We start from the raw sequence: 215,546 nt of genomic DNA on the forward strand, positions 1-215,546 counted from the left end.
ATCGACCGGGCACTGCTCCACACACGCACCACACGTCGTGCACGACCACAACACCTCGGGATCGATGATGCCGTTGACATCCTCGTGCCCGACCAACGGACGCTCCGCCTCCGCCCGCGCCTCGGCGGACAGCGTGCCCGCGTCACCGCCCGCGAGCAGATAGGGCGCCTTGGCGTACGCGTGATCGCGCAACGACAGGATCAAAAGCTTGGGCGACAACGGCTTTCCGGTGTTCCACGCGGGGCACTGGCTCTGGCACCGGCCGCACTCGGTGCAGGTGGTGAAGTCCAGCAGCCCCTTCCAGGTGAAGTCCTCGATCTTCCCGGCCCCGAACGCGTCGGTGTCGGGGTCGGCGGTCTCCATGTCCAGCACCTTGCCGCCGGAGATCATGGGCTTGGCCGCGCCGAGCGCGACGCCGCCGTCGGCCTCCCGCTTGAAATAGATGTTCACGAACGCCGAGAGCCGGTGCCAGGCCACGCCCCAGGTGAGCTTGCGGCCGATCAGGTACAGGAATGCCGCCCCGGCAAGCATTTTCACGAAGGCGGCCGCGGAGATGAACAGCGGACTCGCGGGCAGCACCTTCGCGATCTGCATGGTGAACAGATCACTGGCCGCGTGCCCGCCGCCGTAGGTCGCGATCTTGCCGCCCTTCACCAGCAGATCGCTGATCCCGTGCACGACCACGATCGTCTCGATGGCATAGGCCGCGACGAAATTCGACCCACCGAACCGCGAGAGCCGCTCGGGCCGGCGCGGATGATTGCGCTGCCGGATCACGATGAGCACGACGATCCCGAGGATGGTCGTCACCGCGAGTATCTCCGCGAGCAGGTGATACCAGCGACTGTCCCCGACCAGCGGCCAGTGGAACTCCGGATCGAAAGTCTGCCCGTAGGACTCGAAATAGAACACCATGCCGAGCAGGAAGCCGACCATCACCAGCCAGTGCGCCCACCCGACGGTGCGGAACCTGTTCATTCGCGTGTGCGCGACGACCTCGATCGCGAGCGTTCGCAGCCGGGGCACGATCGGCCGCAGCCGCGAGTAGTCCGGCTGCCCCGCCCGCATGATCCGGACCATGCGCCCCAGCCCGAGCGCAAGCGAACCCCAGCTGAGCGCGGTGATGAGCGCCCCGACAATGCCCAACGTGATCGTCGCCGAACTCACGATGCCAACCCCCGGTTTCGAGCACGACCGGCGGGCAACAGAATATGTTACCCGTCAGTAACTTTCGTATCTGTCGCCAAGTTATCACCGATTCCGCCGGCGCGGAAGCCCCGCCGGACCGTGGCCGGAAACACGTTGGCAACCGCCGGTTCCACTGCGAGAGTGCGTACTTGGCGGTTGCCGGGAATGTGCGGTGCGGTCAGTCGGCCGCGGCGGCCACGACGAAACTCGCCGTGGTGGTCGTGCTGCCGCCGATGTTGAGGGTGGCGATGGTGCCCGCGCCCGGGATCTGATGCGGGCCGGCCTGTCCGGTCACCTGCCTGGTGGCGTCCAGGAGCATGCGAATGCCGTTGGCGCCCACGGGATGACCGATGCCGATGAGTCCGCCGCCGGGATTGACCGGCGTCGCGCCGTTCAGGGTGATGGCCCCGGAATCGACCGCCTTCCAGCTCTCCCCGGGCGCGGTCAGCCCCAGGTGGTCGATGGCCACATACTCGGACATGGTGAAACAGTCGTGGACCTCGAAGCCGTCCACCGCCGCTATGTCGGGGAGGCCCGCGCGCGCGAGAGCGTCCAGGACCGCCCGCCGGACATGGGGGAAGACGTAGGGGTCGCCCGCGGCGGCGGCCAGCTTCTGATCGAGGGGCAGTCCGACGGTGCGATGACCCCACCCGGTGATGACCGCGCGGGGCCGGGCGCGAAACTCGGCGCGCGCGTTCAGGAATCGGTCGGAGACCAGGATCAGCGCGGCGCCGCCGTCGGTCATCTGGCTGCAGTCCTGACGGCGCAGGACGCCCGCGACCGGCGGGTTGGCGGTGTCGTCGGCGGTGAAACTCTCGGGGGTGTAGGTCCAGTCACGGGTTTGGGCCAGAGGGTTGGCCCGGGCGGCGGCGATGTTCAGTTCGGCGATCGCGCGCAGGTAACCGGCGTCCAGGCCGTAGCGCCGGTCGTACTCGTCGGCGATCGCGGCGAACATGCTGGGCCACACCAGATCCGTGTCGACGGCCTCGTGTCCGGCCCAGGCCGCCGCACCCATGTAACGGGCCGCGGTGTCCCCCGGAACGGTCTTCTCCAGCTCCGCGCCGAGCACCAGGGCGCAGTCGTAGCGGCCGGACTCCAGATCGGACATGGCGGCCAGCACCGCCATGCTGCCCGAGGCGCAGGCGGCCTCGTGCCGGGTGGCCGGCGTCCCCCAGAACTCGGGCCAGACGGTGGCGGGCATGCCGCCGAGGTGCCCCTGACCGGTGAAGAGTTGCCCGAAGGCGTTGCCCACGTGGATGACCCCGACATCGGCCGGGTCGATCCGGGTGGCCTCCAGGGTGTGTTCGATAACGGTGCTGACGAGGGCGTCGAAACCCAGGCCGGCGCGCTGCCAGTTGACCGCGAAATCGGTCTGGGCGCCGCCGAGGATGTGCACGGACACGTGGTGCTCCTGAATAATGTTGTGCGAGATCAGAGTTGGGCGCGCAGGTCACGGCGCAGCAGTTTGCCGACCGGATTGCGCGGCAGCGACTCGACGACCTCGAGCCGCTCGGGGAGTTTGAAGGAGGCGACCTCGAGCGCGCGCAGATGCGCGACCAGGCTCTCCAGCGTCGGTGTGGTTCCCGGACCGGGAACCACGAAGGCACAGCACTTCTCGCCGAGCACCTCGTCCGGATAGCCGACGATCGCGACGTCGGCGACGGCCGGATGGTCGGCGAGCAGGCCCTCGATTTCAGCGGGCGCGATGTTCATGCCGCCGCGAATGATGATCTCCTTCACCCGATCCACGAAACGCAGGTAGCGCCCGCCGTCGCCGCACAGTTCGAAGACATCCCCGCTGCACAGGTAGCCCTCGTCGTCGAACGGTTCCGCACTCGCGGTACCCGGTAGATACCCCGCGAAAACGGCCGGGCCGCGCATCCGCAGCTCCCCGCGCCCGCCGATCTCGGTGACCCGCGCGCCGGTGGTGACGTCGACCAGCTTGACCGCCGTGCTCGCGGCCAGCCGGGTGGACCAGCGCACGCCGGGCGCGGCGTAGTGCGGCAGATGCTGGGCGCGCACGGTGGGATCCGGGATGTCGGCGGGCGCGCCGAGCAGGCTCACGCCCTCGTTCGAGCCGAAGAAGTTGAGCACGTGGATGTTCAGCTGTTCCTGCCAGCCGCGCACCACCGGGGGCGGGAGCGGTGCGCCACCGGAACCGACCGTCCGCAGCGAGGACAGGTCCGCCCGGGCGCGCAGCTCGTCGTTCCGCAGGAGCATGGTCAGCAGCGCGGGCGGCATGCTGGTGTGGGTCACGCGGTGTTCGGCGATCTGCCGGAAGAACACGGGCAGGTCGAGCGGATGATGCTGCACCAGGTGGCCGCCCGCGAGCAGCCACGGCAGGAAGGCGGCGGCGAATCCCGCCATATTCACCATGGGAAAGGGGTTGAGCACCACCGCATCCGGGGTGATGCCCAGCCCGTCCTGGACACCGCGCGCCACCGCCAGCCAGTCGCCGTGACAGCGCGGGATGCCCTTGGGCGCGGCTTCGGTGCCGCTGGTCCAGCAGATGGTGACGCGGTCGTTGACGGTCGGCTGCAGCCCGGATTCGTAGTCGCGCACGCGATCCCGGGCATCGGGCGCGGCGGGGTCACCGAGCGCGATCGCCGCTTCGGGCACCCCGGGTCCGAAAACGAAGACGGTGCGGTCCGGTCCGGCGACCGCGAGGGCCTCGGCGCCCAGGTCGCGCCCGGCGAGCGCGCCGGTGGTCACGAGGGCGTCCGCGTCGGTGGCGGTGAGGATTCCGGTGATCTCGTGCCGCCGGTAGGAAGCGGGCATGGGTGTCGCGACCGCGCCCAGCCGCCACAGCGCCAGATACGTGGCGGTCAGCGCGATCGTGTTGGGCAGCAGGACCGCCACCGTATCGCCCTGGCGCACACCGCCCGCGAAGAGCACCGCGGCGATATCGACGACGTGATCATCCAACGCCCGCCAGGTCAGGGTGCGCGGGGCCGCGCCGGTGAGATCGGCCAGATTCGCCGGGTCGGTGACGGCCGGGTCCCCGGGCGTCTCGGCGACCCGGCGGCGGAACACCTCGGGGATGGTCTCGGTCTCCCACCAGCCCCGGTGGAGATAGTCGCGCACCGTGTCCTCGGGGTGACAGGCGAGCACCGGATGCCGGGTGCGGCCCGCGCGACGGGCGACGGAAGTCGGTGCGGAGGTGGGTGATTCAGCCATGAGATCCCCTGACGGGTCGTACCGGGTGGAGTTGGATCGGGTCGTGCGGTTCAGGTCGTGCGCTGCAGCACGATCGCCGAACCCAGGCCGAGCGCGGCCGGAATGGTGACCAGCGCGAATTCGCCGTCGCACCGGCGCAGGGTGTCCAGCGCCTGGGCGATCAGGATGCCGCCGGTCGCGCCGAGCGGATGCCCGACCGCGAGCGCGCCGCCGGCTACGTTGACCCGCTCGGGATCCAGGCCCAGCGCACGGATCAGCAGTAGCGGTGTGACGGCGAAGGATTCGTTGACCTCGATCACGTCGAGATCCGCGGCCGTGATCCCGGCCCGGCTCAGTGCCAGCCGGGAGGCGCTCACGGTCGCGGTCAGCAACGGGGAGCGTTCGGCGGTCTGGGCGGTACCGGCGATGCGCGCCCGCGGTGTGCGGCCCAGGATCGCGGCGGCCGCGTGACCGCCGAGCAGGATCGCCGAGGCCCCGTCCGCCAATTGCGGTGCGGTGGCCAGGGTGTGCAGTCCGGCGGCGGGACGCGGTGCGCCCGGCAGCCGTCGTGCGACCCGCTCCCAGGAGTCGTCCGCACCGAACAGCGTGGGCAGGGCGGCGAAGGTCTCGAGCGCGGCGTCCACCCGCGCGCCCTCGTCGGCGTCGAGCAGGACGGCGCCGCCCTGGCGCGCGGGGATCACCGAGTCCGAAACCACCGCGGCGGCGGCCTTTCGATGCGACTCGACGGCGAACGCGTCCAACTCCGCCCGGGTGATGCCGTGCGCGGCGGCGGTCAGATCCGCCGAGACCCCGATGGTGACGAAGCCGGTGCGCTCCCCCAGGTCGTTGTCGAACGCGATGGCGGGCCGATCCGAGAGCATCGGCGTCCGCGACATGGATTCCACGCCACCGGCCACGACGATCTCCGCGTACCCCGCCGCGACCCGTGCCGCGCCGCTCTCCACCGCGTCGAGCCCGGAACAGCACAGCCGCGAAACCACCGCGCCGGGAACGCCGTCCGGCCACCCCGCCCACAGTGCGGCCGCGCGCGCGATGTCGGCGCCCTGCTCCCCCACCGGCGTGCCGACCCCGGCGATGATGTCCCGCACCGCATCCGGCGGGCACGACCGGTTCGCCAGCGCCCGCAGCAGTTGCCCGAACAGTTCCCAGGCGGGCACTTCACCGAGCGTCCCACCGGATTTCCGCACGCGTGCACGCGGCAGCCGCACAGCGTCGTAGATGAACGCCTCACCCACGGGGGAACCCCGCGATCGTCTCCAGCGTCCGGTATCCGGCCGGATCCTCGGCGGAGGTCACCGGCACGATGACCACCTCGTCGGCCCCGGCGGCCCGGTAGGCGTCCAGCCGCGCGGCCAGTTCGCGCGCGTCGCCGAGCATTCCCACCGCGGCGGGCAGCGCGTCCGGTACGGCCGCGAGCACCTCGCGCGGATGAGTTCCGCTCCGGGCGAGCTCCACGACCTCACCGAACCCGGCCTCCGCGAACATCTCACCGTATCCCGGTGCCCGCAGATACCCGACCACGCCGCGACGCAACGTCGCGAGCATCGCGTCGGTGGGGTCCACCCCCGCTGTCACCCATACCGCGACCGCCGGCGCGGGACGTCCCGCCGCGGCGGCGAATTCCCGTATCGCGGCGACACATCGGGCTACCTGCGCGGGAGTCACCAGATTCAGGACCACCCGATCGGCCACCCGCGCCCCGACCGACAACGCACGCTCCCCGAACGCCGCAACGACCACTTCCCCTCGCAACGCCGGGGATCCGGCACCCGGATCCGCGCCCCTCGACTCCCCCGCGGCCGCGGCCGACCCGTTGCCACCGGACGAGATCGAATCGGTCCGGCCCGGGCGCCCGGCCGCCGCTCCCACCTCGCGCCGGGCCGGCATGGACACCGCCGGAAGGAGTTCCGCGTTTTCCGGGCTCGAGGGCAGCGCGCCGGCTGGCTGCTCGACCTCGCGAGTCGCGGGTCGCGGTGCGGGTAGCCGCAGATGGAAGCCGTCCACTCGTTCCCGGGTGCCTTCGTACCGGACCTTGGCTCCGGTGAGCAGGTCGCGGACGATACGGGCGGATTCCTCGAGATGTGCTGCGGTGCTCCTTCTTTCACGGCCGTGCCAGGCGGTGACCACGGTCGGACTCGAGGTACCCAGGGCAACACCGACCGGGCGGCCGGTGAGGGCGGCCACCGACGCCACCCCCATGGCGATCGACGCCGGGGTACGGACGGCGACCGCGAAGGGGCCCAGGCACAGGGGGATTCGGCCCGGGGTGCGGCCGACGGCGGTGGCCAGGGCGATCGCGTCGAAGGTCGCCATCTCACCGATCCAGAGGCGGTCGTAGCCGAGAGCGTCGGCGGCCTCGGCCACCAGCAGGGCGTCGAGGGGGTCGCGGTCCTGCCACAGGGGCAGACTCACACTGAGATCGGGGAGGGTCACGGTGCGCGTCCCGGTCACGACAGCGGCTGGGCGGCAGCGCGCATGCGGTCCCCGGCCACCCAGGTGGCGTGGAAGCCGAGGGGGACGCGGGTGGGCAGGCCGAGCCGGCAGACGGGGCCCGCGGCGAGGTCGGCGGCATCGTAGATCCAGACCTCGGACAGACCGGTGTGGTTGTTGTGGGCGAACATGGTCAGCCAGGCGTCGTCCTCGGCGGTGCCGCCGGGGCGCGGGACCACGGTCAGCTCGCTGCCGAGGAAGCCGTCGCCGAAGGGGGCGGTCTCCTTCGCGCCCGTGACGATGTCGTACTTGATGATCGCGTCGAAGATCATGGTGCGATCCACCGACAGGCGCATCTGGTACGAATACCGGCCCGCCCGGCCGGTGCGCGCCTGATCGATGGCCGGGAATTCGGTGTTCACGTCGTCGAGGGGCGTCTCGGTGGTGACGCCGGTGCGCAGATTGAAGCGGTAGCGGTAGAGCTTGGCCTCGGGGCGCAGATAGGCCAGCAGCTGCGCCAGCGGATGCGCGCGATCGGAGACCGGGCTCGGCTCGGTGACCCGGCAGACCACGAGCACGATCTCCTCGCCCTCCTCCCAGGAGTTCACCGTGTGATAGATGTACCCGGGCGCGGCCTCGAACCATTTCGCCTGCGCCCCATCGCCGTAACGCGGCAGCACCGCGAAGCGGCTGGGCAGGTTCCGATCGAAGAAGATCTTGAAACGGCCGGCCGCCGCGGCCCGCGGATCGTTGTACAGCGGCAGATCCATGAGGATCGAGTAGTTCTCGGTGATGGCCATGTCGTGCGGCAGCCGCGGCCCCGGCAGTTCCACACCGGTGAAGTGGGTGACCGTCCCGGTGGGGTCGGCCACGCCGTAGCGCAGGTACGGCGCGTTGATGCCGTAGTCGAAGAACAGCAGCTCATCGGTGCGCTCGTCGACCTTCGCGTGGGCCGAAACCTCCCCGCGCAGTGTGCCGTTGAAGGTGTCCACGCCCCGGGTCGCGAGGCTGACCGGGTCCAGCGCGTAGGGCTGGCCCGCCCGGTACCACAGGGCGAGCAGATTGCCGTGGTGGTACAGCACATCGGTATTGGCGGAGTTGCGCTCGCGGCGATCACCGGCCGGATTGTTGTCCCAGGGCTCGATCACCCCGCGCCACAGCGCCGTTCCCGCCGCGCGCTCGGCCTCGAACTCGGCGGTGCGGATGTAGCGATTGCGGTAGGTCGCCCGCCCGCCCTCGAAGTGCACCGCGTGCAGCATGCCGTCCCCGTCGAACCAGTGGTACCGGCCCATGGGCGCGAACTGCGGATTGGGCCCGTTGCGCACGTAGACCCCGTCCAGGTCCGCGGGCAGCTCCCCGGTGAGCACCGGCAGGCCGACGGCGGTGATCTCGTCCGCCTGCGGTGCGTACGGCCCCTCCAGGTACGGATTGGTCAGGGCCTCCGCGGCGGGAGCGATGAGTTCTTCGTTGAGCGGCATGAGCAACGCCTCCGGTGGCCGGACCACGCGGGCCCGGCGAAGTTCACTACAGTTAATGAAGTGATACGCGTCTCATGCCGGGCTGTCAAGGGTGCTCGAAGCGCACATCGGTGCGCGCCAGTTCCGCCTCGCACCCCCGGCAGCGCAGCGCGGGACGCAACGCCGAACCGCATTCGCGGTGGTCGATGCGCAATCCGGGCTCGGGTGCGCCCGGATGCGCGCGCCGGGCCCAGGCCAGCAGAAACGCGAACACCCCGAACAACGCCCGCCCGCGCGGCGTCAACCGGTATTCCCGCCCGGCGGCCTCGGGCCGGTGCAGGATCCCGGCTTCGACTAACCGGGTCAGCCGTTCGGTGAGGGTGGTCGGCGACATGTTCAGGGCCGCCCGGAATTCGGAGAAGCGCCGCACGCCCGCCAGCGCGAGCCCGGTCACCGAGGCGCTCCACCGATCGCCGATGGCCTCCATGATCTCGTCGAATCGCGCGTCGCCGCCGGCCGGCGCGGCCGCGCGTGCGGAGCGGCGGCGACCGGAGGTGATGTGCCACAGCGCATCCCGATCCAGCGCCACGTCGGTGTCGTGCGCGGTGACGGTGCGCCCGCAGTCCCGGCACAGGAGCACCGGCGGCCCGCGATGCCCGCAGTCCTCGTGCACGAACTCCGGCAGCAGCGCCCATTCGGCGGTCCATTCGCGCTGCCAGGACCAGACGCAGACCAGGATCTCCCAGACGCCCAGGCCCAGGTCGGTGAGCCGATACTCCGCGCCCTCGCGCGCCAGCACCCCGGCGTCCACGAGCGCGGCCAGCCGCGCGGTCAGCACCGCGGGCGGCGCGCCCGTGCGCTCGCTCCACTGCGAGAACCGCCGCGCGCGCTCGACGAAGGCCAGGCGCAGGATGGTCAGCGTCAGGCGGTCGCCGAGCAGATCGAAGGTCGCGGCCACGGAGTTCGTCACGCCGCTCACCGTAGGGCGCGGCACGGCCGAACCGGTTTCCGGACTCGCGTCCCGCGTAGGTTGCACTTCAATAACTGTACTTCAATCGAGAAGGCCGGGGTCGGGCACCGGGATGGCGCCCGGCCCCGGCCGGATCGATGCCGCGCTACTTACCCAGCGACGCCAGTTCCCGATCGACGGCCTCGTTGTGCTCGGCCGCCTCCCGCTCCGCCTTGGCCGGGCTCCAGTGCCCGGACATGAAGAAGATGAACGGAATGAACCCGACCTGCGCGAGCAGGCAGATCCACCACCAGGTCGTCCACTGATCGGCCGAATCCTTTTGCGCCTGCTGCACTTCGTCGGCATGCTCGGCCAGGAAGTCCCGGTCCGCCGCCGGAATCGCGGCCACCGCCGCCAATTCCTTACTGGCCGCGGTCAATTGCGGACCGACCTGGGACACCACCGCCAGATCCGACACCGGAACCTGCTGCGCGGCCGCCAATCTCGCCGCCGCCTGATCCGCGGGCAGGTTCAGCTTCTGCATGATCTGCCCGACGGCCGTCGCCGCGGACGCCTGATCGGCGGGATTCATCAGGAGTTTGGTGAGTACCGCCGGATCCACGGCCTGCAACGCCGCCAATTCCCGCGGGTACTTGGCGTTCACGCTCAGCGCGGTCCTGATATCGGCCTCCGCCGCGCCGGTCAGTCTGGTCAGCGCCGCGGTCTGGGCGTCGATATCGTTAGGATTCCGGCCCAGCGCCTCCATATTCTCCGCGCCCGCCTTCTGAATCGTGGCGATCTCGGTGTGGTACTTGGCGGCGATGACCTGGAGTTCGGGACCGTAGTTCACCAGCGTGCCCGCCGCGGTCACCACGATGAGCAGCCCGAAGAGCACGAACGTGACCACGGTGCGCAGAATGCCGCCCCAGACCGCGAGCCCGACCGCGGTGGCTGCCGGATTCCTTTTCTCCACGGTCTCGGTGAAACTCGCCATCCAGGTGGAATAGGCGATACCGCTGCCCACCGCGATGAGACTGAGCACGATGGCGAAGGTGTAGTAATCGGTGCCCGGCCGGTCGGTGTAGCTCAGGAATACGTAGACACCGATAATGCTCATGACCGCTCCGAAGAGCATGAACGGTTTGCGGACCTTCAGATGGTCGGACACGATGCCGGTGATGACCAGGCCGATCGCATTCGAGATCCAATACCAGTTACCCAGTGCGTTGGCCTGTTTCGTGGTGAACCCGAAGTTGGTCGCCAAATACACCGGCAGGAACGACACGATGGTGTAGAAGAACGCGAGGAAAATGGCGATGCCGAAGGCCGAGCCGACAATGTCGAAACGCATCATCTGTTTCCACTGATCGCGTTCGAGCGCACTCACATTCAATCCGCGCGCCCGGGCCTCGATGAGCGCCTTGTCCCGCATGGACACCATGATCTGATCGCGCAGCGCGGGACTGAGTTCACGCAGCCCGATGACGCCGAGCACCGAGATGGCGAGGCAGATGGCGCCGCAGAGCCGGTAGTGGAACTGCCAGTCCGGGTGCTCGTCCAGTGTGAGGGTGGACAGCTCGGTGGTCACCAGCGCGCCGAGCACCGGGCCCAGCGTCCAGAAGCCCATGGCCGAGGCCCGCCCGAGCTGCGGGGAGAAGTCGCGCACCAGCGCCGGGGTGGCGACCAGGACCGCGCCCTCGACGATGCTGATGAGGCAGTAGACCGCGAGGTACGCCTCTTTCGTGGCGCACAGTGGCACCGCGAAAAGCGTTAGGGCCGAACAGATCACGGTGCCGTAGGCGACCATGTTGGCCCGGCCCCAGCGGTCCAGGATGCCGGCCGCCACCGAGGCGGCCGCGCCCACGGCCGCACCCGCGATGAAGATGCCGACGAAGTAGCGGAAGGTCAGGTTGTAGTAGGCGATGAGCTCGTTGCCGATCGCACCCACCACGAACAACTGGTAGTACAGGGCGATCGAGACGATCACGACCAGGAACAGATACCAGGAGCGCGCGGGCGTCTCCGGGTAGTGCGGGAGTTTGCGTTGCCAGAGGCCGGTCAGCAGCGTCGGTGGCTGCAACTCCGGGGCGGTGGTCGAGGTGGAACTCATGTCGAGATGCCTTTCTCTCCACGGCATTTCGCGTGACCGTAAGCCACTTTTTCTGCAGCACGAGCAGCCGGGTTAGAACAGGTTACCGTTCCATGGTGATCCGCATCACAAAATGGCCGCCATGCCGAAAATCGGACATGGCGGCTATTGCGTTGCGTGGTAGAGCTATTGCTCCGCGTCGCGGAAGTAGAGAATGTTGGACCCGTGCGCGGTGAGCGGACCGGCCTCGGCCGCCTGACGGATTCCACTGGCCGGCAGCTGGGTCAGTTTGGCGAACATGGAGGTATTGCCGAATGCCGAACGCACCTGCGTTTCCGAGGCGTAATCCGCGCCGTACTCGGCCAGCATCTTGAAATCCAAAGGCGCGAGAGGCTTTTCCAGCGGAATCTGCCCCACCGGGAGGCCCAGCGCCGCGTACTGCACCGCCGAACCGCCCTCGTACCAGCACAGCTCGTACGACATGCGCTCGGTGGTGGTCACGCTGACCACCGGCCATTCCTTCGAAAGCCGCAGTGCCAGTGGGTGTCTGCCCACCGGTGCGACCTCCCAGTTCAGGCTCTTGACCGAGACCCAGTGCTCGGAGACCTTCTCGATCAACACCACGTCCTCGCCGAGGCGTTCGGTCGCGTTGGTCTCGGGTTGGCGTGTGGCCCAGTGCTTCTCGTCGACGCCCAGGTACGCGGTGCTCGGCACCGACTGCGCGCCCTCGGCGGCGTAGGCCGCCAGCACCGCGGCGCGCACCAGGGTGACGCCGTTGCGCGAGGAGCAGCGCACGGTGAGCGCGCCGAAGCTGGTGCTGATCTCCACCGGCTTGGACGGCTGTTCGGGCATGGCGCCGGCCGCCAGCGGCTTGAGACCGACCAGCGCGAGCTGCCAGTTGATCTCCTCGATCGTCGCGAGGTCGCCCGCGCTCTGGTACAGGATCTGCTGCTGGGTCAGGTATCCGGCGCGCTCGAGGGTCTGGCATTCGAGTTTGCGCAGCGCGGTGACCGTCTTGCTGGTGAGCCCGATTTCCTCGATCTTGATCTCGCGCAGCCGCTGGGTCATGGCCGGGGAGGTCACCGCCGCGTAGCGCTCGCGGTACATGGCCACGGCCTGCTTGCGCTGACGGCCGACCATGAGCGTGCGCAACAGCGTGTTCAGACTGGCCAGGTAGCGGCCCGCCTGTTCGGGTTCGGCGGCGAAGAGCGCGGCGCGAATACGCACGGCGTCCTCGCCCGCGGCGACGGCGGCGTGCGGATCGAGCCGGCACAGCCACACCCCGCACTTGGCCAGCGCGTCCGCGCACACGGCCGCGGCGTGCGGGTACTGGTGCGCCACCTGCCGGTAGGCGTTGCACGCGTTGCGAATGGTGGGGATGGCCAGTTCGCGGTGCCCGATGGTGCGCGCGGCCTCCTCGAACAGGCGCAGCGCCTCCTGCACCTCGTTGGCGAAGATGGCGTTCACGTGCCCGGCGGTGAGCCAGCGCAGGCGCAGCAGCACCGCCTCCTGCGCGGGCTCGAGCGCGGTGGCCGACCGATCGCGTTCGTCCGGATCACGTCGGGTGGCGATGAGGGCGCGGGCGAGCTCGCACAACGAGGTGGCAAGCGCCAACTCCGCCGCCGCCGAACGGTCCCGGGCCGCCCCTCGGTCGGCAGCCACCTGGCGCTCGATGGCGCTGAGATCCATTGCGACCTTCAAACTCCCACAACCACCTTGCTCGCCCGGCCACCTGCACGACCGGCCCTCGTTTGCGCCGAGTCTGCCACACATTCCGGTACGAGGTCACCCCTCCGGAGGTATGCCCGGAATGCGGAACCCCGGCCACGGCGCGGCGATCACGACGCGGGCCGGGTGTAGCGGAGTTGCCCCGGCTTGGCGGCGGCCTGGGCGGCGTGTCCCGAGAGGTGCCGGGGCACACCCACTTCCCACCACGCACCCGCGTCGGTCCAGGTGGACGGCAGGGTGCGCACCACGACCACCGCGGGCCGCCGCTCGGTGACCGCGGCGGCCCGGGCCCGGGCGTACGCGGTGCGGAACTCGCTCGCGTCATCGGCGGTGACGACCGCGCAGCCCAGGGCGCGCGCGTGCGCGGCGAAGTCCACGCGTGGCGGCCGGTCGTGCTCGGTACGGCAGTCGGCGTAGAAGTTGTTGAACGCCGCCGCGCCCTGCCCCTCCTGCAGTCGCGCGATCACCCCGTAACCGTCGTTGTCGCAGACCACCGCGACGAAGGGGTGCCCGGCGAAGGCGGCGGAGAACAGTTCGGAATTCAGCATCAGGTACGAGCCGTCGCCGAGCAGGGTGGTGACCAGGCCGCGGGTGGGCCCCGCGGATTCGTCGCCGACCACCATGGCCGCGCCCCAGGCCCCGGCGAGTTCGTAACCCATGCAGGAGAAGCCGTACTCCACGTCCATGGCCGGCTCGCCGCCGACGGCGCGCCACCCGCCCACGAGTTCGCCGGGCAGTCCGCCCGAGGCGGTCATGACGTAGTCGCGGGGGCCGCTGAGGTCGTTGACGATGCCGACGACGCGGGCGTAGCTCGGCGCTCCCCGCGCGGGGGCGCGCAGCGTGTCGATGTGGGTGTCCCATTCCGCGCGTACGACCGCCGCGCGGGCGGTCCAGTCCGGCGCCGCGCGCCAGTCCCCCAGCGCCGGGCCGAGTTCGGCCAGGGTTTCGGCGGCATCGCCCACGACCGCGAGCGCGCCGTGTTTGACCGCGTCGAAACGCGCGGTGTTGATGTGCACCAGGCGCATTCGCGGATCGAACAGGGTCCAGGAGGCGGTGGTGAAATCCTGCAGGCGGGTGCCGACCGCCAGCACCACGTCGGCCGCGGCGGCCAGGGAGTTCGCCGACGCCGACCCCGTGATGCCCAGCGGTCCGGCGTGGAGCGGGTGGTCGTGCGGGACCAGGGTGCGCCCGGCGGTGGTCTCGGTGACCGGAATGCCATGGCGCCGTGCGAGTTCCAGCGCTCGCGCGCCCGCACCGGAGTAGCGGACGCCGCCGCCGAGGATCAGTAGCGGGCGTTCGGCGGTGCGCAGCGCCGCCGCGGCGGCGGCGAGTTCGCGGCGGTCGGGGCGCGGGCGCGGCGCGCGATGCACGACCGGGACGAACAGCTCATCCGGAAAGTCGTACTCCCGCACCTGAACATCCTGCGGCAGCGCCAGGGTGACCGGCCCGGCCTCGGCCGGATCGGTGAGTACCCGGGCCACCTGCGGCAGGGTCGCGATGAGCTGTTCCGGGCGGACGATGCGGTCGAAATAGCGGCTCACCGGCCGGAAGGCGTCGTTCACCGTGGCGGTCGGGTCACCGAAATGCTCGACCTGCTGCAATACCGGATCGGGGGCGCGGCTGACGAAGGTGTCCCCCGGCAGCAACAGCAGCGGCAGCCGATTGGCGTGTGCCACACCGGCGGCGGTCACCATGTTGAGCGCGCCGGGTCCGATGGAGGAGGTCGCGATGCCGACCTGGCGCCGGTGCGCGGCCTTGGCCAGGCCGACCGCGGCCAGGGCCATCCCCTGTTCGGTGTGCCCGCGCCACACCGGCAGGACCTCGCGCTGTTCCTCGAGAGCGGTGCCCAGGCCCAGCACGTTGCCGTGGCCGAAGATGGCGAAAACCGCCGGGAAGAGCGGAACTTCGATGCCGTCGAGGGTTTCCGAGCGCTGGGCGATCAGCCAGGCCACCAGTGCTCGCGCGGTCGTGAGTCTCATCCGAGCCGTCCTTCGTGCGAGGTCAGCGGGCAGCGCGGATCCGGAAGTTCGCTCTCCCAGTGCGCGCGGACCCAGGCGTGGGAAGGGTCGTCGCAGAAGGCCAGGGAGCGTTCGGGACCGGGTCCGGCGAGCACGTTGAGGTAGTACATCGGGTAGCCGGGGGCGGCCACGCACGGACCGTGGTAGCCGCGCGGGACCAGGAAGACATCACCGTCGCGGACCGCGACGTTCGCGTCGATTTCGCCGTCGGCGGTGTAGGTGCGGTGCAGCCCGAACCCGCTGTCGGACGGCCGGATTCCGTCCGGCCCGGCGATGCGGAAGTAGTAGATCTCCTCGTTCACGACCTCGTGCGCGCTCGCCTCGTCGTGCTTGTGCGGCGGGTAGGAGGACCAGTTGCCGTCCGGGGTGAGCAGTTCGCAGGCGCTGAGTTTGTCGGCGTGGTCCCAGACGCCGGGGACGCCGAAGTTGACGACCTGCCGGGTGGCGCGGCCCGCGCCGCGCACCTCGACCGGGACCTGGTCGGCCGGACCGTATTTCGGGTCGAGACGGCGGGTGCACCGGGCCATGGGCAGCGCCACCTCGGCCCCGTGCGCGGCGGAGAGTTCGACCTCGGCGTCGCGGGGCACGTAGGCGAAGTCGGTGACGCGGCTGAACACCGTGTCCCGCCCGGTCAGTTCGAACTCGTAGCCGTCGACCCGCACGACGCAGCCGCCCGCGAGCGGGAGGACGAAGGCTTCGAAGTCGCCGGTGTGCACGACACGCGTCTCACCCGGCGCCAGCCGCAGCACCCGCAGGCCGGTGTAGGTCCAGCCCGCGTCCGCGGGCGTGAGCACCACCGGATCGGCGGCGTCGGCGAGAGTTCCGTGCGGGCGATGCAGGGCGGTCACGAGGCGGCGCCGTCGGACGGGCCGGTCGCGAGCCGAAGTGCCTGCGCGCCCGCCGAATCGGCGAGCACCCCCGCCGCGGCGGCCACCGCACCGGCCACGTCGCCGTCCGGCGGATACAGCAGACCGCGCCCGACCACCAGACCGCGCACCACCTCGTGGCTCAGCGCCTTGCCCCAGGCGGCGAGATCGCCGGTGGGATCGCCCGAGGGTGCGCCGCCCAGCACGAGCACCGGCAGCGTGGTGGCGTCCAGCGCCGAGATGTCCTGCGGCGCGGGGATCTTCAGCCAGGTGTAGGCGGAGGTGACGCCGAGTCCCGAGGCCACGGTGATGGCGCGCTGCAGGGCGGCCGCGTCCCGGTGCATGACCAGCGCGCCGGAGGCGTCGCGACGGTACGGCAGCGGTTCGACCATGGCCATGAGCCCGTGCTCGGCCAGTTCGGAGACCGCGCGGGCACAGGCGTGCAGGGTGGGCGCCGTGCTCGGGTCCGAATCGACCATGCGCAGCAGCATCTTTCCGCCGTCGAGGCCGAATTCGACGAGGGACGCGGCGTCGTAGCCGGTGAAGCGGTCGTCGATCTCCCAGTCCGCCCCGGCCAGTCCGCCCCGGTTCATGGAACCGATGACGATCTTGTCGTGGACCGCGTCCAGCAGCAGGAGCTCCTCGACGATGTCCGGCGAACCGAGCACCCCGTCCACCGCCGGATTGTCGAGCGCGATGAGCAGGCGTTCGAGCAGGGTCCGGCGATCGGCCATGGCGGTGCTGTCCGCGCCGACGCCGAGCGCGCCGCGGGCGGGATGGTCGGCGGCGACCAGGAACAGGGTCCCGGTGCCGGACAGCAGGTTCGAGCGCCGGCGCCGGTCGGCGTAGGCGCGCCGCACGGCCTCGGGCTCGGTGGCGCGCACCCGCAGCAGGTGCTGCCAGCGCTCATCGGTCAGGTGCACAGCAGCTCCTCGATCTCGGCGGCCGTCGGCATGGCGTCGGCGCAGGCCAGCCGGGCGGCCACCAGCGCCCCGGCGGCGTTGGCGTAGGTGGCGATCCGCCGTGGATCCCACCCGGCGAGCAGGCCGTGCGCGAGCGCACCGCCGAAGGCGTCCCCCGCGCCCAGGCCGCACACCACCTCTACCCGGCACGGCGGCACCCGCAGGCGTTCGCCGGGGGTGGCGATCAGGACGCCGTCCGCGCCGCATTTGACGACCGCCAGGCCGATCCCCCGGTCCAGCAGCCGGTCCGCGGCCGCGTCCGGATCATCGGCGCCGACCGCCACCCGCGCCTCGGTTCTGTTGCCCACCACCACGTTCACGTGCTCGAGCAGGGCTCCGATCTCCGACCGGGCGGTGCTCTCGTCCGGCCAGAACATGGGGCGGTAGTCCAGATCCAGGACGGTGTGCCCGCGCCGGGCCCGGCGCTCCAGGATCGCGTGCTGGGTCGCGCGGGCCGGTTCGGCGCTGACGCCGGTGCCGGTGACCCACAGCAGCGGAACGGAATCCACCAGATCCCACGGAACCTCGTCCGGGGTCAGGGTGAGATCGGGGGCGATGGGCTCGCGATAGAACAGCAGCGGCGGATCGGCGGGCGGGTTCAGTTCGCAGAACACCACCGGGGTCGCCAGATCCGGGGCGGTGGCGACGTGGCTCGCGTCGACCCCGAAGTCCCGCAGCGCCGTTCGCACGAAATCGCCGAAGCCGTCCGGGCCCACCTTGGTGAGCACGGCCGCGCGCCGGCCGAGCCGGGCCGCCGCCACCGCCACGTTGGTGGCCGTGCCGCCCAGGAATTTGGCGAAGGTGCGGACCTGCGCCAGCGGCACCCCGCTCTGCTCGGGATACAGATCGACCCCGACCCGGCCGACGGTCAGCACGTCCGGGCCGGTCACGGCGTATCCGCCCGGCGCAGTTCGTGTTCCAGCGCTTCGAGTTCCGCGCCACCGGCCATCTGTCGGGTCAGTTCGGCGAGATCGATCTCGGATTTCTCGTAGCTCCCGAGCACGCCGCCGCGCCGCAGCAGCAGGAAACGGTCGCCGACCGGGTACGCGTGGTGCGGGTTGTGCGTGATGAGCACGACGCCCAGGCCGCGATCGCGGGCCTGCACCACGTAGCGCAGCACCACTCCGGCCTGTTTGACGCCGAGCGCGGCGGTGGGCTCGTCGAGGATGAGAACCTTGGCGCCGTAGTGCACGGCCCGGGCGATGGCCACGCACTGGCGCTGGCCGCCGGACAGGGTGCCGACCGGCTGTTCCAGGTCGCGAATCTCGATTCCCATGTCCGTCAGGGCATGCCGCGTGATGTCGCGGGCCGTGCCGCGATCGAGCAGTTCGAGCGGGCCGAAGCGTTTCACCGGTTCGGAACCGAGCACGAAGTTACGCCACACGCTCATGAGCGGCACCACCGCCAGATCCTGGTAGACCGTGGCGATACCCAGGTCCAGCGCGGAGCGGGGCGAGGCCAACCGGGTCGGCACGCCGTCGATCCGGAGTTCGCCCCGATCGTGCCGGTGCACCCCGGACAGGATCTTGATGAGGGTGGATTTGCCCGCGCCGTTGTCACCGAGCACGCAGGTGACCTCGCCCGCGTCGACCACCATGGACACGTCGTGCAGCGCCACCACGCCGCCGTAACTCTTTCCGATGCCGACGGTTTCGATGAGATGCCCGGTCATCGGCGTACCCTTTCGGCGCGTTTGCGGAACTCGTTGTTGACCAGCACCGCCGCCAGCAGCAGGACGCCGAGGAAGAGCATGAACCAGTCGCTGTTCCACCCCGCGTACACGATGCCCTGGCGAGCCATGCCGAAGGTGAGCGCGCCCAGCGCCGCCCCGACCACCGAACCGAAGCCACCGGTGAGCAGGCAGCCGCCGATCACCGCGGCGATGATGTACTGGAACTCCAGGCCCACACCCTGATTGGCCTGCACGCTGGAATAGCGCAGCAGGTTGCACGCGCCCACCACCCAGCCCGCGAAGGCCGTGGTCATGAACAGGATGATCTTCGTGCGCGCCGCGGGTACGCCGACCGCGCGAGCGCTGGGCAGCGAACCGCCGACCGCGAAGATCCAGTTGCCGAACCTGGTGCGCAGCAGGACGAGTGCGGCCAGCGCGGTGAGCACGAGCCACCACACCACCGAGGCCTGAATGCTGGTGTCCCCGATCGTGGTGGTGGCCGCGAACACCCATCCCGCCGACTCGTAGCCGCTCGAGCTCCGAATCCCCGAGACCTGCACCGCGCCGGTAACCGCCCGGGTCACACCGAGGTTCAGGCCCTGCAGCGCCAGGAAGGTACCCAGGGTGACGATGAAGCTCGGCAGGCCGGTGCGCATCACCACCCAGCCGTTCACGGCGCCGACCGCCAGCGCGAAGAGCAGCGAAGCCAGCAGGGCCGCCCACACGTTCCACCCGGCGTGCACCGCCAGCATCGCCGTGATCAGGGCCGTGGACGCGGTCATGACGCCGGCGGAGAGATCGAATTCGCCGCCGATCATGAGCAGCGCCACCGCCACGGCCATGATGCCGAGGGTCGAGGCGTCGTCGAGCCAGGTGGGAACACCGGCGGCGCTGAGGAATTTGTCGGTGACGATCGAGAAGAACACGAAGACCGCGAGCGCGCCCAGCAGGGCGCCGAGTTCGGGGCGCGCGATCAGCCGGCGCACGAGGGAGGCGCGCACGCTCTCCGTCGCGGCGGGTCCGGAAGTCGTTGTCGCGGTGCTCATGTCATTCCTCCCGCTCACCGGGTGGCCTGGGCGACGAGCCCGGCGACGACGTCCACGGTGCTCTCGTCCACGAAGGCCGGGCCCGTCTGCACCGGCCGGCCGCCCCCGACGGTGTTGAGATTGGAGCGATAGAGCTTCAGCATCACCACCGGCAGGTAGCCCTGTTCGTACTGCTGCTGGTCCACCGCGAACAGCAGGGCGCCGGCCTGAATCGCCGCCACCACATCGTCATTGAGGTCGAAGGTGGCCACCACCGCGCCCGAGCGCGACTCCCGGACCGCGTCCACCGCGCGAGCGGCGATCTGCGAGTTCAGGGTCAGGACCGCGTCGATGGCGGAATCGGCTTCGAGCGCGCCCTTGATACGGGACTGCACGTCGGTCGGATTGCCGATGTCGACCTGCAGCGTGACCGCGGTCCCGAAACCCTGGGTCGCGCCCGCGCACCGATCGTTGGCGCCGATATTGCCCGCCTCGTGAATCACGCACAGCAGCTTGCGTTTTCCGGCGTCGGCCAGGCGCTTGCCCGCCGCCTCGCCGGCGAGCTTCTCGCTCTGCCCGACGTGGCCGATGGCGCCGTACTCCGCGCTCACCGACTCCCCGGAATTGATGGTCACCACCGGGATGCCGGCGGCGACCGCCCGGCCGACCGCGGTGCGCAGCGCGTCCGGATTGGCGAGCGAGACCACCAGCCCGTCCACTCCCCGGGCGACGGCGTTGTCGATGAGCTTGGCCTGCTGGCCCGGATCACCCGCGGAGTTGTACTCCACGCGCACGCCGAGGTCCGCGCCCGCGGCCTCGGCGCCGTTCTTGACCACGTTCCAGAACGCGTCGCCGGGACTGCCGTGGGTGATCACGGCGACCGAGTTCAACTGCCCGACGGCCTCGGGCGCGCGGGCCGGGCCCGCCTGATCGGCGCTGGGCCCGGCGCAGGCGGCCAGCAGGGCGGCCACCGCGAGCCAGGGCGACAGCCGGCCGAACCGCGAGCGGGTCGATCGAGACCTCATAGTCGTCACCTGTCCACTAAATCCGGGAGGCGGCGAGATCCGAGCCTATTTCGACCAGGTGTCGCAGACTTCGTCCGGCATCGTCGGTCGGGAGGGCCGCGGAGGCGCCGGGCGCGAGGACGGTGTCCTGTTCGATGACGTACCAGCCGCGGTAGCCGCCGGCGTGCACCGCGCGCACCAGGGCGGCGATGTCGATGTCGCCGTCGCCCAGCGGGACGTACAGGCCCGCGCGGACCGCGGCGCTGTAGTCGGTCAGGCCGGAGCGGACCTGCTCGGCCAGGCTGCGCCGGACGTCCTTGAGGTGGATGTGGCCGATCCGCCCGGGGTGGCGGCGGGCCAGGTCGACCGGGTCGGCGCCGCCGATGGTGAGGTGCCCGGTATCGAGGCACAGGTCGAGGTCGGTGTCGGCGATCAACCGCGCAACCTCGGCGGCGGTTTCGACGTGGGTGCCGATGTGCGGGTGCACGGTCGTGCGCAGGCCGTGGCCGGCGGCGATGTCGGCCACGGCCTCGGCGGTGTCGGCGAGCGTGCGCCACTGCTGATCGGTGAGCGGGGTGCGGGCGTCGTAGCCGTCGTCCCCGGTGGCGGCGGCCAGCACGAGCACCTCCGCGCCGGCGGCGGCGAAGAGCGCGGCGGTGGTGCGCGCGGTGGCCAGGGCAGCGCCGGTATCGCGATGCAGCGGCAGGGCCAGGAAGCCGCCGACGGGGGTGATGCCGTGCGCGGCGAGGGTGGTGCGCAGGGCGTGCGGATCGGCGGGAAGGTAGCCGGGCGGGCCGAATTCGGTGGCGGTGATCCCGAGTCCGACCATGGCCGTCAGCACGGTGGCGGGGTCCAGGACGTGTCCCCAGCCGGGGACCTCGCACACGCCCCAGGAGATGGGGGCGGCGGCGATGCGCAGTGGATGGAGCGTTTCGGTCATCGGCGTACCCCAGACCTGTCGTAGCCATCGGATGGGCGCGCCCGCTGTTGGAGCGCTCCAACAATGTAACTCCGATCACAGGGGTGTCAAGGGGGCGGGCCGCGCCGAAAAGTGGTCTGCCAGCTGATGAATTCAGCACCCGGAACGTCGCCGGACACGCGCGGTGCGACCGGTCCAGCCGAATTAGAGCGCTCTATTGCCGGTGCCGTAACCGGGAGGTAGCGTGTGGCAGCATGACGCGACCGACCATGGAGGACGTGGCCGCCCGGGCCGGGGTCTCCCGGGCGCTGGTGTCGCTGGTCATGCGCGATTCGCCCAAGGTCAGCGAACATCGCCGGCGCGCGGTGCGGCAGGCGGCGGCGGAGCTCGGGTACGAGCCGCACTTCCTGGCCCGCCAATTGGCCAGTCGCACATCGAATCTGGTCGGCGTGGTGGTGTCGGATCTGCGCAACGCGTTCTTCGCCGACGTCGTCGAGGGGATGGACGAGGCGGCGCGGGAAGCCGGCCTCGAGTTGATACTCAACACCGGGCGCCGCAGCGCGGATCGGGAGCGCACGGCGCTGACGGGACTGCTGCAGTTCCAGCCCGGCGGGATCATCCTGCTGTCCCCGGTCCTGCCCGCGGCCTCGATTCGGGAAGCGGCGCAACGCTGCCCGCTGGTGCTGGTCTCGCGCGGATCCACCATTCCCGAGGTGGACACCGTCAACGACGACGGTGAGGCGGGCGCGGCCCTGGCGGTGGATCACCTTGCGGCACTGGGCCATCGGCGGATCGTGCACCTGGACGGCGGCGCCGCGTTCGCCGCCGGCCCGCGGCGCCGGGGCTACAACGCCGCCATGGCGCGGCACGGGCTCGAGCCGGTGGTGATCGGCAGCGAGCACACCGACGAGGCCGGAGCGGCCGCTGTGCGCGCGCTGCTGGCCACCTTCTCTCCCGGCGGATTTCCCACCGCACTGGTGTGCGGCAACGACTTCAACGCCGTCGGTGCCATGTCCGCGCTCGCGGAGGCGGGTTTGCGGGTGCCCGAGGACGTCTCGGTCATCGGCTACGACAACACCTCCTTCGCCGCGCTGCGCAGTATCGCGCTGACCACCATCGACCAGCCGCGTATCCGCATCGGGCGGCTCGCGGTGAACGCGCTGACCGAGCGGCTGCGCGCGGGCCGCACCGAACCGGCGCGCCTGCGCCTGGAACCCACCCTGGTCGTCCGCTCGACGACGGCCGCACCCCGGGATTAACCGATCGATGCCGAAGGAGCTCCCATGCCCCCCATCCGAATTGGTCTCGCGGGCACCGGTCGCATCGGTGCGGTGCACGCCGAGACGCTGACCACCCTGCCGGGCGTGGACACGGTCATCGTCGCCGACGCGGACGCCGGGCGCGCCCGCAGCACCGCCGACAAACTCGACGTGGATTTCGCCGCCGATATCGAGGCGCTGCTGAACGCGAATCTCACCGGCCTGGTCATCACCACCGCCACCGATTCGCACCCGGAACTGATCACCGCCGCGGTGGATCGCGGGATACCCGTCTTCTGCGAAAAGCCCATCGCCGCAGACATTCTCGGCACCCTCGCGGTCATCGACCGGGTCGCCGATTCCCCCGTCCCGGTCCAGATCGGATTCCAGCGCCGTTTCGACGCGGGCTATCGCGCCGCCCGCGCGGCGGTCGCCTCCGGCGATCTGGGCTGGGTGCACACCCTGCGCGCCACCACACTGGACCCGGCCCCGCCGCCCGCGGACTACATTCCGCGCTCCGGCGGCGTGTTCCGGGACTGCGGCGTCCACGATTTCGACATCATCCGCTGGGTGACCGGCCGCGAGGTCACCGAGGTCTACGCCACCGGTGCCAATCGCGGCGACCAATTCTTCACCGCCGCAGACGATGTCGACACCGCCGCGGTCATCCTGCGCCTGGACGACGGCGCCCTGGCCACGGTCTCGCTCACCCGCTACAACGGCGCGGGCTACGACGTCCGCCTGGAAGTGCTGGGCTCTCGAGGCAATGCGATCGTCGGGCTGGACGAACGCTCACCCCTGCACTCGGTCGAACCCGACTACCCGCCCTCCACCCTGCCCGCCTATCCGGGCTTCCTCGACCGCTTCCACCCCGCCTACACCGAGGAACTGGCCACCTTCGTCGGCGTGGCCACCGGCCGGCTGGACAACCCCTGCCCGCCCACCGAGGCCCTGGAAGCCTTCTACATCGCCGAAGCCTGCGAACTCTCGCGCCACACCGGCCGGCCCGTCCCCCTCGCCCGGGTTCGCCGCTGATCGCGGCTCGGCGTCCGCGCATCCGACTGAACCGCTGATGTTTCAATCGTGATGAGTCGCGAACGGCGGCCGGGCGGGGTGCACAGCATGATGGGGTCATGGCCGAGCAGGTGAGTGCATGCGCAAGTTGTTGATCATGATCGTGCTGTTGGCGGTCGGGCTGGGGATCGCGGACCGGGTGTCGGTGTCGATGGCGCAGAACGAGATCGGGCGCAAGATCGAAACCGAGTACACCCTGGCCGCGCGGCCCGATGTCGAGATCACGGGGTTCCCGTTCCTGACGCAGGCCGCCGACGGCCGGTATCAGGAGGTCGACATCCGGGTGGGCGATTGGACCGAGCGCGACGTCACCGTGCACGACCTCTCGGTGCGGTTGAGCGACGTCTCCGCACCGCTGCTTGACCTGATCTCCAATCAGACCTCGAGCTTCGTGGCCGGGACCGCGACGGCGCGGGCGATCGTGGACTACGACAGCGTGCGACGGTACGCGCCCGAAGGGGTGGAGACGATCTCCTACTCTCCGGAGGGTTTACGGGTCACCGGCATCTTCTCGGTGGAGGGGATTCCGGTGCCCGCGACCGTGTTCGTGACGGTCACGCCGATACCCGACGGCATCGAGATCACACCGGTCTCGGTGCAGCCCGCGGCCGGCGGGCCCGCGATTCCGCTGGCCCTGATCTCCGCGCCGCTCACGTTCACGGTTCCGCTGGAGGAACTGCCCTTCGGCGCGCGGCTCACGGCGATCGAGCCGCGGCCCGACGGACTGCACCTGACCGCCGAGGCCCGCGAGATCCGTTTCGCCGCGCTGTAAGTGGGTCAGCCGAGCAGCAGCCCGACGGCCAGGGTCGTCATCACCAGGGCGATCACGCTGTCCAGGATCCGCCAGGCGCGCGGCTTCGCGAACAGCGGTGCGAGCAGCCGGGCCCCGAAGCCCAGCGACAGGAACCAGATGACGCTGGCGGTGATCGCGCCCGCCGCCAGGAACCAGCGGTCGGGGGTCGCGTAGGTGCTGGCGAAGGAACCGAGCAGGACCATGGTGTCCAGGTACGCGTGCGGGTTGAGCCAGGTGACCGCGAGACAGGTCGCGATCGCCGCGCCCAGGGCGATGGGCGCGCCGCCGGGCGTGGCGAGGGTGGTCGCGGTGCACGCGCGCCGGGCCGCGAGCAGGGCGTAGCCGAGCAGGAAGGCCGCGCCCGCGTACTTGGCGATGGTCAGCAGCTGGGGCACCGCGTTGACCACCGTGCCGAACCCCGCGACGCCGATGGTCATGAGGGCGACATCGGAGAGCGCGCAGATGGCCACCACCGGCAGGACGTGCTCGCGCCGGATCCCCTGGCGTAACACGAACGCGTTTTGCGCGCCGATCGCCACGATGAGGGAGAGTCCGAAGCCGAGTCCTGAAAGGCCCGCCAGGGCCGCCGATGATGCGTTCACTCGTTTGAAGCTAGGCGCGCGTCCAGCACCAGGCCAGCTAATTGTTCTGAACGTTGATTAGAGTTCCTTAATATGGATCTCCAGCTCGATCAGCTGCGCGCCCTGGACGCGGTCATCAGCGAGGGCACGTTCGAGGCCGCCGCGCGCCGGCTCACCGTCACCCCCTCGGCCGTCAGCCAGCGCATCAAGGCGCTCGAGGACGCGGCCGGGCGCATCCTGGTACAGCGCACGAAACCGGTGCGGCCCACCGAATCCGGGCTCGCCGTGCTGCGTCTGGCCAAACAGGTGCAGCTGCTCACCAGCGACACCGCCCGCGAACTCGGCGACGACGTGCAGCCCGCCGCCAAACCGGTCAACATCCCCATCGCGGTCAACGCCGATTCGCTGCAGAGCTGGGTCATGGCCGCGCTCGGCGCGGCCGCGCACGGGGTGACTTTCGAAATCCACCGCGAGGACGAGGAGCACACCACCCGCCTGCTGCGCGACGGCACCGTCATGGCCGCGATCACCTCCACCGCCGCGCCCGTGCAGGGCTGTACGGTGCGCCGCCTGGGCGCGATGCGGTACCGGCCCCTGGCGAGCCCCGAGTTCGCCCGCACCTGGTTTCCGGACGGCGCGACCGCGGCGGCCTTCCAGTCCGCGCCCGTCGTGCTGTTCGACCGCAAGGACGATCTGCAGTTCCGGCTGGTGCGGCGCTACACCCGGCGGCCGCTGGACACGCCCCGGCACTACATCCCCTCCTCCGCCGCGTTCGCCGACGCCGTCCGGCTGGGTCTGGGCTGGGGCATGATCCCCGATCTCCAGCTGCGCCCCGGCGACGATCTCGTTCCGATCGACCCGGCCGTGCACATCGACGTCCCGCTGTACTGGCAGCAATGGCGACTGGACTCCCCCGCGCTGGGTATGGTCGCTACCACCATCGCCGAGGCCGCGGCCGCGGCTCTGCTCTGAAATCCCCACCGCGTCTATCCCCACCGCGTCCCCCACCAGCAAACCGAGCGTCCCAGTCTCCGCAAACCCGGCGCACTGACCGGTCTCCGGTCGCCCACCGCCCGGTGCGGGTGCGATAGTCGTTGGGATTGTTCTCGAATCGAGGAAGGCCCTACGTGTCCCAAGTTGTGCGCGGCGTGATCGCACGCTCGAAGAACGCCCCCGTCGAGGTCACCGAGATCGTCATCCCCGATCCCGGTCCCGGCGAAGCCGTGGTCAAGGTCCAGGCCTGCGGGGTGTGCCACACCGACCTGCACTACCGCCAGGGCGGCATCAACGACGAGTTCCCCTTCCTGCTCGGGCACGAGGCCGCCGGCATCGTGGAATCGGTCGGCGAGGGCGTGACCGATGTGGAGCCCGGCGATTTCGTCATCCTGAACTGGCGGGCCGTGTGCGGTACCTGTCGCGCGTGCCGTAAGGGCAAGCCGTGGTACTGCTTCTCGACTTTCAATGCGACACAGCCCATGACGCTGACCGACGGCACCCCGCTGACCCCGGCGCTGGGCATCGGCGCGTTCGCCGAGAAGACCCTCGTGCACGCCGGGCAGTGCACCAAGGTCGATCCGACCGCCTCGCCGGTGGCGGCGGGCCTGCTGGGCTGCGGCGTGATGGCCGGGCTCGGCGCGGCCATCAACACCGGAAACGTCTCGCGCGGTGACAGTGTCGCGGTGATCGGCTGCGGCGGCGTGGGCAATGCCGCCGTCGCGGGCGCCAAGCTGGCCGGCGCCACCACCGTCATCGCCGTCGACATCGACGAGCGGAAGCTGGAGTGGGCCACCGGCTTCGGAGCCACCCACACCGTGAACGCGTCCAAGGACGATGCGGTGGAACGGATTCAGGAGCTCACCGGCGGGTTCGGCGCGGACGTGGTGATCGACGCGGTCGGCCGCCCGGAGACCTGGAAGCAGGCCTTCTACGGCCGCGACCTGGCGGGCACCGTGGTGCTCGTCGGCGTCCCGACCCCGGACATGAAGCTCGAGATGCCGCTCATCGACTTCTTCTCGCGCGGCGGCGCGCTGAAGTCCTCCTGGTACGGCGACTGCCTGCCCTCGCGCGACTTCCCGTACCTGATCGAGCTCTACAAGCAGGGCCGCTTCGATCTGGACGCCTTTGTCACCGAGACCATTTCGCTCGACGACGTCGAAGCCTCCTTCACCAAGATGCATCACGGTGAGGTACTGCGTTCGGTGGTGGTGCTGTAGTGGCGCACATCGACCACACGACCACCTCGGGCACCTTCAGCCTGGACGGGGAGACCTTCGACGTCGAGAACAACGTCTGGGTGGTCGGCGACGATCTCGAATGCGTCGTGATCGACGCCCCGCACGATGTCGACGCCATTCTGGACGTGATCGGCACGCGCACGGTGAAGGCCATCCTGGCCACGCACGCGCACGACGACCACATTCGGGTCGCACCCGAGCTGTCGAAGGCGACGGGCGCGCCGGTTCTGCTGCACCCGGACGATCTGGTGGTGTGGCGGCTCACCCACCCGGAGATCGATCCCGACGGCGAGCTGGCGGACGGACAGAACATCGCGGTGGGCGGCACTGCCCTGCAGGTGCTGCACACGCCGGGCCACGCCCCGGGCGCGGTCTGCTTCCACTCCCCCGATCTGGGGGCGGTGTTCACCGGCGACACCCTGTTCCAGGGTGGGCCGGGCGCGACCGGCCGCTCCTACTCGGACTACGGGGTCATCGTCGGCTCGATCGCCGAGCGGCTGTTGACCCTGCCCCCGGAAACGCTGGTGCACACCGGCCACGGCGGCTCCACCACCATCGGCGCGGAGGCCCCGCAGTTGGACGAGTGGCGCCGGCTGGTGAAGTAGGTTCCGCCGGAACGTGACTCAGCGGCAGCCGGTCAGGGTCGCCTCGGTCAGTTCGGAGATCACATCGGAAAGCTCGCCGCGCGCCCGGAACGCGGCGAGCTGACGATGGGCGCCGTTGCCGCGCTCGAGCAGCGCGGTGACGGTGTCGGTGACGAAGCTCAGATCGCCCAGGTCCTCGAGGGCGGGTTCGACGAGCTCGACCAGATCCGCGAGCAGATCGCGAAACGGAACCGCCCGGCCGTCAACGGGATTGATGGCCGGGCCGTCCATGCCCTCGTGCGCGGCCTTCCAATAGGCCCCGCGACGTGCACGTGCGCGCCGCACAGGCCCTGTTCCTGCGCCAGCCTGCCGAAGCGGGCGGCGATGCGGTGGTAGCGCGGGGTGCAGGTGATGGTCAGCGGCTCGTCCGGCACGGTCGGCGGTACCGCGACCGCGAGCAGTACCGCGTCGTTCTTCTCCGCCGCGGCCGAGGCTCCCCGTCGCAGTTCGCGCAGTTCTCGCAACAGGTCGCGGGTACCGGTGTGGATCCGGGTGCTGGTCTCGACCTGGCACCGCATGATTTCCAATTGCAGATCGAGGCCGAAATCCGCTGCGGTACGGACGACTTCGACATTTCTGCCGATGGGCGCACCGGTGCGCGGATCCACGAGGAGAAACTCCTCTTCGACGCCGATCGTCGGCGGGGCTTCCACCTCTCCTGTGTACCTCATGCACCCCCTTTCAAACACGTGCCGGAGCGGTCTCTCCGCTGCTCAGGGGCCTGAACCGGGATACCGCATAGGGCCCGGCGATCTCGGCCGAACATCGGGCAACCGGTGTGCCCCGCGGCACAGACTCTGGACCGGTGTGGCCCGGTTCACTGAAAGTGCCGGTAGCGCAAGCACTTTGTGCCGAGACGGTCACGACTTCTTTACACCGGGGCACAGCGCCGAAATCTGCGCCCCGCACCCTGGTGAACATGAGGCAAACCGAAGTACATGCGCTGGCATGCGAAGTGTGCGGTCGCCTGCCCCACCCCCGCCGCACCCGGCTCACCCTGGCCAAGCTGAGCGTGGTCTTCCCGCTCGAACTCGTCCTGCACGCCCTCGTCTTCCACTTCGAACTGCCCTACATCGCCACGGTGGCGGTATTGACCGTCAGCATGACCATCCTGGTCATCTGGGTGGTCGAGCCCGGGGCCATGCGCTACCTGGCCCGCTGGCTGCACGGGCCGGAACTGCGGCACCGCCATCACCTCGACAGCGCCGAGCTGCTGTGGCGCATTCGGGTGCGCCTGGACAACACCCCGGGCCGGCTCGAACTGCTCACCAAACAGCTGGCCGCCCGGCACGCCAATATCCTCACCGTTCACGTCCATCACCTCGAGGACGGCGTCCTGGACGAACTGGTGGTCTCCACGCCCGCCGACGTGGATCCGCCCCGCCTGGCCGGGGCCATCGCGCGATCCGGCGGGACGACCGTCGGCATCTGGCCCGCCTCGGCGCTGACCCTGGTGGACGGGCAGACCCGGGCGCTCGGGCTGGCCGCGCGCATCGCGCACGATCCCGGGGAGCTGCCGCTGGCCATCGCGGAACTGCTGGGCGCGCAGTATCTTCCGGCCGCACCGCCGGACGAGGATACCCAACGCGCTACGGCCGGAACGCTTCTGGAGATCACACCCCCCGACAACGGCGCGGCGATGACGTTCGTCCGCGCGGAGGACCCCTTCACCCCGGCCGAGATCGCCCGCGCGCACCGGCTGACCGATCTGGCCAAGCTCTCGACACGCCAGCGCTGAAACCCCGGCGGCGCGCGGGAATCCATCTCATCATCCGGGAATCCGCCCGTCCCGGCCGACGATACGGACCAGCCAGTCTCACTTTCTGGCAGACTGCTCACAGCGCATCAGGCAACGCGCGAGGGGTTGGTCCAATGAGTGTTCGGCGCACGGGTGCACGACGGGGGAACGGGGACCCGAGCGGTAATCCGCCCACCCGCACGGCCGTTCGCTCCGCCAAGCTGGCCGCGCTTCCGCTCGCGTTCGCCGGGCGCCGGGCCGCGGGCGCGGGCAAGAAGGCGCTGGGCCGCTCGCGCGCCGAGGTGGATCGCGAGATCCGCGTGCGCACCGCCCAGCACTTCTTCGAGGTGCTCGGGGAACTCAAGGGTTTCGCCGCCAAGATCGGGCAGGTCCTCGCGGTCTACGAGTTGGCGTTGCCGCCGGAGCTGGCCGAGCCGTATCGCCTCGCCCTGAGCCGACTGCACGACGCGACCCCGGCCATGCTGCCGGGCACGGTGCACGCGGTGCTCGCCGAATCCCTGGGGCCGGACTGGCGGGCGCGATTCCGCCAATTCGACGACCGCAGAGCGGCTTCGGCGACCATCGGCCAGGTGCACCGGGCGATCTGGCACGACGGTCGCGCCGTAGCCGTGAAGGTCATGTACCCGGGCGCGCGCGAGGCGGTGCACAGCGACCTGGACCAGCTACGGCGCATGTCCGCCCTGCTCGCGGTGTTCGTGCCCAACGCCGACATTCGCGCCATGACCGAGCGGCTGGCCGAATGTATCCGCGCCGAACTGGATTTCGCGCACGAGGCCGAGAATCAGCGCGCGTTCGCGCACGCCTTCGCCGCCGATCCCGACTTCCGGGTGGCGCGCGTGGTGGCCCAGCGCGGGGACGTCATCGTCAGTGAATGGCTGGACGGCATCCCGGTGACCCGGCTGATCGAGGCGGGCGCGCAGGCAGAACGCGACCGCGTCGGCATGCTGGCGATTCGCTTCGTGCTGTCCTCGGCCGAGCGCACCGGCCTGCTGTACGGCGATCCACATCCGGGCAACTTCCGGGTGCAGCCGGACGGCCGACTGGGCGTGGTCGATTTCGGCGCGTGCACGCCGTGGCCGCCACCGCAGTTCGGCCCCATGGTGTTCGAGATCGGCGACGCCCTGCTCAACGCCGGCCCCGAGGAGTTGAGCGCCGCGATCCGCCGGCACGGGTTCGCGCGCCGGGACACCGTTTTCGACGCGTCGGCGCTCGGCGCGCAACTACACGCCTACGCCGAACTACTGCTGCGCGACACCACCCGCGTCCACCGCGAATGGCTCCGGGCACGCGTCCTGGTGGCCCTGAATCCCCGCCTGGACAACGTGAACCGCCAACTGGACCTACCCACCCGCTACGTCCCCTACAGCCGCGCACTGACGACACTGTTCGGCCTGGTGAGCCAACTGGGCACGACCGGCCCCATCCGCGACGAGGTGCTGCGCTGGTCCCCCGAGCTCACCGAGGTCATGGCCCGCCACCGCGAACGGACCGGCGCCCCGACCGACCTGGCCGCGATCCGTTTGCGGCGCACGATGTCCGGTGAATCGCGCCGGCGGGCGTAACCGGAACGCCCAGCGACGTCCTTGCCCGCCCGGAAGGCCCTGCCACCCCGGCACAGGCGACGATCCGGTTGCGACGCCGCGCCACCGGACGCGCGTACGCGGGCAATGTCCCACCGAAGACATCACGCGGCGAACGGCGCATGCCGGCCGGATAGAGAATCGCCACGGCGTCCTCGTGCGCGGTTGAAATGAGTTCCCCGCCAACCCATTTTCCTTCTTACACACTGATCAATCAGCGCTGATCAGCAGTTATGTAAGCCGCGTTTCGCACAGTACGCGGCCCCACGGCCGTAGCTCGACCACTTTCCTGCCCGATCGCGGTCATTTCCGCCCCCGCACATTCCGAGATGGTCTCAGCGGCTTTGCCGCGCAGGGCTTTCGCTCGACCGAGCAGGCGACGAGGCAGGTGAACAACTCGCTGCGCCTGCTTATACTGCGCGATGTGCGCGTGCAACGGGCACATCGGCGAGTACGCAGCGCACTGCCGTTCGACATGGACGAGGTGGCGTTCGACGAGGGATTCCCCAGCGCGCGCAGCCTCCGCCGGGCCTACCGCGACCGGTACGGGGTCACTCCGATCGAGATGCGCGAGCGGTTGTTCGAGGATCCCGCGTCCTGATCCGCCGCAGGCAGCGCCCGGTTCGCGTCGCCGGGGTGATCACACCCCGGCCCGGCTCAGGGCTCGAGCGCGAGGGTCGCCGTCACCGCGCGGTGGTCCGGGCCGTGGACCCGCACGACCTCGGCGGCGGTGACCGTCACGCCGCGGACCAGGACGTGATCCAGCCGGACCAGGGGGAAGGCGGCGGGCCAGGTGAACCTCGCGCCGGTGCCGGACTCGTCGAGGGCGTGGCGGTAGGTGGGGGCGAAGGCGCGCCAACTGCGGTCGGTGCGTGGGGTATTGAAGTCTCCGGTTACGACCACGCGGGGCGCGGGGTCGTCGGTCAGCTGGTGGGACAGGGCCCGCAGGCCGTGGTTGCGGGAGGCAGCGTCCCAGGGGCGGATCGAGGGCAGGTGCACCACGTAGACCACGAGTTCCCCGGCGGGGGTGGTGATCCGGGCGCGCAGGGCGCGATGCCAGGTCAGGCCGACGTCGGCGGGAGTGAGATCGGTGATCGGGTATCTGCTCCACAGCGCCACCGTTCCCAGTTCCCCGCGGTGGGGATAGGCGGCGTCCAGTGTCCGACGGACCGGATCGTGGTTCGCGCCCGCGAGCTCCTGGACCGCCACGAGGTCGGCGCCGGTGGCGACCAGTTCCCGGGCGGTCGCGGCCGGGGAACCGTTGGCGGCGAACAGGTTCTGCGACACGATGCAGACCGTGCTCGCCCCGGGGGTCGCGGGGGCCGGCGGCGCGGGCGCCCACCACGAGCCGAACAGCTGCGCCCAGACCAGCAGCGGGATCAGCGTCGCCACCGCGCCCGCCACGCACCGGCACAGGATCGCGGTCACGGCCAGGACGAGGACCAGGACGCCGAGCCAGGGCGCGGCCGCGGCCGCCAGCGCGCCGTACGCGCCGGGCAGCCGCTCGTGACCGAGCAGCAGACCGGTGAGAAGCGCCGCGGCACCGGCGAACACCAGCGAGCCGCGGCTCACGACGCGGGACACAGACGCCGGGGCTCGGCGTCGCCGCGCAGGCGGGCGTCCACGCAGCCGCCGGGCAGGCCCTCGTACGCTACTGTCCCGAAGTTCGCCGTGACGGTGAGCTCGTCGTCGCCGAAGACGCTGCGCTGCACCAGATTGTCGGGGGTGATCCGGCGGAAGTCCGTCATGGGTAGCGTGCCCGCGACCCGGTGCAGGGGTTCGAAATAGCGCTGCAGGCGCGCGATCTCGGGCCCGCGCTCGGTCAGGGTCGCGCCGTCCAGCACCAGATTCAGCGGGGTGTTGTGCAGTATCGCCGTGAGCGCGCGCACGGTGCGCTGTCCCGGCAGCTTATCGTACCCGAGTTCCCAGCGGTCGGTGTTGACCAGCGAATCGTGCAGGACGGTCTCGTAGAGCGGCACCCGGTACGCCGGGTCGAACATGGCCCGGACCAGATGCGGCGGCAGCTCGACGGGCCGGAAGAACATTCCGGGCGCGTGGCCGGGGAAGTATCCGCCCCAGCGCTCGCGGTCGCGCTGCAACACCCACAGCGCGTCCGAGATCGGGGTCTGCGCACCGTGATCGAACGCCAGCACCGGCGCCGCCCACGCCCCGGCCGATTCCGAGCCCAGGACCTGTCGGCGATCCTGTGCCAGCCAGCGCATGCGGGCCAGCCGATTGGCCCGGTCCTGCCCCTGGTTCATGGGGTGTTCGGGGGTGAAGTCGTCGAAGAACTCCCCCGCGGCGTCGACATCGAGGAAGTAGGTGTTCGCGCCGTCGGCCGACATCTCGGCGTAGCGGTCCCGATACAGCCGCGGATCATCCTCCAGCGCCTGGGAACTGAGATAGCAGCCGCGCCCGCCGAAGCCGGTTTCGGGTGTGCCACCGGCATCGTGGACGCAGCCCGCGGGCCAGACGCCGCCCGGCCACCGCGATCCGGGATTGTCCGCGGTCGCCGGATCCTGGGCGTTGGCGAACGAATCGTAGGGCCCGGCAAGGTATCCGGCGCGCTTCGCCGCCGCGACGGCCGCCGCGCCCATGGGTTCGCCGTCGGCGTCGTAGCCGAGCCACATGCGCCCGATGCCGAGATCGTGCATCCGCGTGACGGTCTCGGCGTCGCGGCCGTCCCCCCACAGGTAGGCGTGGAACGCCCCGAGCAGCCGTTCCACGGCCGGATTCTCGGCGATCTTGTCCCGGAGCGAACGGAATTCGCCGTGTGCGACGAGCCGCTCGCGGAAGTCGCGGGCGGCTGCGACCGGTGCACCGTCGGTGAGCGCGAAGGTGACCGTGTAGTCGCGGGTGCCCGCGCGCTCGCCGAATTCGTGTGCGGCACGGGCGAACAGACGGCCACCCTCGGAGTCGACGGTGAGGGTGCTGCCGATATCGGTGGGCACGATGTAGCTCACCCCGCGCGCGCCCAGGGTGTAGCCCCAGAACGGCATGGTCAATCCGGCGGTCAGGCTCAGCGACTCCCCGGTCACGCCGGTGTCGGCACCGTTCCAGAAGGGATCGCGCACCGGCAGGGCCAATCCCTCGCCGCGCGGGATCTGGAGTTCGGTGGCCGCGGCGTCGCCGCCGGTGACCGGCCACGCCAGGGTGCCGTCGCGATCGGACCGCACGGTCATCCGCAGGCGGCCCGCCGCGGCGTCAGCGGTGACGGTGAAGCCCCGGTCCGGGTAGCTCCAGTGCGCGGTCGCGCCCTCGATCCGCACCGCCGCGGGCGCGCCGAGCCCCTCGCCCGCGGCGGCGGCCGAGAGCTCGAGCCGATCCCCGGCGGCGACGGCGGTGACACCCAGCGTGGTGGTGTCCACCTCCGCGGTCCCGCCTCGCACGGGGATAACCACGCGATTGCCCTGAATGCTGGGCGCGGTCGATTCCGGATCACGTTCACACGCGGTGAGCAGGGTGGCGCTCACCCCGAACAGGGCGATCATCGCGAGGGTGCGGCGAGGTCTCATGGCGCTCACCGTGTCCGTCCCCGATGAGAGTCGGATGAGAAAACAGCGCCGGACCGCATACGTATGATCCGGGACGTGCGGGTACTGGTGGTGGACGACGAGGCAGCGGTGCGGGACGCGCTGGTGCGCGCCCTGGACAGCGAGGGGTACGAGACCCGATCCGCGGGCGACGGCGGCGCGGCGCTCGAACAGATTGCCCGCTGGCTGCCCGAGGTGGTGGTCCTGGATGTGTCGATGCCGTTCACCGATGGCCTGAGCACCTGCCGCACCCTGCGGGCGCGCGGGGACCGCACCCCGATCCTCATGCTCACCGCCCGCGACGCGGTGGCCGACCGGATCGCCGGCCTGGACGCGGGCGCCGACGACTACCTGGTCAAACCCTTCGATCTCGACGAGTTGCTGGCGCGGGTGCGCGCACTGCTGCGCCGGACCTACCCCGAGGACGGCGCGATCCTGTCCGCCGGCGACCTGACCATGGACACCACCGCGCACACGGTCCGGCGCGGCGGTCGCGAGATCGAGCTCAGCCGAACGGAATTCGCGTTGCTCGAGGTCCTGCTGCGCAACGCCGGGCAGGCCCTGCCGCGCGAGACGCTCATCGACCGGGTGTGGGGCCGCCAGTCCTCCAATTCGCTCGAGGTGTACATCCGGTATCTGCGGCGCAAGGTGCAGCACGAGGGCGAACCCGCGCTCATCCACACCGTGCGCGGGGTGGGCTACCGGCTGGGCGCGGCGTGAAGCGACTCGGCCTGCGCGGTCGCATCGCCGTATTCTTCGTGCTGGCAATGGCTTCGGCGCTGGCCGGGATGGGCGCCGCGGCCTACGTCGTGGTGGCGCACGAACTGGACTCGGCCCTGAATCTGGGCCTGCGCCGCCAGGCCACCCGCATCGTGCGGCAGTTCCCGGTCGAGCCCTCGGTGGCCGCGATGTCGGGACCGTGCGAGTATCTGGCCGCGCCGAGCTGTGTCCAGGTCGTCGCCGCCGACGGCCGCATCGAATCGGAGTACGTCCCCGGCGTCACCCTGCCGATCGACGATCGCACCCGCGCGGTGGCCGCGGGCTCGGACAGCGGGTACTTCTCCGACATCACCGTCGACGGCTACCGCATGCGCATGTACACCGTCGCGCTGCGCCCGGGCAGCGCCGTCCAGGTGGCCCAGCGTTCGGAGACCGTCGATCTCGGCCTGCGGCGCCTGAGCGTCGCCCTGCTGGTCGCCGCGGCCGGCGGCACCCTGCTCGCGGCGGCGGCCGGCACGGTGCTCGCGCGCCGCGCGCTGGCCCCGGTGGCCACTCTCACCGCGGCCGCCGAGGACGTCGCCCGCACGCGCGATCCGCAACGTCGGCTCACGGTCACCGGCACCGACGAGGTGGCGCGACTCGGCACGACGGTCAACACGATGCTCGCCGAACTCGACGCGGCCCTGCGCGCCGAACGCGATGCCCGTGCGGCGCAACGGCGTCTGATCGCCGATACCTCCCACGAACTGCGCACGCCGCTGACCGCGCTGCGCACCAACATCGATCTGCTGCGCCGGGCCGGGCGCCTGACGCCGGAACGGACCGCCGACACCGTCGCCGCGCTGCGGACACAGTCCGAGGAGTTGTCCGGCCTGGTCACCGATCTCATCGATCTCGCCCGCGCCGACGATCCGGCCGCGCAGGGCGAGCCGCTCGAGGATCTGCGCCTGGACGTCCTGGTGCGCGAGGCGCTGAGCACCGCCCGCAGGCATTGGCCCGCAATCGTTTTCACCGAGGAGCTCGACCCCGTCACGGTGGCGGGCGCGCCCGCGCGGCTGTCCCGCGCGATCACCAATCTGCTGGACAACGCCGCCAAGTTCAGCCCGCCCGGCGGTGTCATCGAGGTGGAGGTGCGCGGGCGGCGGCTGATCGTGCGCGACCACGGACCCGGCATCGCGCCCGCGGACGCGCCGCACGTCTTCGACCGCTTCTATCGCTCGCCCACCGCCCGCGCCACCCCGGGGCACGGGCTGGGCCTGGCCATCGTCGCGCAGGTCGCGCGACTACACGGCGCGAGCGTCACCGCGACGACCGCGCCGGGCGGCGGCGCCGAGTTCCGCGTCGAGTTCCCCGCCTAGGACAGCGCCGAGTCGGTGGCACGTCCGCCGGTCAGGCGCCCGCGGCGAACTCGGGTTCGGATCGCGCCCGGCGCGGTTCCGCACCGAGTTCGGCCCGCGCGTTCGCCCGCGGTCCGCGCGCCCGGTACTCCTGCGGAGGCACTCCCTGCCAGCGCCGGAAGGCCCGGATGAACGAGGCCGCCTCGGCATAACCCAGGCGCGCGGCGACCTGCTCGGTGGTCATGTCGGTGTGATCGAGCAGCTGTTCGGACAGCAGCTGGCGCACCTCGTCCAGTAGCGCCCGGAAGGACGTGCCCTCCTCGTTGAGCCGGCGCGAGAGCGTGCGCGAACTCATGAACAGTTCGGTGGCGACCGCGGCCTGATCGGGTACCTCGCCCGGGTCGCGGACCAGCAGATCGCGCACCGCGCCCGCGACCCCGCCCCGGGCCTGGCGGCGCTCGAGCAGTGCCCGGCACAGGTTCTCGCAGGTGCTGCGCGCCCATTCGGTGGCCTGCGGCAGCGGTGCGTCGAGATACGCGCTGTCGAACACGATCTCATCGACGTCCGCGCCGAAGACCGGCGGCACGCCGAACACGGCGAGGTACCGGCCGACATCGGCGGGCGCGGACCGCCGGAAGGCGATGCGGCGCGCGGGCACGTTCGTGGCGAAGAGCTCGCGGCCGATCATCTGCATCCCGGTCATCGCGCGCTCGGCCAGGAAGGGCCGCACATCCTCGGGCACGCCCTGGTCGTCGAGCACCAGCCTGGCCTCGCCGCCGGACTCGGAGAAGACCAGCCGCCCGAAGGCGAAGGTGTGCCCGACGTAACGCACCGCCACCCCCACGGCCTCGCGCGGCGTGCGGCTGCTGAGCAGGGCCAGACCCCACGAGCCCGAGAGCGACATGGCATTGCGGCTGCCGGCCGCCACCCCGAGCCCGGCTTCGCCGCCGCAGCGCCCGAGCAGATTTCGCAGCACGGTGAGCTCGTCGCGAGCGGTGATCTCACGCTCGGGATCCCGCACCGCCTCGAGCGACAGACTCGTCCCGGCCAGCACCGCGGCCGCGGGCACACCGCGCTCCTGCGCGAGCTGCGTCATGACGAGCACACCGGAGGTCCCGCGCAATAGATCCCAGTCGAACATCTACCTGTAGTCCCCATCGACTCACACCGACACCTGCCCGGAGCGTCGGCGAAGTCCCTCGAGTCACCGCGGCCGGTGTGGCCCAACTTACACAAAAGGTGTTTCATGCTGTCACATGAACCCCCACTTTGACTCAGACAGTTGTCCAGTTCGCCGGGTTCATCCGCTTCGACCGGTACGATGGCGAGAGGCCCGGCGCACGTGGGCGTTACGGCGGCGAATGCCGAGTCCCGCTCGGCGGCAATCGGTTCGATGACACATCGAGCAACTACGCATTCACTGCAATTCGGGCATTCGGTGCAATGTTGACATGTATGCCATTGCGACGAAATCAGCCACCCGCACCCCCGTAGCGACACGCAACGACACTGCGCGACACGCCAATTCGTCACGTAACAGCGGGCCCGCGAGCGCGATGGATTTCGCATCCGGTTCGGCTGGATCGGTGATTACGTGAGGGACCCGCCTGATGAGTTCACCTGTTCTCCTACTCGTGCCCGTTCTCGTCGTGCCGGCATTCGGGGTGGGCATATGGCTCGGAATCCGCTCGACCCTCGCCGAACCGCCGCCCGCGCCCCGCCGCCCGCACAGCACGCCCGCGCGCCGGACGATCCCGGAGCGCGCCCGGCCGCACCGGCCCGCGCGGCCACACGGCTCCTGGTGGCACCCGACCCGAGCCCGCTAGCGTGGGCGGCATGAGCGCGAACAACAGCCGCACCGTCGTGGTCACCGGAGCGTCCTCGGGAATCGGCAGGGCGACCGCCGCGGCCTTCGCCGCCGCGGGCTACCGGGTGATCGGAACCGGGCGGACGCCGGACAAGATCGCCGACGCCGATCGGGTTCCGGGGGTGGACTACCGCGCGCTGGATCTGACCGACGCCGCCTCCATCGCACGCTTCACCGCCGAGCTCGGCGCGGTGGACATCCTGGTCAACAATGCCGGGGAGAGTCAGGCCGGGCCGCTGGCCGAACTTCCGGGCGACGCGATCGAACGACTCTTCCAGCTCAATGTGTTCGGTGCGGTCACCCTCACCCAGGCCCTGCTGCCCGGCATGCGCGAACGCGGCTACGGCCGGGTGATCATGGTCGGCTCGATGCTCGGCAGCTTCCCCATGCCGTACCGCTCGTCGTATGTCGCGACCAAGGCGGCGCTGCGCGGATTCGCGACATCGGCGCGGTTCGAGGAGTCTCCGTTCGGGGTGTGGATCACCACCGTCGAGCCGGGCCAGATCGACACCGGCCTGCGCGAGCGGCGCACCAAATACCTCGACGAGGGTTCCCCGCACACCGCCGATTTCACCCGTTTCATGGCCAAGCTCGATGAGAAGCAGGCGTCGGGCATCGCGCCCGACGAGGTCGCGGCCACCATCGTCAAGGCTGCGCGGGCGGACAGGCCGCAGCAGCTCTACGCGGTCGGCAGCAACGCCCCGCTCATGTTCGCGGTGCGGCGGGTGCTGCCGCGCGGGATCATGGAACGCCTCATCGCGGGCGCGCACGGCCTGAAGCGCTGACCCGCGCGGCCCGGCCGCCCCCGGCGATGGCGCCGTGCCCCGGGTGAAAACCCTTGCGGCGGCCTCAGATACGGCCCGTGTCATGGGCCCACATGGCGACCTCGACCCGGTTCCGGGCGCCGAGTTTGCGCATGAGGCCGGCGAGGTGGGCCTTGACGGTGCTCTGGGTGATGTGGAGTTCACGGGCGATCTCGTTGTTGGTGCGGCCCCGGGCAACCGGAACGAGGACCTCCTCCTCGCGGGCGGTGAGCGGTTCCAGCGGCTGCCGCGGCGGTGACGTCCGCGCCCGGGCGAACGCCGCGAGCAGCCGGACGGTCACGCTGGGTGCGATCAGCGCGTCCCCGTCGGCGGCGGCGTGGATGGCCTGGGTCAGCAGGGCGGGCCCGGCGTCCTTGAGCAGGAACCCGCGGGCGCCGGCCGCGAGCGCGCCGTACACGTACTCGTCGAGGTCGAAGGTGGTGATGACCACGATCGGCAGCGGGTCGGCGACATCGGGACCGGCGAGGATCCGGGTGGCTTCGATGCCGTCCAGCAACGGCATTCGAATGTCGAACAGACCGACGTCGGGCCGCAACTCGAGCGCCAGGCGGACGGCCTCGCGCCCGTCGGCGGCCGCGCCCACCACTTCGATGTCGGGCTGGGCGTCGAGCAGCATGGTCAGCCCGGTGCGCACGATCGGCTGATCGTCGGCGACGAGAACCCGGATGCTCATCGCGGCGTCCCGGTCCGGGGCAGAACGGCCTCCACCCGCCAGCCCCGCTCGGCGGCGGGACCCGCGTGGAAGGTGCCGCCGAGCAGTGCGGCGCGTTCCCGCATACCCACCAGGCCGTAGCCCGCCGGGGCGCGGCCGCCGGCGGCGGAACCGTCGTCGTCGACGATCAGTCGCACCCGGTCGGCGTCGCCCGTGACGGCCACGCTGACCCGGGTCGCGTGCCGGGCGTGCCGGCGGGCGTTGGTGATCGACTCCTGTGCGAGGCGGTAGATCGCGGCCCCGACCGCCGGGCCGAGGTCGTCGAGCTCACCGGACAGCGTCACCTCGACGCGGGGACGCGTCCGGCCGTCGGTGGCGAGTTGCTCGACCTGCGCCACCCCGGGCTGCGGCGCGAACTCGGTGTCCTGTTGGGCGCGAAGCACACCGACGATGGCACGCAGCTCGGTCAGGGTGCGGGTCGCCGCGTCCTCGATGACGGCCAGGGCCTCGACCGCGCGCTCGGGATGGGCGGCCGCGACCGCTCGTCCGGCCTGGGCCTGGATGGCGATGCCCGACACGTGGTGGGCGACGGTGTCGTGGAGTTCGCGGGCGAGCTGTTCGCGTTCGCGGGCCTTGGCCCGGTCGATGTCGCGGACCCGGATCGCCGCGCGGTAGCGGATCGCGGCGCCGAGCGCGGCGGCGAACAGGAAGAACGCGAAGCCCGCGACCGTCTCCCACGGGCTCATGGGGTCGGCGACGTAGGTGATGCACAGCCAGAGCAGGACGAGGCCGAGCCCGCTCGCCGCGCCCCGGCCCGAGTCCCACCGGACGAGCGCGTAGACCAGGATCAGCGTGGCGGAGACGCTGTTCGGCAGGATGCCGGACGCGTCGGTGAGGATCCGGACGATGTCGACGATCGTCAGCGTGCCGAACGCGACCGCGACCGCGGCCATCGGGCGGGTGCGGCGCCACGGCAGCGGGCCGAGGATCGCGAGCACGGCGATCAGCACCGGCGGGAGCGGCGCCAGATCCCGGCGCAGCGCCACCTCCACCGCGGACCAGCCGGCGAAAACCGCGACCAGGATCCAATCCCGCGGCCCCGGCCCCGGGGCGTTCGCGGGACGGGGTTCGGCCCACATCGAGCGGAGGACGTCGATCGTCACCCGATGAGCCTAGGCCGCCCGCGCGCCGGGCGTATCAGCCGAAAGTACAGGTGTCGGGCTGTGCCGAAGGTCAGGTCGGATCGAGCTCCGGGGCCGATGTGCCGGGCGGGCGGACTCGGTGAAGGTGGAAGCACCCACCCGATCGAGCCGAGGAGCATCGCGATGAGTACACGCCGACCAGACACCGGGAATCCACCGCCGCAGGAGCTGCGCCTGCCCGTGCGAGCCGCCCTCGCCGCGGCGTGGACGAGCCTCATGTTCCTCTACATCTACGTCGACTATCTCGCCCTGTACAAGCCCGGCTTCGTCGACGACATCCTGGCCGGCACCGTCCACGAGTTCGACACCGGCCCAACCTTTGTCGCGCTGTCGCTGACGCTCATGGCGATCCCGGCCCTCATGATCCTGCTCTCGGTGACGCTGCCCGCCCGGGCCGCCCGCACCCTCAATCTCGTCGTCGCGGTGCTCTATATCCCCGTCACGGTGTACAACGCGGCGGGCGAGCCGTGGTCCTACGCCTACTTCTACGGCGTCTCCATCGGACTCGAGGCGCTGCTCCTGGCCTTCATCCTGCGCTCGGCCCGGACCTGGCCACGCGTCGCCGACGCGCCCGCCGCGCCGAAGGCGGAGGCCGGTGAACCGGTCCGCCGCTAGGTGAGTTCGAGGTCGCGCCCGATGATTTCGCGCATGATCTCCGACGTGCCGCCGTACACCCGGGTGACCCGGGCGTCGGCGGCCGCGCGCGCGATCGGGTACTCGCGCATGTAGCCGTTGCCGCCGAACAGCTGCTGGCAGCGATCGATACAGCGGAACTCCATTTCCGAGGCCCACAGTTTCGCCTTGGCGGCGTCGGCGGGGGTGAGCCGCCCGGCGTTGAGTTCGAGCACGCACTTGTCGATGAACGCCTCGGCGACCGCGACCTCGGTCGCCACGTCGGCGAGGGTGAACTTCGTGTTCTGGAACCCGCCGATCGGCTGCCCGAAAGCCGTACGGCCGCCGACGTAGTCGATGGTCAGGCGCAGGCAGGTGCGGGCCCGGGCCAGGCAGGCCACGGCGATCTGCATGCGTTCCTGGGGCAGGTTGCGCATGAGGTATTCGAAGCCGCGCCCGGCCTCGCCGAGCATATTCGCCTTGGGCACAACCACGTCGGTGAAGTGCAGCTCGGCCGTGTCCTGGGAGCGCAGACCGAGTTTGTCGAGATTGCGGCCGCGGTCGAAACCCGCCATGCCGCGTTCGAGCACCAGCAGCGTGAGCCCGCGATGCCGGTCCGGCGAGGTGCGCACCGCGGTGATGACCAGATCGCCGTTGATGCCGTTGGTGATGAAGGTCTTGGCGCCGTTCACCAGGAAGTGGTCACCCCGATCGGCGGCGGCGGTGCGAATGCCCGCCACATCGGATCCCGCCGCGGGCTCGGTCATGGCGATGGCGCCGATGAGCGTGCCCGCGACGAAGCCGGGCAGCCAGCGTTCGCGCTGCTCGGGTGTGGTGAGTCCGGCCAGGTAGGGCGTGCAGATGTCGTTGTGCAGCGCGACATTGAGGCCGACCCCCGCGCAATCGCCCGCCATGAACTCCTCGATGAGGATCTGGTTGAACCGGAAGTCGTTCGTGCCGAGGCCGCCGTATTCGAGCGGCGCCGCGAACCCGAGCAGCCCGAGTTCGCCCGCGCGCGCGAAGATTTCACGCGGCACGATGCCCGCGTCCTCCCAGGCGAGGTAGTGCGGCGCGAGCTGTTTGCGCACGAATCCGCGCGCCAGTTCGGCGAAGGCCAGGTGATCGTCGTCATAGTGCCCGCGTTCCATGTCTTCCATCCTCGGGGGCGTCGCCGCTGCTCCGCCAGACAATCGCGGCCACACGTACGATGGAGGACGGGGAGATCATCGAGATCCGTTGCGGCAGAAGTGTTGCGCTCGCGGTTGCAGACCCGATGATCTTGGTGAACAATCGGCGATCATTCTGGACCGCCCGGGGCGGGCACAGCTTAACTGTGGGAGCGAGATGGCGGCTCGAATGAGCTTTTGTTTTCTGGTGGAAGAGCAGTACCGCCGGGACGGAATGCCGCGCAGCGTGATTCGGCAGTTGCAAGCGTGGGGCCACCGGGTGGACGTCATTCGCCCCGGCGGTGAGCTGCTCGAACTCGACGATCTGCTCGACCGCGGCGATCACGACGCCTGGGTGCTCAAGACCGTGTCCGGCGGACCCGGCCTCGGCCTGCTCGAGGCCGCCGCGGCCGCCGGGCAGACGACGGTGAACGACGCCCGCTCCATTCGCGGCGTCCGCGACAAAGTGCACGCGGCCGCTCTCGCGGCCCGCACCGGGTTGCCGGTACCGCGCGCCTGGGCGGCGGCCCGGCCGCTGGATCTCGCCCGGATATCCACGGCCCATTACCCTTTGGTGGTCAAACCGGCCGACGGCAGTTCCGGTCGCGGCGTCCGCCTGATCGAGCGGCCCGAGCAGCTCACCGAACTCGGCCCGGACGAGGGCATGCTCATCGCCCAGCCCTACGTCCCGAATTCCGGGGTGGACCTGAAGGTGTACTGCGTCAACGGCCGGATGTACGGCACCGAGCGCACCTCACCGCTGGCCGGTGCCCCCGGGCTGCCCGATCGGCCGGTCTCCCTGGACGCCGAGGTCACCTCCATCGCGATCCGGGTCGGGGAGGTGTTCGGCCTGGACCTGTACGGGCTGGACATCGTGTACGGGCCGGACGGCCCGATGGTGGTGGATATCAACGACTTTCCCAGTTTCCGCGAGGTGCCCGACGCGGTCGCCGGGGTGGCCCGCGCGATCATCGACCTCTCGCGCGCCGGTTCGCGCCTGCGCCTGATCACCACACCCGACCCGGCCGAACCACTGGCGGTGGGCACGCACGCATGAGAGTCGGCCTGATCACCGCCACGCCCGAGCACCCGCTGCTGTCGGCCACCGCCACGTTGCTCCGGTCCCGTGGGCACGGCGTGGACCACCTGCCGCCGACCGCGCTCCCGCCCGCCGACCCGGCCGATGTCTACCTGCTCAAGGCCCGCACGCCCGCGGCGATAGCGCTGGCCCGCACCCTCGAACTGCGCGGGGTCACCGTGCTCAACTCCGCCGCGGCCACCGAATTCTGCCAGGACCGTACGCATATGGCGCTGCGCGCGGATCAGGCGCACCTGCCGTTCGCGGGCACCGTCGCGCTGTCCGCGCTCTCACGTTTCGACGGCCATCTCGACACGCCCCTGGTCATCAAGAGCAGGCACAGTCGCCGCGGCGATCTGGTGACCCGGGTGCGCACACCGGCGGAACTGCGCGCGTTGCTGCCCCGCTGGGCCGACGAGCCGGTGGTGATCCAGGATTTCGTGCCCGGCTCCGGCTGGGATCACAAGCTGTGGGTGGTCGGCGATCGGGTCTTCGCCGCCCTGCGCCCCTCCGAATTCGACTCCGGTGCGGGCCGGGCCGACATTCCGCGACCGGATACGCACCCCTGGGCCGAGTTGGCGCGCGGCGTCGGCGCGGTCTTCGACCTGGAGGTCTACGGGGTGGACGTGCTGGAGGTGGACGGGGCGCCGCTGATCATCGACATCAACGCCTTCCCGGGTATGCGCTCGGTCACCGGACCACCGGAGGCCCTGGCGGAGCTCGTCGAATCACGGTCGCCCTGAATGGAATTCGACAGCGGTCCGAGCTATCGGGTGCGATAGAGCGGCGGCAGATAGCGCTCGGACCGCGCGCCGGCCAGCAGCGAGCGCAGCCGCGCCCCGCTGACCGGATCCATGGCGTAGGCGAGTTCGGCCACCCGGCGCAGGGTCAGGAAATCGACTCCGGCGCGGGCGGCCCGATCCGTGTACTGGTCGACGGTGCGCAGCGCGTCGTCGTGCGCGTAATAGGCGGCGCTGGTTGATACTTCGGCCAGGCGCTGACGTTCGTAGTCGATCTCGGAGCTGCCGCGATGGATGCGGATGATCTTCTCCACCGCGGCCAGATCCGCGGTGCCGATCAGCTGCGCGGCCAGGGTCGCGGCCAGCACCCGGTCGGCGTCGAACTCGTAGGCGATGGTCGCCGCGTCGGTCAGCACCACCGTGCCGTCGCCGCGCCGGGTCTCGACCCGGCCGCGGATCCCCCCGGCCGCCGCGGCCAGCAGCCCGTTCGCCTCCGAGGGATGCCAGACGAACAACTCGCGGACGGGGTCGAAATCGGCTGCCTCGAAGGTGAACACCGCGACCCCGCCGAGCGCGGCCAGCCGGCCGGCCAGTTCCCTGCCGCCGAGTTCCCCGTCCAGTCCCATCCCGGCGACCACCAGTCGCACCGGCAGCCCGGAGCGCACGCTTGCCGCCAGCGCCAGCGAGTCCGCGAGCGGCGTCCGCAGCCCCCGCTCCCCGCCGGTGGCCAGGATGTCGCCGCCGACGTCCACCACCACTATTTGGTCTGCATCGAATTCCTTTGCCGCCGCGGCGATCTGGGCACCCACCCCGGCCGCGCCACCCACCGGATCCAGCAGCAGGACGCGCTCGCGCACCACGGCGGCAACGGCGGGCAGGGTCGGCCGGGCCCCGCTGCGCAGGCGCGAACCCCCGAGGATCTCGAACACCCCGGGCGCCACGTCGACCCCGCCGACGAAATCCGCCCGGCCGCGCGGCCCGGGAGCGGGGTCGAGCATGAGCCGATCCCACGAATAGCTCAGTACCGCCGCGATATCCACCCCGAGCCGGCGCCCGGCCACCCCGGCGGATATCGCGTCGCCCCCGCCGCCCGCGGCGATCACCACAGCACGCGCCATGCCCCGAGTCCCCTCCCCCTCTGTCCGCCGATAACCGTGAACCAACTGGTCAGCGGCAAGATGCTACCCGCAGGGCAGCGCCGAACGGCGGCAGAAACGCAGGGCCGGGCGGCATTTCGAGGAGCCCAGCACGTGGACGACGCCGCAGCGCGGTGGATCGGCCTCCTGACCCCAGGGCGACGTCCCCGGGCAGCCCCGGTCCGGCCACGAACCTCACCGGGTGCGCCCGGCGAGAACCCTGAGCGGACCGGGATGCCGGTCAGCGCCGCCCAGCTGACATTCGCCCGGTGCCGGCGCCTCGAACGGCCAACCGCCTCGCCCCGGAAGGAAACCCGAAGCGAGGCGGCGGCTACCGGCGCGTCAACCGTCGACGGTCAGCACCGTTCCGGCGGCGACGGTCCGGCTGCCCTCGCGGACGGCGAAACCGAGGCCCGGCTCGAGCGGAACCGGGCGGCCCAGGGTCACCGTCACCTCGACGGTGTCGCCGGGTACCGCCCGGCCCGCCGGGAGCACCACGTCGCCGACCACGTCACCGGTGCGCAGATAGAACTGCGGCCGGTAGCCGGTCACGATCGGCGTGCGCCGCCCGCCCTGGGCGGCGGTGAGCAGGTGCACCCGCGCGGTGAAGGTGGTGTGCACCGCGACGCTGCCCACGGCCGCGACCACCTGACCGCGCTGGACCTGACCACGCTGGACCCCGCGCAGCAGCAGCGCGACGTTGTCGCCCGCCTCCGCCGATTCCATGGTGCGGCCGAAGGTTTCGACCCCGGTCACGATGGACTCGAGGCTGTCGCCGTAGCCGAGCACCGCGACGCGGTCACCCATGCGCACCCGCCCGCGCTCGACCGCGCCGGTCACGACGGTGCCGCGACCGGTGATGGTGAGCACGTTCTCCACCGGCATGAGAAACGGCGCGTCGGTGTAGCGCACGGGCAGCGGTATGTACTCGTCCACCGCCTCGAGCAACCGCAGCAGCGCGGCCGACCAGTGCGGGTCCCCGTCCAGCGCGCGCAGACCCGACACCGGCACCACCGGCACCCCGTCGCCGTCGTACCCCTGCGCGGACAGCAGTTCCCGCACCTCGAGCTCGACCAGCTCGAGCAGCTCACCGTCGCCGGCGTCGGCCTTGTTGAGGGCGACCACGATGTGCTCGACCCCGACCTGACGGGCCAGCAGCACGTGCTCGGCGGTCTGCGGCATGATGCCGTCCAGCGCCGACACCACCAGGATCGCCCCGTCCAGCTGGGCCGCTCCGGTGATCATGTTCTTCACGAAGTCGGCGTGCCCGGGCATGTCCACGTGCGCGTAATGCCGGGTGGCCGTTTCGTATTCGACGTGCGAGATGTTGATGGTGATGCCGCGCTCGATCTCCTCCGGAGCCCGGTCGATGCGGTCGAACGGCACGTAGGCGCCCCCGCCCTGCTCGGCGAGGACCTTGGTGATGGCGGCGGTCAGGGTGGTCTTGCCGTGGTCGACGTGCCCCATGGTGCCGATGTTCAGGTGCGGCTTGGTACGGACGTAGGCCTGCTTGGCCATAATGATTCCCCTTCGGGGAGTGCGTGATTCACGCTCGGGAGCGCAAGGACCTCAGCGACGGGCCGACCTTCCCCGTCTGAGGTCCGGGACGTCCCGGGAAAGGTCAGCGTCGTGCGCCGTCGAGTGCGGAGATCACCAGGGCAGCGACCATCGCACCCGCGGCTGCGGGCAGGCTTGCGATGGTGTGCGCGAACATGGGTAGCAGGGTGCCCCATGAACGGGGCCGTGCGCCAGCGAATTTCGCTCACGCACGGCCCGGCATCGGAAGCGAGCTCAGCTCGAGAGCACCTCGAGCATGCCCGGGGCGAGCACCGCGCTCAGCTCGGACCAGGGAATCGTGATGTCCACGACCCCCATCGCCGAGGGGCCCACCGAGCCCTGCTGGAAGTAGACGCGCATACCCTCCGGGGTAGCGGTCCAGACCTCGAAGTTCTCCGAACTCGCGCTCGCGCCGCGGGAATCGAAATCGTCCCCCGCCCGGGTCCGCGGGCCCAGCTCGGCGGCCTGCGCCGCGAGCACGTCGAGTCCGGCCCGGCTGTCGGTGAACAGATCTCCCAGCCCGATCGCTTCCCCGGTCTCGCGATCGGTGACATGGCTCGCCAGCATGGACCACGGATGCGCGCCGCCGCCGTCGAAGCTCACCCACAGCAGCCCGCTCACCGCTCCGGCGCCGATGTGCTCCACCACGCTGCGCCCGTTCGGGTCGGTGATGCTGACCGGAGGATCCTCGTCGGTCACCTGATGACCGGACACGAAGCCCTCCAGCAGCTCACGCATGCTCGCGTTGAATTCCGTTGCGGCCGCGCCGGTTCCGGGTTCCACCTGCGGCACCCGCACGTCGTAGCTCACTCGGCCCTCGGTCCCGTTCACCCGGACGCTCGCGGCGGTGAGCTTACCGGTGCCCGGGCGCGTGGTCACGGTCGTGGTGGCCGCGGCCGACGTCGTGGCCGATGTCCCGGGACCCGTGGTGACCGGCACGGTGGTCGTGCCGTCCTCGCAGGCCGACAGGCTCAGTGCGATCGCCGCGATACCGGCGACGGTGGCGGTCCGAATCCACATGGAACCCTCCCGTTGTCAGGGCATCGCCGTCCGGCGGTGCTGTTCCCCCAGGGTCCGGGCTCACACCAGGCGCCGACCAACGAACGACCAATCGAGCCCGCCGGGCCTAGCGGGTCCGGCCCACGAATTCGAGCCAGCGCGGCGCGATCTCGGGCCGGATCCCCATCTCACGCAGCAGTTCCAGGGTCTCGGGCCAGGTCAGTCCGGCTCGGCGGCATGCCCGCCACGCGGCCCGGGTGCGGTCCCCGAGATCCTCGAGGTCACCGGCGACGAGCCAGTCGCGCACCCAGCGCCGATGCGGCAGCAGCGTCGCGATCACCTGCCACAGCGGCACCCGCAGGTCCGGGCTCGGCCGATCGTGCCCGGGATGGCAGCGGCGCAGTTCGTTCACGGTGGCGACGGCCTCGAAGCGCTGTTCGAGGGCGAGCAGATGACCCAGGAACGGCCGGCCGGCGGACTCGTCGGTGTACAGCCAGTGCCGCATCCGGTGTTCGAGGTGGATCTGCAGGCGATGGATCCGCTCGCGGGTGACGCCGAAGTCCAGGGCGAGCCGTCCGAGGCCGGCCGGTTCGGTGGCGAAGATCAGCCCGGCGGCCACGGCCCGCCGTCGCACGTCCCAGTCTCCGGTCAACTCGCCGAAGGCGGCCAGTGGCTCGGACAGCAGGGCGGGTGCGGGCAGGATGGCGGCGTCCGCGGCGGCGGTGAGCCGGGTGACGCCGCGCGGCGCGGGGCCCGGCCGGGGTGATGCCGCGGGCCGGAATTCACCGAACCGCGGATCGCGACCGAAGCTGTGACACCGTGACACTCGCCCTCCCCCGAAGCACCTGCGCGACCCACGATCGGACCGATATTCCATGATGGGAGGCCCCGATCAATGGGGAATAGTCGACGAATCAACGGAATTTCCGCACCTCTACACTCTCGAACGGGGAGGTCGGTTTGCTGAAGTTCTCGATACTGGGCGAGGTTCGCGCGTGGCGCGCGGACACGCCCCTGGATCTCGGTCCGCCGCAGCGGCGTGCCGTGCTCGCGGCGCTGCTGTTGCGCGCGGGCAGGGCCGTCACGGCCGCGGATCTGGTCGAGGGCATCTGGGGTGAGGATCCGGTGCCGCGCGCGGTCCCCGCCCTGCGCACCCACGTGGCCAAACTGCGGCGCGAACTCGAACCCGGCCGGGCCGCGCGCGGCCCCGCGGCGCTGCTGGTCTCCGTCGGCGACGGCTACACCCTGCGACTGTCCCCCGGCAGCACCGACATCGACGCGGTCGAGGCCCTGCTCGCCCGGGCCGCCCGGCTGCGCGACGAGGACCCCGTCGCCGCCCGCGACACCCTGGTCGCCGCGCTCGCGCACTGGCGCGGCCCCGCCCTGAGCGGGCTGCCCGGCCCCTTCGCCGAACGCCAGCGCGCCCGGCTCGAACAGTGGCGGCTCACCATCATCGAGGATCGCCTCGCCCTGGACATCGCGACCGGCCGCAGCGCGGACGCGGTCGCCGAATTGGGCCCGCTCATCGAGCAATTCCCGCTGCGCGAACGCTTTCGCGCCCTGCTGATGACCGCGCTCTACCACTGCGAACGCCAGGCCGAGGCGCTCGAGGAGTACGCCCGCGCGCGCCAGGCGCTGGTGGAGGGCATCGGCGTGGAGCCCGGCCCGGAGCTGAGCGCGGTGCACGCGCACATCCTGCGCGCCGAACTGCCACCGGTGACGCGTCCGGCGCCCGTGCGCTCCCCCGCGCAGTTGCCGCCCGATATCGCCGACTTCACCGGCCGCTCCCGGCTCACCGCCGAACTCGCCGCGCAACTGGTCGGCGACCACAGCGCCGTGGTCATCTCCGCGGTCGGCGGGATGGGCGGGGTCGGCAAGACCACGCTCGCCCTGCACGTCGCGCATCGGGTGCGCGATCGGTTCCCGGACGGCCAGCTGTATGTGAATCTGCGCGGTGTCGACGACGAGCCCACCGCACCGGGCGATGCCCTCGGCGGATTCCTGCGCGCGCTCGGCGGCGCCGAGGGCGCGATTCCCTCCGGCGTCGAGGACCGGGCGGCGCAGTTGCGAACCATGCTGTCCGACAAGCGAATTCTGCTCGTCCTGGACAACGCCCGGGACAGCGCCCAGGTCCGGCACCTGCTGCCGGGCACCCCGGGGACCGCGGTGCTCATCACCAGCCGCTCCACCCTCACCGAACTGCCCGCGGTCCGGCGCACCCGCCTGGACGTGCTCGAGCCCGCCGAGGCGCTGACCCTGCTCACCCGGATCCTCGGCGCGGAACGGGTGCGCGCGGAACCGGACGCGGCCCGCGCGGTCATCGAGCAGTGCGCGTGCCTGCCGCTGGCGGTGCGCATCGTCGGGGCGCGACTGGCCGTGCGGCCGCGGTGGACCATCGCCGATCTGGCCGCCCGCCTGGCCGACGAGAGCCAGCGCCTGGACGTGCTGCGGACCGGCGACCTCACCGTGGAAGCGGCCTTCCGGCTCGGCTACGCCCACCTGAATCCCGAGCAGGCCGGGGCTTTTCGCGCGCTGGCCCGGGCCGACGTTCCCGACTTCCCGGTGGCGGGCGCCGCCGCGGTGCTCGGGGTGAGCGTCACCCGCGCCGAGTACATCTGCGAATCGCTGGTCGATCTGAGCCTGCTGGAGACCACCGCGCCCGGCCGCTACCGCTATCACGATCTGCTGCGCCTGTTCGCGCGCGGTCAGTCCGGCGTGGACGAGGAGACGGTGCTCGCGGGCCTGCTCGACCACTATCTGGCCAGCGCCAAGAATCTGCTCGCCGCGATCGACTACAGCAACATCTCCGGCCTGCTCGTGCCCACCGTCGCGCCCGGTCATCGGTTCACCAACGGCTCGGACGGCCAGTCCTGGAACGACATCGAGCGTCCGGTGGTCATCGCGCTGCTGCGCCAGGCCGCGCGCCTGGGCGGCCCGGTGGTCGCGGTGGCGGCCGACCTGGCGTGGATCACCGCCGAGACCATCGACGCGGGCACCCGGGCCCGCGAACTCGCCGAGGCGCTGAAGGCCCTGCTGCACACCGCGGTTCGCGACGAGTGCCACGGATCGGTACGCCGCCTGCGGGTTTCGCTCGGCGCACTGCTGCAGGTCGGGCTCGGCGAGGTCGAGGCGAGCAGGCGGTATCTGCGCGACATTCCCCCGCCCACCGACGACGCGGGCCGTCGCCTGCAGGTGCTCACCGAACTGCTGCTCGGCATCGCCGACCGCAGGCTGGGCGACACCGAGGACTCGCACCGGCGCTTCCACGAGGCCCTGGCCCTGACCCGGATGCTCGGCGACCGTTCCATGGAGGCGTGGATCCTGGCGCTGTCGCTGCGCACGCTGTGCGAATCGGGCCGGTACGAGGAGACGATCACCGTCGCCGGCCACGCCCTCGCGCTCGCCCGCGAATCGGCGAACGATCTCGCACTCTGCTGGGCCACACACGAATTGGCCGCCACCTATTCGCTGCGCGGGGACCACGAGCGCGCGCTCGAGCTCGGCGAGCAGGCCGTGCGCATGGCCCAGTGCAACGGCGTACGCCTGTGGGAGGGCTGGGCACGCACCCGGCTGGCCCAGATCCAGCTCCGCGCCGGGCGCGTGTGCGCGGCCGAGACCGAGGCGGCCACCGCCCTGGATCGCCTGGCCATCGCGGCCGATCCGCTGGACCGCGCCCGCGCGCTGGTGCTGCGCGCCGCCGCCCTCGACGCGCGCGGGGCGACCTGCGAGGCGGATCGGGACGCTCGTGAAGCCGCCGCCGTCTTCGACCGCGCGGGCCTGCCGCCACCCACCCTGACCACGCTGTTCAATCCCGCGGCCGCGCTGCCGATCACACAATAGAGAACGTTTATTCCTTATTGATCGGCGCCTGACAGGCTGGTGCCCGGACGCCACGCGTGGTGATGGGCAGATCCCCGGCACCGGCGTCCATCCGGTCATGTCCGCGTATGTGCGAGGGGTACGTACGCGTGTCATGCCGTTCTCACGCCGCCCGCGGGTGCCCGCGCCGCGCGCCGCCGCCCCCGTTGTGACCGCGTTCTCGCGCCGGATGACACCCGTGTGATTTAGGATTGCCCGCAGTTTCGCCAAGAGTTTGCTGTGCACCGAACCTGTTGTCCGTGATCGGCGATGAAGGCGGGCCCGTGGGCATATTGCGTGAGCACAAGACCTTGCTGTCCAACGTCGCGCTGGTGGCGGTGCTGCTGGCCGGCGGGTCGTATCTCGCCTTCGGCGTGGCCCGGGTGCGGCCGCCGGGCGATACCTACTCCGTCACAGTGCATTTGGATCGCTCGGGCGGACTGCAGGCGGGCAACGACGTGACCTGGCGCGGGTACCGCGTCGGCAAGATCCGGAAGATCGAACTCGTCGAGAACGGGGCGGAGGTGGCCGCGGTCGCGGAGATCTACCGGCGATACGACATTCCGGCCGACACCGCCGTCCACGTCGGCGCGCTGTCCGGGGCGGGCGAGCAGTACCTGGACTTCCGGCCGAACACCGACGTCGCGCCGTACCTGTCCGACGGCACGGTGATCCGATTCGATCCCGAGCGCATCACCACCCCGGTGCCCATCTGGTCGGCGCTGGACAACACCAGCGCCCTGCTGGCACAGGTCGACCCGGACAAACTGACCGTCATCCTGAACGAACTCGACACCGCGCTCAGTGGCGGGCCCGAGCAGCTGCGCCACCTCATCGAGGGTGTCAGCCTGGCCACCACCGGCCTGGACAACCTGCTGCCGCAGACGACCAGCCTCATCGAGAACCTGCGTGTGATCGCCGATACCTCCTCGCACGCGCAGCCGGATCTGGGGACCCTGACCCGCAATTCGCGCATCCTGGTCGATCAGGCCAACGCCGCCAACGGCGAACTGAACCGGTTTCTCACCGACGCGCCCGGCCAGCTCGCCATCGCCGAGGCCACGCTGACCCGCAACGAGCAGCCCATCGAACAGCTGGCCCAGACCATGAGCGCCATCGTCAAGAGCGCCCTGCTGCGCACGCCCGCGCTGCGGGCGCTGTTCCCGGGGCTGGTGGTCGGCACCTCCGCCATGGGAGTTCCGGCGCACGACAACGAGTTCCACACGATCCTGGACGCCTGGCCGCGGCCGTGGTGCGACTACACCAGCAGGACGACGCCGCTGCAGCAGGCGACCGACGGCACCTTCGCGCGGTGGAACTACTGCGTCAATCCGCCGCCGGAACAGCAGATTCGCGGCTCCGGCAACGCACCCCGGCCGAATATTCCGGACAACGGCGCGCAAATGCCGACCTGGGGTGACCCGGAGGACCGCACGCCACCGCCGGTGCGCTGAATTTCCTCCGCGATTCTCCCCGCGTGTCGGCACACCCGGCGCGGGTTCATCCCGCGAATTTCCGAATGGAGCCCGCAGAATATTCCCGTGGTACCGCCAGGTGGTCCCAATGCTTGTGCCCATGTGATGTCCCGCCGCCCCGATCGGCAGCTCTCGAACCGGGTGGCGGGCAAGGCTAGAGAGGTCAGATGACTCGATGACGATCAAGCGTTCCCTCGGCCTGGCGGCCCGTTCGGCCGTCCTCGCCGGTGTCGCGTCGGCCGGTCTGGTGGCGGCTCCCGCGCAGGCCGAGCCGCTGTGGCCCGGTGGCCCGGAGGTCCCGGGCGTGCCCGCGATCGTGCCCACCGTGCCGGTCACCGCGCCGTGTTCGGAGAAGGCCCGGGCGTGCTTGCGGCTGAGCACGAATGAGGCCTGGCTGATGGACAAGGGCGAGGTTGTTTTCGGTCCCACGCCCATTTCGCATGGAATGCCCGGTTTCGAAACTCCCCCGGGCGTTTTCAACGTGGCGTTCAAACGGCCGTTCCATTGGAGCACGATGCATCACGCGCCGATGGAATACGCCATCTTCTTCAATGGCGATATCGCTTTTCACATCGGTCCGGTGGACAAGCAGTCGCACGGCTGTATTCGTATGACGCCGGACGGGGCGAAGGAGTTCTTCCGCTACCTGCAGACCGGTGATGTGGTCGAGGTCGTGGCCTGACCCGAATCTCGTGTGCGCGGCCCCCTTCCGGTCATCGGGAGGGGGCTTTCCCTTGCCGTCCGAGGTGACCGCCGTTACAGTTACGCACCAGTAGGAACGCTAGCGTTCCCTGAACGCCGGCAATCCCCGATCGAAGTGTGGAGCTGTAGATGACGAGACCGACCACCGCCGTATCGGATCGGACCGCCGTGACCGCCATTTCGACTCCGCTGCACGATGCCCGTGGGCTGTCCCGCACGCTGGTCACCCATTTCGCCGAGCACGTCGCGCCGTGCGGCACGCTGCCGGGCGACGCCCTGCGCGGCGACGTCACCGCGGTGACCAGGACCTGCCTCGAGCTCGCGGCCGCCGTTCTCGAGGGCCGCGACGTCAGCACCAAGCTCGAGCGTCTGCGCCGCGCCGGCGCGGACTGGGCGCGCGAAGGCATCCCGATCGGCACCATTCACCGTGCGGTACACGATGGTTTCGCGCTCGGGTTCGATCTCATCCTGGACGCGGCCGGCCCCGAGCACTACGAGCGGATCGCCGAGACGGCCCGGCGGCTCATGGAGGTGCAGGCCATGGTCGGCACCGCGTTCGCGGTCGCGTACGTGCGCGAGCACCGCGCGGTGGTGGCCGAGCATCACTCCGCCGTGCACACCGTCACCTCTGCGCTACTGGCCGGGCATTCGGCCGCGACGATGGCGCGCGCGGGCGGGGTCGAAATCGACGAGGCGTATCACGTACTGGCACTGAGCATTCCGTCGCACGTCGGAGAATCGGATCCGGCCATCGACTCCCAGGTGGTGGCGCGGCGCAAACTGCGCCGCCTGCAGTCCGAACTCGCGGATCGGTGCGGCGGGCGGGCGCTGGCCCTGCTCGGCACCGACGGCGGCACCGTGCTCCTGCCCCAATCCGTCGTCGCCACAGCCGATCTCGACCCCCTGGTGGCCGCCCTGGCCGCCGCCGCGCAGGTGCCGATCACCGCCATCGCGCTGCACACCGCGACCGCGACCATCCCGCAGGCCGCGGACCAGGGACACGAACTGCTGGATCTGGTGCACCGGCTGGGCTGCGCGCCGGGGCTCTACAACTTCGACGACCTGGCCATGGAGTATCAGCTGACCCGGCCCGGCCCCGGGCGCGAATACCTCGGCGCGCTCCTGGATCCGCTCGACGAGCACCCCGAACTGCTCGACACCCTGCGCCGGCACATCGCCAACGATCTCAATCGCAAACGCACGGCACGGGTTCTGGGGGTGCACGCCAATACGGTGGACTACCGGCTCAAGCGCATCGGGCAGCTCACCGGTTTCGACCCCGCCCAATCCTCGGGACTGTGGTATCTGCGCTCGGCACTGGTGGCACGCTCCTACGATCGGCCCGGGTCCGCGGTGGGCGACCCGCTGCCATCCGCGCCAGCGTCCCGGCGAAGGCCAGATGTCCCGCCAGCGCCGACCGGCTCGACGCCACCGACCACACCGTGCGCACCCCCGCGGGGTCCGGCGGGCGCTGGGCGAAGCGGTCCGCCAGCCAGTCGGTCATGAGCGGCGCGGCCAGGAACTGCAGGGGCAGATGCATACTCAGCCGATCGCGGACGTAGCGCACGTCCGCGCCGTGGTCGAGATAGCGCCGCACGTGCGCGTCGATATCGGCGACCGCGATGACCTCGTCGTTGACGCCCTGCACCACCAGCAGCGGCATCGCGGGCGCCTGGGCGCCCGGCCGGATCTCGTCGAGTACCGCGCGCAGGTGCGGATGCGCGAACATGGCGGCCAGCCCCGCCCCGGAATGACGTTCGGCGTCGCGCCCGGCGAACCGGGCGAGCAGCGGGAAGGTGGCGGTGGTCTCGGCGCGCTGCAGCAGCGCCAGGTATGCCGCCGAAAGATGTTCGCGCAGCACCGGATCCAATTGCGGGTAGGCCCGGCGCAGCGCGGCGGTGAAGACCATGGCGAAGCCGGCGAAGGGTGACCCGTTCAACCGCATGAATGCCGCCGCCGGATCCCCGACCGGCGATCCGGCGACCGCGCCCACGATGTCGAGTTCGGGCGCGTACTCGGCGGCGAGTTCGGCCGCCCACGCGGTGGCCAGCCCACCGCCGGAGTACCCCCAGAGTCCGATGCGGGTGGCGGCCGAGAGTCCCAGCGGCGCGAAGCGCAGGGCCGCGCGGGCGGCGTCCAGTGCGCGGTGGCCGGGTTCGCGCGCGGCCCCGAAATGCCCGCCGGCGCCCTCGTGATCGGGTACCGAGACCACCCAGCCGCGTTCCAGCGCGCCGATGATGAGCGGTAGTTCGATCTGCGGTATCGAGCCCGCCGCGCGGGCGCGATGCCGTAACGCGTAGGAGGGGAAGCACATCGGCGCGACCGCGTCGATCGCGCACTGGAACGAGAGCAGCGGGCGGTCGCCCGGATCGGGCCCTTCGGGCAGCAGCACCGTGGTCACCGCGGCCTCGGGCGCGCCGCGCAGGTCGGTGGTGCGGTACAGCAGCTGCCAGGCCCGAACGCGCTGAGGCACCAGTCCCAGCAGTCCCAATCGCACAGCGCGCGTGCGCAATACGGTGCCGGGCGCGAACGCGCCCAGCCCCTCGGGCGCGAGGTGGAACGGATCGGCGTCGGGTAGCAGCGGTCTGCCCCACTCGGGTTCGGCGTCGTTCCGGAGCAGGGGTTCATCCAGCGAGTCGCCGATGGTCATGGTGTTCCTCTCGGGCAGGGCGCTCGGCGCCGGGCGGGTGCCCGGCGCAAGGTCGCGGTCGCGGTCAGAGCTGTCCGCCGCCGCCGATCAGCCAGGGATTGAACGCGCACGCCAGTTCCGGCGACGTCCCGGATCCCAAGGCGCGCAAGGTGATCGACGCCGCACGCGGCGAGTACAGCATGGTGAGGTGATCGGAGAGATCCTGGTCGCAGCCCTCCTGCAGGGTGATGTTCTGAACCGTGGCGCCCGGCCCGGCCTGCAGGAAGGTCCACTCGTACGGGTTGGAGACCTCGTCGTGCCGGGTGCCGACCACGGTGTACTCGACCCCGGGGACGGTGTCGCCGGTGGCGTTGAGCCGGGAGTAGAAGGACGAGCCCACCACCTGCTGGATGTTCGACTGCCCGAGCAGCGGCTGATAGAAGCCCAGGATGTCCAGCCCGAGGTTGTTGATGGCCCGACCCAGCGCCGCGATGCCCATCAGCGAGGTGCCGTGATTGGTCGCGCCGAAGGAGATGAACTTACCTATCTTTCCCTCTCCCCCTTCGAATTTCAGATACTGGGAGGCCACCGGACCGCCCTGCGAATGCGCCACGACATCGACCGCGCCCGCCCCGGTCGCCGCGAGCACCCGGTCCACGAACGTCCCGAACTGGCGGGCGGAGTCCTCCATCGGCCCGACCCCGTGCCTGCCCGGCAGCACCGTCCCGACGCCGCCGCCGTTCAGCAGGTTCTCGCGCCCGTAATTGAAGGCGAACACGCAGTATCCGGCCCGCGCTATCCGGGGCGAGAGGTAGGCGAAACTGTCGTAGGCGTTCATCCAGGTGCCGTGCAGCAGCACCACCGGCCGCGGGTGTTCCGCGCTCGGGCGGCAGTCCCACCGGTTCGCCCCGGGCGGGGCCGCGTCGGGATGCAGCAGCCCGTATCCGAAGGCGGCCAGGTACGCCGACACCTCCGGTCCCTCCCCCACCGCGTCGGAGGCGACACTGGCCGTCGCGGAACCCGTCCCGCTCCCGGAACCGCTCCCAGACCCACTGCCGGTCCCGACATCGGCCCGCGCCACGCCGCCGGCGCTCAGCACCGCCAGCGCGGTGGCCCCCGCGCACAGAATCGAGCCCAGCGTCCTGCTCGTCCGTCTCATGACATCTCCCACCGCATCGCATGAATCGACATCGGCGTCGAATTCGCTTGCGAACGTAAGGCGGTGGCGTGAGCGCTGTCACGGGCGCTGTGTCAGATGACAATGCCGCCCATCCGTGCCGGGCGGGCGGTTGTGGCGACGGACAGCCGAATCAGGCGGCGGGGGTGCCCGCGATGACGATGGCGGTGCGGGTGAACAGATCCGTCAACTCCGGCAGGGCCGCCGCGCCGTGCTGATGCAGGCACGCCCGCACCCGATCGTCGATGCCGCCGAGCAGCATGTCGATCATCTCCCGATCCGGCTCCCCGGCGAGATCGCCGTCGCGGACCCCGACCCGGGCCACGGCCAGGATGTAGTCGGCGAACTTCTCGTGCACCTGGGCGCGCTGGGCGACCAAACCCGGTCCGGCGGCGAGGGTTTCCACGTACAGCGCCCGGGCCGCACCCGGCTGGGCGGCGAGCATGCCCAGGTAGATCTGGAAGGAGAAGCGCACCCGGTCGGCCCAGCGCACGCCGTCCATGCCGGTGACGGTGGCCTGCAGCTGATCCAGCGCCGAGGTGACCGCGAGATCGTAGGCGGCGGCGAAGCATTCGTCCTTGCCGCCGAAGACGGCGTAGAAGGTCCGCCGGGCCACCTGCGCGCGGCTGACGATGTCGGCCACGGTGGTCGCCGCGTAGCCCAGTTCGCCCACCGCCTCCAGCACCGCGCCGCACAGCCGCTGATACTGCGAGGTGACGACTTCTTCCCGGCTCAGCCCGTGCCGCCCGCGCGGCAGGGGTCCGGCCGACCCGATAGCTTCCACACTCACCCCGCCAGAATATGGCCTGTGCGCACGTGGCGAAGCCCGGCTAGCGTTTCGGCCAGTACCAGGGCGGCTCGTCGAGGGTGCCCAGCCCGTCGACGACGGTCGCCCCGTCCCGCTTGACCAGCTCGATGGTGTGCAGGTCCGGGGCGTGCGCGGCGATCGCGGCGATGAGCGTGCGGGCATGGCTCACCACGACCACCTGGGTGTCGCGGGCCACGGCGGCGACGAGCGCGCCGAGCGGGCCGAGCAGTTCGGGGTGCAGACTGGTTTCCGGCTCGTTGAGCACCAGCAGTTCGGGTGGGCGGGGCGTGAGCAGGGCCGCGGTGAGCAGCAGGTAGCGCAGGGTGCCGTCGGAGAGTTCGGCGGTGGTCAGCGGCCGGACGAGACCGGGCTGGTGCAGCAGCAGCTCGAAACGACCGTCCCGGCTGAGGATTTCGATCTCGCTGCCCTCGAACGCGTCGTCGATGGCCCGCGCGAGGCCTTCGGCGTCGCCGATCTCCCGGATGGTCTGCAGGGCCGCGGCCACGTCGGCCCCGTCGTGCGCGAGGACCATGGTTCTGGTGCCGATCCGCGGGGTGCGCGCGGGTGCGTCGGCGTCGGTGCGCAGATGGTCGTAGAAGCGCCACGATCGCATGCGTTCGCGCAGGACCAGCAGGTCGGGGGCGGCCTGCGGATCGGCCAGTTCCGAGAGCATGCTGTCGAAGGACTTCAGCGGGTGCGGCACCATGGCCCAGTCGCCGTCCGCGCCGCGCAGGCGCAGCACCGGTCCGCCGCGCTCGGCCAGCAGGGTCGCGGGCCGCAGCACCGGGCCCGCCCACACCGCCTCGGCCTTGATCTCCGGATCGCGATCGAACATCGACCGACCGGGCACCGGCACGCCCAGGTCGGCGGCGTATCCGAAATCGTCGCCCGCGTAGCCCAGCCGCAGGGCCAGGGGTTCACCGCGCGGGGTCCGGCGCGGTCCGGCCCACAGGGTGGAGTCGATTCCGCCTTCACGGGCCAGCCCGGCCACGGCTCCGTTGCGGGAGAACTCCGCGAGCAACCGCAGGACCCGGTACATGCTCGACTTGCCGCTGCCGTTGGCTCCGGTGACCACGTTGAGCTGACGCAGCGGTACGACCAGCCTGCGCAGTGACCGGTAGTTCTCGACAGCCAGGGTGGTCAGCATGCGGCCAGTCAACCATCGGTTACCGACAGTGCAGTGATCGGACGCGGTCGCGCGGAGCTTATCCCGTACCGAGTGTGCCGACGTGAACATCGTCGGGCGCGGATGGCGGCCAGGGGATCGGGTGCACACCGGCGCGACCCCACAGGGCGTTCCAGCCGCCGCCGGGCAACCAGGATGCCGGGACGCGCAGACCGGTGTCGGCGACGTGCGCCCAGAACAGTTCGGCGCTCGCGCCCAGCGCGACGGCCGTCGGCCAGCCGCGCTGCCAGGGGCCCGCCGGATCGTCGAGGGTGGTCGCGGGAAAGCCCGGCACGGTGACCTTTCCGGGTGCGGCGACCGCGATGGTCCGGCACTCGGGCGGGGTGGTGGTGAGCGCGAGTATCAACGGGCACAGGAATTCGGCGCGCGGATCACGGATCAGCGCGCGGGCGAAGACCGGATCGTCCGCGCGGGCCAGGGCGTACAACGCCGCGCGCAGACGCAGCGCGACCAGCTCGATCGAGCGGGCGGTCCCGATGTCGGGATCGCGGACCAGCCGGCGCAGGGCCTTCGACGGCAGCGCGGTGTCGTCGGAGAGCCGGCGCACCCGGGGGTGACGAGCGATCAGATCCGGATCGAGTCGCTCGACCGCGCGGGTGAGCGGGCGTGCGCCCGACGCCGCCCAGAGCTGCGGCAGCGTGAGGAGTCCGCCGGACAGCGCCGTTCGGACGTGCCCGGCGAGTCGCTCGGGGTTCGCCCGGCGCAGGACTGTCAGCGCCTTGCCTGCCGCCTCGGCGTCGAACCCCGGTTCCCGCCGCCCCGCGGACGCGCGGGTCACGGTCCCCCGCCGCGTGTCCGTCGCCGCGGACACCGGTCGGCGGTGTTCGACCGGTGCCGGCGGATTGTTCTGTCCGCCAGCCCTTTTCGAGCCGATCGACACTCCCGTCCCGGCGACGGGCGCGTCCGCGAGGGCGATGAACACCGCGCGGGCGGCGGCGACGTCTCGCACCGGCTCGCACACCACGGCGCGCAGCGCGGGGCCGAGTTCGCGCACCGCGTCCGGGGCCGAGCGGCGCGGGCGCACACCCGATTCCGGGGCCGGCGTCTCCGGTTCGGTGTCGGGTTCCACACGGCGCAACTCCCGTACGAGGCGTTCCAGCGCGGTCTTCAGCACCGGGTCCGGGTCGTCGTTGAATCTGCCTTTGACCTCGCTGATCCACCAGCCGTACCCGGTGGACCGGAGCTCGGCGTTGACCAGAATGGTGTCCTGCGCGTCGCGCAGGGCGAGTAGCACGCTGCGCCCGGCCATCGCCTCGTCCCGATAGGGGTATCCCGCAATACAATTGCCCATGTAGTCCGACCATTCGGCCAGTCGCCCGGTATCGCGCGCGACCTGGACGCGGGCATCGGTGCCCGGCAGCCGCTGCCCGTCGAGGTCGAGAATCGTTTCCGGAACCTCGAATTCACCGCCGAGCGCCGCCGCGACCGCACCGCCGGTCATCAGCCCCGCGCACAGACTCGCCCAGTCGGGGCAGCGCGCGGGCGGCGTCGCGCCCAGCGCGACGAGTTGCGCCGCGCCCGCGACCGCGAGCGGGATCGAATCGAGCCGCGGGGTCAGCGGCTCGGGCCGTTCCGCGGCCGGGTCCGGGTCGAAGTGCGGGACACAGCCGTAGCCGGTCCGGATCTCGGCGGCCCGGTGGCCGCGCAGGCTCACGACGGTGTCGGCGAGTTCGCCGTACCACAGCAGATCCGAGGCGTGCTCGCGCGCGGCGGGGTCCTGTTCGAGCCGCCGCGCCAACGGCGTTTCGGCGAAGCCCGCCACATAGGGATTCATGTCCCAGGTCGCCGGGGCACGGGTGCCGACGTAGCCGACGGCGGCGCGCCACTCGCGCAGCGCCGGCGAATCCCAGTGGCTGCCGGGCAGCAGCTCGGTCATCTCGCGCAGCGTGAGCTGGAACGCCTGCTCGACGACGGTGGCGTACGCGAGCGCGGTCGCGGTGCGCACGCGCACGAATTTCTCGAACGCCCGGTTCATCGGCTGCTGCTGTCGCAACCAGGAATCGATGTCGCGCACATGGCAGATGGGGCGGGCGGGCAGCGGGCACTCCGCGGGCGCGTCGCGCCGCGCGGACTTGACATCGTGCCGGCCGACCAGGGCCGACGCCGCCGCGAGTTGCGGGCGCAACGCAGTGACGCCCGCGACCGCACCGTGCTCGTGCACGGCCACCGCGAGGCGCACCAGGACCGTGGCGGCGACGGCGTCCTGAATCAGCCGCTCCAGCACCGGTTTCCACACCTCGGCGAAGACGGGGACGCGGCGAATCGCGGTCAGCAGCGCCAGCGGATCGGTCGGGTCGAGCCCCAGCGCGGCCACCGTCAGATCGGCGTCGTACTGCCGCCGGCGCCGATACAGGCTTTCGGCCCGGCTCATGTCCTGGGCGCGAATCCGGCTCTCGGCCAGCGCGAGCGTCGCCTGCCGCGCGCCGACCCGATCCCACAGATCCCGGAGCAGTGCCCGTCTGCGCTGCCGCGGGTAGCGGTTCAGCACCGGCGTCAGATTCGCGGCCAAGGCCGAGGGGGCGCCGGCCGGAATCGGATCGGTGCCCGCCGGCGCGGGCCAGCCCAGCACCTCGGCCACCTGTTCGGGCCCGAGGAGTTCGGCCGCGGCCGAGGCGAGCGTCAGCGCGGCCCAGCGCTGTTCGCGAATCGCCTGTTCGGCGGCGGCGCCGACCGGCTTGGTGGCGCTCACCCCGAACAGCGCGACCAGGGTGCTCGCCCGCGCGCCCAGCCGGCCGGCGCCCTCGATCCCGAGGACGCGCAGCGCGGCCAGCACCGCGTCCCGGCGATCGCCGGTGGCCCCGGCCAGTCGAGCCGAGACGAAGCCGTCGCCGAGGTCGATCCCGGCCCCGGCGATCACCGGGCCGCCCGCGGCCATCCACCGCGCCAGGGTGTTCCGGGCCGCGGCGACCCGCTCGGGTGCGCTGTCGCGATCGCCGAGGACGACCGCCGCGCCGACCCGAAGGTCGTGTGCGCGGGGATCCACCGGTTCCCCGGTCTCGGCCGACCAGGCCCCCAGTGTTCTGTCCGCGACGACACCCCAGGCCAAACGAACCGCCAAACCGAAACTCCCACCGCCGCTTTCCGCGCGGGCATCGGGTCGATGCGCGCGGCGGCCAACCATACGAGTCACCGCCGGCCTCGGCAATCGAATTCTCACCCCGCGCGCCGCGCTCGCGAGACGTAGTGTGCCGTCAGGTTTCCCGCCGGTTCACCGGCGGTGAAATCGCGGATTCCCGATCGCGAGAAATGGCGTGCACCGATGCGAAATAGCGCAGTCCACCTGCGAAATCCAACCGCCCGGAATGCGATCGACACAACCGAATGCCTCCCGTACCATCGCCGTACGGGGAGTAGGGGCCGGTCGAACGGGGGCACGGTGTGAGAGGTCGTCTGTCGGCGACAATCCGCGACGGGGTGGGGTGGCTGCGGCGTTTCGCGCGTACCGCGCCGGGCGCCATGGGCGCGGTCGTGGTGGGTCTGGTGATCGTGTGCCTGGTTTCCGGGCTGGTGTCGGCGAATGAGCTCGATGACAAACGAACTCGCCGCGACACGGTGTTGCAGCACACCGAACCGCTGGCGAATGCCGCCCAGCGCCTGTATGTCGCGCTCTCCGCGGCGGACGCGGCCGCGTCGGCCGCATTCCTGTCCGGCGGAATCGAATCCACCGAGGTGCGCGCCCGCTACCGGCAGGCGCTGGCCGACGCCGCCGCCGCGCTGGCCGAGGCCACTACGGGCGCCTCGGACGCGCAGACCCGCGAGATCGTGGCGCGCATCGCCGTCGACCTGCCCGCCTACACCGGGCTGGTGGAAGCCGCGCGAGCCAACAATCGCCAGAATTTGCCGGTAGGTTCGGCCTACCTGCGCCAGGCGTCCGCGCTCATGCAGGACACCCTGCTGAGCAAGGCCGAGGAACTCGAGCGCACCCGGCTCGCGGCGCTGCACGAACAGCAGCGTGTCATTTCCGGTCCGCCGCTGATCGGTGTCGTGCTGCTCGTACTGCTGCTGCTCGGCTGCGCGCTGGGTTCGCGAGAGCTGCTGCGGCACACCAATCGCCGGGTGAATCTCGGCGTCCTGGCCGCCGCGGGGGCGGGCGTGCTGACACTGCTCTGGATCGCGGGAACGACGATCGCGGCCACCACCGCCGTCGACCGCGGCGAGCACGGCGCCACCGCACGCTTCGAAACCCTGGCCAAGACAAGGATTCTCGCCCAGCAGGCCCGCACCGAGGAGACGCTGCTGCTGGTCACCCGCGGTGACGTCGACGCCAGCGAGGCCCGCTACACCGAGATCAGCACCGCCCTGCGCGAGAGTCTGTTCTCGGTGGTGAGCGCCGATTCGCCCGCCGCACAGGCGTTCTCCAGCTGGCAGGACAGCCATCGCGCCCAGATCGTGTCCTATCGGGGCAACGAGTACGGCGCGGCGGTGCAGCGATCCATCGGCGCGGGCGACGATTCGGCGGCCGCGCGTTTCGCCGCTCTCGACGAGGCGCTGCGCACCGATCTCGAGCAGACCCGCGAGCGGGTGCGCGACGGGGTGGACGCGGCGGGCGACGCGTTGTTGCTGGCTCCGCAGGGCGCCCTGCTCCTGCTGTTCGGGGCGGCCGCCGCGGTCGCGCTCGGGGTCTGGCCACGGTTGAAGGAGTTCCTGTGAGCAGTCGGCACGCACGAATTCGGCTGGCCCTGCTGGCCGTTGCCGCCATGCTCGCCGCGGGCTGCGGCGGCGACGCGCCCGATGCACCGATCATGGTCGTGGACCCGGGCAACGGTCTGCCCCCGGGCGCCGCCGAGATCACGACCGCCCCGCAACCCCAGCCGCAGACCTGCGATCCCACCGCGAGCCTGCGTCCGGTCAATCAGCCGCGGTCCGGGGCCATGCCCGCCGGATCGACCATGGCCGCGATCGTGGCCAACGGGAAAGTGCGGGTGGGCGTCGACCAGAACCTCTTCCTTTTCGGATTCCGCAACCCGGCCACCAATCAGCTCGACGGATTCGATATCGGGATCGCCAAAGAGATCGCGAAGGATCTGTTCGGAGATCCCGATCGGGTCGAACTGCGCCCCATCGATACCGCCAATCGGGTGTCCGCGCTGCGCGACAACGAGGTCGATCTGGTGGTGCAGACTTTCTCCGCCACCTGTGAGCGCCGCCGTGAGATCGAGTTCTCCACCATCTATTTCACGACCCAGCAGAAGATTCTCACCACCAAAGGCAACGGCATCGAATCCGCCGCCGATCTGAAGGGCCGCCGAATCTGCGCGCTGCAAGGAACCACCACCCTCGAGGCGATATTCGCCCTGAAGGACCGGCCCACGGTGATCGGGATGAACAATTGGCTCGACTGCCTGACCGCGTTGCAGCAGGGCCAGGTCGACGCCCTGAGCACCGATATGCCCATCCTGGCGGGATTGCGGGTGCAGGATCCGAATCTGCACATCGTGGGCGAGCCGATCGCCGTCGACGATTACGCGGTCGGCGTGCCGAAGCAGGCCACCGATATGGTGCGTTTCGTCAACGGCGTGCTCGAGCGAATTCGCACCGACGGCACCTGGGCCGGGCTCTATCAGAAGTATCTGGTAACCGAGCTCGGCGCCTCGCCCGGCCCGCCCGCACCCCGATACCTCGACTGACGGCCATGACGGGGACATCGGGCCGCGCGCTGACCACCGCCGAGATCGACCGCGACATCGGCAGGCGCGCAGGCGAAATCGACGCCATCGCCACCACCCTGGTGGAAGTGGACAGCCATTCCGGCCTGCACCTGGTGCGCCGCTGCCCGCCCACCGGCCGCACCGCCGAACGCTGGGCTCCGGCCCACACCGCGCTCGACCGGCTGTGGGTGGACTTCGGGCACCTGCGCGATCTGCTCGACCGGGTGCGCACCGCGCGTGCCAAGCGCCGGCTCGAGCCCCGGGACCGCGCCGAACTCACCCGGCTGCTGCGCGGGCAGCCCGTGGAACTGGCGCGCGTGGCGATTCCGCTGGCGCGGCGCACACTCGACGGTCCGGCCGAACACCTGGAGCACGCGGGCTTCCGGGAGCTGGTGGACCGGATGCGCGCCGAATTCCCCGGCGTCGTCGAGGTGCTCGACGCGATCGAGGCCGCACACCGGCGGGCCGTGGACCGGATGGCACCGGTGCGGGCCGAGCTCACCGCCGCGGCGGCGCTGCCCGAATCGCGGTCCCTCACCGCCGATCTCGCCGCCCTCGCCGCGCGCGCCGACACCGACCCGCTGTCCCTGACCAGGTCCGAACTCGACGCCGGGCTGGGCGAGATCACCACCCGGCTGGCCGATCTCACCGCGCGCCTGGCCGAACTCGAGGCCGTCACCCGTGACCGGGGCGAGGCGATCGCCCGCCTGCGGGCGCGGATGGACACCCTGCGCGACACCCGGGCGCGCGCCGAGCTCGCCCGCGTCGCGGTGGAGCGGACCATTCTGACCGGCCCGCTCCCCCGCCACCCCGACGACAGCGGCCCGCTCGGCGCCGAACTCGACACGCTCGCAGCCGATTCGGCCGCGCCCGCCGATCGACTGCTCGACCTGCGGCGGCGCCTGACCGCGGCCATCGCCGCGGCCGCCGAGTCCGAGGAGGTCGCGCTCGGCCTGCTGGACCGGCGGTCCGAACTGCGCGGCAGACTGACCGCCTACCGGGCCAAGGCGGCCCGGCTCGGCGTCGGCGAGGACCGCGAGGTCCTGGCCACCGACCGCATCGCCACCGGTCTGCTCAGCCGCAAACCCTGCGACCTGACCGCCTGCACGCGCGCCGTCGCGGACTATCGCCAACTCATCGCGCAGAAATCCGGGAGACGACCGTGAAGTGCACCGAACCGGACTGCACCGGAACCGTTGGGACGGACGGCTACTGCGATGTCTGCGGATTCGCGCCCGCGCCGCAGCCGACCGCCGCGCCCACGACGGTCGCGCCCGCCGCCGTGCAGCACAGCGGCACGCTGGGCCCCGCCTCCGGCCAGTTCTCCGCGGGCAGCACCGTCTGGTCCGCGAGCCATTCGGTGCGCACCGGCAGTTCACGCTCGGGCCAGGCCGGGCGGGGCAGGCTGGGCGCGGGCATGGTCAAGATCCCGCCGGTCGCGCCCATCGATCCCGCCTCCGCCGTGCTGGCCGACCCGATGGTGCCCGAGAACCAGCGCTACTGCGGGCACTGCGATCAGCCGGTGGGGCGCAGCCGCGGCGACAAGCCCGGCCGCGCCGAGGGTTTCTGCGGCAACTGCGGCACCCGATTCTCGTTCACGCCCAAGCTGGTTCGCGGTGAGCTGCTCGCCAACCAGTACGAGGTGCTCGGCCCGCTCGCGCACGGCGGCCTGGGCTGGATCTACCTGGCCATCGACCACAAACTCGACTTCCGGCCGGTGGTGCTCAAGGGCCTGCTCAACACCGGGGACGCCGACGCCATGCGCGCGGCGGTGGCCGAGCGCCGCTTCCTGTCCCGGGTCAAACACCCGAACGTGGTGTCGATCCACAACTTCACCGAGGAGATCGGCGCGGACGGGGTACCGGTCGGGTACATCGTCATGGATTACGTCGGCGGCACCTCGCTCAAGGAGCTGCTCCGGCGCAGGCGTGCGACCGACGGCACGTATCTGCCACCGGCCCAGGCCATCGCGTACGTCCTCGAGATGCTGCCCGCGCTGGGCTATCTGCACTCGCGCGGGCTGGCCTACTGTGATTTCAAGCCGGACAACGTGATGCAGGCCGAGGAGCAGTTGATCCTGATCGACCTCGGCGCGGTGATCAGCATGAACGACGAGTCCGGCCCCATCTACGGCACCCCGGGCTATCAGGCGCCCGAGCTCGCGCACACCGGGCCGACGATCGCCTCGGAGTGCTACACGGTGGGCCGCACCCTGGCGGTGCTGCTCATGCGAATCCCGCAGGTCGACGGCAAACTCGGACCGCTGCCGACCCCGGACGCCGAACCCCTGCTGGCCCGGCACGATTCGCTGCACCGCTTCCTGCTGCGCGCGACCCACGACGATCCGGCGGCCCGCTTCGGCTCGATGGAGGAGATGGCGGACCAGCTCACCGGCGTACTGCGCGAAGTGCTCGCCGCCGAGGACGGTCAGGCCCGGCCCGGGCTGTCGGCGTGCTTCGGGCCGCCGCGCGCGGTCTTCGGCATCGGGGACGCGCTGGCCGATGATCCCGCGGCCATCATCGCCGCGCTGCCGGTCCCGCTGGTCGATCCCGCCGACAGCGGCGCGGCCCTGCTCGCCAGTTCCACCGCGATTCGGCCCGACGAGCTCGAACGCGAGCTCACCGCGGGTTTGAAGGCGGTCATCACCGGTAAAGACGAATCGGTGGAAATTCCGCTTCGATTGCTGCGCGCCGCACTCGAATTCGGCGACATCGCCGAGGCCGACCGCCGCCTGACCGAGCTGGACGACTCGTTCGCCGGTGACTGGCGCCCCACCTGGTATCGCAGTCAACTGCTCCTGCTACGACGGGAATGGTCCGCGGCCGCCGGGGAACTCGACGCGCTGTACACCGCGCTGCCCGGCGAGCCCGCGCCCAAGCTCGCGCTCGCGGTCACCGCCGAGCTGATGGCGCGCCACGGCAACGGCGCGGATCCCGAACCGGCCCTGCGCCGTTCGGCGCAGTACTACGAGATGGTCTGGCGCACCGACCGTTCCTACGCCAGCGCCGCCTTCGGCGCGGCCCGCCTGCGCCGCTCGGTGCCCGACCGCCCGGGCGCGGTCGCGGTCCTCGATCAGGTGGACCGGGCCTCGGCGGTGCACACCGAGGCCGGGGTGACCGCGGTCGACATCCTGCTGGCCGTCGACCGCCCGGGTGAGCTCACCGAAGCCCTGCTGCGCGATGCCGGGGCCCGGATCGAACACCTCACCCTGGACTCCAAACGTCGTGCCGCACAGGCACGTATGCGGGTACTGGACGCGGCGCTGCAATGGCTGCGCCTGGGCCGGGTACCCGTCGATCCCGCGCCGCTGCTGGGGGTGACCCTCGATCAGCAGGGCGTGCGGACCGGACTGGAACGCTGCTACCGGGAGCTGGCCCGGGAGACCGACGATATGTGGGAGCGCATCGCCCTCGTGGAACAAGCCAACACCGTCCGCCCCAGGACGACACTGTGAACGCCCGCTGCGGAGCCTGCGGAGCGTTCGCCGCCGAAACGGACCGCTTCTGCGAGGAGTGCGGCCGTGAACTCGTACCGCAGCGCGTGGCGCTGCCGCCCGGCGGCGGTGTGTTCGCGCCCGCCGCGGTCACCCTGCCCGCCGGTGATCCCGCGCTCGCTCCGGCGCCGCTGACCGGGACCACCGTCACCTTCGCCGACACCGCGCCCGGCCCCTGTGACGGGTGCGGCGGAGTCGATTTCGACGCCGACGGTTTCTGCGCGGGCTGCGGTCAGCGCCCGCGCGAACGGGACCGCTTCGAAGCCGATCTCGGAATCACCTGCGTGGTCACCGATCGCGGGCACAGTCACGCGCACAACGAGGACGCCGTCGCGGCCGCGCGCCTGACCGACGCCGGCGGCGCGGCGGGCGTGGTGATCGCGGTCTGCGACGGGGTGTCGAGTTCGGAGGATCCGCAGGCGGCCTCGGGCGCCGCGGTGCGCGCCGGGGTCGAGGCCACCCTCGCGGCGCTGTCGGCCGCGTGCCCCGCCGAGGAGGCGGTGCTGGCCGGGCTCACCGCCGCCGGACAAGCGGTGCACGACATCGGCACCCCCGACGGCCGCTCGCCGTCCTGCACCTACGTCTCGGCGCTGGTGCTGTTCGACGACACCGGGGGCGCGCGCGTCACCATCGCCAATGTCGGTGACAGCCGGGCCTATTGGCTCCGGCCCGAACCCACCGGGTCCCTGCGGCTGACCCTGGACGATTCCCTCGCGCAGGAGTTGATCAACTCCGGGGCCATGGACGAGGACGCCGCCATGAGCGCCCCGCACGCCCACGTGCTGACCCGCTGGCTCGGCGCGGACAACGACCGGCACAGCTGGTCCCCCGACTGCGTGCGCACCACCCACATCGCCGAGCCCGGCGTGCTGCTGCTGTGCAGTGACGGTCTCTGGAACTACCTGCCCGAACCGGCGGATCTGGCGCGCATCGCCACCGCCGGCGCGCCGGTCCCCGCGTCCCGGGCGCTGGTCGACTACGCGCTGCAGGCCGGTGGCAAGGACAACATCACCGTCGCACTGGTCCCCGTTCCGTTCTCCGAGCGAGTAGGAGATGCACCATGAGTTCTGCCGAGAAACCCGGTCTTTCGGTCTTCATCGATCAGAACGAGTATCTGGCCGAGGGCGTGCGCACCGTCGACGCCATCATCAGCGTCGAGACCACCGACGATCTCGTGGTGGCCGCCCCCGCGCAGGAGCGCGTGGAGATCCTGATCATCGACTGCTCGGGGTCCATGGCCGGGGCGGACAAGTTCCCCGGCGCCCGCCGCGCCACGCTGGCCGCGCTGGACGTGCTGCCCGACGGCTGCCGGTTCGCCATCGTCGAGGGCACCGACAAGGCCGAGGTGGTGTTCCCGCGCGACGGCGCGACCGCGGTGGCCGACCGCGAGACCCGGCAAGCCGCGCGGCTGGCGCTGGACAAGCTGCGTCCGCACGGCGGCACCGCGATGGGCACCTGGCTCGGGTTGTCGCGCATGATCGCCCAGCGGCATCCCGCCGCGATGGTGCACGCCATCCTGCTCACCGACGGCCGCAACGAGCACGAGACCTCCGAGCGGCTGGCGACCGAGATCCGCGCGTCCCAGGGCCTGTTCACCTGCGACTGCCGCGGCGTCGGAACCGATTGGGAGCCCGCCGAACTGGAGGCCATCGCCGCGGCGCTGCACGGGACGGTCGACATCGTCAAGACCCCCGATCTGCTCGCCGCCGATTTCGCCGCGATGATGCATTCATCACTGGCCAAGGCGATTCCGGAGCTGACCCTGCGGGTCTGGACGCCGGTGGGCGCGCGCGTCAAACTGCTCAAGCAGGTGGATCCGACGCTGGAGGACCTGACCGGCCGCCGCACCGAACCGGCCGCGCAGATCGGGGAGTATCCGCTGGGTCCGTGGGGCGCGGAGGAGCGCGGGTACCACGTTCAGCTCGAACTCGAGCCCGCCCCCGCCGGACGCGAGAAGCTCGCCGCCCGAGTCAGTGTCGTCGCCGACGGCGAGGTGATCGGCCAGGGGCTGGTGAAGGCGGTGTGGACCACCGACACCGATCTGTCCGCGCGGATCAGCCGCCGCCTGGCCCACTACACCGGGCAGGCCGAACTGGCGCAGGCCGTCCAGGAGGGCCTGGCGGCGCGCAAGCGGGGCGATATCGCCGCCGCCACCGCGAAATTGCAGCGCGCGGTCGAGCTGGCGCGCGAGTCCGGCAACGAGAACACCGCCAAACTGCTCGCGGCGGTGGTCGAGGTGGAGGAGAGCACCGGCACCGTCCGGTTGCGCGCGAGCGTCGACGCCGCCGACGAGATGGCGCTGAACGTGCGGTCCCGCAAGACCGTTCGCGTGCGCGGGGAGGCGGACGCGTGATGCCGAGGTGTCCCGAGGGCCACGAGTCCACCGCCACCGACTACTGCGACTACTGCGGTTCGCCCATGGTGGGCGAACCGCAGGCGACCACCCTGCAGGTCACCCAGTGCCCGGGCTGCGGCGCGCTCATGGAGGGCCGCTACTGCGAGGACTGCGGCCACGATTCGGTGCTCGGCGCGCCGGAGCCGGTCGCGGCGCCGACGGTGACCGATGCCCCCGCGGTGCCGACCACCGTGTCGGACGCGACGGCAGCGACCTGGGTGGCCACCATCACCGCCGATCCCGCGCATTTTCAGCGCATGCGCGCCCAGAAGGGCCCGGACATGGATCGCGTGGACTTCCCCGCCTACTATCCGGCGCGCCGAATTCCGTTGCCGGAGGGCGACGTTCTCATCGGCAAGCGCAGCTCCTCGCAGGGGGTGAATCCGGAGATCGACCTGTCCATCGCCCCCGCCGATATCGCGGTGTCGCGCTCGCACGCCATACTGCGCCTGGCGGACGCGACGGTGACGGTCACCGATCTGGGCTCGACCAACGGCACCTGCGTCAACGACAGCCCGACGCCGATCCCGGTCCGGACGCCCGTGCCGCTGCGCCCGGGCGATCGCATCCACGTCGGCGGCTGGACCACGATCACCCTCACGACCGAAACGGCCTGATCACCGCACTCGGACCGGATTCCCGGCGGCGGGAATCCGCCGAATCCGCCATGCTGGTCCAGCGTCCAAGTTAGGCTCCCGGCTCGAATACGCACGCTCGCGTGCGAAGCTCGCAGACCGAGGGACCCGAATGAAGCTGACTCGCCGAGAGTTCGTCCGTGCCACCGTGGCCGCCGCCGCGGGCGCCGCCGCCACCGGACTCGCCGCGCCGGGCGCCCTGGCCACGCCGCTGCGCCGGACCCTCGGCGCGCCCCGGACCTGGATGTCCGGTCTGGCGGACAGCACCTCGCTGCTGCGGCTGACCATTCCCGGCACCCACGACTCGGTGTGCGTCGATCCGGCGAACGGCACCGAGTGGTCGCACACCCAGAACTGGGACCTGGCCGAGCAATTCGACCGGGGCATCCGCTTCCTCGACATCCGCTGCAACGGCCTGCAGGACCACATGGACGATTCGTTCGGCGTCTATCACGGCCCCGCCTATCAGGACATCACCTTCGACGGCGTCCTGAATCGCTGCCGTACCTTCCTGACCGGCAGCCCCGACGAGGTGCTCGTCATGCGGGTCAAGAAGGAGGATGGCACGAAGAACGACGTCGGCGCGGATTTCGCCCGCATCTTCGACGGCTACCTCGACACCAAGGGCTACCGCCCGCTGTTCTGGATCGGCGACCGCATCCCCACCCTGGGCGAGGCGCGCGGCCGCATCGTGCTGATCACCCAGTTCGCCAATTCCCTGCCCGCCCTGCGCTGGCCGTCCGGTGACAACGGCACGTTCACCGACAGCCGCTTCCACCTTCAGGATCGGTACAAGGGCAAGGGCCTGATGGGCCTGGACACCGCCTCGGCGGGCGGCTCGGCCGGCGGTTCGGCGAGCGGTTCCGGGGACACGGCCTCCTCCGGCGGCAACAAGTTCGACGACGTGCGAGCCTGTTTCGACAGGGCCGCCGCCGATCCGGACAACACCCTGCAGTACATCAACTTCCTGAGCTACGCCGACAACGCCTGGCCCAAGGACAACGCCAAGGCCATCCTGCCCAAGGTGGAGCAGTACCTCACCGAGAACCGCTCCCGCCCGGCCCACTACGGCATCGTCGCGATGGACTTCCCCGACCTGTTCCCGAACATCGTGGATCTGCTGCTGGAGAAGAACTTCACCTGAGGCCGAGGTCTACCCGGGCCGGGCACACCGGCGACCGCGCGTCCGAAAGACACTGGGGTCAGTCGATCTCGGCTGTCAGAGGCAGCTCGTCGACCGAGGTGCCGAGGTGCAGGGTGAAGGCGCCCGGCTCGACGGCCCAGCCGTTCTCCGTCCAGTGTTCGAAGGCCCGCGCGGGCACGTCGACCGTGGCGGTGACGGACTCGCCGGGCCCCGCGGTCACCGCGGTGAAGGCGGCGAGCCAGCGGACCGGGCGATCGACCGCGCTGCCGGGGCGGGACAGGTACGCCTGCACGACCTGGCGGCCGGGCCGGTCGCCGGTGTTGCGCACGGTGACGGTCGCGGTCCGGCCGGTGACCGCGAGGTCCGACAGCGCCCACGTGGTGTAGCCCAGGCCGTGCCCGAACGGATAGGCCGGGGCCACACCGGATTTCAGCCAGGCCCGGTAGCCGATGTGGATTCCCTCGGTGTAGGGCAGGGTGTTGTCGGCGGCGGGCTTCGTGTCCACCACCGGCACATCGGCCAGCGTCCGGGGCCAGGTGGTGGGCAGGCGGCCGCCGGGTTCGGCCGCGCCGGTGAGCACGTCGGCCAGCGCCGCGCCGAACTCCTGTCCGGGGAACCAGGTCAGCAGCACCGCGGCGACCTCGTCCCGCCACGGGAGTTCCACGGGCGCACCCGAATTCACCACCACGATGGTGCGCGGATTGACCGCGGCGACGGCCGAGACCAGTTCGTTCTGCCGGCCGGGCAGGTCCAGGTTCTTGCGGTCGAAGCCCTCGGATTCGATCTGCTCGGTGGTGCCGACCAACACGACCGCGACCTCACTGGTGCGCGCCAGCTCCACGGCCGCGGCGAACTCCTCGTCGGCTGCGCGGCGCGGGCGGCCCACCGCGTAGGTGATGCCCATGGCGGGCAGTCCCTGCGCGAGGGCGGGCGCGAGCCGGATGCGCACCTCGACCTGCTCGCCCTCCGTGAGCTCGCGGGTCACGAAGCGCTGCGGCGGATTCAGCAGCAGCTCGACCGGATCGCTGCCCTCGGGCAGCACGGTCTCCTCGAGCACCGTCTCGCCGTCGATCTCCAGGCGCAGCGCACCCACCCCGGCGAACCCGATCCGCCACTCCCCCGCCATGTCGGCGCGCAGCCGGCCGGTGAGCTCGAAGGCGTCGGCGCGCTGGGCATTCGGATTGCCGAAGAGCATGAGGTTGCCAGCGGTCCGGTGCTCGGTCTCGAGGATCGTCTCGCCCTCGAGATAGCGCAGCGACAGTCCGGGGGTACCGGTCTCGGGATCGGTGACCAGGTGCAGCGGAACCGGGATCAGGTGATCGCTCAGATGCACACCCGGGGTGTACCGCACCGGCAGCACGTCCGACAGCCCCTGCAGTGGCGAGGTCGTGTGCCCCGGAATCACGGTGGCGCTGCCGCCGCCCATGAAGCGCGGTTCGGCGGCGGCCGCACCGAGCAGGGCGACGGTGGCCGGCTTGCCGAGCGGCAGCGTGCCGTCGTTGCGGGCCAGCACCATGGCCTTGGCGGCGGCCGCGCGCACCAGTCGCTGCGCGGCCTCGTCGGTGAACGCGGGCGGAACGACCGGCTCGTCGGTCAGCGCGCCGACCCGGGTGGCGAATCGCAGTATGCGGCGGACCTTCTCGTCGATCGCGGCCTCGGGCACCTCGCCCGCGCGCACCGCCGCGAGCAGCGGCGCGCCCCACAGATCCCAGGGCCCGGGCATGGCGATATCGGTGCCCGCGGCCGCGCCGGCGGTACTGCGCACGGCGGTCCAGTCCGAGACGACGACGCCGTCGAATCCCCATTCGCCCTTCAAAGGCTCTGCCAGCAGCGGGTTCTCGGTCATGGTGACGCCGTTGACCGAGTTGTAGGCGTCCATGATCATCCACGCGCCCGCGCCGACCGCCCGCTCGAACGGGTACAGGTACAGCTCGCGCAGGGTGCGGTCGTCGGCGATGACGTCGGCGGTGAAGCGCTCGGTCTCGGAGTCGTTGGCCACGTAGTGTTTCGGGCACGCGCTCACCCCGTGCGCCTGCACGGCGGACACGTAGGCGGCGGCCATCTCCCCGGTCAGCACCGGATCCTCGGAGAAGCACTCGAAATGCCTGCCGCCGAGCGGTGATCGGTGCAGATTGATGGTCGGGCCCAGCACCGCGTACACGTTCTTGCGGCGCGCCTCGGCCGCGATGAGCGCGCCGATCTCGCCGAGCAGTTCCCGGTCCCAGGTCGCGGCCAGCGCGGTGCCCGAGGGCAGGCTCACCGACGGATCGCGCTCGTCCCACAGCTCCCCGCGCACCCCCGACGGGCCGTCCGACACCGGCATCTCGGCCAGCCCGATGCTCTCCTCGCCCGCGAATCGGAAGACCCCCGAGCCCGAGACGAGCCGGATCTTGGCCTCCAGATCCAGCTTGGCGAGCAGGTCGTCGATGCCGTCGTTCATGCCTGTACCTCCCAGAAGATCGAGGGTTCGCGCCGGGTGTCGGCGTATCGGCCGCCGCGGTTCGCGCGGCCCGGTCCCGCCGACCCGAGTGTGCCAGCGCCCCGCCGGCCTACCGAGCGGACACTAGGTAAAGTTACCGTTTCATGATCCTTGGCGATTCGGGCAGCTCCCGGCCACACACTAGTGTCCGTGCTCATGAGTCCCCATCCCCAACGCCGCAGACGGGGCGAGGACCGGCGCGAGCAGATCATCGACGAGGCCCTGAAAACCTTCGCCGACAACGGATATCGCCACGCCTCGATCGCCGAGATAGCCACGCGCTGCGGGCTGTCGCAGCCCGGCCTGCTGCACTACTTCCCCACCAAGGCCGCGCTGCTCTCGGCCGTCCTGGACCAGCGCGACCGCCTCGACTACGAACGACTCGGGTTCGAGCGCCGCCCGCGCGGCATCGCGGCACTGGACCGCCTGGCCCAACTGGTCGAGCACAACGCGCACGTCCCCGGCCTGGTGCGACTGTTCACCGTGGTCACCGGCGAGGCAGTCACCGCCGACCATCCCGCCCGCGACTGGGTGGTGCAGCGCTACCGCACGGTCGAGGCCTTCCTCGCGGGCGCCCTGGACGACGGCATCGCCGACGGCGACATCCGCGCCGATGTCGACACCCTCGCCCTCGCCCGGCAGATCCTGGCCATGATGGACGGGTTACAGCTGCAGTGGCTGCTCGCCCCGGACCGGGTGGACATGGGACGGCTCTTCCGCGCGTACATCGGCGAGGTCACCGCCCACATCTCGGCCTGAATGCGCTACAGTTCGGACACCGCACCCGCGTGGCGCACGCCACTAGAACGCGTTATAGTTCTGTCCATTTGCCAAGGGTGGACGGTGACTCCGTTCGGAAGGTGGGCGACGCGACGATGCGAACCTGGGACACTTCGGCCGATGTGGTCGTCGTCGGATACGGCGGGGCCGGCGTGGCCGCCGCGCTGGCGGCGCGCGAAACCGGTGCGGAGGTTCTGGCCATCGACCGGTACATCGGCGGCGGCGCGACGGTGCTGTCCGGCGGCATCGTCTACGCGGGCGGCGGCACCTGGGTGCAGCGCGCGGCCGGTGTCGAGGACGATGTCGACAACATGCTGGCCTACCTGCGCGCCGAGGTCGGCGACGCGGTGAGCGAGCAGACGCTGCGCCGTTTCTGCGAGGGTTCGGCGAGCATGATCGACTGGATGACCGGGCACGGCGTCCCGTTCGACCCGTCGCTGTGCCCGTACAAGACCTCCTACCCGACCGATGATCACTACCTGTACTACTCCGGCAGCGAGAACTCCGGCGGCTTCCGCGAATTGGCGCGGCCGAGCCAGCGCGGGCATCGCGCGCACGGTCGCGGCGTCTCGGGCAAGAAGATCTTCCAGCCGCTGGCCGCGTCCGCCGCCAAGCGCGGGGTCCGGGCCCAGACCGCCACGCGGGCAACGGGACTCATCGTCGAGGACGGGCGCGTGGTCGGCGTTCACGCCACCACCCTGGCCGACGCGCCGCCCAAGATCCTGCGCCGCTTCCGGCTGCTGTCCAAGATCTCCGCCAAACCCGGTGTGTACCACCCGGGTCTGCGCAAAGCCGTTCAGGCGCAACTGGATCGGCTCGAGCGGCGCTACGGCAATCCCATTCGCATCCAGGCTCGCTCGGGCGTCATCGTCACCACCGGCGGCTTCGTCGCCAACGGCGACATGGTGAACAAGCACGCCCCGGACTACCCGTGGGCCGAGGGCCTGCCGCTGGGCACCGCCGGCGACGACGGCAGCGGCATCGCCATGGCACAGGAGATCGGCGCGGCCACCGGCAAGATGGACGCGATGTCGACGTGGCGCTTCATCGCGCCGCCGAGCGCGTTCTTCGGTTCCATCGCCGTCGACGCCAACGGCCAGCGCATGATCGACGAGTCCCGGTACGGCGCGGCGCTGGGCGCCGCCATCGCCACCAGCCCGGGCAATCGCGCCTGGCTGCTGCTGGACGCCGACCTGGAGGCCGAAGCGCGCCGCCAGCTCGGCCCGCAGTCGGTGTGGTTCCAGCGCATGCAGTCCGAGCGACTGCTGCGCGTGGGCCGGGTGAGCGGCAACACCATCGAGGAGGTCGCCGCCCGCGCCGGTATCGAACCGGCCGCGTTGCGCAAGACCGTCGACGCCCACAATCGCGCCATCACCGCGAATCTGCCGGACCCCATGGGCAAACCCGCCGACATCCGGCGTTCCCTGGTCGCGGGACCCTTTGCGCTGCTGGACATTTCGTTCAAGGCACGGCTGAGCTACCCGATGCCCATGCTCACCCTGGGCGGGCTGCTGGTCGACGAGGACACCGGGGCGGTGCGCACCGAGGACGGCGGCACCATCCCCGGTCTGTTCGCGGCCGGGCGCGCGGCCGTCGGCGTCTGCTCGAACTCCTACGTCAGCGGTCTCTCGATCGCGGACTGCGTGTTCTCCGGACGCCGCGCGGGCGCGCACGCGGTGCGACTCGCGGCGGAGCCGGCACAGGCCCAACTCGGCTGAGTTCGGCCGCGACTCAGCTCGGCGGATTCTCCCCGTGGATCACGCCGAAACGGGCACCGAAGGGGTCGGACAGCTTGGCGAAGCGTCCGGCCCCGGCCATGGTGACCGCCGGTGAGCGCACCGCGCCGCCGAGTTCGAGCGCCTTGGCCACGACCGCGTCCACATCCTCGACCTCGAAGTAGGTCAGCCAGTACGGCCCGCCGGCCGCCTCCACCGGATCGCTGTTCAACGGGACGATGCCCGCGAACATCTCGTCCGGTCCCTGGTCGGCCGGGTTGATCGTGGTGTATGCGCCCTCGGGCATGTCCATGGTGGTGAAGTCGTGGCCGAAGACCGCGTTGTAGAACGGCTGCGCGCCCGCGTCGTCACCGGTGTACAGCTCGAGCCAGCTCAGCGAACCGGGCGTATTGACCGCTTCGAGGCCGGCCATGTCCCCCGGCTGCCAGGAGGCGAAGACGACGCCCGCGGGATCGGTGTACACCGCCATCCGGCCCAGGCTGCCCACGTCCATGGGCGGGGCGAGGACGGTGCCGCCGTTCGCGGCGACGGCCTTGGCGGTGGTGTCGCTGTCGGGCGACTGGAAGTAGACGGTCCAGCCCGGCTCGCCCTGATCCGCGGTGACCTGCATGGCGCCGCCGACCGCCTTGCCGTCCACCAGGAATTGGCTGTAGCCGCCGAATTCCGGGCCGCCGGGCGCGAAGGTCCAGCCCAGCAGTCCGGTGTAGAAATCGGCGGCGGCCCGCAGGTCCGGCGTGGACACGTCTATCCAGTTGGGGGATCCGGTGACGAAACGGGTGGTGAGCATAGGAAACTCCTTTGCGGTCCGGTTCTGGTCCGGTACCGAGTCTGCTCCCGATCCCCGCGTCCGGTGGTCGATTCGACCTGGTTGCGGCGATTCACCGGATCTGTTTAACGACCGTTCACCCGGATTCCCGGGCGGCACCGGCAGCCCGGAATCGATGGACCAGTCCGGAATGTGCTCGACGATGCCCAGCACCTCGAGCAGGTTGTCGGCGGTGTCCAGGAGTTGACGTTCGGTGTGCTCGCCGGTGAGGAAGAACCGCAGCCGCTCGGTGCCCGCCGGCACCACCGGGGACAGGATCGCCCCGGCGTTGAATCCGCGCTGCAGCATGGCGGTGGCGGCGTAGCCCGCCCGCACCTCGCCGGGCACGATGACCGGCACGATAGGGGTGGCCTGGGACTCGGCGAGGTTCATGCCGCGCTCGCGCAGCGCGGTGCTGAACACGCGGGCATTGGTCCACAGCCGCTCGAGGCGATCGGGTTCGGCGGCCATGACGTCGAACCCGGCCAGGACGGCGGCCACGTTCGAGGGTGAGGGCCCGGCGGTGTACAGCGCCATCCCCGGCGCCGCGTACTTGATCGCGCGCACCAGATCGGCGTCACCGGCGATGAATCCGCCGGTGCTGCCCATGGCCTTGGACAGGCTGCCCGCCCAGATGTCGACGAGATCGCCCGCGATGCCGAAGTGTTCGGGGCTGCCCAGTCCGTTCGGGCCGAGCACCCCGAGCGCGTGTGCCTCGTCCACCAGGACAGCGCAGTCGTAATGCCGTGCCACCTCGGCTATTTCGGCGATCCTGCCCAGATCGCCGTCCATGCTGTAGTGCCCCTCGATGATCACCAGTGCCCGGTCGAACCGATGCCGCGAGGACCGCAGCAGCGCCCGCAGGGCCTCGGGATCGTTGTGCCGGAACGTGACCCGGCGGCATCCGGCCCACCGCGTGCCCGCGACCAGGCTGGCGTGCGCCAGCGAATCGCACACCGCCACATCGCCTTCCCCGAGCAGGAACCCGATGACCGCGGCGTTGGTCAGGAAGCCGCTGGAGGTGACCAGCGCCCCGCCGACCCCGTAGACGTCGGCCAGGAAGTCCTCGAGCTGGGCGTAGAGCGGGATCTCCCCGGTGACGATGCGGGTCGCCGAGGCCGAGGTGCCGTAGCGCTCGGCCGCGGCGTTGGCGGCGGCGACGACCCGGGGATGCTGGGCCAGCTCGAGATAGTTGTAGGAGCTGAAGTTGACCAGTTCCCTACCGCCGGAATGGATCACCGCGCCGTTGGGCCCGTCCGGGGACAGAAACAGCGGGTGCGGCAGCCCCGTCACGTCGACCAGTTCCTGAATGGCGGCCTGCTTGCGCAATGCGGCGACGACCTCGGGATGGTCGGCGAACTGCCGGCCCGGCCCGCGCCGGGTTCGCGCCTGGGCCCGGGGCGGATTCACCGGTGGCCGTGCGGGTCCCGCGTCCCCGCGATTGCCCGCGAGCAGTCGCCGGGCGATGTCGCGGTCGTCGGTGGTCATACGCGCGCCTCCCGTGCCGTGCCGTCCGCGCCGACGATGATGTCGGCGATCCGCGCCCCCGCCTGGGCCAGGCTGAACGAGCGGCCCAGCTGCATGCTGTTCATCTCGACGCCCAGGGTCTTGGTCACCAGCGCGCCGAATTCCACCGCCATGAGCGAATCGAGCCCGAGTTCGGGCAGCGGCACATCCAGGTCGATGGAGTCCGCGGCGACGCCCATGACCTCGGCGAGCTGTTCGGCCAGCACATAGCCCACGACCGATGCGCGCTGCGCGTCCTCGAGCGCCCCGATCTGCCGGCGCAGCCCGGCCGCGGCCGAATCGTCTTGCGCGGCGGCCGCGATCAGGTCGGCCACGCGCGCGGTGTACGCCGCCTGCGGGGCCGCCAGCACGACCTTGCCCCACTCCACCGGGATGATCGCGGCCTGACGCACGCCCAACCGCAGTGCCTCGCCCAGGTATTCGGTGCCCTCGTCCATGTCGATGGTGTCGAACCCGGTGATGCGCAGATACCGCTGCACGGTCTCGTCGGCCTCGACCATGCCGCCGCCGGACATCGCGCCCCAGCCGATGCACAGCACCCGTTGCCCGCGCCGGGCCAGCAGTTCGGTGAAGGCCTGCAGCGCGAGATTGGCCGCGGTGTAGGAGTACTGGCCGATGCCGCCCATGATGGCGCTGCCGGAGGAGAAGAGCACGAACACGTCGAGCTGCGCCCCGGCGGCGGTCACGGCGTCGTGGATCGCCCGGGCCCCAGCGAGTTTCGGCCGGAACACCGCGTCGAGGCTGGCCCGGTCCATGGTGCCGATGCGCTGGTCGTCCAGGATGCCCGCGGCGTGGAAGACGCCGCGCAACGGCAGGTCCGGGGTGTGGGCGCGCCGCACCAGCGCCGCCATGGCCGCGGGATCGGTGATGTCGGCGCGTTCCCGAGTGACCTCGATGCCCTCGGAGGCCCACGCCGCCAGCTGTTCCCGGGCCATCTCGGTACTCGCGCCGCTGCGGCCGACGAGCACGAGATGCCGTGCGCCCCGGCCGATCAGCCACCGGCCGGTGGCCAGGCCGAAGGCGCCGAAGCCACCGGTGACGAGGTAGCGCCCGGCCGCGGTGATCGGCACGTCCGCGTACGCCGGCCGCACCGGCGGGCGCTCGGTGCCCAGATGCAGTGCGATACGGCCGATTCGGGTGGAGCGCAGCGCCTCCTCGAACGCGCCCGCCACCTGGCCGGTGGCGAACGACTCGTACGGCAGCGGCCGGTACTCCCCGGTTCCCATCTTCTCGTTCACGGCCGCGACCCGGCCCATGACCTCCGCGCGCCGCAGTTTCAGCATGCGGTCCAGGTCGAAGGAGTAGTAGGCGACGTTCTTGTCGAAGTTGCGCATGTCGAGCACGCCGCCCGCGTAGATGTCGGCCTTGCCGATCTCCACGATGCGGCCGAATTCCGCTACGGCCTTGAAGTTCTGGTGCACGATCTCCCCGGGCGCGGTGCTGAGCACGATGTCCGCGCCGCGGCCACCGGTCAGGGCGAGCACGTCCTCGACGAAATTGAGCGACCGCGAATCCAGGACCTCGTCCGCGCCCTGTGCCAGCACGTAGGCGCGGCGCTCGTCGGTGCTCGCGGTGCCGATCACCGTGGCGCCGTGCAGTTTCGCCACCTGCACGGCCAGGCTGCCGACGCCGCCCGCCGCGCCGTGCACCAGCACGGTCTCGCCCGGGCGCACCCGCGCCAGGTCCAGCAGGGCGTATTCGGCGGTGACCATGGAGACGGTCGAGGTGCACAGTTCGGGCCGGATGCTCGCGGCCGTGGTGCCGACGAGCTCGGCGGTGGTGACGTGGTAGCGCTCCATCATGCCGGGCGAGGCGAGGCCCACCCGGTCCCCGACCCGGAATCGCTGTTCCCCGGGGCCGACGCGCACCACGGTGCCCGCACCTTCCATACCCGGCGAGGTGCCGAAAGCCGTTGCCGCGAGCTCGTTCTCGCCCAGCACGCCGAGGATCTTGAGCGGATCCTTGAAGCCGAGGCCGATGGCCTCCATCCGCACCTCGATCTCCCCCGGTCCGGGCGCCCGGCGCGGGGCGGCGCGCCAGCCGAGCTGGGACAGCAGCCGCGATTTCGGGATGTCGAGGGCGAAGTTGGCTTCCGGGTCGGTCAGCGGTTCGGGCTGATCCAGGGCCGCGAGGCGGTCGGGCAGCGCCCGCGTGACCACGGTGGACCAGCGCAGGCCGTTGCGCAGGAACACCTCCTCGCTGTAGTCGCCCGAAAAAGCCCCGGGGACAGCGAGTTCGGCGGCGAGTTCGTCCTCGGTGGTGTCGGGCTCGATGTCGATGAGCCGCCACCCCAGCGCGGGCTGCTCGTTGAGCAGCACCCGGCGCGCGCCCGCCAGCCCGGCGTGATCGGGATCGGGTTCGGCCGGATCCTCCGGGTGGGCGAAGGCGCGCTGGGTGACGAGCGTCGCGTGGATCGAGCCGTCGCCGGTGAGCGGCAGCGGTTCGGGGTGCACGCTGTCGGAGAACGCTTCCACGACCAGGGCCAGCCGGCTGAGCAGCCAGAGCGCGTCCGTGGCGGCGGCGTCCCCGGACACGAAGCACACGTGGATCCGGGCCACGCCCGGGGTGCCGTACGCCTCGTGCAGGGCGTCGAGCAGGGTGTGCTCGGCGTCGGCCGCGGCGGTGTCGATGACGAAGCTGCCCGGAACCGATCGGATGATCTGTTCGATCCGGCCCGTGGTCACCGCGCCCAGCGGCGCCAGGATCGTGCGGGCGTTCTCCGCCGGCGCCATCGCCGACCGGTCCAGGGGATCGCGCAGGGTCCAGCGTTCCTCGTAGTAGAGCCCTTCCAGCCGCCGCAGCAGGCCGCCGCCGAACGGGACGGCCTGGAAACGCGCACCGGTGATCTCCAGCACCGGGGTGTGGTCCGCGTCCAGGACCAGGACATCGGCGTGCAGTGGGCCGGTGAGCCGGGCCACGACCACGACCTCGGCCGGGATCGGGGCGTAGTGCCGCACGATGTCCGCGCCGACGGGGATGACCGCGCCGTCGTGGGCCGGGCCGCCGGTATCGCCGAGCGAGACGACCTGCCAGGCGGCGTCCAGGACGCAGGGATGCGCGAGATGCCTGGAGCCCGCGCCGATTCCGCCGTCGATATGGGCGACGACGGTGTCCCCGGCCGCCCAGGCGCGGCGGACGAGCCGGAAGGACGGCCCGTGCTCGACGCCGGTGGCGGACAGGTCCGCGTACAGCGTGGCCGGGTCGATCGCGGTCATGGAATCGGTGTGCGGCACATCGGCTTTGCCGGGATCGAACGCGCCCTCTACCAGCCGGCCGGTGGCGTGCACGGTCCAGGTCGTGCCGGTCGCGGTGCGGGAGCGGATGGTGAAGCGGCGGGTGGCCTGCTCCACGGTCAGTTCCATGACCGGCACGTCACCGGCCCCGATGACCAGCGGCGCGATGAAACGCACCTGTTCGATCGCCGGTGCGCCCCGGTCGAATTCGAGGGCGGCCGCGCTCAGGGCCGCGTCGAGGTAGGCCGCGCCGGGCAGGATGCGGACGCCGTCCACGACGTGATCGTCCAGCCAGGGCAGGACCCCGGCGGCGAGGTCCAGGGTCCAGCGCCGCTCGACCAGCAGGTCCGGATCCCCCAGCATGGTCGGTATGTCGGCCGTGCCGTGGCGGTGCTGCGCGCCGAGCGGCAGGTCCGCGCGCAGGCGGGTGCGCTGCCACGGGTAACGCGGCAACGGCAGGTGCGCTGCCGGTGTGGCGCCGACGAGCGCGTCGATGTCGAGTGCGCCCGCGGCGTACAGTCCGGCGACGAGCTGCCGCAGGCTCACCGGGTCGGGCTGCGTGCGCTGCAGGGTGGGGACCGTCGCGCCCTTCTCCCCCGCCGCGATCAGGATCTCGCGAATGTTCGCGCCCAGCACGGGATGCGGGCCCACCTCCACGAAGACCCGGTGCCCGGCGCCGACGAGCGCGCGGGTGGCGTCGGCGAAGCGCACGGGCTCGCGGACGTTCGCGCACCAGTAGTCCGCATCCCAGTCGCCGTCGGTGACGCGCGCGCCGGTGACGGTGGAGTACAGCGGAATCGTCGGCGGCCGCGGCGTCAGGTCGGCCAGCGCGGCGCGCAGTTCGTCCAGGACGGGATCCATGAGAACGCTGTGGTACGGAACCTCGACGCGCAGCCGCTTCGCGAATCCCCCCTGCTCGGTGAGGTATTCGGCGATCGCGTCGAGGCGGTCGCGGTCGCCGGACAGCGTGCAGGCGGTGGGGCTGTTCACCGCCGCGATGTCGACGGCGGTATCGCCGTTCAGCAGTGCGGCCGCCTCGTCGGCGGAGAGTCCGACGGCGAGCATGCCGCCGGTGCCCGCCGTGCGGGCCTGCAGTCGCGCGCGGTGGTAGGCCACGGTCACGGCTTCGGGCAGGGTCAGCACGCCGGTGACATAGGCGGCCGAGACCTCCCCCACGCTGTGCCCGACCACGGCTGCCGGTGTGATGCCCAGGGCGGCAAGGGTTTCGAAGAGCGCCACCTGCACGAGGAAGTTCGCCGGCTGTGCGACCTCGGTGCTGGTCACCCGCGATCGCGCCTCGGGCCTGACCAGCTCGTCCAGGATGGACCAGCCCGCCACGGCGATGAACGCGTCATCGATCCGCCGCGCGGCGGCGGCGAACAGCTCATGGGTGGCGAGCAGGTCACGGCCCATGCCGAACCACTGCGGGCCCATACCGGTGAAGACGAAGACGGGTGCGCCGGCGGCGACGACGCGGGTGGCGTCACGCCCCGCGCCCGTCGCGAAACTCCGCAGTTCGTCGAGCAGTTCGGCGTCCGAGTCGAACGGGACGCCGCGACGATACGAGTGGTGGTTGCGCCGCGTCCACGCGGCCGCGGCGATATCACGCACCGCCGCACCGGATTCGATGAGATCGGCATAGGACCCGGCCAGCTCCCGCACCGCGCGTTCACCGCGCGCGGACAGCGGCAGCACCCCGTGGTTCGGGACCGCCCGGCCGCCGTCGCCGGTCGCGATGTGCCCCTGCAGAATCGCGTGCGCGTTGGTGCCGCCGTAGCCGAAGCCGTTGACGGCCACCGTCATCGGGCCCGCGTCCGCGTCCAGCGTCCGCGCCTCGGATTGGATGGCCAGCCGCAGCTCGTCCAGTGCGAGATCGGGATTGGGTTCGGTGTCGAGCCAGCCCTGCGGCGGCAGGGTGCGGTGGAAGACCGCCAGCGCCGATTTGATGACGCTCGCGATGCCCGCGGCGGCCTCGGTGTGCCCGAGCGTGGCCTTGAGCGATCCGACGCCCAGCGCCGCGGTGCGGCCTTCGACCACCCCGTACGCCCGCCCGATCGCCCTGAGCTCCAGCGGATCTCCCACCGGCGTCCCGGTGCCGTGCGCCTCGACGTAATCGATCAGATGGGGAGCGACGCCCGCGCGGCGGCAGACGGCGCGCGCCAGGGCCTCCTGGGCGTCGGCGTTGGGCACGGTGATGGCGGTGGTGCGCCCGTCCTGGTTCGAACCGGTGGCCTTGACCACCGCGTACACCCGGTCGCCGTCGCGCTCAGCATCGGCGAGCCGCTTGAGCACGACCATGCCCGCGCCCTCGCCGCGCCCGTAGCCGTCGGCGGACGCGCCGAAGGACTTGCTGCGCCCGTCCTCGGCGAGGAAGCCGCCCTTGCACATGGAGATGAAGGTGCCCGGCTGCAGCATGAGATTCACCCCGCCCGCGAGCGCGGTCTCGCAGTCGCCGTTCTCCAGCGCGCGGCAGGCCAGGTGCAGGGCCACCAGCGAGGACGAGCAGGCGGTGTCGACGGTGATACTGGGCCCGCCGAGGTTGAGCGCGTAGGAGATTCGATTGGAGAGCATCGTGTACGAGGTGCCCGCCGAGGAGTGCATGTCGATGTGCGCCACCGCCTCGCCGGTGAATCCGACCGCGAGCTGATCGAGGGTGAACGCGCCGACGTAGACCCCGACCGAGGCGCCCGCGCTGCGCCCGGCGGCCCCGGCGTCGTCCAGGGCCTCCCAGGCGACCTCGAGGATCAGCCGCTGCTGCGGGTCCATGGCGGTGGCCTCGCGCGGTGAGATGCCGAAGAAGTCCGGGTCGAAGGCCCAGGGGTCGCCGGTTAGGAAGGCCGCGCGGGTGGTGTACATGCGGCCCGGGGCGCGCCGATCCGGGTCGTAGAAGCGCCGGGTGTCCCAGCGGTCGGCCGGGATCTCGGTGATGGCGTCTCGTTTGCCGACGACGAAGTCCCAGAACGATTCCGGCGAGTCGATGCCGCCCGCGTACCTGCACCCGATGCCGACGATCGCGATGTCCGACAAGGAAGCCCGCTCCTCACAGTGTGTAGCTCGATGTTCTCGCCCGGATTGCTCCCGGGAGTTGGAATTAGTTCCTGTACAAGGCGATTCACCCATTGCGCAGACTCGACGGCAGCCACATCATGACGTTGATCAGCGGCCCCGAGCGCCCGAGCCGGATCGTGCCCAGCCGCTGCGCGCCGAACAGCTCGTAGTAGCCGACGTTCCCGTCCTTGCACAGGCACAGCGCGGGCACGGCCGCCTTCTCGATCTCGGCGATGGCGAACCCCAGCAGCGCCGCCCCGACCCCGGAGTTCTGCCGGTGCGGGTCCACGCCCAGGGTGACCCCGAAACAGTGCGGCAGCCCGGGGGCTATGTTGGCGATGGCGGAATCCACCGCGAGCACGCGCAGCCCGCCCGCACCCATGGCCCAGGTGAATTCCGGAATCGAGGCGAGGTAGCGCAGCGGGCCGAACCGGTAGCCCGGCGGCTTCCACAGCATGCCGCCGGCCACGACGCCGTCGAGGGTGGCCACGTGCGCGCCGCCCAGGGGCAGGTACTGGTGCCGGATCATGGCCCGGGTCAGCCGGGGCTGTGCCCGCGCCCGCTTCGCCGGGTCGGGAAACATGTACTCCCCGAAGGGATCATCGGTGCCGAAGGCCCGGTCCAGGGCGGCGGTCAGCGCGGGAACATCGCTCCGGACGGCCGGTCGAATCTCTATGTCCTGCAGTGTTTTCGGCATGGTGAAACCTTCGGTCCCGCGGTGGTGTGGTTCGTCCGATGCCGGGCAGCCCCGGCGGACGAGGTGACGCTCGGGCTGTCGCGCCCGGCTACTCGCGCTGATCCGGCGCGGGGACGCGGGCGGTGGGCCGCATCATGAGCGCGTGTTCCGGTGCGCCCACGAAGGACATCTGGCGGCGCACCGGTCCGGGCGTCGCGAGGTCGAGCCGGAAGCGCTGGGCGATGATTGCCATGGTGAGCACCGCTTCCATGGTGGCGAAACCCTGTGCGATGCAGACTCTCTTGCCCGCACTGAAGGCGAGTGAGGCGTGCCGGTGGTCGGCGGTCATGTTCTCCGGCAGGTACCGGTTCGGGTCGAACTTCTCGGCGGCCGCCCAGACGCGGCCGTTGTAGTGCACCCCGTGCAGGCTCACCACGACGGTCGTGCCCGCGGTGACCAGGTAGCCGGCGAGGACGTCGTCCTGCTTGGCGACGCGGGTGAGCCCGATGATGGGCGGGTAGATGCGCATGGCCTCGGAGAAGATCGCCTTACACCAGACCAGCTTGTCGATGTCGGCGGCGGTGGGCAGCCGGCCGGCCAGGACGCTGTCGAGTTCCTCGTGCAGCCGTTCGCGCGCCCAGGGGTTTTCCGCAAGCAGGTCCCACACCCAGGTCAGCGCGGTCGCGCTGGTCTCCATCCCCGCGCCGATGAAGGTCATGAGCTCGTCGCGGATCTCGGTGTCGCTGTACCGGTGCCCGGTCTCGGCGTCGGTGGCGGCCATGAGCAGGCCGATCAGGTTGTCCTTCCCCGCGATCCGCCCCGCGCGGTGATCGGCGATGAGCGAGTCGACCGCCGCCTCGATCCCGCGCAGTTCGACCATGAGATGCGGAGCGGACACCCAGGTCAGCGCGCGCATGGCCCGGATGGGCAGCCGCGACCCGATGCGCTTGTCCGGGTCCTTCTCGGTGTGCTTGACGACCCACGTCGACAGCTTGCGCAGCAGCCGGCTCAGCCCCGAGGCGAATCCGACCCCGTAGAACTTCAGCAGATTACTGAGGTTGATCTTGTGGATCGGCCCGGACAGGTCGGTCCCGAACATGGTGCGCGCCACGATATCCAGCATGAGCCGGTTCATCTCGGACCCGATGTCGATGGCACTCCCCTGCCGCGCCACGGCATCGATACGGTCCGCGGTGTCCAGCACCGCCGCGGTCATCGGCTCGGCGAACGCGTCGATGGCGCTGCGCGAGAAGATGGGCCGCACGAGCCGCTGGTTCCGCAGATACCGCCGCTCGTCCATGTCGGTGACCAGCCCCTGCCCGAACGTCACCGCCATCATGTCGTACTCCGCACTCTTGGCGTAGTTGTCCTGGTTGGACACCAACACCCGCCGCGCCAGCTCCGGACTCCGCACGATGACGTACTTCAAAAAGGGCAACCGAGCGACCATGACGTCGTCCGCCCCCGGCAACTCAGCCGCCAGGTAGTGCACGAGCGTCCGGTCCCGCCACCGCTTCCCCATCCCGAAAGCCAGCCGCCACGATTCCCCCCACCCGATCCGGGTCCCGTGCCACCGCATAGGCGCCGGCAACCACCGCGGCGGATACAACTCGGTACCACCCCGAGCAGAGGCCATAACCCACCCTCCACATCCCGAATCTCGTTGACCCCGTATGGGTTCCCAGAATGCTACCGCACAGTAATGGGGTTCGCAGCTTGGAATGTGAGCGCGGGCCATCCGCGGTGTACCCACACCGAGAAACTGGCACCCACCTGCCGATGTTCCCCAATAACTAGGGTCTACCCCCGCTCCCAGGTCCGTGCTTCGGAGCCAGATTTCCCATCTCCAGCCGAAACCACAGCATAGTTTCCCCAGATCCCCGCACCACGCAACACATTTCAATCCCCACCACCCCCTGCGGTCCGCTTCCCGCCGGCCGCCGTCCCCGCGCCCCAATCCGCCCACCCATCCCGTTTTGTACCAACCGCCCACCCCCTCCCCGGAATGACGAACACGCCCACAACCAGCCGATTTGGAGTTTGAGGGGGGTCCTGATGTACTCTCATCAAGCACAAAGCGCAGCGGAGTGCAACGGGCTGTGGCGCAGCTTGGTAGCGCACTTGACTGGGGGTCAAGTGGTCGCAGGTTCAAATCCTGTCAGCCCGACGCAAGAAAATCCCCTCCGACCTGGTCGGAGGGGATTTTTGCATTCTCAGACAACATGAAGTTGGGGACCACGTGGGGACCGTAGGTGCTGCGAGAGCCGCTGACCATCCTCCTGGAGCGACCTCATGTCCGGATGCAGGTACCGCTGAGTGATCCGGGGATCGGTGTGTCGGGCGATGCGCTGGAGCAAATGAACCGGAACGCCAGCATCGGCAAACCAGGGCAACCTCGTGTGCCAGAGATCGTGCCGACGCAGGTGCTCGAACCCGAGCCGGTCCACGACGTCGCCCCAAAGTGTCACTCGCCGAAGAACTCCCATCGAGACCCTGCCGCCCCGCGGACCACAGAACACCCGCGCATCAGCCTTGTCGGCGATGCCCGCGAGCCGACGCGCAAGCATCGGCCGCAGTTCCTCGATGATCGGAATCGACTCCGCCCGCTTCCCTTTCGAATCAGCGGTTGGTGCGGCCTGGCGGGCGTGGTCGTTGAAGCGCGCCTACCCGGCCGGTTGGGTGCGCACGCTTGGAAGCATGATCGTGGCGATGGACGTGACACCATGCCAGTACAGCTGCGGATAATGAGCGGCAGGGCTGTCCGCACGTCCCCTCACCTCGATGCGTATAGGGCCAAATCGTTGTACATATCCAGGTTTCAGGAGCCAGATTCCAGCCGCACTTTCCTCAGCGCCGAGGCGGCATACTTTTTGCGGTTTGACAAGGATGCATCTTGAAAATCAATGGCTTCGGGCTCAGCTTCGGAGACGCCACTTGCAAGCCACTGTTCACGAGGGATAAGAAACTCAAATTCCGATAATTCAAACCTATGGAATTCTATTCTGTCGCCAATTACACCCGTACCAAGGTTCATCGCACGTGACATTGAAACGAATCGGGCAGCCACATCGAGCACGGAAAGGTCGCCTACCGTAAGGAGACCTTGAACCTTGGCGTGCAGTTCCGACCATAGATCACTATCCAAATAGTGAAAGAAGCTTAGGATACTATACCCGTGACCATTGATCGATTCATTGGACAGGTCGGCAACGCATATTTCTGCCACTTCTTTTCGAATCCCCCTCGTCGCTGCGACAACCTTGTCGTGCGATACGGTAGGAAGTTCTATCGGCCGAGACAAGACTCCGACGGTTATCAGCAATCCGAAATCAGCTCGATATTTATCGGCGGCGATCTCGCCGTCTCTCGAAGATAGAGATGATATTGCGTGACCAATAAGTGCATAGATTACATGCGACCATCTGCCGAATATCAATTCGCGCTCGACATTGTCGTCAGGGATCGATCGCGTAATGAGCGCAGCAGCGTCCAAGCACTGAGATGGCGGAGCGGCTGCAACAACATCTAAACTTTGGACAATTTTACCGCGCAAGAGCCTCCGCATCGGCTCGTCTTGCGCTTCTAAACATTGGCGTATCAGGGATGACTCGCTCCACTCTCCATTTTCGACGAGAAATTTCAGCTCGTCCCGCACATCAGCGTCGCTCAGATCGCCGATAGGAATGCGAAATGCAAAGTATCGGTCGAAATGCGTATCATTCCGTATGCCGCAAATCGGTTCGCGGGATGCTACATAAAAGCTCTTCGGGCTCGGGATCTCGTAGAACATTGCGCAGAGTATGCGGTAAACGCTCTCAACCTCGCTGGCATCCGATATCAGCCCCATGGCCTTGGCGATAACTTCCTGCCACGATTTTCTCCTATCGTCATCGGAAGGTGTACTACCACCCAGCCAATGCGTCGGGTAGCTGGCACCCACCAGATCTTTCCGCCAGCGAGGCAGCGCACTGTAGACGTCGGGAAATTCGAGCCGAATGAACGTAACTAGAACCGCATCGACGAAATCGACATTAGTTCCACCAATAAGAGAAAGTAGTATGTCAACCTGGTTGCAAAGTCGATACACCGACCGCAAAGTCAAATGCTGACCAGAAAGAAGGGAGAAGATCGTATCAAAGTCTTCTGGACTGATAGTTTCTTCATTCAAGTCGGTTAGAATCAAACTAACCCCGCACCGCTTAGCCGTAGCTAGTAGATGCGCATGGAGCTCGTTCGCGAGGTGGACTTGCTGGATCGGGGGCAGGGCGAATGGGAACTGGACAATCTTTTCCAGGTATTTCCTTGCACGATTGGGCTTCTGGTTCGAGATATCCGTACCCGTCAACACATCGATGACAGTTTGTTCATCATAGGACAGGAGATAATGCACACTGTCAAAACGCCCGAGTAGCCGAACTGCTTTCATTACCGAAAGCAGTTCATCCGAGTGAAGCCTATCCACGTCATCAACGACAACGAGCACATTTTTACCAGCACTCTTTACAGCTTCTGACACCTTGTTGAAACGATCGATAAACGGATCGGGTTCATCGGCTGCTTGAAACTCCCCCGCTTTATCTGCAATTGCATCGGAAACAGCCGCTGTAGCGTCCTTTACGAATCCATCACCCAAATGCTTATCCATGAGCGACTTTGCTCCAGCCTTGAGTACCGCCGAAAGCGCGGGGGCCGCCGCCGCAAGCAGCTTCCTTGCAGCGTCTCCTTTTTCTCCGCTCGGCATAGCCGATGCAATAACTCTGTAGAACTCTTCGGTTAGCGTGTACGTATCACCGGCTGACCATGGCGTGAAGTATACAACTGCCCATTCGCCCTCGGTCCTAGCGCATATCGCCTGGTCGATCATCTTGAGGACTGAGGTTTTGCCGCTTCCCCAAGGTCCTGTGAGGCCGAATACAACACTTGGCCCCACCCCAGCTTTCATAATGCGCTCAGCAACGCTTGTCGCGAACTCGGCTCGGTCAAGGCGGTCCTCCGCCATCGTCTGGATCTCACGGTCGGCAGCCGCAGATGCGTCGACAGTCTGTTCGTGATTCACCTGACCGTTGTCGCATCCCAAACACTCATTGTTACAACGGGTCCACAAGCCTTGACTCGCTGCTATCAGCACCGGATGCGACCTGGTTTCCGGCAGCCAGCCGGAACCGCCAGCGCCAGCGCGTAGAACTGCTGCACTTGGGACCACAGGTAATGCACTCGACCACGCGACAAGCACGTTGGAGACGGCAGCCCCCACTCGCGGTATGTACAACGTGCGCGAATGTCAACCGGTGTCAGCTGGGGTCCAGTGGCCGCAGGTTCAAATCCTGTCAGCCCGACGCAAGAAGATCCTCTCCGACCTGGCCGGACGGGCTTGTTGCGTTCTCAGATGACATGAAGGCGGGGACCACGTGGGGCCATAGGTGCTGAGAGAGCCGCTGCCGCCCACCTGGAGCGACCCTGTCCGGATGCAGGTAACCGCTGGGTAATCTGGGGATCGGTGTGCCTGGCGATGCGTTGATGCCGATGCGCGGGAACGCCAGTACCGACGCACCAGGTTCATCCCGTGTGCCGTGGGTCGTGCCGACTCAGGTGCTCGAGCCTGAGCCGGTCCAACACATCACCCCAATTCGTCGCTCGCCGAAGAACTCTGGTGGGCACCCGGCCGTCGTTGTTCGGCACCCGACAGCCGGACAATCCCCCAGCGCCCAAAGATCTTCCAGCCCATCCTCGATCTGGGGCAAATTGACGCTGCCAACTCGCCGAGGAGCGCGAGGCGCGCGCCGCGGCGGGTATGCCCGAAACCTACGGCGAGGAGGATCTGTACCCCGATGTTCGGCCCGCTCTGTCAGCGCTGCGCGAGCAAGGAGTCTGGGTGGGCATCGTCGGCAACCAGACGCTACGGAGCGGCAAGATCCTGCGGAGCCTGAACCTGCCAACGGACTTTATTGCTACGTCGGATGATTGGGGCGTCGAGAAGCCCAAAGTCGAGTTCTTCGAGAAGGTTGTCGAGGTCGCACCCGGCGAAGCTCACGAGATCGTCTACGTCGGAGACCGCCTCGACAACGACCTCACACCGGCTCGGCTGGCGGGCATGCGGACGGCGTTCGTTCAGCGCGGGCCGTGGGGCTGGATTCAGCGCAATGCGCCCGAGATCGCGGAGCTGTCCGACTGGAGAATCCGCGATCTCAACGAACTGCCGAGTATCACCGCAGCCGAGAACGGATAGACGTTCAGCGAGCGAATCATGCTGTGCCAGTTGTAGAGCTGGTCATCGAGTGCCCGCACACAGGGCGCCGAATCCCACTCATGAGGGGCGCACTGATCGCCACCTGCCAGGTGCTGCGACTGCGTCGCCCTATTGTTGCGACATGCTGTTCCCCACGCCGACTCTGACATGCGACGATGTCCGAGTTCTCGCCGCCGTGGACCACATGCGGAGCGAGCTTCGGTACGAAGTACAAGCCGAACCCGCCAGAATGGCACGTAGTTTCCGCAAGTTCCTGACCGCCGATTCCGTAGCCGCGTCGAACTCCATCGAGGGATTCAAAGTCTCGACCGTCGACGTCGAAGACCTGATGTCCGGCGAGCGGGACGTCGACATCTCCGAGGAGAACAAAGCCGAGACCCTCGCCTACGAGCGACTGATGACCTACATCCAGAACCTGCACGATGTGGACGATTTCGCTTACAGCAAGGGCTTCCTCAACGCTCTGCACTGGATGCTGCAGGGGCACAAGAGCACACATCACCGCCCGGCCGGGCAGTGGCGCTCGGGTCCCGTCTACGTGACCGACGCCCGCAACCCGAGCATCGCCGCCTACACCGGCCCCGATGCCGGCTCACTGCCGGAACTGACCGGAGAGTTGGTCGATTGGCTGAACACCGAGGACTGCACACATCCACTCGTACGCGCGGCGATGGTGCACCTGCACCTCGTGTCCATCCACCCTTGGGCAGACGGCAACGGCCGCATGTCTCGATCACTCCAAACCCTGATGATCGCCAGGGAAGGCGTTCTCCCACCGGAGTTCTCGTCCATCGAAGCGTGGCTCGGCCGACCGGTTCACACATGGGAGTACTACCAGGTGCTCAGCCGCCGCGGCAGCACATACCGGCCGGATCAAGATGTCTCCGAATGGATCCGATTCAACCTGACCGCCTACCACCAACAGGCTCAAACCGTGCGCGCCCGCTGGATCCGCTCCGGTGCGGTATGGACAACCCTCGAGGACTACGTGGCAGGCATCCACCTCGACGAACACGTAATCAGCGCACTCCACGACGTCGCGATGTCCGGCCGGGTCCGGCAGTCCCGCTTCCAACAGTCCGAAGGCCTGAGCCTGCAACAGACCCAACGCGATCTCCGCGACCTCGTGACACTGAGGGTACTCGAGCCTGTCGGCAGGACCCGAGGCCGCTTCTACACCGCTGGACCGGCCTACCCAGCACAAGCATTGGAAATCGCAGGCACCCCAACCACCCTCGAAAACCCCTACTAGAGCCCTACTCCGGTAGCCCTCGGAGTGATGGGTTCGGAGTTGTTGATCACTAGCTCGCGCTGGAGCAATCGCCGGATCAGTCGATGCTCGTGATTCCGCACCACGCGGCGAACCCCCGGACACTCTCTGTCGCCCGCGCCTCGTTCCGGGCAAGGATGCGGATGGTCTCGTGCACCATCGGATGGAATCGGGTCTGTGTCGGCGCGATCCGCTTCGCCATCTGGAGCGCGGACAGCGCGCCTTCCCTGTCTCCGTGCAGATAGAACCCACGAGCAAGGTCGATGTAGTGGTGGCCGACCCTCTCGCGTGGGGTCCCTGCGGGCAGCGTGACGGCCTTGGCGCGCTTCACCGCAGACGCGCCATCCATCGCTTCGACCGCGAGCCCCACGGACCAGATCGCCACATTCGTCGGACCGAAGCACAGCTCGTAGTCGTTGCGGTCCACACCAATTCGCTTCGCCGTCTCGGTCGCCTCGGCCAGATGCGCGTCCGCGTCCGGGCGGTTGCCCGCTCGAGCGGCCGCCAGCCCGGACTTCAAATGCAGGTTGCCCCACATCGACAACGTCGCCGGATCGCCCTTGCTCAGCTCGGACTCGATCCGGCGTCTGCTGGCCTCCAGGAACGTCGCCGCAATCGACCAGTCCGCAGCTCCGATGATCTCGCCCGCGCGTTGGTAGTCGCCCGCCAGAATCGCGAGCTCATCACCGGATCGCGCTGCGGCCCATTCGTATCGGTCGACCGCCAGACTCGCCAGGTCGATATAGCCGAGCTTGTAGACGACCTGACCCGTCGCCGCATACGCCTCCGCCGCCAGGCCGAATATGCGTTCCTGCCTGACACCTTCCGTCGAGTACCACGCCACCCGAAGGTCGTGCAACAGGCTCGGCATCATCTGTCCGAGTTCGCCGAGCTTCACCGAGTGCCGCAATTTCGATGCCTTCTCCACGTCGGCTTTCAGCTCGGCGAAGGGACGCATCGGTTCATCGGCCGGCGGAATGCAGTAGGTCGCGAGCTCGCGCCGAATCTCGGTGATGCCGGCGTGAACTCGCCGATCGTCCCGATTGTTCTTCGCGTAGGGCTGGTCCAGGAGTTCGCTGACACTGGTCTTGAGCGCGCGGGCACACGCGGCGATGAATGCCGGCGAGGCCGGTGCGCGGCCTTGTTCGACGGCCTTCACCAGGCTGGGTGAGACGTTCGCCTCCTGCGCCAGCCGCGTTTGCGACCAGCCGAGAAGTCGTCGCGATGCCGCAACGCGTTGGCCTACGGATTTGGATTCTTGGGTCTCTGCCATCACGGCCTCATTCCACTGCTCCCTATGCCACCAGTGTGCCAAGAGTTTTGGCACTTCGCGGTGTTGTTCTCGGCGAATCTGATCCCGACTCCTCGCAAGCGAGCCAGCCCCCTGAAGAGGTGCTCCCGGCGGAAGCGAAAGTGTCCGAACCCCGTCCCGCCGGGCCGCATCGCACCCAAATTCACTCGGGAGAGGTCCAGAAGGTGACCACGACAGAGGCACGAGTGCTGAAGGTTCTTTCGCTCGGCGGTCAACTCACCGCCGAACAGATCGCCCGCCACTCGGGCACGTCCATCAGAAATACCGAGCACGCCTTGCGCGCGCTCCGCTACCGAGGGCACGTCCGGGGCCCCGATCCGCTGCGGGCTGCCTGGGCGATATCCGACAGCGGAGCGCGGTTCACCCGCACCGCCCACGGCAAAGCCACCCTCGACGTACCGGTGGTCGCCTCATGAGCGAGGGATCGATCTACCTCGGCGACATCTCCGCGATGCGGGCGGCGCTGACGCACACTGATGTGGATTGGGCTCTGGCCAACCCGCACCGGGCGATGCAGGTCCACATCGAATGCCGCGTCGGGACGTGCGTCGCGAAGTCCGTCGCGTATTTCCAGCTGGAGAAGCTGGGCAGGCTCGTCCCCGACTCCACTCGCAAACGATGACCGCCTCACTGCCCTTGCCCGGTCCGGAGCCCATCGCACAGGTCGAAACAGCTCCGGTCAAGGGACCTCCCGATCCGGAGACGGGCATCGAGAAGGCCGAGCGTCGCGCCGCCGATCTCGCACAGCAAGCCGGTCAGGGTTGGCAGGTCACCCGCCGTCCCGACTGGCCCTACGGCTGGCAACTGCTGGACCCGGAGAGCACGGTCAAGGTCACAGGACCTCTCGACTTCATCGGCCGTTGGCTGATGAAGTCGCGCACTCCGCGTTAGGCGGCCAAGTACCCACCACCGCAGCGAGTCTCGTCATGCGAATTCGCTCCCAGATCCCCGCTCGATCGTCATCGCACCCCATGCTTGCCATCGCTGGCGTCCTCACCGTCGGTGCCGGTGTGAGCGGCGCACCGAAGTCCTGCGGGCTCGAACTCATCCCCGACGAGCGGGTCGAGATCGCCGAACCGGACCGACGGGCGACCCGTGTCTGCTGGTGACTACTGGGCAGGCGCGTCGCCCGCGAGGTTCAACCTCTACGATCCGTCAGCGCGCCCACACCTACCAATAGCAAATCCTTAGCTACCATTACCGAGTGGCCCCGCAGGATCAGCCCGACGTCAACGAGGTCGTTCGCGCCGCCATCGAGCTGCTGACCATGTGGATCTCCGAGATCGACGGATCGCGGGACCAGCAGGCCGAATACATCGGCCGGCGGATCGCGGACCTCGACGAGACGGGGCGCATCCACCTCATCCGCGGGCAGTTGTACCTCAACGAGTTGTTGCTGATGTCCGTCACCGAGACGGACGGTGACGACGACGCCGCGTCCCTGCACGCCCAGAGCCTGCTACTGCTGCGCGAACTCGCCCTCGAGGTGGCCGAGTAGGCAGGACAGCCGGGCCACTTCTTCCAAACAGGCCGATCATGACTATAGTTCTCTATAGTTAGAGTTCAAGCCCGGACGCGAAGAAGGTAAAACATGACCACACTCGAGGGAGCGACCGTTCTGGTCACGGGCGGACAGCGGGGGCTGGGGAAGGCATTCGCCCGGGAGTTCCTGGAACGAGGTGCGACCAAGGTGTACGTCACCGCCCGGAAACCGCAGGAGAGCGACGACCAGCGCATCGTGCCGCTGGAACTGGAGGTCACCGACCCGAATTCCGTTGCCGCCGTGGCGGAGCGGGCGAGCGACGTCACTATCGTCGTCAACAACGCGGGGGTGCTGCGGCCCGCTCCACTGCTGCGGGCCGACTTGGCGGGGGTTGAGGAAACCTTCGCCACGAACGTCTTCGGCCCGCTGCGGATCGCGCAGGCGTTCGCTCCGATCCTGGCCGCGAACGGGGGCGGCGCCCTGGTGAACATCCACTCGGTGCTGTCGTGGAGTTCGGGGGCCGCGGCGTACGGCGCGTCCAAGGCGGCGCTGTGGTCCGTCACGAACTCGCTGCGCCTCGAATTGGCCGGGCAGGGAACGCAGGTCGTCGGCGTCCACCTCGGGTTCGCCGACACCGATATGGTCAGGTCGATCCCGGCGGAGAAGCTCGAGCCGGGAGTCGTGGCGGCCCAGGTCGCCGACGGCGTAGCGCAGGGCGCGTCCGAGGTTCTCGTCGACGACTTCACCAGACAGGTCAAAGCCTCCCTGTCGGGGCCGGTGGAGGGACTCGCCCTGACGCTGGGCAACTGAGCACCCCGGGTGGGTCCGGTCGCGAACCCGACCGGGCCCACCCGTCGCCCCGCTACGAGCACTGCGACAGCAGCAGGGTGAGCACAACCACCGCGACAACAATGCTGCCGACCCACAAAGCCATGCCCGGCCCGTCACCCCCGCCGGACGCCGCAGTCGCTGAGCGACTCCGGCGCTCGTCTTCCTCCTCCGCGTTCCAGTCGGCGACGATCGCACCGCGAAGCTGGATCATCGTCTGGGACTGGCCGATCTCGTCGGCGTAACCATCCAGTTGCCGCGTGAGCCGAACCGGGTCTCCCCCGCGCCAGCGAACCCCTCTGGCGGACAGGATCACCGTCTCGTTCGACGGCGACTTCCCCTCCGACATCAGCGTGACATAGCTGCGGACATTGGCCAGATACTCTGATTCGTCTGCCATGAGCCTTCGCACCTCTTCATAGCTCGAAGCTATAGTTTAAATCCCTTCGTGCAGTACGCATATGACCGAATGTGCCTGTGCACCGTTAGATTCACGCCATGGCGATTGTGGCGGTCATGGCTCCCGACGACGCGCTCGGTTTCGAGGTGATGATCGCGGACGTCGTGTTCGGGGCGGCGAACGCCACGGTCGAACGCGACCACTACGACATCCGGATCGTGACCAAAAGCGGTAGTGCGGACATCGCTTCGGGCGACGGGGTGGTAGGACTGCGCAGCCGGTGGAGCATCGAGAGCCTCACCGAGGCCGACCTCGTCATCGTGCCGGGCACCGCGGGTTTCCTCACCGAGCCGGACCGGGAGATCGTCGACGCGCTCAAACGCGTCGGCGAGCGCGGGGCCCGGCTCGCCTCTGTGTGCGTCGGCGCTTTCACGCTCGCCGCGACGGGGCTCTTGGACGGGCTGCGGGTTACCACGCACTGGGAGTACGCCGACGAGCTGGCGCGGCAGTATCCACGCGTCGACGTCGACGCTTCGGTGCTGTACATCGACAACGGGAAAGTGCTGACCTCCGCCGGTATCGTCGCCGGACTGGACCTGTGCCTGCACATCGTGCGCCAGGACCTCGGCGCGGCGATCGCGGCGGATACCGCGCGCCGAATCGTGATGCCGCCGCGCCGAGATGGCGGTCAGGCGCAGTTCATCAACCACGCGGAGCCCGTGCGCACCGATACCTCGCTCCGGCCCGTGCTGGAGTGGATGGAGGCGAACCTGGCGCGCCCGCTGACGCTGGAAGAGGTTGCCGCGCAAGCGGCCATCAGCGTACGCAGTCTGAATCGCCGCTTCCGCTTGGAGATCGGCACGACGCCGCTGCAATGGCTGCTGCGCAGACGAGTGCATCACGCCCAGCGGCTACTGGAAACCACACGGCTGTCCATCGAACACATCGCCGCGGAAGCGGGTTTCGGTACCGCGACCACGCTGCGCTACCACTTCGCGCGATTGACGCAGACCACACCCCAGGCCTACCGCAACAACTTTCAGCACCGCACGGATCCGCACCCGACGCGCATCGCGGGTTAGCGACGACAATTCCGCAGATGGCCAGAATTGTTCGGCATCTGGCTATCCGGCCACTGGGCAACGAGTTCCGGCGATTCGAGACTGGAGACGCGCCACGAGACGATCTCCACTTCGCGGCGCGACCCCGACAACGCGGAGAGGACCCGTCGTGCCACACCCTCAGCCGACCACCGAAAACAGCCGAGCCACAGCACCTTCCGAACACCATGACTTACTGACGCTCCCACCCACACCCCTCGCCACCGACACCCTCGACCTGATCACCACCGCGCTCGAACCGCCCATCCGCAACCACAGCGTGCGCGGGTTCCTGTTCGCCCGCGCCCTCGCGACCGCCCGCGGCCTGCGCCCCGATGAGGACTACGACGAGGAAAACATGTTCCTCATCTGCGCCCTCCACGACATCGCCCTGTCCGATATCGCCAACGGCCCACAGCGTTTCGAGGTCGACAGCGCCGACTACGCCGCCCGCTACCTGGAGGAGCGCGGCATCACCGACGACCGCGTCGACATCATCTGGGATGCCATAGCCGCCCACACCACCGGCCTGAGCGACTCCCCCGTCTACCGGCGCCGCCGCCCCGCCGAGATCTGGCTATCCGTCACCGGCATCGGCTACGACCTGGGCGGCGACCCCGGCGACCTACCGCCCGGCTTCGCCGCCCACGTCCACGCGACCTACCCCCGCCTCGGCGGCATCCGCGCCCTCTCCGCCGCGATCGAGCGCCAGGTGGTCGCCGATCCCCACAAGGCCCCGCCCGGCAGCCTGCCCGGCGAGATCCTGCGCCTGAGCCACCCGGAGCTGGTGCCCTTCACCTGGGACACGGTTGTCGACACCAACCCGTGGGGCGACTGACGATCCGAACCGCATTCCTCGCTTCAGGCAGGCCCGATCGGTTCAGCGCAGCACACCCGCCCGCCGCGCCGCCGTCAGCCAATCGGGAAACTCGCTCAGCAGCAGCTGGTACAGCTCGGTATCACTCACCGCGTCGATGTCGGGGACCGCGAAGAAACCCGCGTTGTCGACCACGCGACCGTCGAGGGTGTCGAGCTTGCGCAGGATCCCGAAGTCGTTGCGGCCCAGACCAATGAACTGCCAGAACGCCGGCAGATTGGAGGCCTGGCGCATCAGGGCGGTGATCTGGGCGCGGTTGTGGAAGCCGCCGTCGGTGAAGAACAGCACGAGCGCGGGGTCGGCGCCGGGGCGCAGGGACCCCAGAATGTCGGTCATGACGGGTATCTCGTCGTTGACGCCGCCGATCTGACGGTCGTAGTCGATGCCGCCGTGCCGCCCGGACAGGTGCAGGTAGGTCGCGCTCCAGGCGTCGGCGGTGGCGACGGTGACATCGGGGAGCTTCGCGAAACTGTCACCGTACAAATAGGTTTCGAGGTTGCCGTCGTCGTCGAGCTGGATGGCCACCGGGATCATCCGCTCCACCACCCGGTGCACCACCTTCTTGCGGTACAGGCTGTGCATGCTGCCGGTCTTGTCGATCACCAGTATCACGCGCGCCCGAACCCCGCCCGCGCCCTTGGTGAGCAGCACCTTGGCGACCTCCCGCTTGCGCAGGTCGAGGGTCTGCCGCTTCTCCAGCGAGAGGGTGGCTTCGCCGGCGACGGTGCGCACCCCCGAGGGATCGGCCTGCGGCGCGACGGGCGCATCGTCGACGGTGATGCCGTGGTCGGTGACCAAGTCCGCGAACCCGCCCGCGTAGCCCTGGCCGACGGCGCGGACCTTCCACTCGGCGTTGCGCCGGTAGACCTCGAGCGCGATGACCACCGACTCCGGCCCGAGCTGGTCGATGCGGTACTGGCACAGCACTTTTCCGGTGTGGTCGGCGACGGTGGCGACCGGCGGCGGGAACTGGCCGAAGCTGGCGCGCGGATCGTCGAGGGTGATGACGGCGCGGATCTGGTCGATTCCGGCGGGCACCCGCGCCGGGGAGATCCGCAACGCGCCCGCGGATAACTCGACCCCCGGCGCGTGCGGCTGGTTGTAGAACACGAAGTCGTCGTCGGACCGGACTCGCCCGGCCGCGGTGACCAGCAGCGCGGACAGGTCCACCGCAGCGCTGGAGTGAACGGAGACCACGAGATCGGTGGCCTGCAGAGCGATGTTCTGTCCTTTGAGCAGCTGCGCTGTCATGATCGAATGCCTTTGTCCGTGCCGGGTTCCAGCGAGGAGGATCCGGGCCAACGCTACGGCCTGATCCGGCCCGCCTCACCGTGGTTTCCGCGATGCGGCGCAAATCGTCAGTTTCCGCTGCCTCGAGCGATGCCCGGCGCCGAAGACTGTCGCTCGTGCGCGAAGTGGCCGCCGACCGGGGCACGGACGGACGAACTATGGGATGCTCGGCAGGCCGGTGCGGGGTGTAACCGGTCGTGGCGGACCTGGGTTCCGGAATCCCGGCCCTGTCCGGCGCGCGACGAATCACACGGGGTGGGTATGGCGCGCACATCACTGCTCGGGATCCTCGAGCAGGGCAAACGGGATCCCGAAACGCTGGCGGACACCGTCACGCTGCTGCGGCGTGTGCACGCGGTCGTTCCCGGGCTCGAACCCAGTCTTGCCGAGGCGCTGCACTTTCTGGCGCGGGCGCTGTCCGACGAAGGTCAGCTCGAGCGGGCGCTGGCCGCCGTCGAGGAGGCGATCCGGCTCTATCGCCGCGGGTCGGCCGTCCGGCGATCGCGGCGCGATGCCCGGCTCGCCAAGTCCCTGAGTGTTCGATCGGACATCCTCGAGGATCTGGGTCGCAGCCGGGAAGCGGCGGTGGATGCACTGGAGGCGATCGCACTGTGCCGGGCCGGACTCCCCCGTGACCCACGCCGGTTCGGTCCGGCCCTGCTGATGGCGCTGGATACCGCCGCCCGGGCCTTGGACGAGATCGAGGAAGCCGAGCAAGCGCTTCCCCTCGGCGCGGAACTCGTCCACATACTGCGCCGCCTCGCACCGCACCGACCGAGATACGAACCACTGCTGGCCGGCGCGCTGCAGCAGCTCGGGCTCTACTCGTTCCACGCGGGCGAGCTCGGGGACGCGCTCCGCGCCACCGATGAGGCCGTTCGGCTGTACCGCCGCCTGGAAGACGAGCAGCCGGAATCCGCTGCGCAACAGCTCGACTCGGCGATCAGCAACCGAGACTATTTCCTCGATCAGCTGGAGCTGTCCGGAAAGGTGGTCCTGGGCCCGTACCCGCTGTGCACGGAATGCGAACGGACCAACGGCGGTCTGGTGGCGGTGCGCCACCGCCAGATCCACGTCCGCGCCGCAGGTCGCGAGTCCTGCGTCGACCACGCCCTGCGCACGATCATCGCGAGGCTGTGGGAGAACGGTTGCGATACCCGGAACTCCTGCCAGGATTTCGATTACCGAGGAATGGTTGTCCCGGTCGCAGGACAGACTCGGCGGGCAGTGGACATATTGTCGCGCATGGGAATTCCCGCCGAAATCGCCGACGACGCGGTGGTCTTCGCACTGCCGCGCGAGCCGATTACCGGGCCCGCCGACGGCCCTCAGCGCTGAACCCTTCCGCCTCCACCGATACCCGCATACTCGACCATTCTCCCCGTACATTCAGCTGCGATCAGACCCCGTCGCGCAGATAAGCGAAGCTGTCGAATGCCACTGTGCAACAAAATCTTTCAGTGCCTACGCATCGGATTCAAGAGCATCGGCACTTGATTATCAGACCTCTTTACTGCATCATTACCCGCAGGTGAGCCGGGAAGTCTGGTCGGCACGGACGTTCTGAGTCCGTTCATATCACTTCGACCGAAAGGGGGTCTCAGGTGACATTCACGAACCACGCGTATTCGATGTCGTACCTCTCGCCCTCCGCCCTACGGGCGTAAGCGAGTTCTTCTCCGCAGCTCTGTCCTTTCCCGCCGTACTGTTCACTTTCAGTCTGGCGGTCCTGCTCGTCTACTGGTCCTGCGTCGCCATCGGCGCGGCCGGTATCGATGACGCCGACACACACGGCATCGAGGCGCCGTTCGGCCTGCACGGCGTGCCGATCGCGGTCCTCGTCACGATGCTGATCTCGCTGGCGTGGCTGGTATGCCTGATCGGCGCGGCGGGCCTGGCGGCCATCGAGGTCACCGGCGTGCCGGCCCTGGTCGCACGGGTCGTGCTGTGCGTGTGCGCGATCGCCATCGCGTGGTCCGGAACTCGCTGGACCGCAGGTCTTTTGCGCGCCTGGTCGGCTTCCCACCGCGAACCGGTGCGCGGCGATTTCGTCGGCCGCGTCTGCGTCATTCGCACCGGCCACGTGAGCCTCGAGTTCGGGCAGGCCGAACTGCGCGCCGCCGACGGCTCGTCGGCCGTCATCCAAGTCCGGCAGACCGCCGGACACACCGCCGAACGCCCGCTCAGGCGGGGCGATTCGGCCGTCGTCTACGACTACGAGAGCGCCGCCGAGATCTTCTGGGTGGCGCCGATAGAGGGGGTGTGATGTTCACTGTCGCAATAGGATTCGGCATCGTCATCGCTGTCGCGCTACTGATCGCGCTGGTTGCGCTGCTCGCCGTCAGCCGGCTCTTCAAGAAGGTGGAGCAGGGTCGCGCACTGATCATTTCGAAGCTGCGCAGGGTCGAGGTGACCTTCACCGGGGCGGTCGTGCTGCCGGTGCTGCACAAAGCCGAGTACGTGGACATCTCGGTCAAGACCATCGAGATCGCCCGGGTCGGCCGGGACGGGCTGATCTGCCGGGACAACATTCGGGCCGACATCCGGATCACGTTCTTCGTTCGGGTCAACAAGACCACCGAGGACGTCATCAAGGTCGCCCAGGCGATCGGCACCGCGCGGGCCAGCGATCAGGCCACCCTGCAGGAGCTCTTCAACGCCAAGTTCTCCGAGGCGCTCAAGACCGTCGGCAAGCACCTCGACTTCATCGATCTGTACACCCAGCGTAATCAGTTCCGCGACAGCATCATTCAGGTGATCGGAACCGATCTGAACGGCTACAGCCTGGAGGACGCGGCGATCGACTACCTGGAGCAGACCCCGCTCGCCCACCTCGACGCGCAGAACATCCTGGACGCGCAGGGCATTCGCAAGATCACCGAACTGACCGCGATCGAGCACGTGCGCACCAACGAGTTCCAGCGCAACGAGGAGAAGGAGATCACCAGGCAGAACGTGCAGGCCCGCGAGGCGGTGCTCGAGCTCGAGCGCCAGCAGGCGGACGCCGAGATCAAGCAGCAGCGCGAGGTCGAAACGACCAGGGCCCGAGAGGAAGCCGAGATCGCCAGGGTGCAGGCCGAGGAGCGGCTGCGCTCGCACACCGCACATCTGCGCACCGAGGAGGCCCTGGGAATCCAGCGTCAGAACATGGACCGCGAGATCGCGGTGGCGGAGAAGAACCGCGAACGGGTGATCGCGATCGAGTCCGAGCGCATCGAGAAGGACCGGCTGCTCGAAGTCACCTCCCGCGACCGCGAGGTCGGGCTGGCGCGCATCGCCGCCGATCGTGAAGTCGAAACCGAGAAGCGCACGGTCGCCGAGGTGGTGCGTGAGCGCGTCGCGGTCGACAAGACCGTGGCCGAGCAGGAGGAGCAGATCAACCGGCTGCGTGCGGTCGAGGCCGCCGAGCGGCAACGGCAGGCGATCATCATCCGCGCCGAGGCCGTGGCGCAGGAGCACCTGGTCAAGGACATCAAGGCCGCGGAGGCAGCCGAAGCCGCTGCGGTGCACCGGGCGCGGGAGGCACTCACCCTCGCCGAATCCGAGCAGGCGACCTCGGAACTGCGGGCCCGCGCCACGATTCGGCTCGCCGAGGCGACCCAGGCCGAAGCCGCCGCGACCGGGCTCGGGCAGGTGCTGGTGCGCGAGCGCGAAGCCGACGCGATCGAGAAGGTCGGGCGCGCCGAAGCCGCCGTGCGCCGGGAGCAGGCCACCGTCGAGGCGAATGCCCTGCGTGAGAAGCTCGAGGGCGAGGCCACCGGCCTGCACGCGAAGGCCGGGGCGATGGCCGCGCTCGACGACGCCACCCGCGAGCACGAGGAATACCGGCTCCGACTCGAACTCGAGAAGGAGGTCGAACTGGCTCGGCTGCGGACCCACCGCGAGGTCGCCGAGGCGCAGGCCCGGGTGCTGGCGACCGGTCTCGAACAGGCGAAGATCGACATCGTCGGCGGGGATTCGGTGTTCCTGGATCGGGTCGTCGGCTCGATCGGCCTCGCTCGCGGCATCGACGAGGTCATCGGCGGGTCGGACATCGGCCGGGCAGCCGCCACCGCGCTCATCGGCAGGCTGGCCGGGACATCCGACCACGGCACGACTGCTGCCGCGCACTCGGTCAACGGTGCGGGATCGGCTGACGGCGAACGGATTTCGGTCCAGTGAGTGTGGATGCCGGGCAACGTGCCGACCGGGCGACCGGGGTCGACGCGGGCGCGTACGAGGTGCTGCGCGCCCGCCTCACCGGCCACGCGGCCGAACTGACCCGGCGGGCCGAGGCGCTGAACGCCCGCCGCGTCGAGACGTTCGGCGGCTCGGAACTCACGGTGCTGGGCACCGACCGGGTCCACACCGCGCGTGACGGGGAGCTTCGGGATGTCGCGGCGCTGCCCGACGGTCGACTGCTGTTCGCCTTCAACGCCCTACCGAGCAGGAAGGCCGAAACGACACCCGCGGACATCTTCTCGGTGTATCGCGTGCATGCGCCCGGCGATCCGGAGTTGCCCGCGAGCGGTGGCATCGAACCCGCGGAACCCACCGGGCTGCTGGACGATCCGCGGTTCCGCGCGGATTTCGCCGAGCTGTACCGGTACTTCGCCCAGACCCGCCTGCTGCGGCTGCGCCGGGCCGGAGATCTGCTGCTCGCGGTGTTCCAGACCGGTCACCGCCTCGGCGATGTCCGAGTGCTGCGCTGGCGCTGCGAGTCCGACGGCGTCCACTACCTGGACAACAGGGGCGATCGGGACCACAGCGTTGCGCCCGCGCACGATGTCGAGTGGATCCAGACCGGCCGCGCGGACGAGGTGCCGGGCCGGCATCCACACCTGTCGATCCGCGGCGAGGTCTTCGTCGATACGCTCGGCGGCACCCTCACCGTCAAGGCCGAGAACGACACCGACACCGAGCACGGCATCTATTCCGAACCGGTCGACGAGCCGTTGCAGAGTCTCGCGGACGCCCAGGTCTGGTACGCGCGGGTCGGCGCGCTCATCCTGCTGCGAATCCTGCCCTACAACGAAACACACTGGCGCTACCTCGTTTTCAACACCCGTACCGCGGAGGTGGTTCGCCGGGACGATATCGGCCTGGCGTGTCTGCGGCTGCCGGACGAGCAGGGGGTGGTGTTCCCGAGTGGGTACTACCTCGCGACGGGTGCGCACCGGTCCTTCGACATCGACGTCGCCGGGCTCGAGTTCGATCGGGTCATCCGGTCGGGCAACGGCGAGGACGTGCTGTACGTCTTCCGCGCCCGCGCCGAGAGCCGGACGCTGTTGCTGCCCTACAACCTGGTTCGCACCGAGATCACGGCGCCGATCTCCGGGGCCGGGTTCGCGGTCCTGGACGACGGGATGCTCGTGCTGCCGAGGACCACCGACGCGGAGCCGTCCCGGGTGCACCCCGTACAGCTGTGGAGCACCCCCTTCGTTTCGGACATGTACAGCGCCGCCCACGCCACCGGCACCGGCCCGCTGGCGCGCATCGGCAACGCGGATCTGGTCCGCGGCATCTCCGAATGCCTCGCGCTGGCCCGCATGGTCAGCGATATGTCGCCCGCCACAGCGGTTTTCGAGGCGATGGTCGCCGCCGGCGATCGCGCGTTCGACCGCTATCACTGGCTCGGCGACCCGGCCGGCGGCGGCGTCGCCGAACCGCTGCGGGAGCTGCGGGCCACCGCCGCGCAGATGCTCGGCGAGTTCGAACGTGTCGCCGCCCTGACCGCGCGGGCGCTCACCGCGGTCGACGACGCCGCCGAGCGGGTGGCCGGTCTGCGGCGCGCCACCCGCGCCTCGACCCCGCGCACCGCCGCGGACTGGGTTCGGGGCCTCACCGAATTGCGCAGCGCCAGAGGCGGTCTGCTCACCCTGCGCGAACTGCAGTACGTCGATGTCGATCGGCTGGACGAGCTGGACGGTCAGGTCGCGGCCGCCCAGCTCGATTTCGGCCGGCGCACCGCGGAATTCCTCGGCGGCGCGGGCGCTTTCGACAGCTACGAGCACGACATCGCGGAGCTGCGCCGCGAGTCCGAGGAGATCACCACCGTCGCGGCCGCCGAGCCGCTGCGCGCCCGGCTCGGTGAGCAGGCCGACGGACTCCACCTGGTCGCCGAGGTGGTCGGCTCGCTCGAGATCGCCGACGCCACGGTGCGGACCGCGATCCTGGACCGGATCGGGACCGTGCTGGCCGGAATCAACAGCGCCCGAGCGACAGTGGACGCGCGACGGCGCGCGCTGGCCGCCGCCGAGGGCGGCGCGGAGTTCGCGGCCGAGTTCACCGTCCTGCGCCAGGGGGTCGCCGGGGCGCTCGCCGTCGCGGACACCCCCGACGCGTGCGATGAGCAGCTGGCGGCGTTGCTGCTCGCGATCGAGGACCTGGAAAGCCGGGCCGGCGATGTCGATGGCGCGGCCGAACGGCTGGCACGATTGCGCGAGGATGTGCACGAGGCGTTCGCCGGGCGGCGGCAGGCTCAGCTCGACGAGCGCACCCGGCATGCCGACCGGCTGGCGAGCTCGGCGCGGCGGATCCTGGATGGCATCCAACGGCGCACGGCCGCACTCGATTCGGCCGATGAGGTCAACGCCTACTTCGCCGCCGATCCGATGGTGGCGCGGCTGGGACGGGTCATCGGGGAACTGCGCGCACTCGGCGATATGGTTCGCGCCGAGGAGCTCGACGGCCGGCTCGCCGCGGCCAGGCAGGAGGCCGGGCGCGCCCTGCGGGACCGGCGTGACCTGTACAGCGACGGCGGCCGGACGATCTCGCTGGGCAGGCACAGGTTCGCGGTCAACACCCGGCCCGCGGAGCTGACCGTTGTGCCGCAGGGGGATTCGATCAGCTTCACGATCACCGGCACCGATTATCACGACCCGGTGCACGATGCGGGATTCGCCGCGACCGCGCCGTACTGGACGCAATCGCTGGTCTCCGAGACAGAAGAGGTGTATCGCGGCGAATACCTCGCCGCGGACCTGCTCGCCACCGCCGAAACCGCGGGCACCGTCGACGGATTGCTCGCCGCGGCCGAGAACGGCAGCCTCGGTGACATCGTGCGCGCGGCGGCCGAGCACCGGTACGACGAGGGCTACGAGCGGGGCGTGCACGATCACGATGCCACGCGCATTCTCGAAGCCGTGCTGCGGCTGTACCGAGAGGTGGAGCTGCTGCGCTTTCCGCCCGCCGAACGCGCTGCGGCGCAGCTGTGGTGGAGCTTCGGTATCGGCGGTGGCGGTGCTGATCGCTTGCTCGGCTCGTCCGGCGACGACCCTGCTCGGGCACGCTGGGAGGCCCGAATCAGTTCGCTGGCGCGGGTGAACAGGGCGTTCGGACCGTCCGCTGCGGTCGACCAGATCTGCGCCGAAATGAGCACGGTCATAGCCGAATTCGGCGAGGGGATCGGGCTACGGGTCGACAGCGCCCGGTCGGCGGAGTATCTGTTCGCCGAACTCTCCGGTGATGCGGCCGGATTCGTCACCTCGGCCGAGGTCAATCGGCTCCGGGAACGCTTCCATCGCGGGCTGGACAAGCTCGGCTCGAGCGCGCACTACGCGCGGGATCTACGGTCCCTCGAACCACGGCTCGCCGATCGATATCAGCTGGCCTCCGCCTGGTTCCACACGTTCGCCGCCGGGGACGACGAGGCCGTGCCCGGCGACCTGCCCGAGGCCGTCGCCGTCGAACTCTGCGGTCCCGCCACTGTTCGCCGCGAGGTGCCGCGGGCGAGCACGACCGTCTCGGGACTGCTCGGCACGCATCCTCGAATCATCGACCGGCACATGACGTTCCGACTCGACGAGCTCCTCGAGCGCTGTCGCGGGCATCGGCTCGAGCGGGCACCGGGCTTCCGGGCCTACCTGCGCCGGCGCAACGAGTTGGTGGCCGCCGAACGCGATCGGCTCCGGCTGGATGAGTACCGGCCGCGGCCCATGCACGGATTCGTCCGCAATCAGCTCCTGGACTCGGTTCACCTCCCCCTCATCGGCGACAATCTGGCCAAGCAGCTCGGCACCGCCGGTGACGACCGCCGTACCGACAGGTCGGGGCTGCTGCTGTTGATCTCCCCGCCGGGCTACGGCAAGACCACGCTCATGGAGTACGTCGCCGCGAAGCTGGGACTGATCCTGGTGAAGGTGAACGGACCGGCGCTCGGCGCCGAGGTCACTTCCGTGGACCCGGATCGCGCACCGAACGCGACCGCGCGCCAGGAACTCGAGAAGATCAACTTCGCGCTGGAGCTCGGCAACAACGTGCTGCTGTACCTGGACGACATCCAGCACACCTCCCCCGAGCTGCTGCAGAAGTTCATCTCGCTCTGTGACGGCCAGCGCCGGATGGAGGGCGTGTGGCGGGGCCGGACGCGCACCTACGATCTGCGCGGGAAACGCTTCGCCGTCTGCATGGCGGGAAACCCGTACACCGAGCAGGGCAAGCGTTTTCGCGTCCCGGACATGCTCGCCAATCGCGCCGACGTCTGGAATCTCGGCGACGTGCTCGCGGGCCGGGACGCGGAGTTCGCGCTCAGCTACCTGGAGAATGCCCTCACCTCGAATCCGGTGCTGGCGCCCCTGTCCGGCCGCGAACGCTCCGATCTGGAAGTGCTCGTCCGGCTCGCCACCGGTGCGGAGGGCACACACGCCGGTCAGCTCGCCCACCCCTATTCCGAGGTCGAGGTGACCGAGCTGCTCGCGGTCTTGAGCAAGCTGCTGCGGGTGCGCGAGGTGGTACTGGCCGTGAACCGCGCCTACATGGCCTCGGCCGCGATCTCCGACGCGAGCCGCACCAAACCCCCCTTCCAGCTGCAGGGTTCCTATCGCGACATGAACGCCCTGGCCGCCCGGATCGTGCCGGTGATGAACGACGCCGAACTGGAGTCCCTGATCGACGACCACTACCGCGCCGAGGCCCAGACCCTGGCGTCCGGCGCCGAGGCGAACCTGCTCGAGCTCGCGGAACTCCGCGGTCGCCTGACCCCCGACCAATCCCGCCGCTGGTCCGAGGTGACCGCGGCCTACCGCCGCGAACAGTCGATCGGCGGTGCGCAGGATGATCCGGTCGCCCGCGCGGTGGCGGTGCTCGCGACGTTGAGCGAGCACCTGGGCGGGATCGAGTCCACCTTGCGTTCGTTCGAGTCGAGCGCTCGAACCGGCCGAGAACGTCCGTCGCCATGAACTGCGGTCCTGCCAAGACCGGCAAGCCCGAAAGGCAAGTACGAGTGTTTTCGCTGGAAGCACCGGAGAGTACGCGGAGTTTCCGAGAGCCGATATCCAGCCCAATCATATTGGGATTGAACATGGTTCATAGAACACCGAATGCTACAGTCCACTCTCGGCACATCGGAGGGGTGGAAGTGACGCGGCCAACAGAACAATCAGCATCATGACCGCGTACAGCTTCGGCAATCGCTGGGTCGGGATAACCGCACTCCGAACACCGCCGCCGCCAGAGCCGCTGCACAAGATGGCGATTCGACTCCGGCTGAGGGCGTTGGCGCGAACGATCAGGATCAACAGGGAAGTCAGTCTCCCGGTCGCAGAGACACTGGCTTCGCTGTCCGGAATTCGAATCCGAATGGCGCTGTCAGGAATGGACACGCGTTCACAGGAGTGCCTCGCAGCCGAGCGCTCGATTCGATCGGGGCGGACACCCACAATCCGACCGTGGATGCTCGACGAGCTATCTCACGCGCATTCACACAACCGGGATGAGCAGCCGGAGAAGTCCACAACCGCCCGAACGACCCGTTTGAACCCACCGCCGGAAGAGACGATCGTCTCGACCGGATGGGCCGCGACCTGGCCCGAGATTCCCGATTCTCCCTGGCTACCACCGGCTTCGAAGAAGCTGGTCGACGATTTGCAGCGCATCGACCTCACGCTTCGAGAGGACGCGTTGCGATGGGTGCGCTGGGCGTGCGTACACCGCAGCTACCAATACGAGTCGATCCCGGACAGCCCGGTCGGCGCGGAGGTACTGGACATGCTCGCGGCACTCGGCCAAGGCTGGATGCGGCTGGCACTGTTGGATCGAATCCGTTCGCAGCGTGGAGACTTCGCGTCCAACGCAGAGGTCAGTGCCATACTCACGCAGGATTATCGTGCACGCACCATGTTGGGCGCGTGGGTGAACTCCACCGGGTCGGCCTCGTACGGCAAGGGCGAAACCAGCCAGATGGCGTCCGGGAAGAAGAGCAACGCACCCGCGAAGGTCGCGATGCAGATACTCGGAGCGCTGTCCCTGATCACCGCGTCTCAGGGACCTGCCGACAGCCTCCTCGAGCTCGTGGCGTTCGAAGCGGACGCTCCCGAACCGGACTGGCGCGCTCTGCTCGTTTCACAGGTGAAGCGGGAACCGACATTCACACACGAGGTTTCGGGTCCAGACCACGACCGGCAGTTCGCAGTCACAGCCGAAGCCGTAGGCCGTACGGCTTCAGGAACTGCGACCTCGCTGAAAGCCGCGCGCCGAATGGCCATCCGCTCATATGTCTTGCAACACCTTCCGTGGGCGGTACCCGCCGATTCGGGAGGTGTCGGAAGAATGCCGAAACCGTCCCCGTACCGGCGAGAACTCCCAGCGCATGTTCGAGCGCGCCGGTGGTTGCAACAGGCGTTCGAGGTCGCCGATGCGGGGCTGATCAGTCAGACCCTGACGCACCGATCCTGGACCTACGAGAATCCATCATTGGTAGAAGAAGCCGGCCAGCGGGACTACGGGACGCTGGCAACCGAAGGGGCCGAGGCGATTGCCAATGTGATCCGGCACCAATACACACTCACTACCCTGGGTGCCTCCTTTCGGATCCCCGCATCCGCGGTGACTTCACCGGCGCTCCCCAAAGAGATGGTCGCCGAACTCTTCGACAGGATGCGGATCGCGGATGGCGTCCTCCGATCGAGCGGTACCGATCTGACCGGTGAAATCAAGGAGGACGTCACCCAGTCCGTCATCGGTGCGGCCTGGCGTGCCAATGGCGATCTACTCATGGAGCGGCAGCCTGAGACGTTCGCTCGGTGGGTTCGCGCGTTCACCCCGGCTCCAGACCCATCAACTCGGTTGCAGGAATACTGTGCCCGCGTGAAAGCCACCTACAGTGTGGAATTCGAACGCCGGGGTCCCGACCATCGAGCCGAGTTCCGCGCCACGATCACGTTCGAGCTGGAAGGGCATCCGCGCTGGCGCGGCGGCTGGCGAAGCGCTTCGACGCCGGCAAAACAATCGGCGGCCGCTGACGCGCTGCGGTGCTTGTCCGGGCAAGAGATCACCGAAGAGGCCAACTCCGATGATGATTCATGCGCACTGCTTCGCGCGATGTTGCTCGCCGAACTTCGCACGATCGATCCTTCTCATGTCGATATTCGCAAAGACCTCATCGCAGGACGTCTCGGCATCGACCTACTGGTAACCGGTGCCTATGGTGAATATCTGCACTGGGCGCGAGCGAGATCCCAGCTACTGCCCAGCACCGGTTCTGCGGTCGCATCCCGTCTGACCGACTATTACGTTACTGCCCTCGAACAGCAGAGACGTGCGGCGATTCGACAGTGGATCGTCGAAAACACCCCGACCTATGGCATCGAGGTCACCGATTTCGCTGAGCGCATCCACTGCTGGCAGGAGAGCAGGTCTCCCGGACTGCTTGCCCTGTTCGAGGAGATTCTGTCACTGATCGAGGACACCGAGGCCGCCGACGCGATTCTGGTCTATGTCGAGCTCAAGGCCGATACCATCGCTACCACCTCGGGCACGGCACTCGAAAGCGAGCAGGGCGTGGATGAAACAGCGCACACACTGACACTGCGTGTCCCGGGCATCGAATTGTCCACGGCACTCGCTCCGGTAGTCGGCGTGATCGACTGCATTTTCGGCGGTGTGAGTTGGGAACACGAATCTCATGCCGTTTCAGTCACGGTGCCGATTCCGCCGATCGGGGCCGACCCGGTCTCTCGCGCCGGAGCAGAAGCTGTGCGACGTGCACTGCGTGACCCATGGCTCCAACACGTACAAACGGCTTTGCACGATTTTCTGTCGGCCGTCGAACGCTCGGTGGTGGCTGCGGGCAATCCATCGCCCGCATTGCTCGACAGCCTGAGGTCTTCCGAGCGTTCGCTCATCGAACAGTTGCGCTTCAACGGCTGAGTTCCACCTCGAAGCACCGGTCCTGTCGGATGGCGAAGCAGCTCAGCGGGGCGGCTGCGCGGCGGCATAGTCGCGGAGGAGGGCGAGGTAGCCGGGCACGTAAAGGGAACGAGGGGCGACCAAGGCCGTCGCGACTGCGCGCCAGTCCTGATCGTTCTCGAAGGATGCCTTCACCAGGCTGTGGGAGGCGTTCGGGAATCGGTGGACCGTCAGTTGTTCCGGTGCGAGGTGGGCGCGGTAGGTGCTTTCCGTCTCGGTCACGTCGACGTTCAGGTCCTCGTCGCCCAGTACGAGCAGGACCGGGGACTGGACCCGGGGCAGGAAGCCGGTCGCGTCGGACAGGTAGTTCAGGCGGACGAAATTCCAGCGGGCCGCCGACATCGGGGGCGAATCGGGTTGGGCGGCACGGTATTGCTCGTAGGTGGCGTTCTCGCGTAGGAGCCGCAGGACGGTGTTGCGGCGGTCCAGGGCCTCGGCTACTTCCGGCTCGGGGGCATCGTGGTGGCGGAGCTCGGCCCGTAGGTTGTACTCGCCCTGGCGTAGCCAATTCACCGCTCCGCCAACAAGAATCAGGAACTGCAGGGCGGGATCGTTCGCGGCCACCTCGGGCAGCACCCAGCCGGCCTGGCTGATCCCCCACAGGCCGATGCGGCGGGGGTCTATGTCGGTGCGCCCACGCGCCCAGGCGATCACCGCTTCGGTCTCGCGGGCGCGGTCGTGCATCGTCTGGTCGAGCCAGATTCCGGGGGCGCCATCTACGCCGGGCTTGTTCCAAGACACCGACGCGTAGCCGGCCTCGGCGAACGACTCCCAGATCGGTTCGTAGAACGAGTCGCGGGTGGCGTCGGCGGGGCCGTCGCCGTGCACGAAGACGACCAGACCGAAGGGGCCGTCGCCGTATTCGGGCAGGGCCAGGGTCGCGTGGAGCGGTTGGGTGGAACCGGGAATGGTCAGCTCGTGGCGCTGGACTGCGAAGTCGTTCGCGTGGATCACCCAACCGCCCGCGCCGACCATCAGCGCGATCACGCAGGCGAGCGCCACGAACGCGCGCCGCAACCACCGCCGGGGACTGTGCGCCCGATTCGGGGCATCGTCCGGGTTGGTTCGTGGGTCCGGCACACCTTCCATGTTTCTAACGTATCAGATACGTTCGTTTCACATTCGTAAGTTTCAACGGACGGCAACCGCGCACTATCGCGACGGACAAGCCGGGCGACCGGAAACGCAGTCGTTGTTGGGGTACTCGTTGACCCAGTGGAACCCGTCTCGGCGCAGCGTGAACCGGTCTGGGTCGTACCGAACCAGTTCCACGGTGAGCGGCCCGCCGTTCGCCTCGCCCGTGAAGCGGAGCTGATCCGGGGTCGGACGGGACACGGTGAAAACCGCCCACGGGGCGGGGACCGCATCGTCCAGAGGTCGGAAGGTCAGCTGGGCGGTGCCCTGGTTCATGTCCGCCCGAACCGGGGTGAAGCGATCATCCATCGCCTGAATATCCACGGTGTCGAGCTGATCGAACACCATACGCCGCCAACGCGTTTCGTCACCCAGTACCGCCGGCACCGGCACGCCGTCCCGCACGAACTCGGTCACCTCCCAGATCCCGTACAGCGACGGCTCGGACTGCCGCTGCTGGGCGGACACCAGCCCTTTCGCGGTGCCCGAGATCAGCAACCACAGCAGCAGCGCGATCTGCAGGCCCGCGACGACGCGACGCCCGCGCGGAGTTCGGCACGGCAGCGGCGCGATCGAGGGGCCGGCGGCGTTGCCGAGCAGCACCGCCGTGATGCGCCGTGCCTCGGGCGCGACCAGGACCAGGGCCATCAGCAGGACATGGAACGACAGGATCTTGACCGGGACGTCGTAGGTCATGTTCAGGATCCAGATCTGGGTGGACCCGACCGCGGTCAGCAGGGCGCCGGGTACCGCCGTGCGCGGAATCAGAAGCAATACGCCGCACAGGATTTCCACGAATCCGAGGATGGATTCGTAGACCGGCGACACACCCACCTGACTCCACAGCACACCCATGGGCGTGAGATCGCCGAACGGCTGGAGCAGCCGAGTCAGCGAGGGCGGCGGCATCTGGAGCTGGAACGCCTTGACGATGCCGTAGCTCAGCATCGTCCCGGCCAGGCACACGCACAGGAAGACCATGAACCACGCTGCCGCCGTGCGATATTCGGTGCGCCGTCGGTCCAGGGCGCTCCAGACGAGCGTCGCGAGCACTGCGGTGACGAGAAGGCAGAACAGCAGCACCCAGTCATAGGCGGTGTCACCGCTGCCGGAGTTCCGCCGCACGACCTCGACGCCGAAAATCGTGCGCCCCACCCATTCGACGCCGGGCCGCGGCGCCCCGGAGCCGATCGGCCCCCACCACGCCGCCATCCCGGGCAGCTCCAGAATCACCTGGGTCAGTAGCGCGAACAGCCCGAAATACACCACCCCGAACCGAAACAGAATTCGAGTGAGCGGTCGCCACCCGGTCTCCCCCGGCGAATCCTGCTCCGCGACAGCACGGCTCGGCTCCACGACTACGGCACCCATCCACGGTCCTTCCCCCAAGGCCACAGCCCCTCCGGAAACAAGATCGCGGTGCGGACGCGGGGCGCAACAATTCCCCGCGATCCGGTCCCCGACAACCGAGGGACCCACTATCCCCGCGTCGCGGTCAGCACCTCCAATGCGACCGGTTCGATGAATTGCCCACTCGGTTCGATAGCGAGCAACTCGACGGCTACCGCCTCTTCGAACGCGGCGCGCCGGTCACCGAGCAACCGACGCAGCGGCAACGAGGTCGAATAGAGGTAGCCCATCGCCTGTTCGAGAGTCCACGGCCGGGGGAACTCGTACACCCGCCGGTGCACCCGTGAGAATGCCGACTCGGCCAGCACCTGTTCGTGCCGGTGCCGCGGATCCGCCGGCGGGGTAGGACGTTCCTGCTGATCCGGGGGCAGGAAACGGCGCTGCACGCCGTCGATCGCTCGTTGCCAGGCCGTCGTCGGCCGAACGAGGCAGCTGTCGTTGGCTATCACCACGCTGCCGCCGTCGACGACCCTGCCGTCGAGATCCGCGAGCACCTGCGCACGGTCCATCCAATGGAACGACCGGCCCATCGTGACGACCCGAAACCCGCCGAGGTCGACCGGCAGGTCAGCCGAACTACCCCGCCGCCACGTCACATTGGTCACCGCCGCCGCGCTGGCCTGGCGCGCGGCCTCGGCCAGCATCTCCGGTTCGGGATCCACGCCCACGGCCTCGAGCACGTGCCGCGCCAGCGGAATCGTCAATTGCCCAGTGCCGCAACCCAAGTCCAGCAACCTGCCGGCGCCGTCGAGCCCCGTCCGCCGGACCAGATCATCGAGCACTTCCGGCGGGTAGCCGGGGCGATAGCGGGCGTAGTGCCAGGCAGTTCCCGCGAAGAGACCGGTGTCGCCCGTCGATTCGATCGCGTTCATCTCGTTACCCTTCCGGCCGATATCGGCCCATTCGATACCCAGCAGCGACTGTCCCGTGTCTAACACCGTGTTCCGGCCGGCCGATCTATCCGGTATCAACCGTCTCTCTGCCGAAGGCTGGTGCGACATGCGTCGCATACTCTCGATATTCGTAGCGCTCGCAGCGCTCGTTCTCACCCTGCTACTACCCGTCGGGCAGGCCCGCGCGACGCCCTCCTACTGCGGACTGGTCTGGGGTTCGCTCGACAAGTCCGACCCGGACCATTCGACCGCCACGCTGACCAATGTGCGGTCCGGGCGGCAGGACTGCTACGACCGCATGGTCATCGACCTCGCGGGCCCGGTCGCGGGGTACCGCGTCGGCTACGTCGACGGTGTCTACATGGACGCCTCCGGCGAGCCGGTTCCGTTGCGCGGCAGCGCTTTCCTGCAGGTGGTCGTGTTCGCCCCCGCCTATGACAGCTCCGGCAACCTGACCTACAACCCCGCCAACCGCAAAGAACTGACCAACGTCTCCGGCTACGACACCTTCCGCCAATTGTCCTGGGCCGGAACGTTCGAGGGCCAGACCACGATCGGCCTGGGCGTACGCGCCCGCCTCCCGTTCCGGGTGTTCACCCTCGACGGTCCGGGCACCGGCAACCGCATCGTGATCGACGTCGCCCACCGCTGGTAACCCGGCCCGCGCGGCCGATCCGAACAGCTACTCCGAGCCCGGGCCGAACCAGGCGGGGATCACCTCGCGGGCGAAGGCGCTGATGCACTCGGCGGTCGGGCCGGACAGGACCTCGCCGGTGAAGTAGATCGAATCGCGGCCCTGGACCCGGGCGACGCGATCGAACCAGCCGGCGCGGACCGCGGGGGCGCTCGGGTGGACGGGCCACTCGGCGATCGTTTCGGTGATCAACTCGGGGTCGTCGAACAGGAACAGGCTTTCCTTCGCGAGGGCCCAGGCTTCGGCGGGGGTCACCGAAAGGTCGGAGTTGCTGAAGCAGACCCAGTAGGGGCCGGGGTGTTGTTTGTTGGCGGCGGTGATCCGGTGCAGGGCCTGCTCGGGATCGGTGTCGGTGTGGCTGCCCTGGGGATCCATCAGCCAGAAGCCGAGGGGGTCGGGGGCATTCGTCGGGAACGTGATGATGTCCCCGGGGACTTTGATCAGGTAGCTGCGGGTCCAGGTGCGGGCGCAGTTCCGTTCGGAGAACAGGTCGTGGAGCTCACCGCGGGGGAAGATCTCGCGGATCTGGGTCGGGCGGGCGGTGACCACCACGCGGGAGTAGATCGCGCTGCGCGACTCCGCACCCGCCCGCGAGGACACCCGAACACGCCGGGGCCCAACGGGTTCTATCGCGGTCACCCGGCTGTTCACCTGAACCTCGAGCTCGTGGTCCCGCAGCATCCGCCGCAGAAAGCTGATGAACCCGTGGCGGAAGCTCAAGGTCACCGGGCGGCGCGAACCGATCTGGGCGACCAGCGAGGGCGGCATCCGGTCCAGCAGCTCCGCGCGCCGTCCCGAATGCAGGGTCAGCAGCATCTTGGCCAGCTGCGAAACATGCCCGGAGATATGGGCATTGATGTTGATGATGGTCTCGACCGGCTGACGCGGCCTGCGCATGTTCGCGTACAGCGCGATGCCCTGCAGCACCTCGCCCACCAGCGGAGCGCGCCGCGCCCGCCAGCTCTCCCAGGTCTCCCCCGGCACCCGGTCGAAGTTCAGCCCGGCCAACCCCGGCCCGTGTTTGGCGCGGACGGCCCGTTCGATGATGTTCCACGCCTCGACCAACTGGTCCACCGCCTGCTCGGCGGTGAGCGTGGCCAGCAACGGCGGAAAGTGCGGCGGCACCGCGAATCCCGGCTTGCCGGACTCGGTTCGGGAGACGAAGTACAGCGCCTCGGGCTGGAGCTCCACCGGATGCCGGCGGAGCAGCTCGTCGATGGCGGTCCCCGACATATCCGCGCCGAAATCCTGCTGGATGATCAGATGCGCTTGGAAATCGTAGATTTCGCCGTCGACCTCGGCGGTCCGGCAGTATCCGCCCGGCTCCGGCCCCGCCTCGAGGATGTCGATCCGCTCGTAGCCGAGGCCGCGCAACTGCGCCGCCGCCATGATGCCGCTCTGACCGGCTCCTACGACGCAAACGGGTGCGGTGACATCCATGGGAACTCCCCCATCGACACGAACGCGGAACCCCGATTATGCGCCTCGGGCCGGGCTCGCACCGTGGGTTCCACGATGCGAACCCGGCCGGGCAAAGTCAGCGACCGGCGTGGATCGCGTTGGCCACCACCGCATCACCCTGCGTGGACGGGTGGAAGAACAGGCCGCCGAAGTCGGCGCGCGGATCGAAGACGCCGTTCACCCACGGGGTGGCCGAGCAGAGGCCGTGACCGGCGGTCAGCGCGCGGGCGTCGATGAACTCCAGACCGAGAATCTCCGCCGCCTCGCGCTGCGCCCGATCGATCCGATCGAAGTACTCGACCGCGGCGCGACCGCGCGGATTGACGAACGGGGCCACGCCGAAGAAGTTGAGGCACACCGTATCCGAGCCCGACACGAACAGTTCCGGGTAACCGACCAGCACCAGGCGCGCGTTCGGCGCGTAGTAGCGGATGTAGGTCACCGCGTTGCGCATGCGCTCGGCGAAGAGTTTTCCGGAGACGCCGTTGTAGTCGGGTATCCGGCCCTCGTCCACGGCCTCCGGCCCGCAGCCGAGTTCGACGTTGAACACGCACTGCTGCAGCGAGTTCCACATCGTCTGCTCGTTCTTGCCCCACTTGTCGTTCATCCCGAACTGGAACGTGACGACCTTGGTGCGCGGCCCGAAGGCCCCCTCCTCGTCCGCCCGCTTGGCCTGCATGGCCAGGGTCCACCCCGGCCCGCTGTCGATCGAGGCCCCCGGGCACGACGGATTCGACATGCGGTCGGTCCCGTCCACCCCCATCAGCTTGCCCAGCTGAGTGGGCCACGCCGTCGGACCGTGCCGACGGCAGTCGGTCTCCTGCTCGATGATGTTCCACACGTTCGCCGAGAACGAATCCCCCAGCACGACGAGTTCCTTGCCCTCGGGCGCCGGGTCGGCCCCCGCCGCCGTCGCCCCGCTGACCGACGCGGAGACCGCCACCGCCGCCGTACACAGCCACCGCACGCCACTGCCGAACACTCGAACTTCCCGCCTTATACCGAATTGCCCGCCGACCGCGTCGAATGTGGCCAACCTGTGCACTTTCGGCCAGACAGTACTGCAGACACAAATCCCCGGCAACGCCTTCGGTCGGCCGCAGACGAATTCAGCGGGCGCTCCCGGATTTCCCGCGGTGGAATCCATAATTCTGCCGATAATTCTGTCGGCTTGACGATCGATCGATCGGATGCTCCGCGACACCGGCACGATTGCCGATGATCTTTCCGGGTAGCCGGAGGACAGAGCGCCCCCGAACGAAAGGACACCAGCCATGACTACCAGCCCCGATGCCGCACGTCGGGCGGACCGTGAACGCGATGAGGACGAGCCCGCGGCCGAGCCCGACCCCATCGCCACCACCGAAGACCAGGCCGCCAACATGGATAACGAGGGCGACACCCCGAACTGAGGAAAGACGGCGCGAATTCGCCTCTCCCGGCCGCCTGAACCGAATGGCAGCGGCACTCGAATTCAGCGTCGGGCCCGATTCCGATGCGACCGATTCAGCGGGCGAGCACCGACCGGAACATCGCGGCGGCGGCATCGGCTGCCGCGTCGATGAGCCGGGGGTCGTCGTAGAAGTCGATCTGCCCCACCGACTCCAGCCAGAGCTCGGACTTGGGGCTCGGCACCGTCGCGTAGAACTTGCGCGCGAAGGCCGGGACCAGGGCGTTCTCCGAATGCACCAGCAGGTACGGCACGGCGATCCGGGCGGCCGCCTCGACGGCGTCGAATTCGCCCGTGTAGGCGAAGGATTCGACGGCGAACGCATTGGTGTAATTGGGCACCGCGCCGCGGGGAGTCCCGTAGTACTCGTACGCCTCACGCAGCGGCATACCCACGTCGCCGCCGTCCGGGGCGACCGCCGGAATCGTTTCGGTGACACCGGTTTCGAGTCGGCGCCGTTCGGCCGCCCGGCCCCGGGCGATGGCCTCCGCGCTCGGCGTCGCGACAGATGTGTCGGAGTAGTACCCCGCGACACCGGCGTACGCCCGGATCCGCGGGTCGTCCGCGACCGCGCGCGCCATGTACCCGGCCCCGGCGCACACGCCCAGCGCGACCACCGGCAGCTCCCGGGTCCGCTCGTCGCCGAGCAGCGCCGTCACCGCCGCACCGATGTCCTCGGCCTTGCCGTACGGATTCTCGAACTGACGCGGCTGCCCCTCGCTCTCCCCGAAGGTGCGGTGGTCGAACGCGAGCGCCGCGAACCCGCGCGCGGCCAGCGCCCGGGCGTACGCGCCCGACGCCTGCTCCTTGACCGAGGTCAGCGGACCGGTGGTGACCACCGCGGCGAGCGGCTCGCCGGCAGGCAGGTGCAGCACACCCGCGAGCCGGTCGCCCGCGCTGGTGAAGCCGAATTGTGCTGTGCTCATTCAATCCTTCAATCGTTGTGACGGCGTGAGCCTATGCGGGCACCGCCGTACAGCCGCACACCACAACCGGGCGACCGCACGCGCCCATTCCCGCATCCGGAAATATCACCGTCGCGACTTCGCACGCGAGCGCGCCGGTGGACCCGTCGGGCGAACCGGTCTGATTGCAACGGCCCGTTGCGGGAAACCGGGGACAACGACCGGCATCCGTCACCGCGACGGGCGCCGCACGATGGCAGGAGGTTCGGATTGTCTGTCGACCGGCAGGACGTCGATATCCCGACGAGGGTGGCCGATCCCGGCGAGCGCCACGATGATCTCGTGGCCGCGGAGCGGTTCGCCGTCCGCAGCGGCGTGGCGCTGCTGGTCGCCGTGGCCGTCGGAATCGGTTTCGGTGCGCTCGCGGTGTCGGCCCGCACCCGGTGGGAGCCGATGCAGCGGGTGGACCAGCAGATCGTCGACCGGGTGGTCTCGGTGGTCGCGGCCAACGACGCACTGCGCAGCGGCCTGGAGGTCCTGACCAGGTTCGGATCGAGCGTCACCCTGGTCGTAATGCTCGCCCTCGCCGCCATCTGGCTGGCCCAGCGCGACCAGAAACGCCTCGCGGTGTACGTAATCCTGGCAGCCACAGGCAGTTTCATCCTCAACGTCGCGGTCAAGGCGGTGGTGGGACGACTGCGCCCCGAAGCCGAGAATCCGGTCTACACCGCGGGCGGGTGGAGCTTCCCCAGTGGCCATTCGATGAATTCCCTGGTGTGCTACGGGATTCTGCTGCTGGTGTTCCTTCCGGCCATGGGCGCCAAGACACGGCGCGCGGTCGTCGCGGTCGTGACGCTGCTCGTCATCGCGATCGGGTTCAGCCGGATAGCGCTGGGCGTGCACTTCGTCACCGACGTGCTCGCCGGCTGGCTGCTGGGGTCGCTGTGGCTCGCCTCGGCCACCGTCGCCTTCCTGCGCTGGCGACGCGATTCGGGCATCCCCGAGGACGGACCGCTGCCGGGCGATCTGCCCGGGGACGACGAGCGGGAGCTGCGGCCCGTCCCGGACGCGCACGCGGCCCCGCTGCCGCACCCGTGGCGCGGGGCGGCGCGGCTCGCGGCGGGCTGGCTGCTGGTGGGAGCGCTGCTCGCCGGACTGGGCCTGACGATCCGGGCACTCCAGTCCGACACCACCGCGCTGCGGGGAGATTACGACAGCGTGGCGACGCTGTCCGAAAACCGCAATCCCACACTGAATTCCATTCTCGGCGTGTTCGGCGAGGTCGGCAACACCGCCGCCGTGATCGTCGTCGCCCTCATCGTCGCGGTCCTGGCGCTGGGCGCACAGCGTGACTGGCGCCCGGCCCTGTTCCTCGCGGTGGCCATGCTCGGCGAGATCACCCTGTTCCTGGCGACCACCGCGATCGTCGACCGCGACCGCCCCCGCGTCAACCACCTGGACCCGAATCTCCCTCCGACTTCCAGCTTCCCGTCCGGGCACGTCGCGGCGGCCCTGACGCTCTACCTGAGCATCGCGCTGCTGCTGTGGTTCACCACGACCGGACGGCGCTACCGGGTCCTGGCCGCGATCGTGCTGCTGATCCCGGTTCTGGTTGCCGCGCAACGGCTCTACGCGGGCGCGCACCACCCCACCGACGTGCTCGGCTCGGTCATCCTGGCCGTGGCGTGGACGACCATCTCCTGGCGGGTCATCGCACCCGCGCGCCCCCGCACGCCACAACGCCCCGAACCGGCCTCACTGTGAAATCAACTGCCGCTCGGCGCTTTCCGCCACCGGCGAGCGGGTGCGCCGCAACCACCGCGGCGCCCACCAGCACCGGTCGTCCAGGATCGCCATGGAGGCCGGGACCAGCAGTATGCGCAGGATGGTGGCGTCGATGAACAGCGCCGCCATCATCCCGTAGGCGATGTACTTCATCATCAGCAGGTCGGAGAAGGCGAACGCGCCCACCACGACCAGCAGCACGAGCGCGGCCGCGGTGATGATGCGAGCGGTCTCGGCCGTCGCGGTGCGAATCGCCTCGCGGGTGGACAGCCCGGACGCGCGCGCCTCGGCGATCCGGGACAGCAGGAAGACCTCGTAATCGGTGGACAGGCCGTAGATCACCGCGATGACGACCACCAGGATGAGCGCCATGATCGGTTGCGGGGTGAAGTCGAGCAGGCCCGCGCCGTGGCCCTCGATGAAGACCCAGGTCAGTATCCCCAGGGTCGCGCCGAGCCCGAGGGCGTTGAGCAGCGCCACCTTCAGCGGCAGCACCACCGACCCGAAGGCGAGCCACAGCAGCACCGTGGTGGTGAGCAGGACGATCGCCAGCATGGGTGGCAGCCGATCCGCCAGAGCGCGCAGACTGTCCCGCAGGATCGCCGGCTGACCGCCGACCAGCAGGGTCGCGCCGTCCGGCACCGCGATGGCGCGCAGGGCGTCCACGGTGGGTCCGCCGTTGTGCGAATCCACCAGCGGCGCTTCGGTGACGAACACGTCCGGCAGCTCGGTGCTGCGGCGGGGCACGGCGAAGGGCGCCGCCAGCCCCGGAACGGTGTTGGCCGCGGTCCAGACCGCGCCCGCCGCCGTGGGATCCGAGGTCCGGATGATCAGGTGCACCGGATCGACCCGGCGCTGGGGGAACAGCTCGTCGAAATGCTCCTGGGCCACCCGCGTGGGGTGCTCCGGGGGCAGGAAGCGTTCGCTGATACCGCCGAAACTCATGTCGGCGACCGGCGCGATGAGCAGCAACAGCCCCGCACACACCGAAACGAACACCGCGACACGATGTTTCACCACCCGAGCGATCAGGCGATACCAGCCCGCACCGGACCCGCGACGCTGAAACCGCCGCACCCCGAGCAGATTCACCCGCCGCCCGAGCAGGGTGAGCAGCGCGGGCAACACCGTCAGGGCCGTGATCGCCGCCAGCGCCACGGTCACCATCGCCCCGAGTGCGAAGGACCGCAGGAAGTTCTGCGGGAACAGCAGCACGCCGCCGCTGGCCGCCACCACGATGACCGCCGAGAACGCGACCGTGCGACCGGCCGTGGCGACCGCCCGCCGCGCCGCCGCCTCGACCTCGTCGCCCGCGTCGAGCTGCTCCCGGAACCGGCTCACGATGAACAGCCCGTAGTCGACCGCCAGACCGAGACCGATCATCGAAACAACCGGTGAGACGAAGGAATTCACCTCCATGCCGGTCGCGATGACCCGCATGACGCCCCACGCCGCGGCCACCGTCAGCGCGCCGATCACCAGCGGCAGCGCCGCCGCCACCGCACCGCCGAAGACGAAGAACAGCAGCACCGCCACCGCCGGAATGGCGAGCAGTTCCATGCGCAACTGGTCCTGCACCATGGTGTCGTTGAGCGCGCCACCCACGGCCTGTCCGCCCGCGACCTGCATCTCGACCCCGTCGAGCCGCAGCGCGCCGGCGATCGTGCGGTAGTCCCGCATGACCGTGGTCTCGTCGTCACCGGCCAGCGCGATGGAGGCGAAGCCGTACTGCCGATCCTCGGTGCCGAAGACATTGCGCTGCGCCACACCGGTTTCGGTCGGCCAGTAGGCGCCGTTCACCTTCGAGATCTCGCGCGGATGATCACGCGGCAGGCTGTCCAGGAACCCGGACACCGTGGACGCGAAACCCGGGTCGTCGATCGTCGCGCCGTCGGGCGCCCGGAACAGCAGGATCACGTCCCCGGCGCGGTCGCGCCCGAACGCGCTCTCGCGCAACCAGGCCGCCCGCACCGATTCCGACCGCGGATCGTCCCAGCCGCCCGAGCTCAGGTGCGCGTGCAACCCCAGTCCGTAACCGCCGAGGGCGAGCAGGCCCGCCGACACCAGACCGAGCACCAGCAACCGCCGGCGCACGACGAAATCCGCCCACAGCGCGAACCCGATGAACAAAGAACACTCCCGAGATCGTGGGTACGCGCGCCGATGCTACCCGGCGCCACCGGACCGCAGGAGCGATTCGTGGCGCCTCACAGAACCCCGGACGAACCTTTGTGGCCGTGGATCAACCTGCTCGCTCGGCGGACGAAACCCCTTGTGGCAGCGTTAATATCGGCCGCACCACAGCGCGGTGGGCGGCCGATGTCCACGGCCGCAGAGTCCGGTCGTGCCGCACGTCCGGACGATGATCCGGCGTCGTTCCCCTTCGAGAGACCGCCGTTGTCTTGCGCGCCCCTTCGAAAGGAAACCTATGTCGGATATCGCTGTCGTCGGTATCGGGTGCCGTTATGCCGGCGGAATCGACTCACCGCAGAGTTTCTGGGATTTCGTGGTCGAGAAGCGGGACGGGGTCGTGGAGATACCGGCCACCCGCTGGGACTACCGCCGCTGGTACGACGAGGACCGCCGGGCGCCGGCCCGCAGTTACACCAAGCACGGAGCCTTCCTGACCACCGACCCGTGGGAGTTCGATCCCGACTTCTTCGGCATCTCCCGGCGCGAGGCGACCGGACTCGATCCGCAACAGCGGCTGCTGCTCGAAATCACTTGGGAGGCACTCGATGACGCGGGCGTCGCGGCCCGGGCGGCCGGTGCACCGGTCGGGGTGTACGTGGGCGGATTCGTGGTCGATCAGTCGGTCGTCGGCGTGGTCGGCCCGGCGCTGCCGCAGGTGGACATGCATACCGCGGCCAGCGCCTCCTACACGATGCTCTCCAATCGAATCGCGTACGCGCTCAACCTGACCGGACCCGCGCTCACCGTCGACACCGCGTGCTCGTCCTCGCTCGTCGCGGTGGATCTGGCCTGTCAGGCCCTGAACCGCGGCGACTGCGCGGTGGCGCTGGCGGGCGGGGTGAACATCATGCTGCAGCCCGAAACGTTCGTCATGATGTGCAAGGGCGGCTTCCTGGCCGCGGACGGGCGGTGCAAATCCTTCGACGCGGCCGGCGACGGCTACGGCCGGGGCGAGGGCGGCGGCATGATCGTGCTCAAGCGCCTCGACGACGCCGTGCGCGACCGCGACCGCGTCTACGCGGTCATCAAGGCCAGCGGGACCAACCAGGACGGGCGCACCACCGCGATCACCGTGCCGAACGCCACGGCGCAGGAGTCGCTGGCCCGAACCGTTTGCGCCCGTGCGGGATTGGATCCGCAGGACATCACCTACGTGGAAGCGCACGGCACCGGCACCCCGGTCGGCGACCCGATCGAACTGCGCGCCCTGGGCCGGGTCTACGGTGCGGCGGGCGGGCGCCCCGGCACCCTGGGCGTCGGTTCGCTCAAGGCCACCCTGGGCCACACCGAGGCCGCCTCCGGGGTGGCGAGCGTGATCAAATCCGCGCTCGCCATCTCCCATCGCACGATCCCCCCGCAGGGCTGGTTCGACACCGCCCACCCGGACATCCCATTCGCCGAGCTGAACCTGCACGTCCAGCTCGAGCCGGAGCCCGTCGATCCGGCGGTCGAGCGTATGACCATCGCGGTCAACGGATTCGGCTACGGCGGCACCAACGCGCACGTCATCCTGACCGAGCACGCCGCCACGGCCGAGCCGGAACCACACGCCCCCAGGCATTTCGGGGTGCTGCCGGTCTCGGGCCGCAGCCCCGCGGCGGTCCGCGAGCTCGCCGGGCGGTTCGCCGACCTGCTGGCGGCGGGCGCGGATCGGGATCGGCTGGCCGAGGCGGCCTGGACCCGCATGGCCCATCATCCGTACCGCACCGGGGTCCCCGTCGGGGACGACCTCGGGCGGGAGTTGCGTCGCTATTGCGCGGGCGACGGCAGGGACGCGGTGCGCACTCCCGCGCACCGCGTTCCCGAGCCGGTCTTCGTCTTCTCGGGCATGGGCCCGCAGTGGTGGGGCATGGCGCGCGAATTGCTGGGCGCCGACGGCGTTTTCGCGCGAACGGCGCAGCGCGTGGACGAGGCGTTCCGGGCGATCGCCGGCTGGTCGATCATCGAGGAACTGCTGCGGCCCGAGGAAGAATCCCGGGTCACCGCCACCGAGGTGGCCCAGCCCGCGAACTTCCTGGTGCAGGTCGCGCTCGTGGACGAACTGGCCGAACTCGGCGTCGTCCCGGCGGCCATCGTCGGCCACAGCGTCGGTGAGGTGGCCGCCGCGTACGTCGCGGGCGTGCTGTCGCTCGAGGACGCGGTCACCGTCGCCTATCACCGGGCGCGGCTGCAGGCCACCACGGCCGGATCCGGCGGGATGCTCGCGGTGGGCCTGCCCGCCGACAAGGCGACCGCGCTGATCGAGGACGACGCGCGGGTGGACATCGCCGCGGTCAACGGCCCGGGCTCGGTCACGCTGTCCGGCGAGGTGGAGCGCCTGGACGAGATCGCCGAAACCCTCACCGACGACGGCGTATTCGCGCGCAGACTGCACGTGGAGGTGCCCTACCACAGCCGGCTGATGGACCCGATCCTGGACGAACTGCGCACGGCGCTGGCGCGCATCACGCCGCACGAGCCCCGGCTGCCGCTGTACTCCACCGTGACCGGCGCGTCGGTCACCGCCGCGACCTGGGACGGCGACTACTGGTGCGCGAACGTACGCAGGCCGGTGCGCTTCGCCGCCGCCGTAGCCGCCCTGGCCGCCGCCGACCACCGCGTGTTCCTCGAGGTCGGCCCGCACCCGGTGCTGTCGGGCAACATTCGCGAGGTACTGCTGGGCGTCGACGACACCGGTGTCACAATCGCGACCCTCGATCGCAAGCAGCCCGATTCGGTGAGCCTGCGCCGCACCCTCATCGGCCTGTACGCCGCCGGCGTCGTGAGCACCGAAACCCTCTTCCCCGCAGACCATCCCGTCACCGCGCATCTGCCGCTCCCCCGCTACCCCTGGCAGCACGTGCGTCTGCACGCCCCGCACCCGCTGTTCGAGCAGCTGCGCCTGGGCACCCCGGGCGGCTACGCCATGCTCGGCGACCCGGACCTGGAGGGTCGCTCGGGTTGGCAGCTGCAGGTCGGCGCGCAAACCCTGCCGTGGATCGCCGACCACGTGGTCGCGGGCTCGCGCATCCTGCCCGGCGCCGCGTATCTCGATGCGGCGCTCAGCGCGGCCGCGGGCCGTTCCCGGCACGGCCGGGTGGCGCTGGAGGGGGTGCGCTTCGTCGCGCCGCTGATCATGGCGCCCTCGGACATTCCGCTGCTGGAGACCAGCGTCGAGGATTCCAGCGGCCGCTTCCTCATCCGCTCGCGCGCCGCCACCGGCTCGGTGTGGACCGTGAACGCCACCGGCCGCCTGCTGACCGACGGCTACGAGCCGTCGAAAGTCAGCGTCCCCGAGGATGATTCGGCCACCGAGTTCGATCCGGAGCTGTTCTACGCCGCCCTGGCCGCACGCGGGCTGCAGTACGGCCCCGCGTTCCGCCGGGTGACCTCGGTGCGCGCCACCGTGGACACCGTGGTGGCCGCGGTCGACGCGGGCATCGGCCTCGACTCCGGTCATCTGGCCCACCCCGCGGTCGTCGACGCCGCCATGCAGACGGTCGCGCTGCTGTTCGCGGACGCGAGCATGGGCGAGGGCGCCATGGTTCCGGTCGGAGTGGAGGACGTGCGCCTGTACGGCCCGCTGCCCGAGCAGGTCACGGTCGTCGCCCGCCGCGACCCGAACTCCCCGCTCTGCGCGGACGTGGACCTGCTCGACGAGGACCGCAACCTGTGCCTGCGCCTGATCGGGGTGCGGGTGGGCGCGCTCAACCCGGGCGCGGACCCGCTGCGGCGCATGGTCGATTTCTTCTACACCGACACCATGGAACTGCGCGACCCGCTGGATCCCGGCGTGCTGCCCCCGACCAACGGCACCGCGAGCGTGGTGGTGGCGCTGGGTCTCGGCGGCCGCGCCGATCGGCTCGCCACGGTGCTGCGGCCCTCCCGGTATCTGCACGCCGATGCCGCCGACACGGATCTGGAAACCGAACTGGCCGCCGAGTTGGCCGCCGCCGCGGCCGAACCCGGTGTGCACCAAGTGCATGTCTGCGTGGTCGCGGGCGCGATCGAGGACGATCTGGCCGCGCTGTGGGCGTTCAAGCGGATCGCGGTCGCGGTGGACGAGCACGCGGCGAGCACCGAGGACGCGGACGCGATGTCCACCGAGGCGGGCCGGTTCCGCGCGACGCTGATCACCGAGCGCGCCTTCACCCTGCCCGGCAGCACTGTGCTGCCCAACTCGGCGCAGGCGGCGCTCGCCGGGGCCCGGCGGGTGCTGCTCAACGAGCAGTTGCGCCTGCGCTGGCGGCTGGTGGACATCGAGCCCGGTATCGCGCTCATCGATCTGGTCACCGAACTGGCGGTACCCGGCGCGTTCACCCTGGACAATTCCGACGAGATCCTGCTGCGCGGCGGCAAGCGCTGGGCCCCGGTGATCCAGCGGGCACTGCAGGACCGGGTCGACACCCTGGACACCGCGGTCCCGCTCACCGATTCGAACGCCAATTTCGCACTGGAACAACCGCGTTCACGCCTGCTCTCGGCGCTGACGTGGCGGGCCTGCGCCCGGCCCGATCCCGGGCCCGGCGAGGTCGAGGTGCGCATGCGGGTGGTCGGGCTCAACTACAAGGACCCGCTCAAGGTCATGGGCATCCTGGGCGAACGCGAGCTGGGCGCGACCTTCTTCGGCACCGCCCCGGGCATGGAGGGCGTCGGCACGGTGGAGCGCGTCGGCCCCGGGGTGGCCGGGGTGGCGGTCGGCGACATGGTGGCCGTGGCCGCCAAGGACATGATGCGGCGCTTCCGCATCGTGAACGAGCACCTGGTGATCCGGCTGCCCGCCGGTGCGGCGCCCGAATTGTGCACCAGCACCACCGCTTTCGGCACGGCCGAGTACGCGCTGGTCGATCTGGCCCGACTGCTCAACGGCGAGACCGTGCTGATCCACGGCGCCGCCGGCGGCGTCGGCTCGGCCGCCATCCAGGTCGCCAAGGCCCTGGGCGCGCGGGTCATCGGCACCGCGGGCACCGACGAGCGCCGGGCGCACATCCTCGAACTCGGCGCCGACCACGCGCTGAACTCGCGGTCGCTCAACTTCGCCGACGACGTGCTGGCCCTGACCGACGGGCTCGGCGCGGACGTGGTGCTGTCCACCGCTCCGGGCGAGATCCTGCGCCAGAACTTCAAGGCCGTAGCCGAATTCGGAAGGATCGTCGAGGTCGGCAAGGCCGACGTCTACACCGGCGGACTGCTCGAACTCGCCAATTTCGACAAGAACCTGACGTACTTCTCCATCGACCTGGACCGCATGTGCGCGGTGCGGCCCCGGCAGCTGGCCGAACTGCTGCGCCGGGTCTACAGCAAGATCGAGGCCGGGTTCTATCGCGCCCTGCCCTTCGAGACGTTCGAAACCCACGAGGTGGCACAGGCTTTCGACGAGGTCATCCGCTCCTCGCGGACTTCCCGGGTCGCGCTGCGCCTCGACGCTGCCGCCCCGCCCGTGCGGCCGAACCTGCCCGAGGTCCGAATCGACCGCGCGGCAACCTATCTGGTGACGGGCGGCTTCGGCGGCTTCGGCCTGACCACCGGCCGCTGGCTGGTCGGCCGGGGCGCGCGGCGGCTCATGCTCGTCGGGCGCAGCGGCGCGGCCACCGCGGCCGCCCGCCAGCAGATCGCGGCCTGGCGGGCGCTGGGGGTCGAGGTCCTTGAAGAATCCGCCGACGTCACCGATTTCGCGGCCGTGGCCGGTTTCATCGCCCGCGCGCACAGCACCGGGCATCCGCTGCGCGGCATCTTCCATGCCGCCGGGGCGGTCTCGGACAACCGCGTGACCGCCATGGATCTGGATCAGCTGGCCCGGGTGTACCGCCCGAAGGTGCACGGCGCGCGCGCCCTGCACCGCGCGGTCACCGCGGCCGGCATCGAGCTGGACGCCTTCGTGCTGTACTCCTCGGGCGGCTCGATGTTCGGCATCTTCGGCCAGTACAACTACTGCGCCGCGAATGTCGCGGTCGAGGCGCTCGCCGAGCAGTGGGCCCGCACCGGGATGCCCGCGCTCTGCATCGGCTGGGGCCACATGTCCGGTGCGACAGGCGGTATGGCGGCCGAAGAGAAGGTGTCCAAGTACCTCGACCTGGTGGGCTTCGCCGCCATCGACATGGCCGACGGCACGTCGTATCTGGAGCAGTCCCTGCGCCTGGGCGTGACACGCGCCGCGATCATCCCCACCGACTGGGGCAAGCTCACCGCGGCCTTCCCGCAGATGGCCCGGATCGGTCGCGTGGCCACCCTGGTCGCGACCTCGGTGCGGGACAATTCCGCACTGGCGCAATTGAAGACCGAGCTGGGCGCGCTGGAGGAGAGCAAGCGCGGACAGGCCGTGGCCCGCATGCTGGCCGATCAGCTGGCTGTCGTCATGGGGGTGTCGCCGGAGTCGATCGACCTGACCGTGCCGGTGCCCGAACTCGGCCTGGATTCGCTCATGGCCGTCGAATTCGGTGCGCGCGTCGCCAAACAGCTCGGCATCGAACTCATGTCGTTGCAGATGGGCCGCACCTTCAGCCTGCTGCAGGCCGGGCCGAAGGTGGCCGAACTCATCCTGGCCACCGGCGAGCCCGTCGGGGCTCATCCGTGACCGAGATCGCCGCCGATCGCCGGGCCGAGCCGGGCGGCGCGACCGCCTGGCTCGGCTTCGCGGGCTGCCTGATCGCGGTGTTCATGCAGATGATCGACGTGACCATCGTGAACACCGCACTCCCGGCCATGACCGCGGACCTGGACGCGACCCGCCAACAGCAACTGCTGTTCGTCACCGCGTACTCGCTGGCCTTCGCCTGCACCCTGCTGACCGCGGCCCGCCTCGGTCAGCTGCTGGGGCGCCGAGTCATGTTCCTGGCCTCGGTGGTCGCGTTCACCGCGGCCTCGGTGTGGTGCGGAATGGCGGACAGCGCAGGGGAACTGGTGATCGCGCGGACCGTTCAGGGCGCGGCGGGCGCGGGCATGGGCGCGCAGACGATCGCCATCCTGACCGCCACCTTCCCGCGCCGCCTGCACGGGCAGGTGTTCGCCCTGTACGGCGGCGTGGCCGGATTCGCGGGCATGCTCGGGCCGATCCTGGGTGGAGCGCTGGTGACCGCGAATCCTTGGAATCTGGGCTGGCATTCGGTGTTCATGATCAACCTGCCGCTGGGGGTGCTGGCCTTCGGGCTGGGTCTGCGGTATCTGCGCCTGGGCAGGCCCCGCGAGCGGGTGCGGTTCGATCCGGGCGGGGCCGTGCTCTCGACCGTGAGCCTGTTCGCGCTGCTGTACGCGCTGACCGACCTCCAGCAGCACGGGTGGCGCGCCATGACCGCCGTGCAACTGGGCGTGGCGCTGCTGTGGGGGGCGGTGTTCGTCGCGCAACAGCGCTGGGCCGCCCGTCACGGCGCCGACCCGCTGCTGCGCTTCGACCTGTTCGCCGATCGCGGATTCGCGGTCGGGGCCGGCCTGGTCGCGGTCTTCTTCGGCCTGTTCACCGCGTTCGTGTTCACGGTGTCGGTCACCCTGCAGGACGAGATGGGCCTGTCGCCCTGGCATACCGGGCTGCTGATGACCCCGTTCGCACTCGGCGCCGGCGCGGGCGCGCTCGCCTCACCGATCCTGGTGGGGCGGTGGGGCGTTCGCACGCTGGCCGCCGGAATGGCGCTGTACGGCGGCTGTGTCGTCTTCGGCACGACGTACCTGTACCTCGTCGAGAGCGTGCCCGCCCTGCCCCTGGCCGCCGGGCCGGTCTTCCTGTCCGGTCTGGGCGTCGGGCTGTTCGGCGTGCAGTTGCAGCCGATCATGCTCTCGGCACTGGACCAGGCGCGCATGGACGCGGCCTCGGGACTGCTGCCGACCATCGAGCAGATCGGCAACGGACTGGGACTGGCCCTGTTGAGCGCGGTGTTCTTCCGCTCGCACACCATGACGGGCAGCATCACCATGTTCGCCGCCATCGCGGTCGTGGCGCTGCTGGTCGCCGCGGCCACCCTCGCCCTGCCCGAACCGGCCGAGCGGCCATGACATTCCCGAGCGCCGCCGACCCCGGGGTTCCCGCGAAGTCCGCGACCGCGACCGGATCGCCCGCGCCGCACCCGTTCGCCTGGCGGGCGGTTGGTCTCGTCACCGCCGCGGCGGGCGCGCTGTTCGCGGTTCGCCTGGGCCGGTACGACTTCGGCGGGGACGAACTGTATTTCATCGCCGCCGGGAATCATCCGGCCTTCGGGTACGCCGATCAGGGCCCGCTGATCCCCCTGCTCGCCGCCGCCGCCAACGCGCTCGACCCCGGTTCCACGGTGGTGCTGCGCATTCCGGCGCTGCTCGCGACGCTGGCCGCGATCGTGCTCTGCGCCGCCATCACCCGGGAGTTCGGCGGCGGCCGCACCGCGCAGACGGTGGCGGCGCTGGCGTACGCCGCGACGCCCGCCGCGGTCATGCAGTCGGCGATCCTGACCACCTTCGCCCTGGACGCCACCTGCACCGCCGCGATCAGCTGGCTGCTCATCCGCTGGGTGCGGACCCGGCAGGACGTGCTGCTGGTGGCGGCCTGGCTGGTGGCAGCGGTGGATCTGCAGGTGAAATGGCTGGTTCCCATGGTGTGGGCCGGTCTGATCGCCGGCGTGCTGATCTTCGGTCCCCGGGAGATGCTGCGCCGCCGGGCATTCTGGCTCGGTGCCGCCCTGTTCGCCGCCGCCGCGGCGCCGACCGTGTGGTGGCAGCAGGCCAACGGCCGGCCGCAGCTGGGTATGGGCGCGGTGATTCGCGGGGAGCAACTGGCGACCAGCGGGGGCACCTGGGCCATGCCGTGGCAGGTCGTGATGGTGACCGGACCGCTGGGCGCGCTGCTGCTGGTGGGCATGTGGGCAGGTGTGCGCTGGGAGGCGTTGCGCCCCTATCGATTCCTGATCCCTATCGTGTGCGCGTGGCTGCTCGCGGTCCTGCTCGGCGGACTGCGCACGTACTACGTGGTCGGCGCGTTCCCCGGGCTGTTCGCGGCGGGCGCGGCGTATCTGGCCTGGCGCGGCCTCGGGACCTGGTTGCGCAGGTGCGGTGTCGTGCTGCTCGCGCTGGGCGCCGCGATCACCGTGCTCGCCGTACTGGCCCTGCCGATCTCCGAATCCCATCTCCGGCCCACCGACAGCTACGCCCAGATCGACTGGCGCGCAAGACTGTTCGGCCCGTCCGGCTGGGATGATCTGCTCGCGGGCGTCGAGGACGCGCACGGCCGGGTACCGGCGGCGCTGCACCCCGAACTGGTCATCATCACCCAGAACTACTGGCAGGCCGCCGGACTCGAACATTTCGGCCGGACCGTGCGCCTGCCACCGATCTACAGCACCAACCGGGGCTACGGGTACTTCCCACCACCGCCCGACACCGCCGAGGCCGTGCTGTACGTGGGCATCGACGAGCCCCGCACCGGAATCGGCGTCGACTTCGCGGAGGTCACCGCCCTCACCCGCATCGACCGGCCGCTCGGCTTCCCGAGCGTGAATCGCGATGTGACGGTGTGGTTGTGCCTCGAACCGCGCGTGCGCTGGTCCACCGCCTGGCCGAGCCTGCGCACCCTGCGCATGGTCGACGGCACGAGCAACTGACAGTGAAGAACAGGGATTGAACAATGGTGAGTTTCGGATTGATCGACGAGTGGGAGCCCACCCCCGGCCGCGTGCTGACCTGGGCCGCCACCCCCGCGGCACTGGCCGCCGCCGCGCTCGCGCCGGTCCATCCCGCGCCGCCGTCGCACCAGCAGGAGGAGTACCTGCGCGGCGCGGACCGCAACGCCGGCGCGGACTTCCGCTTCTCCGGACTGTGCCTGGTCACCGCCGAGGTACCGGGCCTGCTCGACCGCGGCGCCATGACCCGCGCCATCAACGCCTTCCTGCTCCGGCACGACACCTTCCGCACCTGGTTCGAACGCACCGGCGGCGGCGAACTGGTGCGCCATCTGCTGCCGCCCGAGGCGGTGGAGTTCGAGCCGACCGATCACGGCGAGATCGACAACGCCGAAGCCATCCGCCAGCACGTGCACAAGACCACGCCCGGCCCGTTCCAGTGGGACTGCTTCACCTTCGGCGCCATCGAGCACGGCGGCGGCACCACCCTGTACCTGGCGGTGGATCATCTGCACACCGACGGTGTCGCACAGTACATCTCGTGTTTCGATCTGGCCCAGCTGTACGCCCGGGAAATCGGCGAACTCACCGAACCGCTCATGGAACCCGCCAGTTTCGTGGACTACTGTGCGCGCGAGCGCGAGCGCTCGGCCCAGCTCACCCCGGCGTCGCCCGGGGTGCGCAGATGGCTGGAGCTGGTGCGCGGCAACGACGGCGAACTGCCGTGCTTCCCTTTGGATCTGGGCACCAGTCTGGACGGCTACAGCCGCAGCGCCCACCGCACCCTGCCGCTGTTCGACGAGACGCAGGCACGCGCCTTCGAGACGGCCTGCGCGACGCACGGCGCTGAATTCACCGGCGGCATCTTCGCGATCGCGGCCCTGACCCAGCGCGAACTCACCGGCGGCGACTACTACTTCGGCATGACGCCCATCAGCACCCGCGCGACCTTCGCCGAGATCGCCACCGTCGGCTGGTTCGTCACCCTGGTGCCGGTCGCGTTTCCGTTCAGCGCCACCGCGGATTTCGATCGCACCGTCACTCGCGCCCAGCGCGCCTACGAAAACGGGGTGCGCCTCACCGGCGTCTCGTTCCACCGCGTCCTGGAACTGGCCGCCGACGACGCGACGATCTCGGTGCCCGCCGGCTGGGTGACCCCGATGATCTCGTATGTCGATGCCCGGGACTTCCTCGGCAACGAGCTGTTCGATGTCGCGAACGGCGGCGTGTACGCCAATCGCGCTGCCAGCGAACAGGTTCTGATGTGGATCAACCGCCTGCCCGCGGGCACGTCACTGAGCGTCATCTACCCCGACACCCCGGTCGCGCACGAGTCGGTCGACCGCTACCTCACCGTCATGCGGGCCGGCTTCCTGCGCGCGGCGGGCGTGCTCGATCACTGATCCAGGGCCGCGGCGAACAGCGGCCAGGAGTTGTGCAGGTCCTGCTGCCAGTAGGGCCAGGAGTGGGTGCCGCTCGGGCGCATGTCGAAGGTCGCGGGAATGTCCAGCTCGCGCAACCGATCCCGGAGCTGCCCGGTGCACCGGGCGGTCACCGCGTCCAGGATCCCGCCGATCACCAGTTGATCGACCAGCTTGACCGGGTTCCCGTTCACCCCGGGCCCGCCCAGGGTGTCGTAGGGGCCCGGGACGCCGGTGCCGGTGGCGACGTAGATGGCCAGCCCGCGCAGCCCATCCGCGTGCAGGTAGGGGTCGTTGAGCGCCCAGGCCGGATCCCCCGGCGGGCCCCACATGTTCAGCGGATTGCCGCGGCGCGCGGCCACTATCGCGTTGACCATCAGCTGCCCGAACGGATCGCTCGTGCGCACGCAGCCGCTGTAGGAGCCGATCGCGCGGTATCGGCCGGGCGCGGCCAGGGCCAGCCGGAACACCGACGAACTCGCCATCGACAGGCCCGCGACCGCGTTGGCCCCGGTGCCGTGGAAGGCGGAGTCGATCACCGGCGGCAGTTCCGCGGTCAGGAAGGTGATCCAGCGCTGGCGGCCCAGAATCGGATCGTCGGCCCGCCAGTCCGCGAAGAACGTGCCCCCGCCGCCGATCGGCATCACCACGGTCACCTGTTTGTCGGCGAAGAAACGTTCGGCGTCGGTTCTGGTGAGCCAGTTCGCGCCGTCGCTCCACACCCCGCTGTCCGAACCGCCGTCGACGCCGTTGAGCAGGTACAGCACCGGCGCTGATCGCGAATCATCATGGGCCGGAAGTAGTTCCACCGGTATCGCGCGACCCATGGCGGCGGAGTAGACGCTCAGGTTCACTATCCGGCCCGGCCCCTGCCCGGCCGAGATCAGGTGCGCGCCATCGGCGCCGGGGCGCGCGGCGACCATCGCGCGCTCGGGCAGCGGGGCCTGGATCTCGACCACCGGATCGGCGCGCACGGTGCCGAACGAGGCAAGCAGGAGCAGGGTGACGGACAGCAGGGCCACGCGCATCATGCGGAGAAAAGTAGGCCCGTGCGAGCGCCGGAACGGCCGCTCGTCGCAATCCTGGAGAACGCTCCAGTTCGCGGGCATCGCCGCTGGTATCGGCCACAACGGCGGGTGCGGCGAAAAGATGAGCGACCGCGCACATCTGCCGCGCGAAGTTCCGCCGGGCCGCCACCATCCGTCGCCATCGCGCCTGGTCACGGCGCATTTCATCGGGTCCGGAAACCGGTCGCGGAAGGGAGTAGAAGGTGAGCCGATGATCACTTTAGAGTTCGACAGGCGCCGTTGACGCGGTATCCATCTCGAAGGGAGTCGACGATGACATCCGACAGAGCACACGGATCGGGACTGATGGTCTCGGGCGAACCGATGTCCCAGCCGCTGCGGGATGTGGGCACGGTGTCCCGGAAATTGGTGGGGCACTTCATAGACAATGTGATCCCGTGCGGCACGCTGCCCGGCGATGTCATCTCCGGCGAGGTCACCGCCATCACCCGGGTCTGCCTGGAGCTGGCGGTGAGCATGCTGGACGGCAAGGACATTCCGGCCAAGACCGGGCGGCTGTCCGAGGCGGCGGCCGGCTGGGCCCGCGAGGGCGTGCCGATCGACACCGTCCTGCACTCCATTCACGAGGGCTTCAAACTCGGTATGGATCTGATCCTCTCCGACACCTCGGCCCAGGAGGACCACCGCAGCCTCATCACCGGCGCCAAGCTGGTGGTGGAGATGCTGGACACCATCTCGGTGCCCGTGGTGGCCGCCTACGTGCGCGAGCACCGGGCGGTGGTGAGCGAGCACCACACCTCGGTGCACACCCTGACCTCGGCGCTGCTGAGCGGCCACGCCACCTCGACCATGGCCCGCGAATGCGGCATCGACATCGCCGCCGAGTATTCGGTACTGGCCCTGGCGATTCCTGAGCACCCGGACGAGCGGCACCCCATGCTGGACGGCCGGGTGGTCGCGCGCCGCAAGTTGCGCAGGCTGCAGGCCGAACTCGCGGTGCGCTGCGGCGACACCGCGCTGGCGCTGCTGAGCGTCGACGGCGGCACGCTGCTGGTGCCGACCGGGGCGACCGGCCCCGACCGGCTGCCGGAGCTGATCGCCAGGCTGTCGGCGGCGGCCCGGGTCCCGATCACCGCGACGGTGGTCGTCGCCGTACCCGGCGACGTGCCGTCGGCGGCGGATCGCGCGCACGAACTGCTGGACATGGTGCAGTGCCTGAACTCCGAGGCCGGGCTGTACCGCTTCGCCGACATGGCCCTGGAGTACCAGTTGACCCGGCCCGGCCTGGGTCGCGAGATGCTCGGCGCGCTGCTGGATCCGCTCGACAATCATCCCGAGCTGCTGCAGACCCTGCGCTGCCATATCAGCACCAATCTCAATCGCCAGCGCACCGCGCGACTGCTGCACGTGCACACCAACACCGTCGACTATCGGATCAAGCGAATCTGCCAGCTGACCGGCTTCGACCCGGCGGCGGCCTCGGGCCTGTGGCAGCTGCGCGCGGCCCTGATCGCGCGCTCGTTCAACGCCGCCGAGCAGGGGTGAAGCTCACCTCGGCGGTGGCGTAGCCGAACAGCTTGGCGCCGTGCGACTTCGCGTCGATGGCGATCGTCGCCACCCGGCGGCGGCGATCGCAGGCCACGACCCGGCCGTTGAATTCCAGTTCCGCGCCGCCGATGTCGGGCACCGCGAGATGGTGCATGCGATCGGAGTATTCGACCCAGTACTTGGTGACAGCGGCGGGATCGCGCGTCCACTCGCTGACGTAGCCGGTCGCCAGCGCCGACACCAGCATGCTCGGGACCACCAGGGCGGGCCGATCTCTGGACAAGAAGCGGTCCGAGACGGTCCCGGGTTCCGGATCACCAACGGCCAGGCCGTAATTCACGATGTCACCGGCGGCGACGGTGACATCGGCGGTCGGCAGTTCGGTGCCGACCGCCAGGGCGTCGAAGTCGATGCCGGTCCAGGCCGTGCGGCTGTTCCGGATCACGCGCCGGCCGCGGGTCGCGGCGGCCGGATTCACGCGCGCGGTCCGGATCGCGCCGTCCCCGGCGGCCAGGGTGCTGGTGAGCAGTGCCGCCGAGCCGCTCTGCACCACCGCGCCGGTCTGATCGGTGAGTACGCCCGTCACCGTCACGACGTCGAAGGACCGCAGGTGCCGCACCGATTCGAAGGTGATGTCGCAGTCGAGCACGTCCCCGGCCACCAGCGGGCGGCCGATCTCGAGCGTCTGATCGACGTGCACGACCCGATCGATCCGATATCCGGACAGCAGCTCACCGAGAATCTCCGAGCGGGCCCGCTGCCACACCAGCGTGGCGAACGTGGGCGGCGCGACGACCGCGCCGAATCCCAGTTGCCGCGCGGCCGATTCGTGCCAGTGCGCCGGATGATAAGCCTGCACCGCGCGGGCGAATTCCCGAATTCGGCCGCGCTCCACCGGAAACGGGCTCGCACACCGGATTCGCCTGCCGACCAATTCCCGGGACCGGGCCGGCGCTACTCGCTGGGTACCACTCATCATCGGTTCCTTTCGGGACATCGCCGTGGGGCGCCACGCGGAGCCTGCACGCGTACACCGGTCCCGACCATGATTCGCCGTCCGGAAACGCGGTTGGGGAATCGAATGGGATGTCTAGGCAATTCACCATGGTCGCGGCCGGAGTTTGTGACCGTCCAGCATCGGCCGGGCAGGCGCGGCGACGTGCGGATACCCCGGACCGCGGCGCCGCAATTCGCCCCGGGGGCACGGATTCTTGTCCGTACTCATGGTTTGCCCCAATCGAATTGGTGACCTATCCAGAACCGGTGTGCGGCGGCACCGGACACCGGTCCCACGGTTCTAGCGTTGCCGCGGTCGCGAGTTGAGAAGACCGATTCCGCAGCGGTACGACTCGCGCCTTCACTGCGCTGGAGAAAGGCACGCAATGACACGAAGCAAACGCCCCGGGGCGATACGGGTGGCGGTGCTGGCCGGGGTATCGATGCTGGCCCTCGGATTCACCGGATCCACCACCACGGCCGCGCCCGAAGCCCCCGCCACCGAACAGCAGCTGGCCGACTACATCGCGGCCGGGGTGAAGGTGGGAACGGTCGCGGGGACCGGATCCGCCTGCACCTCCGGCAGCGGCGCGGGCTCGGGCAACGGGTCCGGCGACTGCCTGGGCGGATCCGGGTCCAGTTCGGGTTCCGCGGGCGGGCGCGCCACCGACACCCAGCAGTACGGCCCCGAAATGACCTCGTGGCTGGCCGCTTTCGGATACGGACTGGCCAATCCCGACGCCGCGCCGCCGGGCACCAACGACTGGAACTGCAAACCCACCGTGGAACATCCGCGCCCGGTGGTACTGGTGCACGGCACCTGGATGAACGCCTACAACGGCTTCGCGTACATGAGCAAGCCCATCACCGATGCCGGATTCTGCACCTTCACCTTCAACTACGGCCGCTCCGACCTGCTCCAGGGCGGCGGGCTCGGTTCGGTGCTGCCCGGCGTCATGGGCACCGGCTACATCCAGGACTCCGCGAAACAGCTGGCGGTGTTCGTGGATCGGGTCCTGGCGGCGACCGGCGCGAGCAAGGCCGACATCGTCGCGCACTCGCAGGGCGGCTCGATGTCCAACTGGTACACCAAGTTCGAGGGCGGCGCGGCGAAGGTGCAGAACCTGATCACCTACGGCGCGACCCACCACGGGACCTCGCTCGTCGGGATCGGCGCGCTGGGCCGGGCCATCAACAACTTCGGGATCGACGTGCTGGGGCTGGTGGAGATCTTCGTCGGCCACGCGGGCATTCAGCAGACGGTCGGCTCGGACTTCGTGAACAAGCTCAACGCCGGCGGCGACACGGTGCCCGGGATCGACTACACGATCGTCGGCAGCCGCTACGACGAGATCACCAACCCCTTCGAACTGACCTTCCTGGAGGCCGGACCGGGGGCGAAGGTACAGAACATCGTCCTGCAGGACGGCTGTGAGCAGGACGTTTCCGACCACCTGACGATGATGTACTCACCCCGCGCGCTCTCCATCGCGCTGCGGGCGCTGGACCCGGTGCGGTTCCCCGCGCTGGCGTGCACCTTCAATCCGTGGCTGATCGGCGGCGGCGGCAAGATCTGACCGCTCGCCGGTGCGTGCCGGTCGGCCGCGGTCGCTCACCCGCCGCCGACCGGCACGCTCTCGTCCAGCTCCGATTCGATCCACGCGGCCATCATGCGCGCGGTCGTGGAGATGACCTCCTGGCGCTCGTCGCTCCCGATCTCCACCGCCGAGGCCCGGACCACGGCCGCGAATCCAGTGTTGACGAACACGAACGACATCACATCGTATTTGTGGTCGTTGCCCGGACCCATGATCTGAATCAGCAACACCTTGACCAGCAAGCGGAATCGCGGCTCCAATTCCGGCAGCCCGCTGCTGTAGAACTGCACGCCCGCGACCAGTGCGCGCACCAATTTCGCGTTCGCGACGAGTTCCTCGGCGAACACCTCGAGAATCTCGGTGATCAACCGCGATCTGGCCTCCAGCGCGGGCATTCCCTGTTCCGTGCGTACGCCGGACAACCACTGCGTGAAGCGCCGTTCGAGCTGTTCCAGCAGCCGCTGCAGCAATTCGTCCACCATGACACCGCGATCGGAGAAATAGCGGTAAACGGTGCCGATACTGACCCCGGCCTCGGCGGCTATCCGATTGGTCGAGGTATCGGCGATACCGCGTTCACCGAACAATCGGGCCGCGGTATCGAGAATTTGATCGCGGGTTTCGCGGGATCGCTGCTGAGTTGGAGTACGGCGCCGCGGTGGAGCTTTCGGCGGCATACGACCTCCTGCCGTGCGGTGAAGAATGAGCTTTGCTCATCTTAGGGCGCGGCGGGCGCGGTCCTGTAGGTTTTTCGCCACGGGCCGCAGGGAGGTACAAAGAATGGCGAGTCGAGTTCCCAAGGGCAGACTCGTGCGCGGCGGCCAATTGGGGCGGCTCGCCGCCGGGCAGGCCGCGCGCGGTGTCGGCACCCGGCTGGCCATGATCGGACAGCCGGAGCAGGCGCGCCGGATCCTGGCCGAGCGCTCCGCGCTGCAGACCGCACAGCAGCTGGTGACGGTGCTGGGCGGGATGAAGGGCGCGGCGATGAAGCTGGGCCAGATGCTGTCGGTGCTCGACGTCGATCTCATACCCGAGGAACACCGGGATATGTTCCGGGACAAGCTCGCCGAGCTGCGTTCACGCGCGCCGGCGGTGTCGTTCGAGGCGATGCGCACGGTGCTGGAGGGCGATGTGGGGCCGCTGGCACGGGTTTTCGCCGATTTCCAGGAAACGCCGGTCGCCGCCGCCTCCATCGGCCAGGTGTACCGGGCCACCCTGCGGGACGGGCGCGCGGTCGCGGTGAAGGTGAAGTATCCGGGCGTGGACGAGGCGGTGCACGCGGACCTGCGCAACCTCGAATTCTTCAGCAGGATGTGGCGTTCCGCGCTGCCGAGCGCGGCCGACGCCGGGGTACTGGACGCCGTCGCTCGCAACATCGGCGGTGAACTCGACTATGTCCGCGAGGCGACGACCCAGCGCCGGGTCGCGGCGCGCTTTCGCGGCCACCCGTTCATCATGGTCCCCGATGCGATCGAAGAGCATTGCGGCCCACATGTTCTCGTGACCGAGTTCATCGACGGCGCACCGTTCGAGCACATGCGCGCACTGCCCGAACCCGAGCGCGACCGCATCGGGGAACTGATCTACCGCTTCTACATCAACTCGCTGTTCACCGACCACGAGTTCTGCGGCGATCCGCACCCGGGCAATATCCTGCTGGCCGCCGACGGCCGCGTCGGATTCGTCGACTTCGGCCTCTACAGCGCCATGGACCCCACGCACGTGGAGTTCGAGCGCACCGCCCTGCGCGCGGCGGGCGAACACCGGGCCGACGATCTGTACCGGCAGTGGGTGGATCGCGGCATCATCGATCCCACCGCGGGCGTCTCCCCGCAGGAGTGCCTGGACTACGTCTGGGCAGCGGCGGGCTGGCACCTGCTCGACGAGGAGGTCACCATCACCCCCGAACTCGCGACCGGCGCGGTGGTGCTGGCGGTCAATCCCCGCTCGGCCGAATTCCGCGGCATGCGCCGGCAACTGCTCCCGCCCGAACACGTCTTCTCCCGGCGCACCGACCTGTTCACCTTCGCCGCGCTCGGCCAGCTCGGCACCACCGCGAATTGGCATCGCATCGCCCGCGAATGGCTGTACGACGAGCCGCCGACCACCGAGATCGGACGCGCGACCGCCGCCTGGCAAGCCTCCCGCACCTGACCGCCTGGGCCGGGCCACATCCGTCTCGCGCGGATCGGCCCTGACGCACAGCGCCCACACCCTGGCCCCGCACGGGCTCGAGCCCGCATTCGCGACGCGTCTCCGGGTGCCCGGCGCCGGGTTCGAATCACGGCGATCGAGACCCTGTCCGGATTCGGGCGCGCCCGACAGAATCCCCGCGGAAGGTTCCGGCTCGGGACCTCGTGAATCGAGACGTGGGCAGGATGGCGATCGGGTGACGCAGGCGCCGAGCGTGGTCGCGAGCGCGGACAGCGCCGTGACCGCGCGGATCAGCGGCCGGGTGCGGCGGGGGCCGGACGGCTCACGCGTGCGCGGGGCGGGGGTGCGGCTGCTGTCGCTCGGGGTCTTCGTGACGCTGTGGTGGGCGGTCTGCGCCGCGAAACTCGTGGACGCGCAGTTCCTTCCGGCGCCGGGAGCGGTCTGGGACGCCTTCGTGCGGGCCAACAGGTGGCACGAACTCGCGCCGGGGGTGCCGCGCGAGGTGCGCGGCGAGCAGAACTACTTCCTGTGGGAACACCTGGTGGCGAGTCTGCAGCGCATCGGAATCGGCGCGGGGGCGGCGGTGCTGCTCGGTCCGCCGGTCGGTTTCGTGCTCGGCGGCTCCCGGCTGGTGAGCGCGATCGTGGAGCCGTATCTGAACTTCCTGCGCATGCTGCCCCCGCTCGGCTACATCGGCCTGCTGATCGTGTGGTTCGGCATCGGCGACACCTCCAAGGATTGGCTGCTGTTCCTGGCCGCCTTTCCGCCCATCGTGATCGCGACCATGTCCGGCGTGCAGGGTGTTTCTGCCGATCGGATCAACGCCGCGCGGTCCCTGGGCGCGAATCGGCGGCAGGTGATCACGCGGGTGCTGTTGCCCGCCACCCTGCCCGAGGTGATCGGCGGCATCCGGGTGGCGGTCGGGTTCGCCTGGACGACGGTCGTGGCCGCCGAGCTCAACAACGGCATCCCCGGCATCGGCGGACTCGCGTATCTGGCCGGGCAGCAACTCAATACGCCGCTGACCGTGGCCTGCATCATCGTCATCGGACTCACCGCGCTTGCCCTGGACGCGGTGATCAAACAGGTCGGCGCCCTGGCCGTCCCCTGGAAAGGTTTGGCATGATCCGCACTCTCACCGCACTGGCCCTGGCCGGCGCGCTCACCCTGGCCCTGACCGGATGCGTCGAATCCGATCGCACGGACTCCGCGCGCGGCGCCGGAGATGCGGTGGCCTGCCCGGTCGCGGTGGACGAAAGCTTCACCGGCACCGTACGACTGGGCTATCAGGACATCCCGAACGGCGATCTGATCGTCAAGGACACCGGGTTGCTGCAGACCTGCCTGCCCAAGGCCACCATCACCTGGTCCAAGTTCGCCTCGGGGGCAACGGTCATCCAGGCGTTCGGCGCGAACTCCATCGACCTGGCGCTGCTCGGCAGCGCCGCGGTGGCGCGGGCGGTGTCGGCGCCGCTGAACCTCGATGTGAAGACGGTCTGGATCCACGATGTGATCGGCGCGGCGGAATCGCTGGCGGTCAAGGATCCGGCCGTCACCACGGTGGCGGGCCTGCGCGGGAAGAAGATCGCGGTCCCGTTCGCCAGCACCTCGCACTACAGCCTGCTCGCCGCGCTCACCGCGGCGGGCATCGAACGCGATGTGACGCTGGTGAATCTGGCCCCGGACGCGATCCTGGGCGCGTGGCAGGGCGGCGGAATCGACGCCGCCTTCGTCTGGGATCCGACCCTGAGCCGGTTGCTGGAGAACGGGCACACCGTGACCACCGCGGCCGACACCGCGAAGGCGGGCAAGCCGACCTTCGATCTGGCCGGGGCGCGCGGCGAATTCGTCGCCGCCAACCCGAAGTTCCTGGCGGTGTGGACCGCGGCGCAGAACTGGGCGGTGCAGCAGATCACGCAAGATCCGCAGGGCGCGGCCACGCATATCGCGGCGCAACTGGGGATTTCGGTCGACGAGGTGCGTAAGCAGTTGGGCGGCTACGTGTTCCTCGACGCCGCCGCGCAGGCCGGTAAGCCCTACCTGGGCGGGCAGCTCGGCGCCGATCTGCAGGGCTCCGCGCAATTCCTGTTGAGCCAGGGCGAGATTCAGGGTCTGGCCGCGCCGGAGAAGTACACGGCCGCCGTGTACGCCGACGCGGCCGCCGGGGTGAGCGCCAAGTGAGTTCGGCGCTCGATCTGCGTGATCGGGTCGTATTGACCGACGTGTCGAAGACCTACGCGAGCGCGAACGGGCAGACGGTCGCGCTCGCGCCCACCGATCTGGTGATCGAGCCCGGTGAGTTCGTGAGCGTGGTCGGGCCGTCCGGTTGCGGCAAGACCACACTGTTGCAGCTGCTCGGCGGTTTCCTGACCCCGACCACCGGTGATCTGCTGGTCGGCCCGGACCGCGTCGCGGGCCCGAGCCCCGAGCGCGGGGTGGTCTTCCAATCCCCCACCCTCTACCCCTGGCTGTCGGTGCGCGGCAACATCGAGTTCGGGCCGCGGTGCCGGGGTGTGGACCGCAAGACCCGCCGGGCCGAGGCCGAACGGCTGCTGGCACTGGTCGGGCTGGGCCCCGAGGTCGGCGGACAGCGGCCCTACCAGCTGTCCGGCGGCATGCAGCAGCGGGCGCAGATCGCCCGCGTGCTGATCAACGATCCGCGAATCATCCTGATGGACGAGCCGTTCGGGGCGCTGGATCAGCTGACCCGGGAGCGGTTGCAGGTGGAACTGCTGCGGCTGTGGCGACAGGCCGGCAAGACCATCGTGTTCGTGACGCACTCGGTCGAGGAGGCGGTGTTCCTGTCCACCCGCGTGCTGGTGATGAGCGCGCGGCCGGGCCGGGTCATCGTCGACCGGCGGATCGAGCTGCCCGGGGATTCGCCCGACCGGCCCCGCACGCAGGCGGTGACCGCGACCCCGGAGTTCCAGGCACTCAAATCGGAACTGGCGCAGGCGATCTACGACGCGCACGCCTGACGTCCACGCTGGTGAGCGGCCCGGGCGGGGGCACGCGCGACGGGCATTCGCCGAGCGACGAAGCGCGTTGCCCAGCAAAATCGTATTTCCGGGACATCGTGCACATCATCCGGCCCGGAGTGGGTACAACGGAATGGTGACCGCAAGAAAGCCCTGGGCTGTGCTCGCGTCAGTCATAGCCGCCGCTGCCATCGCCGTTCCGACCGCCACGGCGGCCCCACCGGCGGGGGTGGTCGCCGAAGTGCCCGCGGGCGAGCAGATTTCCCGCCTGGACGTCTACTCGCCCGCCATGAATCAGGTCATCTCCAACCGGGTGATCCCCGCGGCCGGCGGCGGTCCGGCGCCGACGCTGTACCTGCTCACCGGAGCCGGCGGCGGCGAGGACGGCATCTCCTGGTGGAACGACACCGATGTCCGGCGGTTCTTCGCCGACAAGAACGTCAATGTGGTGCTCCCGACCGGCGGGGCGTACAGCCTGTACACCGACTGGATCGCCGACGACCCGATCGCCGGGCGCAACAAGTGGCAGACCTACCTCACGCGGGAACTGCCCGCGGCGGTGGACTCGCACTTCGCGACCACCGGCCGCAATGCCGTGGCGGGCGTGTCCATGAGCGCGGGCTCGGCCCTCGATCTGGCTATTCAGGCACCCGAGGTCTACGACGCCGTCGCCTCCTACAGCGGCTGCCCGTGGTCCTCGGACGCCGCCGGGGTGGCCATGGCCGCGGCCATCGTGCTGCGCGGCGGGGGCAATCCGGGCAACATGTGGGGCGTGCCCGGCAACGAGGTGTGGCGCGCGCACGACCCGTACCTGCACGCGGACCGGCTCGCGGGCAAGACCGTCTACCTCTCCGCCGCCACCGGGCAGCCCGGGGCGATCGATCGCGGCGGGCTCCCCGCGCCGCTCGTCGAGGCCATCGCCAACTCCTGCACCGGGGCCTACGCGAGTCATCTGGCCCAGACCGGCATCCATTCGATCTACGTCCATCGCCCGGAGGGCGCGCACACCTGGGGTCAGTTCGAAACGGATCTGCACGAGTCGTGGCCGCACCTGGCCCGGGCCATCGGCGCGTGAGCGCACTGTCTCCCGGGTGGGCCGTCAGCCGCCCAGGTAGGCGCGTTCGACCCGCTCGGGATCGTCGCGGAACGCCGCGGCGGTGTCCTGGTCCGCGATGTGGCCGTGAACCAGGATCGCGGCGCGATCGGCGACACCGAGCGCCAGGTGCACGTGCTGCTCGACCAGCAGCACGCTCAACTGCTCCTCGATCGTGAGGGTGCGCAGTACGTCGAGGATCTCGGTGACGATGACCGGGGCCAGCCCCATGCTCAATTCGTCGATGAGCAGGACCTTCGGCCGCTGCAGCAGGGCGCGGCCGATGGCGAGCATCTGCTGCTCGCCGCCCGAGAGCTTGCCGGCCGCCACCCCGAGCCGCTTCTCCAGCGCCGGAAAGTATTTCAGAACCTCGTCCACGCCGCTGCGCCGGCGCGCCCGCTCGGCGATCGCCAGTTGCAGGTTCTGCCGGGTGGTCAGGCGGCGGAACAGCGCGCGATCGTCGGGCACGAGAACCATTCCCGCGCGGACGGTCTCGCGCGGACGCCCGCTGCCGATCCCGCTCCCGGCGACCAGCACCTCACCGCCCTCGCGGGGCACGAGCCCGGATAACGCCATGAGCAACGTCGTCTTCCCGGCCCCGTTCGGCCCGAGCAGACAGGTGATCTCTCCCGCCGTCAGCCGCAGGTCCACGTCCCGCACACACGGCCGCTGCTTCACATACCCGGCCGAGAGGCCCCGGCACTCCATGGCGACACTCACCGCGACGCCTCCTTCTCGGCCGTTGCGCCGCTGGGTGATTCGGGTTCCGTCGCGGCACCGATCGCATCGCCGGACTCTGGTTCCGGGTGCGGATCGCCGGACGCGGACGTCTCGCCGAGGACGAGCCCGGCGACAGCGGGAGGATCGGCGGGCGTTGCGGGGTCGGCGGGCGCGGATTGTTCCGGTGTGACCGGCTTTTCGAGGGTTGTTTCTTCGGTAGCGGCCGTTGGGTTCGCAGCCCCGGGCGATTCCGGGACGTCCGCCGGTAGGCCCAGATAGGCGCGCCGCACGTCCGGGTGGGCGCGGATCTCGTCGGGGGTGCCGGTGGCGATCACGGCGCCGAGGTCCAGGACGATCACGCGGTCGCAGATGCTCAGGACCAGTTCCATATCGTGATCGACCAGCAGGATAGCGGTCCCGCTGTCGCGGACCGAGCGCAATTTCTCACCGAGCCAGCGGCTTTCGCCGTGGTCGAGGCCCGCGGCGGGTTCGTCGAGCAGGGCGACCTTGGGTTCGGCGGCCAGCACCCGGGCCATGGACACCAGTTGGCGCTGGCCCTGCGAGAGCGAAGCCGCTTCGCGATCGGCGAGCTCGTCCAGGCCGAGGACCGCGAGCGTCCGTGAAACACGCTGGGCGACGGGAAGTTCCGAATGCGAGCGGGCGGCGCCCACGCGCACGTTCTCCGCCACCGTCAGATCGTCGTACAGCTCCACGTCCTGGAAGCTGCGCCCGAGCCCGGCGCGACTGCGCTGATGCGGCGCTCGGCCGTCGATCCGCACGCCCGCCAGCCGCACCGCACCGGTCGCGGTCGCGAACCCGGTGACGGCGTCGATGACGGTCGTCTTGCCCGCGCCGTTGGGCCCGATCAGACCGACGATCTCACCCGGGCGGACCTCGAAGCCGACATCGGTCGCGGCTTGCACCGCACCGTAGTTCACGCTCACCCCGGACACGGCGAAGACCGGCTCGGCCGCGTTCACCGGCCCGGGAGCGACCGTCTCCGGCGCGGTGTCGAGCGATGTTCCGCCGCTGCCCACCGCCTTGCGCGCGGGCCAGGGCAGGCGGGGCAGTTTGGCGGCGATGCCGTCGGGGTTGGTCATGACCGTCACGATCAGCAGCACGCCGCTGGTGACCGCGTAATAGTCTCCGGCGCCGAGGAATCGGTCGACCAGCAGGTAGAGCACGCCACCGGGGGCCATGATGCCGGCCAGTATCGCGCCGGTGATGGAGGTGATGCCCGCGACGTAGATGATCGCGAACAGCGAGATGCCGAGGAAGACCGTGAACGGTTCCGGCGTCGCCACACCGTGCTGATAGCCCAGCAGCGATCCACACAGTCCGGCGATGAACGCGCCGATCGCGAAGGCCAGCAACTTGGTTCGTGAGACATCGATTCCGGCGGCCGCGGCCGAACGCTCGTTGGCCCGCACCGCGAGCATGTCGGTGCCGAGCCGGCTGCGGCGCAGCCACGCGACACCGAGCCCCACGACCGTGAGCACCCCGAGGCACAGCAGCGCGAAGGCCATGCGCGGATAGGCCTCGCCCGCACCGATTCCCAGGTCGATGCCGAACAGGCGCGGGGTGTCCACGCGCGCGCCGTCGACGCCGCCGTTCAACTCGGAGTTGCGGAACCAGAAGGCCTCGACGAACACCGCCAGCGCCAGGGTCACCACCGTCAGCGGCAACCCGCGCACCCGCAGTGCGGGCAGCCCGACCACCACACCGACGAAGGTGGCGAACAGCGCCGCGAGGATCGGCGCGAACGGAAACGGAACGCCCAGATGCAGATTCAGCACGCTCACCGCGTAGGCCGCGACCCCGGCCAGGGTGAGCTGGGCGAGCGAGATCTGCCCGGCGTACCCGGTGATGACCACCTGGGAGAGCCCGAGAACGGCGAAGATGATGCTGCTGACGATGGCGGCGCGGTAGCTGCCGGTGGTCGCCAGCAGCGCGATGATCACCACCGCCAGCGAGATCAGGACCGGGATCGCGATGGCGTCGGGCCGGGGCGCGCGGCCGAGCGTCTTGCGCACCACGCTGCCGCGATCGGGCAGCGGCCGCCCCTTGAACACCAGGAATCCCAGGATCAGCAGCAGCGAGATGGCCTCGGCCATACCGGATTTGGGAACCCAGTCGTAGAGCGACTGCAGGTTGGTGGATTCGGCCTGCAGCGCCCCGATCGCGATACCCGCCGCCACCGTGAGTGCGATCGAATTGAAGTTGCCGACCAGGGTCGCCGCCAGCGCCGGCACGATGAACAGCGAATACGCGACCGGGTTGAGCGCGACCAGCGGCGCGATGAGGATGCCGCTCAGGCCCGCGACCACCGAGGACAGCGCCCAGTTGCTGAAGGCGATCCGATCGGGTGACAGGCCGGTGAGATAGGCGCCCTTCTCCGATTCGGCGGCGGCCTCGGTCGCGACGCCGAAGCGGGTGAGGCGGAAGATCGCCAGCGCCACCAGGGCGATCACCACGACCGCCACCGCCAGCCAGATCCGATCGGTCGGCACCTTGCGGGCGCCGATCGCGAAGGTATCGAGCTTGAAGATCGGCTCCACCGAGATCAGCCCGGTGCCCACGCGCTGGGCGATGAGCGCCTGGATGACGATCATCAGGCCGATCGAGGCGACGGCCTTGGCGACCACCGGCGCATCGCGCAGCGGCCGGAATATCAGTGCGTAACAGAGCACGCCGAGAACGGCGGCGACAACCAGGGAGATCGCCACGGCGGGGCCCACGCCCAGGCGCTGCCCGACGTCGATCGTCTTGGGCAGACCCGGTATGGGGACCATGAATTCACCGGTCCGCAGCAGGGCGTAGGTGTACGCGGTGTAGAGCGCGATGGTGCCCGTCGCGAAATTGACGACACCCGAACTCTTGAACGTCATCACGAGCGCGAGTCCGAGCGCCGCGTACACCGCCCCGTTGCCCAGACCGAGCACGAGGAAGAAAACATGGTCTGTCATGGCGAATCTCTCTGGCTGAAGCCCTGCTGTAAACCCTTCGCGCGCTGGTTATCCCGCGAGCTTGAGGTTGACGGCCACACCCTTGTCGTTGATCTCGCCGTACATCATCTGGCGCGAGCAGATCGAGGCCATCATGGGCGCCGCGCTGCCGTCGCAGGTGAAGGTGATGCCGCCGCCCGCGGGCATCTCGACATTGCGCGCGGACTTCAGCGCGGTCTTGATGGCGTCCGGGGTGATATCGCCCTGGATGCCGGCGCCCGCCTTCACCAGCGCCATGACGACCTGGTAGCCCGAGGCCGCCATGCCGGTCACGTGGGTGTCGGGCGCGTACTCCTGCAGCACGCTGCGGTAGAGCACCGAATCCGGGCGGTCGGACAGGTAGTCGGTGCCGGTGACGCCGATGCTGCCGACCACCGCGTCCATACCGATGATCTTGGTGACGGCGGGATCCAGGCAAACCGGGATGAAGACCTTCTTCACCGCGGGGTCGGTGGTCTGGATCGCCTTGAACACCGAGCTACAGGTGGCGGCGTCGGCCACCACGCTCACGCCCTCGGGCTTGCTCGCCAGGCCCGAGGTGACCAGCGGGGTCGGATCCGGCACGCCGAGCGGGATCGGCACGACCTTCAGTTCGATGCCGGCGCCCTTGAAGATCGGCGCGCCCATGGCGTTGATGATCGCGCCCGCGCCGCCGCCGTCACTGGCGAAGATGGTGAACGTCTTCAGGTTCTGCGACTTGGCCGCCGCGGTCATCGCGGTCAGCATGCCGGGCAGGCCCGCGGACAGCGCCGAGGAGCCCGGCGAGGTCAGCTCGGCCGCGGAGACGCCGCTGAGGGTGATGTACGGGATGTTCGCGCCCGCGGCGATGGGAACGACGGTTCCGCCCTGGGAGGTGCCCGCCGCCAGCACCGCGCTGACCTTCTTCTCCACCAATTCGTTGGCGCACTTGGTCGCCGAGGTCGGCTCCTCCTGCTGCTTGCAGACGATGAGCTCGATCGGGCGGCCCGCGAATCCGCCGCCGTTCTTGTTGACGTACTGCACGGCGGCTTCGGCGCCGGCGCGAATCTCCGGGAGCGAGACGACGGCGCCGCCTTCGGTCGAGACGAACCCGATCTTCACCGGATCGCCCTTCGCCGGGTTGCTCGTCAGCGACGTGGTCGCCGCGCCCGCAACGGGATTGTTCGCGTCCGATCCCTCATCGCCCGCGCATCCCGTCGCCGCGAGTGCCGTGAACAGCACCAGGGCGCTCACCGCCGAGAAAGTCCGTCTGCGACGCCGAAGTACACCGTTTTGCATTTGTCCGAGCTCTCCTTCTACACCAGCAAGGGCCTGGTGTTCTGCGACACACTAGAGGGCGGCGGTAATCTGCACCACTTATCGAGTAAGCCGTCGCACTTACCCGTCGGTAGCCTGCGCGCTCGTGTGCCGCGGTCGCATGTATCGCGCGGCATCGGCCGAATTCGCCGATGCCCGAAGATCTTCCGGATATGCTCGCCGGGGACGCCGACCAGTGGGAGGGAAACACACTGGACACCCTGTGGAGCTTTGTCGTCGATCACCGCCGTCAATTACTGATGGACGGATACCTGCACGTCTCGGCGGTCGTGCAGTCGGTTCTGATCGCGACGCTCCTCGCCGTGGCGCTCGGCGTGCTGGTGTACCGCAGTCCGCTGGGTTCGGCCGCGGCCACCGCGACGGCCAGCATCATTCTGACCGTGCCGTCGTTCGCGCTGCTCGGTCTGCTCATACCGTTCATGGGTCTCGGTGTGCCGCCGACTATCACCGCGCTGGTGCTGTACGCGCTGCTGCCCATTCTGCGCAATACGATCGTCGGGCTGGCGGCGGTCGATCCGGCGGTGTCCGATGCCGCGCGCGGAGTCGGCATGAATCGTGCGCGCGTCCTGACTCGTATCGAATTGCCGCTGGCCTGGCCCGCCATTCTCGCCGGAATGCGCACCAGCACAGCGCTGATCATGGGCATTCTCGCCATCGCCGCCTATGCCAAAGGGCCCGGGCTCGGCAATCTCATCTTCTCCGGGCTCTCGCGCGTGGGCAGCCCGAACGCCGTGCCGCAGGCGCTGGCGGGCACGGTGCTCATCGTGGTGCTCGCGCTGGTGCTGGATGGATTGCTCGTGCTCGTCGGCCGATTCACCGTCCCCGGGAGCGTCCGTGACTGAAACCAGAGCCGTGTCCGGCGCCGAGATAGTGCTGGACGAGGTGACCAAACACTATCCGGGACAGGCCGATCCGGCGGTACAGCGGATATCGATGGTCATACCCGCCGGGGAGATCGTGGTGCTGGTCGGGCCGTCCGGGTGCGGGAAGACGACCACCATGCGGATGATCAACCGGCTCATCGAGCCGACGTCCGGCGCCATCACCATCGACGGGCGCGACGTGCTCGGCATGAACCCCGACCAGCTGCGGCGCGGCATCGGGTATTCGATTCAGCAGGCGGGGCTGTTCCCGCATCTGTCGGTCGCCAAGAACGTGGCGACGGTGCCCGGGCTGATCGGCTGGGATCGGCGGCGGGTCGCCGCGCGCGTGGACGAGATGCTCGACCTGGTCGGACTGGATCCCGACACGTTCCGGGACAGATATCCGCGCCAGTTGTCCGGCGGGCAACAGCAGCGCGTGGGTGTGGCCCGGGCGCTCGCCGCCGATCCGCCGGTGCTGCTCATGGACGAGCCGTTCGGGGCCGTGGACCCCATCACCCGCGGGCTGCTCCAGGACGAATTGCTGCGGTTGCAGGCGGAATTGGGCAAGACGATCGTCTTCGTGACACACGATTTCAACGAGGCGGTGAAGCTCGGGGATCGCATCGCGGTGCTGGGCCAGGGTTCGCGCGTTCTCCAGTACGACACCCCTGCCGCGATCCTGGCCGATCCGGCGGACGACACCGTCGCCGGGTTCGTCGGCTCGGACGCGGGGCTCAAACAGCTGACCCTGACCAGGGTGCGGGATGTGCCGCTCGGGGACTGTGCGGTCGCGGTGGAATCGGATGCGGTGCGGTCACTTCGGGATGCCCTCGGCACCGGGGCGCAAGACCGGGGGCTCGTGCTGGACGACGGGCGGCGGCCGCTGCGCTGGGTGACGCGGGAGCAGCTCGCGCACGCGGATTCGCTGCGCACGACCGGGACGCCGGTGGACGGCACGGTTGCGCTGGAATCGACGCTGCAGCAGGCGCTCGAATCGCTGCTGGCCCAGAGCAATGCCACCGCCGTCGTCACCGGTAGCGACGACGAGTACGCGGGTCTGATCACCATCGACACGCTGGTCACGCATCTGTCCGCGATGCGAAACACGCACGGGCGCACCGGCGGCGGCCGATGACCAGCGCGCCGGAACGGCAGGCGGATCACATCCGGCTGATCGCCCAGCCGGTGCTGGCGCTCGCCCTCGGCGCGGGAGTGCTGATCTGGGCGTTCGCGCGGGACCTGACGGTGACCCAGCAGGCCAGTCTCACCGCGGGCAATATCACCGCGGTGACGTGGCAGCACGTCCGGATCACCGCGACGGTGGTCGCCATCGTCATCGTGATCGCCGTCCCGCTGGGCACCGTGCTGACCAGGCCCGGATTCCGCAGGCTCGCACCGCTGTTCGTCGGCATCGCCAATTTCGGGGCGGCGGCGCCCGCGATCGGGCTCATCGTGCTGTTCTATCTGCTCACCCGGGCGACCGGGTTCTGGACCGGCGTCGCGCCCATCGTGCTGCTGTCCCTGCTGCCGGTGCTGCGCAATACGATCCTGGGCTACCAGCAGGTGGATCCGGCGGTCATCGACGCCGCGCGCGGGCAGGGCATGGGCGCCCCGGCGGTGCTGCGGCGCATCGAGTTTCCGCTCGCGGTGCCGTACATTCTGGCCGGGCTGCGAACCTCGCTCGTGCTGGCGGTGGGGACCGCGACACTTTCGTTCCTGGTGAGCGCGGGCGGGCTCGGCATTCTCATCGACACCGGATACAAGCTGCGCGACAACGTCACGCTGTGGGTGGGCGCGCTGCTGGCGGTGGCGCTGGCGCTGCTCATCGACTGGCTGGGCGCGCTGGCCGAGCGGTATCTCGAACCCAAGGGGCTGCGATGAGGGGCGGAATCCGGCGCGGCTGTGCGGCGTTGGCGGCCGGGCTCGGGATACTGCTGGTGGCGTCGTGCGGACTGGAAGCGGGCAGTTCCATGCCGCTGCAGGTCGGGCCGGGCAGTATCCGGCCGGTGGCGGAGCTGGACGGCGTGCGAATCACGGTGGGATCCAAGGATTTCACCGAGCAGAACGTGCTGGGCTACATCATCGGGTTCGCGTTGAGCGCGGCCGGGGCGCAGGTGCGGGATCTGACCAACATCGTCGGATCGAACAGTCTGCGGGACGCGCAGCTGCTCGGGCAGGTCGACATCGCCTACGACTACACCGGCACCGGGTGGATCAACTACCTCGGCAACGAGAACCCCGTGCCCGGCTCGGACGCGCAGTTCGCGGCGGTCCGCGACGCCGACCTCGCCGAGAACGACATGGTGTGGGCCGCGATGGCACCGCTCAACAACACCTACGCGCTGGTCGCCAACCCGCGCACGGCGACCGAGAAGAAGATCGCCACCCTGTCCGACTACGCCGCGCTGGCCGCCGCCGATCCGAGCGCCGCCGCCACCTGCGTCGGCACCGAGTTCAATGTCCGCCAGGACGGTTACCCGGGCATGGCACGCAAGTACGGCATCGACGCGGGCGCGGTCCCGAAGCAGATAGTCACCGACGCCCTCGTCTACCAGGTGACCGCCGATGGAACCCAGTGCCGCTTCGGCTCGGTGGCGGCCACCGACGGCCGCATCCCCGCCCTGGACCTGAAGCTGCTGACCGACGACCGCGGCTTCTTCCCCCAGTACAACGCCGCCCTGGTGATGCGGAACGATTTCGCCTCCGCCCATCCCGCGATAGTGCCCCTGCTGGAACCGATCTCGGCCCGCCTGACCAACGAGTCCATCACCCAGCTCAATCGCGAGGTGGACATCGACGGCCGCGAACCCGCCCGCGTGGCGCGCGACTGGCTCGTCGCCGAGGGGTTCGTCACCGCGCAGTAGGAACCGGCGCGGCGAGATCGCGGCGGCGAACCACCACCAGCCCGGTCAGTGTGACGTAGAGGTCACCGCGCCGCCGGATCTCGGGCGGAACGCTGTCGCCGGCTCCGAGCAGGTCGCGTACGGTCGGCGGCGCACCGTCCACGCCACGAATCTGAGCGAGCCCGCACAGGTGTTGTCCCAGCGTGGCTCCGGTCGAGGCGGGAAGCGCCACCAGTTGCAGGGGCATCAGGGTCCAGAACGCGATACCGGCACCGATCTCGAAGCCACCACCGGCGAGCGAGGCCACCCCCGCACCGAGGAGCGGCGTCACGACCATGATCGCGACGAAGTCGATGACGCTGGAGGTCACCTTCCGCCGGTCGCGATCCGAGGGATATCGCGGATCACCCTCTGCACCATGGTATTCCGGCGCTCCAGCGGGGCTGCCATCCGCGCTCGGCTCCATGGCGGCGCGATAGGCGACCAGGTCCCGCCGCCGCACCACCACGAGATGCGGTGCCAGGGAATGAATCCCGCGAATACGGAACGGCGACCCCCGATGTCGCGCGATGGCCCGCCCGGTGTCCCGGACCCGCGCCCGGCCCGCGTCCCGGCAGCGAATCACCGCGAGCCCGCACACCACCTGCCCGGGGCTGCCGCCCACCCAACTCGGCAGCAGAAAGAACATCACGAACGCAACGACCGGAACCACGAAATACGCCAGGGGAGCCTGTGATGGGCCACCGAGAACCACCTGCGCCCAGGTGACACCCGCCGCCACCGCACCGAGAACGATGATGTCGATGAGCGCGGCCAGCACACTCCGTAGCCGTCGCGTCGACGGAAATCTCGAATCGGCCGGGTCTCCCAGGTAGCCCGGTTTCCGCTCCGCCGTACCGCGTCGCGGCCCCCCGCTGCGAATCATCGCGCCATCATGGCACAGGTTGTCGGCTCGTTTCGACCGTGCCGTGCCCGTCGGCACCCGCCTCTACGGCATCGGCCCAGGTGAGGGGAAACGCGTCGAACACGGACCAAACCGCAAGCGGGGGCACCGCGAACCCCTGTGCTGTCACGACTTTTGACTATCGGTCCAACGGAAGGGACAGCGGATGAGAGCGGTGCGATCTACGGCGTTGGGGCGGTTGCGGTGGGTGGTGGCCCTGGTGGTGGCGGCCGGGGGCGTTGTCGCCGGCGGCGGTCAGAGCGGGGCCGCGCCCGAGGTCGCGGGGGTGGTGTCGGTGCAGGCGATCAATGATCGGGAAGACCTGGTCCAGGTGTTCTCGCCCGCCATGGGCACGGCGGTGCCGGTGCGGGTGGTCAAGGCGACCGGGGCGGGACGGCCGACGTTGTACCTGCTCAACGGGTCCCGGGGTGGGCCGGAGGAGAGCGGGTGGGACGCGCAGACCGATGCGCTGACGTTCCTGCGGGACAAGGATGTCAACGTCGTCAACCCGATGGGCGGGAGCAGCTCGTACTACACCGATTGGGTGCGGGCGGATCCGGTGCTCGGGGTCAACAAGTGGCAGACGTTCCTGACCGGCGAATTGCCGCCGGTGATCGAAGGACTGCTGGGGGCCAACGGAACCCGTGCGCTCGCGGGGGTGTCCATGAGCGGGACGTCGGTGTTGAACCTGGCCATCGCGGCGCCGGGCTTCTGGCGCGGGGTGGCCTCGTACAGCGGATGCGCGCAGACCTCGGATCCGATCGGGCAGCAGTACGTCCGGATCACCGTGGAGAACTGGGGCGGCGGGCGCAGCGTCGAGAACATGTGGGGGCCGCTCGACGGGCCGCTGTGGCGCGCCAACGATCCGCTGGTGAACGCGGATCGGTTGCGCGGCACCGCCATCTACCTGAGCTCGGGCACCGGGATTCCGGCGGCCCCGCACGACACCCCGGCCGATCGGCGGGTGGCGGAGGGGCGGATTCCCCTGCCCATCCAGGTCACGTTCGGCGGGATCATCGAGGCCGCGGTGCGGCAGTGCACGACCAACCTCACCAACAGGCTGAACGAGCTGTCCATCCCGGTGACGGTCGACGAACGACCGGTGGGCACGCATTCCTGGGGTTACTGGGAGGACGACCTGCGCACCTCGTGGCCGTTCCTGGCCGGGTCGCTCGGCCTCGCCTAAGGCACGCGCGGCGCTCCGGGATCCGGCGGCGCGAATTGGACGCACACGGTTCCGAGTTGCTGCCGCAGCCGACCGCGCCGGCGGAGAACTGGCTTTGGCGGCAGGGTCACGGCGAGAATCGGTTCGCCGCGATCACCCTCCGCGCGAGCGGTTTCCGGCCCGTACTCGCCGCCGACCGGCAGCTCACGGGCGGTCGGCGGCGGCGATGTGCTCGCGCAACTGGCGGCGGGAGGAGATACCGAGCTTCCGGAACACCTTGCGCAGGTGGTAGTCGACGGTGTTGGGGCTGATGAACAGGGTCGCGGCGATCTCGGCGTTCGTCGCACCGGCGGCCGCCAGGGTCGTCACCTGCGACTCCTGCACCGTCAGTTGGACTTTCGGAATCGGCTGATCCTTCGGGGTGGCCTGCTCGCCCAGCGCGGCGAGTTCACGGTTGGCACGGTCGGCGAACATCGTCACGCCGATGCGCAGGAAACCGTCTCGGGCGTGGCGCAATTGGATCCCGGCGTCCTTCCGGCGGCGTTTGCGGCGCAGCCACTCGCCGTAGAGCAGGTGGGTGCGGTACAGGTCCGAGGGTGTGCTCGTGGCGGCGAGGGTCGCCAGCGCGGAGCGGAAAAGGGGTTCGGCGGCCGGTGTGTCGTCGATCAAGGCGAGGCATCGGCTGCTGACGCCCAGGATCCAGGGCGCGCCGCAGGCCGCCGCAAGACCGGCCAGTTCCACCGCGGCCTCGGCGGCGTCGGCGAGATGACCGCTGCGCACCGCCGCTTCGACGTATTCGGGCAGATAGCGCGGGCCGGTGTGCAGAAACGCGTTGTGCCGCAGCGCTCTCAGGTGCTCGAGCGCGGCGTCGTAGCGGCCGTCGGCGAGGTCGCGGATCGCCAGACCGTGCACGGTCGCGGAGTGCACCCCGGCGAGTCCAACGACCAGCACGGCGTCTGCGAGCTGCTCCACCTGCTCGTAGGGTGCGCCGGTCCAGGCCAGATACGAGCCGTTGATGACATGTTCGGCGGGATAGCCCATGGCCCTGCGGGTTTCGCGGACTCGCTCGATGGCCTGATCGGCCGCGCGGATGTCGCCGCGCTCCACGTCGGTCAGCGACCGGATCCACAGGTAGCTGTCGAGTGCCTTGAGCGCACCGTGCGCGACCGCGACGCGCTCACCCCGCGCGAGGTGGAGGTCGCGGGCACGCTCGTCCCAGAGCGCGGTGGTGAGCGCGACCCCGGTGGAGCCGAAGAGCAGGAAGCGGGCGTCGTCGAGCTCCGCGATGGCGGCGACCGCGGCCCGCATCGGCGGGACGGCCTCGGGGTACGGATCGAGAATGAGCGCGGCGAGCGCGGACAGAACCGTGGTGAGAACGCCGGAACCGGTGGCAGCCGCCCGCATCCGCTTCCCCAGCTCGGTGGATGTCGTTCCGCGCATGAGCCTTTCGACCGGCAGGGCCGCCTCGAACGCGCGCAGGAGAGCGAGTTGCTCGAGGTGCGGGTCACGACCGTGGAAGAGCTCCGCCGCCTGTTTCAGATGCAGGGGCGCGAGCGGCATCTGCTGTGCATCGATCAGGAAGGTCGCGAGCGACGCGCGCAACATCAGACGCCGCCCGGCGGCCACGGCGTCCGCGTCGGTCATCGAATCCGTTCGGCCGGTGCCCACGTCGAGCGCGCTCGGCCCGGTCGGACCGGTGGTGTGAACGCTCACCGCGGACCGGCCGACGTCCCCGCTGTCCGGCGCGCCGCCATCGGCTCCCGCGGCACCGATTCCCGAGGCAGGCGCATCGGATGCTCCGGTTCCCTCGATCCGTTCCAGGAGGTCCAGGGCAAGGTAACCGGCTCCCGCCTCGGCGGCCGCTTCGGCGGCGTCGAGCAGATGCCCGTGCCGCGTCTCCGGATCGGTGGCGAGTTCGGCGGCCTTGCACAGCAGGCTGGTACGGGAGATCGAACCGCCGCGCTGGGCGGCCCGCTCGGCCGCCGCGACCAGGAGCGCGGCGACCCGGTCGTCCCGGCGGGCAGCGGCTTCGGCGGCGTGCCAGGCGTGGATGTCGTCGAGGCCGCGCAGCTCGGCCGCTTGCGCCAGGGCGGCGTGCACCCGCCGCCGATCGGCCGCGGGCGCGGCGCCGTAGACCGCGGCGCGCACGAGCGGATGCCGGAAGCGCGCGGTGCCGTCAATGATCACCAGGCCCGCCGAATCGGCTGCCTCCCCGGCATTGTCGGGAATCGAGAGCAGAGCGCCGGCCGCGTCGACCAGTTCCAGGTCCCCGGTGGCCTCCGCGGCGGCCACCAGGAGCCAGTCCTGGGCGTCCGGCGGCAGCGCGCGCACCTGACGCTGATAGAGCTGCTCAAGCCGGTGCCCCGCGCCGACCGGGTGCGGGGCGAAGGAGGAGTCCGCGAGTTGCCTGGCATCGAATTCGTGCGCGAGATCGGTCAGCGCCAAGGGATTTCCGCCGACGGCCGCCACGATATCGGCGGCGACGCGCGGGTCGAACCGCACTCCCAGACGCGCGGTGAGCAATTCGATCGCCGTCGCTCGCTCGAGTTCGGCGACCGGGTGGACCGCGATGCCCCCGAGATGCACATCCACCTCCGGGTCCGGCCGCGAGGCGAAGAGCACCAGCACCGCGTCCGCGTGCAGGCGGCGGGCCGCGAAACCCAAGGCGTCCAACGATTCCCGGTCGATCCACTGCGCGTCGTCGATGGCGCACAGCACCGGCCGGCCGCGTGCGGCCAGCGCGAGCAGACCCAGCAGCGCCTGACCGACGAGGAACCGATTGGGCACGGGCCCGGTCCGGTGCCCGACCGCCACCCCGAGCGCCTCGCGATGATGCGCGGGCAGGTCGTCCAGCGGAATGTCCGCCCGCGCGAGCAGCCGCTGCACCCCGGCGTAGGGCAGGGCCTGCTCGACCTCGAACCCGTCCGCCCGCAGCACCCGGAACCCACCGGCCCGCGCGACGGCGGCCTCCACCAGCGCCGTCTTCCCGATCCCCGGCTCCCCCAGCAGCCGCAACGCCTGCCCGACCCGGTTGCGCGCGGCACTGATCCGCCCGCTCAGCTCCTCGAGTTCGGCCACCCGCCCGACGAGCACACCCTTGTCCCCGGTCACGGTAGCCACACCTGTCGCAAGGGTGGTCGCGCACCGGCGGCCCGGACCGTCACGACCCCTCGGCTACGAAGACGCGTCACCACCGACCCGCCACAACCCAATCGCACGTTCATCGGAACCTCACACGCGGAACGGCCATCGAAACGCTCCCTCCGTGTGACTACAGGCCCGGAATGGGAAGCTTAGATCCCGCTGAGCAGCACATTGTGCCAGGAGTGCACGGGTTTGCGCCCGACAGCGCACGAAGGTTTGGATCTCACCGCCGAAAATCCGGGTCCCGGAAAGCGAGATTCGGCCGCCCACGCGGAACGGTCGGCGAGCGCCGATCTCACTGCGGATTCCCTTCCCACCCAGCGTCGCCCGCGTGCATCACGCGCCGCCACTCGCTCGGCGTCATCCCGTAGGCGCGGCGGAAGCGGCGGGCGAAGTGGGAACGATCGCGAAAGCCCCAGCGGGCGGCGATCACGCCGATCGAGCGGTGGGCGGCGAGGGGGCCGGAGAGCTCGGCCCGGACCCGTTCCAGGCGTTGGTCGATGATCCACTGGGCGAGGGAGAAGTCGGCGGCGGCACAGATCTTGTAGAGGTAGCGGGGAGAGACGCCGTGGGCGCGGGCGATCATCGTCGCGTCCAGGTCGGGGTTGCCCAGGTTGCGCAGGATGTAGGCGCGGACGCGGGTCAGGAGCACCCGGCCGGGCAGGATCGTCGCGTCGAGATCAGGGCGGGCGGCCGAGAGCAGCAGGCCGCGAACCAGTTCCGCGCTGGCGGAGCCGGTGTACACGGCGGCGACGCCGGCGCTGAGCGCGTCCGCGGCGGCCGTCAGCGCCAGTATGTGGTCCGTGGTCAGGCGGTACAGGGGACTCTCGCGCACCGCGCGGGCCGCCGAGTGCAGCACGCGCGGCGGCAGATCCAGCCGATCCAGCGGCACGTACAGGCAGGTGGAGGCCCCGCGCCCGCTCCAGCGAAAGTCGTACGGCGCGTTGAGGTCCATCACGTGCAACTCGCCCACCGGCACCGTGCACCGATCACCGAACTGTTCGTACCGGCCGAGGCCGCGCTGCTGCACCGCGACGGCGAGCATGGGCGCTTCGAACGCGCGCACCTGACGTTCGGTGCGGCGCAGCCGGATTCCGGACATCTCGGCTCGGAACACGCTCTCGGTCCCGAACTCCCACATCTCGAACACGCCGTGCACCGGTCCCCCGGGGTCCTCGTGCGTCACGTGCGAGGGCACCGAGGAGGTCTGCATGGCGTCGCAGATGGCGTCGGCGCGTTCGTGCGCCGCGAGCTCCCGCGTATCGAAAACTATGGTCACGGCCGTGACGACCGGTGGATATCTGCTGGCATGGTCAGCAGATTCTGACACCTTGGACCGATGTCCGGTTAGTGCGCGATCCGCATATGTCGCCGGTACCGGCGCCGAGTCCGGCACCGGTACCGGTGGGTCACCATTCCCCGCGAGACATCATCGGCTCGCGGTCACGGCGGCCTGGATCGTGTCGGCCACCACCGCGGGCTGCGAGACCAGCGACGCGTGGGAGGCGTCGATCTCGACGGTGGTGCCCGGCGCGGCGCGCTGGGCCATGAAGCGCTGCGAGGCGGCCGGAATCACCCGGTCGTCCCGCGAGAGCAGATACCAGCTCGGCGTGGTGGCCCACGACGGTGCGCCGCTCGGTTCGAGATTGGCCCACAGCGCCGCCGAGTTCTGATGATCGAACATGGTCGCCGCGGTGGCCGCGCTGACATCCTGGGCGAAGATCTCGTGGAAGTAGGGTTCGGCGATGTAGCCGTCCAATCCCCCGTCGACCGGCTTCAATTGCAGTGCGGGCGGCAGGATTCGGCTGCCGGGGAACTGGATCGGGCTCAGCAGCCCCTGCACGAACTCACCCTGGGCGGGCGCGAACGCCGCGATGTAGACGTTGGCCTTCACCTTGTCGTCGTGGGTGTTGGTGATGACCGCGCCGCCGTACGAATGTCCCACCAGCACAACGGGTCCGTCGATGGTGTCGAGCGTGCGCTGTACGGCCTGCGCGTCGTTGCTCGGTCCCCGGAGCGGATTGTCCACGGTGACAACGCGATACCCGCGCTCGCGCAGTTCCGCGACCACGCCGTCCCAGCTGGAGGCGTCGGCGAACGCGCCGTGCACCAGCACCACCGTGGGGTCCGCGGGCGCGGCGGAGGCGGGGGCGAGCGGCGCCAGGGCCAGTACCGCCGCGGTGAGCGCCGCCGCCAGCGGGCCGCGCCGGAACGATCTACCTGCCGTCGATGACATGTCCGATCAGCCTTTCGCCGAGTTCTTCAGGGACCAGTCCAGGGCGTAGTCCGCGATCTCCTCCCAGCCGTCCTGGCTGACCAGGCGATGGGTGCGGCCCGGGAATTCCACGCGCTCCACCAGAGCGGTGCCCTTGGCGTACTTGGCCAGGGTGGCCTTCTGAATGGCGGGCGGCGCGACATTGTCGATCTCACCGGAGATGAGCAGCAGCGGCGCGCGATCGGCTTTCTGGAAGTCGACGGCGGTGATGCCGCCGTTCTCCCGGGGCAGGGACAGCACCCCTTCGAAGAACACTCGGTTCGAGGAGTTCACCGCGCTGGCCTCCCACTCGCGGTCGGACTCCTCACGACTCAGGTCGTTGCCGAAGGTGTAGTGGAAGTGCGCCTTGGAGATCGGCTTGGCGCCGTTGCGCCCGAACGGATTCGACAGAATCGGCAGTCCGGTGCGCAGCGTCGAGTAGGGCAGGGTCAGGATGCCCGCGGGCTGGCCGGGGGCGACGCCGACCGCGGCGACGCCGTAGCCGCGATCGGCCAGCATCTGGGTGAAGATGCCGCCGAACGAATGCCCCATGATGATGGGCTTCTCGGGCAGCGCCTCGATGATCCGGGCGTAGGAGTCGACGATCTGCACGATGCCGACCCCCTTCAGCCCGCTGGGATCCTTGCGCACGTCGGCCGGGGAGCGGTCGTCGATGCCCGGCCAGCCCGGGGTGATGACCTGGTGGCCGCGCGCGCGGAAGCGTCCGGCCCAGGTGTCCCAGCTGGAGGGCGTCATCCAGAGGCCGTGAATGAGAACGATGGGCGGTGTGGCGGTGGGGGCCGGCTGATTCATTGTGGTGTCCTCCGTGATCACGAGCGGATGAAGGTGAGCAGGTCCTGGGACAGGCGCTGCTTCTCGGTGTCGGGCAGGGCGTGTCCGGCGCCGGCGTAGACGATCAGCTCGGCGCCGGCGACGAGCTTGGCCGAGCGTTGCCCGCCGACCTCGAACGGCACGATCTGATCGTCGTCGCCGTGGATGACCAGGGTCGGGACGTCGACGCGAGCCAGGTCGTCCCGGAAATCGGTGGCCGAGAACGCGGCGATGCATTCGTAGGCGTTGCGGTGCCCGGAAGCCAGGCCCTGCAACCAGAAGGAGTCCCGAACACCTTGCGGGACATCACCGTTCCGATTGTGGCCGAAGAACGGCCCGTCGGCGAGATCGCGATAGAGCTGCGATCGCGAGGCGCGCTCGCCCGCGCGGATGCCGTCGAACACCTCGATCGGCAGCCCCTCGGGGTTGTCCTCGGTCCGCAGCATGAACGGCGGCACCGCCGAGACGAGCACGAGCTTGGCCACCCGCGCCGACCCGTGCCTGCCCACGTACCGGGTGATCTCCCCGCCGCCGGTGGAATGCCCGACGAGCGTCACCCCGGTGAGGTCGAGGGTGTCGAGCAGGGTGGCGAGATCGTCCGCGTAGGTGTTCATCTCGTTGCCGGTCCAGGTCTGCGTCGACCTGCCGTGCCCCCGCCGGTCGTGCGCGATGACCCGGCACCCGTTCTCGGCGAGAAAGAGCGCCTGACTCTCCCACGCGTCGGAGTTCAACGGCCATCCGTGGCTGAGCAGGACCGGCTGCCCGTCCGCGGGCCCCCAGTCCTTGTAGAAGATCCGGGTCCCGTCCTCGGTGATCACATGGCTCATGACGAAGTCCTACTGTCCGGTCGGCGACGCGCTACCTCTCGAACATCCCCCACGAACGTCTCCGCCGGACCACGTGAACCGGATAGTCCTGTCCGGAATACGACGAAACCGGTCGGATCGTCAGCCTCGGTCGGATCGTCAGCCTCGGTCGGCGGGGCGGCCTACTTCCTCGATCGCGCCGCCCAGGCGCTCGAGCCAGAACTCCATTGTGGCCGTGAGGACCTCGACCGACTTCTCGATCTCCATGACGCCGGCGACGTGGCCGACCGCCAGGCCGACGCCGGTGCTCAGTACGCCGCGTACGGCGCTGTCCACCAGCGGGCCGGTGACCTCGGCGCCTTCGGGCAGGTGTTCCAGGAACAGGACCCGGCCGGACTCGACTATCCGTTCGACCGCCTCGATGGTGACCTCGCGCTGACCCGGATCGCGGATCACGCTGATCGCGTACTCCGCGGCCAGGATCATCGGGGCGCGATTGGCCGCCATCTCGGCGGACCACCACGAGCTGATGGCGTCGCGGCGCTGGTCGAGGCTGCCGTCACCGGCGGCGATCGCCTTGACCAGCCGAGACAGCGAGGAGTTGCCCCAGCCGCGCAGCACCTCGAGGCACAGCGCTTCCTTGCTCTCGAAATTGCTGTACACCGCGCCGATCGTGCGGCCGGCCTCGGCGGCGATCGCGGCGAGGGAGGTCGAGAAGTAGCCGTTGGCGTAGAACAGGACTTCGGCGGCCTCGATCAACTCATCGCGCGTGCGCGCCTGACTCTCGGCGCGGGTCAACACTTTACGAGCCGCCATCCGATCCTCCGATGTCGTCCGCCGACGGGCCGGCCAGCACATAGTTCGATATTTCGAGTACCGAGACTATCCGGTTCTGTGCAGATGCCCAAAGCGTTCCGCCACCGACGGCCGGTGAACCCTCAGGAGCGGGCGCGCGCGGCCAGCACCCGCCCGATCTCGGTGACCGGAGCGTCCCCATAGAGCCACTCGCGCGCGATGCTGTGCCAATTGCCCGTCGCCCCGAGCTGCCCCAGGATCCCGAAGGTCAGAAAGTCCGCGCGGCGGGAGAAGACGTGTTCGGGCGGCAGCATCTGATGCCGTACCGCACTGAATTCGGCGACCCGCGGATCGACCGCGGAAACCACCGCGGCGGTGGCGATTTCCGGTGTGATGGCGATCTCCTCGTCGGCCAGATTCCACGCCGACGCGGACCAGATGTATCCCAGGCATTCCTCGGGATCGACACCGGCGTCGGGATCCACGATGCCGCGGCGAACCAGTAGCGCGTAGAGATCATCCGCCCGCTGCTCGCACGCGAGCCGCCCGAGCTCGCGCTCGAATTCGACGTCGGCAGGACTCATCCGGTTGTACAGACCGAAGTCGATGAACCCCACCCGCCCGTCGGCGGCCAGCAGCACGTTGCCCGGATGCGGATCACCGCAGAACTCACCGCGTTCGTACAGCGATCCGACATAGAACCGGTAGATGAGCTCACCGATGTGATCGCGATCCGCGGCGGGCAGCGTCCGCATGTGGTCGAACGACTCGGACTCGAGGTATTCGGTCACCAGTACCCGGTCCGAGCAGAGCTCGGGCACACTGTCGGGCACCACGATGAACGGATGCCCGCGATAGTGCGCCGCCACCGCGTGCTGGGTGTGCGCCTCGCGCCGATAGTCCAGCTCCGATTCCAGGTTGCGGGCGACCTCGTCGATCAACTCGCCCCCGCTCAGCGCCGGCCACATCGACTTAGAGAGCTTGGCGAACAAGGCCAGATTGCGCAGGTCCGCCCGCACCGCCCGTTCGACCCCCGGATACTGCACCTTGACCACGACCGCACGGCCGTCGCGCAGCGTGGCCCGATACACCTGCCCGATCGACGCGGCGGCGATGGGCTTCTCGTCGAAGTCCCGGAAAACCGTTGCCAGCGGGCCGTATTCGTTCTCGATCACCGCGCGCATGGCCGGGAATTCGACGGCGGGCGCCGAATCGCGCAGCGCCGCGAGCTTGCCCCGGAAGCGTTCGCGGTGCGACTCCGGCACCAGGTCGAGATCAATCATCGAGAACATCTGCCCGATCTTCATGGCCGCGCCCTTCATACTGCCCAGGACATCCACCACCTGTTCGGCCGCCTCGATGGTCGATCGCTGCGCCAGCATCTCGCGCGCCCGGTCGGAGCGGCCGATCATGCTCAGCTTGACGGTCGCCCCGCGGGCGGCCTGCCCGGCGGCCAGCATTCCGAGCTTGCGCCCGCGCGCGATCCGGCCCGTGGGAACCCGCTCGCCCATGCGGACCCCTCCCCTCGCAAAGTACACATTGTGTTACTATTTACATAGTCATACTATCCAAGGGATGGTGATCGTCAATCCCGCGATGGGGCGAACCACGGGCAGCGAGAGGTCGACCGCCGATGGCGACGCGTAAAGTCCTCACCCGAGCCGAAAGCCAGGCTCACACTCGCGAAACGCTCCTGGACGCGGCCGAACGACTCTTCTTCGCCGACGGCTATCACGCCACCTCCATCGCGGCCATCGCTGCCGAGGCCGGTCGCACCATCGGCGCGCTGTACAGCAACTTCGACAACAAGGAAGCCCTCTGCGCCGAGGTCATCCAGCGCGGCCTGGGCCGCGAACTGGCGAAGCTGATGCCGTTGCTGATCGCGGCGCCCGAGGACATGGAGGCCCGTCTCGAGGTGCTCGCGCGCTGGTGGACCCGCTCGTCCACCGACACCTCGCTGCTGATCCTCGGCGCCGAGTACCTGATCATCATCATGCGCAGCGCCGCACAGCGGGAGAACACCGCCGAGATGATCAGGCGCGTCGTCGAATCCGGCCGAGTACTGCTGGAAGACTTTCTGCCGGAGGGCATTCCATCGGATGACCCGATGACCGAGGACGCGGTCCGCGCGATCTTCGCCACCGGCGCGGGACTGATTCTCGGCTCGGCGGGCGAGTCGATCACCGCGGACGAGTCCGCCCGGCTGCTGGCCGAGACGATCCGGCTGTGGGTGCGGCGGATCCTCGAACACGCCGCCACCGTGAGCATCGCCGGCGAAGCTCGCTGACCCCGCGCTGCCGCCCGGCGGTGACAACCACCGGGCGGCAGCGGTCTCACACCGCGTTCGGCACCGGTTTCGCGCCATCGCTCGGGGCGCGCTCACCGGTCGATTCCGCTGTCTCGTAACGGTAATCGTCCAGCGGGAACTCGCGCGTGCGCCGCCGGGCGGCGAAGAAACTCTCCGGCCGGATGTAGGTACTGTCCCCCTGCGAGTTGCGGTAGTACGTCGGCACGTGCCCGTTCAGTTCGCACAGGTAGTAGCGCACGCCCTCGGCCCGCGCGTGCACCTCGCGGTGATATCGCTCGGCGGCGTCCGCGCGCACCTCGCAGACGTCGGCACCGCGCCGCCGGGTCTCGGCTATCGCCCGGATCGCGTGATCTGCGGTCGTCTCCACGAAGGCGTGCCAACTGGTCCCGCTCCAGGAGTAGGGACCGACCAGCGTCCAGCGATTCGGCAGGCCCGGCACCGAGACGCTCTGGTACGCCTGCAGGCCCTCGGCGCGGTAGAACTTCGCCAGGTCGAAGCCGTCCCGGCCGACAACCGTTCCGGGAAGGTAGGTTTCGGGGTCGGAGAACACCTCGTATCCGGTGGCCAGGACGAGCACGTCCAGTTCGCGCAGCACCCCGTCGCGGGTCCGGACGCCGCCGGGGGTGATCTCCGCGATCGGATCGGTCACCAGCGCGACATTGTCCCTGTTGTAGGCCGTGAGGTAGCCGGTCGACATCGTCGGGCGCTTGGCCAGGACCCCGAAGTCCGGGCTCAGTTTCGCGGCGGTCTCCGGATCCTTCACCACGAACCGGACGTACCGGCGATAGCCCGCGATCATCCAGGCATCGAACCGATTCGCGGCCGGGCGGAACACACCGATCGGTGAGTTCGAGACCAGGCGGAGTATGAGATCCACGGCCACGAAGGCGATTCCGTTGATGGCCGCGGACACCCCGGGCACCGCGAGCGCCTTCTTCATGATCGCCGGGACGACGAAGTCGGGCTTGGGCACCGACCACACCGGGGTGCGCTGGAAGACGGTGAGGTGCTCGACCTCGGGCGCGATAGCCGGAATGATCTGCACCGCACTGGCTCCGGTGCCGATGATCCCGACTCGCTGCCCGCGCATTTCGAAGTCGCCGTCCCAGGATGTGGGGTGCTGAACCTTGCCCGCGAAGGTGTCCGCGCCGGGAATGCCGACGTCACCCTTGGGCCGGACGAACGCGCCGATCGCGCTGATCACGAACCGCGCCGTGACCACCGAACCGTCCTCGAGGTGCAGGGTCCAGCATCGCGCCCGCTCGTCCCAGACCTCGCGTTCGACGTTGGCGTTGAATCGAATTCGCTCGTAGAGGCCGAAGCGGCGCGCCACGTCGGCGTGATACCGCTGCACCTCGGGCCCGTGGGCGAAGAACCGGGTCCAGTCGGGCTTGCGGGCGAACGAGTACTGGTAGGTGGTCGAGGGCACGTCCACGGCGATGCCGGGGTAACTGTTCTCGTGCCAACTGCCGCCGACGTCCTCGGCGCGTTCGAGCATGACGAAGTCGTCGATACCGCTCATCCGGAGCTTGGCGCCCGCGGCGATGCCGCCCGGACCCGCCCCGATCACGGCGACCTCGTACCGCGGGCGGATCGTCTGCTCATCCACGGCCGACCACCTCCGAAACAGTCTCGTGTCCAATGGATTCCGCGAACCTCTCCGCGCCGGCGATCAGCGCGTCGGCGCGGTCCCGGGCCCAGTCCACGAACTCCCAGGCGACGGTGCCCGCCACCCACAGCACCGGGCACAGCACGCCGGCGAAAGCCCCGATCATGCCGTTCTCGCCGTTGAGCGGGCCGGACAGCGTGAAAACGCCGGTGATCGTGCAGATGTCGACCACGATCACCGCGACGCACAGGTGGTTGAACCAGCGTGGGAACAGACCGGTGCGCCGCGAGATCAGCAGTGCCGCAAGGGCGAAGGGCACCCACACCGGCCCGAGCAGCGCCGCGGAGACCAGCGCGACGATGTGCAGGGCGTGGATGATCGAATCCGGGGAGTTTCCCGACAGCAGCACCGTCGCCGCGAAGATTCCGGATTCGGCGAAGAACAGGCCGAGCACCAGGATCTCGCTGAAGATCGCCGACCAGGTGTAGACCCGGTTGCGGCTGGTGTCCGCGGCCCACAGGGTCCCGATGAACGCCGCCGACCAGACGCCGCCGAGCACGAACATCAGCGCCAGACCGGCCGAGACCACCCGCAGCAGGGTGTTGTATTTCTCGTAGAACTCCACGGTCCCGGCGATATCCGAGCCCTCGGGCAGGACGTAGACGAGCAGCAGCACGGTGACCACGAGGATCGCCGCGCTCACGGCGATGACCGACGCGTACCAGAGCTTGATGGCCGTCGGTTTGATCATCGTCAGGGCGAGCCGGTCGAGCGCGGCCCGGGCGAGCGTGGACTCCCCCGCGTGCCGACCGGAATCCGGGTGCCGAGTAGAGCTTTGCGCCATTGCAGAACCTCCTGTTTTCGGGGCGCTGGGAGCGCTTCCCGAAGCGTTCAGATAGCCACAATATCCAGATATCTACGACACGGCAAGGAACAGCGCGCTCCCAGCCGGACGCTGGTAGCCCGTACGCGAGCTGAGCCGAACCCCGTTGGGATCGACTACAAGTCCCAGTTCAGAGACGATCCAGATCCATGGAGATTTGCTAGAAATCCAGATTGCATCACTATTCCAATAGGTTTACTATCCGTTTCAGGGTGATGCGCATCAACCGAACCGCCGGGCTCGCGACGCCGCGAATTCTTCGGCCGCGAGCGGGATCAAGGACGATCGACAGGAGTCGGAACATGGGTTCGAACACCAGGAAGCGCGTGCCCGCCGGGCCACTGCCCGAACTGGAAGCCGTGGTGGTCGGCGCGGGCGTCGGCGGTATCGCGGCGGGGTGCCAGCTGCGTCGCGCGGGCATCGACGACTTCGTGATCCTGGACCGGCGCGCGGATTTCAGCGGCACCTGGATCGCCAACACGTACCCGGGCGTCGCGCTCGATGTGCCCTCGACCTCGTACGAATTCACCTTCGCCCCGAACCGGTGGTCGCGGGTGTTCGCGCCCGGCGCCGAGGTGCGCGAGTACTGCCGGCGGGTGGCCCGCGAGCACAGGCTGTACGAGCGCGCCCGCTTCGGGGTCTCGGTGGAGCGTGAGGTGTGGGACGACGACAATGGTTTCTGGACACTGCATTTGGACGACGGGACCACGCTCACCGCGCGGTACGTGCTCAACGCGACCGGTTTCTTCCTGGAACCGCGCTCGAACTCCGGCATCCCGGATGTGGAGCGATACCGGGGCAAGCTGATGCTCTCGGCCGGATGGGACCACTCCTACGACTACGCCGGCAAGCGGGTCGCGGTGATCGGCACCGGCGCGAGTTCTATGCAGATCGTGCCGTCACTCGCACCGGATGTGGCCCAGCTCGACGTCTACCAGCGCACCGCGACGTGGTGTTTTCCCAAGCCGGACTTCGCATTCGGCCGGATCGGGCGCGCGCTCATGCGCTCCCAGCGCTTCCATACCGCGGCGTACATGGCCAATTGGTATGCGTACCAGGCGATTGTCGTGGCGGCCGAACGACTGCCCAAGCGCGCCGCGCTGGCGTTGGTCACCGCGGCCGAGGCTGCGCTGCGCGCGGCCTACCGGGTGTATCTGCGCTTCCAGGTGAAGGATGCGCGGGCCCGCGCGGCGCTCGTCCCCCGCCACGGCATCATGGCGAACATGCCCACGTTCGGGCGCGGATTCCTGCAGACGTTCAGCCGGGCGAACGGGCAGCTGCTGACCACACCGATCGAGCGGTTCACCGAACACGGCATCCGCACCGCCGACGGCGTCGAGCGCCAGTACGACATGATCGTGCTGGCCACCGGATTCCAGGTCGCGTCGGATCCGGAGTCGTTCCCGATCGGCGCGGTCACCGGCCGCGACGGGCTCGATCTCGGCGAGTTCTACCGCGCGAACGGGATGCAGGCGTACGCCGGTGTCACCATGCCGCGCCTGCCCAATCGCTGGTTCCTGTACGGGCCGTACGGCTGGAGCGGGGTGACCTGGATGAGCATGATGGAAAGCTCCGGGCTGCACGTCGCCCGGGTCATCACCGAGGCGCGGGCGCGCGGAGCGCAGGTCGCCGAGGTGACTCCGGCCGCGCACGACGCCTGGCACCGGGCCATGATCACCAGTCCGTTCACCGTCGTCGCCCAGGAGTATCTGGTGGAGCGGCAGGTCAAGCGGCACAACGTGCGCAGCTACTTCTCCAACGCCCGGGGCGAGACGCCGATTCTGCGGCCGTCGCAGGGATTCCGGAACTCGCTGTGGGATCACAGCGAAACCTTCGATCCCGCAGTGGATTACACGTTCCGGACGGTGGCGGGAGCTCAGCCGGCGAACACCTCGGAGCCTGCCGGCGCGACCACGTCCGAGCCCGCGCCGGCCGCCACGTAGCACCGTCGTCGCGCGCTCCGGCCTCATCGCGCGATAGGCGTTCACAGACAAGCGAATTGGAACTGATCATGAGAATTCCGTTCAACGGCCCCGTTGCGAACAAACGAGGGCGCGTCGTCATCATCACCGGTGCGGGCAGCGGGATCGGCCGCGCGATCGCGCTGCGCCAGGCGGCCGCCGGCGATGTCGTCATCGCGACCGACATCGACCTCGCCGCGGCAGAGCAGACGGTGAAGCTGGCCGAGGGCAGCTGCCACGCCTACGCGCTCGATGTGCGCGACCCCGAGCAATGGGAGTCGGTGACCGCCGAGGTGATCACCCGCTTCGGGGTGCCCGACATCCTCGTCAACAATGCCGGGATCGCGGTGGGCGGCGCGTTCTTCGACCAGACCCCGCAGGATTGGGAGAAGGTCATGGCGATCAACGTGCACGGGATCGTGCACGGCAGCCGGGTCGTCGGGTCGACAATGGTGGGCAGCGGTCGGCCAGGTCACATCGTCGTCATCGCGTCGGGCGCGGCGTGGACGCCGAACCGCGTGGCCCCGTCCTACTCGGCGTCCAAGGCGGCCGCGCTCATGGTGGCCGAGTCCCTGCGAACCGACTTGGCGCCCAGGAACATCGGCGTCAGCGCGATATGCCCCGGCGTGACCCGCACACAGCTGGCAGCCAACGCCACCCTGGTAGGCGGCCGGGATACCGAGGCGATCGAGGAGTTCCGCACCCACTTCGCCGACGCCCAGTCCCGCTACAGCTTCGCGACCCCCGACATGGTGGCCCGCGCCGTACAACGCGCGGTCCGCTACAACCTCGCCGTGGTCCCGGTGAATTTCGATGCGACCGCCGCCTGGCTGCTCCACCGCCTCTCCCCCGGCCTCCTGCGCGCGATCTGCTCGATTCCGACGATGGACCTGGCCCAGAGCGGCGCGAGCCTGGCCTTCAGGCGCCTGCCCGCCAGGCTCGCGTTCCACCGCGACTGACTGCCGCACGGACGTTACGACGCCCGAGGCCGAGCCCCGATACTGTTCGGGCCGTATGGCTTCGGGCGTTCCGCTCCGTGCGGGTCCGCTCGCGATGTCGCGAAGTAACGCGTCGTACGTCCGGAGGAAAGCCGTCGCGCACCACGATCAACGCATGCCGCCGCACTCCGCGCCGGTCGTAGCGGCCACTGCGTCGGGTGGCCACGCTCGTCCGGCTTCAGCAGAAGGTCCTCAACCGCAGAGGCGCGGGAGACTCTACTTATCGTGCACTATCGGCTCATCCGTGGCGGTTTCCGCCAAATCTACTGTGATAGTGCACGATAATTCGTCGTCCACGCCTTGTCAGTTCGCCCGGCTAGCCTTGCGTCGTGGGCCATATCTTGCACGTTTACCTTGTCGACGAAGCGGAGCTGAAAGCCGTCATCGGGTCCAAGGATGAAGCCTTCCTGAATCGACTCCTGGCCAAGAACTCCAGGGAACTGGCAGTGACCTTCGATCTGGATGATCAGGAGGCACACATCGGAAACGTCCGTACAGCGTTGCGAACGATCTTCGCGGGCGGGCCGTTCGAAGAGGAACACGCTGAGGAATACACCGAGGCACTGGAGTTGATCTGCGCAGATCTCGGCCCGTATATCGACGATCTCTTGTTCCACTGGGACGGAGATATGATTGATCTCCTCTACGACCGCCCGTTCGAGGATCTGCTGCCACGGCCCGAATGGAACGGCTGCAGTAGCCAGGACAAGAAATACAACATCGAAACCATAGACGAGTGGATAGCCGAGCAAGAGGCGGAAATCGACTGGGCCGAGGTCGATCAGCAGATCCGATGGATGTATGAATCCAAGTGTGCCAATAGGGATCTCATCTACTTCTGGGGCGGCTGAGGCGCACGTGTAGCACTGTGCTCAACTGCCCGAGTTCAGCCGGGCAGCCGAGTCCGACGCGGACTGTCACCCGAACCCAGTTCACCGGGGTGCCGGTCGAGAGCCCGAGGTATCAGCTGCTGTGCCGATTCGGTGGATGCTTGGCGGGTGCGCACGACATCGCCAACATGGTGGGAATGGTGCTGAACCATCGTTGGTAGTCGGTCCATTCGGCTTCCGGAATGTCGTTGTGCGGCAAAGAAGGTGGTTCGTGTATGCCGGTGACGACGAGGCCGTGGGCTGTCAACTGTTCGACGTACCACGACAGCGGCCGATGGTAGTGGCGGTGTCCGCCGAAGGAGTCCACCCACCGGGTTTTGGGTTCCAGATATCCGGTCACCTTGCGGTAGCGGTTTCCGTCGGGGTCGTCGACGATGGCGTGGCTGAAAAAGGCCGGGTGCAGAATCGAGAAGACGAACACGCCAGAATCCTTAAGTGCGGCAGCGACATCGGCAATCAGTCGATCGAGCACGGGGATGTCCATCAAGACCATGTGCGCGACGACTCGGTCATACCGACGGGCCGCCTCGGGAAGGCCGCGGGCGAGATCGTGCTGACGGAAGTCGATCTCGGGATAGTCCGATCGGGCGGCGGCCAACAGCGCCCCGCTGCCGTCGACACCGGTGACGCGCGCCCCTGCCAGACGCATTCGCTCGGCCAGCCATCCGTGGCCGCCCCCCAGGTCCAGAACATCGAGGTCGTCCACAGCACCCAGGCGAGACCACAGGAACGTGTCGATCCGCCGATAGAAGCTGTCGTCCGATCCCAGAACTGTCGCGGCGTACTTGTCGGCGGCCGCGTCCCACAACCGCAGGTCTTCGGAACTGTTCGTCACCGCCAAAGCCTGTCTCGCCCCGGCGGGACGATCAACCCCTTTTGCCACAGGACTGCGCGGACGCGGACGACCATTTGTGTGCTACAGAACAATTGATGACTTCGTGAGCAAACCGACCCCTTCGGTGACAGCGAAGGGCCATCGCTGACATCTCATCTGCCGCGCACCGCGCTGAGCGGACCCACCAGCGCGAGTACCGGAAGATCGAAAGGCCGCACCGGACCGCACCGACCGCTTAGCCGAGCTTCAGCGGCGGGGATCTCGGGCGCTCACATCGACCCGGTGCGGAGGTAATCGGAGCTGCCGAACGACACGCAGGGGTCCTCCTCCGGCTGCGGATCGGGGGTGCTGTCGGCGGGGGCGGCCTCGATCGTCACCACCAGTTCCTTGGTGATGAATCCCGACTGGGCTCGCAGGGTGTGGGTGCCGGGGGTGGTGGGGACCCAGGCCATCCGGGTGAAACGGGGGAACTGGTCGCCAGTTGGGACGACGTAGGTGCTGCCGACACAGCGGCCGTTGTCGTAGAAGTTCACCGTCGGGGTCTCGTAAATATAGGTCGTGCCGATCGGGGCGTTCAGGTTGTACGTCTTGCCTACGTAGTAGGTCGTGTGCTGACCGCTGATGGTGAAAGTCGCCTCGGCGGACGCGGTCGGCGCGGCGGCGAACGCCAGCGCCGTCGCCAGCAAGGAAACCTTTGTAGCCCAGCCGAATCGGCGGCCGGCGGTGGCGGTGGTGATCATCGAGTCCTCTTCCTACGGGAGCGGTCGATGAAAGGTAGCGACCCGCAGGAGTGAAATACTTAGACTTCAGAAATTCGCTGTGCCCCGAATTATGGGGTCGGATCAGCCGGGAAAACCTTCCAGGTGATGGTGATATCGGCTGTCGGGACGGCTCTTTCGATCGACGCACGCAGCGACCCGTCGAAAGCCTGCCGCCACTGCTCGAAGTCGGGGACAGGAAGGGGAGACTCGCTGCGGCCGTATACCGTCCACATATGGTCCGCCATGGCGACGCCCAGGCGGACGTGAGTGCTCAGATCCTGGTCTTCGAGCAGTCGGGTTACCGCCTCATAGACTCCCTCCCCTTCGTTGTCACCGATCATTCCGTAGATATCGAACGTCCAACGCAGGTCACCAGACATGCGGTACAGCCTAAGACGGGCAACCGACATTCACTGTCGGACAAGCAATCTCGAGCAGCCGGGATGATGAACATCACCGGCGCCGGTCGGGGTGCCCCAGATCGCTGAAAGCGGCTCAGCGCGGACCGCCTGCCGTTGGTCGACACCGCGGCGCTCGCCCACGCGTCGGCGTCAGTCGGTGAGCTCCACCACCGCTCGGGGCTGCCAGGGAAGCGGGCCGCTCGGGAAGCTGAAGCGGACCATGCGGTGGGGCGCGGCGGCTTCGAAGTGGGCGACGAAGGGGGGCAGGAAGCCGGAGACCACCTTGTCCAGGAGGGCGTTCATGTGACTGAAGCTGGGGCGCATGCGGACCTGCCACGCATCGACAGTGCCGGCGGGGACATCGACTCGGGTGCGCTTCTCCACCTTGACCTCCAGCGGCCAGTGGATCGAGAACGCCAGCCACAGATCGATTTTGGATTTCGCACCGGGGCGGAAGTCCAGGCCGCGCAGCAGGGTCAGGCCGCCGAGCAGGGGCATCACGCCGCGTGGAAACGGGGACAGTTTGCCGCCGAACTGCACATGCTGCGTGTCGATGAAGTAGCCCTCCTCGCGGGAGACCATGCGGCCCTCGAAATACGAAGCGGCCTGGTAACTCTCGGCACTCAGGCGACCTTCGGTGCGGCGAATGCGCTGTTCGACCTTCACGCTGTACGCGTCCTCGGAACCCGCCTCCAGGTACGAAATGTAGGCGTCGCCGTCCTGCTCGATCAGGCCGACGATCCGGGCGCCTTCGGAATCGTCACCGAGTGCGATCCGGTAGAGCGACTTCTCACCGTCGGCGATGGCGGGATCACGGAAGGGGCTGTTCATGGCATTCCTTGTCGTCGAGACCGGTGCGGCCTGCGTGCACTATTCACATACTATCGCTATGCGAATAGCGACACAATTTCCAGACCGCTGCTATCCGAGAACGCGCCGGTCACGAGTCGTATTCGCGGCCGCTACTTGACAGCAATCGGGCAGTCAATAGTATGGCTATCCAGATAGCAAGTGAATTTCATGGTCGCTTCCCCGTCCGGCGGTGGCGACGGCGCCTGTCGGCAACGGGCGCGCGGGACGTCCGCGGTCATCGCATCGGCGCCGCCCCCGAGAACAGTGATCCCTCGCAGGATCCATTCGACGACAAAGTCATTCGCCCTTCGAGGGAGTGATTCCATGCTGGCAGTCGGTTTCGAACGCTTCGGCGGGCCGGAAGTGATGACCCTGCTGACCCTGCCCGAGCCGCACGCGGGACCGGGGCAGGTCCGGATCAAGGTCGAGGCGGCCGACATCAACCTCGCCGATGCCGTCGCGCGCTCGGGAGCGATCGCGCAGCATCTGCCGCAGTGGTATCCGGTGCACGCCGGGCCCTACGTCGTGGGCTGGGACGCCGCGGGAGTGATCGACGAGGTGGGTGCGGGCGTCGAGGGCAGGCTGCTGTGCGGCGACGCGGTGATCGCGCTCGTGCACCCTCGATTGGCCTGCGGCGCACAGGCGGAGTACGTCATCGCCGACGCGGCGTCGGTCGTGCGCGCCCCGCGCGGCAAGACGCCGGTCGAGGCGGCGACGCTGCTGATGAACGCGCTCACCGCGCGCACGGCACTGGATTCACTGCTGGTCGGCGAGGGGTCGACCATCGCGGTGACCGGCGCCGCGGGCGCGGTGGGCGGCTTCGCCGTCGAGCTCGCGAAGGCGGCGGGGATGCGGGTGATCGCGGACGCGACGCCGGACGATCGTGATCTGGTGGCCCGGCTCGGGGCGGACATGATCGTCGACCGCGGGCCGGGGCTCGCGCGCGCCATCCTCGCCGCGTGCGGGCCGGTGGACGGCATCATCGACACGGCCATGCTCGACGACGCGATAGCCGGCGCGGTCGTGCCGGGCGGGGCCGTCTACTCCGCGCGCGGGCGCACCGGCAACGGCGACGGTATCCGCCGGACCTATCGGCCGGTCTACGAGTTGCTCAGCGCGACAGCGACTCTGGAGCAGCTGCGGGATGCCGCCGAGCGCGACGAACTCACCCTGCGGGTGGCGGGCACCTGCCTGCCGTGGCAGGCGACCGACGCCCACCGGCGGATCGAGGCCGGCGGCACACGCGGCCGGTTGGTCTTCATCTTCTGATCCGCGGCGCGGTTCCATCGCGGCGCGACGGGAGGACAGCACATGGCAATTCACTGCGTCACCCACCTCGCGCTGTGTCAGCGACCATTTGAGGCTTTGCTGCCCTCGGCCACCGGCGAACGGGAGCCGTGCACGCCGCGCGGATCGCCGACGTCCGACCGTGCAACGACAACGCGCCCGGCCCCGCCGTGAAGCGGGCGGTCCGGGCGCGGCATCGCGCAGATCAGCTGCGTCGGTAGATCTTCGAGGCCGATCGGTCGGCTACGAGTCGAAGTCGATGTCGGAGAGCCGGTAGTACGCGGTGGGCCTCTCGTCCACCTCGTGACGAGCGCCCTGGCTCGCCTCGGTCTCGTTCTTCGTCGGCTCGTTGGTGGCCGGATCAGACATCACACACACCTCTTATTGCTCCGTGTAGCCCGGGAAAAGCATCTGCCGAGTAGGTTAGCGAGCCTCGGTCCCCGATCGGTAGAAATTCGCGGTCCCGGCTTGCGAAGATGCCCCGAGCAGGGCGTATCCGATCCACGTTTCGCGGTAGCCGGTAGCGTGCTGGCCAACGCCCGCCGCGCCGGCCCCTCAGCGCTCCCAGATACCGCTCGCGTGACAGTCGTCCCACGCCGGCCCAGGGAACCAGAACTCCGGACCCGCGACATCCTTGGAGTCCCGCACCCGACCCGCTCCGCACGGACAGAGGATCCCGGGCGCAGGGACGCTAACTATGGGCGGGTTCGGCGGTCAGGGGCCGCGGGGACGGGTCGACTTCCACGGGAGTGCGATAGGTGTAGTCGTCGCGGTCGAAGCGGACCGCTTTGCGGTAGGTCTTCAGGAGGGACCAGGGGCGGATGTAGGGGGATTTGCCTTGGGAGTTGACGAAATAGCTGTTCGAGCCCTCGCAGCGAGTTTGCAGGTAGTAGGACAGATTTCGGCCGCTGCGCTGCATGTCGGCGTGGAAACGGTCCTGGGCCTCGGGGCGCACCTCCACTATCGACGCGCCGCGGCGGCGGGTCTCGTCGATCACCGTCGCTATGTGGCGCATCGCGTTCTCCACGAAATAGTGGAAGGCGGTGCCGGTCCAGGAATAGGGGCCGATCATGATGAAGCGGTTCGGGAGTCCGGCCACCGAGGTGCTGTAGTACGCCTTCAGCTCCTCGGTGTTGTAGAAGACGCCCAGATCGAAACCGTCACGGCCGATCACGGTTCCGGGGCGGTAGCTCTCCGGATCGGAGAACACCTCGTAGCCGGTGGACACCACCAGGGCGTCTATCTCCCGCTCGACTCCGTCGGCGTCGCGGATTCCTGTCGGGGTGATCTCGGCGATGCCGGCGGTGACCAGTTCCACGTTATCCCGGTTGAGGGTGGGCAGATAGTCCCCGCCTGCGCCGCCGCGAATGCACACGATCCCGAAGTCGGGGCGCAGTTGTTTGCGAATCTCCCTGTCCCGCACCTTGTATCGCACCCAGGCCCGGTAGGCGTTGCGCCCGGCGAAGTCGATGACGCGCGTACCGCCCCGCCAGACCGGCGCGGGCGTGTAGATCGCGATCCGCAGCGCGGCGTCGATCACCGTTTGCGCGAGGCCATTGGCCGCGGCCGACCCGCCGGGCAACGCGAGCAGCTTCTGCATCCACGGCCGCAGTTCGAAGTCGGGCTTGGGGAGATACACCTGCGGCGTGCGCTGATAGATGTCGAGCCGCTCGGCCCGATCGGCGAGCTTGGGCGCGATCTGCATGGTGCTGGCGCCGACCCCGATGATGCCGACACGCTTGCCGGTGAAGTCGTAGTCGTGATTCCAGTGCGCGGGATGCATGGACACACCCGCGAACGTCTTCAGACCCGGGATGTTCGGCTCGGTCTTGGGGTTGATGTACGCGCCGACGGCACTGATCACGAACCGGGCGGTGATCACCTCCCCGGTATCGACGTGCAGCCGCCACAGCCCGCGGTCCTCGTCCCACACCTCACGAACGATGGTGGTGTCGAACCGCATTCGGCGCGGCAGGTCGTGGTCGGCCGCGACATCGCGCAGATACTCCAGGATCTGGTCCCGTTTGGCGAAGAGCCGATCCCAGTCGGGCTTGCGGGCGAAGGAGAACTGATAGGTGGTGCTCGGGATATCGCAGCCGGCGTCGGGGTAGCTGTGGCTGAACCAGGTGCCGCCCAGACCGGCGACCCGATCCACGATCAGGAAATCCTCGATCCCGATCTCCCGCAGCTTCACCCCGGCGCAGATGCCGCCGATCCCCGCGCCGATGACCACGACCTCGTGCCGCGGCTGTTCGAGCGGGCCGGCGTACGCGGCCCGGAATCCGTTGGTACGACTCACTTCACGCCCTCCTCGGCGGTCCGGCCGCGCGGCGCGGGCGCGGCGACGCCGTTGGTGTGCACCGACCGCAGCGACGGCCGGGCCTCGCCCGCGATCCGATGCACGCGCCGGACGAACAGGGGCCCGATACCCCCGATCCGATAGGCCAGGCGCCAGACCGGCGGGAACCAGGTGGTGAACCGCAGCGGCAGGCGCGGGGTGACGGCGACCTTCCACACAACCCCGGTGCGGCCGTTTCCGAGATCGCGGAAGACCTTGTCCTCGCCGTACTGGCGCACCAGCAGGTACTGCATCCAATTGCCGCTCACCACACCGAAGGTGATGCGCTGATTCGGCTCGTACCGCCAGAACTTCTCGCGCTCGACCCACAGCGCGCGCACGGGCCCGAAGACCGAACCCATCTCGCGCACGACGCCGACGCCCCGGGCGGGCGAATCGTAGATCACCCCGACGCCCGGAAACGGCAGCCACTTCCACGCGTGGTCGTCGTCGATGGCGGTCCACACCGCGTGTACCGGGGCGTCGAACTCCTTCTCCACGGTGAACACCAGCGCCGCGGTGTCGAAGAGGGTGTCGTCGACGGCCGGCACCGAAGAAGGGTGCTGTGTGTGCAGGAACGACGTGATACTCATTGCTCATCCAATCTGTGCGGGCGCTTCGGCCGAGCGCCGCGACGGTCCCTGAGGCCGATCCCTCGGGCCGGGTGATGTCAGGGTTCGATCAGGGCGTGCACGGGCTCGGCACGCGGGTCCGAACGCACCGGCCGTACCGTCGAATACCGGTAGTGGTCGAGCGGGAAATGCCGGTTGCTCCAATACATTCCGGCCTGGGTGGTGGCGCGGAAGGCGGGCCCGTCGCCCTGGTAGTTGATGTAGTACGTGCGAGACTCGGCACAGCCCTGCTTGAACAGATAGGTGTTCCTGTTGCGGGCGTACATGCGCTCGAAGTACGCCTCGTGCGGCTCGCGCCGGATCTCCACGCGGGTCGCGCGGCGGCGCAGGGCCTCCCCGATCGCGCGGGCGCTGTGCGCGGCGGTGGCCTCGATGAGGGGGATGACCGAGCCGGGGGCGTACCCGTAGGGCCCGAAGATGTGGAACATGTTGGGGAACGCGGGAACCGACACGCCCTCGTACGCCTGGTACTTGTTCCGATCCCAGAAATCGCCCAATTCGATTCCACCGCAACCGTAGACGGGATAGGGCGGCGTCGCGCCCTTGTCCATCACCTGGAAGCCGGTGGCGGTGACCACCATGTCGAACTCCCGCGACGTCCCGTCGTCGGTGACGATTCCACCCGCGGTGAACTTCGCGATCGGGTCGGTGACCAGGTCAACGTGCGGCAGGGTGTAGGTGCGGAAGTAGGTGTTGGAGATCGACGGCCGTTTGCAACCGAGCCGGTAGCTCGGGGTCAGCGCCCGGCGCAGCTCCGGATCGCGAATCTGGGTGCGCAGATAGGCTTTCAGCGCCCGCTCGCCCGCGCCGAGTACCGCCGAGGTCGCGCGCGGATAGTCCGAGAGTGCGAAGCCGACACCCAGGAACGCGTTCACCGCGACATTGCCGATGAGCCGCACCGCCTGCTGCGCGGGCGGGAAATCCAGTGCCCGATTGCTCAGCGCGCCCATGGGGAAGTCGGGTTTGGGCGCCACCCAGATGGCGGTGCGCTGGAAGACCGTCAGGTGCTCGACCTGTTCGGCCAACCGTGGAATCACCTGCAGCGCGGTGGCGCCGGTGCCGATCACCGCGACGCGCTTGCCGGTGAAGTCGTAGGAGTGATCCCAGCGCGCGGTGTGCATGAGGCGCCCGGCGTAGTCCTCGATACCCGCAATCGCCGGTGGCTTGGGCTGTTCCAGCGCCCCGACGGCGCTCACCAGGAACCGCGCGGTGATCTCGTCACCGTCCGTGGTGCGCACCCGCCACATATCCGCGGCCTCGTCGAATCGCGCCTCGGTCGCACCGCACCCCAGCCGGAGCTTGCCGCGCAATCCCTGCCGATCGACGACCTCCTCCGCGTAGCGCTGAATCTCGTTGCCCGGCGGGAAGAATCGCGACCAGCTCGACCGCTGCTGGAAGGAGAAGTTGTAGATCGGCGCGGGGACGTCGACCGCGACGCCGGGATAGGTGTTGGCGTTCCAGGTGCCGCCGACCCGGTCCCATTTGTCGATGATCAGAAAGTTCTCGACGCCCACGCGGCGCAGGGCCGTTCCGGTGCCGATGCCGCCGAAACCCGCGCCGATGACGAGGACTTCGAAGACCGGTGTGTTGCTGGAGCTCATAGGGTGGTTTTCCTCTTCGACGGGCCGATCAGGCGGCCGTGGTTCGATCGGCGAATCCGAGTGCGCGACCCTCGATCACGCGGCGGATGAAGGACCCGATCTCGGTGACCGCCGCCCGGGCGTCCGGCAGCACGTCCGCGCCGGCCTGAAAGACGTGGATGGCGTTGTTCCAGATCTGGAGGGTGTGCGGAACCCCGGCCTCGGCGCAGCGCTCGGCGAGCGCCTCCGAGTCCGGCAACAGCACTTCGATGTCGCTCACCTGGATCAGCGCCGGGGGCATTCCGGTGAAATCGTGATTGACCGGCGACCACGCCGGATCCAGCACACCGTCCCGGGCGAAACCGATCAGCGCCGGGATCGACAGCGCCCGGGCCGAGAGCATCGAATCGGTGCGATCGTTGGGATGGGCGAACCGGGTCGCGGGATCGAGATCGGCGAAGGGCGCGATCGCCATGAGACCGGCGGGCAGTGCCATCCCCCTGGCGCGAGCGGCCAGCGCGGCCATGAAGACCAGTCCCCCGCCCGCCGAATCACCGGCGAACACGATGCGTTCGGCGGTCCGGCCGCCCTCGAGCAGATACCGGTACGCGGTCAGGGCGTCCTCGACCGTGTCGGTGATGTGCCCGACGGGCAGCTGCCGGTAGTCCACGTTCAGCACCGGCAGCCCCGCGGCCCGGCCGATGCGCGCGGCGTGGCGGCGATGGCTGTGCAGACCGCCGGCCACGAAACCGCCGCCGTGGAAGTACAGGATCGCGCCGCGCTCGCTCTCGCCGGGCCCGGGATCGTCGCGGTGCCAGAGCCATTCGGCCCGGAAGTCGGCGAAGCGCACCATCTCCCGGCGGGTGCCGCGCGCCGGGCGCAGCGAGGCGGCCAGCACGTCGACCCGGTTGGCGATGCGGAACGCGCGCTCACCACGCAGCAGCGGGCTCTCCCCCGCCACGCAGACCACGTGCAGCCCGGGTCGCAGGATGCGGCGCAGCACCGCGTTCGCCACGCGCAGCCGCCTACTGGCCCGGCTGGAGAACTCGATGTTGACCTGACCCGGAATCGCCGGGTGGTCGAACGCTGTTGTGCCGCCAATCATGGTCGCGGTCATGCCGGCACCGTCGCTTCCGCACGGCTGCCGTAGGCGTAGTCGTCGAGCGGGAATCGGCGATTGCCCCGGCGCGCCTCGAAGAATCCGGACGGGCGCACATAGGTGGTGTCGCCCTGCGAGTTCCGGTAGTAGGTCGGGACGTGGCCGTTCAGGTCGGCCAGGTAGTAGCGCAGCGGCTCACCCCGTTCGTACACCCGCCGGTGATAGGCATCGGCGGCCTCCCTGCGGATCTCGCACCAGCCGGCGCCGCGCCTGCGTGTCTCGCCGATGGCCCGCACGGCGTGATCGGCGGTCATCTCCACGAAGGCGTGCCAGCCCGATCCGGTCCAGGAGTACGGTCCGACCAGGGTCCAGCGGTTGGGCAGACCGGGCACCGACACGCTCTGGTACGCCTGCAATCCCTCCTCGTGGTAGAACTTTGCGAGGTCGAATCCGTTGCGTCCCACTACCGTTCCGGTCCGATAGGTTTCGGGATCGGAGAACACCTCGTACCCCGTCGCGAGCACGATCGCATCGAATCGGCGCAGGGTCGCGTCGCCGGTGCGAACGCCGGTGGGGGTGATCTTCTCGATCGGCGCGGTCACCAGTTCGACGTTGTCGCGGTTGTAGGCGCGCAGATACCCGTTGGACATGGTCGGGCGCTTGGCCACCGGCCCGAAATTCGGCGTCAGGCTCGCGCGGGTCGCCGGGTCGTCGACCACATAGGTCAGGTAGCGCCGATACAGCGACCGGCAGACAGCGTCGAAGCGATCCAGCACCGGATGCGTAACGGCCGGCGGCGCCCCCACGGCCAGCCGCAGGGCGAGGTCGATGACCACCAGCGCGCTGCCGTGCAGGAAGGGCTGTACCCCCGGCACCGACAGCACCCGCCGCACCGCGGGCGGCACCGGGAAATCGGGTTTGGGCAGCGACCAGACCGGCGTGCGCTGGAACACGGTCAGGTGCTCCACCCGCGGCGCGATGGCCGGAATGATCTGCACCGCACTGGCTCCGGTGCCGATGATCCCGACGCGTTTGCCGGTGAGGTCGTAGTCGTCGTCCCAGCTGCTCGGCCGCAGCACCTTGCCCTTGAACGTGCGCGCGCCGGGAATGCCGACGTCGACCTTGGGCCGTACGAAGGCGCCGACCGCGCTGATGACGAAGCGGGCCGTCACCACCGACCCGTCCGCCAGGTGCAGCGTCCAGTGCCCGGCGTCCTCGTCCCACTCCTCGCGCTCGACCTCCGCGCCGAACCGCACGCGCTCGTGGACGCCGAACCGGTGCGCGACCTCCACGTGGTACTTCTTGACCTCGGCGCCGAGTGGAAAGACCCGGGTCCAGTCGGCCTTGCGCGCGAACGAGTACTGGTAGGCCAGCGCCGGAATATCGACGCCCAGACCGGGATAGTGATTCTCGTGCCAGCTGCCGCCGACCTCGTCCGCGCGCTCGAGCACGACGAAGTCGTCGATTCCGGCCCGCCGCAGTTTCACCGCGGCCGCGATCCCACCCGGACCGGCGCCGATGACGGCGACCTCGAATTCCGGTTTCGCGATGGTGTTCATTGTTGTCTCACTTCGTGATCAGGTTCAGCAGCGGCTGAACGCGCGGCAGGAGCCGGTCGGCGAGATCGAAGGAACCCACGCTGCCCACGGCCCGGACCAGCCCCGGGGACAGGCGGAACATCCCGTAGCCGAACCAGGCCTCGGGATTGACCGGGACGATCGCGAGATCGCGGCGTATGGATCGCTCGACGGCGCGGGCGACCTTGTCCGGGGTGGCGTAGGCCAGCGATTGGACCTTGCCCAGGCTCGCGCGCCACGCCTCCTGGTCACCGGCCTCGAGACCGGCGCGGGTGCCGTGGGCGAGCAGATCGGTGCGGATCGCGCCGGGGCAGATCGCGGTGACGCCGATTCCCTTGGGACGCAGCTCGACTCGCAGCGCCTGACTGGCCATGAGCACGGCCGCCTTGGCCGCGGCGTAGGCGGGTATGTAGCGGGCGGGGAAGAAGGCCGCACCCGACGACAGGTTGACGATGTGTCCCCGGATACCGGCGTCGATCATCTGCCGGGCGAAGACCCGCGAGCCGTAGATGACGCTCATCAGGTCGATGTCGATCGTGCGTTGCCATTGCGCCGCACTGGTTTCCACGAATCCGCCGGTGTCCAGGATCCCGGCGTTGTTGATCAGCACGTGGGCGGGGCCGAACTCGCCGTGGACCCACTCCGCAATCTTGTCCCATTGCGCCTCGACGGCCACGTCCAGCCGGAACGCGTGCGCCCGGCCACCCTCGGCCGCGATCTCGTCGGCCACCGCTAGCGCGGCCTGCTCGTCGATATCCGCGATCACCACGCGATATCCGGTGCGTGCGAGCAGGCGCGCGGTCTCGCGGCCGATACCCGCGCCGCCGCCGGTCACGATCGCCGTCCTCATCGCAGACCTCCCAGCACCCGACTCGACAGGTTGACCGCGGTCTCCGCCAACGGCATTCGCGCCAGCCCGCTGACCCCGCGCAGCACACCGGGCGCGAGCCGGGACAGATACCACCCCGCCCAGGCTTCGACGCCGACCGGCACGGTGGCCAGGTTCCAGCGGATCGCACGGTCGATCGCGGCGGCGACCCGTTCGGGCGAGCGGCCGAAGACCTGTTGTCCCCGAGCGAGTTTGGCGGCCCAGTCGGCCTCGCTGACGGCATCGGCGCCCGCGCGGGTGCCATTGGCCGACAGGTCCGTCCGGATCAGGCCCGGGCAGATCGCGCTGACCCGGATGCCCCGGCCCGCGTATTCCGCGCGCAGGGCCTGGGTACCCATCCAGGCCCCCGCTTTGGCGGTCACGTAGGACGGCGCGAGCGCCGTGGGCAGGAACGCGCCCACCGAGCAGATGTTCACGATCGCGCCGCGCTTGCCCACATCGACCATGCGCTGCACGAACACTCGCGACCCGAACAGCGGGCCCATCATGTTGATGGTGATCATGCGCCGCCAGTCGTCGCCGGATTGTTCGAGGAAGCCGCCGGAGATCAGGATCCCGGCGTTGTTGACCACCACGTCGGGAACACCGTGGTCGCGAACGACGCGGTCCGCGAACTCCTCCCACGCGGCGGCGTCGGCCACGTCCAGGCGCCGGAACTCCGCACGGCCGCCGGTCGTCCGGGCCCGGGCCACCGTGGCGTTGCCGCCGGTCTCGTCGATGTCGGCGACGATCACGGTCGCCCCGTTGCGTGCGAAGCGCAGCGCGCTCGCCCGGCCGATTCCGGCGGCCGCGCCGGTCACTACGACCACCGTCATGTCCGGTACCCCCGTCGCACGATCACGGTCAGATTCGAATGCGTCATGAATCGACTCCTTTGTCGTCACCGCCGCCACGAAGAATGTGCGATCGACATGCACTCAATTAGCGGACGGCCGTGTCATCAAACTAAACCGTCCCAGACAGTTACGCAAGGGGCTGACCGCCGCGAGCGGCCGATCACGGCGGGTCGGCGGGCGCATACGATGTGCTCGATGACCGAATCAGCCAAGCGCGGCCGCGGACCCGGCCGCCCGCGCGACGAACAGAACACCGAGCGGCGCCGGCGCGAACTCGTCGCGGCGGCGTATCACGTGTTCACCACCAAGGGGTACGCCGCGGCCTCGGCCGCGGACATCGCCGCCGAGGTGGGCGTCGGCTACGGCACCTTCTACCGCTACTTCGACAGCAAGCGGGCGATTCTCGACCACGTGGTGGACTACGGCATCGATCGGCTGCTCACCGAGATCGCCGGGGACGTCTTCGAACCCGCCCTGCTCGAGCGGGAACTCACCCTCGAGGAGCTCATCGCGACCTGGTCCGGCGCGGTCGAGCGCATGTGCCACATCGCCGAATCGGATCCGAACCTCATGCACGCCATGCTGTTCGACCTACCCGGCATCGACGAGGCGCTCAACACCCGAATCCTCGGCCTCGGCGGCATTCTCGCCGCGACGATCGGCCGATTCCTCATGCGCGCTGTCGATTCCGGCGTGCTGCGCGACGACGTGAACACCGAGGACGTCGGCTGGATACTGCTGGCGCTGACCATTCCGCCGGTCGTGCGCGCGCTCCAGGGCGGCGATGCGGCCGAACGCCGCCGGTACATCGACACCGCCGTGGCGGTACTCGGGCCGGGCCTGGGCCGCGTGCCGACGACCCCGTAGCCGGCATCGGCGACCGCCGGTCTCGCGGCGATCGCCGCGGCCACGAATCCTCCGGCTACATCTACGCGTTTTCGCAGCGCTCGACTTGTCGGCCGCACTGAAACCGTTGTGTCGCAACGCGTCCCGGTGCTCGGTCACCGGCGCGGGCAACAAGCTGCTCTGCCACCGTGGAACCGCCGAGCATGCGCAGCCCCGCCGCCGGGCAACACCCGCTCGGCCGTCGTGGAACCGCCGGCCTTGCGCGGCGACGCCCCGGGCTACATCTGCTCGGCCGCCGACCACGTGGTGACGCCGGGCGCGCGCCGACTACCGATGGGCGCGCGTCCGGACGGGGTGCTTCGTTTCGAAACCCGCTGTGTCAGGCCAGTTTCGCGGTCAACAGGGGTGCGAGGGTGCGCAGGATCGGGAGGGGATCGCCGCCGAGGGGCTGGACCGCGACCTGGTCGGCGCCCGCGCGCACGTGAGCCAGGAGCTGGTCGGCCACCTCGTCGGGGGCGCCGTGCGCCACCAGCGCGTCGATCAGGCGGTCGGAGCCGGGCTGATCGGTGTCGGCGGCGTCGAAACCGTAGCGGTGCAGGTTGTTCACGTAGTTGCTGAGACCGAGGTAGAAGCCGACGGTGGCGCGGGCGGTGGCCCGGGCGCTCGTGGGATCCGCGTCCAGGACCGCCTTGTGCTCGGTGACGATCAGGGCGTCGGGGCCGAGTTGCGCGCGCAGGGCGGCGGTGTGCTCGGGCACGGTCAGGTACGGCAGCGCGCCCGCGGTGCGATCGGCGGCGAGGCGGGCCACGCGCGGGCCCAGGGCCGCCAGGGCACGGCGGTCACGCGGTACGCCGTGCTCGTCGAGCTGGTTCAGGTAGTCCACGAGGGCGTCGTAGGGCTTGACGTAGTCGGCGGCGTGCTCGGGATGGCCGATGCCGACGCCGAGCAGGAAACGGCCGGGATACGCGTCCGCGAGGCGGTGATAGGTCGCCGCGATGTCCTTGGCCGGGGTGGCCCACACATTGACGATGCTGGTGGCGACGGTGAGGGTCTCGGTCGCCGCCAGCAGCGCGTCGTATCCCTCCCAGTCCGCGGCGGGCGAGGCGCCCACCCATATCGCCCCGTAACCGAGGGCCTCGAGTTCGCGCGCGAGCTCCGGAGTCGCCTGCGGGTACGCCAGCCAGACGCCGATCTTTCCCAGTTGTTGGTTCGCCATTCGCCGGGTAACAGCGGTCGCCCGGCACGCATTCCCGACACGTACGCGGCACACCGATCGCCATTGCGGTCACGGTGATCGCAAGGGTTCAACCGGGCCGGTCACCGCGTGATACTGCGAAGCGGTCCACAAGATCCCCGGGAGAACCATGACACTTGCGATCGGCTGGAAAACAGCCGACCGGCAGGCCGCCGCCACGGGCGCGCCTGCGGCTCGGCGCACGAGTCAGTTCTGGCGCAGCCCCTGGCTGCTGCGCTCGCTGACACCGCTGGCACTGCTGCTCGCCTGGCAGGCGGGTTCGAAGACGGGCGTGCTGTCCGAGGACATCCTGCCCGCGCCCTCGGTCATTCTCGATGCCGGACTCGAGGTGTGGCGCGGCGGCGAATTCGGCGACGCGGTCACGGTTTCCGGTCAGCGCGTCCTGCTCGGCTTCGCACTCGGCGCCACGGTCGCGGTGCTGCTGGCGGTGCTGGCCGCGTCGAGCCGAATCGGCGAGTACGTCGTCGATCCGCCCATGCAGATGCTGCGGACGGTGCCGCTGTTCGGGCTCATCCCGGTCTTCATCATCTGGTTCGGAATCGACGAGCAGCCCAAGATCTTCCTGATCGCCCTGGGCGTGGCGTTCCCGCTGTATCTCAACACCTACGCGGGCATCCGCCAGCTCGACCCGAAACTCGCGGAGCTGTCCCAGGTTCTGGGTCTGACCGCATGGGAACGACTGCGGGACATCGTGTTCCCGGGCGCACTGCCCAGTGTGCTCGTCGGCCTGCGGCAGAGTCTGGGCATCGCCTGGCTGTCGCTGATCGTGGCCGAGCAGATCAACGCCAGCGCCGGACTCGGGTTCATCGTCAACAACGCCCGCGAGTTCCTGCGGATCGACATCGTCATCTTCGGTCTGCTGGTCTACGGCACGCTCGGGCTGCTCACCGACGCGCTGGTGCGGGCCATCGAGCACCGCGCACTGCGCTGGAGCAGGCGATGAGCGCCCCCGCGACCGGGCGACTGGCCCGGATCCACGGCGTCGGAAAGAGTTTCGGCGATCGAGCGGTGCTGCACGGGGTCGATCTGAGCCTGCGCCAGGGCGAGATCGTGGCCCTGGTCGGGCGCAGCGGCTCGGGCAAGTCCACGCTGCTGCGGGTGCTCGCCGGACTGGCCGGGGACCACGAGGGCAGCGTCGAGATCGACGGCCGCGTGGCGGTGGCGTTCCAGGAGGCCCGGCTGGTGCCCTGGCTCTCGGTGGAGCGCAATGTCGCACTGGGACTGCCCGATCGGCGCAAGCGCGCCAGGGGACAGGACCGGGCGCGGGCCGTGCTCGACGAGGTCGGGCTAGCCGATCGCGGTGCGGCCTGGCCGATCACGCTCTCCGGTGGTGAAGCCCAGCGGGCCGCGCTGGCCCGCGCGCTCGTCGCCGAACCGGCGCTGCTGCTGCTCGACGAACCCTTCGGCGCGCTGGACGCGCTGACCAAGATCGCCATGCACGATCTGCTGCTGCGGCTCTTCGCCGAACACGGATTCGGCGTGCTGCTGGTGACCCACGATGTCGCCGAGGCTGTCACCCTCGCCGACCGGGTGCTGGTCCTGGACGAGGGCCGCATCGCCCACGAGATCGACATCCCCCTGGAACGTCCGCGTCGTCACGCGGGGCCCGAAGGCGCCGTGTACGCGGCCCGCCTGCTCGAACTGCTCGGTGTCGAGCAGTAGTTCGTTTCTCTATCCCCTGGAGATCCCTGTGAAGAAGTTGTTCCGTTCGGCTGCCCTCGTAGTGGCCGCCACCCTGTCGCTCGCGGTCACCGCCTGCGGCAGCGACGAGGCGCCGCAGTCCGGCGACAAACCGGTCGATCTGAGCGCCGTCACCCTGAAAGTCGGTGACCAGAAGGCGATTTCGATCGAGGTGCTGCTCAAGGCCTCCGGGCAGCTGGACAACCTGCCCTACAAGATCGAATTCTCGACCTTCACCGCCGGTCTGCCGCTGGTGGAGGCGGCCAGCGCGGGCGGCATCGACCTCGCCCAGACCGGCAACACCCCGCCCATCTTCGGCGCCGCCGCCAAGGCCGACGTCAAGGTGATCGGCGCGCTCGCGGCCACCGGCAAGGGCGATGCCATTCTCGTGGGCAAGGATTCGCCGATCACCTCGGTCGCGGACCTGAAGGGCAAGCGCGTCGCGGTGTTCAAGGGCAGCTCGGCCAACGCCCTGCTGCTGCTCTCGCTGGAGAAGGCGGGACTGAGCCTGCAGGACATCGAGCCGGTGTACCTCGCGCCCGGTGACGGCTACACCGCGTTCAAGCGCGGCGACGTGGCGGCCTGGGCCATCTGGGACCCGTACACCGCCATCGCCGAGCAGGAGGCCGGCGCGAAGCAGATCGTCGCGGCGGACACCGTCGGCAACGGCAACAACTTCTGGGTCAGCGGCGACAAGGCGCTCGCCGACGCCGGCAAGGTCAAGGCCATCGAGGACTTCCTGAAGCGCTACGCCGCCGCCACCACGTGGTCGCAGAACAACGTCGCCGAGTGGAGCGCCAAGTACGCCGAGCTGACCCAGATCAGCCCCGCCGCGGCCCAGGTCACCTGGACCCGCTCGATCAAGCAGCCCATCACCCTCACCGACGCGGTGATCGCCTCCGAGCAGCAGATCGCCGATGCGTTCACCGAGGCCAAAGCCATTCCCGGCAAGGTCGATTTCGCCAAGTTCGTCGATCGGAGGTTCCAGCAGTGAGCGCACTGTCCTTCCACTGGTTCCTGCCCACCTACGGTGACTCGCGCGGTCTGGTCGCGGGCGGGCACGGCACCTTCATGTCCGGCAGCCGGCCCGCGAGCCTGCGCTACCTGAACCAGCTCTCGGCCGCGGCCGAGGACAACGGCTTCGAGGCCGTACTGACCCCGACCGGCGCCTGGTGCGAGGACGCGTGGCTGACCACCGCCATGCTGGTGGAGACCACCGAGACGCTCAAGTTCCTGGTCGCGCTGCGGCCCGGACTCGTCAGCCCGACCCTCACCGCGCAGATGGCCGCCACCTACCAGAGGCATTCGCGCGGAAGGCTACTGCTCAATGTGGTGACCGGCGGCGAGCCCCGCGAACAGCAGGCGTACGGCGACTTCCTCGACAAGGACCAGCGGTACGCGCGCACCGGCGAATTCCTGGACGTGGTGCGCTCGCTGTGGACCAGCACCGAGCCGATCGACTTCGAGGGCGAGCACATCCGGGTCCGCCAGGCCCTGCTCAGCAGCCGCCCCGACCCGATCCCGCCGGTGTTCTTCGGCGGCTCCTCCCCCGCCGCCGGGCCGATCGCGGCCCGGTACGCGGACACCTACCTCACCTGGGGCGAACCCCTGGACGCGGTGGGCAAGAAGATCGACTGGATTCGCACGCTGGCTGCGCTCGAGGGCCGCACGCTCGACTACGGCCTGCGCATCCACGTCATCAGCCGTGACACCGCCGCCGAGGCCTGGGCCGAGGCGGACAAACTGCTGGCGGGCATCGCGCCCGGCGAGATCGAACGCGTGCAGGCCTCGCTCGCGCAGAGCGAATCCGAGGGGCAGCGCCGCATGGCCGCGCTGCACAACGGCCGCACCGACGGCCTCGAGATCGCCCCGAACCTGTGGGCGGGAGTCGGGCTGGTCCGCGGCGGCGCGGGCACGGCACTGGTCGGCTCGCACGAGGAAGTGGCCGACCGGCTCACCGAATACGCCGAACTCGGCATCGGTCACTTCGTGCTCTCGGGCTATCCGCACCTGGAGGAGGCGTACTGGTTCGGCGAGGGCGTGCTGCCGATCCTGGAACGCCGGGGGCTGTGGTCCCATCCCCATCGGGGCCCGGTCGTGGCCGCGGGGACCCCTTTCGCCGCCACGAGCTGAGCCGATCACGGACCCGGCACCGCCCGGCGAACAACCGGGCGGTGCCGGGCGTTTCGGCGTACGCCGTCATCGCACCCGCTGTCACCACGCGGGCGCACCGGTCGGCACGGCCGAATGCCCGAAGTTGGCCCGATCGCCTCCGAGGTGGAGCGCCGACGCCCGAACCGAGTGCCGAGCGGTTGCCGAAAGACCTTCTTATGCAGGCAAAAGCGTCGAAATCACGGCCAAAGATCTTGCGGCGCGGCCGTATCGAGCACGCCCGGCGGTCGCCGGGGCAGCCGGTCACGCGCGCTTCACCCGGTGTTCGGCGGGGACAACGGCAGCCGTCACGGGGGTAACCGGCGGGATCCGGTAACCACATCTTGATCTTAATGGGCGCAAATCCCGGGTTCGATGTGTTCGAATACCGTTGTGCTCACCACTGTTTCATCCGGCCAACAGCCGGCAACCCGTTCGCCCACCGCGTTCCGGCCCGCCGGCCGATGTCCGGGAACGGGTCGTTACGCCTTCGAAAACCCAGTTATTTTCTCGAGGTGAACGCACGTGAGGGACAATGGAATTCTCGGGCGAATGATGCGGGAAGTGCTCTCCAGCGACTCAGGGCGTTGCTGTGAGTGCACCGTCGGGGCCGGATCGAACGCCGGAGCAGATCCGCCGATTCCTGGAGCCGTCATATCGTCCGACGTTCTCGTACCTCTCTTTCCAAGCCTCTCCCCTCCTCGGTTGCCGGCCATCTCGCTCTGTCTCGCGAAGCCACGAGCGCCGCATCAGGTGATGGTCAGATCCGATAGCTGACGTGCCAGCCCCACCAGCGGTGCACGCCGGTGCGATTCGAGCCCTCGAGCCGACCAGGAAATTCGCTCGAGGACAGTGAGGAACCACCATGAAGTCACACATCCAGATGAAGGAAATTCTGGCGGCTGTCGAGTGTCTGCCGCACGAGAGAGTTTTCCCGAGCCCCCATATGGACCAGGTCCACGCCCAGGTCCTGCGCTGGGCCCGCAGGCACGGCATCGACGCGGGCGGGCACTTCGAAAAGACCTGCTGCTGGAGTTGCGCCGCCTACGCGCTGCCGGACGCGCCCGCGGCGGTGGTCGAGATCGCCGCCAAGCTGATCGGCTGGATGTTCGTCTTCGACGACGAGTACGGCGAGGGCGCGGATCCGACCGCGGCCATCGAGATCTTCGACGCCTGCGAGCGGATCCTGCGCGGCGGGCAGGCGCCGGACGACAATCCATACCTATTGGCGCTCAGTGATTTACGCGAGCAATGCGCGCTGCTGGCCAGCGACGCCTGGCTGGACCGCTTCGCGACCAGCATGACCCTGTTCTTCCACGGCTGCCTGTTCGAGATGCCCTATCGGCAGATGGCCCTCATGCCGTCGCCCGAAGCGTACTGGTATCTGCGCACACTCAGCATCGGGCTGTTCCCGCCCTTCGATCTGCTCGATCTGGCCTGGGGCGAGATCGAGGACACCCATCTGCGCCGCTTCCGCGAGGTCCGCCAGACCAGCGCCATGCTGTGCGCGATCGTCAACGACCTGTACTCGGTGGTCAAGGAAGACGATTCGCTCAACGCGGTCACGGTGCTGCGCGCGGAGACGAATCTGACCGGCGCCCTCGCCGACATCGTCGCGCTGTACACGAAGTTGCTCGAGCGCCAGCGCGAGCAGATCGCCACGCTGGCCGCCCTGCCCGAACTGAGCGCGGGCGAGCGCCGGATCGCGCGCAGCCTGCGCGGCTGGGTGCACGGCAACTACGCGTGGACGAAACTGTGCGCCCGATACAAGCTTCCGGCCACCGCCTGAGGCCCGTCGCCGGCGCTGCCCGCTCGCCCGCGTGCTTCGGCTCCGCGCGGCCACCTCAGCGGACGCGGGCGCGATTCTCGCTCAGGCGAACCTCCATCGTCACCGCGACGGCGGGCACCGCCAGGGCCTGACACAGCCGGGCCACCGCCTCGTCCTGCACGCGCGCGCGTAGCTCGGTGATGTCGGCATCGGTGTCGGCGGTGAGAATCAGGTGCAGTTCGGGCGCGCGGGTGGGTCCGGTGAGCCAGGCGGCGGCGGACTCGACCCCGGCCAGCGTTTCGATGTCGGCGGCCACGGCCGCGGCGGCGACGGCCGAGGACAGCGTCGTGGCGTTCGGGGAATCGGCCTCGGTCAGTTGCCATTCCACGGCGGTCGGCATGCGGAACAACTGCGCGCCGAGCCAGCGCAGGCACAGCAGCCCGAGCACCGCGGCGGCCGCGATCGTCGCGTAGAAGACCCACTGCGCCGGTGCGGCGTCGCCCGGTGTGAGCGGGTCCGATCGACGCGCCCAGCCCAGCCAGCCGCGCTGCGCGGCGATCAGATAGGCCCCGCCGGCCACGAGGAGCACGCCGATACCGGCGAGCAGAACGCGGTTGAGGCGAGCCGGGCGGTTGACGGCGGTCATCGGGAACCTCCGGATGTCGCGGGGCGCAGACGGGTGCGCACCTCGGGCGCGGTCACGGCCCCGAGGCGCTCGAAGGTGGCGGTGACCGCACTGTCCACGGTGTCCGGCACGCCGTCCACGTTCGCCCGATCGGAGACGCCGGTGACGCGAACGGTATTGCCGCGCAGGTCGACTCGCGCGGATGCCACTCCGGGCAGACCGGTGACCGAGCGACGCAGCGCGGCACGCAGGCTGCGCCGGTCGATCCCCGCGTCACCACCGGGCTCCAGCGTCCGCAGCGGCAGCACCATCGCCCGGCCGGGCGTCGCGGCGGCCGCGAGCAACGCCACTCCGGCCAGTACGAGGACGATGCCGGCGGCCAGCACCACCGGATCGCCCCAGTCGGTGCCGTGCAGCCTGCTCGCCACGCTGTCGTAGGACAGGTACTGCCTCGACCCCGAAAGCCGCTGTGCGAGTGAGACGATCACCGCCACACACAGTGCCGCCAGCGCCAGCGCCACCAGCACGGCCGCGCCCGAACGGCGCGAGCGGCGGATCACAGCACCCGCCGATGCGGCACGGCCGCCACGGGGGCGGAGGCTTCGACCACCAGGGCGGAAATGGCGATGTCCACCCCGGTGACCCGCAGTCCGGCCAGCTCGGCCACCCGTTCCACCAGGTGCGCGCGGCACGATTCGGCGACCCGGGCCACCGGCAGCGGATAGCGCACCGGCAGCCGCACCCGCAGCACGGCGGTGTCGGCGGTGACCAGCGCGTCCACGCTCACCGCGGCGGCCACCCCCTCGACTTCGGTGGCGGCGCGCTCGGCGATGCGGCGGACCGCGCGGTCACTGACTGTGGTCGATCCCGGCAGCTCGAGCGCCACCGTCATCGCCGGCTCCGGTCCTGTACCGACCGCAGCGCACCGGCGACGTCGATCGCGCCGTCGAGCCAGCGGCCCACCAGCAGGCCGAGGCCCGCGAACACCAGCACGATGGCGAAGGCGCCGAAACCGCCGAAAGCCATGGCGAATCCCAGTGCCAGTCCCACGGCCAGACAGGTCGTTGTGGCGTTCATCTGCTACTCCTGACGGGGAACGGATGATTACTGAACGCGATTGGAGCTCGACTCGGCGGCGTCGTCATCGTCCTCGGGGATGTAGACGTCGTTGATGTTGATGTTGACCTCGACGACCTCGAGTCCGGTCATCTGCTCGATGGCGTTGATGACGTTGCGGCGCACGACCTTCGCGAGTTCGGTGATCGACACGCCGTACTCGATCACGAGTTCCAGATCGACGGCGGCCTGCTTCTCGCCCACCTCGACCGAAACACCCTGTCCCACACTGGCGGACGCACCCGGAATCCGATCCCGGATCGCCCCGAACGCACGCGCGGCGCCACCGCCGAGCGCGTGCACGCCGCGCACCTCGCGGGCGGCCAGACCGGCGATCTTCTGCACCACGATGTCGGCGATGCTGGTGGTGCCCTGGTCGGTCACCAGCTCGGTGGAGCCGCCGGCGGCCTTGCGCACGGCGCCCTCGTGCTCGGCGGGCGCGGTCTTGGCGGTCGACTTCTCGGTGGCGGTTCCGGTCATGTGTTCCTCCTGATCTCGTTGGTGTCGCTGAAAGCGGCCGGGTCGAGCTCGACTATCCGCAGGCGCACGGTCGCACCCGCGAAATCGGTGCCCTTCAGCAGCGGGCGGACCGCGCCGGAGAGTGCGTCGAGCAGCGGCGGCAGCGGCAAACGGCTTGCCGCCAACCGGATCTCGACCACGTCCCGGTTCAGGTCCACGGCATAGGTCTTGCCGCCGCCGCGGGGGAGCCAGCTGACGGCCTCGAGTCCGAACGGTGTCGCCGGACGTAAACCCTGCACCTCCTCTATCGCGCCGACTATCGCGTCGATCAGCTCCGCGCTCGCGGTCACACGCCCCCCGGTTCGATATCGATGATCACGACCGACACCTGATCGATCCGGACGCCGGTGTGTTCGAGCACCGCGGCGGTGACCGCGCGCTGAATCGCCGCGCCGACCTCCGCCGCCCGGCAATCGCCGCCGAGTGAGACATCCACCCGCAGCGCGCGGCCACCCGCGGCCGTCTTCTCCACGCGGACACCGTCGCTCGCGAGCGAATCCTGTCCGCGCAGCAGCTGTTTCCCCGAACGCGCCCAGCCCGCGACCATGCCGCGCAGGCCCGGCTCCAGGCGGACGACGCCGGGCACCGCGGCGGCGGCACGGGCCGCGACACCGGCGATGACCGGGTCCGAGACGACGATCTCGTGTTCCGAACTCAGGGCCGTCACCGATCCCTCTCCTGGTACACGTCCACGACGGACACATCGAGCCGCCCGAGCAGCAGTCCGGCGCGGGCCGCGACGGCCGTGGCGACGCGCTGACGCACCTGCGGCACGATGCCCTCCAGGCTGTCGCCGCGCATCCGCACCGCGATGGCGATGGCGATCTCGACGATGTTCTCCCCGTCGGGGGCGGTGCCGACGCTGCGAATCCGGCAGCGCCGCGCCCGCACCCCGGGCACGGTGTCGGCCGCGAAACGCACGACCGCGGCGACCGCCTGCTCGCTCACCTGAACGGTGCCCGGGTGCTCGGTCGGCAGGTCGAGGGTCTGGCCGCGCCGCACCTCGGCGCGCACGACGGACATGATGCGGCCGAACAGGTCCGGGGGCGGCGGGTCTGGTTCGGCGATGAGTTCCTGGGTGGCGGTGCGCAGCGCGAGCAGGCTCTCGCGCGCGGCCCGGCAGTCCGTGCAGCGCGACTCGTGCGCGTCGGCGTTGCCGAGCCGGACGGCGTCGAGGCGTCGCCACACCTGTTCCATGCCGCGGCCGCAGGGCAGTCGATAGTCCTCGTCCGCGTCGGGCACGTTCGTTATCGCCACGCCTTCATCACCTCCGCCAATTGGGCGCGGGCCCGGGCGATCCGCCCGCGCACCGCGGTGACATTCGCGCCGACGATCTCACCGATCTCCTCGTAGGAGCGGCCGTGCACCTCGCGCAGCAGCCAGCACGCCCGCTGCTCGGGGGTGAGCTCCTGCAATGCCACGGTCAAGGCCTCCATCTGGCTGTTCACCTGCGCCGCGTGCTCCGGGCGCAACCCGCGCTGCGGGGACACGGTGGTGTCGGGGTCGATATCTGTGGTCGGCTGCCGCTTGCGGAGCACGTTCAGGCAGCGGTTGGTGGTGGCGCGGTACAGCCACCCCACGAAGGCGGCGTCGTCCTCGAGCTGGCCCAGCCGCCGCCAGGCCGTGAGGAAGACGTCCTGGACCACGTCCTCGGCCTCGGCCTGATCGGCGAGCATCTTGGCCGCGAGCCGGTACATAGCCCCTTGATAGCGGACGACCAGCTGCTCGTAGCTTCGGATGTCACCGTCGCGGACGCGGCCGACCAGGGTCGCATCGTCGAGTTCCGCCTCGGCTCCGGCATCGGTAGTGCTCACACCGCCTCCTAACCGTTCGTCGAATAGACCCGGGCGAGCACGATCTCTCACGCAGCATTATCCGTGACCGTTGTCTCATAAGTTGCTGAGTGACATACCGCCCTGTCCGCTGTCCTAGTGAATGTGCCCCGTCCCGGGCACAGCCAATCGACAACGGAGGTTCCGATGTCTCTGCGCGACAAGATCGATAACAAGGCCGAGGAGCTGGGCGGCAAGGCCAAGGAAGCCGCCGGCAAGATCACCGACGACCAGGACCTGGAGGCCGAGGGCAAGGGCGATCAGCTCTCCGCCGGGCTGAAGGACGCGGCCGAGGACGTCAAGGACGCCGTCAGCGGCGCGGTCGGCAAGGTGAAGAAGGCGCTCGGCAACGACTGACCGGCATCAGCCCGTGACCGGATCGGGAGGCGCGGGACGCGTCTCCCGGCCGGTGTCGCCGCTCAGCAGTGCGAGGACAGATGCCGGGCCGGGGCCGTGCCGAGGAAGCGCACGGTATCCGTGCGATCCCAGAGTTCCATGCCCGCGGTCGCGGACTGACAATCGCGAACGCAGCGCAGCACCGCGTTGCGCACCTGGGGGGTGAGGCGCAATTCGTCCATCTCCGGCCGGATCGCCGCCGCGGCGGCGAGGTTGTCCCGGACCCGATCGGCGATCATGGCGCGGACCTGAGCCACGGCGTCGGGCAGGTCGAGGCCGCGATGGCGGCGCAGGACCGTGACGAGATTGATGGGGTCCTCGGTCTCGGTCTCGACCGCCAGCGAGTGCAGGTCGTTGATCCAGCACATCAGATCGGCGGTGGTGGCGATGATCTCCTGGTAGGCCGGGCCGAAGTACAGGGCGTCGGGGACGACGGCGCGTTCGGCGATCTCGGCGAGGTCGACCGTCGGCAGGACGGTGCAGGCGTCGCGGCGCAGGCGGGGGTATTCGGCCGGACCGGGGACGGTCGAGCTGGCGCGGAAGACGTTCTCGCGCGCGTGCCCCATCAGCCAGATTTCCAGGTTCAGCGCGAATCGGCGTGCGGCGGAAGGGTTCTGGCGCGGGTAGGTGCGCTCGCACAGGTTCTCCAGCGCGGCGATGACCGGGGTGGCCGGCTCGGCGGGCCGGGCGCGGCGATGGATGACGTCCAGGGCGCGATAGCGCAGGCCGTCGTACTCGTCCGCGCGCTGTTCCGCGATCGCCGCGTCCTGGAGATCGTCGAAGACGAAGAAGAGCGTTATCCATTCGGCCAGCAGGGCCAGATCCGCGAAGCTCGCGCCGGAGCACCAGTACGAGGCGAAGCGGCCGTAGCCGAGCGATTCGAAGCGGCGCCGCGATCGTTCGTCGGCGAGCAACCCGAAACGGGTGGCCCAGTGCTGAGCGTGCCGTTGCGCGCGGGCGCCGGAGAGGTGTGGTCGCGGCGGGAAGGGGAGCGTGATCTCCAACTGCCGCAGGTCGCATTCGTTCATATCCAAGACCGATCCGCTCTCGGAGAGGGTCCTCCCCCGTCGGATAGCCGGACCCTCGTTGTACGACCGTGCAGCTGCGTGCGAACGGCTTATCCTCCAGCATAACGACATTCGGAATGATCAAGACATTCTTTGCGAATACCCTGTCCGCAAGTGTCCGCTCCGGAGCACGCTGAACAAACCACTCGGTCGGGATGTGGCGAACACCCAACTGCCCGAAACATGGTTGCTGGCACAGGTGCAATGAGAAAATGCCAGCGTGGAGCAAACCGTCGTCGGCGCCGTCGAGGTCTCGTCGTCACCAACCACCCCGCCGCAGCAGGCCTTCGAACAGTGGGAGGCGGTGATGGCGGACGCCGTCGCGCCTTCGGTGCTCGAACCGCTGTCCAAGGGCCCGTGGCGCGGACAGTTGAGCAGTGCGCAGTTCGACAACTTCGCGGTCTCGCGGATGCGGGCGGGCGCGCAGCGCGCCCTGCGGACCCCGCGCCACGTCGCACGCTCGTCCGAGGAGTTCCTGCTGGTGAACATCGTGCTGGAGGGCACGAACTGGACCGAGCAGGCCGGGCGGGTCGCGGTGTCGACGCCCGGCACCATCACGTTCTTCGACAGCGGGCTGCCGCTCGAGAGCCACACCAGCAATCACAACGTCTCGGCGATGGTGCGCGCGCCCATGCAGCTCGTGCTCGATCACGCGGGGCTCAATCGCGAGCAATTACCCACCGCCGCAGCGATTCCCGCCACCGGCGGGCTGGGTGTGATCGCAGGCTTCTTCCGCAGCCTGGCCGAGTTGCCGACCGGCGAGGTGGACAAGGCCGTCACCGTGCTGGCGAGCGACGCGCCCGGCATGCTCGCCTCCGCGGTGCTGCTGGCCTCGGGGAGCGCGGCCCCCACCCACACCGAGGCCCAGGCCATGCGGCAGCAAATCCTCGCCTACATCCGCAAACATTTCGCCAACCCCGATCTGACCGTCGACGACATCGCCCGCGCGTGCCTGATCTCCCGGCGCACCCTCTACCGCGTCTGCGCCGGCTTCGGCGAGCCCGGCGGCATCATCCGCCGGATGCGCATCGAACACGCCCGCCGCCTGCTGCGCGCCGACCCCACGCGCGCGATGTCCGGCACCGCCGCCGCGTGCGGCTTCGCCAACGACCGCCACTTTTACCGCGCCTTCAAGGAGGAGACCGGCCTGACCCCGGGCCAGTTCCGTGAGCAGATCCATTGCGGCATAGCCCAACTCGACTGAGCCGCGGTCAGCTCGGCCCCGATGACCGGCCCGGGAGGATCGAGCGGTCAGCCCGCGTCCAGGGACCAGTCCGGGAGCGGTTCCCGGGCGGCGAGCCACTCGGGCGGGATGGCCGCCGTTCCGGTGTGGGCGGCGACGATGCCGCCGACGATCGCGGCGGTGGTGTCGGCGTCGCCGCCGGCTTCCACGCAGGCGGTGATGGCGGCGGGGTAGTCGGTCAGGTGGGTGGCGGCCACCCAGAGGGTGAAGGGCACGGTGTCCTGGGCCGAGACCTGCGCGCCGTTGCCCAGCTCGTAGGCCGCCTCGGCGATGGACTTGCCCAGCAGGGCTCGGGCCCGGCGGATACCGGCGGCGACGCGGCCGTCGATCAGGTACGGCTCGACCGCGTCGAAGAGTTCGTTTGGGGCGCACTCTTTTCCGCGCGTCGCGACCGCGTGGGCAACGGCCACCGCCACCGCCATCGCGCCCAGAACTGCCTCGGGGTGCCGGTGGGTGATCTCGGCGGTGAGGGCCGCCTCGGCGGCCGCGCGGTCGGGAGACTCGGCGAAATGGGCGCCGAGCGGAGCGACCCGCATGGCCGCGCCGTTGCCCCAGGAACCGCGGCCGTCGAAAGCCGCGGCGGCGGCTTCGCGCCAGGGACGGCCCCGGCGGATGTCGTGCAGGACGACGACCGTGCCCGCGCCGTAGCCGCGATAGGGCTCGCAGCGGTCGGCGAACGCGGCCGCCAACCGGTCGCGATCGACGCGGCCGTGGGTGCGCAGTTCGCGGTAGACCGAGCAGGCCATCTCGGTGTCATCGGTCCAGGGCCAGGGGCCCGCAGGTGGCCGGCCCGCACGCAGGTCGGGGAAAGAGGTTCCGGGGACGAAGAATTGAGCGCCGAGGGCATCGCCCACGGACAGGCCCTCGAGGCTGTCGCGGGCGGGATCGCTGGTGGGATTCATACGGGCGCCATCCTGCCAAGGGTGCGCGAGCGCGGCAACATTCACGGTGGTCACGCGGCCGCATGACCACCGGCGGGCGGATCAGAAGTAGCGGGCCCAGAGATACAGCCAGGCCAGGACGCAGGAGACGACGGTGACTATCACGCCGTATTTCGTGAAGTGCCAGAACGTTATTCGATGTCCGGCTCGCTTCGCGATGTCCAGGGCCACCACGTTGGCGCTGGCCGCCACGGCCGTGCCGTTGCCGCTGAAGTCGGCGCCGAACGCGAAGGACCACCACAGGGCCTGACCGGTGGCCGGGTCCGGGGCCTGGGCCGCCAACTCCTCCACCACGGGGGCCATGGTGGTGGTGTACGGGATGTTGTCGATGAAGGCCGCCACCACGGCGGAGCCGAACACCAGGATCGTGGCGGCCAGGAAGGGGTTGTGGCCGAAGGCGTCCGCGGCCGCGGTCCCGAGACGATCGATGACACCGGTGTGCACCAGGCCGGCGACCATCACGAACAGGCCCATGAAGAAGACCAGGGTGCCCCACTCGACTTCGCGCAGCACGTCGCCGATGTCCAGATCGCAGACCAGCAGCATCGCGCCCGCGCCGAGCAGGGCGATGATCGAGGGCGCCACATGCAGCACCGAATGCAGGCCGAAGCCGATCACGACGCCGGTCAGCACCAGCAGCGAGCGGGTCAGCAGCTTCGTATCGGTGATCGCCCGCCGCTCCTGCAGCGCCATCACCGCGTCGATCTGCGGATCCAGTTCCCGGAAGACGTTGCGGAACAACAGCTTCGTGCACGCCACGAAGATCACGAAGATCACCGCGACCGCCGGGGCCATATGGATCAGGAAGTCGTTGAAGGTCAGCCCGGCCCGGCTGCCGATGATGATGTTGGGCGGATCGCCGATCAGCGTCGCCGCGCCGCCGATGTTGGCGGCCAGCACCTCCGCGATCAGAAACGGCTGCGCGGGAATGCTCAGCCGGTTGCACACCACCACGGTGACGGGCGCGACCAGCAGGATGATCGTGACGTTGTCCAGGATCGGCGAGGCGATGCCGGTGATCACCATCAGCATCACCATGAGCCGGAAAGGGTTGCCGCGCGAGCGTTTCGCCGCCCAGATGGCCAGGTAGTCGAACAGCCCGGTGTGCCGGACCACCCCCACGATGATCATCATCCCGAGCAGCAGGAAGATGACGTTCCAGTCGATGCCCGCGTGCGGGTCGTAGAAGATCCGCTCCCCCGGCACCAGACCGAGCACGGCCATGAGAGCGGCCGCCACCAGCACGGTCTTGACCTTGTTGGCACGCTCGGTGGCGATGAACCAGAACGCACCGACGAAGATCGTCAGTGCCAGAATCTGATTCATCGCCGACCTCGCCGGGGAGCGTGAGCCCGGATCACTCGTCCGGCCCGGCCACGGCCAGGCTGATGAGCAGTCGTTCCAGGGTGATGGCGCCCACGAGCCTGCGCCCGCGATCCACCACGGCCACCAGCGGAGAGTGCTTGCGCGCCATCACCGCCGCGACCTCGAGCAGCGTCGCGTCCGGCCGCACGGTCGCCGGCCGCACCGCGGGCGCCGGCAGGCAGTCCCCGACGCTGGAACCGCCGGGCTCGAGCCAGAACAGCTCGGCGTGCACCTCGTCGATGGTGCGCGCCAGCGCCGGATCATTCTGGTAGGAGCTGGGAATGGCGAGTTTGAGCACCTGGGTGCCAGGCAGCACCGCGACCGGATAGTCCTGCTCGTCCACCACGATCATGCCGGGCAGCCGGTGCACGACCATGAGCCGAATGGCCTTGACCACCGGATCGCCCATGCGGACCGTCGGGAGTTGAATCGCGATATCGCGTGCTTGCATGGCGGGACCCTTGTGGGCGTACAGAGCGGTGAAGGTGGTGGTCATGGTCTGCTCCGCCGCTGGGTGAGCAGATCCAGGCGCTGTTCGAGACGGGCGAGCCGATCCGGCAGCGAGAAGCTGTGCAGCAGATCCGCGACCTGATCCGCCTCGTCGACCTCGAGCGCGATGGCATGCGCGGGTTCCTCGGAGCGGGCGTCGTAGACCAGCAGATGGCGGTCCCCGTCCGTCTCCGCCAGCACCGCGAATCGATCGCCGCCGCGTGTGACACAGTGGTGCAGCACGCCCCTGCCGGGGACCGTCGAGCGGTCGATGTCCATACCCAGCTCACCTCCCGCTGAACGAGAATCAATCAGTTTTCGCTGATCAGTCTGTGTTGCCGGGGGTTCACGGGGCTATCGGCGGGAGTAGCCATAAGGCGTGGGGAAAACTATGTAGGCCCGGCCCGCGCCGGTTGGGTGCGCGGCCTGATGGACACCGTGCCACGGTATGACCAGACTGAGGGGTATGGATCGCCCCGCCCGAGGTCTCGGCCTCTTCCGGCGGCACACCCGCACCCCCGTCGGTGCGCTGTTCCGGCGGATATTCCTCATCAACGGCCTGGTGTTCACGCTGGGCACGCTGGTGCTGGCGCTGTCGCCGGCGACCGTGTCCGCGCGGGTGCGACTGACCGAACTCCCGGTGCTGCTCATCGGCCTGGCCGTCATCCTGGCCGCCAACGCGCTGCTGCTGCGCACCAGCCTGGCGCCCCTGGACGCGCTGATCGACTCCATGCGCCGGGTCGATCCGCTGCGGCGCGGCGAACGCGTCGACAGCCCGCCCAACGGTGATCTCGCCCATCTGATCGACACCTTCAACGCGATGGTCGAGCGACTCGAATCCGAGCGCACCGCCGCCAGCGCCTCGGCCCTGGCCGCGCAGGAGGGCGAGCGCAGGCGCATCGCCCGCGAACTGCACGACGAGATCGGCCAGAGTCTCACCGTCGCACTGCTTTCCATGAAACGCGTGATCGACCGCGCCCCCGCGGAGATGACCGATGACCTGCACGGTGTGCAGGAGACCGTGCGCGGCTGCCTGGACGAGGTGCGCGGCATCGCCCGCAGACTGCGCCCGGACGTCCTCGAGGATCTCGGCTTGCACTCGGCCCTGGCCGCACTGTGCGGCGAGGTGACGGCCGCCGGTCTCGAGGTCACCCGCGACATCGACCGGCAGCTGCCGCGGCTGTCACCGGATGTGGAACTGGTCTGCTATCGCGTGGCGCAGGAGAGCCTGACCAACATCGTCCGGCACGCCGGAGCCCGGCAGGTGCACATCGGCCTGCACGCCCGGGACGATCACCTCGTGCTGCGGGTGCGCGACGACGGCCGCGGCGGTGTCCAGCGCGAGGGCGCGGGTATCCGGGGTATGCGCGAACGCGCCCTGCTGATCGACGCGGCCCTGTCCATCGAGTCGCCGCCCGGCCACGGCACGGTCCTGCGACTGGCCATCCCCCGCAACGACTTCGAGAGCCGACCATGACCGCACCCAGCGCCGCCCCCGCCCGTGTCCTGCTCGCCGACGATCACGCGCTCGTGCGCTCGGGTCTGCGGCTCATCCTCGACGCCGAACCCGACCTGAGCGTGGTCGCCGAGGCGGCCAACGGCTACGACGCCGTGCAACGGCTCGGCGAGGTGCCGGTGGATCTGGCCATCCTGGACATCGCCATGCCGCGCATGACCGGCATCCAGGCCGCGCGCGAAATCGCCCGCGATCATCCCGAGGTCCGCATCCTCATGCTCTCGATGTACGACAACGAGCAGTACTTCTTCGAGTCGCTCAAGGCCGGCGCCTCGGGCTATGTCCTGAAATCGGTCGCCGACCGCGATCTGCTCGAGGCCTGCCGCGCCACCATGCGCGGCGAGCCGTTCCTGTACCCCGGCGCGATGACCTCCCTGATCCGCGACTGGCTGCAGCGCGCCCGCGAGGGGTCGGCCCCGCCGGAGAACGTGCTCACCCCGCGCGAGGAGGAGATCCTCAAACTCGTCGCCGAGGGCCACTCCTCCCGGGAGATCGCCGCCACCCTGGTCATCAGCGCCAAGACCGTGGACCGGCACCGCGCCAACATCCTGGCCAAGCTCGGGCTGCGGGATCGGCTCGCGCTGACCCGCTACGCGATTCGCGCGGGCCTGGTCGAACCCTGAACCGCCCGCCCGCGAATCGCCGCCCGGGATCGAGCCCGCGGGGTGCGCGCGATGCCCCCGCCGCGAAATTGGATGGTTGGGCTCGGCACTCGCGGCGGCGTCGTATAGGTTGGCAGGTGTGTCGATGATGAAGGGCGCCAACGTTCCGGTGTCGGCGGGGGCGGTTCGGATCGAGTTGGGCTGGCAAGGCGGGCAGGGTGTGCCCGACGCGGACGCGTCCGCGCTGCTGCTGGTCAGCGGAAAGGTCCGTTCCGACAACGACTTCGTGTTCTACAACCAGCCGGTGCATCCCTCCGGCGCGGTGCGGCACGAAGGTAAACAGCACGGGCCCACCGTGCTGGATGTGTTGTCGGTGAACCTGTCCCAGGTCGAACCGCAGATCGAGACCATCGTGATCGCGGCCTCCGCGACCGGTGGTACCTTCCGCCAATTCCAAGGTCTCCAGGTCCGGGTGCTGGACGCGGCCAATGGCGCCGAACTGGCGCGATTCGCCAGCGCCGACGCCACCACCGAGACCGCCTTCGTGCTGGGCGAGCTGTATCGCCGCCAGGGCAGCTGGAAGTTCCGCGCGGTCGGGCAGGGCTACAACACCGGGTTGGAGGGGCTGGCAACCGATTTCGGCATCTCCGTCGACAGCGAGCCCGCGCCCGCGCCGCAGCCTTTCACCCCGCCGCCGCCGGCGCCGCAGCCCTTCACGCCCCCGCCGCCGCAGCCGCCGTACGCACCGCCGTACACCGGGCCGTCCCAACAGCAGTACGCACCGCCGCCGCCACCCCAGCAGCAGTACGCGCCGCCCCCGCCGCAGCCGTATACCCAACCGGCGCAACAGCAGTACGCGCCCCCGCCGCCGCCACAGCAGCAGCAATACGCGCCGCCGCCCCAGCAGGGATACGCGCCCCCGCCGCCTCCGCAGCAGCAGGGCGCACCGGTCAACCTGTCCAAGATCTCGCTGACCAAGGAAGCGCCGACCGTCTCGCTGACCAAGTCCGGTGCGACCGGCGGAACGATGCGGATGAACCTGAACTGGACCACCAGCCGCGGCACCGGTCTGTTCGGGCGCAAGGCCAGCAACCTGGACCTGGACCTGTGCTGCTTCTACGAGCTGGCGAACGGGTCGATCGGCTCGGTGCGCGCCCTGGATCGCAGGTTCGGCGATCTGCAGAATCCGCCGTTCATCCGGCTGGACCAGGACGACCGCACGGGTTCCAGCGCCACCGGTGAGAACCTCGACATCAACCTCGATTTCACCCGGTTCTTCCGCCGCATCCTGATCTTCACCTCGCTGTACGAGGGCGCCCGCGATTTCCGCGGCGTGCAGGCGACCGCGACGCTGTACCCGGTCAACAGCGTGCCGATCGAGATGACCCTCGACGGCTGCGTCGACGATTCCCGGGACGCGGTGCTCGCGATCATCGAGAACATCAACGGCGAGTTGGTCGTCCGGCGCGAGTGCACCTTCATCCGCCCGCCGCACGGGCAGCCCGGCGGCGGCATCACCGAGATCGTGCGCCGCTACAACTGGGCCTTCGACATTCGGGCCGGGCGCGGTAAGGACTGAATTCACCACCGGTGCGCACGGGACCGTGCGCACCGGATGCCGTGATCACCGATCGGCGCAGATCGCGGTGTCGAAGACCGATTGCAACGCGGCCGCCGCGGCGGGATCCGCCGGGCGCTCGTTCGCCAGTACCGAGACCGCGCGCCCGTCCGCGGTCACGCCGTCGTAGGTCCGGAATCCGGGTATGGACCCGCCGTGGCCCCACACCCGCGTTTCGCAGGGCACCGTCAACAGCGCGATGCCCAGGCCGTAGTCGATGCCGGCGGGGCGATTGGTGAGCGGGCGGGGATCGCGTTGCATCTCGATCACCCGCGCGGGCTCGATCAGTGCCCCGCCGAGCAGCGCGGTGAAGAAGCGATTGAGTTCGGCGCCGGTGGAGACCAGCGCACCCGCCGCGCCCGCGAAGGCGGGGTCGTAGCGCGTCATATCGGTGCGCCGGCCGTCGACGACCTCGTAGCCGAGCGGATGGGGATCGCGCAGGCCGAGCTCGCCGGGCGCGGGAATGTAGGTGCCGCGCAGGCCGAGTGGCGTCGCGACACGGGCGGCGACCTCCTCGGCGAAGGTCCGGCCGGTCACCCGTTCGATCAGCAGGCCGAGGATCAGGTAGTTGGTGTTGCTGTACTCGGCCTTCTCCCCCGGCGGGAAATGCGCGGGCATGGTCCGCACGGCGTCGAGCACCAGGTCGGCCGCGTCGAAACGCTTGTCGAGCAGATCCGCGTAATCCTGTTGCAGCTCCGGCAGTTCCAGGTATTCGGGCAGTCCGCTGGTGTGCTGCATGAGATTTCGGACGGTGATCCGGTTGCCGTCGATGCCCTCGCCCCACACCAGACCGGGCAGGTAGCGTTCCACGGGCGCGTCCAGGTGCACCGAACCCGCCGTTACCAGTTGCATGATCACGGTCGCGGCGAAGGCCTTGGTGTTGCTGCCGGCCCGGACCCGGGCGTCCGTGGGAAAGCCCGCGCCCGTGCCCACGTCGCCGACTCCCGCGGTAGCCTGCCAATCCCGGCCGTCCTCGGTGACCACGACCTGCACACCGGCGGTGCCGGCGGCGATCACCGCGTCGAGCACACGCCGCACCTCGGCCCGGGCGGAATCGGAGAGTATCTGCGGCGCTTCGGAATCCGTGCTCGTTCCGCAGGCGGTCAGCGCGCAGGCCACCGCGAGTGCACCCGCCGCCGCCCGCAGCATCCTCGGCATGGAAGTCATACCGGCAGACTCACACGGGCGCACCGGGGCGCACATCGCCCCCAGGTCCCACATCCACCCTGAGATTTCCGGAAGGCGGCCCGGGAGCGGGGCAGCGCCTCCCCGCTCCCGGACCGCGGCCGGTCAGATCACGCCGGCCAGATCCGAGAGCAGGCGGCGCTTGGCACGCGCGCCGACCATCGTCTTCACCGGCTGCCCGTCCCGGAACACCATGAGCGTGGGCGTGGACATGATGCCGTAGGTGGCTTGAATGTCGGGGTTCGCACCCACGTCGACCTTCACGATCCTGATTCGCCCGGCCCCTTCGGCCGCGACCTCCTCGAGCACGGGGATGAGCATGCGGCAGGGACCGCACTGTTGGGCGAAGAAGTCGACGAGGACCGGCAGGTCGGACTCGAGGACCTCGGCCGTGAAGTCGGCGTCCGTCACCGGAACGACCGCGTCGGTGGTGGTCATAGCACTGCTCTCCTGGTGAATAGGGCCGAGCGCGCGGTATGGACGCCGGGCGGCTCCCATTCGCACCTCGGCTGTTCGCCACGGTCGGTGGCGTCGGAATCGTTCCGGGTGAGCTGTTCGCGAATCCAGTTCCGCACGCCCTCGAGCTGTGCGATGCATTCCTCGATCTCGGCGAGCTTGTTGCGGTAGACCTCGGACGATGCCGGACACGAGTCCCCCGTGGGATTGCCCTCGCGCAGGCAGTCCACGAAGGGGCGGATCTCCTCGAGGTCGAACCCGATGTCCTGCAGGGTCCGGATCTGCCGCAGCACGTGGAGATCGTGCTCGCCGTACACCCGGTAACCGGCGTCATCACGCTGGGCGGACAGCAGACCGCGCGACTCGTAGTAGCGCAGTGCGCGGGTCGTGGTGGCTGCGCGCCTGGCCAACTCGCCTATTCGCATAGCCTGTTCCTCCTGCGTGTGATGCTCGAGATCCGATGCTAAACATTGACGCCGACGTCAAGGCAAGCCCTCGATCCCGGGAATCCGGTGGAACGCCCGGCGGGCCACCGTCGGCCCCGCGCGGCGGCCGCGACCGGGCATCGGTTCGTGTTCCCGATCGAGGCGACCGGCGGCAAGGACAGCCCCTCGGCGCCGGTAGCTCAGTGAGGGGTGGACGCGGTCTGCCGCGGAGCCGTGCCGCTCCGCCGATAGCTCAGGCATCGCCTGACCGAGCACGGGCGGGACGTCACGCGGATCGGAAAACCCGGCCATCGGCGGAAACGGGCGCGGGGTCTGCCAGTAGCCCGGCGATCAACTCCGGGTGGGTGAGGTGGGGATTGTGGCCCGCGCCCGGGACGGTCACGACCGGGTGTGCGGTGGGGACGCGCAGGGGGTCGTCCGCGCCGTGGACGATCAGGACCGGGACGCGCAGGCGGGCCAGGCGGGTCGCCAGATCGGCGCGGTAGGTCGGGGCGCTGACCGTCGACAGGGCGGACACCACGCGGGCGGACGCGCCTGGGCGGCACAGGGCCGCGTGGGCGCTCGCCGCCGCCGGACCGTCCGGAATTCCTAGGCGCGCAGCTAGTTTCGGGGCGGACAGGCGCGCGATAACCTGGGTCGTCACGGGGTTGCGCACAGTCCAGGGTGCGCGTTCCTGGAGGAAGAACGGGGAGATCAGGACCAGGCGGGAGACCCGCTCGGGGTGGCGCTCGGCGAACTCCACGGCCGCCGCCGCGCCGAGGGAATGTCCGACCAGGACCGGGCGGGTGCGGACCGGGGCCATGAGCTCGTCGAGCCAGTCGCCGAGGGCGCCGGGGATGCCGGGGCGCGGAGCCGAGCGGCCGAATCCGGGCAGGTCGGCCGAGAGTGTGGGCACGGCAAGCGCTTTCGCTGCCTCGTCCCACGAGTCGCTGTCGAGCGGAAGACCGTGCAGGAGAACATACTCGGGCTCGACGGCATCGCCCGACACCCAGGTTCCGGCCCGGAACCCGGACGCGGGGCGTTCGGGGATCGTGCCGTTGCGGGTGGCGACCACCCCGTCCGCCCAGGCGCGCAGGACGTCCGCGAACGGCCGGTGCTCGATCCCGAGGGTGCGGGCCACCGCGTCGGCGGCGCTCGTGTCGTAGCGATCGCCGGAGATGAAGCCGAGGGACTCCGGTTCGGCGCCGGTCAGCGCGCGCGGCAGGGCACGCAGCACCGGGACCGGGACGCTCAGGCGCGGCGCGGGCACGCCCAGGTGCTCGGCGATCAGGCGGATCAGGTCGGGCAGGTCGGGGGTGGCCGGGTCCAGGAGGGTGTAGGCCCGGTCCGCCGTCTCGGGCAGGGTCGCCACCCGCGCCAGAAACCGTGCCACATAGTCGATTCCGACGATCGGCACGAAGGAGTCGCGCCGGCCGGGCAGCGCGGGCAGCCGCCCCCGCCACAGCTGGTCGACCAGGTCGGAGAGTCCGAAGTACTGCCCGGGACCGAGCACCGACGCTGGGTTCGCCACGGTCAGCGGCACGCCCAGTTCGCGGGCCAGCTCCCGTAAAGCCTTGTCCGCCTCGGTCTTCGACGCCTCGTACGCGCCCGCGCGATAGTCGGCCACGGTGCCGCCCTCGGCGGTCACCCGATACCCGCTGATATGGACGAGGCGGCGCAACCCCGGCTGCGCGCTCGCCCAGCGCGCCACCTCCAGCGCGCCGGTGAGGTTGACCCGTTGCGCCCGTTCGACGTCGAGCCCGAACTTCATGAGCGCGGCGGTGTTGTAGACGTCGCGGATGCCGTCGAAGCCCACGGCGAGACCGAGATTCGGCGCGGTGATGTCCGCCGTGGCGACGATCAGACCACCCCGGTCGACGCCCTGATCGTCGAGCCAGCCGACGAGGCGATCCTGCCCGCCGGCCCGGACGGCGGCCACGACGGTGTGACCGTCCCGCAGCAGTTCGGCGACCAGTGAGCGGCCGATGAATCCGGCGGCGCCGAAGACGATGGAGTCGGCGTGGGCCATGGCGTTCTCTTTTCAGTAGACCGATTTACATATTCAGCGGTGAAGAAAACGGCCGCGCGTCGGCGGCCGGGATCGTGCGCGGTCAGACGAGGGATTCGAGGGTGTCCGCGATCCGGCGCAGGGGCCCCCGATCGCGATGGGCGCGACTCAGGATCAGCCCGCCCTCCATGAGTGCGAGCGCGGCGGTCGCGAGGCGCTCGGGTTCGGGATGCCCGTACGCGGTCAGCCGGGCGCGCAGCAGACTCTCCCATTCCGCGTACGCCGCCGAGCAGGACCGCTGCACGACGCCGTCGGCGGGCGGCGCGTCCAGGGCCACACCCGCGACCGGGCAGCCCGCGATCCAGCCCGAGGATTCCAGGCGGTCGCCGAGCAGTTCGACCAGCACCTCCAGGTAGACCGCGGCACCTGGAACCCGGCCCCGGTCTTCAAGCTCATCGCCCAGCGCGGCCGCGTCGAGCGCGCCGAGATGGAGAAGACCTTCAACATGGG

175 protein-coding genes, 1 tRNA gene and 3 pseudogenes are annotated in these 215,546 nt (G+C 69.5%); 80 read left to right on the forward strand and 99 right to left on the reverse strand.

Going from position 1 to position 215,546, the window contains the following annotated elements:
* From ACWDOP_RS13635 to ACWDOP_RS13715, 17 genes are all read right to left on the reverse strand, one after another.
* On the reverse strand, nucleotides 1–1,167 hold a 1,167-nt coding region (locus ACWDOP_RS13635), incomplete at its 3' end, for a 4Fe-4S dicluster domain-containing protein (RefSeq protein WP_456345306.1).
* Nucleotides 1,168–1,366: 199 nt separating this feature from the next.
* Nucleotides 1,367–2,584: an acetyl-CoA acetyltransferase gene (locus tag ACWDOP_RS13640; RefSeq protein WP_456345453.1), complete on the reverse strand. Its 1,218-nt coding sequence runs from the start codon at nucleotides 2,582–2,584 to the stop codon at nucleotides 1,367–1,369.
* Nucleotides 2,585–2,619: 35 nt separating this feature from the next.
* Nucleotides 2,620–4,365 (reverse strand): class I adenylate-forming enzyme family protein, encoded by a 1,746-nt coding sequence (locus ACWDOP_RS13645; protein ID WP_456345307.1) that lies wholly within the window; start codon nucleotides 4,363–4,365, stop codon nucleotides 2,620–2,622.
* 50 nt (nucleotides 4,366–4,415) lie between these two features.
* Nucleotides 4,416–5,600 carry an acetyl-CoA C-acyltransferase gene (locus ACWDOP_RS13650; RefSeq protein ID WP_456345308.1) on the reverse strand — a complete coding sequence of 395 codons (1,185 nt, stop codon included), beginning with the start codon at nucleotides 5,598–5,600 and terminating at the stop codon, nucleotides 4,416–4,418.
* On the reverse strand, nucleotides 5,593–6,777 hold the full coding sequence (locus ACWDOP_RS13655; RefSeq protein ID WP_456345309.1) for an LLM class flavin-dependent oxidoreductase: 1,185 nt from the start codon (nucleotides 6,775–6,777) through the stop codon (nucleotides 5,593–5,595). Before ACWDOP_RS13655 ends, ACWDOP_RS13650 begins: the two co-directional genes overlap by 8 nt.
* A gap of 35 nt (nucleotides 6,778–6,812) precedes the next feature.
* Complete coding sequence (locus ACWDOP_RS13660; protein ID WP_456345310.1) at nucleotides 6,813–8,273, reverse strand: carotenoid oxygenase family protein; 1,461 nt, start codon at nucleotides 8,271–8,273, stop codon at nucleotides 6,813–6,815.
* A gap of 85 nt (nucleotides 8,274–8,358) precedes the next feature.
* On the reverse strand, nucleotides 8,359–9,222 hold the full coding sequence (locus ACWDOP_RS13665) for a winged helix-turn-helix transcriptional regulator (protein WP_456345311.1): 864 nt from the start codon (nucleotides 9,220–9,222) through the stop codon (nucleotides 8,359–8,361).
* A 145-nt stretch (nucleotides 9,223–9,367) separates the two neighbouring features.
* On the reverse strand, nucleotides 9,368–11,311 hold the full coding sequence (locus ACWDOP_RS13670; RefSeq protein ID WP_456345312.1) for an MFS transporter: 1,944 nt from the start codon (nucleotides 11,309–11,311) through the stop codon (nucleotides 9,368–9,370).
* A 165-nt stretch (nucleotides 11,312–11,476) separates the two neighbouring features.
* On the reverse strand, nucleotides 11,477–12,991 hold the full coding sequence (locus ACWDOP_RS13675; RefSeq protein WP_454200321.1) for a hypothetical protein: 1,515 nt from the start codon (nucleotides 12,989–12,991) through the stop codon (nucleotides 11,477–11,479).
* A 137-nt stretch (nucleotides 12,992–13,128) separates the two neighbouring features.
* Nucleotides 13,129–14,997, reverse strand: a complete 1,869-nt coding sequence (gene iolD, locus ACWDOP_RS13680; protein ID WP_456345313.1) for a 3D-(3,5/4)-trihydroxycyclohexane-1,2-dione acylhydrolase (decyclizing) — start codon at nucleotides 14,995–14,997, stop codon at nucleotides 13,129–13,131.
* A complete protein-coding gene (gene iolB, locus ACWDOP_RS13685; RefSeq protein ID WP_456345314.1) occupies nucleotides 14,994–15,884 on the reverse strand; it encodes a 5-deoxy-glucuronate isomerase in 891 nt (296 codons plus the stop codon). The genes iolD and iolB overlap by 4 nt, the downstream gene beginning before the upstream one ends.
* The gene (locus tag ACWDOP_RS13690) at nucleotides 15,881–16,825 is read right to left on the reverse strand and encodes a Cgl0159 family (beta/alpha)8-fold protein (protein ID WP_454200318.1); all 945 of its coding nucleotides are present in this window, start codon (nucleotides 16,823–16,825) and stop codon (nucleotides 15,881–15,883) included. Before ACWDOP_RS13690 ends, iolB begins: the two co-directional genes overlap by 4 nt.
* The gene (gene iolC, locus ACWDOP_RS13695) at nucleotides 16,816–17,754 is read right to left on the reverse strand and encodes a 5-dehydro-2-deoxygluconokinase (protein ID WP_456345315.1); all 939 of its coding nucleotides are present in this window, start codon (nucleotides 17,752–17,754) and stop codon (nucleotides 16,816–16,818) included. Before iolC ends, ACWDOP_RS13690 begins: the two co-directional genes overlap by 10 nt.
* Nucleotides 17,751–18,536 carry an ATP-binding cassette domain-containing protein gene (locus tag ACWDOP_RS13700; RefSeq protein ID WP_456345316.1) on the reverse strand — a complete coding sequence of 262 codons (786 nt, stop codon included), beginning with the start codon at nucleotides 18,534–18,536 and terminating at the stop codon, nucleotides 17,751–17,753. The genes iolC and ACWDOP_RS13700 overlap by 4 nt, the downstream gene beginning before the upstream one ends.
* A complete protein-coding gene (locus ACWDOP_RS13705) occupies nucleotides 18,533–19,582 on the reverse strand; it encodes an ABC transporter permease (RefSeq protein ID WP_456345317.1) in 1,050 nt (349 codons plus the stop codon). Before ACWDOP_RS13705 ends, ACWDOP_RS13700 begins: the two co-directional genes overlap by 4 nt.
* 14 nt (nucleotides 19,583–19,596) lie before the next feature.
* On the reverse strand, nucleotides 19,597–20,586 hold the full coding sequence (locus ACWDOP_RS13710) for a sugar ABC transporter substrate-binding protein (RefSeq protein WP_456345318.1): 990 nt from the start codon (nucleotides 20,584–20,586) through the stop codon (nucleotides 19,597–19,599).
* A 16-nt stretch (nucleotides 20,587–20,602) separates the two neighbouring features.
* Entirely contained in the window at nucleotides 20,603–21,505 is a 903-nt protein-coding gene (locus ACWDOP_RS13715; RefSeq protein ID WP_456345319.1) for a TIM barrel protein, read from the reverse strand.
* Nucleotides 21,506–21,738: 233 nt separating this feature from the next.
* Here ACWDOP_RS13715 and ACWDOP_RS13720 point away from each other — a divergent pair, with 233 nt between their 5' ends.
* The 3 genes from ACWDOP_RS13720 (at nucleotide 21,739) to ACWDOP_RS13730 (ending at nucleotide 24,589) form a co-directional block, all read left to right on the forward strand.
* A complete protein-coding gene (locus ACWDOP_RS13720; protein ID WP_456345320.1) occupies nucleotides 21,739–22,743 on the forward strand; it encodes a LacI family DNA-binding transcriptional regulator in 1,005 nt (334 codons plus the stop codon).
* A 24-nt stretch (nucleotides 22,744–22,767) separates the two neighbouring features.
* Nucleotides 22,768–23,778, forward strand: a complete 1,011-nt coding sequence (locus ACWDOP_RS13725) for a Gfo/Idh/MocA family protein (RefSeq protein WP_456345321.1) — start codon at nucleotides 22,768–22,770, stop codon at nucleotides 23,776–23,778.
* A gap of 118 nt (nucleotides 23,779–23,896) precedes the next feature.
* Entirely contained in the window at nucleotides 23,897–24,589 is a 693-nt protein-coding gene (locus ACWDOP_RS13730) for an LmeA family phospholipid-binding protein (RefSeq protein WP_456345322.1), read from the forward strand.
* A gap of 5 nt (nucleotides 24,590–24,594) precedes the next feature.
* Here ACWDOP_RS13730 and ACWDOP_RS13735 read toward each other — a convergent pair whose 3' ends face one another.
* The gene (locus tag ACWDOP_RS13735; protein WP_456345323.1) at nucleotides 24,595–25,212 is read right to left on the reverse strand and encodes a LysE/ArgO family amino acid transporter; all 618 of its coding nucleotides are present in this window, start codon (nucleotides 25,210–25,212) and stop codon (nucleotides 24,595–24,597) included.
* Nucleotides 25,213–25,284: 72 nt separating this feature from the next.
* Between ACWDOP_RS13735 and ACWDOP_RS13740 the strand changes: the two genes are divergently transcribed.
* From ACWDOP_RS13740 to ACWDOP_RS13750, 3 genes are all read left to right on the forward strand, one after another.
* Nucleotides 25,285–26,163: a LysR family transcriptional regulator ArgP gene (locus ACWDOP_RS13740; protein WP_456345324.1), complete on the forward strand. Its 879-nt coding sequence runs from the start codon at nucleotides 25,285–25,287 to the stop codon at nucleotides 26,161–26,163.
* 155 nt (nucleotides 26,164–26,318) lie between these two features.
* Nucleotides 26,319–27,404: an S-(hydroxymethyl)mycothiol dehydrogenase gene (locus ACWDOP_RS13745; RefSeq protein WP_454200307.1), complete on the forward strand. Its 1,086-nt coding sequence runs from the start codon at nucleotides 26,319–26,321 to the stop codon at nucleotides 27,402–27,404.
* Nucleotides 27,404–28,030 carry an MBL fold metallo-hydrolase gene (locus tag ACWDOP_RS13750; RefSeq protein ID WP_456345325.1) on the forward strand — a complete coding sequence of 209 codons (627 nt, stop codon included), beginning with the start codon at nucleotides 27,404–27,406 and terminating at the stop codon, nucleotides 28,028–28,030. The genes ACWDOP_RS13745 and ACWDOP_RS13750 overlap by 1 nt, the downstream gene beginning before the upstream one ends.
* A gap of 18 nt (nucleotides 28,031–28,048) precedes the next feature.
* On the opposite strand, the pseudogene ACWDOP_RS13755 reads toward ACWDOP_RS13750, so the two are convergent.
* Nucleotides 28,049–28,722 (reverse strand): annotated as a pseudogene (locus ACWDOP_RS13755) (carboxylate-amine ligase).
* A 266-nt stretch (nucleotides 28,723–28,988) separates the two neighbouring features.
* Here ACWDOP_RS13755 and ACWDOP_RS13760 point away from each other — a divergent pair.
* From ACWDOP_RS13760 to ACWDOP_RS13770, 3 genes are all read left to right on the forward strand, one after another.
* Nucleotides 28,989–29,807: an amino acid-binding protein gene (locus ACWDOP_RS13760; protein WP_456345326.1), complete on the forward strand. Its 819-nt coding sequence runs from the start codon at nucleotides 28,989–28,991 to the stop codon at nucleotides 29,805–29,807.
* 134 nt (nucleotides 29,808–29,941) lie between these two features.
* Nucleotides 29,942–31,390 carry an ABC1 kinase family protein gene (locus ACWDOP_RS13765; protein ID WP_456345327.1) on the forward strand — a complete coding sequence of 483 codons (1,449 nt, stop codon included), beginning with the start codon at nucleotides 29,942–29,944 and terminating at the stop codon, nucleotides 31,388–31,390.
* 442 nt (nucleotides 31,391–31,832) lie between these two features.
* Nucleotides 31,833–32,009 carry a helix-turn-helix domain-containing protein gene (locus tag ACWDOP_RS13770; RefSeq protein ID WP_456345328.1) on the forward strand — a complete coding sequence of 59 codons (177 nt, stop codon included), beginning with the start codon at nucleotides 31,833–31,835 and terminating at the stop codon, nucleotides 32,007–32,009.
* A 56-nt stretch (nucleotides 32,010–32,065) separates the two neighbouring features.
* On the opposite strand, the gene ACWDOP_RS13775 is transcribed toward ACWDOP_RS13770, so the two are convergent.
* Nucleotides 32,066–32,980: an endonuclease/exonuclease/phosphatase family protein gene (locus tag ACWDOP_RS13775; protein WP_456345329.1), complete on the reverse strand. Its 915-nt coding sequence runs from the start codon at nucleotides 32,978–32,980 to the stop codon at nucleotides 32,066–32,068.
* A complete protein-coding gene (locus ACWDOP_RS13780) occupies nucleotides 32,977–34,923 on the reverse strand; it encodes a glycoside hydrolase (protein ID WP_456345330.1) in 1,947 nt (648 codons plus the stop codon). The genes ACWDOP_RS13775 and ACWDOP_RS13780 overlap by 4 nt, the downstream gene beginning before the upstream one ends.
* Before the next feature lie 75 nt (nucleotides 34,924–34,998).
* On the opposite strand from ACWDOP_RS13780, the gene ACWDOP_RS13785 reads away from it, so the two are divergent.
* A complete protein-coding gene (locus ACWDOP_RS13785; protein WP_456345331.1) occupies nucleotides 34,999–35,661 on the forward strand; it encodes a response regulator transcription factor in 663 nt (220 codons plus the stop codon).
* Nucleotides 35,658–37,019, forward strand: a complete 1,362-nt coding sequence (locus ACWDOP_RS13790; RefSeq protein ID WP_456345332.1) for a HAMP domain-containing sensor histidine kinase — start codon at nucleotides 35,658–35,660, stop codon at nucleotides 37,017–37,019. Before ACWDOP_RS13785 ends, ACWDOP_RS13790 begins: the two co-directional genes overlap by 4 nt.
* Nucleotides 37,020–37,050: 31 nt before the next feature.
* Here the strand turns inward: ACWDOP_RS13790 and ACWDOP_RS13795 are convergent, their stop codons facing one another.
* Nucleotides 37,051–38,139, reverse strand: a complete 1,089-nt coding sequence (locus ACWDOP_RS13795) for an AraC family transcriptional regulator (RefSeq protein WP_456345333.1) — start codon at nucleotides 38,137–38,139, stop codon at nucleotides 37,051–37,053.
* Between the two features lie 695 nt (nucleotides 38,140–38,834).
* On the opposite strand from ACWDOP_RS13795, the gene ACWDOP_RS13800 reads away from it, so the two are divergent.
* Entirely contained in the window at nucleotides 38,835–39,650 is an 816-nt protein-coding gene (locus ACWDOP_RS13800; RefSeq protein WP_456345334.1) for an SDR family oxidoreductase, read from the forward strand.
* Between the two features lie 64 nt (nucleotides 39,651–39,714).
* Here ACWDOP_RS13800 and ACWDOP_RS13805 read toward each other — a convergent pair whose 3' ends face one another.
* Entirely contained in the window at nucleotides 39,715–40,362 is a 648-nt protein-coding gene (locus ACWDOP_RS13805) for a response regulator (RefSeq protein WP_454200301.1), read from the reverse strand.
* Nucleotides 40,359–41,504 (reverse strand): sensor histidine kinase, encoded by a 1,146-nt coding sequence (locus ACWDOP_RS13810; protein ID WP_456345335.1) that lies wholly within the window; start codon nucleotides 41,502–41,504, stop codon nucleotides 40,359–40,361. Before ACWDOP_RS13810 ends, ACWDOP_RS13805 begins: the two co-directional genes overlap by 4 nt.
* Before the next feature lie 162 nt (nucleotides 41,505–41,666).
* Here ACWDOP_RS13810 and ACWDOP_RS13815 point away from each other — a divergent pair, with 162 nt between their 5' ends.
* Nucleotides 41,667–42,158, forward strand: coding sequence for a DUF6326 family protein (locus tag ACWDOP_RS13815; RefSeq protein WP_456345336.1), 492 nt, complete (start codon nucleotides 41,667–41,669; stop codon nucleotides 42,156–42,158).
* Here ACWDOP_RS13815 and ACWDOP_RS13820 read toward each other — a convergent pair.
* Complete coding sequence (locus ACWDOP_RS13820; protein WP_454200298.1) at nucleotides 42,155–43,303, reverse strand: acyl-CoA dehydrogenase family protein; 1,149 nt, start codon at nucleotides 43,301–43,303, stop codon at nucleotides 42,155–42,157. The genes ACWDOP_RS13815 and ACWDOP_RS13820 overlap by 4 nt on opposite strands.
* Before the next feature lie 208 nt (nucleotides 43,304–43,511).
* Between ACWDOP_RS13820 and ACWDOP_RS13825 the strand changes: the two genes are divergently transcribed.
* A complete protein-coding gene (locus ACWDOP_RS13825) occupies nucleotides 43,512–44,378 on the forward strand; it encodes an ATP-grasp domain-containing protein (RefSeq protein WP_456345337.1) in 867 nt (288 codons plus the stop codon).
* Entirely contained in the window at nucleotides 44,375–45,142 is a 768-nt protein-coding gene (locus ACWDOP_RS13830; RefSeq protein WP_456345338.1) for an ATP-grasp domain-containing protein, read from the forward strand. The genes ACWDOP_RS13825 and ACWDOP_RS13830 overlap by 4 nt, the downstream gene beginning before the upstream one ends.
* A 23-nt stretch (nucleotides 45,143–45,165) precedes the next feature.
* On the opposite strand, the gene ACWDOP_RS13835 is transcribed toward ACWDOP_RS13830, so the two are convergent.
* The 4 genes from ACWDOP_RS13835 to ACWDOP_RS13850 all read right to left on the reverse strand — a co-directional run bounded on the left by ACWDOP_RS13835 (nucleotide 45,166) and on the right by ACWDOP_RS13850 (nucleotide 49,657).
* Complete coding sequence (locus ACWDOP_RS13835) at nucleotides 45,166–46,257, reverse strand: DUF1152 domain-containing protein (RefSeq protein WP_456345339.1); 1,092 nt, start codon at nucleotides 46,255–46,257, stop codon at nucleotides 45,166–45,168.
* Between the two features lie 360 nt (nucleotides 46,258–46,617).
* A complete protein-coding gene (gene tuf / locus ACWDOP_RS13840; protein ID WP_456345340.1) occupies nucleotides 46,618–47,793 on the reverse strand; it encodes an elongation factor Tu in 1,176 nt (391 codons plus the stop codon).
* 273 nt (nucleotides 47,794–48,066) lie between these two features.
* Nucleotides 48,067–48,852: an RsiV family protein gene (locus ACWDOP_RS13845; RefSeq protein WP_456345341.1), complete on the reverse strand. Its 786-nt coding sequence runs from the start codon at nucleotides 48,850–48,852 to the stop codon at nucleotides 48,067–48,069.
* Nucleotides 48,853–48,958: 106 nt separating this feature from the next.
* Nucleotides 48,959–49,657, reverse strand: coding sequence for a hypothetical protein (locus tag ACWDOP_RS13850; RefSeq protein ID WP_456345342.1), 699 nt, complete (start codon nucleotides 49,655–49,657; stop codon nucleotides 48,959–48,961).
* Nucleotides 49,658–49,791: 134 nt separating this feature from the next.
* Between ACWDOP_RS13850 and ACWDOP_RS13855 the strand changes: the two genes are divergently transcribed.
* The 4 genes from ACWDOP_RS13855 (at nucleotide 49,792) to ACWDOP_RS13870 (ending at nucleotide 56,372) form a co-directional block, all read left to right on the forward strand.
* On the forward strand, nucleotides 49,792–52,671 hold the full coding sequence (locus ACWDOP_RS13855; RefSeq protein ID WP_456345343.1) for a BTAD domain-containing putative transcriptional regulator: 2,880 nt from the start codon (nucleotides 49,792–49,794) through the stop codon (nucleotides 52,669–52,671).
* Between the two features lie 302 nt (nucleotides 52,672–52,973).
* Complete coding sequence (locus tag ACWDOP_RS13860) at nucleotides 52,974–54,143, forward strand: MlaD family protein (RefSeq protein ID WP_456345344.1); 1,170 nt, start codon at nucleotides 52,974–52,976, stop codon at nucleotides 54,141–54,143.
* A gap of 196 nt (nucleotides 54,144–54,339) precedes the next feature.
* On the forward strand, nucleotides 54,340–54,846 hold the full coding sequence (locus ACWDOP_RS13865) for a L,D-transpeptidase (protein ID WP_454200291.1): 507 nt from the start codon (nucleotides 54,340–54,342) through the stop codon (nucleotides 54,844–54,846).
* Between the two features lie 149 nt (nucleotides 54,847–54,995).
* Nucleotides 54,996–56,372: a PucR family transcriptional regulator gene (locus tag ACWDOP_RS13870; RefSeq protein ID WP_456345345.1), complete on the forward strand. Its 1,377-nt coding sequence runs from the start codon at nucleotides 54,996–54,998 to the stop codon at nucleotides 56,370–56,372.
* Nucleotides 56,373–56,391: 19 nt separating this feature from the next.
* On the opposite strand, the pseudogene ACWDOP_RS13875 reads toward ACWDOP_RS13870, so the two are convergent.
* From ACWDOP_RS13875 to ACWDOP_RS13895, 5 genes and pseudogenes are all read right to left on the reverse strand, one after another.
* Nucleotides 56,392–57,516: pseudogene (locus tag ACWDOP_RS13875) on the reverse strand (lipase family protein); the annotation flags it as partial.
* A gap of 64 nt (nucleotides 57,517–57,580) precedes the next feature.
* Nucleotides 57,581–58,654 carry an esterase/lipase family protein gene (locus tag ACWDOP_RS13880; RefSeq protein ID WP_456345346.1) on the reverse strand — a complete coding sequence of 358 codons (1,074 nt, stop codon included), beginning with the start codon at nucleotides 58,652–58,654 and terminating at the stop codon, nucleotides 57,581–57,583.
* Between the two features lie 151 nt (nucleotides 58,655–58,805).
* The gene (locus tag ACWDOP_RS13885) at nucleotides 58,806–59,462 is read right to left on the reverse strand and encodes a TetR/AcrR family transcriptional regulator (RefSeq protein ID WP_456345347.1); all 657 of its coding nucleotides are present in this window, start codon (nucleotides 59,460–59,462) and stop codon (nucleotides 58,806–58,808) included.
* Between the two features lie 40 nt (nucleotides 59,463–59,502).
* Nucleotides 59,503–60,627 carry an AAA family ATPase gene (locus tag ACWDOP_RS13890; protein WP_456345348.1) on the reverse strand — a complete coding sequence of 375 codons (1,125 nt, stop codon included), beginning with the start codon at nucleotides 60,625–60,627 and terminating at the stop codon, nucleotides 59,503–59,505.
* A 58-nt stretch (nucleotides 60,628–60,685) separates the two neighbouring features.
* The gene (locus tag ACWDOP_RS13895) at nucleotides 60,686–63,724 is read right to left on the reverse strand and encodes a hypothetical protein (protein ID WP_456345349.1); all 3,039 of its coding nucleotides are present in this window, start codon (nucleotides 63,722–63,724) and stop codon (nucleotides 60,686–60,688) included.
* Nucleotides 63,725–64,044: 320 nt separating this feature from the next.
* On the opposite strand from ACWDOP_RS13895, the gene ACWDOP_RS13900 reads away from it, so the two are divergent.
* From ACWDOP_RS13900 to ACWDOP_RS13935, 8 genes are all read left to right on the forward strand, one after another.
* Nucleotides 64,045–65,316 carry a hypothetical protein gene (locus ACWDOP_RS13900; RefSeq protein WP_456345350.1) on the forward strand — a complete coding sequence of 424 codons (1,272 nt, stop codon included), beginning with the start codon at nucleotides 64,045–64,047 and terminating at the stop codon, nucleotides 65,314–65,316.
* A complete protein-coding gene (locus ACWDOP_RS13905) occupies nucleotides 65,313–66,293 on the forward strand; it encodes a glutamate ABC transporter substrate-binding protein (RefSeq protein ID WP_456345351.1) in 981 nt (326 codons plus the stop codon). The genes ACWDOP_RS13900 and ACWDOP_RS13905 overlap by 4 nt, the downstream gene beginning before the upstream one ends.
* A gap of 5 nt (nucleotides 66,294–66,298) precedes the next feature.
* Nucleotides 66,299–67,480, forward strand: a complete 1,182-nt coding sequence (locus ACWDOP_RS13910) for a hypothetical protein (RefSeq protein ID WP_456345352.1) — start codon at nucleotides 66,299–66,301, stop codon at nucleotides 67,478–67,480.
* Entirely contained in the window at nucleotides 67,477–69,768 is a 2,292-nt protein-coding gene (locus ACWDOP_RS13915; RefSeq protein WP_456345353.1) for a tetratricopeptide repeat protein, read from the forward strand. Before ACWDOP_RS13910 ends, ACWDOP_RS13915 begins: the two co-directional genes overlap by 4 nt.
* Nucleotides 69,765–70,871: a PP2C family protein-serine/threonine phosphatase gene (locus ACWDOP_RS13920; RefSeq protein WP_456345354.1), complete on the forward strand. Its 1,107-nt coding sequence runs from the start codon at nucleotides 69,765–69,767 to the stop codon at nucleotides 70,869–70,871. The genes ACWDOP_RS13915 and ACWDOP_RS13920 overlap by 4 nt, the downstream gene beginning before the upstream one ends.
* Nucleotides 70,868–72,160 carry a VWA domain-containing protein gene (locus ACWDOP_RS13925; RefSeq protein ID WP_456345355.1) on the forward strand — a complete coding sequence of 431 codons (1,293 nt, stop codon included), beginning with the start codon at nucleotides 70,868–70,870 and terminating at the stop codon, nucleotides 72,158–72,160. The genes ACWDOP_RS13920 and ACWDOP_RS13925 overlap by 4 nt, the downstream gene beginning before the upstream one ends.
* Nucleotides 72,160–72,819: an FHA domain-containing protein gene (locus tag ACWDOP_RS13930; protein WP_456345356.1), complete on the forward strand. Its 660-nt coding sequence runs from the start codon at nucleotides 72,160–72,162 to the stop codon at nucleotides 72,817–72,819. The genes ACWDOP_RS13925 and ACWDOP_RS13930 overlap by 1 nt, the downstream gene beginning before the upstream one ends.
* A 130-nt stretch (nucleotides 72,820–72,949) precedes the next feature.
* Nucleotides 72,950–73,981, forward strand: a complete 1,032-nt coding sequence (locus ACWDOP_RS13935; RefSeq protein ID WP_456345357.1) for a phosphatidylinositol-specific phospholipase C — start codon at nucleotides 72,950–72,952, stop codon at nucleotides 73,979–73,981.
* Nucleotides 73,982–74,039: 58 nt separating this feature from the next.
* Here ACWDOP_RS13935 and ACWDOP_RS13940 read toward each other — a convergent pair whose 3' ends face one another.
* A complete protein-coding gene (locus ACWDOP_RS13940) occupies nucleotides 74,040–76,421 on the reverse strand; it encodes a beta-glucosidase (RefSeq protein ID WP_456345358.1) in 2,382 nt (793 codons plus the stop codon).
* A 195-nt stretch (nucleotides 76,422–76,616) separates the two neighbouring features.
* On the opposite strand from ACWDOP_RS13940, the gene ACWDOP_RS13945 reads away from it, so the two are divergent.
* The gene (locus tag ACWDOP_RS13945) at nucleotides 76,617–77,219 is read left to right on the forward strand and encodes a TetR/AcrR family transcriptional regulator (RefSeq protein ID WP_456345359.1); all 603 of its coding nucleotides are present in this window, start codon (nucleotides 76,617–76,619) and stop codon (nucleotides 77,217–77,219) included.
* Nucleotides 77,220–77,320: 101 nt separating this feature from the next.
* Nucleotides 77,321–78,958, forward strand: a complete 1,638-nt coding sequence (locus tag ACWDOP_RS13950; RefSeq protein ID WP_456345360.1) for an FAD-binding protein — start codon at nucleotides 77,321–77,323, stop codon at nucleotides 78,956–78,958.
* A 13-nt stretch (nucleotides 78,959–78,971) separates the two neighbouring features.
* Here the strand turns inward: ACWDOP_RS13950 and ACWDOP_RS13955 are convergent, their stop codons facing one another.
* The 4 genes from ACWDOP_RS13955 to ACWDOP_RS13970 form a co-directional block, all read right to left on the reverse strand.
* Nucleotides 78,972–81,269, reverse strand: coding sequence for an aminotransferase class I/II-fold pyridoxal phosphate-dependent enzyme (locus tag ACWDOP_RS13955; protein WP_456345361.1), 2,298 nt, complete (start codon nucleotides 81,267–81,269; stop codon nucleotides 78,972–78,974).
* Nucleotides 81,266–87,568, reverse strand: coding sequence for an SDR family NAD(P)-dependent oxidoreductase (locus ACWDOP_RS13960; RefSeq protein ID WP_456345362.1), 6,303 nt, complete (start codon nucleotides 87,566–87,568; stop codon nucleotides 81,266–81,268). Before ACWDOP_RS13960 ends, ACWDOP_RS13955 begins: the two co-directional genes overlap by 4 nt.
* Nucleotides 87,569–87,653: 85 nt before the next feature.
* Nucleotides 87,654–88,286: a GNAT family N-acetyltransferase gene (locus ACWDOP_RS13965; protein ID WP_456345363.1), complete on the reverse strand. Its 633-nt coding sequence runs from the start codon at nucleotides 88,284–88,286 to the stop codon at nucleotides 87,654–87,656.
* A gap of 88 nt (nucleotides 88,287–88,374) precedes the next feature.
* Complete coding sequence (locus tag ACWDOP_RS13970; RefSeq protein WP_456345364.1) at nucleotides 88,375–89,787, reverse strand: cytochrome P450; 1,413 nt, start codon at nucleotides 89,785–89,787, stop codon at nucleotides 88,375–88,377.
* A gap of 571 nt (nucleotides 89,788–90,358) precedes the next feature.
* On the opposite strand from ACWDOP_RS13970, the gene ACWDOP_RS13975 reads away from it, so the two are divergent.
* Nucleotides 90,359–90,432: transfer RNA gene (locus ACWDOP_RS13975), tRNA-Pro, on the forward strand.
* A 46-nt stretch (nucleotides 90,433–90,478) separates the two neighbouring features.
* On the opposite strand, the pseudogene ACWDOP_RS13980 reads toward ACWDOP_RS13975, so the two are convergent.
* Nucleotides 90,479–90,877: pseudogene (locus tag ACWDOP_RS13980) on the reverse strand (tyrosine-type recombinase/integrase); the annotation flags it as partial.
* A gap of 206 nt (nucleotides 90,878–91,083) precedes the next feature.
* A complete protein-coding gene (locus tag ACWDOP_RS13985) occupies nucleotides 91,084–93,321 on the reverse strand; it encodes a KAP family P-loop NTPase fold protein (protein ID WP_456345365.1) in 2,238 nt (745 codons plus the stop codon).
* A gap of 735 nt (nucleotides 93,322–94,056) precedes the next feature.
* Here ACWDOP_RS13985 and ACWDOP_RS13990 point away from each other — a divergent pair.
* Nucleotides 94,057–94,491, forward strand: coding sequence for an HAD family hydrolase (locus ACWDOP_RS13990; protein ID WP_456345366.1), 435 nt, complete (start codon nucleotides 94,057–94,059; stop codon nucleotides 94,489–94,491).
* A 142-nt stretch (nucleotides 94,492–94,633) separates the two neighbouring features.
* The gene (locus ACWDOP_RS13995) at nucleotides 94,634–95,764 is read left to right on the forward strand and encodes a Fic family protein (RefSeq protein ID WP_456345367.1); all 1,131 of its coding nucleotides are present in this window, start codon (nucleotides 94,634–94,636) and stop codon (nucleotides 95,762–95,764) included.
* Nucleotides 95,765–95,840: 76 nt separating this feature from the next.
* On the opposite strand, the gene ACWDOP_RS14000 is transcribed toward ACWDOP_RS13995, so the two are convergent.
* Nucleotides 95,841–97,055: a helix-turn-helix domain-containing protein gene (locus ACWDOP_RS14000; RefSeq protein ID WP_456345368.1), complete on the reverse strand. Its 1,215-nt coding sequence runs from the start codon at nucleotides 97,053–97,055 to the stop codon at nucleotides 95,841–95,843.
* A 203-nt stretch (nucleotides 97,056–97,258) separates the two neighbouring features.
* Here ACWDOP_RS14000 and ACWDOP_RS14005 point away from each other — a divergent pair, with 203 nt between their 5' ends.
* The 6 genes from ACWDOP_RS14005 (at nucleotide 97,259) to ACWDOP_RS14030 (ending at nucleotide 99,387) form a co-directional block, all read left to right on the forward strand.
* Complete coding sequence (locus ACWDOP_RS14005; RefSeq protein ID WP_456345369.1) at nucleotides 97,259–97,510, forward strand: hypothetical protein; 252 nt, start codon at nucleotides 97,259–97,261, stop codon at nucleotides 97,508–97,510.
* Complete coding sequence (locus tag ACWDOP_RS14010; protein ID WP_456345370.1) at nucleotides 97,507–97,716, forward strand: hypothetical protein; 210 nt, start codon at nucleotides 97,507–97,509, stop codon at nucleotides 97,714–97,716. Before ACWDOP_RS14005 ends, ACWDOP_RS14010 begins: the two co-directional genes overlap by 4 nt.
* Nucleotides 97,713–97,985 carry a hypothetical protein gene (locus ACWDOP_RS14015; RefSeq protein ID WP_456345371.1) on the forward strand — a complete coding sequence of 91 codons (273 nt, stop codon included), beginning with the start codon at nucleotides 97,713–97,715 and terminating at the stop codon, nucleotides 97,983–97,985. The genes ACWDOP_RS14010 and ACWDOP_RS14015 overlap by 4 nt, the downstream gene beginning before the upstream one ends.
* Before the next feature lie 80 nt (nucleotides 97,986–98,065).
* A complete protein-coding gene (locus tag ACWDOP_RS14020) occupies nucleotides 98,066–98,203 on the forward strand; it encodes a hypothetical protein (RefSeq protein WP_456345372.1) in 138 nt (45 codons plus the stop codon).
* 95 nt (nucleotides 98,204–98,298) lie between these two features.
* Nucleotides 98,299–98,592, forward strand: a complete 294-nt coding sequence (locus tag ACWDOP_RS14025) for a hypothetical protein (RefSeq protein WP_454200267.1) — start codon at nucleotides 98,299–98,301, stop codon at nucleotides 98,590–98,592.
* A gap of 93 nt (nucleotides 98,593–98,685) precedes the next feature.
* A complete protein-coding gene (locus tag ACWDOP_RS14030) occupies nucleotides 98,686–99,387 on the forward strand; it encodes an SDR family oxidoreductase (RefSeq protein ID WP_456345373.1) in 702 nt (233 codons plus the stop codon).
* 52 nt (nucleotides 99,388–99,439) lie between these two features.
* Here the strand turns inward: ACWDOP_RS14030 and ACWDOP_RS14035 are convergent, their stop codons facing one another.
* Nucleotides 99,440–99,805: a hypothetical protein gene (locus tag ACWDOP_RS14035; RefSeq protein ID WP_456345374.1), complete on the reverse strand. Its 366-nt coding sequence runs from the start codon at nucleotides 99,803–99,805 to the stop codon at nucleotides 99,440–99,442.
* A 98-nt stretch (nucleotides 99,806–99,903) separates the two neighbouring features.
* Here ACWDOP_RS14035 and ACWDOP_RS14040 point away from each other — a divergent pair, with 98 nt between their 5' ends.
* Nucleotides 99,904–100,887, forward strand: a complete 984-nt coding sequence (locus ACWDOP_RS14040) for a GlxA family transcriptional regulator (RefSeq protein WP_456345375.1) — start codon at nucleotides 99,904–99,906, stop codon at nucleotides 100,885–100,887.
* A 148-nt stretch (nucleotides 100,888–101,035) separates the two neighbouring features.
* Nucleotides 101,036–101,743, forward strand: a complete 708-nt coding sequence (locus tag ACWDOP_RS14045; RefSeq protein WP_456345376.1) for an HD domain-containing protein — start codon at nucleotides 101,036–101,038, stop codon at nucleotides 101,741–101,743.
* A gap of 42 nt (nucleotides 101,744–101,785) precedes the next feature.
* Here the strand turns inward: ACWDOP_RS14045 and ACWDOP_RS14050 are convergent, their stop codons facing one another.
* A complete protein-coding gene (locus ACWDOP_RS14050; RefSeq protein WP_456345377.1) occupies nucleotides 101,786–103,033 on the reverse strand; it encodes a vWA domain-containing protein in 1,248 nt (415 codons plus the stop codon).
* Nucleotides 103,034–103,333: 300 nt separating this feature from the next.
* Between ACWDOP_RS14050 and ACWDOP_RS14055 the strand changes: the two genes are divergently transcribed.
* From ACWDOP_RS14055 to ACWDOP_RS14075, 5 genes are all read left to right on the forward strand, one after another.
* Nucleotides 103,334–104,410: a tetratricopeptide repeat protein gene (locus ACWDOP_RS14055; protein ID WP_456345378.1), complete on the forward strand. Its 1,077-nt coding sequence runs from the start codon at nucleotides 103,334–103,336 to the stop codon at nucleotides 104,408–104,410.
* Nucleotides 104,411–104,894: 484 nt separating this feature from the next.
* Nucleotides 104,895–105,338, forward strand: a complete 444-nt coding sequence (locus tag ACWDOP_RS14060) for a hypothetical protein (RefSeq protein WP_456345379.1) — start codon at nucleotides 104,895–104,897, stop codon at nucleotides 105,336–105,338.
* On the forward strand, nucleotides 105,338–107,233 hold the full coding sequence (locus ACWDOP_RS14065; RefSeq protein ID WP_456345380.1) for an SPFH domain-containing protein: 1,896 nt from the start codon (nucleotides 105,338–105,340) through the stop codon (nucleotides 107,231–107,233). The genes ACWDOP_RS14060 and ACWDOP_RS14065 overlap by 1 nt, the downstream gene beginning before the upstream one ends.
* Entirely contained in the window at nucleotides 107,230–112,230 is a 5,001-nt protein-coding gene (locus tag ACWDOP_RS14070) for a DNA repair ATPase (protein WP_456345381.1), read from the forward strand. The genes ACWDOP_RS14065 and ACWDOP_RS14070 overlap by 4 nt, the downstream gene beginning before the upstream one ends.
* A 208-nt stretch (nucleotides 112,231–112,438) precedes the next feature.
* Complete coding sequence (locus tag ACWDOP_RS14075) at nucleotides 112,439–115,198, forward strand: putative dsRNA-binding protein (RefSeq protein ID WP_456345382.1); 2,760 nt, start codon at nucleotides 112,439–112,441, stop codon at nucleotides 115,196–115,198.
* A gap of 42 nt (nucleotides 115,199–115,240) precedes the next feature.
* Here the strand turns inward: ACWDOP_RS14075 and ACWDOP_RS14080 are convergent, their stop codons facing one another.
* The 3 genes from ACWDOP_RS14080 to ACWDOP_RS14090 all read right to left on the reverse strand — a co-directional run bounded on the left by ACWDOP_RS14080 (nucleotide 115,241) and on the right by ACWDOP_RS14090 (nucleotide 118,653).
* On the reverse strand, nucleotides 115,241–116,212 hold the full coding sequence (locus ACWDOP_RS14080; protein ID WP_456345454.1) for an alpha/beta hydrolase family protein: 972 nt from the start codon (nucleotides 116,210–116,212) through the stop codon (nucleotides 115,241–115,243).
* 177 nt (nucleotides 116,213–116,389) lie between these two features.
* On the reverse strand, nucleotides 116,390–117,742 hold the full coding sequence (locus tag ACWDOP_RS14085) for a DoxX family protein (protein ID WP_456345383.1): 1,353 nt from the start codon (nucleotides 117,740–117,742) through the stop codon (nucleotides 116,390–116,392).
* 107 nt (nucleotides 117,743–117,849) lie between these two features.
* Complete coding sequence (locus ACWDOP_RS14090) at nucleotides 117,850–118,653, reverse strand: class I SAM-dependent methyltransferase (protein ID WP_456345384.1); 804 nt, start codon at nucleotides 118,651–118,653, stop codon at nucleotides 117,850–117,852.
* A gap of 127 nt (nucleotides 118,654–118,780) precedes the next feature.
* On the opposite strand from ACWDOP_RS14090, the gene ACWDOP_RS14095 reads away from it, so the two are divergent.
* Nucleotides 118,781–119,329, forward strand: a complete 549-nt coding sequence (locus ACWDOP_RS14095; RefSeq protein ID WP_456345385.1) for an AMIN-like domain-containing (lipo)protein — start codon at nucleotides 118,781–118,783, stop codon at nucleotides 119,327–119,329.
* A gap of 27 nt (nucleotides 119,330–119,356) precedes the next feature.
* Here ACWDOP_RS14095 and ACWDOP_RS14100 read toward each other — a convergent pair whose 3' ends face one another.
* Both ACWDOP_RS14100 and ACWDOP_RS14105 read right to left on the reverse strand, forming a co-directional pair.
* Nucleotides 119,357–120,808, reverse strand: coding sequence for an FAD-dependent oxidoreductase (locus ACWDOP_RS14100; protein ID WP_456345386.1), 1,452 nt, complete (start codon nucleotides 120,806–120,808; stop codon nucleotides 119,357–119,359).
* 97 nt (nucleotides 120,809–120,905) lie between these two features.
* On the reverse strand, nucleotides 120,906–121,811 hold the full coding sequence (locus ACWDOP_RS14105) for an SGNH/GDSL hydrolase family protein (protein WP_456345387.1): 906 nt from the start codon (nucleotides 121,809–121,811) through the stop codon (nucleotides 120,906–120,908).
* 292 nt (nucleotides 121,812–122,103) lie between these two features.
* On the opposite strand from ACWDOP_RS14105, the gene ACWDOP_RS14110 reads away from it, so the two are divergent.
* Nucleotides 122,104–122,241 carry a hypothetical protein gene (locus ACWDOP_RS14110; RefSeq protein WP_456345388.1) on the forward strand — a complete coding sequence of 46 codons (138 nt, stop codon included), beginning with the start codon at nucleotides 122,104–122,106 and terminating at the stop codon, nucleotides 122,239–122,241.
* Nucleotides 122,242–122,335: 94 nt separating this feature from the next.
* Here the strand turns inward: ACWDOP_RS14110 and ACWDOP_RS14115 are convergent, their stop codons facing one another.
* Nucleotides 122,336–123,205, reverse strand: a complete 870-nt coding sequence (locus ACWDOP_RS14115) for an alpha/beta hydrolase (protein ID WP_456345389.1) — start codon at nucleotides 123,203–123,205, stop codon at nucleotides 122,336–122,338.
* Between the two features lie 249 nt (nucleotides 123,206–123,454).
* On the opposite strand from ACWDOP_RS14115, the gene ACWDOP_RS14120 reads away from it, so the two are divergent.
* On the forward strand, nucleotides 123,455–124,948 hold the full coding sequence (locus tag ACWDOP_RS14120; protein ID WP_456345390.1) for a phosphatase PAP2 family protein: 1,494 nt from the start codon (nucleotides 123,455–123,457) through the stop codon (nucleotides 124,946–124,948).
* Here the strand turns inward: ACWDOP_RS14120 and ACWDOP_RS14125 are convergent.
* Nucleotides 124,940–127,099, reverse strand: a complete 2,160-nt coding sequence (locus ACWDOP_RS14125; RefSeq protein ID WP_456345391.1) for an MMPL family transporter — start codon at nucleotides 127,097–127,099, stop codon at nucleotides 124,940–124,942. The genes ACWDOP_RS14120 and ACWDOP_RS14125 overlap by 9 nt on opposite strands.
* Before the next feature lie 298 nt (nucleotides 127,100–127,397).
* Between ACWDOP_RS14125 and ACWDOP_RS14130 the strand changes: the two genes are divergently transcribed.
* The 4 genes from ACWDOP_RS14130 to ACWDOP_RS14145 are packed head-to-tail and all read left to right on the forward strand — an operon-like array spanning nucleotide 127,398 to nucleotide 138,119.
* Nucleotides 127,398–133,715 (forward strand): type I polyketide synthase, encoded by a 6,318-nt coding sequence (locus tag ACWDOP_RS14130; RefSeq protein WP_456345392.1) that lies wholly within the window; start codon nucleotides 127,398–127,400, stop codon nucleotides 133,713–133,715.
* Nucleotides 133,712–135,124 (forward strand): MFS transporter, encoded by a 1,413-nt coding sequence (locus ACWDOP_RS14135; RefSeq protein ID WP_456345393.1) that lies wholly within the window; start codon nucleotides 133,712–133,714, stop codon nucleotides 135,122–135,124. Before ACWDOP_RS14130 ends, ACWDOP_RS14135 begins: the two co-directional genes overlap by 4 nt.
* Nucleotides 135,121–136,698, forward strand: a complete 1,578-nt coding sequence (locus ACWDOP_RS14140; RefSeq protein WP_456345394.1) for a glycosyltransferase family 39 protein — start codon at nucleotides 135,121–135,123, stop codon at nucleotides 136,696–136,698. The genes ACWDOP_RS14135 and ACWDOP_RS14140 overlap by 4 nt, the downstream gene beginning before the upstream one ends.
* Before the next feature lie 23 nt (nucleotides 136,699–136,721).
* On the forward strand, nucleotides 136,722–138,119 hold the full coding sequence (locus ACWDOP_RS14145) for a condensation domain-containing protein (protein ID WP_456345395.1): 1,398 nt from the start codon (nucleotides 136,722–136,724) through the stop codon (nucleotides 138,117–138,119).
* On the opposite strand, the gene ACWDOP_RS14150 is transcribed toward ACWDOP_RS14145, so the two are convergent.
* Entirely contained in the window at nucleotides 138,113–139,168 is a 1,056-nt protein-coding gene (locus ACWDOP_RS14150; protein WP_456345396.1) for an alpha/beta hydrolase, read from the reverse strand. The genes ACWDOP_RS14145 and ACWDOP_RS14150 overlap by 7 nt on opposite strands.
* A 309-nt stretch (nucleotides 139,169–139,477) precedes the next feature.
* On the opposite strand from ACWDOP_RS14150, the gene ACWDOP_RS14155 reads away from it, so the two are divergent.
* A complete protein-coding gene (locus tag ACWDOP_RS14155) occupies nucleotides 139,478–140,710 on the forward strand; it encodes a PucR family transcriptional regulator (RefSeq protein ID WP_456345397.1) in 1,233 nt (410 codons plus the stop codon).
* On the opposite strand, the gene ACWDOP_RS14160 is transcribed toward ACWDOP_RS14155, so the two are convergent.
* Nucleotides 140,688–141,689 (reverse strand): FAS1-like dehydratase domain-containing protein, encoded by a 1,002-nt coding sequence (locus ACWDOP_RS14160; RefSeq protein ID WP_456345398.1) that lies wholly within the window; start codon nucleotides 141,687–141,689, stop codon nucleotides 140,688–140,690. The genes ACWDOP_RS14155 and ACWDOP_RS14160 overlap by 23 nt on opposite strands.
* Before the next feature lie 406 nt (nucleotides 141,690–142,095).
* On the opposite strand from ACWDOP_RS14160, the gene ACWDOP_RS14165 reads away from it, so the two are divergent.
* Complete coding sequence (locus ACWDOP_RS14165) at nucleotides 142,096–143,286, forward strand: esterase/lipase family protein (protein ID WP_456345399.1); 1,191 nt, start codon at nucleotides 142,096–142,098, stop codon at nucleotides 143,284–143,286.
* A 35-nt stretch (nucleotides 143,287–143,321) separates the two neighbouring features.
* Here ACWDOP_RS14165 and ACWDOP_RS14170 read toward each other — a convergent pair whose 3' ends face one another.
* Entirely contained in the window at nucleotides 143,322–143,984 is a 663-nt protein-coding gene (locus ACWDOP_RS14170) for a TetR/AcrR family transcriptional regulator (protein ID WP_456345400.1), read from the reverse strand.
* A 103-nt stretch (nucleotides 143,985–144,087) separates the two neighbouring features.
* Between ACWDOP_RS14170 and ACWDOP_RS14175 the strand changes: the two genes are divergently transcribed.
* The 5 genes from ACWDOP_RS14175 (at nucleotide 144,088) to ACWDOP_RS14195 (ending at nucleotide 149,514) form a co-directional block, all read left to right on the forward strand.
* A complete protein-coding gene (locus ACWDOP_RS14175) occupies nucleotides 144,088–145,461 on the forward strand; it encodes an ABC1 kinase family protein (RefSeq protein WP_456345401.1) in 1,374 nt (457 codons plus the stop codon).
* A 235-nt stretch (nucleotides 145,462–145,696) separates the two neighbouring features.
* Complete coding sequence (locus tag ACWDOP_RS14180) at nucleotides 145,697–146,587, forward strand: ABC transporter permease (protein WP_456345402.1); 891 nt, start codon at nucleotides 145,697–145,699, stop codon at nucleotides 146,585–146,587.
* Nucleotides 146,584–147,642 carry a taurine ABC transporter substrate-binding protein gene (locus tag ACWDOP_RS14185; RefSeq protein ID WP_456345403.1) on the forward strand — a complete coding sequence of 353 codons (1,059 nt, stop codon included), beginning with the start codon at nucleotides 146,584–146,586 and terminating at the stop codon, nucleotides 147,640–147,642. Before ACWDOP_RS14180 ends, ACWDOP_RS14185 begins: the two co-directional genes overlap by 4 nt.
* Complete coding sequence (locus ACWDOP_RS14190) at nucleotides 147,639–148,439, forward strand: ABC transporter ATP-binding protein (protein WP_456345404.1); 801 nt, start codon at nucleotides 147,639–147,641, stop codon at nucleotides 148,437–148,439. The genes ACWDOP_RS14185 and ACWDOP_RS14190 overlap by 4 nt, the downstream gene beginning before the upstream one ends.
* Nucleotides 148,440–148,572: 133 nt before the next feature.
* Nucleotides 148,573–149,514, forward strand: a complete 942-nt coding sequence (locus ACWDOP_RS14195) for an alpha/beta hydrolase (protein ID WP_456345405.1) — start codon at nucleotides 148,573–148,575, stop codon at nucleotides 149,512–149,514.
* 24 nt (nucleotides 149,515–149,538) lie between these two features.
* Here the strand turns inward: ACWDOP_RS14195 and ACWDOP_RS14200 are convergent, their stop codons facing one another.
* From ACWDOP_RS14200 to ACWDOP_RS14210, 3 genes are read right to left on the reverse strand one after another with little or no spacing between them, the layout of a single operon-like run.
* The gene (locus ACWDOP_RS14200) at nucleotides 149,539–150,240 is read right to left on the reverse strand and encodes an ABC transporter ATP-binding protein (RefSeq protein ID WP_456345455.1); all 702 of its coding nucleotides are present in this window, start codon (nucleotides 150,238–150,240) and stop codon (nucleotides 149,539–149,541) included.
* Nucleotides 150,241–150,248: 8 nt separating this feature from the next.
* Nucleotides 150,249–153,218 carry an ABC transporter permease subunit gene (locus ACWDOP_RS14205; RefSeq protein WP_456345406.1) on the reverse strand — a complete coding sequence of 990 codons (2,970 nt, stop codon included), beginning with the start codon at nucleotides 153,216–153,218 and terminating at the stop codon, nucleotides 150,249–150,251.
* Nucleotides 153,219–153,266: 48 nt separating this feature from the next.
* Nucleotides 153,267–154,469 (reverse strand): ABC transporter substrate-binding protein, encoded by a 1,203-nt coding sequence (locus ACWDOP_RS14210; RefSeq protein ID WP_454200234.1) that lies wholly within the window; start codon nucleotides 154,467–154,469, stop codon nucleotides 153,267–153,269.
* A gap of 275 nt (nucleotides 154,470–154,744) precedes the next feature.
* Between ACWDOP_RS14210 and ACWDOP_RS14215 the strand changes: the two genes are divergently transcribed.
* The 4 genes from ACWDOP_RS14215 to ACWDOP_RS14230 are packed head-to-tail and all read left to right on the forward strand — an operon-like array spanning nucleotide 154,745 to nucleotide 158,280.
* Nucleotides 154,745–155,395: an ABC transporter permease gene (locus ACWDOP_RS14215; protein ID WP_454200586.1), complete on the forward strand. Its 651-nt coding sequence runs from the start codon at nucleotides 154,745–154,747 to the stop codon at nucleotides 155,393–155,395.
* Entirely contained in the window at nucleotides 155,340–156,551 is a 1,212-nt protein-coding gene (locus ACWDOP_RS14220; protein ID WP_456345407.1) for an ABC transporter ATP-binding protein, read from the forward strand. Before ACWDOP_RS14215 ends, ACWDOP_RS14220 begins: the two co-directional genes overlap by 56 nt.
* Nucleotides 156,548–157,297 (forward strand): ABC transporter permease, encoded by a 750-nt coding sequence (locus ACWDOP_RS14225; protein ID WP_456345408.1) that lies wholly within the window; start codon nucleotides 156,548–156,550, stop codon nucleotides 157,295–157,297. Before ACWDOP_RS14220 ends, ACWDOP_RS14225 begins: the two co-directional genes overlap by 4 nt.
* A complete protein-coding gene (locus ACWDOP_RS14230; protein ID WP_456345409.1) occupies nucleotides 157,294–158,280 on the forward strand; it encodes a glycine betaine ABC transporter substrate-binding protein in 987 nt (328 codons plus the stop codon). The genes ACWDOP_RS14225 and ACWDOP_RS14230 overlap by 4 nt, the downstream gene beginning before the upstream one ends.
* Here ACWDOP_RS14230 and ACWDOP_RS14235 read toward each other — a convergent pair.
* Nucleotides 158,267–159,079: an RDD family protein gene (locus ACWDOP_RS14235; protein WP_456345410.1), complete on the reverse strand. Its 813-nt coding sequence runs from the start codon at nucleotides 159,077–159,079 to the stop codon at nucleotides 158,267–158,269. The genes ACWDOP_RS14230 and ACWDOP_RS14235 overlap by 14 nt on opposite strands.
* A 289-nt stretch (nucleotides 159,080–159,368) precedes the next feature.
* On the opposite strand from ACWDOP_RS14235, the gene ACWDOP_RS14240 reads away from it, so the two are divergent.
* Nucleotides 159,369–160,388: an alpha/beta hydrolase gene (locus ACWDOP_RS14240; protein WP_456345411.1), complete on the forward strand. Its 1,020-nt coding sequence runs from the start codon at nucleotides 159,369–159,371 to the stop codon at nucleotides 160,386–160,388.
* Between the two features lie 183 nt (nucleotides 160,389–160,571).
* Here the strand turns inward: ACWDOP_RS14240 and ACWDOP_RS14245 are convergent, their stop codons facing one another.
* The 7 genes from ACWDOP_RS14245 to ACWDOP_RS14275 all read right to left on the reverse strand — a co-directional run bounded on the left by ACWDOP_RS14245 (nucleotide 160,572) and on the right by ACWDOP_RS14275 (nucleotide 169,708).
* Nucleotides 160,572–163,478 (reverse strand): AAA family ATPase, encoded by a 2,907-nt coding sequence (locus ACWDOP_RS14245; RefSeq protein WP_456345412.1) that lies wholly within the window; start codon nucleotides 163,476–163,478, stop codon nucleotides 160,572–160,574.
* 328 nt (nucleotides 163,479–163,806) lie between these two features.
* Entirely contained in the window at nucleotides 163,807–164,790 is a 984-nt protein-coding gene (locus ACWDOP_RS14250) for a helix-turn-helix domain-containing protein (protein WP_456345413.1), read from the reverse strand.
* Between the two features lie 150 nt (nucleotides 164,791–164,940).
* Nucleotides 164,941–165,747, reverse strand: coding sequence for an alpha/beta fold hydrolase (locus ACWDOP_RS14255; RefSeq protein ID WP_456345414.1), 807 nt, complete (start codon nucleotides 165,745–165,747; stop codon nucleotides 164,941–164,943).
* A 6-nt stretch (nucleotides 165,748–165,753) separates the two neighbouring features.
* On the reverse strand, nucleotides 165,754–166,578 hold the full coding sequence (locus ACWDOP_RS14260; protein ID WP_456345415.1) for an alpha/beta hydrolase: 825 nt from the start codon (nucleotides 166,576–166,578) through the stop codon (nucleotides 165,754–165,756).
* A 17-nt stretch (nucleotides 166,579–166,595) separates the two neighbouring features.
* Nucleotides 166,596–167,423, reverse strand: coding sequence for an alpha/beta fold hydrolase (locus ACWDOP_RS14265; RefSeq protein ID WP_454200223.1), 828 nt, complete (start codon nucleotides 167,421–167,423; stop codon nucleotides 166,596–166,598).
* A 138-nt stretch (nucleotides 167,424–167,561) separates the two neighbouring features.
* Nucleotides 167,562–168,218, reverse strand: a complete 657-nt coding sequence (locus ACWDOP_RS14270; RefSeq protein WP_456345416.1) for a TetR/AcrR family transcriptional regulator — start codon at nucleotides 168,216–168,218, stop codon at nucleotides 167,562–167,564.
* 122 nt (nucleotides 168,219–168,340) lie between these two features.
* Complete coding sequence (locus ACWDOP_RS14275; RefSeq protein WP_456345417.1) at nucleotides 168,341–169,708, reverse strand: ABC1 kinase family protein; 1,368 nt, start codon at nucleotides 169,706–169,708, stop codon at nucleotides 168,341–168,343.
* A 122-nt stretch (nucleotides 169,709–169,830) separates the two neighbouring features.
* On the opposite strand from ACWDOP_RS14275, the gene ACWDOP_RS14280 reads away from it, so the two are divergent.
* Nucleotides 169,831–170,484, forward strand: coding sequence for a TetR/AcrR family transcriptional regulator (locus ACWDOP_RS14280; RefSeq protein ID WP_456345418.1), 654 nt, complete (start codon nucleotides 169,831–169,833; stop codon nucleotides 170,482–170,484).
* A gap of 46 nt (nucleotides 170,485–170,530) precedes the next feature.
* Here the strand turns inward: ACWDOP_RS14280 and ACWDOP_RS14285 are convergent, their stop codons facing one another.
* Nucleotides 170,531–172,114, reverse strand: coding sequence for a flavin-containing monooxygenase (locus ACWDOP_RS14285; protein WP_456345419.1), 1,584 nt, complete (start codon nucleotides 172,112–172,114; stop codon nucleotides 170,531–170,533).
* The gene (locus ACWDOP_RS14290) at nucleotides 172,107–172,958 is read right to left on the reverse strand and encodes a hypothetical protein (protein ID WP_456345420.1); all 852 of its coding nucleotides are present in this window, start codon (nucleotides 172,956–172,958) and stop codon (nucleotides 172,107–172,109) included. The genes ACWDOP_RS14285 and ACWDOP_RS14290 overlap by 8 nt, the downstream gene beginning before the upstream one ends.
* 341 nt (nucleotides 172,959–173,299) lie before the next feature.
* Here ACWDOP_RS14290 and ACWDOP_RS14295 point away from each other — a divergent pair, with 341 nt between their 5' ends.
* From ACWDOP_RS14295 to ACWDOP_RS14305, 3 genes are all read left to right on the forward strand, one after another.
* Complete coding sequence (locus ACWDOP_RS14295) at nucleotides 173,300–174,940, forward strand: flavin-containing monooxygenase (protein WP_456345421.1); 1,641 nt, start codon at nucleotides 173,300–173,302, stop codon at nucleotides 174,938–174,940.
* Between the two features lie 68 nt (nucleotides 174,941–175,008).
* Nucleotides 175,009–175,917 (forward strand): SDR family NAD(P)-dependent oxidoreductase, encoded by a 909-nt coding sequence (locus tag ACWDOP_RS14300; protein WP_456345422.1) that lies wholly within the window; start codon nucleotides 175,009–175,011, stop codon nucleotides 175,915–175,917.
* A gap of 368 nt (nucleotides 175,918–176,285) precedes the next feature.
* Nucleotides 176,286–176,807 (forward strand): DUF7691 family protein, encoded by a 522-nt coding sequence (locus ACWDOP_RS14305; protein WP_456345423.1) that lies wholly within the window; start codon nucleotides 176,286–176,288, stop codon nucleotides 176,805–176,807.
* A 112-nt stretch (nucleotides 176,808–176,919) separates the two neighbouring features.
* Here the strand turns inward: ACWDOP_RS14305 and ACWDOP_RS14310 are convergent, their stop codons facing one another.
* The 4 genes from ACWDOP_RS14310 to ACWDOP_RS14325 all read right to left on the reverse strand — a co-directional run bounded on the left by ACWDOP_RS14310 (nucleotide 176,920) and on the right by ACWDOP_RS14325 (nucleotide 179,674).
* Complete coding sequence (locus tag ACWDOP_RS14310) at nucleotides 176,920–177,681, reverse strand: class I SAM-dependent DNA methyltransferase (protein WP_456345424.1); 762 nt, start codon at nucleotides 177,679–177,681, stop codon at nucleotides 176,920–176,922.
* Nucleotides 177,682–177,950: 269 nt separating this feature from the next.
* The gene (locus tag ACWDOP_RS14315) at nucleotides 177,951–178,421 is read right to left on the reverse strand and encodes a hypothetical protein (RefSeq protein ID WP_456345425.1); all 471 of its coding nucleotides are present in this window, start codon (nucleotides 178,419–178,421) and stop codon (nucleotides 177,951–177,953) included.
* A gap of 89 nt (nucleotides 178,422–178,510) precedes the next feature.
* Nucleotides 178,511–178,822: a hypothetical protein gene (locus tag ACWDOP_RS14320; protein WP_456345426.1), complete on the reverse strand. Its 312-nt coding sequence runs from the start codon at nucleotides 178,820–178,822 to the stop codon at nucleotides 178,511–178,513.
* A 171-nt stretch (nucleotides 178,823–178,993) separates the two neighbouring features.
* Nucleotides 178,994–179,674, reverse strand: coding sequence for a hypothetical protein (locus ACWDOP_RS14325; RefSeq protein WP_456345427.1), 681 nt, complete (start codon nucleotides 179,672–179,674; stop codon nucleotides 178,994–178,996).
* A 345-nt stretch (nucleotides 179,675–180,019) separates the two neighbouring features.
* Here ACWDOP_RS14325 and ACWDOP_RS14330 point away from each other — a divergent pair, with 345 nt between their 5' ends.
* Nucleotides 180,020–180,964, forward strand: a complete 945-nt coding sequence (locus ACWDOP_RS14330; RefSeq protein WP_456345428.1) for an NADP-dependent oxidoreductase — start codon at nucleotides 180,020–180,022, stop codon at nucleotides 180,962–180,964.
* 261 nt (nucleotides 180,965–181,225) lie between these two features.
* Here the strand turns inward: ACWDOP_RS14330 and ACWDOP_RS14335 are convergent, their stop codons facing one another.
* The 8 genes from ACWDOP_RS14335 to ACWDOP_RS14370 form a co-directional block, all read right to left on the reverse strand.
* Nucleotides 181,226–181,351 carry a hypothetical protein gene (locus tag ACWDOP_RS14335; RefSeq protein WP_454200207.1) on the reverse strand — a complete coding sequence of 42 codons (126 nt, stop codon included), beginning with the start codon at nucleotides 181,349–181,351 and terminating at the stop codon, nucleotides 181,226–181,228.
* 322 nt (nucleotides 181,352–181,673) lie between these two features.
* Nucleotides 181,674–183,281, reverse strand: a complete 1,608-nt coding sequence (locus ACWDOP_RS14340; RefSeq protein ID WP_456345429.1) for a flavin-containing monooxygenase — start codon at nucleotides 183,279–183,281, stop codon at nucleotides 181,674–181,676.
* Entirely contained in the window at nucleotides 183,278–183,913 is a 636-nt protein-coding gene (locus ACWDOP_RS14345) for an SRPBCC family protein (RefSeq protein WP_456345430.1), read from the reverse strand. The genes ACWDOP_RS14340 and ACWDOP_RS14345 overlap by 4 nt, the downstream gene beginning before the upstream one ends.
* 77 nt (nucleotides 183,914–183,990) lie before the next feature.
* On the reverse strand, nucleotides 183,991–185,553 hold the full coding sequence (locus tag ACWDOP_RS14350; RefSeq protein WP_456345431.1) for a flavin-containing monooxygenase: 1,563 nt from the start codon (nucleotides 185,551–185,553) through the stop codon (nucleotides 183,991–183,993).
* Between the two features lie 28 nt (nucleotides 185,554–185,581).
* On the reverse strand, nucleotides 185,582–186,649 hold the full coding sequence (locus ACWDOP_RS14355; RefSeq protein ID WP_456345432.1) for an alpha/beta hydrolase: 1,068 nt from the start codon (nucleotides 186,647–186,649) through the stop codon (nucleotides 185,582–185,584).
* The gene (locus ACWDOP_RS14360) at nucleotides 186,646–188,190 is read right to left on the reverse strand and encodes a flavin-containing monooxygenase (RefSeq protein ID WP_456345433.1); all 1,545 of its coding nucleotides are present in this window, start codon (nucleotides 188,188–188,190) and stop codon (nucleotides 186,646–186,648) included. The genes ACWDOP_RS14355 and ACWDOP_RS14360 overlap by 4 nt, the downstream gene beginning before the upstream one ends.
* A gap of 7 nt (nucleotides 188,191–188,197) precedes the next feature.
* Nucleotides 188,198–189,058, reverse strand: coding sequence for an SDR family NAD(P)-dependent oxidoreductase (locus tag ACWDOP_RS14365; protein WP_456345434.1), 861 nt, complete (start codon nucleotides 189,056–189,058; stop codon nucleotides 188,198–188,200).
* On the reverse strand, nucleotides 189,055–189,912 hold the full coding sequence (locus tag ACWDOP_RS14370; RefSeq protein WP_456345435.1) for an SDR family NAD(P)-dependent oxidoreductase: 858 nt from the start codon (nucleotides 189,910–189,912) through the stop codon (nucleotides 189,055–189,057). Before ACWDOP_RS14370 ends, ACWDOP_RS14365 begins: the two co-directional genes overlap by 4 nt.
* Nucleotides 189,913–190,128: 216 nt before the next feature.
* Between ACWDOP_RS14370 and ACWDOP_RS14375 the strand changes: the two genes are divergently transcribed.
* Nucleotides 190,129–190,800 carry a TetR/AcrR family transcriptional regulator gene (locus tag ACWDOP_RS14375; protein ID WP_456345436.1) on the forward strand — a complete coding sequence of 224 codons (672 nt, stop codon included), beginning with the start codon at nucleotides 190,129–190,131 and terminating at the stop codon, nucleotides 190,798–190,800.
* Nucleotides 190,801–191,158: 358 nt separating this feature from the next.
* On the opposite strand, the gene ACWDOP_RS14380 is transcribed toward ACWDOP_RS14375, so the two are convergent.
* The gene (locus ACWDOP_RS14380; protein ID WP_456345437.1) at nucleotides 191,159–191,995 is read right to left on the reverse strand and encodes an LLM class F420-dependent oxidoreductase; all 837 of its coding nucleotides are present in this window, start codon (nucleotides 191,993–191,995) and stop codon (nucleotides 191,159–191,161) included.
* Nucleotides 191,996–192,143: 148 nt separating this feature from the next.
* On the opposite strand from ACWDOP_RS14380, the gene ACWDOP_RS14385 reads away from it, so the two are divergent.
* The 5 genes from ACWDOP_RS14385 (at nucleotide 192,144) to ACWDOP_RS14405 (ending at nucleotide 197,654) form a co-directional block, all read left to right on the forward strand.
* Nucleotides 192,144–192,977, forward strand: coding sequence for an ABC transporter permease (locus ACWDOP_RS14385; protein ID WP_454200197.1), 834 nt, complete (start codon nucleotides 192,144–192,146; stop codon nucleotides 192,975–192,977).
* A complete protein-coding gene (locus tag ACWDOP_RS14390) occupies nucleotides 192,974–193,696 on the forward strand; it encodes an ABC transporter ATP-binding protein (RefSeq protein ID WP_456345438.1) in 723 nt (240 codons plus the stop codon). The genes ACWDOP_RS14385 and ACWDOP_RS14390 overlap by 4 nt, the downstream gene beginning before the upstream one ends.
* Before the next feature lie 28 nt (nucleotides 193,697–193,724).
* A complete protein-coding gene (locus tag ACWDOP_RS14395) occupies nucleotides 193,725–194,708 on the forward strand; it encodes an ABC transporter substrate-binding protein (RefSeq protein WP_456345439.1) in 984 nt (327 codons plus the stop codon).
* Complete coding sequence (locus tag ACWDOP_RS14400) at nucleotides 194,705–195,847, forward strand: LLM class flavin-dependent oxidoreductase (RefSeq protein ID WP_454200194.1); 1,143 nt, start codon at nucleotides 194,705–194,707, stop codon at nucleotides 195,845–195,847. Before ACWDOP_RS14395 ends, ACWDOP_RS14400 begins: the two co-directional genes overlap by 4 nt.
* An 883-nt stretch (nucleotides 195,848–196,730) precedes the next feature.
* Nucleotides 196,731–197,654, forward strand: a complete 924-nt coding sequence (locus ACWDOP_RS14405; RefSeq protein ID WP_456345440.1) for a terpene synthase family protein — start codon at nucleotides 196,731–196,733, stop codon at nucleotides 197,652–197,654.
* A gap of 55 nt (nucleotides 197,655–197,709) precedes the next feature.
* Here ACWDOP_RS14405 and ACWDOP_RS14410 read toward each other — a convergent pair whose 3' ends face one another.
* The 9 genes from ACWDOP_RS14410 to ACWDOP_RS14450 are packed head-to-tail and all read right to left on the reverse strand — an operon-like array spanning nucleotide 197,710 to nucleotide 201,707.
* Nucleotides 197,710–198,279 carry an alkaline shock response membrane anchor protein AmaP gene (locus ACWDOP_RS14410; protein ID WP_454200192.1) on the reverse strand — a complete coding sequence of 190 codons (570 nt, stop codon included), beginning with the start codon at nucleotides 198,277–198,279 and terminating at the stop codon, nucleotides 197,710–197,712.
* Nucleotides 198,276–198,818, reverse strand: coding sequence for a DUF6286 domain-containing protein (locus ACWDOP_RS14415; RefSeq protein ID WP_456345441.1), 543 nt, complete (start codon nucleotides 198,816–198,818; stop codon nucleotides 198,276–198,278). The genes ACWDOP_RS14410 and ACWDOP_RS14415 overlap by 4 nt, the downstream gene beginning before the upstream one ends.
* Nucleotides 198,815–199,150 carry an Asp23/Gls24 family envelope stress response protein gene (locus ACWDOP_RS14420; protein ID WP_456345442.1) on the reverse strand — a complete coding sequence of 112 codons (336 nt, stop codon included), beginning with the start codon at nucleotides 199,148–199,150 and terminating at the stop codon, nucleotides 198,815–198,817. Before ACWDOP_RS14420 ends, ACWDOP_RS14415 begins: the two co-directional genes overlap by 4 nt.
* Nucleotides 199,147–199,335: a hypothetical protein gene (locus ACWDOP_RS14425; protein WP_454200189.1), complete on the reverse strand. Its 189-nt coding sequence runs from the start codon at nucleotides 199,333–199,335 to the stop codon at nucleotides 199,147–199,149. Before ACWDOP_RS14425 ends, ACWDOP_RS14420 begins: the two co-directional genes overlap by 4 nt.
* Nucleotides 199,336–199,362: 27 nt before the next feature.
* A complete protein-coding gene (locus ACWDOP_RS14430) occupies nucleotides 199,363–199,854 on the reverse strand; it encodes an Asp23/Gls24 family envelope stress response protein (RefSeq protein ID WP_456345443.1) in 492 nt (163 codons plus the stop codon).
* On the reverse strand, nucleotides 199,851–200,183 hold the full coding sequence (locus ACWDOP_RS14435) for a hypothetical protein (RefSeq protein WP_456345444.1): 333 nt from the start codon (nucleotides 200,181–200,183) through the stop codon (nucleotides 199,851–199,853). The genes ACWDOP_RS14430 and ACWDOP_RS14435 overlap by 4 nt, the downstream gene beginning before the upstream one ends.
* Nucleotides 200,180–200,560 (reverse strand): Asp23/Gls24 family envelope stress response protein, encoded by a 381-nt coding sequence (locus tag ACWDOP_RS14440; RefSeq protein ID WP_454200186.1) that lies wholly within the window; start codon nucleotides 200,558–200,560, stop codon nucleotides 200,180–200,182. The genes ACWDOP_RS14435 and ACWDOP_RS14440 overlap by 4 nt, the downstream gene beginning before the upstream one ends.
* Nucleotides 200,557–201,150 (reverse strand): Asp23/Gls24 family envelope stress response protein, encoded by a 594-nt coding sequence (locus ACWDOP_RS14445; protein WP_456345445.1) that lies wholly within the window; start codon nucleotides 201,148–201,150, stop codon nucleotides 200,557–200,559. The genes ACWDOP_RS14440 and ACWDOP_RS14445 overlap by 4 nt, the downstream gene beginning before the upstream one ends.
* Nucleotides 201,141–201,707 (reverse strand): RNA polymerase sigma factor, encoded by a 567-nt coding sequence (locus ACWDOP_RS14450; protein WP_456345446.1) that lies wholly within the window; start codon nucleotides 201,705–201,707, stop codon nucleotides 201,141–201,143. Before ACWDOP_RS14450 ends, ACWDOP_RS14445 begins: the two co-directional genes overlap by 10 nt.
* A gap of 165 nt (nucleotides 201,708–201,872) precedes the next feature.
* On the opposite strand from ACWDOP_RS14450, the gene ACWDOP_RS14455 reads away from it, so the two are divergent.
* On the forward strand, nucleotides 201,873–202,082 hold the full coding sequence (locus tag ACWDOP_RS14455) for a CsbD family protein (protein ID WP_454200183.1): 210 nt from the start codon (nucleotides 201,873–201,875) through the stop codon (nucleotides 202,080–202,082).
* Between the two features lie 62 nt (nucleotides 202,083–202,144).
* On the opposite strand, the gene ACWDOP_RS14460 is transcribed toward ACWDOP_RS14455, so the two are convergent.
* Complete coding sequence (locus ACWDOP_RS14460) at nucleotides 202,145–203,149, reverse strand: terpene synthase family protein (RefSeq protein WP_456345456.1); 1,005 nt, start codon at nucleotides 203,147–203,149, stop codon at nucleotides 202,145–202,147.
* A 259-nt stretch (nucleotides 203,150–203,408) separates the two neighbouring features.
* On the opposite strand from ACWDOP_RS14460, the gene ACWDOP_RS14465 reads away from it, so the two are divergent.
* On the forward strand, nucleotides 203,409–204,392 hold the full coding sequence (locus tag ACWDOP_RS14465; protein ID WP_454200182.1) for an AraC family transcriptional regulator: 984 nt from the start codon (nucleotides 203,409–203,411) through the stop codon (nucleotides 204,390–204,392).
* Between the two features lie 47 nt (nucleotides 204,393–204,439).
* Here the strand turns inward: ACWDOP_RS14465 and ACWDOP_RS14470 are convergent, their stop codons facing one another.
* The 4 genes from ACWDOP_RS14470 to ACWDOP_RS14485 all read right to left on the reverse strand — a co-directional run bounded on the left by ACWDOP_RS14470 (nucleotide 204,440) and on the right by ACWDOP_RS14485 (nucleotide 207,505).
* The gene (locus tag ACWDOP_RS14470) at nucleotides 204,440–205,333 is read right to left on the reverse strand and encodes an ADP-ribosylglycohydrolase family protein (protein ID WP_456345447.1); all 894 of its coding nucleotides are present in this window, start codon (nucleotides 205,331–205,333) and stop codon (nucleotides 204,440–204,442) included.
* A gap of 81 nt (nucleotides 205,334–205,414) precedes the next feature.
* Nucleotides 205,415–206,698, reverse strand: coding sequence for an ArsB/NhaD family transporter (locus ACWDOP_RS14475; protein WP_456345448.1), 1,284 nt, complete (start codon nucleotides 206,696–206,698; stop codon nucleotides 205,415–205,417).
* 31 nt (nucleotides 206,699–206,729) lie between these two features.
* Nucleotides 206,730–207,233, reverse strand: coding sequence for a CBS domain-containing protein (locus ACWDOP_RS14480; protein ID WP_454200179.1), 504 nt, complete (start codon nucleotides 207,231–207,233; stop codon nucleotides 206,730–206,732).
* Nucleotides 207,230–207,505 (reverse strand): hypothetical protein, encoded by a 276-nt coding sequence (locus tag ACWDOP_RS14485; RefSeq protein ID WP_454200178.1) that lies wholly within the window; start codon nucleotides 207,503–207,505, stop codon nucleotides 207,230–207,232. The genes ACWDOP_RS14480 and ACWDOP_RS14485 overlap by 4 nt, the downstream gene beginning before the upstream one ends.
* A 187-nt stretch (nucleotides 207,506–207,692) precedes the next feature.
* Between ACWDOP_RS14485 and ACWDOP_RS14490 the strand changes: the two genes are divergently transcribed.
* The 3 genes from ACWDOP_RS14490 to ACWDOP_RS14500 all read left to right on the forward strand — a co-directional run bounded on the left by ACWDOP_RS14490 (nucleotide 207,693) and on the right by ACWDOP_RS14500 (nucleotide 210,923).
* Entirely contained in the window at nucleotides 207,693–208,703 is a 1,011-nt protein-coding gene (locus tag ACWDOP_RS14490) for a histidine kinase (RefSeq protein WP_456345457.1), read from the forward strand.
* Complete coding sequence (locus ACWDOP_RS14495; protein ID WP_454200177.1) at nucleotides 208,700–209,365, forward strand: response regulator; 666 nt, start codon at nucleotides 208,700–208,702, stop codon at nucleotides 209,363–209,365. The genes ACWDOP_RS14490 and ACWDOP_RS14495 overlap by 4 nt, the downstream gene beginning before the upstream one ends.
* A 124-nt stretch (nucleotides 209,366–209,489) precedes the next feature.
* Nucleotides 209,490–210,923, forward strand: a complete 1,434-nt coding sequence (locus tag ACWDOP_RS14500) for a TerD family protein (RefSeq protein ID WP_456345458.1) — start codon at nucleotides 209,490–209,492, stop codon at nucleotides 210,921–210,923.
* 45 nt (nucleotides 210,924–210,968) lie between these two features.
* On the opposite strand, the gene ACWDOP_RS14505 is transcribed toward ACWDOP_RS14500, so the two are convergent.
* The 5 genes from ACWDOP_RS14505 to ACWDOP_RS14525 all read right to left on the reverse strand — a co-directional run bounded on the left by ACWDOP_RS14505 (nucleotide 210,969) and on the right by ACWDOP_RS14525 (nucleotide 215,442).
* Entirely contained in the window at nucleotides 210,969–212,129 is a 1,161-nt protein-coding gene (locus tag ACWDOP_RS14505) for a serine hydrolase domain-containing protein (RefSeq protein WP_456345449.1), read from the reverse strand.
* Nucleotides 212,130–212,252: 123 nt separating this feature from the next.
* Entirely contained in the window at nucleotides 212,253–212,585 is a 333-nt protein-coding gene (gene trxA, locus ACWDOP_RS14510; protein WP_456345450.1) for a thioredoxin, read from the reverse strand.
* Complete coding sequence (locus tag ACWDOP_RS14515; protein ID WP_456345451.1) at nucleotides 212,582–213,028, reverse strand: MerR family transcriptional regulator; 447 nt, start codon at nucleotides 213,026–213,028, stop codon at nucleotides 212,582–212,584. Before ACWDOP_RS14515 ends, trxA begins: the two co-directional genes overlap by 4 nt.
* 286 nt (nucleotides 213,029–213,314) lie before the next feature.
* Complete coding sequence (locus tag ACWDOP_RS14520) at nucleotides 213,315–215,057, reverse strand: alpha/beta fold hydrolase (protein ID WP_456345452.1); 1,743 nt, start codon at nucleotides 215,055–215,057, stop codon at nucleotides 213,315–213,317.
* 82 nt (nucleotides 215,058–215,139) lie between these two features.
* Nucleotides 215,140–215,442 (reverse strand): LmrA/YxaF family transcription factor, encoded by a 303-nt coding sequence (locus tag ACWDOP_RS14525; RefSeq protein WP_456345459.1) that lies wholly within the window; start codon nucleotides 215,440–215,442, stop codon nucleotides 215,140–215,142.
* Between the last annotated feature and the right edge of the window lie 104 nt (nucleotides 215,443–215,546).

It is taken from the genome of Nocardia sp. NPDC003693 (genome assembly GCF_053981095.1).

Excerpts from the sequence above, each read along its gene's own strand:
- ACWDOP_RS14290 (WP_456345420.1), bottom strand. The coding sequence starts at position 172,958 with ATGGCGCAAAGCTCTACTCGGCACCCGGATTCCGGTCGGCACGCGGGG.
- ACWDOP_RS13715 (WP_456345319.1), bottom strand. The coding sequence starts at position 21,505 with ATGACCGAAACGCTCCATCCACTGCGCATCGCCGCCGCCCCCATCTCC.
- ACWDOP_RS14015 (WP_456345371.1), top strand. The coding sequence starts at position 97,713 with ATGACCGCCTCACTGCCCTTGCCCGGTCCGGAGCCCATCGCACAGGTC.
- ACWDOP_RS13795 (WP_456345333.1), bottom strand. The coding sequence starts at position 38,139 with ATGTTCGACTGGGATCTATTGCGCGGGACCTCCGGTGTGCTCGTCATG.
- ACWDOP_RS14385 (WP_454200197.1), top strand. The coding sequence starts at position 192,144 with ATGACACTTGCGATCGGCTGGAAAACAGCCGACCGGCAGGCCGCCGCC.
- ACWDOP_RS14370 (WP_456345435.1), bottom strand. The coding sequence starts at position 189,912 with ATGACGGTGGTCGTAGTGACCGGCGCGGCCGCCGGAATCGGCCGGGCG.
- ACWDOP_RS14355 (WP_456345432.1), bottom strand. The coding sequence starts at position 186,649 with ATGACCGCGACCATGATTGGCGGCACAACAGCGTTCGACCACCCGGCG.
- ACWDOP_RS14225 (WP_456345408.1), top strand. The coding sequence starts at position 156,548 with ATGACCAGCGCGCCGGAACGGCAGGCGGATCACATCCGGCTGATCGCC.
- ACWDOP_RS13990 (WP_456345366.1), top strand. The coding sequence starts at position 94,057 with ATGCCCGAAACCTACGGCGAGGAGGATCTGTACCCCGATGTTCGGCCC.
- ACWDOP_RS13845 (WP_456345341.1), bottom strand. The coding sequence starts at position 48,852 with ATGTGGATTCGGACCGCCACCGTCGCCGGTATCGCGGCGATCGCACTG.
- ACWDOP_RS14425 (WP_454200189.1), bottom strand. The coding sequence starts at position 199,335 with ATGAACGCCACAACGACCTGTCTGGCCGTGGGACTGGCACTGGGATTC.
- ACWDOP_RS14335 (WP_454200207.1), bottom strand. The coding sequence starts at position 181,351 with ATGTCTGATCCGGCCACCAACGAGCCGACGAAGAACGAGACCGAGGCG.
- ACWDOP_RS13945 (WP_456345359.1), top strand. The coding sequence starts at position 76,617 with ATGAGTCCCCATCCCCAACGCCGCAGACGGGGCGAGGACCGGCGCGAG.
- ACWDOP_RS13940 (WP_456345358.1), bottom strand. The coding sequence starts at position 76,421 with ATGAACGACGGCATCGACGACCTGCTCGCCAAGCTGGATCTGGAGGCC.
- ACWDOP_RS13645 (WP_456345307.1), bottom strand. The coding sequence starts at position 4,365 with ATGGCTGAATCACCCACCTCCGCACCGACTTCCGTCGCCCGTCGCGCG.
- ACWDOP_RS14345 (WP_456345430.1), bottom strand. The coding sequence starts at position 183,913 with ATGAGTATCACGTCGTTCCTGCACACACAGCACCCTTCTTCGGTGCCG.
- ACWDOP_RS13825 (WP_456345337.1), top strand. The coding sequence starts at position 43,512 with ATGAGCTTTTGTTTTCTGGTGGAAGAGCAGTACCGCCGGGACGGAATG.
- iolD (WP_456345313.1), bottom strand. The coding sequence starts at position 14,997 with ATGAGACTCACGACCGCGCGAGCACTGGTGGCCTGGCTGATCGCCCAG.
- ACWDOP_RS14170 (WP_456345400.1), bottom strand. The coding sequence starts at position 143,984 with ATGCCGCCGAAAGCTCCACCGCGGCGCCGTACTCCAACTCAGCAGCGA.
- ACWDOP_RS14065 (WP_456345380.1), top strand. The coding sequence starts at position 105,338 with ATGTTCACTGTCGCAATAGGATTCGGCATCGTCATCGCTGTCGCGCTA.
- ACWDOP_RS13765 (WP_456345327.1), top strand. The coding sequence starts at position 29,942 with ATGAGTGTTCGGCGCACGGGTGCACGACGGGGGAACGGGGACCCGAGC.
- ACWDOP_RS14455 (WP_454200183.1), top strand. The coding sequence starts at position 201,873 with ATGTCTCTGCGCGACAAGATCGATAACAAGGCCGAGGAGCTGGGCGGC.
- tuf (WP_456345340.1), bottom strand. The coding sequence starts at position 47,793 with ATGGCCAAGCAGGCCTACGTCCGTACCAAGCCGCACCTGAACATCGGC.
- ACWDOP_RS14000 (WP_456345368.1), bottom strand. The coding sequence starts at position 97,055 with ATGGCAGAGACCCAAGAATCCAAATCCGTAGGCCAACGCGTTGCGGCA.
- ACWDOP_RS13965 (WP_456345363.1), bottom strand. The coding sequence starts at position 88,286 with ATGCCGAAAACACTGCAGGACATAGAGATTCGACCGGCCGTCCGGAGC.
- ACWDOP_RS14140 (WP_456345394.1), top strand. The coding sequence starts at position 135,121 with ATGACATTCCCGAGCGCCGCCGACCCCGGGGTTCCCGCGAAGTCCGCG.
- ACWDOP_RS14100 (WP_456345386.1), bottom strand. The coding sequence starts at position 120,808 with ATGGATGTCACCGCACCCGTTTGCGTCGTAGGAGCCGGTCAGAGCGGC.
- ACWDOP_RS14325 (WP_456345427.1), bottom strand. The coding sequence starts at position 179,674 with ATGAACAGCCCCTTCCGTGATCCCGCCATCGCCGACGGTGAGAAGTCG.
- ACWDOP_RS14175 (WP_456345401.1), top strand. The coding sequence starts at position 144,088 with ATGGCGAGTCGAGTTCCCAAGGGCAGACTCGTGCGCGGCGGCCAATTG.
- ACWDOP_RS14390 (WP_456345438.1), top strand. The coding sequence starts at position 192,974 with ATGAGCGCCCCCGCGACCGGGCGACTGGCCCGGATCCACGGCGTCGGA.
- ACWDOP_RS14055 (WP_456345378.1), top strand. The coding sequence starts at position 103,334 with ATGGCGCGCACATCACTGCTCGGGATCCTCGAGCAGGGCAAACGGGAT.
- ACWDOP_RS13700 (WP_456345316.1), bottom strand. The coding sequence starts at position 18,536 with ATGACCGGGCATCTCATCGAAACCGTCGGCATCGGAAAGAGTTACGGC.
- ACWDOP_RS14410 (WP_454200192.1), bottom strand. The coding sequence starts at position 198,279 with ATGACCGCCGTCAACCGCCCGGCTCGCCTCAACCGCGTTCTGCTCGCC.
- ACWDOP_RS14035 (WP_456345374.1), bottom strand. The coding sequence starts at position 99,805 with ATGGCAGACGAATCAGAGTATCTGGCCAATGTCCGCAGCTATGTCACG.
- ACWDOP_RS14500 (WP_456345458.1), top strand. The coding sequence starts at position 209,490 with ATGATGAAGGGCGCCAACGTTCCGGTGTCGGCGGGGGCGGTTCGGATC.
- ACWDOP_RS14380 (WP_456345437.1), bottom strand. The coding sequence starts at position 191,995 with ATGGCGAACCAACAACTGGGAAAGATCGGCGTCTGGCTGGCGTACCCG.
- ACWDOP_RS14155 (WP_456345397.1), top strand. The coding sequence starts at position 139,478 with ATGACATCCGACAGAGCACACGGATCGGGACTGATGGTCTCGGGCGAA.
- ACWDOP_RS14485 (WP_454200178.1), bottom strand. The coding sequence starts at position 207,505 with ATGGACATCGACCGCTCGACGGTCCCCGGCAGGGGCGTGCTGCACCAC.
- ACWDOP_RS14430 (WP_456345443.1), bottom strand. The coding sequence starts at position 199,854 with ATGACCGGAACCGCCACCGAGAAGTCGACCGCCAAGACCGCGCCCGCC.
- ACWDOP_RS14490 (WP_456345457.1), top strand. The coding sequence starts at position 207,693 with ATGGATCGCCCCGCCCGAGGTCTCGGCCTCTTCCGGCGGCACACCCGC.
- ACWDOP_RS14205 (WP_456345406.1), bottom strand. The coding sequence starts at position 153,218 with ATGACAGACCATGTTTTCTTCCTCGTGCTCGGTCTGGGCAACGGGGCG.
- ACWDOP_RS14010 (WP_456345370.1), top strand. The coding sequence starts at position 97,507 with ATGAGCGAGGGATCGATCTACCTCGGCGACATCTCCGCGATGCGGGCG.
- ACWDOP_RS13710 (WP_456345318.1), bottom strand. The coding sequence starts at position 20,586 with ATGAGGTCTCGATCGACCCGCTCGCGGTTCGGCCGGCTGTCGCCCTGG.
- ACWDOP_RS14505 (WP_456345449.1), bottom strand. The coding sequence starts at position 212,129 with ATGACTTCCATGCCGAGGATGCTGCGGGCGGCGGCGGGTGCACTCGCG.
- ACWDOP_RS14495 (WP_454200177.1), top strand. The coding sequence starts at position 208,700 with ATGACCGCACCCAGCGCCGCCCCCGCCCGTGTCCTGCTCGCCGACGAT.
- ACWDOP_RS14165 (WP_456345399.1), top strand. The coding sequence starts at position 142,096 with ATGACACGAAGCAAACGCCCCGGGGCGATACGGGTGGCGGTGCTGGCC.
- ACWDOP_RS14360 (WP_456345433.1), bottom strand. The coding sequence starts at position 188,190 with ATGAACACCATCGCGAAACCGGAATTCGAGGTCGCCGTCATCGGCGCC.
- ACWDOP_RS14515 (WP_456345451.1), bottom strand. The coding sequence starts at position 213,028 with ATGCGAATAGGCGAGTTGGCCAGGCGCGCAGCCACCACGACCCGCGCA.
- ACWDOP_RS13955 (WP_456345361.1), bottom strand. The coding sequence starts at position 81,269 with ATGACCACCGACGACCGCGACATCGCCCGGCGACTGCTCGCGGGCAAT.
- ACWDOP_RS14145 (WP_456345395.1), top strand. The coding sequence starts at position 136,722 with ATGGTGAGTTTCGGATTGATCGACGAGTGGGAGCCCACCCCCGGCCGC.
- ACWDOP_RS14350 (WP_456345431.1), bottom strand. The coding sequence starts at position 185,553 with ATGAGCTCCAGCAACACACCGGTCTTCGAAGTCCTCGTCATCGGCGCG.
- ACWDOP_RS13930 (WP_456345356.1), top strand. The coding sequence starts at position 72,160 with ATGCCGAGGTGTCCCGAGGGCCACGAGTCCACCGCCACCGACTACTGC.
- ACWDOP_RS13800 (WP_456345334.1), top strand. The coding sequence starts at position 38,835 with ATGAGCGCGAACAACAGCCGCACCGTCGTGGTCACCGGAGCGTCCTCG.
- ACWDOP_RS14200 (WP_456345455.1), bottom strand. The coding sequence starts at position 150,240 with ATGGAGTGCCGGGGCCTCTCGGCCGGGTATGTGAAGCAGCGGCCGTGT.
- ACWDOP_RS14040 (WP_456345375.1), top strand. The coding sequence starts at position 99,904 with ATGGCGATTGTGGCGGTCATGGCTCCCGACGACGCGCTCGGTTTCGAG.
- ACWDOP_RS13870 (WP_456345345.1), top strand. The coding sequence starts at position 54,996 with ATGACGAGACCGACCACCGCCGTATCGGATCGGACCGCCGTGACCGCC.
- ACWDOP_RS14300 (WP_456345422.1), top strand. The coding sequence starts at position 175,009 with ATGAGAATTCCGTTCAACGGCCCCGTTGCGAACAAACGAGGGCGCGTC.
- ACWDOP_RS14460 (WP_456345456.1), bottom strand. The coding sequence starts at position 203,149 with ATGAACGAATGCGACCTGCGGCAGTTGGAGATCACGCTCCCCTTCCCG.
- ACWDOP_RS14185 (WP_456345403.1), top strand. The coding sequence starts at position 146,584 with ATGATCCGCACTCTCACCGCACTGGCCCTGGCCGGCGCGCTCACCCTG.
- ACWDOP_RS14275 (WP_456345417.1), bottom strand. The coding sequence starts at position 169,708 with ATGGGCGAGCGGGTTCCCACGGGCCGGATCGCGCGCGGGCGCAAGCTC.
- ACWDOP_RS14115 (WP_456345389.1), bottom strand. The coding sequence starts at position 123,205 with ATGAGCACAGCACAATTCGGCTTCACCAGCGCGGGCGACCGGCTCGCG.
- ACWDOP_RS13970 (WP_456345364.1), bottom strand. The coding sequence starts at position 89,787 with ATGGGGAAGCGGTGGCGGGACCGGACGCTCGTGCACTACCTGGCGGCT.
- ACWDOP_RS13730 (WP_456345322.1), top strand. The coding sequence starts at position 23,897 with ATGCGCAAGTTGTTGATCATGATCGTGCTGTTGGCGGTCGGGCTGGGG.
- ACWDOP_RS14050 (WP_456345377.1), bottom strand. The coding sequence starts at position 103,033 with ATGACAGCGCAGCTGCTCAAAGGACAGAACATCGCTCTGCAGGCCACC.
- ACWDOP_RS14085 (WP_456345383.1), bottom strand. The coding sequence starts at position 117,742 with ATGGGTGCCGTAGTCGTGGAGCCGAGCCGTGCTGTCGCGGAGCAGGAT.
- ACWDOP_RS14075 (WP_456345382.1), top strand. The coding sequence starts at position 112,439 with ATGACCGCGTACAGCTTCGGCAATCGCTGGGTCGGGATAACCGCACTC.
- ACWDOP_RS14230 (WP_456345409.1), top strand. The coding sequence starts at position 157,294 with ATGAGGGGCGGAATCCGGCGCGGCTGTGCGGCGTTGGCGGCCGGGCTC.
- ACWDOP_RS14365 (WP_456345434.1), bottom strand. The coding sequence starts at position 189,058 with ATGAGGACGGCGATCGTGACCGGCGGCGGCGCGGGTATCGGCCGCGAG.
- ACWDOP_RS14110 (WP_456345388.1), top strand. The coding sequence starts at position 122,104 with ATGACTACCAGCCCCGATGCCGCACGTCGGGCGGACCGTGAACGCGAT.
- ACWDOP_RS14270 (WP_456345416.1), bottom strand. The coding sequence starts at position 168,218 with ATGGCGGCTCGTAAAGTGTTGACCCGCGCCGAGAGTCAGGCGCGCACG.
- ACWDOP_RS14405 (WP_456345440.1), top strand. The coding sequence starts at position 196,731 with ATGAAGTCACACATCCAGATGAAGGAAATTCTGGCGGCTGTCGAGTGT.
- ACWDOP_RS14160 (WP_456345398.1), bottom strand. The coding sequence starts at position 141,689 with ATGAGTGGTACCCAGCGAGTAGCGCCGGCCCGGTCCCGGGAATTGGTC.
- ACWDOP_RS14375 (WP_456345436.1), top strand. The coding sequence starts at position 190,129 with ATGACCGAATCAGCCAAGCGCGGCCGCGGACCCGGCCGCCCGCGCGAC.
- ACWDOP_RS14030 (WP_456345373.1), top strand. The coding sequence starts at position 98,686 with ATGACCACACTCGAGGGAGCGACCGTTCTGGTCACGGGCGGACAGCGG.
- ACWDOP_RS14260 (WP_456345415.1), bottom strand. The coding sequence starts at position 166,578 with ATGAATCAGCCGGCCCCCACCGCCACACCGCCCATCGTTCTCATTCAC.
- ACWDOP_RS14330 (WP_456345428.1), top strand. The coding sequence starts at position 180,020 with ATGCTGGCAGTCGGTTTCGAACGCTTCGGCGGGCCGGAAGTGATGACC.
- ACWDOP_RS14470 (WP_456345447.1), bottom strand. The coding sequence starts at position 205,333 with ATGAATCCCACCAGCGATCCCGCCCGCGACAGCCTCGAGGGCCTGTCC.
- ACWDOP_RS13935 (WP_456345357.1), top strand. The coding sequence starts at position 72,950 with ATGAAGCTGACTCGCCGAGAGTTCGTCCGTGCCACCGTGGCCGCCGCC.
- ACWDOP_RS14020 (WP_456345372.1), top strand. The coding sequence starts at position 98,066 with ATGCTTGCCATCGCTGGCGTCCTCACCGTCGGTGCCGGTGTGAGCGGC.
- ACWDOP_RS13820 (WP_454200298.1), bottom strand. The coding sequence starts at position 43,303 with ATGGAACGCGGGCACTATGACGACGATCACCTGGCCTTCGCCGAACTG.
- ACWDOP_RS13805 (WP_454200301.1), bottom strand. The coding sequence starts at position 40,362 with ATGAGCATCCGGGTTCTCGTCGCCGACGATCAGCCGATCGTGCGCACC.
- ACWDOP_RS14080 (WP_456345454.1), bottom strand. The coding sequence starts at position 116,212 with ATGGTCGGCGCGGGCGGTTGGGTGATCCACGCGAACGACTTCGCAGTC.
- ACWDOP_RS14315 (WP_456345425.1), bottom strand. The coding sequence starts at position 178,421 with ATGATCACCACCGCCACCGCCGGCCGCCGATTCGGCTGGGCTACAAAG.
- ACWDOP_RS13835 (WP_456345339.1), bottom strand. The coding sequence starts at position 46,257 with ATGGCGCGTGCTGTGGTGATCGCCGCGGGCGGCGGGGGCGACGCGATA.
- ACWDOP_RS13725 (WP_456345321.1), top strand. The coding sequence starts at position 22,768 with ATGCCCCCCATCCGAATTGGTCTCGCGGGCACCGGTCGCATCGGTGCG.
- ACWDOP_RS13815 (WP_456345336.1), top strand. The coding sequence starts at position 41,667 with ATGAGTACACGCCGACCAGACACCGGGAATCCACCGCCGCAGGAGCTG.
- ACWDOP_RS14295 (WP_456345421.1), top strand. The coding sequence starts at position 173,300 with ATGGGTTCGAACACCAGGAAGCGCGTGCCCGCCGGGCCACTGCCCGAA.
- ACWDOP_RS13890 (WP_456345348.1), bottom strand. The coding sequence starts at position 60,627 with ATGCTGACCACCCTGGCTGTCGAGAACTACCGGTCACTGCGCAGGCTG.
- ACWDOP_RS14320 (WP_456345426.1), bottom strand. The coding sequence starts at position 178,822 with ATGTCTGGTGACCTGCGTTGGACGTTCGATATCTACGGAATGATCGGT.
- ACWDOP_RS13830 (WP_456345338.1), top strand. The coding sequence starts at position 44,375 with ATGAGAGTCGGCCTGATCACCGCCACGCCCGAGCACCCGCTGCTGTCG.
- ACWDOP_RS13880 (WP_456345346.1), bottom strand. The coding sequence starts at position 58,654 with ATGAGACGGACGAGCAGGACGCTGGGCTCGATTCTGTGCGCGGGGGCC.
- ACWDOP_RS13760 (WP_456345326.1), top strand. The coding sequence starts at position 28,989 with ATGAGGCAAACCGAAGTACATGCGCTGGCATGCGAAGTGTGCGGTCGC.
- ACWDOP_RS14480 (WP_454200179.1), bottom strand. The coding sequence starts at position 207,233 with ATGACCACCACCTTCACCGCTCTGTACGCCCACAAGGGTCCCGCCATG.
- ACWDOP_RS13780 (WP_456345330.1), bottom strand. The coding sequence starts at position 34,923 with ATGAGACCTCGCCGCACCCTCGCGATGATCGCCCTGTTCGGGGTGAGC.
- ACWDOP_RS14195 (WP_456345405.1), top strand. The coding sequence starts at position 148,573 with ATGGTGACCGCAAGAAAGCCCTGGGCTGTGCTCGCGTCAGTCATAGCC.
- ACWDOP_RS14095 (WP_456345385.1), top strand. The coding sequence starts at position 118,781 with ATGCGTCGCATACTCTCGATATTCGTAGCGCTCGCAGCGCTCGTTCTC.
- ACWDOP_RS13740 (WP_456345324.1), top strand. The coding sequence starts at position 25,285 with ATGGATCTCCAGCTCGATCAGCTGCGCGCCCTGGACGCGGTCATCAGC.
- ACWDOP_RS13925 (WP_456345355.1), top strand. The coding sequence starts at position 70,868 with ATGAGTTCTGCCGAGAAACCCGGTCTTTCGGTCTTCATCGATCAGAAC.
- ACWDOP_RS14280 (WP_456345418.1), top strand. The coding sequence starts at position 169,831 with ATGGCGACGCGTAAAGTCCTCACCCGAGCCGAAAGCCAGGCTCACACT.
- ACWDOP_RS13865 (WP_454200291.1), top strand. The coding sequence starts at position 54,340 with ATGACGATCAAGCGTTCCCTCGGCCTGGCGGCCCGTTCGGCCGTCCTC.
- ACWDOP_RS13995 (WP_456345367.1), top strand. The coding sequence starts at position 94,634 with ATGCTGTTCCCCACGCCGACTCTGACATGCGACGATGTCCGAGTTCTC.
- ACWDOP_RS13910 (WP_456345352.1), top strand. The coding sequence starts at position 66,299 with ATGACGGGGACATCGGGCCGCGCGCTGACCACCGCCGAGATCGACCGC.
- ACWDOP_RS14420 (WP_456345442.1), bottom strand. The coding sequence starts at position 199,150 with ATGACGGTGGCGCTCGAGCTGCCGGGATCGACCACAGTCAGTGACCGC.
- ACWDOP_RS13705 (WP_456345317.1), bottom strand. The coding sequence starts at position 19,582 with ATGAGCACCGCGACAACGACTTCCGGACCCGCCGCGACGGAGAGCGTG.
- ACWDOP_RS14255 (WP_456345414.1), bottom strand. The coding sequence starts at position 165,747 with ATGTCATCGACGGCAGGTAGATCGTTCCGGCGCGGCCCGCTGGCGGCG.
- ACWDOP_RS14265 (WP_454200223.1), bottom strand. The coding sequence starts at position 167,423 with ATGAGCCATGTGATCACCGAGGACGGGACCCGGATCTTCTACAAGGAC.
- trxA (WP_456345450.1), bottom strand. The coding sequence starts at position 212,585 with ATGACCACCACCGACGCGGTCGTTCCGGTGACGGACGCCGACTTCACG.
- ACWDOP_RS13670 (WP_456345312.1), bottom strand. The coding sequence starts at position 11,311 with ATGAGTTCCACCTCGACCACCGCCCCGGAGTTGCAGCCACCGACGCTG.
- ACWDOP_RS14150 (WP_456345396.1), bottom strand. The coding sequence starts at position 139,168 with ATGATGCGCGTGGCCCTGCTGTCCGTCACCCTGCTCCTGCTTGCCTCG.
- ACWDOP_RS14130 (WP_456345392.1), top strand. The coding sequence starts at position 127,398 with ATGTCGGATATCGCTGTCGTCGGTATCGGGTGCCGTTATGCCGGCGGA.
- ACWDOP_RS13660 (WP_456345310.1), bottom strand. The coding sequence starts at position 8,273 with ATGCCGCTCAACGAAGAACTCATCGCTCCCGCCGCGGAGGCCCTGACC.
- ACWDOP_RS14090 (WP_456345384.1), bottom strand. The coding sequence starts at position 118,653 with ATGAACGCGATCGAATCGACGGGCGACACCGGTCTCTTCGCGGGAACT.
- ACWDOP_RS14475 (WP_456345448.1), bottom strand. The coding sequence starts at position 206,698 with ATGAATCAGATTCTGGCACTGACGATCTTCGTCGGTGCGTTCTGGTTC.
- ACWDOP_RS14220 (WP_456345407.1), top strand. The coding sequence starts at position 155,340 with ATGGATTGCTCGTGCTCGTCGGCCGATTCACCGTCCCCGGGAGCGTCC.
- ACWDOP_RS14520 (WP_456345452.1), bottom strand. The coding sequence starts at position 215,057 with ATGGCCCACGCCGACTCCATCGTCTTCGGCGCCGCCGGATTCATCGGC.
- ACWDOP_RS14240 (WP_456345411.1), top strand. The coding sequence starts at position 159,369 with ATGAGAGCGGTGCGATCTACGGCGTTGGGGCGGTTGCGGTGGGTGGTG.
- ACWDOP_RS13720 (WP_456345320.1), top strand. The coding sequence starts at position 21,739 with ATGACGCGACCGACCATGGAGGACGTGGCCGCCCGGGCCGGGGTCTCC.